The 226,577-nt window shown below is 64.8% G+C and carries 210 protein-coding genes, 4 tRNA genes and 11 pseudogenes (1 of these 225 cut by a window edge); 141 read left to right on the top strand and 84 right to left on the bottom strand.

Annotation, left to right across the window (positions count from 1 at the left end; translation table 11 throughout):
* Positions 1–201 precede the first annotated feature (201 nt).
* Positions 202–510, top strand: coding sequence for a hypothetical protein (locus RX327_RS22485; protein ID WP_157340985.1), 309 nt, complete (start codon positions 202–204; stop codon positions 508–510).
* A 209-nt stretch (positions 511–719) separates the two neighbouring features.
* Here the strand turns inward: RX327_RS22485 and RX327_RS22480 are convergent.
* Both RX327_RS22480 and RX327_RS22475 read right to left on the bottom strand, forming a co-directional pair.
* Positions 720–812, bottom strand: a tRNA-Ser gene (locus RX327_RS22480).
* A 239-nt stretch (positions 813–1,051) separates the two neighbouring features.
* Positions 1,052–3,600, bottom strand: a pseudogene (locus tag RX327_RS22475) (transglycosylase SLT domain-containing protein).
* A gap of 355 nt (positions 3,601–3,955) precedes the next feature.
* Here RX327_RS22475 and dapA point away from each other — a divergent pair.
* The 4 genes from dapA to RX327_RS22455 all read left to right on the top strand — a co-directional run bounded on the left by dapA (position 3,956) and on the right by RX327_RS22455 (position 6,455).
* Complete coding sequence (dapA, locus tag RX327_RS22470) at positions 3,956–4,846, top strand: 4-hydroxy-tetrahydrodipicolinate synthase (RefSeq protein WP_317247151.1); 891 nt, start codon at positions 3,956–3,958, stop codon at positions 4,844–4,846.
* Positions 4,847–4,905: 59 nt separating this feature from the next.
* Positions 4,906–5,322, top strand: a complete 417-nt coding sequence (mscL, locus tag RX327_RS22465; RefSeq protein ID WP_317251305.1) for a large conductance mechanosensitive channel protein MscL — start codon at positions 4,906–4,908, stop codon at positions 5,320–5,322.
* Position 5,323: 1 nt separating this feature from the next.
* Positions 5,324–5,797, top strand: coding sequence for an SsrA-binding protein SmpB (gene smpB / locus RX327_RS22460; RefSeq protein ID WP_024341117.1), 474 nt, complete (start codon positions 5,324–5,326; stop codon positions 5,795–5,797).
* Positions 5,798–5,873: 76 nt separating this feature from the next.
* On the top strand, positions 5,874–6,455 hold the full coding sequence (locus RX327_RS22455; RefSeq protein ID WP_317247150.1) for a peroxiredoxin: 582 nt from the start codon (positions 5,874–5,876) through the stop codon (positions 6,453–6,455).
* 215 nt (positions 6,456–6,670) lie between these two features.
* On the opposite strand, the gene RX327_RS22450 is transcribed toward RX327_RS22455, so the two are convergent.
* Positions 6,671–7,330, bottom strand: a complete 660-nt coding sequence (locus RX327_RS22450) for a uracil-DNA glycosylase (RefSeq protein ID WP_317247149.1) — start codon at positions 7,328–7,330, stop codon at positions 6,671–6,673.
* On the bottom strand, positions 7,311–7,943 hold the full coding sequence (locus RX327_RS22445) for an NYN domain-containing protein (protein ID WP_317247148.1): 633 nt from the start codon (positions 7,941–7,943) through the stop codon (positions 7,311–7,313). Before RX327_RS22445 ends, RX327_RS22450 begins: the two co-directional genes overlap by 20 nt.
* 361 nt (positions 7,944–8,304) lie before the next feature.
* Between RX327_RS22445 and rpoZ the strand changes: the two genes are divergently transcribed.
* The 12 genes and pseudogenes from rpoZ (at position 8,305) to RX327_RS22385 (ending at position 20,916) form a co-directional block, all read left to right on the top strand.
* Complete coding sequence (gene rpoZ, locus RX327_RS22440; protein WP_016844003.1) at positions 8,305–8,697, top strand: DNA-directed RNA polymerase subunit omega; 393 nt, start codon at positions 8,305–8,307, stop codon at positions 8,695–8,697.
* Positions 8,698–8,907: 210 nt separating this feature from the next.
* Entirely contained in the window at positions 8,908–11,199 is a 2,292-nt protein-coding gene (locus RX327_RS22435) for a bifunctional (p)ppGpp synthetase/guanosine-3',5'-bis(diphosphate) 3'-pyrophosphohydrolase (protein ID WP_317247147.1), read from the top strand.
* A 156-nt stretch (positions 11,200–11,355) separates the two neighbouring features.
* A pseudogene (locus tag RX327_RS22430) lies at positions 11,356–12,125 on the top strand (pyridoxine 5'-phosphate synthase).
* Positions 12,122–12,538 (top strand): holo-ACP synthase, encoded by a 417-nt coding sequence (gene acpS, locus RX327_RS22425; protein WP_317247146.1) that lies wholly within the window; start codon positions 12,122–12,124, stop codon positions 12,536–12,538. The pseudogene RX327_RS22430 and the gene acpS overlap by 4 nt, the downstream one beginning before the upstream one ends.
* Positions 12,539–12,821: 283 nt before the next feature.
* A complete protein-coding gene (gene lepB / locus RX327_RS22420) occupies positions 12,822–13,583 on the top strand; it encodes a signal peptidase I (protein WP_317247145.1) in 762 nt (253 codons plus the stop codon).
* The gene (rnc, locus tag RX327_RS22415) at positions 13,580–14,401 is read left to right on the top strand and encodes a ribonuclease III (protein ID WP_317247144.1); all 822 of its coding nucleotides are present in this window, start codon (positions 13,580–13,582) and stop codon (positions 14,399–14,401) included. Before lepB ends, rnc begins: the two co-directional genes overlap by 4 nt.
* Entirely contained in the window at positions 14,394–15,317 is a 924-nt protein-coding gene (gene era / locus RX327_RS22410) for a GTPase Era (protein WP_317247143.1), read from the top strand. Before rnc ends, era begins: the two co-directional genes overlap by 8 nt.
* A 14-nt stretch (positions 15,318–15,331) precedes the next feature.
* Entirely contained in the window at positions 15,332–15,712 is a 381-nt protein-coding gene (locus RX327_RS22405; RefSeq protein WP_317247142.1) for a hypothetical protein, read from the top strand.
* Positions 15,713–15,768: 56 nt separating this feature from the next.
* Positions 15,769–16,518, top strand: coding sequence for a DNA repair protein RecO (gene recO / locus RX327_RS22400; protein ID WP_317247141.1), 750 nt, complete (start codon positions 15,769–15,771; stop codon positions 16,516–16,518).
* 72 nt (positions 16,519–16,590) lie between these two features.
* A complete protein-coding gene (gene parC, locus RX327_RS22395) occupies positions 16,591–18,846 on the top strand; it encodes a DNA topoisomerase IV subunit A (RefSeq protein ID WP_317247140.1) in 2,256 nt (751 codons plus the stop codon).
* A 174-nt stretch (positions 18,847–19,020) separates the two neighbouring features.
* The gene (locus RX327_RS22390) at positions 19,021–19,965 is read left to right on the top strand and encodes a cation diffusion facilitator family transporter (RefSeq protein WP_050384944.1); all 945 of its coding nucleotides are present in this window, start codon (positions 19,021–19,023) and stop codon (positions 19,963–19,965) included.
* Between the two features lie 147 nt (positions 19,966–20,112).
* Positions 20,113–20,916, top strand: a complete 804-nt coding sequence (locus tag RX327_RS22385; RefSeq protein ID WP_050384963.1) for an N-acyl homoserine lactonase family protein — start codon at positions 20,113–20,115, stop codon at positions 20,914–20,916.
* Here RX327_RS22385 and RX327_RS22380 read toward each other — a convergent pair.
* Complete coding sequence (locus RX327_RS22380) at positions 20,907–21,725, bottom strand: helix-turn-helix domain-containing protein (RefSeq protein WP_050384943.1); 819 nt, start codon at positions 21,723–21,725, stop codon at positions 20,907–20,909. The two genes, RX327_RS22385 and RX327_RS22380, sit on opposite strands and share 10 nt — an antisense overlap.
* Positions 21,726–21,804: 79 nt before the next feature.
* Between RX327_RS22380 and RX327_RS22375 the strand changes: the two genes are divergently transcribed.
* Entirely contained in the window at positions 21,805–22,683 is an 879-nt protein-coding gene (locus RX327_RS22375) for a DMT family transporter (RefSeq protein WP_317247139.1), read from the top strand.
* On the opposite strand, the gene RX327_RS22370 is transcribed toward RX327_RS22375, so the two are convergent.
* Positions 22,684–22,875, bottom strand: coding sequence for a hypothetical protein (locus RX327_RS22370; protein ID WP_050384942.1), 192 nt, complete (start codon positions 22,873–22,875; stop codon positions 22,684–22,686). It abuts the gene before it with no gap.
* Positions 22,876–23,049: 174 nt separating this feature from the next.
* Here RX327_RS22370 and RX327_RS22365 point away from each other — a divergent pair, with 174 nt between their 5' ends.
* A complete protein-coding gene (locus tag RX327_RS22365; RefSeq protein ID WP_317247138.1) occupies positions 23,050–24,306 on the top strand; it encodes an adenylate/guanylate cyclase domain-containing protein in 1,257 nt (418 codons plus the stop codon).
* Here the strand turns inward: RX327_RS22365 and RX327_RS22360 are convergent, their stop codons facing one another.
* The 4 genes from RX327_RS22360 to RX327_RS22345 form a co-directional block, all read right to left on the bottom strand.
* Positions 24,307–25,548, bottom strand: a complete 1,242-nt coding sequence (locus RX327_RS22360; protein WP_317247137.1) for an MFS transporter — start codon at positions 25,546–25,548, stop codon at positions 24,307–24,309.
* Positions 25,549–25,743: 195 nt separating this feature from the next.
* The gene (locus tag RX327_RS22355) at positions 25,744–27,489 is read right to left on the bottom strand and encodes a flotillin family protein (RefSeq protein ID WP_050384939.1); all 1,746 of its coding nucleotides are present in this window, start codon (positions 27,487–27,489) and stop codon (positions 25,744–25,746) included.
* A 3-nt stretch (positions 27,490–27,492) separates the two neighbouring features.
* On the bottom strand, positions 27,493–28,155 hold the full coding sequence (locus RX327_RS22350) for an OB-fold-containig protein (RefSeq protein WP_050384938.1): 663 nt from the start codon (positions 28,153–28,155) through the stop codon (positions 27,493–27,495).
* The gene (locus tag RX327_RS22345) at positions 28,152–29,282 is read right to left on the bottom strand and encodes a PspA/IM30 family protein (protein ID WP_050384937.1); all 1,131 of its coding nucleotides are present in this window, start codon (positions 29,280–29,282) and stop codon (positions 28,152–28,154) included. The genes RX327_RS22350 and RX327_RS22345 overlap by 4 nt, the downstream gene beginning before the upstream one ends.
* A gap of 118 nt (positions 29,283–29,400) precedes the next feature.
* Between RX327_RS22345 and RX327_RS22340 the strand changes: the two genes are divergently transcribed.
* A complete protein-coding gene (locus RX327_RS22340) occupies positions 29,401–30,774 on the top strand; it encodes an Nramp family divalent metal transporter (RefSeq protein WP_317247136.1) in 1,374 nt (457 codons plus the stop codon).
* Between the two features lie 97 nt (positions 30,775–30,871).
* Here the strand turns inward: RX327_RS22340 and RX327_RS22335 are convergent, their stop codons facing one another.
* The 3 genes from RX327_RS22335 to hemB form a co-directional block, all read right to left on the bottom strand.
* Entirely contained in the window at positions 30,872–31,648 is a 777-nt protein-coding gene (locus tag RX327_RS22335) for an arginyltransferase (RefSeq protein WP_317247135.1), read from the bottom strand.
* 86 nt (positions 31,649–31,734) lie between these two features.
* The gene (locus RX327_RS22330; RefSeq protein ID WP_317247134.1) at positions 31,735–32,292 is read right to left on the bottom strand and encodes an RDD family protein; all 558 of its coding nucleotides are present in this window, start codon (positions 32,290–32,292) and stop codon (positions 31,735–31,737) included.
* Positions 32,293–32,466: 174 nt separating this feature from the next.
* Positions 32,467–33,531, bottom strand: a complete 1,065-nt coding sequence (gene hemB, locus RX327_RS22325; RefSeq protein ID WP_317247133.1) for a porphobilinogen synthase — start codon at positions 33,529–33,531, stop codon at positions 32,467–32,469.
* 197 nt (positions 33,532–33,728) lie between these two features.
* On the opposite strand from hemB, the gene RX327_RS22320 reads away from it, so the two are divergent.
* From RX327_RS22320 to RX327_RS22305, 4 genes are all read left to right on the top strand, one after another.
* Positions 33,729–34,190: a DUF6163 family protein gene (locus RX327_RS22320; protein WP_317247132.1), complete on the top strand. Its 462-nt coding sequence runs from the start codon at positions 33,729–33,731 to the stop codon at positions 34,188–34,190.
* 654 nt (positions 34,191–34,844) lie between these two features.
* Positions 34,845–35,363: a transcriptional regulator LdtR gene (gene ldtR, locus RX327_RS22315; protein ID WP_317247131.1), complete on the top strand. Its 519-nt coding sequence runs from the start codon at positions 34,845–34,847 to the stop codon at positions 35,361–35,363.
* Between the two features lie 299 nt (positions 35,364–35,662).
* Entirely contained in the window at positions 35,663–35,893 is a 231-nt protein-coding gene (locus RX327_RS22310; protein ID WP_028333858.1) for a hypothetical protein, read from the top strand.
* A 20-nt stretch (positions 35,894–35,913) separates the two neighbouring features.
* On the top strand, positions 35,914–36,135 hold the full coding sequence (locus tag RX327_RS22305) for a hypothetical protein (RefSeq protein ID WP_050384934.1): 222 nt from the start codon (positions 35,914–35,916) through the stop codon (positions 36,133–36,135).
* A 172-nt stretch (positions 36,136–36,307) separates the two neighbouring features.
* Here RX327_RS22305 and RX327_RS22300 read toward each other — a convergent pair whose 3' ends face one another.
* Positions 36,308–36,688: a hypothetical protein gene (locus tag RX327_RS22300; protein WP_050384933.1), complete on the bottom strand. Its 381-nt coding sequence runs from the start codon at positions 36,686–36,688 to the stop codon at positions 36,308–36,310.
* Positions 36,689–36,849: 161 nt separating this feature from the next.
* Here RX327_RS22300 and RX327_RS22295 point away from each other — a divergent pair, with 161 nt between their 5' ends.
* Positions 36,850–37,107, top strand: coding sequence for a DUF3551 domain-containing protein (locus tag RX327_RS22295; RefSeq protein ID WP_082190610.1), 258 nt, complete (start codon positions 36,850–36,852; stop codon positions 37,105–37,107).
* A 311-nt stretch (positions 37,108–37,418) separates the two neighbouring features.
* On the opposite strand, the gene RX327_RS22290 is transcribed toward RX327_RS22295, so the two are convergent.
* The 3 genes from RX327_RS22290 to RX327_RS22280 form a co-directional block, all read right to left on the bottom strand.
* Complete coding sequence (locus tag RX327_RS22290) at positions 37,419–37,598, bottom strand: hypothetical protein (RefSeq protein ID WP_016845008.1); 180 nt, start codon at positions 37,596–37,598, stop codon at positions 37,419–37,421.
* An 861-nt stretch (positions 37,599–38,459) separates the two neighbouring features.
* Positions 38,460–38,849, bottom strand: coding sequence for a PRC-barrel domain-containing protein (locus tag RX327_RS22285; RefSeq protein ID WP_028340955.1), 390 nt, complete (start codon positions 38,847–38,849; stop codon positions 38,460–38,462).
* A 109-nt stretch (positions 38,850–38,958) separates the two neighbouring features.
* Positions 38,959–39,192: a hypothetical protein gene (locus RX327_RS22280; protein WP_028333862.1), complete on the bottom strand. Its 234-nt coding sequence runs from the start codon at positions 39,190–39,192 to the stop codon at positions 38,959–38,961.
* 335 nt (positions 39,193–39,527) lie between these two features.
* Between RX327_RS22280 and RX327_RS22275 the strand changes: the two genes are divergently transcribed.
* The 3 genes from RX327_RS22275 to RX327_RS22265 are packed head-to-tail and all read left to right on the top strand — an operon-like array spanning position 39,528 to position 42,489.
* Positions 39,528–40,493: a Bug family tripartite tricarboxylate transporter substrate binding protein gene (locus tag RX327_RS22275; RefSeq protein ID WP_410712195.1), complete on the top strand. Its 966-nt coding sequence runs from the start codon at positions 39,528–39,530 to the stop codon at positions 40,491–40,493.
* Positions 40,490–40,990 (top strand): tripartite tricarboxylate transporter TctB family protein, encoded by a 501-nt coding sequence (locus tag RX327_RS22270; RefSeq protein WP_317247130.1) that lies wholly within the window; start codon positions 40,490–40,492, stop codon positions 40,988–40,990. The genes RX327_RS22275 and RX327_RS22270 overlap by 4 nt, the downstream gene beginning before the upstream one ends.
* The gene (locus tag RX327_RS22265) at positions 40,990–42,489 is read left to right on the top strand and encodes a tripartite tricarboxylate transporter permease (RefSeq protein ID WP_317247129.1); all 1,500 of its coding nucleotides are present in this window, start codon (positions 40,990–40,992) and stop codon (positions 42,487–42,489) included. The genes RX327_RS22270 and RX327_RS22265 overlap by 1 nt, the downstream gene beginning before the upstream one ends.
* 191 nt (positions 42,490–42,680) lie before the next feature.
* On the opposite strand, the gene RX327_RS22260 is transcribed toward RX327_RS22265, so the two are convergent.
* Complete coding sequence (locus RX327_RS22260) at positions 42,681–44,957, bottom strand: TonB-dependent siderophore receptor (RefSeq protein ID WP_317247128.1); 2,277 nt, start codon at positions 44,955–44,957, stop codon at positions 42,681–42,683.
* A 605-nt stretch (positions 44,958–45,562) separates the two neighbouring features.
* On the opposite strand from RX327_RS22260, the gene glyA (RX327_RS22255) reads away from it, so the two are divergent.
* From glyA (RX327_RS22255) to RX327_RS22215, 9 genes and pseudogenes are all read left to right on the top strand, one after another.
* Positions 45,563–46,864 (top strand): serine hydroxymethyltransferase, encoded by a 1,302-nt coding sequence (gene glyA, locus RX327_RS22255; RefSeq protein WP_317247127.1) that lies wholly within the window; start codon positions 45,563–45,565, stop codon positions 46,862–46,864.
* Between the two features lie 22 nt (positions 46,865–46,886).
* On the top strand, positions 46,887–47,369 hold the full coding sequence (gene nrdR, locus RX327_RS22250; protein ID WP_011087793.1) for a transcriptional regulator NrdR: 483 nt from the start codon (positions 46,887–46,889) through the stop codon (positions 47,367–47,369).
* On the top strand, positions 47,366–48,526 hold the full coding sequence (gene ribD / locus RX327_RS22245) for a bifunctional diaminohydroxyphosphoribosylaminopyrimidine deaminase/5-amino-6-(5-phosphoribosylamino)uracil reductase RibD (protein ID WP_317247126.1): 1,161 nt from the start codon (positions 47,366–47,368) through the stop codon (positions 48,524–48,526). The genes nrdR and ribD overlap by 4 nt, the downstream gene beginning before the upstream one ends.
* Complete coding sequence (locus RX327_RS22240; RefSeq protein WP_317247125.1) at positions 48,526–49,134, top strand: riboflavin synthase; 609 nt, start codon at positions 48,526–48,528, stop codon at positions 49,132–49,134. The genes ribD and RX327_RS22240 overlap by 1 nt, the downstream gene beginning before the upstream one ends.
* A 214-nt stretch (positions 49,135–49,348) precedes the next feature.
* Positions 49,349–49,840 carry a 6,7-dimethyl-8-ribityllumazine synthase gene (gene ribH / locus RX327_RS22235; protein ID WP_317247124.1) on the top strand — a complete coding sequence of 164 codons (492 nt, stop codon included), beginning with the start codon at positions 49,349–49,351 and terminating at the stop codon, positions 49,838–49,840.
* Positions 49,841–49,842: 2 nt separating this feature from the next.
* Positions 49,843–50,337 (top strand): transcription antitermination factor NusB, encoded by a 495-nt coding sequence (nusB, locus tag RX327_RS22230; RefSeq protein ID WP_317247123.1) that lies wholly within the window; start codon positions 49,843–49,845, stop codon positions 50,335–50,337.
* Positions 50,338–50,473: 136 nt separating this feature from the next.
* Positions 50,474–51,476 (top strand): annotated as a pseudogene (thiL, locus tag RX327_RS22225) (thiamine-phosphate kinase).
* 291 nt (positions 51,477–51,767) lie between these two features.
* The gene (locus RX327_RS22220; protein WP_317247122.1) at positions 51,768–53,888 is read left to right on the top strand and encodes a sodium-translocating pyrophosphatase; all 2,121 of its coding nucleotides are present in this window, start codon (positions 51,768–51,770) and stop codon (positions 53,886–53,888) included.
* Between the two features lie 88 nt (positions 53,889–53,976).
* Complete coding sequence (locus RX327_RS22215) at positions 53,977–54,132, top strand: hypothetical protein (RefSeq protein ID WP_167350400.1); 156 nt, start codon at positions 53,977–53,979, stop codon at positions 54,130–54,132.
* 155 nt (positions 54,133–54,287) lie between these two features.
* On the opposite strand, the gene RX327_RS22210 is transcribed toward RX327_RS22215, so the two are convergent.
* Together RX327_RS22210 and RX327_RS22205 are read right to left on the bottom strand one after the other, a co-directional pair.
* The gene (locus RX327_RS22210) at positions 54,288–55,295 is read right to left on the bottom strand and encodes a tripartite tricarboxylate transporter substrate binding protein (protein WP_317247121.1); all 1,008 of its coding nucleotides are present in this window, start codon (positions 55,293–55,295) and stop codon (positions 54,288–54,290) included.
* 156 nt (positions 55,296–55,451) lie between these two features.
* Positions 55,452–55,928: an outer membrane protein assembly factor BamE gene (locus RX327_RS22205; protein WP_317247120.1), complete on the bottom strand. Its 477-nt coding sequence runs from the start codon at positions 55,926–55,928 to the stop codon at positions 55,452–55,454.
* Positions 55,929–56,065: 137 nt separating this feature from the next.
* Here RX327_RS22205 and RX327_RS22200 point away from each other — a divergent pair, with 137 nt between their 5' ends.
* The 7 genes from RX327_RS22200 (at position 56,066) to RX327_RS22170 (ending at position 60,917) form a co-directional block, all read left to right on the top strand.
* A complete protein-coding gene (locus tag RX327_RS22200; protein WP_317251303.1) occupies positions 56,066–56,617 on the top strand; it encodes a ubiquinol-cytochrome C chaperone family protein in 552 nt (183 codons plus the stop codon).
* Entirely contained in the window at positions 56,614–57,207 is a 594-nt protein-coding gene (locus RX327_RS22195) for a YceD family protein (protein WP_038377420.1), read from the top strand. Before RX327_RS22200 ends, RX327_RS22195 begins: the two co-directional genes overlap by 4 nt.
* Positions 57,208–57,517: 310 nt before the next feature.
* On the top strand, positions 57,518–58,579 hold the full coding sequence (plsX, locus tag RX327_RS22190) for a phosphate acyltransferase PlsX (RefSeq protein WP_317247119.1): 1,062 nt from the start codon (positions 57,518–57,520) through the stop codon (positions 58,577–58,579).
* The gene (locus RX327_RS22185; protein WP_317247118.1) at positions 58,576–59,556 is read left to right on the top strand and encodes a beta-ketoacyl-ACP synthase III; all 981 of its coding nucleotides are present in this window, start codon (positions 58,576–58,578) and stop codon (positions 59,554–59,556) included. The genes plsX and RX327_RS22185 overlap by 4 nt, the downstream gene beginning before the upstream one ends.
* Positions 59,557–59,685: 129 nt before the next feature.
* Positions 59,686–60,021: an integration host factor subunit alpha gene (locus RX327_RS22180; RefSeq protein WP_317247117.1), complete on the top strand. Its 336-nt coding sequence runs from the start codon at positions 59,686–59,688 to the stop codon at positions 60,019–60,021.
* A 124-nt stretch (positions 60,022–60,145) separates the two neighbouring features.
* Positions 60,146–60,739 (top strand): MerR family transcriptional regulator, encoded by a 594-nt coding sequence (locus tag RX327_RS22175; protein ID WP_317247116.1) that lies wholly within the window; start codon positions 60,146–60,148, stop codon positions 60,737–60,739.
* 100 nt (positions 60,740–60,839) lie between these two features.
* A tRNA-Pro gene (locus tag RX327_RS22170) sits at positions 60,840–60,917 on the top strand.
* An 841-nt stretch (positions 60,918–61,758) separates the two neighbouring features.
* Here RX327_RS22170 and RX327_RS22165 read toward each other — a convergent pair.
* Positions 61,759–62,271: a MarR family winged helix-turn-helix transcriptional regulator gene (locus RX327_RS22165; protein WP_317247115.1), complete on the bottom strand. Its 513-nt coding sequence runs from the start codon at positions 62,269–62,271 to the stop codon at positions 61,759–61,761.
* A 454-nt stretch (positions 62,272–62,725) separates the two neighbouring features.
* Here RX327_RS22165 and RX327_RS22160 point away from each other — a divergent pair, with 454 nt between their 5' ends.
* The 4 genes from RX327_RS22160 to RX327_RS22145 all read left to right on the top strand — a co-directional run bounded on the left by RX327_RS22160 (position 62,726) and on the right by RX327_RS22145 (position 66,385).
* The gene (locus RX327_RS22160) at positions 62,726–64,258 is read left to right on the top strand and encodes a porin (protein ID WP_317247114.1); all 1,533 of its coding nucleotides are present in this window, start codon (positions 62,726–62,728) and stop codon (positions 64,256–64,258) included.
* Positions 64,259–64,697: 439 nt separating this feature from the next.
* Positions 64,698–64,877 carry a hypothetical protein gene (locus RX327_RS22155; RefSeq protein WP_050999539.1) on the top strand — a complete coding sequence of 60 codons (180 nt, stop codon included), beginning with the start codon at positions 64,698–64,700 and terminating at the stop codon, positions 64,875–64,877.
* A gap of 131 nt (positions 64,878–65,008) precedes the next feature.
* Positions 65,009–65,242 carry a hypothetical protein gene (locus RX327_RS22150; RefSeq protein ID WP_050384923.1) on the top strand — a complete coding sequence of 78 codons (234 nt, stop codon included), beginning with the start codon at positions 65,009–65,011 and terminating at the stop codon, positions 65,240–65,242.
* 180 nt (positions 65,243–65,422) lie between these two features.
* On the top strand, positions 65,423–66,385 hold the full coding sequence (locus RX327_RS22145) for an SDR family oxidoreductase (protein WP_317247113.1): 963 nt from the start codon (positions 65,423–65,425) through the stop codon (positions 66,383–66,385).
* 60 nt (positions 66,386–66,445) lie between these two features.
* On the opposite strand, the gene RX327_RS22140 is transcribed toward RX327_RS22145, so the two are convergent.
* The 4 genes from RX327_RS22140 to RX327_RS22125 form a co-directional block, all read right to left on the bottom strand.
* Positions 66,446–66,913, bottom strand: a complete 468-nt coding sequence (locus RX327_RS22140; RefSeq protein ID WP_317247112.1) for a GcrA family cell cycle regulator — start codon at positions 66,911–66,913, stop codon at positions 66,446–66,448.
* A gap of 143 nt (positions 66,914–67,056) precedes the next feature.
* Positions 67,057–67,257: a hypothetical protein gene (locus RX327_RS22135; RefSeq protein ID WP_317247111.1), complete on the bottom strand. Its 201-nt coding sequence runs from the start codon at positions 67,255–67,257 to the stop codon at positions 67,057–67,059.
* A gap of 172 nt (positions 67,258–67,429) precedes the next feature.
* On the bottom strand, positions 67,430–69,256 hold the full coding sequence (locus tag RX327_RS22130; protein WP_050384920.1) for an AMP-binding protein: 1,827 nt from the start codon (positions 69,254–69,256) through the stop codon (positions 67,430–67,432).
* 197 nt (positions 69,257–69,453) lie between these two features.
* Positions 69,454–70,395 (bottom strand): acetamidase/formamidase family protein, encoded by a 942-nt coding sequence (locus tag RX327_RS22125; RefSeq protein WP_317247110.1) that lies wholly within the window; start codon positions 70,393–70,395, stop codon positions 69,454–69,456.
* A 66-nt stretch (positions 70,396–70,461) separates the two neighbouring features.
* Between RX327_RS22125 and RX327_RS22120 the strand changes: the two genes are divergently transcribed.
* The 3 genes from RX327_RS22120 (at position 70,462) to RX327_RS22110 (ending at position 73,362) form a co-directional block, all read left to right on the top strand.
* Positions 70,462–71,256 (top strand): YdcF family protein, encoded by a 795-nt coding sequence (locus RX327_RS22120; protein ID WP_317247109.1) that lies wholly within the window; start codon positions 70,462–70,464, stop codon positions 71,254–71,256.
* Positions 71,257–71,337: 81 nt separating this feature from the next.
* Positions 71,338–72,120, top strand: coding sequence for a DUF169 domain-containing protein (locus RX327_RS22115; RefSeq protein ID WP_317247108.1), 783 nt, complete (start codon positions 71,338–71,340; stop codon positions 72,118–72,120).
* A gap of 66 nt (positions 72,121–72,186) precedes the next feature.
* Entirely contained in the window at positions 72,187–73,362 is a 1,176-nt protein-coding gene (locus tag RX327_RS22110) for a saccharopine dehydrogenase family protein (protein WP_317247107.1), read from the top strand.
* A gap of 220 nt (positions 73,363–73,582) precedes the next feature.
* Here RX327_RS22110 and RX327_RS22105 read toward each other — a convergent pair whose 3' ends face one another.
* Positions 73,583–74,782, bottom strand: a complete 1,200-nt coding sequence (locus RX327_RS22105) for an FAD-dependent oxidoreductase (RefSeq protein WP_050384960.1) — start codon at positions 74,780–74,782, stop codon at positions 73,583–73,585.
* A 123-nt stretch (positions 74,783–74,905) separates the two neighbouring features.
* Here RX327_RS22105 and RX327_RS22100 point away from each other — a divergent pair, with 123 nt between their 5' ends.
* The gene (locus RX327_RS22100; RefSeq protein ID WP_193395223.1) at positions 74,906–75,400 is read left to right on the top strand and encodes a MarR family transcriptional regulator; all 495 of its coding nucleotides are present in this window, start codon (positions 74,906–74,908) and stop codon (positions 75,398–75,400) included.
* Here RX327_RS22100 and RX327_RS22095 read toward each other — a convergent pair.
* From RX327_RS22095 to RX327_RS22080, 4 genes are all read right to left on the bottom strand, one after another.
* On the bottom strand, positions 75,372–76,640 hold the full coding sequence (locus RX327_RS22095; RefSeq protein ID WP_317247106.1) for an O-antigen ligase family protein: 1,269 nt from the start codon (positions 76,638–76,640) through the stop codon (positions 75,372–75,374). The genes RX327_RS22100 and RX327_RS22095 overlap by 29 nt on opposite strands.
* A 72-nt stretch (positions 76,641–76,712) precedes the next feature.
* Positions 76,713–78,257 carry an undecaprenyl-phosphate glucose phosphotransferase gene (locus tag RX327_RS22090; RefSeq protein WP_317247105.1) on the bottom strand — a complete coding sequence of 515 codons (1,545 nt, stop codon included), beginning with the start codon at positions 78,255–78,257 and terminating at the stop codon, positions 76,713–76,715.
* Between the two features lie 115 nt (positions 78,258–78,372).
* The gene (locus RX327_RS22085) at positions 78,373–79,512 is read right to left on the bottom strand and encodes a glycosyltransferase family 4 protein (RefSeq protein ID WP_317247104.1); all 1,140 of its coding nucleotides are present in this window, start codon (positions 79,510–79,512) and stop codon (positions 78,373–78,375) included.
* A gap of 3 nt (positions 79,513–79,515) precedes the next feature.
* Positions 79,516–80,127 carry a polysaccharide biosynthesis/export family protein gene (locus RX327_RS22080; RefSeq protein WP_410712071.1) on the bottom strand — a complete coding sequence of 204 codons (612 nt, stop codon included), beginning with the start codon at positions 80,125–80,127 and terminating at the stop codon, positions 79,516–79,518.
* Positions 80,128–80,302: 175 nt separating this feature from the next.
* Between RX327_RS22080 and RX327_RS22075 the strand changes: the two genes are divergently transcribed.
* The gene (locus RX327_RS22075) at positions 80,303–82,660 is read left to right on the top strand and encodes an exopolysaccharide transport family protein (RefSeq protein WP_317247103.1); all 2,358 of its coding nucleotides are present in this window, start codon (positions 80,303–80,305) and stop codon (positions 82,658–82,660) included.
* Positions 82,661–82,747: 87 nt separating this feature from the next.
* On the opposite strand, the pseudogene RX327_RS22070 reads toward RX327_RS22075, so the two are convergent.
* Positions 82,748–83,035: pseudogene (locus RX327_RS22070) on the bottom strand (tripartite tricarboxylate transporter substrate-binding protein); the annotation flags it as partial.
* Between the two features lie 65 nt (positions 83,036–83,100).
* Here RX327_RS22070 and RX327_RS22065 point away from each other — a divergent pair.
* Positions 83,101–83,343 carry a hypothetical protein gene (locus RX327_RS22065; protein WP_050384915.1) on the top strand — a complete coding sequence of 81 codons (243 nt, stop codon included), beginning with the start codon at positions 83,101–83,103 and terminating at the stop codon, positions 83,341–83,343.
* Between the two features lie 45 nt (positions 83,344–83,388).
* Here RX327_RS22065 and RX327_RS22060 read toward each other — a convergent pair whose 3' ends face one another.
* Positions 83,389–84,726 (bottom strand): MFS transporter, encoded by a 1,338-nt coding sequence (locus RX327_RS22060; protein WP_050384914.1) that lies wholly within the window; start codon positions 84,724–84,726, stop codon positions 83,389–83,391.
* A 316-nt stretch (positions 84,727–85,042) separates the two neighbouring features.
* On the opposite strand from RX327_RS22060, the gene RX327_RS22055 reads away from it, so the two are divergent.
* Positions 85,043–85,981, top strand: coding sequence for a LysR family transcriptional regulator (locus RX327_RS22055; RefSeq protein WP_050384913.1), 939 nt, complete (start codon positions 85,043–85,045; stop codon positions 85,979–85,981).
* Positions 85,982–85,985: 4 nt separating this feature from the next.
* Here RX327_RS22055 and RX327_RS22050 read toward each other — a convergent pair whose 3' ends face one another.
* Entirely contained in the window at positions 85,986–87,179 is a 1,194-nt protein-coding gene (locus tag RX327_RS22050; protein ID WP_317247102.1) for a GNAT family N-acetyltransferase, read from the bottom strand.
* A 167-nt stretch (positions 87,180–87,346) separates the two neighbouring features.
* On the opposite strand from RX327_RS22050, the gene RX327_RS22045 reads away from it, so the two are divergent.
* The gene (locus RX327_RS22045) at positions 87,347–88,375 is read left to right on the top strand and encodes a polysaccharide deacetylase family protein (protein WP_038377423.1); all 1,029 of its coding nucleotides are present in this window, start codon (positions 87,347–87,349) and stop codon (positions 88,373–88,375) included.
* Positions 88,376–88,472: 97 nt separating this feature from the next.
* Here RX327_RS22045 and RX327_RS22040 read toward each other — a convergent pair whose 3' ends face one another.
* On the bottom strand, positions 88,473–88,682 hold the full coding sequence (locus RX327_RS22040) for a DUF2842 domain-containing protein (RefSeq protein ID WP_016844954.1): 210 nt from the start codon (positions 88,680–88,682) through the stop codon (positions 88,473–88,475).
* Positions 88,683–88,872: 190 nt separating this feature from the next.
* Between RX327_RS22040 and RX327_RS22035 the strand changes: the two genes are divergently transcribed.
* A complete protein-coding gene (locus tag RX327_RS22035) occupies positions 88,873–89,958 on the top strand; it encodes a COX15/CtaA family protein (protein ID WP_317247101.1) in 1,086 nt (361 codons plus the stop codon).
* Between the two features lie 4 nt (positions 89,959–89,962).
* On the opposite strand, the gene nadC is transcribed toward RX327_RS22035, so the two are convergent.
* The 8 genes from nadC to RX327_RS21995 all read right to left on the bottom strand — a co-directional run bounded on the left by nadC (position 89,963) and on the right by RX327_RS21995 (position 97,879).
* A complete protein-coding gene (gene nadC, locus RX327_RS22030; RefSeq protein ID WP_317247100.1) occupies positions 89,963–90,814 on the bottom strand; it encodes a carboxylating nicotinate-nucleotide diphosphorylase in 852 nt (283 codons plus the stop codon).
* Positions 90,811–92,361 (bottom strand): L-aspartate oxidase, encoded by a 1,551-nt coding sequence (locus RX327_RS22025; RefSeq protein ID WP_028333922.1) that lies wholly within the window; start codon positions 92,359–92,361, stop codon positions 90,811–90,813. The genes nadC and RX327_RS22025 overlap by 4 nt, the downstream gene beginning before the upstream one ends.
* Complete coding sequence (gene nadA / locus RX327_RS22020) at positions 92,358–93,344, bottom strand: quinolinate synthase NadA (RefSeq protein WP_050384910.1); 987 nt, start codon at positions 93,342–93,344, stop codon at positions 92,358–92,360. The genes RX327_RS22025 and nadA overlap by 4 nt, the downstream gene beginning before the upstream one ends.
* A gap of 54 nt (positions 93,345–93,398) precedes the next feature.
* Complete coding sequence (locus tag RX327_RS22015) at positions 93,399–94,355, bottom strand: NrtR DNA-binding winged helix domain-containing protein (RefSeq protein ID WP_317247099.1); 957 nt, start codon at positions 94,353–94,355, stop codon at positions 93,399–93,401.
* 14 nt (positions 94,356–94,369) lie between these two features.
* Positions 94,370–94,774: a hypothetical protein gene (locus RX327_RS22010; RefSeq protein WP_050384909.1), complete on the bottom strand. Its 405-nt coding sequence runs from the start codon at positions 94,772–94,774 to the stop codon at positions 94,370–94,372.
* Between the two features lie 157 nt (positions 94,775–94,931).
* Positions 94,932–96,212, bottom strand: a complete 1,281-nt coding sequence (locus RX327_RS22005; RefSeq protein WP_317247098.1) for an O-acetylhomoserine aminocarboxypropyltransferase — start codon at positions 96,210–96,212, stop codon at positions 94,932–94,934.
* Positions 96,213–96,360: 148 nt separating this feature from the next.
* Positions 96,361–96,945 (bottom strand): CoA-binding protein, encoded by a 585-nt coding sequence (locus RX327_RS22000; protein ID WP_317251301.1) that lies wholly within the window; start codon positions 96,943–96,945, stop codon positions 96,361–96,363.
* A gap of 106 nt (positions 96,946–97,051) precedes the next feature.
* Positions 97,052–97,879 carry an enoyl-CoA hydratase gene (locus RX327_RS21995; RefSeq protein ID WP_317247097.1) on the bottom strand — a complete coding sequence of 276 codons (828 nt, stop codon included), beginning with the start codon at positions 97,877–97,879 and terminating at the stop codon, positions 97,052–97,054.
* 70 nt (positions 97,880–97,949) lie between these two features.
* On the opposite strand from RX327_RS21995, the gene RX327_RS21990 reads away from it, so the two are divergent.
* The 5 genes from RX327_RS21990 to RX327_RS21970 all read left to right on the top strand — a co-directional run bounded on the left by RX327_RS21990 (position 97,950) and on the right by RX327_RS21970 (position 101,225).
* Positions 97,950–98,378 (top strand): PaaI family thioesterase, encoded by a 429-nt coding sequence (locus RX327_RS21990; RefSeq protein WP_317247096.1) that lies wholly within the window; start codon positions 97,950–97,952, stop codon positions 98,376–98,378.
* A gap of 153 nt (positions 98,379–98,531) precedes the next feature.
* Complete coding sequence (rplM, locus tag RX327_RS21985; RefSeq protein WP_317247095.1) at positions 98,532–98,996, top strand: 50S ribosomal protein L13; 465 nt, start codon at positions 98,532–98,534, stop codon at positions 98,994–98,996.
* A gap of 1 nt (position 98,997) precedes the next feature.
* The gene (gene rpsI, locus RX327_RS21980) at positions 98,998–99,477 is read left to right on the top strand and encodes a 30S ribosomal protein S9 (protein WP_028178828.1); all 480 of its coding nucleotides are present in this window, start codon (positions 98,998–99,000) and stop codon (positions 99,475–99,477) included.
* A gap of 249 nt (positions 99,478–99,726) precedes the next feature.
* The gene (locus RX327_RS21975; protein ID WP_317247094.1) at positions 99,727–100,944 is read left to right on the top strand and encodes a GGDEF domain-containing protein; all 1,218 of its coding nucleotides are present in this window, start codon (positions 99,727–99,729) and stop codon (positions 100,942–100,944) included.
* 44 nt (positions 100,945–100,988) lie between these two features.
* The gene (locus RX327_RS21970; RefSeq protein WP_050384905.1) at positions 100,989–101,225 is read left to right on the top strand and encodes a hypothetical protein; all 237 of its coding nucleotides are present in this window, start codon (positions 100,989–100,991) and stop codon (positions 101,223–101,225) included.
* Positions 101,226–101,292: 67 nt separating this feature from the next.
* Here the strand turns inward: RX327_RS21970 and RX327_RS21965 are convergent, their stop codons facing one another.
* Complete coding sequence (locus RX327_RS21965) at positions 101,293–102,429, bottom strand: AI-2E family transporter (RefSeq protein ID WP_317247093.1); 1,137 nt, start codon at positions 102,427–102,429, stop codon at positions 101,293–101,295.
* Positions 102,430–102,708: 279 nt separating this feature from the next.
* Between RX327_RS21965 and RX327_RS21960 the strand changes: the two genes are divergently transcribed.
* Positions 102,709–103,479, top strand: coding sequence for a gamma-glutamyl-gamma-aminobutyrate hydrolase family protein (locus tag RX327_RS21960; protein WP_317247092.1), 771 nt, complete (start codon positions 102,709–102,711; stop codon positions 103,477–103,479).
* Between the two features lie 582 nt (positions 103,480–104,061).
* Here the strand turns inward: RX327_RS21960 and RX327_RS21955 are convergent.
* Positions 104,062–104,871: a hypothetical protein gene (locus RX327_RS21955; RefSeq protein WP_317247091.1), complete on the bottom strand. Its 810-nt coding sequence runs from the start codon at positions 104,869–104,871 to the stop codon at positions 104,062–104,064.
* 744 nt (positions 104,872–105,615) lie between these two features.
* Between RX327_RS21955 and RX327_RS21950 the strand changes: the two genes are divergently transcribed.
* A complete protein-coding gene (locus tag RX327_RS21950; RefSeq protein WP_050384903.1) occupies positions 105,616–107,919 on the top strand; it encodes a PAS domain S-box protein in 2,304 nt (767 codons plus the stop codon).
* A gap of 171 nt (positions 107,920–108,090) precedes the next feature.
* Positions 108,091–109,158 (top strand): ABC transporter substrate-binding protein, encoded by a 1,068-nt coding sequence (locus tag RX327_RS21945; protein WP_317247090.1) that lies wholly within the window; start codon positions 108,091–108,093, stop codon positions 109,156–109,158.
* Positions 109,159–109,349: 191 nt separating this feature from the next.
* Here the strand turns inward: RX327_RS21945 and RX327_RS21940 are convergent.
* A pseudogene (locus RX327_RS21940) lies at positions 109,350–110,579 on the bottom strand (ABC transporter substrate-binding protein).
* A gap of 184 nt (positions 110,580–110,763) precedes the next feature.
* On the bottom strand, positions 110,764–111,741 hold the full coding sequence (locus tag RX327_RS21935; RefSeq protein WP_050384902.1) for a GlxA family transcriptional regulator: 978 nt from the start codon (positions 111,739–111,741) through the stop codon (positions 110,764–110,766).
* Positions 111,742–111,893: 152 nt separating this feature from the next.
* On the opposite strand from RX327_RS21935, the gene RX327_RS21930 reads away from it, so the two are divergent.
* Positions 111,894–112,157, top strand: coding sequence for a tautomerase family protein (locus tag RX327_RS21930; RefSeq protein ID WP_028333939.1), 264 nt, complete (start codon positions 111,894–111,896; stop codon positions 112,155–112,157).
* Positions 112,158–112,324: 167 nt separating this feature from the next.
* On the opposite strand, the gene glnA is transcribed toward RX327_RS21930, so the two are convergent.
* Positions 112,325–113,734: a type I glutamate--ammonia ligase gene (glnA, locus tag RX327_RS21925; protein WP_317247089.1), complete on the bottom strand. Its 1,410-nt coding sequence runs from the start codon at positions 113,732–113,734 to the stop codon at positions 112,325–112,327.
* Positions 113,735–113,885: 151 nt separating this feature from the next.
* Complete coding sequence (locus RX327_RS21920; protein ID WP_007603495.1) at positions 113,886–114,224, bottom strand: P-II family nitrogen regulator; 339 nt, start codon at positions 114,222–114,224, stop codon at positions 113,886–113,888.
* Between the two features lie 354 nt (positions 114,225–114,578).
* Here RX327_RS21920 and RX327_RS21915 point away from each other — a divergent pair.
* Both RX327_RS21915 and RX327_RS21910 read left to right on the top strand, forming a co-directional pair.
* Positions 114,579–116,079: pseudogene (locus RX327_RS21915) on the top strand (NAD(P)H-hydrate dehydratase).
* A 203-nt stretch (positions 116,080–116,282) separates the two neighbouring features.
* Entirely contained in the window at positions 116,283–116,837 is a 555-nt protein-coding gene (locus RX327_RS21910; RefSeq protein ID WP_028333942.1) for a flavin reductase family protein, read from the top strand.
* On the opposite strand, the gene RX327_RS21905 is transcribed toward RX327_RS21910, so the two are convergent.
* On the bottom strand, positions 116,834–117,733 hold the full coding sequence (locus tag RX327_RS21905) for a LysR family transcriptional regulator (protein ID WP_038377426.1): 900 nt from the start codon (positions 117,731–117,733) through the stop codon (positions 116,834–116,836). The two genes, RX327_RS21910 and RX327_RS21905, sit on opposite strands and share 4 nt — an antisense overlap.
* Positions 117,734–117,876: 143 nt before the next feature.
* On the opposite strand from RX327_RS21905, the gene RX327_RS21900 reads away from it, so the two are divergent.
* The 4 genes from RX327_RS21900 (at position 117,877) to RX327_RS21885 (ending at position 122,957) form a co-directional block, all read left to right on the top strand.
* On the top strand, positions 117,877–118,878 hold the full coding sequence (locus tag RX327_RS21900; protein ID WP_028333943.1) for an HpcH/HpaI aldolase/citrate lyase family protein: 1,002 nt from the start codon (positions 117,877–117,879) through the stop codon (positions 118,876–118,878).
* On the top strand, positions 118,868–120,067 hold the full coding sequence (locus tag RX327_RS21895) for a CaiB/BaiF CoA transferase family protein (RefSeq protein WP_050384901.1): 1,200 nt from the start codon (positions 118,868–118,870) through the stop codon (positions 120,065–120,067). Before RX327_RS21900 ends, RX327_RS21895 begins: the two co-directional genes overlap by 11 nt.
* A gap of 39 nt (positions 120,068–120,106) precedes the next feature.
* Positions 120,107–121,477 carry an LLM class flavin-dependent oxidoreductase gene (locus RX327_RS21890; RefSeq protein ID WP_317247088.1) on the top strand — a complete coding sequence of 457 codons (1,371 nt, stop codon included), beginning with the start codon at positions 120,107–120,109 and terminating at the stop codon, positions 121,475–121,477.
* Between the two features lie 61 nt (positions 121,478–121,538).
* A complete protein-coding gene (locus RX327_RS21885) occupies positions 121,539–122,957 on the top strand; it encodes an MFS transporter (RefSeq protein WP_038377428.1) in 1,419 nt (472 codons plus the stop codon).
* Positions 122,958–123,047: 90 nt separating this feature from the next.
* Here RX327_RS21885 and RX327_RS21880 read toward each other — a convergent pair whose 3' ends face one another.
* Complete coding sequence (locus tag RX327_RS21880) at positions 123,048–123,389, bottom strand: hypothetical protein (protein ID WP_050384900.1); 342 nt, start codon at positions 123,387–123,389, stop codon at positions 123,048–123,050.
* Positions 123,390–123,678: 289 nt separating this feature from the next.
* On the opposite strand from RX327_RS21880, the gene RX327_RS21875 reads away from it, so the two are divergent.
* On the top strand, positions 123,679–124,455 hold the full coding sequence (locus RX327_RS21875; RefSeq protein WP_050384958.1) for a tetratricopeptide repeat protein: 777 nt from the start codon (positions 123,679–123,681) through the stop codon (positions 124,453–124,455).
* A gap of 33 nt (positions 124,456–124,488) precedes the next feature.
* Here RX327_RS21875 and RX327_RS21870 read toward each other — a convergent pair whose 3' ends face one another.
* The 3 genes from RX327_RS21870 to RX327_RS21860 all read right to left on the bottom strand — a co-directional run bounded on the left by RX327_RS21870 (position 124,489) and on the right by RX327_RS21860 (position 127,821).
* Positions 124,489–125,199 carry a hypothetical protein gene (locus RX327_RS21870; protein WP_050384899.1) on the bottom strand — a complete coding sequence of 237 codons (711 nt, stop codon included), beginning with the start codon at positions 125,197–125,199 and terminating at the stop codon, positions 124,489–124,491.
* Between the two features lie 165 nt (positions 125,200–125,364).
* The gene (locus RX327_RS21865; RefSeq protein WP_317247087.1) at positions 125,365–126,450 is read right to left on the bottom strand and encodes an enolase C-terminal domain-like protein; all 1,086 of its coding nucleotides are present in this window, start codon (positions 126,448–126,450) and stop codon (positions 125,365–125,367) included.
* An 18-nt stretch (positions 126,451–126,468) separates the two neighbouring features.
* Positions 126,469–127,821: a multicopper oxidase domain-containing protein gene (locus RX327_RS21860; RefSeq protein ID WP_317251300.1), complete on the bottom strand. Its 1,353-nt coding sequence runs from the start codon at positions 127,819–127,821 to the stop codon at positions 126,469–126,471.
* Between the two features lie 136 nt (positions 127,822–127,957).
* On the opposite strand from RX327_RS21860, the gene RX327_RS21855 reads away from it, so the two are divergent.
* The 5 genes from RX327_RS21855 (at position 127,958) to lon (ending at position 134,907) form a co-directional block, all read left to right on the top strand.
* A tRNA-Leu gene (locus RX327_RS21855) sits at positions 127,958–128,042 on the top strand.
* Positions 128,043–128,205: 163 nt separating this feature from the next.
* Positions 128,206–129,564, top strand: coding sequence for a trigger factor (gene tig / locus RX327_RS21850; protein ID WP_317247086.1), 1,359 nt, complete (start codon positions 128,206–128,208; stop codon positions 129,562–129,564).
* Between the two features lie 240 nt (positions 129,565–129,804).
* On the top strand, positions 129,805–130,440 hold the full coding sequence (locus RX327_RS21845) for an ATP-dependent Clp protease proteolytic subunit (RefSeq protein WP_317247085.1): 636 nt from the start codon (positions 129,805–129,807) through the stop codon (positions 130,438–130,440).
* Between the two features lie 439 nt (positions 130,441–130,879).
* Positions 130,880–132,154 (top strand): ATP-dependent Clp protease ATP-binding subunit ClpX, encoded by a 1,275-nt coding sequence (gene clpX / locus RX327_RS21840; RefSeq protein WP_317247084.1) that lies wholly within the window; start codon positions 130,880–130,882, stop codon positions 132,152–132,154.
* Positions 132,155–132,477: 323 nt separating this feature from the next.
* Entirely contained in the window at positions 132,478–134,907 is a 2,430-nt protein-coding gene (gene lon, locus RX327_RS21835) for an endopeptidase La (RefSeq protein ID WP_317247083.1), read from the top strand.
* A 66-nt stretch (positions 134,908–134,973) separates the two neighbouring features.
* Here the strand turns inward: lon and RX327_RS21830 are convergent, their stop codons facing one another.
* The 3 genes from RX327_RS21830 to RX327_RS21820 form a co-directional block, all read right to left on the bottom strand.
* Complete coding sequence (locus tag RX327_RS21830) at positions 134,974–135,633, bottom strand: glutathione S-transferase family protein (protein WP_317247082.1); 660 nt, start codon at positions 135,631–135,633, stop codon at positions 134,974–134,976.
* 131 nt (positions 135,634–135,764) lie between these two features.
* Positions 135,765–136,976, bottom strand: coding sequence for an MFS transporter (locus RX327_RS21825; protein WP_050384894.1), 1,212 nt, complete (start codon positions 136,974–136,976; stop codon positions 135,765–135,767).
* Position 136,977: 1 nt separating this feature from the next.
* The gene (locus tag RX327_RS21820) at positions 136,978–137,646 is read right to left on the bottom strand and encodes a GntR family transcriptional regulator (RefSeq protein ID WP_028333954.1); all 669 of its coding nucleotides are present in this window, start codon (positions 137,644–137,646) and stop codon (positions 136,978–136,980) included.
* A 199-nt stretch (positions 137,647–137,845) separates the two neighbouring features.
* Between RX327_RS21820 and RX327_RS21815 the strand changes: the two genes are divergently transcribed.
* On the top strand, positions 137,846–138,256 hold the full coding sequence (locus RX327_RS21815; protein WP_317247081.1) for a GFA family protein: 411 nt from the start codon (positions 137,846–137,848) through the stop codon (positions 138,254–138,256).
* A gap of 303 nt (positions 138,257–138,559) precedes the next feature.
* Here RX327_RS21815 and RX327_RS21810 read toward each other — a convergent pair whose 3' ends face one another.
* A complete protein-coding gene (locus tag RX327_RS21810; protein ID WP_016847733.1) occupies positions 138,560–138,769 on the bottom strand; it encodes a hypothetical protein in 210 nt (69 codons plus the stop codon).
* Between the two features lie 248 nt (positions 138,770–139,017).
* Between RX327_RS21810 and RX327_RS21805 the strand changes: the two genes are divergently transcribed.
* The 3 genes from RX327_RS21805 (at position 139,018) to RX327_RS21795 (ending at position 140,572) form a co-directional block, all read left to right on the top strand.
* A complete protein-coding gene (locus RX327_RS21805) occupies positions 139,018–139,299 on the top strand; it encodes a hypothetical protein (protein WP_038385060.1) in 282 nt (93 codons plus the stop codon).
* 23 nt (positions 139,300–139,322) lie between these two features.
* The gene (locus RX327_RS21800) at positions 139,323–139,628 is read left to right on the top strand and encodes a YciI family protein (RefSeq protein ID WP_050384892.1); all 306 of its coding nucleotides are present in this window, start codon (positions 139,323–139,325) and stop codon (positions 139,626–139,628) included.
* A gap of 92 nt (positions 139,629–139,720) precedes the next feature.
* Complete coding sequence (locus RX327_RS21795; protein ID WP_050384891.1) at positions 139,721–140,572, top strand: class I SAM-dependent methyltransferase; 852 nt, start codon at positions 139,721–139,723, stop codon at positions 140,570–140,572.
* Here RX327_RS21795 and pepT read toward each other — a convergent pair whose 3' ends face one another.
* Positions 140,573–141,829 carry a peptidase T gene (gene pepT, locus RX327_RS21790; RefSeq protein WP_317247080.1) on the bottom strand — a complete coding sequence of 419 codons (1,257 nt, stop codon included), beginning with the start codon at positions 141,827–141,829 and terminating at the stop codon, positions 140,573–140,575.
* Between the two features lie 172 nt (positions 141,830–142,001).
* The gene (locus RX327_RS21785; protein ID WP_317247079.1) at positions 142,002–142,301 is read right to left on the bottom strand and encodes an HU family DNA-binding protein; all 300 of its coding nucleotides are present in this window, start codon (positions 142,299–142,301) and stop codon (positions 142,002–142,004) included.
* A gap of 332 nt (positions 142,302–142,633) precedes the next feature.
* On the opposite strand from RX327_RS21785, the gene RX327_RS21780 reads away from it, so the two are divergent.
* Positions 142,634–142,710: transfer RNA gene (locus RX327_RS21780), tRNA-Asp, on the top strand.
* Between the two features lie 14 nt (positions 142,711–142,724).
* On the opposite strand, the gene RX327_RS21775 is transcribed toward RX327_RS21780, so the two are convergent.
* The 5 genes from RX327_RS21775 to RX327_RS21755 form a co-directional block, all read right to left on the bottom strand.
* Positions 142,725–144,113, bottom strand: a complete 1,389-nt coding sequence (locus RX327_RS21775; RefSeq protein WP_050384890.1) for a hypothetical protein — start codon at positions 144,111–144,113, stop codon at positions 142,725–142,727.
* 157 nt (positions 144,114–144,270) lie between these two features.
* Positions 144,271–144,462 carry a hypothetical protein gene (locus RX327_RS21770; RefSeq protein ID WP_050384889.1) on the bottom strand — a complete coding sequence of 64 codons (192 nt, stop codon included), beginning with the start codon at positions 144,460–144,462 and terminating at the stop codon, positions 144,271–144,273.
* Between the two features lie 14 nt (positions 144,463–144,476).
* A complete protein-coding gene (locus RX327_RS21765; RefSeq protein WP_050384888.1) occupies positions 144,477–144,677 on the bottom strand; it encodes a hypothetical protein in 201 nt (66 codons plus the stop codon).
* A 98-nt stretch (positions 144,678–144,775) separates the two neighbouring features.
* On the bottom strand, positions 144,776–145,420 hold the full coding sequence (locus tag RX327_RS21760; RefSeq protein ID WP_050384887.1) for a haloacid dehalogenase-like hydrolase: 645 nt from the start codon (positions 145,418–145,420) through the stop codon (positions 144,776–144,778).
* A 193-nt stretch (positions 145,421–145,613) separates the two neighbouring features.
* Positions 145,614–145,817 (bottom strand): hypothetical protein, encoded by a 204-nt coding sequence (locus RX327_RS21755; RefSeq protein ID WP_050384886.1) that lies wholly within the window; start codon positions 145,815–145,817, stop codon positions 145,614–145,616.
* A 256-nt stretch (positions 145,818–146,073) separates the two neighbouring features.
* Between RX327_RS21755 and RX327_RS21750 the strand changes: the two genes are divergently transcribed.
* A complete protein-coding gene (locus RX327_RS21750; protein ID WP_082190607.1) occupies positions 146,074–147,030 on the top strand; it encodes a TRAP transporter substrate-binding protein in 957 nt (318 codons plus the stop codon).
* Positions 147,031–147,150: 120 nt separating this feature from the next.
* Positions 147,151–147,969: an alpha/beta fold hydrolase gene (locus RX327_RS21745; protein ID WP_050384884.1), complete on the top strand. Its 819-nt coding sequence runs from the start codon at positions 147,151–147,153 to the stop codon at positions 147,967–147,969.
* On the opposite strand, the gene RX327_RS21740 is transcribed toward RX327_RS21745, so the two are convergent.
* On the bottom strand, positions 147,966–149,258 hold the full coding sequence (locus RX327_RS21740; protein ID WP_050384883.1) for a spinster family MFS transporter: 1,293 nt from the start codon (positions 149,256–149,258) through the stop codon (positions 147,966–147,968). The two genes, RX327_RS21745 and RX327_RS21740, sit on opposite strands and share 4 nt — an antisense overlap.
* 35 nt (positions 149,259–149,293) lie before the next feature.
* Complete coding sequence (locus tag RX327_RS21735) at positions 149,294–150,484, bottom strand: aromatic ring-hydroxylating dioxygenase subunit alpha (protein WP_050384957.1); 1,191 nt, start codon at positions 150,482–150,484, stop codon at positions 149,294–149,296.
* Positions 150,485–150,614: 130 nt separating this feature from the next.
* Between RX327_RS21735 and RX327_RS21730 the strand changes: the two genes are divergently transcribed.
* From RX327_RS21730 to mtnK, 22 genes and pseudogenes are all read left to right on the top strand, one after another.
* Positions 150,615–151,130: a MarR family winged helix-turn-helix transcriptional regulator gene (locus tag RX327_RS21730; RefSeq protein ID WP_050384956.1), complete on the top strand. Its 516-nt coding sequence runs from the start codon at positions 150,615–150,617 to the stop codon at positions 151,128–151,130.
* Positions 151,131–151,344: 214 nt separating this feature from the next.
* Positions 151,345–151,710, top strand: coding sequence for an NADH-quinone oxidoreductase subunit A (locus tag RX327_RS21725; protein WP_317247078.1), 366 nt, complete (start codon positions 151,345–151,347; stop codon positions 151,708–151,710).
* A gap of 50 nt (positions 151,711–151,760) precedes the next feature.
* Positions 151,761–152,306: an NADH-quinone oxidoreductase subunit B family protein gene (locus RX327_RS21720; RefSeq protein ID WP_317251299.1), complete on the top strand. Its 546-nt coding sequence runs from the start codon at positions 151,761–151,763 to the stop codon at positions 152,304–152,306.
* A gap of 11 nt (positions 152,307–152,317) precedes the next feature.
* Positions 152,318–152,935 (top strand): NADH-quinone oxidoreductase subunit C, encoded by a 618-nt coding sequence (locus tag RX327_RS21715; RefSeq protein WP_317247077.1) that lies wholly within the window; start codon positions 152,318–152,320, stop codon positions 152,933–152,935.
* Positions 152,932–154,128: an NADH-quinone oxidoreductase subunit D gene (locus tag RX327_RS21710; protein WP_317247076.1), complete on the top strand. Its 1,197-nt coding sequence runs from the start codon at positions 152,932–152,934 to the stop codon at positions 154,126–154,128. Before RX327_RS21715 ends, RX327_RS21710 begins: the two co-directional genes overlap by 4 nt.
* A 41-nt stretch (positions 154,129–154,169) precedes the next feature.
* Entirely contained in the window at positions 154,170–154,781 is a 612-nt protein-coding gene (gene nuoE, locus RX327_RS21705; RefSeq protein ID WP_317247075.1) for an NADH-quinone oxidoreductase subunit NuoE, read from the top strand.
* Positions 154,781–155,005, top strand: a complete 225-nt coding sequence (locus tag RX327_RS21700) for a hypothetical protein (protein ID WP_050384881.1) — start codon at positions 154,781–154,783, stop codon at positions 155,003–155,005. Before nuoE ends, RX327_RS21700 begins: the two co-directional genes overlap by 1 nt.
* Before the next feature lie 19 nt (positions 155,006–155,024).
* Complete coding sequence (nuoF, locus tag RX327_RS21695; RefSeq protein WP_131868153.1) at positions 155,025–156,350, top strand: NADH-quinone oxidoreductase subunit NuoF; 1,326 nt, start codon at positions 155,025–155,027, stop codon at positions 156,348–156,350.
* An 8-nt stretch (positions 156,351–156,358) separates the two neighbouring features.
* On the top strand, positions 156,359–156,847 hold the full coding sequence (locus RX327_RS21690; RefSeq protein WP_152977628.1) for a hypothetical protein: 489 nt from the start codon (positions 156,359–156,361) through the stop codon (positions 156,845–156,847).
* 7 nt (positions 156,848–156,854) lie between these two features.
* Positions 156,855–158,930, top strand: coding sequence for an NADH-quinone oxidoreductase subunit NuoG (gene nuoG / locus RX327_RS21685; RefSeq protein WP_317247074.1), 2,076 nt, complete (start codon positions 156,855–156,857; stop codon positions 158,928–158,930).
* A gap of 10 nt (positions 158,931–158,940) precedes the next feature.
* Complete coding sequence (nuoH, locus tag RX327_RS21680; RefSeq protein WP_131868155.1) at positions 158,941–160,008, top strand: NADH-quinone oxidoreductase subunit NuoH; 1,068 nt, start codon at positions 158,941–158,943, stop codon at positions 160,006–160,008.
* Positions 160,009–160,016: 8 nt separating this feature from the next.
* Positions 160,017–160,511 carry an NADH-quinone oxidoreductase subunit NuoI gene (nuoI, locus tag RX327_RS21675; RefSeq protein WP_191093171.1) on the top strand — a complete coding sequence of 165 codons (495 nt, stop codon included), beginning with the start codon at positions 160,017–160,019 and terminating at the stop codon, positions 160,509–160,511.
* 9 nt (positions 160,512–160,520) lie between these two features.
* Positions 160,521–161,159, top strand: a complete 639-nt coding sequence (locus RX327_RS21670) for an NADH-quinone oxidoreductase subunit J (protein WP_317247073.1) — start codon at positions 160,521–160,523, stop codon at positions 161,157–161,159.
* On the top strand, positions 161,156–161,464 hold the full coding sequence (gene nuoK / locus RX327_RS21665) for an NADH-quinone oxidoreductase subunit NuoK (protein WP_008547737.1): 309 nt from the start codon (positions 161,156–161,158) through the stop codon (positions 161,462–161,464). Before RX327_RS21670 ends, nuoK begins: the two co-directional genes overlap by 4 nt.
* Positions 161,465–161,472: 8 nt before the next feature.
* On the top strand, positions 161,473–163,542 hold the full coding sequence (gene nuoL, locus RX327_RS21660) for an NADH-quinone oxidoreductase subunit L (RefSeq protein WP_317247072.1): 2,070 nt from the start codon (positions 161,473–161,475) through the stop codon (positions 163,540–163,542).
* Positions 163,543–165,057 carry an NADH-quinone oxidoreductase subunit M gene (locus RX327_RS21655; RefSeq protein ID WP_317247071.1) on the top strand — a complete coding sequence of 505 codons (1,515 nt, stop codon included), beginning with the start codon at positions 163,543–163,545 and terminating at the stop codon, positions 165,055–165,057.
* Between the two features lie 10 nt (positions 165,058–165,067).
* Positions 165,068–166,504, top strand: coding sequence for an NADH-quinone oxidoreductase subunit NuoN (gene nuoN / locus RX327_RS21650; RefSeq protein WP_317247070.1), 1,437 nt, complete (start codon positions 165,068–165,070; stop codon positions 166,502–166,504).
* A 61-nt stretch (positions 166,505–166,565) separates the two neighbouring features.
* Positions 166,566–167,372 (top strand): biotin--[acetyl-CoA-carboxylase] ligase, encoded by an 807-nt coding sequence (locus RX327_RS21645; RefSeq protein WP_317247069.1) that lies wholly within the window; start codon positions 166,566–166,568, stop codon positions 167,370–167,372.
* Positions 167,372–169,042 (top strand): ribonuclease J, encoded by a 1,671-nt coding sequence (locus RX327_RS21640; protein ID WP_317247068.1) that lies wholly within the window; start codon positions 167,372–167,374, stop codon positions 169,040–169,042. The genes RX327_RS21645 and RX327_RS21640 overlap by 1 nt, the downstream gene beginning before the upstream one ends.
* 71 nt (positions 169,043–169,113) lie before the next feature.
* Positions 169,114–169,518, top strand: coding sequence for a methylmalonyl-CoA epimerase (gene mce / locus RX327_RS21635; protein WP_317247067.1), 405 nt, complete (start codon positions 169,114–169,116; stop codon positions 169,516–169,518).
* Between the two features lie 9 nt (positions 169,519–169,527).
* Positions 169,528–169,808: pseudogene (locus RX327_RS21630) on the top strand (DUF1467 family protein).
* 86 nt (positions 169,809–169,894) lie between these two features.
* Positions 169,895–171,199, top strand: coding sequence for an S-methyl-5-thioribose kinase (mtnK, locus tag RX327_RS21625; RefSeq protein ID WP_317247066.1), 1,305 nt, complete (start codon positions 169,895–169,897; stop codon positions 171,197–171,199).
* Positions 171,200–171,600: 401 nt separating this feature from the next.
* On the opposite strand, the gene RX327_RS21620 is transcribed toward mtnK, so the two are convergent.
* From RX327_RS21620 to RX327_RS21605, 4 genes are all read right to left on the bottom strand, one after another.
* Complete coding sequence (locus tag RX327_RS21620; protein WP_317247065.1) at positions 171,601–172,635, bottom strand: ABC transporter permease; 1,035 nt, start codon at positions 172,633–172,635, stop codon at positions 171,601–171,603.
* Positions 172,636–172,764: 129 nt separating this feature from the next.
* Positions 172,765–174,267, bottom strand: coding sequence for a sugar ABC transporter ATP-binding protein (locus RX327_RS21615; protein ID WP_317247064.1), 1,503 nt, complete (start codon positions 174,265–174,267; stop codon positions 172,765–172,767).
* 9 nt (positions 174,268–174,276) lie between these two features.
* Positions 174,277–175,314 (bottom strand): sugar ABC transporter substrate-binding protein, encoded by a 1,038-nt coding sequence (locus RX327_RS21610; RefSeq protein ID WP_317247063.1) that lies wholly within the window; start codon positions 175,312–175,314, stop codon positions 174,277–174,279.
* A gap of 88 nt (positions 175,315–175,402) precedes the next feature.
* Positions 175,403–175,828, bottom strand: a complete 426-nt coding sequence (locus RX327_RS21605; RefSeq protein WP_028333985.1) for a globin — start codon at positions 175,826–175,828, stop codon at positions 175,403–175,405.
* A gap of 457 nt (positions 175,829–176,285) precedes the next feature.
* Between RX327_RS21605 and RX327_RS21600 the strand changes: the two genes are divergently transcribed.
* The 10 genes and pseudogenes from RX327_RS21600 to RX327_RS21555 all read left to right on the top strand — a co-directional run bounded on the left by RX327_RS21600 (position 176,286) and on the right by RX327_RS21555 (position 187,088).
* Complete coding sequence (locus tag RX327_RS21600; protein ID WP_028333986.1) at positions 176,286–176,657, top strand: DUF2946 domain-containing protein; 372 nt, start codon at positions 176,286–176,288, stop codon at positions 176,655–176,657.
* Between the two features lie 82 nt (positions 176,658–176,739).
* Complete coding sequence (locus RX327_RS21595; protein ID WP_317247062.1) at positions 176,740–179,148, top strand: TonB-dependent receptor; 2,409 nt, start codon at positions 176,740–176,742, stop codon at positions 179,146–179,148.
* 11 nt (positions 179,149–179,159) lie between these two features.
* Positions 179,160–180,386 (top strand): sialidase family protein, encoded by a 1,227-nt coding sequence (locus RX327_RS21590; RefSeq protein WP_317247061.1) that lies wholly within the window; start codon positions 179,160–179,162, stop codon positions 180,384–180,386.
* On the top strand, positions 180,383–180,880 hold the full coding sequence (locus tag RX327_RS21585) for a TlpA family protein disulfide reductase (RefSeq protein ID WP_050384870.1): 498 nt from the start codon (positions 180,383–180,385) through the stop codon (positions 180,878–180,880). The genes RX327_RS21590 and RX327_RS21585 overlap by 4 nt, the downstream gene beginning before the upstream one ends.
* Before the next feature lie 35 nt (positions 180,881–180,915).
* Entirely contained in the window at positions 180,916–181,440 is a 525-nt protein-coding gene (locus RX327_RS21580) for a copper chaperone PCu(A)C (RefSeq protein ID WP_317247060.1), read from the top strand.
* Positions 181,441–181,447: 7 nt separating this feature from the next.
* Positions 181,448–181,975 carry a YcnI family protein gene (locus tag RX327_RS21575; RefSeq protein WP_050384868.1) on the top strand — a complete coding sequence of 176 codons (528 nt, stop codon included), beginning with the start codon at positions 181,448–181,450 and terminating at the stop codon, positions 181,973–181,975.
* 3 nt (positions 181,976–181,978) lie between these two features.
* On the top strand, positions 181,979–183,541 hold the full coding sequence (locus tag RX327_RS21570; RefSeq protein ID WP_317247059.1) for a copper resistance CopC/CopD family protein: 1,563 nt from the start codon (positions 181,979–181,981) through the stop codon (positions 183,539–183,541).
* 164 nt (positions 183,542–183,705) lie between these two features.
* Complete coding sequence (proS, locus tag RX327_RS21565; protein ID WP_317247058.1) at positions 183,706–185,025, top strand: proline--tRNA ligase; 1,320 nt, start codon at positions 183,706–183,708, stop codon at positions 185,023–185,025.
* A 72-nt stretch (positions 185,026–185,097) separates the two neighbouring features.
* Positions 185,098–186,380 (top strand): annotated as a pseudogene (locus RX327_RS21560) (lipoprotein-releasing ABC transporter permease subunit).
* A 9-nt stretch (positions 186,381–186,389) separates the two neighbouring features.
* On the top strand, positions 186,390–187,088 hold the full coding sequence (locus RX327_RS21555) for an ABC transporter ATP-binding protein (protein ID WP_317247057.1): 699 nt from the start codon (positions 186,390–186,392) through the stop codon (positions 187,086–187,088).
* Between the two features lie 111 nt (positions 187,089–187,199).
* Here the strand turns inward: RX327_RS21555 and RX327_RS21550 are convergent.
* From RX327_RS21550 to RX327_RS21540, 3 genes and pseudogenes are all read right to left on the bottom strand, one after another.
* Positions 187,200–187,334 (bottom strand): annotated as a pseudogene (locus tag RX327_RS21550) (DUF3551 domain-containing protein); the annotation flags it as partial.
* Between the two features lie 16 nt (positions 187,335–187,350).
* Complete coding sequence (locus tag RX327_RS21545) at positions 187,351–187,473, bottom strand: hypothetical protein (protein WP_317247056.1); 123 nt, start codon at positions 187,471–187,473, stop codon at positions 187,351–187,353.
* Between the two features lie 114 nt (positions 187,474–187,587).
* A complete protein-coding gene (locus RX327_RS21540; RefSeq protein ID WP_317247055.1) occupies positions 187,588–187,884 on the bottom strand; it encodes a DUF3551 domain-containing protein in 297 nt (98 codons plus the stop codon).
* A 294-nt stretch (positions 187,885–188,178) separates the two neighbouring features.
* On the opposite strand from RX327_RS21540, the gene RX327_RS21535 reads away from it, so the two are divergent.
* The 14 genes and pseudogenes from RX327_RS21535 to fabZ all read left to right on the top strand — a co-directional run bounded on the left by RX327_RS21535 (position 188,179) and on the right by fabZ (position 205,307).
* The gene (locus RX327_RS21535) at positions 188,179–188,913 is read left to right on the top strand and encodes an outer membrane protein (RefSeq protein ID WP_028333998.1); all 735 of its coding nucleotides are present in this window, start codon (positions 188,179–188,181) and stop codon (positions 188,911–188,913) included.
* Between the two features lie 184 nt (positions 188,914–189,097).
* Positions 189,098–189,310, top strand: a complete 213-nt coding sequence (locus RX327_RS21530) for a GDCCVxC domain-containing (seleno)protein (RefSeq protein ID WP_317247054.1) — start codon at positions 189,098–189,100, stop codon at positions 189,308–189,310.
* A gap of 474 nt (positions 189,311–189,784) precedes the next feature.
* Complete coding sequence (gene dnaE / locus RX327_RS21525) at positions 189,785–193,312, top strand: DNA polymerase III subunit alpha (protein WP_317247053.1); 3,528 nt, start codon at positions 189,785–189,787, stop codon at positions 193,310–193,312.
* Between the two features lie 220 nt (positions 193,313–193,532).
* Positions 193,533–194,528, top strand: a complete 996-nt coding sequence (locus RX327_RS21520; RefSeq protein ID WP_317247052.1) for a 30S ribosomal protein S2 — start codon at positions 193,533–193,535, stop codon at positions 194,526–194,528.
* 127 nt (positions 194,529–194,655) lie between these two features.
* A complete protein-coding gene (gene tsf, locus RX327_RS21515; RefSeq protein ID WP_317247051.1) occupies positions 194,656–195,579 on the top strand; it encodes a translation elongation factor Ts in 924 nt (307 codons plus the stop codon).
* A 71-nt stretch (positions 195,580–195,650) separates the two neighbouring features.
* Positions 195,651–196,367, top strand: coding sequence for a UMP kinase (gene pyrH / locus RX327_RS21510; protein ID WP_317247050.1), 717 nt, complete (start codon positions 195,651–195,653; stop codon positions 196,365–196,367).
* A 53-nt stretch (positions 196,368–196,420) separates the two neighbouring features.
* Positions 196,421–196,984: a ribosome recycling factor gene (gene frr / locus RX327_RS21505; RefSeq protein WP_317247049.1), complete on the top strand. Its 564-nt coding sequence runs from the start codon at positions 196,421–196,423 to the stop codon at positions 196,982–196,984.
* A gap of 21 nt (positions 196,985–197,005) precedes the next feature.
* Positions 197,006–197,764 (top strand): isoprenyl transferase, encoded by a 759-nt coding sequence (locus RX327_RS21500; protein WP_317247048.1) that lies wholly within the window; start codon positions 197,006–197,008, stop codon positions 197,762–197,764.
* A complete protein-coding gene (locus tag RX327_RS21495; protein ID WP_317247047.1) occupies positions 197,761–198,612 on the top strand; it encodes a phosphatidate cytidylyltransferase in 852 nt (283 codons plus the stop codon). The genes RX327_RS21500 and RX327_RS21495 overlap by 4 nt, the downstream gene beginning before the upstream one ends.
* 4 nt (positions 198,613–198,616) lie before the next feature.
* Entirely contained in the window at positions 198,617–199,843 is a 1,227-nt protein-coding gene (dxr, locus tag RX327_RS21490; RefSeq protein WP_317247046.1) for a 1-deoxy-D-xylulose-5-phosphate reductoisomerase, read from the top strand.
* Between the two features lie 43 nt (positions 199,844–199,886).
* Positions 199,887–201,038, top strand: a complete 1,152-nt coding sequence (rseP, locus tag RX327_RS21485) for an RIP metalloprotease RseP (protein ID WP_317247045.1) — start codon at positions 199,887–199,889, stop codon at positions 201,036–201,038.
* Positions 201,039–201,213: 175 nt separating this feature from the next.
* On the top strand, positions 201,214–203,754 hold the full coding sequence (gene bamA / locus RX327_RS21480; protein ID WP_317247044.1) for an outer membrane protein assembly factor BamA: 2,541 nt from the start codon (positions 201,214–201,216) through the stop codon (positions 203,752–203,754).
* A 32-nt stretch (positions 203,755–203,786) separates the two neighbouring features.
* Positions 203,787–204,849 (top strand): annotated as a pseudogene (gene lpxD, locus RX327_RS21475) (UDP-3-O-(3-hydroxymyristoyl)glucosamine N-acyltransferase).
* Positions 204,849–205,307, top strand: coding sequence for a 3-hydroxyacyl-ACP dehydratase FabZ (gene fabZ / locus RX327_RS21470; protein WP_317247043.1), 459 nt, complete (start codon positions 204,849–204,851; stop codon positions 205,305–205,307). The pseudogene lpxD and the gene fabZ overlap by 1 nt, the downstream one beginning before the upstream one ends.
* Positions 205,308–205,379: 72 nt before the next feature.
* Here fabZ and RX327_RS21465 read toward each other — a convergent pair whose 3' ends face one another.
* The gene (locus tag RX327_RS21465) at positions 205,380–205,703 is read right to left on the bottom strand and encodes a KTSC domain-containing protein (protein ID WP_050384864.1); all 324 of its coding nucleotides are present in this window, start codon (positions 205,701–205,703) and stop codon (positions 205,380–205,382) included.
* A 147-nt stretch (positions 205,704–205,850) separates the two neighbouring features.
* On the opposite strand from RX327_RS21465, the gene lpxA reads away from it, so the two are divergent.
* The 5 genes from lpxA (at position 205,851) to RX327_RS21440 (ending at position 209,817) form a co-directional block, all read left to right on the top strand.
* Positions 205,851–206,645: an acyl-ACP--UDP-N-acetylglucosamine O-acyltransferase gene (gene lpxA / locus RX327_RS21460; protein ID WP_317247042.1), complete on the top strand. Its 795-nt coding sequence runs from the start codon at positions 205,851–205,853 to the stop codon at positions 206,643–206,645.
* Positions 206,646–206,664: 19 nt separating this feature from the next.
* Entirely contained in the window at positions 206,665–207,522 is an 858-nt protein-coding gene (locus RX327_RS21455; protein ID WP_317247041.1) for an LpxI family protein, read from the top strand.
* Complete coding sequence (lpxB, locus tag RX327_RS21450) at positions 207,522–208,700, top strand: lipid-A-disaccharide synthase (protein WP_317247040.1); 1,179 nt, start codon at positions 207,522–207,524, stop codon at positions 208,698–208,700. The genes RX327_RS21455 and lpxB overlap by 1 nt, the downstream gene beginning before the upstream one ends.
* 115 nt (positions 208,701–208,815) lie before the next feature.
* Positions 208,816–209,475 (top strand): SRPBCC family protein, encoded by a 660-nt coding sequence (locus RX327_RS21445; RefSeq protein ID WP_050384861.1) that lies wholly within the window; start codon positions 208,816–208,818, stop codon positions 209,473–209,475.
* Between the two features lie 6 nt (positions 209,476–209,481).
* Entirely contained in the window at positions 209,482–209,817 is a 336-nt protein-coding gene (locus RX327_RS21440) for an ArsR/SmtB family transcription factor (protein WP_028334019.1), read from the top strand.
* Between the two features lie 34 nt (positions 209,818–209,851).
* Here RX327_RS21440 and gltA read toward each other — a convergent pair whose 3' ends face one another.
* Both gltA and gltX read right to left on the bottom strand, forming a co-directional pair.
* Positions 209,852–211,153, bottom strand: a complete 1,302-nt coding sequence (gltA, locus tag RX327_RS21435) for a citrate synthase (protein ID WP_317247039.1) — start codon at positions 211,151–211,153, stop codon at positions 209,852–209,854.
* Between the two features lie 160 nt (positions 211,154–211,313).
* Positions 211,314–212,735: a glutamate--tRNA ligase gene (gene gltX, locus RX327_RS21430; protein ID WP_317247038.1), complete on the bottom strand. Its 1,422-nt coding sequence runs from the start codon at positions 212,733–212,735 to the stop codon at positions 211,314–211,316.
* A gap of 177 nt (positions 212,736–212,912) precedes the next feature.
* On the opposite strand from gltX, the gene RX327_RS21425 reads away from it, so the two are divergent.
* The 3 genes from RX327_RS21425 to RX327_RS21415 all read left to right on the top strand — a co-directional run bounded on the left by RX327_RS21425 (position 212,913) and on the right by RX327_RS21415 (position 215,674).
* Positions 212,913–214,592, top strand: coding sequence for a glutamine--tRNA ligase/YqeY domain fusion protein (locus RX327_RS21425; RefSeq protein WP_317247037.1), 1,680 nt, complete (start codon positions 212,913–212,915; stop codon positions 214,590–214,592).
* A gap of 45 nt (positions 214,593–214,637) precedes the next feature.
* Complete coding sequence (locus RX327_RS21420; protein ID WP_050384859.1) at positions 214,638–215,024, top strand: YybH family protein; 387 nt, start codon at positions 214,638–214,640, stop codon at positions 215,022–215,024.
* Between the two features lie 287 nt (positions 215,025–215,311).
* On the top strand, positions 215,312–215,674 hold the full coding sequence (locus tag RX327_RS21415; RefSeq protein WP_050384858.1) for an SPW repeat protein: 363 nt from the start codon (positions 215,312–215,314) through the stop codon (positions 215,672–215,674).
* Between the two features lie 335 nt (positions 215,675–216,009).
* Here the strand turns inward: RX327_RS21415 and RX327_RS21410 are convergent, their stop codons facing one another.
* Positions 216,010–217,338, bottom strand: a complete 1,329-nt coding sequence (locus tag RX327_RS21410; RefSeq protein ID WP_028334025.1) for an MFS transporter — start codon at positions 217,336–217,338, stop codon at positions 216,010–216,012.
* Between the two features lie 433 nt (positions 217,339–217,771).
* Between RX327_RS21410 and RX327_RS21405 the strand changes: the two genes are divergently transcribed.
* Complete coding sequence (locus RX327_RS21405; protein ID WP_317247036.1) at positions 217,772–220,057, top strand: ComEC/Rec2 family competence protein; 2,286 nt, start codon at positions 217,772–217,774, stop codon at positions 220,055–220,057.
* Here the strand turns inward: RX327_RS21405 and RX327_RS21400 are convergent.
* The 5 genes from RX327_RS21400 to RX327_RS21380 form a co-directional block, all read right to left on the bottom strand.
* Positions 220,054–220,278 carry a hypothetical protein gene (locus RX327_RS21400; protein WP_050384856.1) on the bottom strand — a complete coding sequence of 75 codons (225 nt, stop codon included), beginning with the start codon at positions 220,276–220,278 and terminating at the stop codon, positions 220,054–220,056. The genes RX327_RS21405 and RX327_RS21400 overlap by 4 nt on opposite strands.
* A 145-nt stretch (positions 220,279–220,423) precedes the next feature.
* Positions 220,424–220,852 (bottom strand): hypothetical protein, encoded by a 429-nt coding sequence (locus RX327_RS21395; RefSeq protein ID WP_050384855.1) that lies wholly within the window; start codon positions 220,850–220,852, stop codon positions 220,424–220,426.
* A gap of 256 nt (positions 220,853–221,108) precedes the next feature.
* Positions 221,109–221,810 (bottom strand): transcriptional repressor LexA, encoded by a 702-nt coding sequence (lexA, locus tag RX327_RS21390; protein ID WP_317247035.1) that lies wholly within the window; start codon positions 221,808–221,810, stop codon positions 221,109–221,111.
* A gap of 242 nt (positions 221,811–222,052) precedes the next feature.
* Complete coding sequence (glp, locus tag RX327_RS21385; protein ID WP_317247034.1) at positions 222,053–223,264, bottom strand: gephyrin-like molybdotransferase Glp; 1,212 nt, start codon at positions 223,262–223,264, stop codon at positions 222,053–222,055.
* Between the two features lie 19 nt (positions 223,265–223,283).
* Entirely contained in the window at positions 223,284–223,916 is a 633-nt protein-coding gene (locus RX327_RS21380; RefSeq protein WP_050384853.1) for an HAD family hydrolase, read from the bottom strand.
* 320 nt (positions 223,917–224,236) lie between these two features.
* Between RX327_RS21380 and RX327_RS21375 the strand changes: the two are divergent.
* Positions 224,237–225,202: pseudogene (locus tag RX327_RS21375) on the top strand (IS481 family transposase).
* A 341-nt stretch (positions 225,203–225,543) separates the two neighbouring features.
* On the opposite strand, the gene RX327_RS21370 reads toward RX327_RS21375, so the two are convergent.
* Together RX327_RS21370 and glyA (RX327_RS21365) are read right to left on the bottom strand one after the other, a co-directional pair.
* Positions 225,544–225,699, bottom strand: a complete 156-nt coding sequence (locus RX327_RS21370; RefSeq protein ID WP_162832422.1) for a hypothetical protein — start codon at positions 225,697–225,699, stop codon at positions 225,544–225,546.
* A gap of 80 nt (positions 225,700–225,779) precedes the next feature.
* Positions 225,780–226,577: the 3' portion of a serine hydroxymethyltransferase gene (gene glyA / locus RX327_RS21365; RefSeq protein WP_050384513.1), read on the bottom strand. The gene runs 474 nt beyond the window's last position; 798 of the gene's 1,272 nt are visible here — the last part of the coding sequence; its start codon lies off the right edge, out of view; the stop codon is at positions 225,780–225,782.

The raw sequence follows: 226,577 nt of genomic DNA, 5'->3' as shown, positions 1-226,577 counted from the left end.
ACACGCCCGGCGGCGTTTCCTTCCTGAACTGGGACACTGAAATCCCCAGCACGGTCAAAGTGCAGACACTATGCCATCGCGGTCCCGGGCGGGCGGCTAAGTACCCATGTCGCGTCGCTGGATTGCTTGACCTAGATCAAGCCCAACTACCGAAAAACAGCCTCGCATGTGCTCCCCTGTAATTTCCAATTGGAGGGTAGCATGGCAGTAGTCGTGCAGTACGTGGTCAAGCCGAATCCAGGCGGTGACCTCGCAGGAATACTCGAATTGGCAAAGGAGAGTGCCGGGCTTTGGCGCAAGCATGGTGGCAAACCAAGGTTCTGGTCTGTCGCCGTCGGTGAAGCCGGCAATTTCGTTTTCTCAGTAAATTTCGAGACGTTTTCGGCTTATGGCGCGGCGGTTGATAAACTAAACGCCGATCCAGCTTTCCAGACCTGGCAAGCGAAGAGATTGAAAGCGGGTTTGACCACCCTTGTGCGCGCGAACATGGCGATCGAGATTGAACTTTGAGGGAGCGTTGCGCAGCACGCCAAAAGTACGCCGCCGGGCTCTAAATGGCATTGTCCCGGCGGCGCCTGTTTATCCAGCCTTGGTCATATTTGCAGTAACGGTCGAACTGATCGCCGTCTCAAGTTTCGGAAAATCGGCGCGATTCTGCAGGAAGACCGTGCTCTCGCACGAGGCTGTCACCCATGTCTCCGGGCTGGACATTAGCCGGGTGGCGGAGAGGGAGGGATTCGAACCCTCGATACAGCTTGAGACCGTATGACGCTTTAGCAAAGCGTTGCCTTCAGCCACTCGGCCACCTCTCCAATGGCGCCGATATGCCCGAGTGGGCGCTGAGCCGCAAGCGGCAGATTCAGATTGCGCCAAGGTGATTTGAGGGCAGCTCGGCCGCCGGCCGTCCCCAAGCCTTTATATACCGCGCCGATCGGCAAGTGCCGAAGCGCGCGGATACCTAAAATGCAAGATATAACAATAGATTAGCGTGATTTTTGGTCGGGGCTGGAAGCCGCGGTCGCCCAGCCTGTTGAAAACCGGCAGCGCCGGTTCATTCCACGCTGGCGCCGCGGCGTAAATCGGCTTCGATCTGCAAGCGCGTGCCGCCGCCGAAGCGGGCGCGGTAGACTTGGAGGTTCTCCATGATCCGCTGCACGTAGTTGCGCGTCTCGGAGAACGGAATCAGCTCGACCCAGTCGACCGCATCGACCTTCGGGTCGCGCGGATCGCCGTAGCGCTCGACCCACTTCTTCACGCTGCCGCGGCCGGCATTGTAGGCGGCGAAGGTCATGATGTAGGAGCCGCGATAATCCTCGAGCAATCCGCCGAGCTCGGCCGAGCCGAGCGCGGCGTTGTAGACCGAATCGTTCTTCAACCGCCCCAGGTCGTAGCGCCGTGGCGCTTGCAGACGTAGCGGGCGGCGTCCGGCGTCACCTGCATCAGTCCATAGGCCTGCGCCGGCGAAACCACTCGTGGATTGAACGCGCTCTCCTGTCGCGCGATCGCATAGATGACGCTCTGCTCGACCTCCGGTCCGACCTGGCGGAACGAGGGGATGCCGTTCACCGGGTAGGCGTAGTGGTCGAACGGCAGTCCGCGGTTGAGCGCGGCCTTGCCCATCAGCAGCATGCCGCGGGCATCGCCGTGGCGCGCGGTGAGCTCGCCGAGGCCGGCGAGGGCCTCCGGATCGCCATTGTCGCCCATGTCGCCGAAGATCGGGACCGCGAGCTCGCGCTCGTCGAGCTCGTAGAGCAGATGCGCAGCGCGCACGATCTCAAGCCGCTCGGCGCCGCGCCCGCGCGGCTGGCTGTTGAGCTCGATCTGCGGCAGGCCGAGTTTGGCCCGGGCGAGCTGGCCGTAATAGCTGGTCGACTGTTCGGCGGCGCGTCCGTAAGCGGCGCGCGCCTCCTGGCCGCGGCCGGCGGCCTCGGCCGCGCGGCCCTGCCAATAGCCGGCGCGCGCCAGCGCGGTCGGATTGACGCTGCCGACGCCGATGCGGGCAAAATGCTGGGTGGCGGTCGCGGGGTCGTTGAGGAATCGCAGCGCGATCCACCCGGCGGTGAACTCCTGCTCGGTCTTGTAGATGTCGCGCGAGGGCAGGGCGGCATCGCGCGCGATCAGATAGGCCGAGCGGAATTCCTCGGTGTCGATCATCTTGCGCGCCAGGAGGCGCCGCTCGATCCACCATTCGTCGAGATTGTGAAGGCGGGAGGCTTCCTTCGGTGCGCTCAGCATCAGCCGCGCGGCCTCGGCGAATTTCTCCTCGCGGCGGAGCAACTGAATCTTCGCGAACAAGTAGCCAGTGTCACCGGAGAGCTCGCTCGGCACGGCTTCCAGCAGCGCGCGCAGGTTCGAACCCTTGCGGGTGGCGGCGATGCGTGCCTTCGCGAGCGCCACGTAGCCGGAGCCAAGGCGCTTGGCTTCGCGCATGCCGGCGGCCTCGTTGTCCGTGCCGTACAGCATGGTGTCCATGCGTGCCTTGTGGTCGCCGGCAGTCAGGAAGGAGCCGAACAGCTCAAGCGCGGTGTTTTCGGTGTCCTCGCTCATCCCGTCGTTGCGCCAGGCCTCGCGGACCAGGCGCTCGGCATTGCCGCGGTCGCCGCGTCCGATCATGACCTTGGCGAGCGCGAGCCGGCCCTTGGCCGAGACCGGCGATTCATTCTGGAACCAGGCCCAGACCGCGGAATCGTCGCGCCTGTCGTCCCACATCGCGGCCTCGAGGCGCCGGCGCAGGAAGGTCTGCGATGGCCAGGTCGGATTGGCGGAGATGAAGGCGCGATAGCGTTCCACGGTCGCGCCGTTGTCCTCGCTGCGCAGGATGATCCATTCGGCGAGCTTTCGCGCGACCGGATCCGAGATGCCGGCGGCGGCATCGGTGGCGTCGCCGGCCTTGCGCTTGCGTACGAGCTCGATGACGCTTGCAAGTGCTTCCTTGTCCGAGTGCGACGTCGAGGATGTTGCGGCCACGGCCGCAGGCAGCACCGGCTTGCGCGCAATCGGTGCGGCATGCTGGCGCGTTGCCGGAGCCAGTGCGGGCGCGGGTACCGACCTGTTCGATACAGTTCCGGTTGCAACCGGAGCGGCGGGCTTTGACGCGGTGGTCTTGGCCGCGGTGGTCTTGGCCGCGGTGGTCTTGGACGTGGTGTCCTTGGATTCCGGGCTCTTCGGAGCCGTTGGCTTGTGAGCTTCGGTCTTGGCAGGAGCGGCCTTGGCCCCGTCCGTCTTGACCGCGCCGGGCTTGGGCGACGTTGTCTTGTGAGCCTCGGTTTTGTGAGTGTCAGTCTTTTCAGCGTTGGTCTTGGCAGCGCTGGTCTTGGCTCCGTCAGTCTTGGCAGCGTCAGTCTTGGCAGCGTCAGTCTTGGCAGCGTCAGTCTTGGCAGCGTCAGTCTTGGCGGCGCCGGGTTTGGTTGTCGCTGGCTTTGAAGCCGCAGCCTTCGGAGCCGTGGACTTCGCCGCGGTCTTGGGAGGAGCAGGTTTGGAAGCCGTGTCTTGGGCAGCCGGCTTTGCGGTTGGAGCATCCTCGGCGGCCCAGGCATCGGCCGTGATGGCGGCAAGGCCGACAACGAGCGCCAGGCTCGTCGCCAGCGCCGTCGACCGCAATGTGCCTGCACGAACGGAACGGATCACAGAAGTCCTCTGCGGCCCCGAATCATCTGGTCGTTTGGGCCATGGGTTCTTATTTGATTGAAAACGTACACAAAATACTAAGAAGCCTGCCGGTGCGGCTGTTTGCGCCAGCACAACGGCAAAATCGCGGCTGGAAACGATTTCGCGCGCCGCAGATTACCGTTGGGAATAGGTACGGTACGGCCCTTTCGCCTGTCGGCCAGACCCGATATGAATTGCCTTTCATGGCGTTTCGCAACAACCGGGTGCCGGTCGCACGGACGTGAAGCGCGCCAACAGCAAAGGTCCGTCGACCTAGCCTTTAGCCTGAAGCGTTTGGAGGAAGTCCATGGCAGCCAAGACGAAGTTCCGGGGGTCGTTCACCGCCTTGGTCACGCCGTTCAAGAACGGCTCGCTGGACGAAGCCGTCTTCCGCAGCCTCGTGAACTGGCAGATCGCCGAGGGGACGCATGGCCTGGTGCCAGTCGGCACCACAGGCGAGAGCCCGACGCTGAGCCACGACGAGCACAAGCGGGTCGTCGAATGGTGCATCGCTGAAGCCAAGGGCCGCGTGCCGGTCATCGCGGGCGCCGGCTCCAACTCGACCAAGGAAGCGATCGAGCTCTCCCAGCACGCCGAAAAGGCGGGGGCGGACGCCGTGTTGATCGTCACGCCCTACTACAACAAGCCGACCCAGGAGGGGATGTACCAGCACTTCAAGGCGATCAACGACGCGATCGGCATTCCGATCATCATCTACAACATCCCGCCGCGCTCGGTGATCGACATGTCGGTCGACACCATGAAGCGGCTGTGGGAGCTGAAGAACATCGCCGGCGTCAAGGACGCCACCGCCAGCATGGTTCGCGTGTCGCAGCAGCGCGCGGCGATGGGCGAGGATTTCAACCAGCTCTCGGGCGAGGACGCCACCATCATCGGCTACATGGCCCATGGCGGCCATGGCTGCATCTCGGTCACCTCCAACGTCGCGCCGCGCCTGTGCTCGGAGTTCCACGCCGCCTGGCAGAAGGGCGACACCAAGGCGGCGCTCGCGATCCACGACAAGCTGATGCCGCTGCACAACAACCTCTTCATCGAGAGCAATCCGGCGCCGATCAAGTACGCGATGTCGCTGCTGGGCAAGCTGGAGGAGACGCTGCGGCTGCCGATGGTGCCGGTCTCCGAAGCGACCCGCCAGGCGGTCCGCAGCGCCATGGTCCATGCCGGCCTGATCAACTGAGCCGGACCGCGACCGCCGTGAACGGTGCCGTGCGCAATGTCGAGCAGAAGGGGATGGGAATGCTGAAGGAGTTCCGCGAGTTTGCCATGAAGGGCAACGTCGTCGATCTCGCGGTCGGCGTCATCATCGGCGCGGCGTTCGGCGCCATCGTCAACTCGCTGGTCGGCGACGTGATCATGCCGATCATCGGCGCGGTTACCGGCGGGCTCGACTTCTCGAACTACTTCACCGGGCTTTCCAAGGCCGTCACCGCAACCAACCTCGCCGACGCCAAGAAGCAGGGCGCGGTGCTGGCCTGGGGAAACTTCCTGACGCTGACGCTCAACTTCCTGATCGTCGCCTTCGTGCTGTTCATCGTCATCCGCGCCATGAACCAGTTCAAGCGCAAGGAAGAGGTCAAGCCTGCCGAGCCGCCGAAGCCGTCCGCCGAGGTCGTGCTGCTGACGGAAATCCGCGACCTCCTCAAGAAGAGCTAAAGTGGCCGATAAGAACGAACGTCCGATCAAGGTCATGGCGGAAAATCGCAAGGCCCGCTTCAACTATGCGATCGAAGACACGATCGAGGCGGGGATTGCGCTGACGGGGACCGAGGTCAAGTCGATCCGCAACGGCAAGAGCACGATCGCGGAATCCTATGCCGATTCCAAGAACGGCGAGATCTGGCTGATCAACGCCACCATTCCCGAGTATCTCCAGGGCAACCGGTTCAATCACGAGCCCAAGCGGCCGCGCAAACTGCTTCTCCACCGCCGGCAGATCAACAAGCTGATGGGCGCGGTCGACCGCGAGGGCATGACGCTGATCCCGCTCAAGCTCTATTTCAACGAGCGTGGTCGCGCCAAATTGCAGTTGGCGGTTGCAAAGGGCAAGAAGCTGCACGACAAGCGCGAGTCCGAGAAGAAGCGCGACTGGAGCCGGGAGAAGGGCCGGCTGATGCGGGCGCGCGGGTAGGGCGGTTGATTTGTCGTCATTGCGAGCGAAGCGACGCAATCGCTCCTCGCGATGACGGTGGATGGAGATTTGGGCCATGAGCCAATCGAGCCTTACCGATGTCGACTGGAGCAAGATCCCGGCGCCCACGGATGACGGCGGCGCGGCGCATCTGACCGGCATGACGATCCCGCCGGTCAGGCTGCGCGCCACCGACGACACGTCGGTCGCGCTGTCGGCGCTACGCGGCCGCACCGTGGTGTTCGCCTATCCCCGCACCGGCGAGCCCGGCAAGATCGCGCTGGTCGACGATTGGGACATGATCCCGGGGGCGCGCGGCTGCACGCCTCAGACCTGCGCATTTCGCGATCTGTTCGCAGAGCTGAAAGCAGCGGGTGCCTCACACGTGTTCGGGCTCTCGACCCAGAGCAACGCGTACCAGACCGAGATGGCTTCGCGCCTGCATCTGCCGTTCCCGGTGCTCTCCGACGAAGCGCTGGAACTGACGCACACGCTGAAGTTGCCGACGATGTTGGTGGCGGGGCTGACCCTGATCAAGCGGCTCGCGCTGGTCATCGACGACGCGCGCATCAGCCACGTGTTCTATCCGGTGTTCCCGCCCGACCGGAACGCCGGAGACGTGCTGGAATGGCTGAAGGCCAATCCGTGGACGAACTAGAGCAATATGAAGTCGTGGGGCGGTCGCAGGTCACGCTGCCAGAATATTGAAAACAACCCCATGCAAAGTAGCCGGCAGCGGCCGGCGTTCGCCCAGGCAACTTGACACGTCGGGCAATTCAGGGATATTTTTCTATTATTCCGAAGCCGCGCGAGTGTCCTGTAGCATTTGCAGGCTTTGGATAGCGGTTCGCAAAGCGGATACCGGAAGGGGCGCTAGCCGAGCTCCTTGCGCACGGTCGCGAACACCTTGCGGAACATGTCCGGCGTCAGCACGCCGGTGTTCGTGTTGTAGCGCGAGCAATGATAGCTGTCGTAGAGCTTGAATTTGCCCGCACTATGCACGGCACCGTGCACAAAGGGCGCGGCCGCCAAGCGAACATCCAATGCCTTGAGAGTCGATTCGTGCGCGATTCGTCCGAGCAGCACGATCGCGCGCAGCTTCGGCATCGTCGCGATGGTGGCGCGGAGGAATTGGCGGCAGGTGTTGATCTCGACCGGCAGCGGCTTGTTCTGCGGCGGCACGCAATGCACGGCATTGGCGATCCGGCAGTCCACCAGTTTCAGGCCGTCGTCGGGGCGCGCCTGATAGGTCCCCCTGGCAAAGCCGTATTCGAGCAGCGTGCTGTAGAGCAGGTCGCCGGCATAATCGCCGGTGAAGGGCCGTCCCGTGCGGTTGGCGCCCTGCATTCCCGGCGCGAGGCCCACGATCAACAGCCGCGCATTCGGATCGCCGAACGATTCCACCGGTGAGTTGAACCAGCCCGGCTCGCGCGCGCGCGCCTGCGCGCGGAACTCGGCCAGCCGTGGACAGAGCGGACAGTTGCTGTCGGGGCGCGTGGCAGCGGTGACGAGATTACTCGTCGAAATCGTCATCGGCTCCCCGTGGGGCCATGGTGGTCGCGCGCTGCAGGAATTGCGGGGAGTGGTGGCGCGGTTCGCGCGGGGCCGGACGCTCGGACGGGTCGCGGCCGAGCTTGGATTGCAGCTCGACGAGGTCGGTGAAGACGTCAGCCTGGCGGCGCAGCTCGTCGGCGATCATCGGCGGCTGGCTGGCGATGGTGGAGATCACCGTGACCCGCACGCCGCGGCGCTGCACGGCCTCGACCAGGGAGCGAAAGTCGCCGTCACCCGAGAACAGCACCATCTGGTCGATGTGCTCGGCGAGCTCCATGGCGTCCACGGCAAGCTCGATGTCCATGTTGCCCTTGACCTTGCGGCGGCCGGAGGCATCGATGAATTCCTTGGTCGCCTTGGTGACGACGGTGTAGCCGTTGTAATCCAGCCAGTCGATCAACGGGCGGATCGAGGAGTATTCCTGGTCTTCGATGATGGCGGTGTAATAGAACGCCCGCAACAATGTCCCGCGGCCCTGAAACTCCTTCAGCAGACGCTTGTAATCGATGTCGAAGCCCAGAGTTTTCGCGGTCGCGTAGAGATTGGCCCCATCGATGAAGAGCGCGATCTTGTTGGTAACAGGTGACGACATCAAAGTGTTCTCGCGTGGTTGTTAGTGTTCTTAGCGCGGCGGTGATCAACCGCGCGCAATTTCCGGCGTTGCTGCCTAAAGTTCTGTGAATCTTTCCCCACGACAGTCACCACCGCAATTATGGTGAGGCGAGGGCAAAAAGCCTAGACCCTTGACATTGCAATGAAGAGATTTACTCGCCTGGGACAGCAACCTGGCCATGTCGTCAGACGCTCCGGCCCTTCTGGCCCCCGTCAGACCGGGTTATCAGAGCCTGTTCGGAAGGCAAATCACAAATTTTACCTTGCGAAACGGGGGCTAGCCCTATAACTAACCCTCATAACCTACATGTTCGGTCCCTTTTACCACGGAGCGCCTCGAGATGGCTCGCGTCACCGTCGAAGATTGCATTGACAAGGTCGACAATCGTTTCGACCTCGTCCTGTTGGCCGCGCATCGCGCCCGGATGATCTCGTCGGGATCGCAACTCACGGTTGATCGCGACAACGACAAGAATCCGGTCGTCTCGCTGCGCGAGATTGCCGATTCGACGATCTCGCCGGAAGACCTGAAAGAGGAGCTGGTGCACTCGCTCCAGAAGTTCGTCGAGGTGGACGAGCCCGAGCCGGATACGGTGCCGCTGATCGGTTCCGCAGGGGCGAGCGTCGATGCGGACGACACCGAAGTCGCCGTCGAGCGCATGACGGAAGAGGAGCTCCTGAAGGGTCTGGAAGGCCTCGCGCCTCCCGAGGAGCAGCCCGAGGAAGACGAGTAATCTCGCCGTCGTTTCGAACAGATTTGCCGAAGGCCCGGACATTGCTCCGGGCCTTTGCTTTTGTTGACAATTTTGCTGTTACGGTGCGTCCTATGCGGACGCGGGAAATTGAATGGTTCCAGGGCCCGCGCGGGGTGCTGCTTCATTGGAAAGCGCACTAGATTGAGGAAAGGTGGGACGTTCCGGTCCCGCGCGAGAGGCAGCGAGTTCATGGCGTATCGACGCCGCAGTTCCATCCAGATGCAGGCTGCAACCGAAACGGTCGCGGTGGCGCCGACGTCGTCCACGGCGGAGAGGCCGGCCAAGCCGCGGACGCGCATGATGCGTCAATATGACCTCGTCGAGCGCGTCAGATCCTACAATCCCAACACCAACGAAGACCTGCTGAACCGCGCCTATGTCTACGCCATGAAGGCGCATGGTTCGCAGACCCGCGCCTCGGGCGATCCGTATTTCTCGCACCCGCTCGAAGTGGCGGCCATTCTCACCGACCTGAAGCTCGACGACGCCACCATCGTGGCAGCACTGCTGCACGATACGATCGAGGACACCGAGGCGACGCGAGCCGAGATCGACCAGATCTTCGGGCCGGAGATCGGCGCGCTGGTCGATGGCCTGACCAAGCTGAAGCGGCTCGAACTGGTGTCACGCGAGGCCAAGCAGGCCGAGAACCTGCGCAAATTGTTGCTGGCCATTGCTGATGATGTCCGCGTGCTTCTGGTCAAGCTCGCCGACCGCCTGCACAACATGCGCACGCTGGAATTCGTGCCGACGGAATCGCGCCGGCGCATCGCCGAGGAGACGCTCGACATCTACGCGCCGCTGGCGGGGCGCATGGGCATGCAGGAAATGCGCGAGGAGCTGGAGGATCTGTCCTTCCGCACCCTCGATCCCGAAGCCTATTCGGTGGTGATGCAGCGGCTCGACGCGCTTGCCGAGCGCAATCGCAATTTGATCGGCGAGATCGAGGACCAGCTCTCCAACAATCTGCAGAAGAACGGCATCACCGCACGGGTGTTCGGCCGCCGCAAGAAGCCGTTCTCGATCTGGACCAAGATGGAGCGCAAGTCGGTCGGCTTCGAGCAATTGTCCGACATCTTCGGCTTCCGCCTCGTCGTCAACGACATCGAGGCCTGCTATCGCGCGCTCGGGATCGTCCACACCACCTGGCCGGTCGTGCCGGGGCGCTTCAAGGACTACATCTCGACGCCGAAGCAGAACGACTACCGCTCGATCCACACCACCGTGATCGGCCCCGGCAACCAGCGCGTCGAGCTCCAGATCCGCACCGAGGCGATGGACCAGATCGCCGAGCGCGGCATCGCCGCACATGTCTTCTACAAGGAAGGCGTGGGCTCGCCGACCGAATACCTCAAGCGCGAGTCCAACGCGTTCGCCTGGCTGCGCCACACCATCGGAATCCTCTCCGAGAGCGCCAATCCCGAGGAATTCCTCGAGCACACCAAGCTCGAGCTGTTCCACGACCAGGTGTTCTGCTTCACCCCGAAGGGCAAGCTGATCGCGCTGCCGCGCCACGCCAACGTGATCGACTTCGCCTATGCGGTGCACACCGACGTCGGCAACAGCGCGGTGGGCTGCAAGATCAACGGCAAGTTCGCGCCGTTGTCCTCGGAGCTCCAGAACGGCGACGAGGTCGAGGTGCTGACCTCGGAAGCGCAGTCCGCGCCGCCGTCGGCCTGGGAAACGCTCGCAGTCACCGGCAAGGCGCGTGCCGCGATCCGCCGCGCCACGCGCACCGCGGTGCGCGATCAATATGTCGGCCTCGGCCGGCGCATCGTCGAGCGCCTGTTCGAGCGCGCCAAGATCGAATACGCCGACGACAAGCTCAAGGGTGCGCTGCCGCGGCTCGCGCGGACTTCGATCGAGGACGTCATGGCGGCGGTGGGCCGCGGCGAGATCAAGGCATCGCACGTCGCGCGTGCGATGTACCCGGACTACAAGGAGGAGCGGCTGGTGCGCTACGGCGCCAAGAAGGGCCTCGCCGCCAAGCTGAAGACGCAGAACCCGCCGCATCCGGCGCGCGCCACCTCGGTGATCCCGGTGCGGGGCATCAATTCCGACCTTCCGGTGAAGTTCGCTCCGAACGGCGGCGCCGTGCCCGGGGATCGCATCGTCGGCATCGTCACGCCGGGCGAGGGCATCACGATCTATCCGATCCAGGCGCCGGCCCTGAAGGATTTCGAGGAGGAGCCGGAGCGCTGGCTCGACGTCCGCTGGGACATCGAGGACTCCGCGCCGCAGCGCTTCCCGGCCCGCATCAAGGTGGAGAACGTCAACGAGCCCGGCGCGCTGGCGCAGATCGCGACCGTGATCGCCGAGCACGACGGCAACATCGACAACATCCACATGTCGCGCCAATCGCCTGATTTCACGGAGTTGACCATCGACCTTGAGGTCTATGACCTCAAGCATCTCAGCGCTATCATCGCCCAGTTGCGCGCCAAGGCCGTCGTCGCTCGGGTCGAGCGCGTCAATGGTTAGGGTTCCGCCTGTCATCGGCCCTCATGGTGAGGAGGCGCGTCAGCGCCGTCTCGAACCATGCAGGCCCGAGACGGGGCCACATCCTTCGAGACGCGGCGCAGGCGCCGCTCCTCAGGATGAGGGGATGGTTCAACTGGTCTGTCAGAGAGTGATTTGATGTCGTCTCCGCCGCTGCGTCTCGGTATCAATGTTGATCACGTCGCCACTCTGCGCAATGCGCGGGCCGGAGCGCGGCCCGATCCGGTGCGGCTGGCGCTTGCCGCGATTGAGGCCGGCGCCGACGGCATCACCGCGCATCTGCGCGAGGATCGCCGGCACATCCGCGACGAGGACATGGCGCGGCTGAAGGCGGAGATCTCCAAGCCGCTCAATTTCGAGATGGCGGCGACCGATGACATGTTGCGCATCTCGCTCGCCACCAAGCCGCATGCGGTCTGCCTGGTTCCGGAGCGGCGCCATGAGGTGACGACCGAAGGCGGGCTGGATGTGGTCGGCCAGCACAACGCGCTCGCGCCCTATATCGCGCGGCTGAACGATGCCGGCATCCGGGTCTCGCTGTTCATCGCCGCCGACCCCGCCCAGATCGAAATGGCCGCACGGCTGCGCGCGCCCGTGATCGAGATCCACACCGGCGCATGGTGCGACGCCGTCGTCGACGGCCACGCCGACAAGGCCGAGGCCGAATGGCGGCGGATCGTGGCGGGGGCGAAGCTGGCCAGGCGGCGGGGCTCGAGGTCCATGCCGGGCACGGGCTCGACTATGCCACGGCGGAGACGATCTCCGCGCTGCCCGAAATCCGGGAGTTGAACATCGGCTATTTCATGATGGGCGAGGCGCTGTTCGTCGGCATCGCCGGGACGGTGCGTGAGATGCGTGCGGCGATGGACCGCGGCCGCGCCAGGGCGCAGGGTGCGGTCAGGGCATGATCATCGGCATCGGCTCCGACCTGATCGACATCACCCGCGTGGCCAAGGTGATCGAACGTCATGGCGAGCGCTTCCTCGACCGCATCTTCACCGCGGCCGAGCGGGCAAAGGCGGAGCGGCGCGCCAAGAACGAGAAGATGGTGGTGGCGACCTACGCCAAGCGCTTCGCCGCCAAGGAGGCCTGCTCCAAGGCGCTCGGCACCGGCATCAGGCGCGGCGTCTGGTGGCGCGACATGGGCGTGGTCAACCTGCCGGGGGGGCGGCCGACCATGCAGCTGACCGGCGGCGCGCTGGCCCGGCTTCAGGCCCTGACGCCGGAGGGCATGCAGGCGCAGATCGACCTTTCGATCACCGACGATTGGCCGTTGGCCCAGGCCTTCGTCATAATTTCGGCGGTTGCCACCGCCAGATGAGCCCGCGGTGCAGGATTCTGCCGGAAAACTTCAGCAAACTAAAAAATCATTGATATTTCAATGAATTGCGAAGTTTTGAGGCGGCGATTGATTGCGCCCCTGCGAACAACCGTCTAAAACGCCGCAGGGTTATATCGAGCGAGACGCTGATTCCGGGTTTAGGCCGGAATTTGCCCTCAAGATCAGAATCAAGGCCATTTTCCTCACGCGAAGGCCGAACGCTTCGCGCGAAGAGAACGTTCTGCCACCGCGTGGACATCAGTCCACGGGAATTGGGAAAGCAATGAGCGTGACCACCGGGACCAAATCTGAAAGCGGCTTGGGCGAGACCATCCGGGTCGTCATTCATGCTCTCCTGATCGCGCTGGTGATCCGCACCTTCCTGTTTCAGCCTTTCAACATCCCGTCAGGCTCGATGAAGGCGACGCTGCTGGTCGGCGACTATCTGTTCGTCTCGAAATATTCCTACGGCTACAGCCACTATTCGATTCCGTTCTCGCCGCCGCTGTTCTCGGGGCGAATTTGGGGCTCGGATCCGAACCGCGGCGACATCGTCGTGTTCCGCCTGCCGAAGGACGATTCCACGGACTACATCAAGCGCGTGATCGGCCTTCCCGGCGACCGCGTCCAGGTGAAGAGCGGGCTGCTCTACATCAACGATGAGCCGATCAAGCGGGAGCGGCTGAGCGATTTCGTCGGCGAGGATCCCTGCGGCTCGGCGGATGCGACCGCCCGCGTGAAGCGCTGGAAGGAGACGCTGCCGAACGGCGTGTCCTATGAGACGCTGGACTGCGCCGACAACGGCTACATGGACAACACCAACGTCTACATGGTGCCGCCCGGCCACTTCTTCATGATGGGGGACAATCGCGACAACTCCACCGACAGCCGCTTCCTCGGCCAGGTCGGCTACGTGCCGCAGGAAAATCTGATCGGCCGCGCCCAGATGATCTTCTTCTCCATCGCCGAAGGCGAGCATGCCTGGATGTTCTGGCGCTGGCCGCTTGCCGTGCGGTGGAATCGCCTATTCTCTATCGTGCGATGAACGACGATACCGCAGCCATCAACGATCCAGCGCCGACCGGCGAGCCGAGCCAGACGCCTGCCGCCGACAGCACAGCCGCGCCGAAGAAGCGGCGCAGCAAGGCGGCCAAGGCCGCTGAGGAGAAGGCTGCGATCGCGGGCACCGAGGCGCGGATCGGGTACACGTTCCAGGATCCCGCGCTGCTGACCACCGCCTTCACCCACGTCTCCGCGCTGAAGCCCGCCACCCGCAAGCGCGGCGACAGCTATCAGCGGCTGGAATTCCTGGGCGACCACGTGCTCGGGCTCGTCGTCTCCGACATGCTCTATCACGCCTTCCCGAACGCCGACGAAGGCGAGCTGTCCAAGCGTCTGGCCGAGCTCGTGCGCAAGGAAAGCTGCGCCGACGTCGCCAAGTCGCTCGGTCTGGTCGACGACATCAAGCTCGGCTTGGTGAAGGCGGTCGAGGGCGCCCGGCTGCGCAAGTCTGTGCTCGGCGATATCTGCGAAGCGGTGATCGGAGCGATCTTTCTCGACGGCGGCTACGAGGCCGCGCGCCAATTCGTCAAGCGCAACTGGACCGAGCGCATGCACAAGCCGCGCCGTCCCTTGCGCGACCCCAAGACCGTGCTGCAGGAATGGGCGCAAGGGAAGGGACTGCCGACGCCTGTTTACCGCGAGGTCGAGCGCACCGGCCCGCATCACGACCCGCAGTTCCGCGTGGCAGTCGATCTGCCGGGGCTGGCCTCCGCCGAGGGTCTCGGTGGCAACAAGCGCGCGGCCGAGAAGGCGGCAGCATCCGCGATGATCGCGCGTGAAGGCGTCGGCACCAATGACTGACGAGACCAAAGGGCAAGGGGACGCGACGCGCTGCGGCTTCGTTGCGCTGATCGGCGCGCCGAATGTCGGCAAGTCCACGCTGGTCAACGCGCTGGTCGGGGCCAAGGTCACGATCGTCTCGCGCAAGGTGCAGACCACGCGCGCGCTGATCCGCGGCATCGTCATCGAGAACAACGCGCAAGTGATCCTGGTCGACACGCCCGGCATCTTCTCGCCCAAGCGCCGGCTCGACCGCGCCATGGTCTCGACCGCCTGGAGCGGAGCGCATGACGCCGACCTCGTCTGCGTGCTGCTGGATGCCAAGACGGGCCTCGACGAAGAAGCCAACGCGATCCTGGCCAAGCTCGAAACCGTCGCGCATCCGAAGATCCTGGTGATCAACAAGGTCGATCTGGTCCAGCGCGAGAAGCTGCTGGCGCTGGCGCAAGCCGCCAACGAGCGCATGCGCTTCGAGCACACCTTCATGATTTCGGCGCTGTCCGGCGACGGCGTTGCCGATTTGCGCCAGACGCTGGCCAAGCTGGTGCCGCCGGGCCCGTTCCTCTATCCCGAGGACCAGATGTCGGACGCGCCGATGCGGCAACTCGCGGCCGAGATCACGCGCGAAAAGATCTATCAGAAGCTGCACCAGGAGTTGCCCTACCAGTCCACGGTCGAGACCGACAGCTGGACCGACCGCAAGGACAAGTCGATCCGGATCGAGCAGACGATCTTCGTCGAGCGCGAAAGCCAGCGCAAGATCGTGCTCGGCAAGGGCGGCGCAACCATCAAGTCGATCGGCGCGGATTCGCGGAAGGAACTGATGCAGATCCTCGACGTGCCGGTGCATCTGTTCCTGTTCGTCAAGGTACGCGAGAACTGGGGTGACGATCCCGATCGCTACAAGGAAATGGGATTGGAATTCCCCAAGGAATAAGAGTCGACGTTTGCATGAACGTGCCCAGAAATGTGCTGTGGTTTGAGGTTCTGCTCTATCTGTCGCTGACGCTGGATGCGCTGTCGGTGGCGTTCCAGGACCGCACGCCGACCGTCCTGAAGTCCGAGCAGGTCATCATGGGTGAGACCCTGACGGCCGGCGGCATGATCCTGCTGCTGGTCTATTTCGTCTGGCTGGCCGCGCATCGGCGCAAGAACTGGCCGCGCTGGGCGCTGCTCGCGGTGCTCGTCCTGTCGGTGATGTCCCTGGTGCAGGTCATCGGCGCAAGGGGCATGGAGATCGACAGCGCCATCGAGGTGGTGTCATGCATCCTGACCACGGCCGGGCTGTATTATTCCTTCACCGGCGACGCGCAGGGCTGGTTCAACGCCTAGCGAGTGACGCGCGAGGAAAGCTGCGTTCATCCGCGGAATCCTGCTAAACTCCGCACATGGAATGGACCGACGAGGGTATCGTGCTGGGGGTGCGGCGGCATGGCGAGAGCAGCGCCATCGTCGAGCTCTTGACGCGCGCCCATGGCCGGCATCTCGGCCTCGTCCGCGGCGGCGCCGGCTCGCGGATGCGGCCCCTCCTGCAGCCCGGCAACAGCGTCAGCGCAGTGTGGCGGGCGCGGCTCGACGAGCATCTCGGTATGTATGCGCTGGAGGGCACGCGGCTGCGGGCGGCGACGCTGCTCGGCTCGTCGCATGCGGTCTATGGCGTCACGCATCTGGCGGCGCTGGCCCGGCTGCTGCCGGAGCGCGATCCGCATGAGGACATCTACTGGATGCTGCAGGGGACGCTCGACGATTTCGAGGACGCCGGAGTTGCCGCCGTGCACCTGATCCATTTCGAGCTGGCGATGCTCGCGGAGCTGGGTTTCGGCCTGGCGCTGGACAATTGCGCGGTGACCGGCGAGACCACGGACCTGATCTACGTCTCGCCGAAATCCGGCGGTGCGGTGTCACGCGCCGCCGGCGAGCCGTGGCGCGACCGGCTGTTGCCGCTGCCGGCGTTCCTGCGTGAAGGCGAGGGCGGCGCCAACAGCTGGTCGGACCAGGACCTGCTCGACGGCTTCCGGCTCACCGGCCTGTTCCTGCTCCGTCACGTGCTGGAGCCGCGCGGGCAGGGCCATTCCGATGCCCGCGACGGATTTATCAATGCCGTGACGAGGCGGCGGGGCCGGAGCGCAGTTCCGTAAGGCCGATTCGGGCCTTAAATTCCCGCTGATTCGCGGCTTGCCCGATTCAGCGCCAAGGTTTAACGCCTCCCCATGGGAAAACGACAGATACCGCCGGAAGAACCGGCCGAAATCCACGAGGTGCCGCTGCGCGAGGCGCTGGAAGAGCGCTATCTCGCCTACGCGCTCTCCACCATCATGCACCGCGCGCTGCCGGATGCACGCGACGGCCTGAAGCCGGTGCACCGGCGCATCCTCTACGGCATGCGCCTGCTCCGTCTCGACCCCGGCACGGCCTTCAAGAAGTCGGCGAAAATCGTCGGCGACGTGATGGGCTCGTTCCATCCGCATGGCGACCAAGCGATCTACGACGCCATGGTGCGTCTCGCGCAGGATTTCTCCTCGCGCTATCCGCTGGTCGACGGCCAGGGCAATTTCGGCAATATCGACGGCGATAACCCCGCCGCCTACCGCTATACCGAAGCGCGCATGACCGACGTCGCGCGGCTTCTGCTCGATGGCATCGACGAGGACGGCGTCGAGTTCCGCGCCAATTACGACGGCCAGTCGAAAGAGCCCGTCGTGCTGCCCGGCGGCTTCCCGAACCTGCTCGCCAACGGCGCGCAGGGCATCGCGGTCGGCATGGCGACCTCGATCCCGCCGCACAACGCCGCCGAGCTTTGCGATGCCGCGCTGCATCTGATCGAGAAGCCCGACGCGAAATCCAAGGCGCTGCTGAAGTGGGTCAAGGGTCCGGATTTCCCGACCGGCGGCATCTGCGTCGATTCCAAGCAGGCCATCGCGGAGGCCTATGCAACGGGCCGCGGCTCGTTCCGCACCCGTTCGCGCTGGATCCAGGAAGAGGGCGCCCGCGGCAGCTGGGTCGTCGTCGTCACCGAGATTCCCTTCCTGGTGCAGAAGTCGCGCCTGATCGAGAAGGTCGCCGAGCTGCTCGACCAGAAGAAGCTGCCGCTGGTCGGCGACATCAGGGACGAGTCGGCCGAAGACGTCCGCATCGTGATCGAGCCAAAGTCCAAGAACGTCGATCCCGCGCTGATGATGGAATCGCTGTTCCGGCTGACCGAGCTCGAGAACAAGATTCCGCTGAACCTCAACGTGCTGATCAAGGGGCGCGTCCCCAAGGTGGTCGGCCTGGCCGAAGCCCTGCGCGAATGGCTCGACCATCTCCGCGACGTGCTCGTCCGGCGGACCAAATTCCGCAAGACCCAGATCGAGCACCGCCTGGAAGTGCTGGGCGGCCACCTCATCGCCTATCTCAACATCGACGAGGTGATCCGGATCATCCGCGCCGAGGACGAGCCGAAGCCGGCCTTGATCAAGGCGTTCAAGCTCACCGAGTTGCAGGCCGACTCCATCCTCAACATGCGGCTGCGCAATCTGCGCAAGCTCGAGGAGATGGAGATCCGCACCGAGGACAAGGATCTGCGGAAGGAGCTGAAGGGCATCGAGGCCCTGCTGACCTCCGAGCCTGAACAGTGGAAGAAGGTCAGCGAGCAGGTCGGCAAGGTCCGCGACATGTTCGGACCGAAGACGCCGCTCGGCAAGCGCCGCACCACCTTTGCCGACGCGCCCGAGCACGATCTCGCCGCGATCGAGGAGGCCTTCGTCGAGCGCGAGCCCTGCACCGTCGTGATATCGGAGAAGGGTTGGGTGCGGACCATGAAGGGCCATGTCGAGGATCTCTCGGGCCTGGCCTTCAAGCAGGACGACAAGCTCGGCTTCGCGTTCTTCGCGGAGACGACCTCGAAGCTGCTGCTGTTCGCGACCAACGGCAAGTTCTACTCGCTCGACGTCGCGAAGCTGCCGGGCGGCCGCGGTCATGGCGAGCCGATCCGCCTGTTCATCGACATGGAGCAGGAAGCCGCGCCCGTCGCGCTGTTCGTCCACAAGGGCGGACGCAAATTCCTGGTCGCGAGCCACGAGGGCCAGGGCTTCGTCGTCAAGGAAGAGGACTGCGTCGGCAACACCCGCAAGGGCAAGCAGGTGCTCAACGTCGAGATGCCGAACGAGGCCCGCGCGATCACCACTGTGAATGGCGACACCGTTGCGGTGATCGGCACCAACCACAAGATGGTGCTGTTCGGCCTCGACCAGGTGCCGGAGATGGCGCGCGGCCGCGGCGTGCGGTTGCAGAAATACACCAGCGCGTCGCTGTCTGACGTTGCCGTGTTCGACGCCAAGGCCGGCCTGACCTGGAAGGACTCCGCCGGTCGCGAGCACAGCATGACCATGAAGGAACTGGCCGACTGGCGCGGCAACCGCGCCGACGCCGGCCGGCTCGCCCACGGCCTGCCGAAGTCGAACAAGTTCAATCGCGGCGTGGAGTAGTCGTGCGGTAGCCCGGATGAAGCGAAGCGAAATCCGGGATTTCGCGCCGGATCACCAGTGATCCCGGATTGCGCTGCGCTCCATCCGGGCTACGGGGGGCTCAGTGCGCGGTGTGATAGTATCCACATTTCACCGCGCTATAACCGTCGCCGACGACATCGGGCGACGGTTGCCATGGCGCACAATCACGGCCACAGCGGTCATTCTCACGGACATGCCGGGCATTCCCATGCCGGGCACAGCCACGCGCCCGACAGTTTCGGCACGGCCTTTGCGGTCGGCGCGTCGCTGAACTCCGCTTTCGTCGTCGCGGAGCTGATCTTCGGCTATTCCGCCAACTCGCTGGCGCTGGTCTCCGACGCGGTTCACAATCTCTCCGACGTCATCGCGCTGCTGCTGGCCTGGGGCGGGGCATGGCTCGCCGGCAGGCGGCCGACCGATACCCACACCTATGGCTACCGTCGCGCCTCGATCCTGGCGGCGCTGTTCAATGCCGGGTTGCTCCTGATCGCGGTCGGCGGCATCGCGGTCGAGGCCATCAACCGTTTGCGCGAACCGGCGGAGGTCGCAAGCTGGACCGTGGTCTGGGTCGCGGCGCTCGGCATCCTGATCAATGGCGGCACCGCGCTGCTGTTCATGCGCGGCCGCGACAGCGACCTCAATGTCCGCGGCGCCTATCTGCACATGGCGGCGGATGCCGGCGTCTCGCTCGGCGTCGTGATCGCCGCACTGCTGATCATGGCGACTGGCTGGCAGTGGCTCGATCCGGCGATCAGCCTGGTCATCGCGGTGGTGGTGCTGCTGAGCGGCTGGGAGCTCGCCCGCGACAGCGTCAACCTCGCGCTCGACGCAGTGCCGAAGGGGATTGATCTCAAGCAGGTGAGGGACTATCTCGCCGCGCTCGAAGGCGTCACCGAGGTCCACGACCTGCACATCTGGGCGATGAGCACCAGCGAGACCGCGCTGACCGCGCATCTGGTGCGGCCCGGCGGACACGACGATGTCTTCCTGCATCACGTCTGCGCCGAGCTCTCGGAGCGGTTCAGCATCCACCACGCGACGCTGCAGGTCGAGATCAGCAGCGAGACCTGCAGGCTGGCGCCGGCGGAAATGGTCTAGCCGACGCAGCCGCCACGCACTCGCATTCAATTGATCGCTCGACCCATGTCCACGTCTTCCACGGGCGGCGACGACACGGCACATTGCGACCGCGAATGGCTGGCGTGATCAACGGAGGGCGACGTGAAGAAGGCAATCGGTCTTGCAATGTTGTTCTTCGCCGTAGGCGCGCTGCCGCATGCGGACGCCGAGCCGGCGAAATCAGGCGTCGAGAAGCTCTACATCCTCAACTGCGGTGAAGGCGTTGCAGGCGACATTTCACGCTGGTCGCCCGGCGTCAATGAAGGCAAGTCGATGGACTTCGTCGACAATTGCTACCTGATCAAGCATGCCCAGGGCTGGTTCCTGTGGGACACCGGGATTCCCGACGCGGTGGCGGCGATGCCGAACGGCCTTGCGCCGGCCGACCCCAAGGCGGTCACCTGGCGGCGGCCGAAGACGCTCGCCGCGCAGCTCGACCAGCTCGGCGTCAAGCCGACGGACATCAAGGCGATCGCCGTGTCGCACACCCATCCCGATCACATCGGCAATGTCGAGCTGTTCCCGGCCGCGATGCTGTATGTGCAGAAGGCGGAATATGAATGGCCGGGCGCCAACAACGCGCCGCGCTTCAAGCCCGAGCATCCCGTGACGAAGCTCGAAGGCGACCGCGACGTGTTCGGCGACGGCAGCGTCACCATCCTGTCGACGCCGGGCCACACGCCCGGCCACCAGTCGCTGCTGGTGAAACTGCCGAAGACCGGTGCGATCGTGCTGACCGGCGATGCCGTTCACTTCAGGGATAATTGGGACAATCGGCGCGCGCCGAGCATGAACGCCAGCAAGGAGCAGACCCTGGCCTCGATGCAGAAGATCGCCGATACGCTGACGAAAGAGAAGGCGCAGCTCTGGATCAACCACGACAAGGCGCAGCGCGACGGGCTGAAGCTGTCGCCGGACTTCTATGATTGAGCCGCCTTGGCGGCGTTCACTTTCGACCAGTTTCGAAAAATCTGCGCGGTCTCCTCGTCCATCGGAAAGAAGCTTTCGATGCGCAGCTCCTGCAGCGTGACGTCCTGGGGCGTCCCCAGCGTCGCGATGGTGGTGAACAATTGCAGGCTGAGGTCGCCCTTGCGAAACAGCATCGGCAGCACCGGCCCGGATGCGGGCCCTGCCGGTGCGGCCAACGCGGCCTCGACACCGTCATAGGCCAGCAGGCGCTTGAGCAAATCCGCCGTCGCGGTGGTGCCGTCGGCGGCCGCATCGGCCTCGACGCTGCGGACGAAGTAGCCGGCAACCTCGGTCCAGTTGGTGAGATAGGGGCGCAACACGCCGGGCGCGACCAGTGCGTCGGCGAGATTGACCGCCGTGCCTGATACCAGCGGCCCGACCAGGAATTCCACCAGCTGCCCCGCGCCCGAATTGGCGAGCAGCAGGTTCCAGTGCCGGTCGACCACGACCGCCGGGAAGGGCTCCTGCTGTGCCAATATGAAATCGAGCGCGTAGCGGATCTGGGCGAGCTCCGGCGCGGCGAGGTCGGTTTGCCGCCAGACCGGCGCGAAGCCGGCCGCGACCAAGAGCGCATTCTGCTGGCGCAACGGCACGTCGAGCGCCGCGGCAATCCGGATCACCATGTCGCGGCTCGGCGCGGCGCGGCCGAGCTCGAGAAAGCTGAGATGGCGCTGCGAGATATCCGCGCGCCCGGCGAGCTCGAGTTGCGAGTGCCCCTTACGCTGCCGCCACCAGCGCAGGCTGGCTGCAAAATCGCGCTGCTGCGACATGAGTACCTGTGAAGTAGTTGCCGGAATGATCTCGCCGGGCAAGATGCCACAAGCGAACCGAAAACGCATGGGGATCGGGATGGGCGAGTGGATCGGCGTTGCGATTGCACTGGTCTCGAGCTGCCTCGGCGGCACCGCCGCGGCGATCACCCGTTACCTGGCGGGCAATGCCGACCCGATCACACTGGCGATCCTGCGCTGGGCGATCGGCTTTCTCTGCGTGCTGCCCGCCGCGGTCCTGCTCGGGGCGAAATGGCCGCGGCGCGCGGATTTGCCGGCGGTCGCGGCGCTTGGCGTCGCCTTCTTCGGCGTGTTCTTCGTGCTCTATAATCTCGCGATGTCCTACACGACGGCGGCACGCGCCAGCCTGGCGCTCGCGACCTTGCCGCTCTCCACCATGGTGGTCGGCGCCATGCTCGGCATCGAGCCGCTGACGATGCGCAAATCGATCGGGGTCTCGATCGCGGTGCTCGGCGTGGCGGCGGCGCTGGCATCCGGGCTGGCGGCGGCGCCAGTGGGCGCCTGGCGCGGCGAGTTGATCATGACCGGCGCCGTGTTCTGCATGGCGTTCTACAACGTGTTGTCGCGTCCGCTGATGCAGCGCTCCAGCGCGCTCGGCTTTCTCACCGTCGGCATGGGCGCGGGCGCGGCGGCGCTGGTGGCGGTGGGATCGTTCACCGGCAGCCTGGCGACGCTGCGCGAGTTCGGCGCGTCGCAATGGATCGCGGGGGTCTATCTGGGCATTGGCGGCGGCGCGCTCGCCTTCATCCTCTGGGTCATGGCGCTGGCGCGGGCGACGCCGACCCGGGTCGCCAATACGATGACGGTCAATCCGATCGCCGCCGGGCTGCTTGCGAAGCAACTGGTCGGCGAGCCGATCACGACCAATCTGGTCGTCGGCCTGATCGCGGTCTTCGCAGGGATCTGGATCGCGACGTCGGAAACCAAATCGGTCTGATCAGCTGCGCGGGGCGGCCGGCGTGGTCGCCGATGGGGCAGGCGAGTGCGTCGGCTTCAGCGTGCCGGCGTAGAACGACAGGACGAACACCAGGATGAGGCCGGCAAGGTAGACCCCATAGGATTGCGGCGGGGTGATCGCCCATTGCATGAGGCGTCGGATCGGATTTGGCGGGCCAGCGTCGTTGTCCATGCGCTGTTGTGCGCGAAGGGGTGGACAAAAGGAAGTGGAATCGGCGCCATTCGGCGACCGTGTTCCGCGCGAAATGGTGAGGCGGGCGGCCTTGCAATGCCGCATTGGCATTCGCATCTGTCACGCGACGACCAGCCCTTCCTCCCGCACCAATTGCCCGGCATAATCCAGCTTATGGAACTGACGCCCCGTTTGCGCCTCATGAATTGGCTGGTCCGCCAGGGTCTGACGGGCCTGCCGGAAAACGACCTGCTGCGCGGTTTCTGCGAGCGCTGCCGAGCCGCGGGCATGCCGCTGTCGCGGGCGATCGTCTTCATCGATACGCTGCATCCGATCTTCGAGGGACGCGGTTTCCGCTGGAACGACGGCGAGAGCAACGAGGCCGACATCTTCGAGTACGGCTCGACCAGCACCGGGGAGGCCAGCCAGACCTGGCGGCGGTCGGCCTTCTATCACATGCTCGAAAACGGCCATGACGAGATAGTGATCGATCTCGCCGACACCTCGCACGATTTCTCGATGATCGGCGAGCTGGCCGAAAAGGGCCACAAGCATTTCGCCGCCTTCGTGCATCGCTTCGGCGAGGCCGGCACGATCGGCGAGATGGACTGCTTCTACTCCTACTACACCACCCGCCATTCGGACGGGTTCGACGAGAACCACATGGCGGCGCTGCGCGACCTGGTGCCGGTGCTAGGGCTCGCGATCAAGTCGGCCGCCCAGGTCGAGATCGCCCGCACGCTCGGACGGGTCTATCTCGGCCGCGACACCGCGGAGCAGGTGCTGCGCGGACGCATGCAGCGCGGCATCACCGAGAAGATCAACGCGGTGCTGTGGTATTCGGATTTGCGCGGCTCGACCGGGATCAGCGAGAGCATCGGCCCCGACGAGATCATTCCGTTCCTCAACGACTATGCGCAGACGGTGATCGACGCGATCCATCACGCCGGCGGCGACGTGCTGAAGCTGATCGGCGACGGCGTGCTTGCGATGTTCACCGGCGAGAACGTCGCAGGCGCGAAGCGGGCCGCGCTGCGGGCCGAGCACAGATTCCGACATAACATCCGCGTGCTGAACGATCGCCGCGAGAACGAGGGCCGTCCGACCACGTCGGCCTATGTCGGCCTGCATGTCGGCGAGGTCTTTTACGGCAATATCGGCAGCGAGGACCGGCTCGATTTCACCGTGGTCGGCCCGACCGTCAACGAGGTCAGCCGCATCGCCTCGATGAGCCGCTCGGTCGACCGCGAGCTGCTGACTTCGACGGACTTTCGCACCGGGCTCGACGCCGCCGGCCGCAACTATCTGGTCTCCACCGGTCGCTTCGTGCTGCGCGGCATCGGCCATGCGCAGGATCTCTACACGCTGGACCCGGCGATTGCCGCCGACGAGGTCGTCGGCGGCAAATACGAGCGGTACCTGGCGAGCTGATCAGCAGCGCGCGGGTTCGCCGACCATGTCGGGCTGCCGCGTCAACGACACTGCGGGCGACATCAGGATCACCAGCGCCTGGGCGGCGAAGATCGCGGCCGCGAGATAGAGGCAGGCTTCAGCGCCGTAGAGGCCGCCGACGATCGCGCCCAGCGCCGAGCCGAGCGGACGGGCGCCATAGCTCATGATGTTGATGGCGGAGACGCGTCCCAGGAGGCGCGGCGGCGTCACCGACTGGCGCAGCGTCGTGGTCGAGATCACCCACAGGATCGGACCGACGCCGAGCAGGAAGAAGCTGAGGCCGGCGAGCAGCGGCGTCGCAATCCAGGTCGTCAGCGCCATCACGGCTGCGGCGACGAAGCCGGTAACCGGGCCGAGCCCGATCACGGTGCCGAACGCCAGCCGCTTCATCACGCGGGTCGCGAACAGCGCACCGACCACCATGCCGACGCCGTACATCGCAAGCGTGGCGCCGACACCGGTCGCGCTGAGCCCGAGATGGCGCACGGCATAGGGCACGAACACGGCGATCTGCAGGAACCAGCCGGTGTTGAAGATGAACTGGGTGATGAATACCGGCCGCAGCAGCGGATGGTGGAACACGAAGGCCGCGCCTTCGCGGATCTCCTGGAGCGGATGGCGCCGCGGCGCCGGCCCGCGCGCGGGCTCGTAGATGCCGGAGAGCAGCACGACCGCGATCGCCGACAATGCCGCGGCGAAGCCGAATGCGGGCGCAGCCCCGACCCAGCCGACCAGCACGCCGCCGAGCGCGGGGCCGCTGGCGAACGCGACGGTACGCGCGAGCTCGATGCGGGCGTTCGCCGCCGGCAATTGCTGTGACGTCACCAGCGAGGGGACCAACGCCGGCGCAGCGACGCTATAGGCAACCGTGCCGCAGACCGCGATGAAGCCGAGCAAAGCGAGCAGCGGCAGCGTCATCAGGCTGAGCCACAGCAACAGCAGGATCGCGGCAAGCGCGGCCGCGCGCAGCGCTTCGGAGCCCGCCATCACCCAGCGCCGCGACACGCGGTCGGCCAAGAGGCCGGCGGGGATCGCAAACAGGATGAAGGGTAGCGTCAGCGCGGTCTGCAACAGGCCAGTCTGGCCTTCGCCGACGCCGAGCAGCAGCACGGCGACGATCGGCGCAGCCGCAAGCGCAATCTGTTCGGCCGATTGCGCGGCGAGATTGGACCAGGCCAGGCGATTGAAGGTGGCCGGCAGGCGAGGCGTATCGGCGGACATGGCAAAACCCTTGGGAGATTCGATCTGGCCATAGTGTGTGGTTGGCGGGCGTCCGATCCCACCCGTTTCCCGACAACGCCAAGCAAAAGGCCCGCCGGGGAGGGCGGGCCTTGCCGATGCGATGTTCACAACCTGACTATGCTATCGAGGATTGGGATCGCAAGCGAGTTGGCCCGTGATCGCGCCTGCGCTGTGCTACGACCTCGGGCCAAGCGTCGCGTGGCCGGATCCCGATATGGTGGTCGGCGGCGTTGCCGGACTGTCGACGGACGGGGCCGGCACTTCTGCTTGAGTGGCACGCAGCGCACTCAATAGGTTGGTCATGGCGTCGGGCCCTGCGGGGAAGCCCGCCTCCGAGAGGATCTTGTCGATCATCGGCTTGAACGCCGAGACCGACAGCAATTGCGCGGCGAGGCCGTCGCCGAGCCCGAGACCGCCATTGCCGTTGGCATGGCCGTTGGCGCCGCCGCGGCCGAGCATGCTGCCGGTGTCGAAGATCCGGATGTCGGAAATCTTCTCGATCGGCTTCACCGCCTCGGCGAGCGCGCTCGGGATCACGTTGATCCGCGCGAGGTTGAGATCGTAGGCGATCATGTCGGCGCTCAGCCTGTTGCGCGCCTCCGCCTTCATGGTCGCGACCTCGGCTTCGGCCTGGCCGAGCGCCTTGACGCCGGCAGCGCGGGTGGTGGCGGCGGCCGCATCGGCCTTGGCGAGCACGTTGGTGGCTTCCGCCTTGTTGGCGGCGGCCTGGCGTTCGGCCTCGGCCATGACAGTGATCGGCATCGCGTCGGTCTCGGCCGCCTTGCGCGCCGCGATCACGTTGATGATCTTGTCGCGCTCGGCGATCTCGGTGGCGCGGGCGGTGGTGACCTTTTCCTCGGCGGCGATCGCGACGGCGCGCGCGGTCTCGGCGATGGTCTGGGCCTCCGACTGCTCCTTGCTCTTGGCCGCGACCGCGATGGCGCTTTCCTGCGCCACGATCTGAAGGTCGCGCTCCATCTCGGTGTTGCGGCGCTTGACCGCGAGATCGGCCTCGATCTTGCGGGTGTCGCGGGCCTGGTTGGCCTCGGTCTGCTTGTTGGCGACCGCGAGCTCCTGCTGGATGCGGTATTCGGCCTCGTTTTGCAGCGCGGTCTGTTCGACCTGCGCCGTCTGCGCGCGCATCGCGGCGGTCTTGTTGGCGATGTCGCGCTGCTGGGCGAGCTCGGCCTCGCGCTTGGTGCTTTCGATCGTCAGCGTGGTCTGCCGCGCCACCAGGTCCTGCTGGGCGATGTTGACCTCGGTGGTACGGACGATCTGGTTGCGCTCCTGCTCACGCTCCTTGGTGATCTTGGTCAGCGTGGTCAGGCCGTGCGCATCGAAGAAATTGCTCGGGTTGAAGTGCTTGATGTCGCTCTGGTCGAGCTTTGTCAGCGACACTGATTCAAGCTCGAGACCGTTGTTCTGGATGTCGGCGCCGACGGCGTCCTGCACCGCCTTGACGAAGGTCGCGCGCTGCTCCTGCAATTCCTCGAGGTTCATGGTCGCGGCGACCGAGCGCAGGCCGTCGACGAACTTGGCCTCGACCAGTTCGCGCAGCTCGGCGGCGTCATTGGTGCGGTTGCCGAGCGTCTGCGCCGCGAGCGCGATCGACGACGAGTCGGGTTTGACGCGCAGATAGAACTCGGCGCCGATGTCGACGCGCATGCGGTCCTTGGTGATCAGCGAGTCCGGGCCGCCGCGCGCGACCTCGAGCCGCAGCGTTTTCAGGTTCACCGCCGCGGTGGAGTGGAAGATCGGCAGCACGAGCGAGCCGCCGTCGAGCACCACCTTCTGGCCGCCGAGGCCGGTGCGTACATAGGCCTCGTCGCGCGTCGAGCGCTTGTAGAGCTTTGCGAACAGGAGACCGATGACGAGGATGACGATGACGCCAATAACAACGGGTACAGCAAGTTCCCACATGTGTTATGCCCTGTTGGAAGATCGTTGTTGTTCGACGAGGTCGGCTGGAGCGGCAATCGCGATGAAGCCCTTGGCATCGCGATCGACCAGCAGCACGCTGGCGCCGATCGGCAATGCCTCGGACTCCGCGCTGGCGCGCGCCGACACGGTGTGCCAGTTGCCGAAGACATCCTTGAGACGGACCCGGCCGGGCAGGCCCTGATCGAGCGGGCCGACCGACACGGTTGCGACCTTGCCGACGAAGTCGCTGTCGTTGACCGCATAGCTCTCGTCGCGCGGAATGATGCGGGCGAGGCCGCGGCTGGTATTTCTGATCACTGGGATGCTGCCTGCGGCAGCAACCACCGCGGCAAGCGAGACCGGGATGGCGGTGCCTGCGGCATGCGCCAGTCCCTGAAGCAGGAAGCCTCCGATCGAGAAGATGCCGAGGATCAGGATGATCAGGATCAGGAGGGGAAGCCGTCCGGCGTTGATCCAGAGAAACAGGCCACCGAGAGCATTGTGGCTCTCGGCCTCGACCGCGAAATCCTTGCCGATCAATTCGCTGATCGAAAGTCCGACCATGGTGCTGAGCAGTTCGATACCGCCAAGTGCCACCATGATCGCAGCCGCGACCGCGAAGGGCCGCACGTCGGGGGCGAGCAGAATGTCGCCAACTGCACTCATTTTTCTGACTTGATCCTTTCAAGCCGCGCCGCGATTTCCTTTTCGCGATGCAGGCGATCGAGTTCGTCAAGCTGCTTGTCGCCGAGCACGCTTGCAGCGGGAACGCCGGTGACCCGGGCGATCGCCGCCATGGCACGCTCAGCACTCAATGTATTGGTCGCGGATGGGCCCCGGCCGGTTTCGTCCTGGGCCTCGCGGATCAGGCTTTGTTCGAGGTCGGCCAAGCGCGTCTCAGCCTCGCGGCGCGCGCCGAGCATGGCCTGCAGTGCCTTGGTCTGCTCGTCGATTTCGAGCTCGATGAAATCCATCGCGCGTTCCAGCGCGATCACCTGCGACTCCAGATCAATTTGCCGTGCAACGCCGGCGCGCGCGAGATCCTCGCGATTTTCCGCAAGTGCGAGACGAATCTTCTCGTTCAGATTGGTCGTTTCGGTATCCAGTTCTTCGCACCGCTTCTTCAGGCGGAATTCTTCGGCGCGCGACTTGCCGAGCGCGTAGCGCGCCTCGTCGGCGCCGGCGTCGATCTCGCGGATCGCCTGTTTGACCAGCGCGACCTTGTTGTTGTTCTCGACATTGTCGATGGTCTGGCTCGCGATGGCGGCAAGAAGCCGGCCCATGCGCGCAAGGATGCCTTCGTGAAGCATGGTCTTCTCCTCCGGTTGTGCTGATTTCGATTTGACGGCGATGTGGATTTCGTAGCCGCGTCCATCCGAGATCAAATGGGCCGGGAAGGGGCTTTCCCAGCCCGAGACATATCCCGGGACATCGAACGGCACCAAGACGCGTCCGCTGACAGTGCTAATGGTCAGTGAAGTTGGGCCCTTGATCGCAAACAACTTGTCGTCGAGCGGTATCCGGCGGACGGCGGCGCCTGCGATGTAATTGGCGCGGTCGCGCAGGCCGAGCGTCACCAGCCGTGCGGGCAGGCCGGTCTCCTTGCGGATCTTCTCGTAGGCCTGGGCGTGCAGCGAGACGAGGTTGGCACCGACAGGGGCGACCTCGGCGAGGATCGCCATCATCCGGTCGTAGGCCGCAAAGGTCGCCTCGATCGCCTCGATGCCTGAAGGGTCAGGGGCGAGGGCGTAGCGCAGCGTCGCGGTGGGCGTCTCGACGGGCAGCTTGATCATGCATCTAACGTAAAGCACTTCCTCAGTGCTTTACAAGGGCGCCTGATATCATTTTCGTGAGCCTAGATGCAGTTGCAAATGAGTTGCAATAACGGGAGAGATCGGCCATCCTTGGGGGATGGATGCTCGGACCCCTGAACTGTCTTCCGTTTCCGTTCCCAATGCCCTGCCAGGCGGCTGGCGGGGCGATGCCGGACATGTGCGCAGCCTGCCTGAGGTGAACGCGACCGTCGCGGTGCCGTCAGGCGGTCTTTGGTGGCGGCGGCTGCTCGCCTTTGTCGGTCCGGGCTATCTCGTCTCGGTCGGCTACATGGACCCCGGCAATTGGGCGACCGACCTCGCCGGCGGGTCGAAGTTCGGCTACACGCTGCTCTCCGTCATCCTGCTCTCGAACCTGATGGCGATCCTGCTCCAGTCGCTGGCCGCGCGGCTCGGCATCGTCACCGACCGCGACCTCGCGCAGGCCTGCCGCGGCACCTATTCACCGGCGGTGAACTTCCTGCTCTGGATCGCCTGCGAGGCGGCGATCATCGCCTGCGATCTCGCCGAGGTGATCGGCACCGCGATCGCGCTGAAACTGCTGTTCGGCATTCCCCTGATCGGCGGCGCATTGCTCGCCGCGCTCGACGCCTTCCTGCTGCTGCTCCTGATGAACCGCGGATTCCGTTTCCTGGAAGCCTTCGTCATCGCGCTGCTGGCGGTGATCGCGGTCTGCTTCGTGGTCCAGATCGCCGCCGCTGCGCCGCCGATTGCCGGTGTGATCGGCGGCTTCATGCCGTCGCGCGAGATCTTCACCAATTCCGACATGCTCTACATCGCGATCGGCATCATCGGCGCGACGGTGATGCCGCATAATCTCTACCTGCACTCCTCGATCGTGCAGACGCGTGCCTATGAGCGCAACGACACCGGCCGGCGCGAGGCGATCAAATGGGCGACGACGGACTCCACCATCGCCCTGATGCTGGCGCTGTTCATCAACGCCGCGATCCTCGTCGTGGCCGCTGCGACCTTCCACAAGAGCGGTCATTCGGATGTCGCCGAGATCGGCCAGGCCTTCGAACTCTTGTCGCCGCTGCTCGGCCTCGGCATCGCCTCGACGCTGTTCGCGGTGGCGCTGCTCGCCTCCGGCCTGAACTCGACGGTGACGGCGACGCTCGCCGGCCAGATCGTGATGGAAGGTTTCCTCGACCTGAAGCTGCCCGACTGGCTGCAGCGGGTCGTGACCCGCGGCATCGCGATCGTCCCTGTCATCGTGGTCGCCGCTCTCTATGGCGAGCGCGGCACGGCGGATCTGCTGGTGTTCAGCCAGGTCGTGCTGTCGATGCAGCTGCCTTTCGCCGTGATCCCTTTGGTGCGCTTCGTCTCCGACCGCCGCAAGATGGGCGCGTTCGCGATTTCGCGTCCCGTCGCGGTGGCGGCGTGGATCGTCGCCGGGCTGATCGTGGTCCTGAACGTGAAGCTGCTGATCGATACGTTCTTCGGCAGCTAAAGCGCGATGCGATCAGGATGAATCGTCATCTCGCTTCAGGTTGTTGTTTAAGCATGATCTTTTCGGAAAACCGCTGCGCACTTTTCCGGATCAAGCTTTAGTCCTGCGGCTCGGCGAGCACCTCGCCTGACGCGTCGATGCGCAGCCAGCCTGAGGGTGCAAGGCGCTGCTGCGGCAGGAAGCGGGCCTTGTAGTCCATCTTCTTGGAGCCTTCGATCCAGTAGCCGAGATAGACGTAAGGCAGGCCTTGGCGGCGGGCGCGCGCGATGTGGTCGAGGATCATGAAGGTGCCCATCGAGCGGCTGACCTGGTTCGGCTCGAAGAACGAATAGACCATCGACAGGCCGTCGCTGAGCACGTCGGTGAGGGCGACCGCGATCAGCTCCTCGCCGCGGCCGGTGAGGCCGCTGTCGGGGCCGCGCTTGCGGTACTCGATGATGCGGGTCTCGACGTGGCTGTCCTCGACCATCATGGCGTAGTCGAGCACGGTCATGTCGGCCATGCCGCCGTGGCGGTGGCGGGCGTCGAGATAGGCGCGGAACACCGAATATTGCTCGGAGGTGGGCACTGCGCTGCGCTGCTCGCCGATGATGTCGGCGTTGCGCGCCATCACTTTCCGGAAGCTGCGGGAGGGCCGGAACTCGTTGGCGATCACCCGGACCGAGACGCAGGCGCGGCACTGGTCGCAGGCCGGCCGGTAGGCGATCGACTGGCTGCGGCGGAAGCCGCCGTGGGTCAGGAGGTCGTTGAGGTCGCCGGCGCGGTCGCCGACGAGGTGCGTGAACACCTTGCGCTCATGCCGGCCGGGCAAATAGGGGCATGGCGAGGGCGCCGTGAAATAGAACTGGGGAGTATCACGCGAATGCTGGGTCACGTCAGATCGTCGGGCTCCATAAACAATACAGGCAGCCGAGTGAGCATCGCCCCCCTGAGGCTAACGGTCAATTGGTTTAGGCGGGCCTAATAGGAGGTCCGCGCGGCCGGGGCGACCGGGGTCCGAACCGAGCTGTTGATAATGACGGTTCCGAGGATGATGTCGTGCAGCAGGCGACGGCGGCCGTTGAACAGGCCGACCAGCACCACGAAGGGCGACAGGAACGAGACCGTGATCCAGAACAGCACGGCATGGGTGGCGCCGAGCACGAAGTAGCCGGGCGCGCCGTACCAGGTGCGCAATTCCAGGTCCATGACCCGCATGCCGATCGTCGCCGACGACGGACCGCCGATGCAGGCGCCGTAATAGACGATGGCCCAGATGACTGAGGCCGGCCAGGCGATCCAGAACAGCGCCCAGCCGAGACCGAGCGTGACGAGGCCGAACACCGCGATGAAAATCACCGCGAGGATCACCGGCACCGACAGCACGAACAGGTCGATCAGGAACGCAAACACGCGTCGCGTCAGCACGCCGCGGAACAGATCCGGCTGCATCGACGGATCGAACGCATGCGGAGGAACGCCGCCGTCGCTGCGCCAGGCTTCGTTGCGCCAAGTGCCGCCGTCATTGCCGTAGGACATGACCAACCTCCGATGAAAGTCCCGCGCAGGACATGGGAACAGGAGGCGCGTTCGCCAAGCCTGCGCGAACATTAACTAGCCGAAATATTCCGGCGATTCGGGGGCTGGATTGAGCGGTTCTACCTTCACGCCGTCATTGCGAGCGGAGCGAAGCGACCCACTTGTCGCAATACGTCAGCTCTCCGCCTTGATCTTTTCGGCGGCCTTTGGCGCGAAATAGGTGAGGATGCCATCCGCGCCGGCGCGCTTGAAGGCGAGCAGGCTCTCCATCATGGCACGTTCGCCGTCGAGCCAGCCGTTGTTCGCGGCGGCCGCGATCATCGCGTATTCACCGGAGACCTGATAGGCGAAGGTCGGCATCGCGAACGTATCCTTCACGCGGCGGATCACGTCGAGATAGGGCATGCCGGGCTTCACCATCACCATGTCGGCGCCCTCGGCGATATCGAGCTCGACCTCGCGCAGCGCCTCGTCGGTGTTGGCGCTGTCCATCTGATAGGTGCGCTTGTCGCCGGTCAGCGTCTTGGCCGAGCCGATGGCGTCGCGGAACGGGCCGTAGAAGGCGGAGGCATATTTGGCCGCATAGGCCATGATCTGCACGTCGCCGAAGCCGTTGTCGTCGAGCGCCTCGCGGATCGCACCGATCCGGCCGTCCATCATGTCGGAGGGCGCGATGATGTCGCAGCCGGCCTCGGCCTGCACCAGCGCCTGGCGCACCAGCACGGCCACCGTCTCGTCGTTGAGGATCTTGCCGTCGGAAATCAGGCCGTCATGGCCGTGGCTGGTGAAGGGATCGAGCGCGACGTCGCAGAGGATGCCGATCTCCGGAAACTCCTTCTTGATCGCACGTACCGCCTGGCAGACCAGGTTGTCGGGGTTGGTGGCTTCCGAGCCTTCCTCGTCGCGCAGGGACGGGTCGGTGTAGGGAAACAGCGCGATGCAGGGGATGGTCAGCTTCATCGCGCGCTCGGCCTCGCGGACGATCTGGTCGACGGTGAGCCGGTCGACGCCGGGCATCGAGGCCACCGACGTGCGGGTGTTGTGGCCATCGACCACGAACATCGGCCAGATCAGGTCGTTGGTGGTCAGCACGTTCTCGCGCACCAGGCGGCGGGCCCATTCCGACTTGCGATTGCGCCGCATCCGGATCGTGAGGTCGAGCGAGGGTGAGGCGAGGGCATCGCTCTGGCGCCGGGGCGCATCGCGCAGTTCGATCGGGCGCCCGAATTTGATCGCCATGTTGTCTTCTCCTCGACGGACGGCTGGTCTGGACCTGATATAAGTCCGGTTCTAGCACCTGTCAGGGCCGCCGTCATTGCGCCGCTATTGCATCCGTGGCGCCCTTGATTTGCCGCAACGGCAATTGATTTTGCGTCCCCGGCGGGCCAAGACTGCGCCCATGAACCCCATTTTGCAGCCGCTCTGCGGCGATTCGGATGTCTGACACCTCTGCACGCGATCAGGCGCGGGACAACGCCATCTCGGTGAGCGCGATCTCGTCCGACCGGATCGAGCCGGACGACAATGCGTGGACGCGGCGCCTCGTCATCTTCCTGCGCATCATGGCCGTCGTCTCGGTCGCCAAGGGTCTCTATCACTGGGCCCAGGTGACGGGGTTCGTCGGCGGCGAGGACGAGGCATTCGAGAACCAGTCGATGGCCTGGCAGGCCGCGACCGTCTACTTCGCCGTGATCGAGCTCGTGGCCGCGGTCGGCCTCTGGCTCGCCACGCCCTGGGGCGCGGTGGTGTGGCTCACGACCGTGGTGTCGATGGCCGTGATCGAGCTGATGTTCCCCGGAATCTACGGCGGCAGCCTCGTCGTGGTCGGCGTCGAGGTCTTCATGCTCGCCGCCTATCTCGCGCTCGCCTGGATGGCCGCGCGCGAACGGCCGCCATAGGCCGGCGTCAGTGATGGCCTGTTGCCCCGTGGCGACAGCGCGACGAATAGCTGACGGCGGCCGGCAATATTTGGCAGCCGTGCGCGCAACGAGAAGACAGCATCGCTGGTTCTGATAGGTGGGTGCCGACAGATCGCATCCGTTTGAGACAACCCCTTCCGGGACGTCTCTACGGGACCTGCCGTCGGGGCCCATTTCACCGGATCTCGGCGCGTGTGCCGGCCGGCTTTGCGCGGGCCGACGGCGGAACCGGTCTGGCCCCCCGCAACAGATCAGCATCGCTTGCGCGCATCGCGTGCACGTCCCGCCGATGCACTCCGATAAAATTTTCAAAGAATTTTCCGGTAACCGATCGGTCACCGTAAAGGGTTCCCTCATACCCGTTACGCCACCGTTTCGAATTCAGACGATGCTGTTTCCGAATGTGACAGGGCAGGCAGACGAAGCGTGAACAAGGGTCCGCCACCGTCAATGAAAAGTTGCGAAAAGCCTTTGATCCATGGGCTTAATCCGCAATTCACTGTCTTAAATTCATGATCTCTTTATTCTCTTATTTAAGCCGATCTTCAAACGAGCCCCTTAAGTTGCACCTATCAGGCGGGACACAAGTTTCGTCGAATAAGTGTCGATAAAAACGACAACAGGGGAAGTGTCATGATGAAAGCCGTCGCGACAACGGCGGCGGATGCCGCCGATCGCGCTACCGGTCAAGCTCCGGTGCAGTCGCTCTATCTGGAAGCTTTGACTCTGGTGGAGCGGCTGCATCGCCGGCTCCTCGACGTGATCAAGGATGAATTCGATCGCCGCGGCCGTGCGGACATCAACTCGGTCCAGGCGCTCTTGCTCTACAACATCGGCGACAAGGAGCTGACCGCGGGCGAGCTGCGCACGCGCGGTTACTATCTCGGCTCCAACGTCTCCTACAATCTGAAGAAGCTCGTCGAGCTCGGCTTTCTCGATCATCAGCGCTCGCGCGTTGACCGCCGCTCGGTGCGCATCCGCCTGACCCCGCAGGGCCAGGAAGTCCGCCGCATCGTCGACGCGCTCTACCAGAAGCACGTCAAGACGGTGGAGCAGGTCGGCGGCATCTCCGGCGACGAGTTTGCGACCCTCAACAAGTCGCTGCACCGCCTCGAGCGGTTCTGGACCGATCAGATCCTCTATCGCCTCTGAGCCTTCCTGTTTTCGCCTGATGGCCAAGCCGGCCGCGCGAGAAGACCGGCAGCCTTCCTCCAGTCAACGCATCGGTCATGCCCGGCCGATGCGTTTTTCATGCTGCACGTGTTTCATGCTGCACCTGCGAAAATAAATGGGTCCCAGCGAGGAACCAAGCCGTTGCCGGAGCTTTATCCTGTCTCGCGGCGTGAACGAAATCTAATCGGATCTCGTCACGCTCGGATTTTTTAGACGCGTTTTCTTCACGCGAACCGGTGTCCACTTCGCTTGAAAACGCTCTGATGGAGAAGCAGGACATGCTGGTCGAGCGCGGGATCGAGGTGCTGAATGTCGAGGTCGTCGGTGACGCCTACGCGATCGCCTCGAACTATCTGCGCAAATCCGGCGCCATTCCCGACAATTTCGCCACCAATGAGCGCTTGCTCGGCATCATCGTGAAGCTGTTCCAGCGCGGTGAGATGAATCGCCTCCGCCTCGCCAACAAGGCGATCGCGAAGTTCGAGGCCGAGACGCTGGTGGTCGCCTGAGCGTCAACCCGGAGACTTCAATGGAAGCCGCTATCGATCGGATCATGCAGACGTATGATCTGCTGCTCAACCGCACGCCAGCTGCGAGCGAGGAAGCGCGGGCGAAGGTGACAGAGTACGTGCAGACGCTGTTCGACGCCGGCGAGCGCGATCCGCATCGGTTGACAGTGTGCGGCCTGACCTATCTGCGCCAGCTCGACGGCAGTACCGACCATGTGAAGGCCGGCTATACCGGGCTGTAGCGGCGCGCCTGGTTTCGCACTCTGTCTCGGCGGATGATCCAGTATTCCAGACGGTGCTTGAGCCAAGAAGCCGCGGGCGTACAGGATCGCCAACCTGGCGATGACGGTGCGGGCTCCTCACACACGATCGTCGTCCTGGCTTTCGCCAGGACGACACTGAGTTTGTCGCACCTCAAAACTGAAATGGAGCAACCGAAACCGCCAACTTTCCGTCGCTCGATTTCTGCACGGTGAATTCGACTTCCTTGGAAGCCTTGATGTCGCCCACAGAGACCGAGATGCCGCCTCTGCATTGCAATGTTCGCTTGTCCTCACTGGCCGACGTCGTGACGATCTCTTCATCGAGGAGGTATTGTGGCTTTGAGTTTTCCGCAGTGGGCTTTGCCGTCGATTCCCTGGCGGCGAAATTGACAAGCGGATTGCGGTGATCGTTGGAGATGGTCTGGAGCACGGCCTTCCGGGTTTCGATTGAATCGCACTCGAGTTGATCGCCGCAACCACCCAGAACAACCAGAATCGGAAAACCCAGAAACCAAAGCAGTCGTGACGGCATGCCAAGTGACTTCTGTGGGATGGATGGTTTCCGACAACCGGCCCAACGGAGCATGGTTCCTGCGCTCGGCGCGGCCGCTCCGAGTTGTGGCCCGCCCGCGACCGACAGGAACGCTGATCTTGCCGCTCCGTTGGTCCTCGATTGGTTGTGAGGAGCCGATCATGCGCACAACTGTCCTGTTCGCTGTCTTGACGTTTCTCCTGGCGTTCGGCGCTGCAGGACTGGCAAATGTGAGCCCGGCCAGCGCCCGGGATTATCCCTGGTGCGTGCAGGGGCGCGGCGTCGGCTATCCCGGCGATTGCATGTACCAAACCCGCGCCCAGTGTCTCGCGTCAGCTTCTGGAAGGAACGTGACCTGCGGGATCAATCCTCGCGCCGCATATGGTCAGCAGCGGCGGGGATATCGCTACCGCTATTGATTGTCTCGCCGATGGCGCGCGCGAGGCGGATGGGGAAGGGCGCACCCGACGGGGGATGCGGTTAGCCGGGGCCGCTTTTTGAGCCTGCCTTTTTGAAACCTCTATTGCCCTATGGATAAGTGTGGCCTTTCTGAGGAACGCGCACAGCCAGTGGCGTGCGGGGAAGGTCTCCAAACTCGGACGAGTCGTAGTCTCGGCCTTCAGGTGTCACGATGTGGATGTCGTAACACTGCGACCGTGAGAGCTCCTTTGCCTTGCGCAGAGCTGCCTCGGCCGTGCCACGACGGTGCACGATCTCTCCAAACTTGCACCTAGCTTTTACGGTGAAGCTCATCTTTCTTCTTTTTCTTGTTTCGCTTGACGACCTCGGCCTGAGCCCGGAAGGCTTGGGCGAGGCTCTTCATTTGCTCGGCCGCGAATTCGTCAGCCGTCCGCACCGCCGCCTGCTCGGCGGTCTTGGCCTGCTTCTTCAGGTCCTTGGCTATGCCCATGCCCTGTAACTTCCACGCCGTTTCGCTAGTTCCTTCCGTCTGATCTCATTGACGCGAAGCTGGCGGGAACTTTTCACGCTCCCGGGCTTTTTGATTTTGCTTTTGGGGCAGCCAAACGTCAGCGTTGGAGAGAGGAGCCATGAAGCGACGACGCCGGGTTAGGCAGATATTCCCCCTTGAAAAACGCCTTGCCCAAGAAGCAAAACGGCTACGTCAACGGGCCAAGAACCTTCCTCCCTGTCGAGAGCGAGAGACCCTTTTGAGGCAGGCGCGGCATGACGAAACCACCGCCAATTTGACGGCGTGGCTACTGTCCCAAGGTCCGCGGACACCCATCTAGGAGGACGCTCAATGCATACAAACCACCACCATATCGACGGTGTGGAGATTGCCTTTGTCAGCGCTGCGACCGTGTCGCTTGTGGCGCTGATCGCCTCCATGGCCTGGCTTTTGTTAGGTTGAAACTTGCCAGGGTTCGACCAAGTGCTCCATCGAGAATCTTCGTTCGGTGGTCGTGGCGGCCTCACCTTGAGGTGCCGGCTTTGCGTTCTCTTCCGTCCGCCGATCGGCTGTTGCGCGCAAGACACTCGCTTTGGGATATCCCGGCGGCGATTTACATAAGCTAATGCTGGAACCGCGCGGTTCTTGATGGATGGGGGAGCCTGCCTCCAATAGCTCAGCCCCGGATCAGGCAAATGGCCCCAGCACCGGCCTCCAGGCCCCCAAAGGTGCTGGGGCCATTTCGTGGTTTGGCGCGTGACCTGATGCGTTTCGGGCGAGCTTCGACAGCGCCACCATCCAGTGAGTGATCTGCCGCAGCGTCCCGTCTGCCCTCGGTGAGCAGACGGGACGCCGTCGGTGTTACTTGTTCTCCGGCTTCCAGGTCGTGCTGGCGCGATCGTATTTGAAACCAGGTGCAGCCTTCAGGCTGTCCTTGGTCTCGTCGAGCGTAAGCCACCACTTGTCGTCCTTCTTTTGAGACTTGACGGCCGTGAACGGCACGATCACGTCCTTCTCGCCGGCGCCGAGGAAGCCGCCGACACCGACGACGAGACCGGTCACCTTGCCGGACTTGTCGACAAGCACGTCGTCGATCGTCCCGATCTTGGATTCCTTCGGGTCGTAGACATTCTGCTTGTAGTAATTGGTGATGGTCGAACTGTCCGCCGGAGCGGCGGGCATGGTGGTTGCCGCATGCGCGGCGGTGGCGAATGCCGCAGCCATGATGCAGCCGATAGCCAACTTCTTCATAAGAGGTCTCCTTGCCTTCAGTGCATATGGCCGATCAGGTAGATGCCGCCGCCGATCACGATGATCGCCGGCACGGCCCAGAGAATGATGACTGGCATGCGATCGCCTCCTAGTATGAGCTGCAGACCTTGACGCTCTTCATGCCGGTCTCGGCTTCGGTGCGCGTCTTGTAGACAGTGCCTGACGGACTGACGACGGTGGTGGTCGTGTCGACCGGCTTCTTGTCGACGATCGTGCACTTCTTCGTCTTCACGTCCTGCACGACGTAGAATTCATCCGCTGCAAATGCCGGCGAGACGAAAGCGGCAAGCAAAGATGCCGCGACAATGGTCTTAAACTTCATGTTCTCTCCTCCAATAGCCGTACCAATCGGCGGAGGTGGAACGAGAGAAAATGGCGAAGGTTCCTAGAACCGAACTTGCGTTGCCGGGCCGCGCCGAATCAAAGCAAGCGAAAAACGATCCGAGAGGGTGCGGCGATTTGCAGCACTCGCTAGCCGCGCCCTGCGGCTTGCCGAAGGCTGTGGCGAATGGTCGCTAGGGGACACGCAGACGCGAGATCGGCGAGCAATTCCTGATCCGAAGGGATCGCGCTGTCCGAGTGGCGATGCGATCACGTGACCGGATGCAGCCGGCGATCGGCAGGCTGCTTTCCGAAAATTCTGGAGGAAGCCCCATGATGCCGTCCCACATGCGCCTGTTCGGCGCGGTCGTCGCGCTGTTGCTTGGGACGAGCGGTCCGGCGCCCGCCCAGCAACTCGAGCTCAAGCTGATGGCACCGGCAGCTCCGGGCGGGGGCTGGGACCAGACCGCGCGCTCGATGCAGCAGGCCCTGGTGGCTTCAGGCGTCGCGCGCAGCGTGCAGGTCACCAACGTTCCCGGTGCCGGTGGCAGCGTCGGCATCGCGCAGTTCGTCAATGGCGCCAGGGGCGACGGCAACCAGCTGATGGTCAACGGCTTCGTCATGGTGGGCGCGCTCGCCATGAACAAGTCGCCGGTGACGCTGGAGCAGGTGACGCCGATTGCCCGCCTCACCGAGGAGATCCAGGTGATCGTGGTTCCCGCGAACTCGCCGATCAAAAATGCGCAGGATCTCGCCGCCGCGGTGAAGGCCGATATCGCCAGGGTCACCTTCGCCGGCGGCTCGGCCGGCGGTGTGGACCATGTGATGGCAGCGCTGTTCGCCGGCGCCGTCGGCGCAGATGCGAAGAAGATCAACTACATCCCGTTCTCCGGCGGCGGCGAATCGCTGGCGGCGATCCTCGGCGGCAAGGTCACCGCCGGCATTTCGGGCCTGAGCGAATATGAAGGGCAGATCAAGTCCGGCAAGCTGCGCGCGATCGGCGTGACCTCGGAGAAGCGCATTGCCGGCAGTGACATCCCGACCTTCAAGGAGCAGGGCATCGACCTCGTGATTGCCAACTGGCGCTCGGTGGTCGCGCCCCCCGGCATCACGCCGGAACAGCGCAAGACCTTGAGCGATGCGGTCGAGAAGATGGTGAAGTCCGACGCCTGGAAGGAGATCCTCAAGCAGAAAGGCTGGGAGGATGCGTATCTCGGCGGCGACGCTTTCGCCGACTTCCTGAAGAAGGAAATCGTTCGGGTCACTGACGTGCTCAAGTCCGTCGGCCTCGTGAAGTCATGACGCCGGACGCGGCGTCTGAAAATCTCCGGCCCGCGCCGGCGCGACGCGTCGATCGCGCCGGCGTTGTCATCGCGGCCGCGCTTGCCGGGCTTGCCGCGGTGCTGGTGTGGGACGCCAGCAAGCTGCCGTCCACCACGATGTATGGCATGGGGCCGGAGGCGATGCCGGTCGTCATCGCGATCGGCCTTGTCATTCTGGCGATCGGCAATCTGATCGACGCGCTGCGCGGCAACCTGCCGCCGCGCGAGAGCATGGATCCGAAACCGGTGGGGCTGATCATCGGCGGCCTGGCGCTCCTGATCGCCATCATCGGCTTTGGCGGCGGTTTCATCCTCGCCACCTCGGCGCTGTTCGTCACCACGTCGGCGGCGTTCGGCCGCCGCGCCGTGCTGGCCGACACCGCCATCGCGCTCGTGATCACGACGCTGATCTATCTCGCGTTCGACCGCCTGTTGACGCTGAGCCTTCCGGCCGGGCCCCTGGAGCGACTGCTGTGATGGACACTTTTGCCGCGCTGGCCCACGGCATGGCGGTCGCCGTCCAGCCGATGAACCTGCTTTATGCGCTGATCGGCGTGTTCCTCGGCACGGCCGTCGGCGTGCTGCCCGGCATCGGCCCGGCGCTGACGGTCGCGCTGCTGCTGCCGGTGACGTACAAGCTCGATCCCGGCGGCTCGCTGATCATGTTCGCCGGCATCTATTATGGCGGCATGTATGGCGGCTCGACCACCGCGATCCTGATCAACACGCCCGGTGAGAGCGCCTCGATGGCGACCGCGCTCGAGGGCAACAAGATGGCCAAGGCCGGCCGTGGCGGGCCGGCGCTTGCGACCTCCGCGATCGGCTCTTTCGTCGCCGGCACCATCGCCACCATCGGACTCGCCTTCCTTGCGCCGTGGCTGGTCGATGTCGCCGTGCGCTTTGGCCCAGAGGATTACTTCGCGCTGATGTGCGTCGCCTTCGTCACGGTGTCGGCGACCTTCGGAGATTCGCCGGTTCGTGGCCTGACCAGCCTGTTCATCGGCCTGACGCTGGGCCTCGTCGGCATCGACAAGCTGACCGGCCAGGCGCGGCTCGCGTTCGGCGTTCCCGAGCTGCTCGACGGCGTCGAGGTGACGACGCTCGCGGTCGGCCTGTTCGCGGTGGGCGAGGCGCTCTATGTCGCATCGCGCCGCCATCATACTGAGGAGAAGCTCGAGCCGGTGCGCGGCTCGCTGTGGATGACAAAGGAAGACTGGAAACGATCGTGGAAACCGTGGCTGCGCGGCACCATGTTCGGCTTTCCGATCGGCGCGCTGCCTGCGGGCGGCGCCGAGATCCCGACCTTCCTGTCCTATTCGACCGAGAAGCGCCTGACCAAACACCCCGAAGAATTCGGCAAGGGCGCGATCGAAGGTGTGGCGGGACCGGAAGCGGCCAACAACGCCTCCGCCGCGGGCACGCTGGTGCCGCTGCTCACGCTCGGGCTGCCGACCTCGGCGACCGCCGCGATGATGCTGGCGGGTTTCCAGCAATACGGCCTCAATCCGGGGCCGCTGCTGTTCGCCGAGCGGCCCGATCTGGTGTGGGGTCTGATCGCGAGCCTCTTCATCGCCAACTGCATGCTGCTGGTGCTCAACCTGCCGCTGGTCGGACTGTGGGTGCGCCTGCTCGCGATTCCGCAGCCCTGGCTCTATGCCGGCATCCTCGTCTTCGCGACCATGGGCACCATCGCCGCCAAGCCGTCGGTGGTGGAATTATCGATGCTGGCCGGCTTCGGCGTGCTCGGCTTCTTGATGCGCCGGTTCGATTTTCCGATCGCTCCCGTGGTCGTCGGCCTGATCCTCGGCCCGATCGCGGAAAGCCAGTTGCGTCGCGCACTCGCGATCAGCCTCGGCGATCCCATGACGCTGGTCCAAAGCCCGATCTCGGCGACGCTGCTGGCGGTGGCGTTGATCGCGCTGCTGGCGCCCTTCGTGATGAAGGGGCTCGGGCGATTCAAGGCGAACGAGGATTAGGGCGCGACCAGACCGTAAAAGGCCCGCTCCGGGGCTCGCATTTCGGAGCGGGCCAGTCTGGGCACGGCAAATATCGCCGCGACGCGAAAACTAGCGCGACAAGCTGACACCACCCTGACGACAGCGAAAAAAGAGAGGCGGCCGAATGCCGCCTCTCGGTCACATGATTTTCCGTGAACTGAAAGTTCAGCTCACCACTTGTAGGAGACGCTGGCGGTGACGCGCCGGCGATCGCCGTAGAAGCAGGACGTGGTCGACGCACAGCTCGCGACATAGATCTTGTCGGTCACGTTCACGACATTGAGCGCCGCGCGCCAGTTGTTGTCCCATTCGTAATGCAAGGCGAGGTCGCCGAGCACGACCCCCGGGACCCGTGCGGTGTTCGCGGTGTCGGCAAAGGACGAGCCGACATAGCGCACGCCGCCGCCGAAGCCGAAGCCCGTGAGCGGGCCGTCGCGGAAGGTGTAGTCGGTCCACACCGATGCGAGCTGCTGCGGCGCGTTGGTCGGCACGGTGCCGATCAGCGCGGGGTTGAGGTCCTTGCTGACGAACAGCTCGTAATTGGTGTAGCTCGCCACCAGCTTGAAATCGCGCGTGATGTTCGCGACCGCCTCGAGCTCGACGCCGCGCGAGGTGACTTCGCCGTTCTGGGTCTGGAACAGCGGGTTGTTCGGATCGGTTGTCAGCGCGTTCTTGCGCTTGAGGTCGAAATACGCGACGCCGAACCGTGCGTTGAGCCCGACCGGCTCGTACTTGACGCCGACCTCGGTCTGCTCGGAGGTTTCCGGCAGCAGCAATTGGCCGGACGCGGTGGTGCCGATGACCGGATTGTAGCCCGTCATGTAGGAAACGTAGGGCGCAACGCCGCTGTCGAAATTATAGATCGCGCCGACACGGCCGGAGAACTGGCTGTCGTCGCGGCCCTGGGACGCGCCGATCCGGTTGTTGTTGGTGAGATCGACCCAGTCCTGGCGTCCGGACAGCACGACCGTCAGGCGGTCGAGCTTGACCTGATCCTGCAGATAGAGACCGGCCATGCCCTGGGCGAGATAGGCGTTCTGATACAGCGGGCCGCTGTACGGCAGGTTGGTGCCGTAGACCGGATTGAGCACGTTGAGATTGGTGCCCATGCCAAAACCCTGGCGGTCGTCGATGCCGTAATATTTCAGGTCGACGCCGACCAGCGCGGTGTGCTGCAGCGCGCCGGTGGTGAAACGGTATTCGAGCTGATTGTCGAGGTTGAGCTGGGTGGCGATGCCGCGGGTGTAGAAATTGCCGCGGGCGATGTCGGCGGCGGCCGGCGTCGTCGCGTAGCCGAGCCCGTAGAGACCGGCATAATAGACGTCGACATGCGCCATGCGCGCATTCTGGCGGAAATCGACGCTGTCGGTCACGCTCTTCTGGAACTGGTAGCCGACCATCTGCTGGTCGCGGCGGAACTGGTCGGCGCTGGGATCGCCGACGAACAGGCTGGTCGGAATCCGGCCGAACGGCGCGTTGGTGACGGTGCCGACATAGGGCAGGAAGTTCAGCGCGCGCGTGTTGCTGTGCGAGGCCATGCCGAACACGGTGAGGCTGGTGTCGGCATCGGGCCGCCAAGTGACCGACGGGGCAAAGAAGAAGTTGTTGTCGTAGACATAGTCGGTCTGGGTGCCGCCGCCCTGGGCCTGGCCGACCAGGCGGTACTGCACCTGGCCGTTGCCGGGCTGCGCCGTCGCGCCGCCGATATCGAACTGGGTATAGGCGTTGCCGAAATTGTTGACGCCGGTCTCGATGTAACGGATCGGCTCGGCCGGCGGCATCTTGCTGACTGCGTTGACGAGGCCGCCCGGCGCCGAGCCGCCATACAGGATGCCAGACGGACCGCGCAGCACCTCGACGCGCTCCATGTTGGACGGCGGCAGCCGCCAGCTCGCATAGGACGTGTAGAACAGCTGCAGGCCGTCGAGGAACAGCGACTCGTTCTGCGCGGGGAAGCCGCGGATCATGAACCAGTCGTTGCGGAAATCGGCGCCATAGGTGCCGCCGATGACGCCCGGCGTGTAGCGCAGCACCTCGTCGAACTTGCTGACGATCTTCTGGTCGCGGATCTGCTCGGCGCTGATCACCGACACGGACTGCGGTGTTTCCATGATCGGCGTGTTGGTCTTGGTGCCGCTGGCGCTCAGCCGCGCCAGATAGCCGGTGACCGGGCCGTTGGCGCGTTCGTGCCCGCCGCCGGCGCCCGTGGGCTGCTGAGCGGTCTGAGGCTGCGCGCTCACCGGGGCGGCCGTCGTGCGGCGCGAGGCGCTGCGTGCGCGCGTGGTCCGTTGCGAGGACTGCTGCGATCGCGCCGCTTGCCGCTGCGGCGCTTCGACTGTCACGGACGGCAATTGCGTCTGGGCGAAGAGATCGTCCGCACCGACAACCGAAAACACAACAACAGCCGAAGCAGCAAACCGCTGCGGCCGAATCCACCTGCACGACATTTATTCCACGCTCCGTAAAAAATCTTGAGCGAGTCGTTATCACGGTGATTTTCGCGAGCAGCCTGCGTGCGGTTAGAAGCTGTCGAAGTTGCGCGCAAAGCTTGGCTGTGTGACCGGAAGACAACGGCGTATGACGCGCAACTGCACGCATCGCGTGAGAGCTTTGAATCGATCCAGTGTTGAACGATTCAAAAATCGAACGATTCAAAAATCGTCTCGCCGTCTCGTGAGTCGATGCATCGCGATCGCGCGCGACTTGATCAAGCGAGTCCGAAGTTGCGTGGTTGCGCGTGCAAGACGTTGAAACCTCGAGGCGATCGTTGTCTCGTCCGCGGCCCCGCGCGGTCGGGAAGGGGTGTCACGTTCCATTCGGCGGCTGCCACAGCCGTGCTGGCCGCGCGGCGGGAACCGGGCGGTGGGGGTGGCCGTCCGGCCGGCTGGCAATCCCCGCCATCCCCACCATATCTGGCATAATTGACCGGCAGGGACCGCAACCGCTTGGCCATTTTGGGGCGATGTGATAACGCTCTGAAACCAGCTTCGACCGCCACTTGTGACCGTCCGCATCCCGCCTAAAGGCTTGCGGCGGTGGAGATATTTCGCCGATGACCTCATCCAGCAAGACCGCTTCCGCGCCCGATTCCTTCTTCACCGCGACCCTCGCCGAGGCCGATCCCGAAATCGCTGCCGCGATCAAGGGCGAACTCGGCCGGCAGCGTCACGAGATCGAGCTGATCGCCTCGGAAAACATCGTCAGCCGGGCCGTGCTGGAAGCGCAGGGTTCGGTGATGACCAACAAGTACGCGGAAGGCTATCCGGGCGCGCGCTATTACGGCGGTTGTGAGTGGGTCGATGTCGCCGAGAACCTTGCGATCGATCGCGCCAAGAAGCTGTTCGGCGCCAATTTCGCCAATGTGCAGCCGAACTCCGGCAGCCAGATGAACCAGGCGGTGTTCCTGGCGCTGCTGCAGCCCGGCGACACCTTCATGGGGCTCGATCTCGCGGCCGGCGGTCATCTCACCCACGGCTCGCCCGTCAACATGAGCGGCAAGTGGTTCAAGGCCGCGCACTACACCGTGCGCCGCGAGGACCAGATCATCGACATGGACGCGGTGGCCAAGCAGGCCGAGCAGGTCAAGCCGAAGCTGATCATCGCCGGCGGCTCGGCCTATTCGCGCGCCTGGGACTTCAAGCGTTTCCGCGAGATTGCGGACAGCGTCGGGGCGTACCTCCTGGTCGACATGGCGCATTTCGCCGGGCTCGTCGCCGGCGGCGTGCATGCTTCGCCCGTGCCGTATGCGCACGTCACCACGACGACGACGCACAAGTCGCTGCGCGGTCCGCGCGGCGGCCTCATGCTGTGGAATGACGAGACGCTGACCAAGAAGCTCAATTCGGCGATCTTCCCGGGCCTGCAGGGCGGTCCCCTGATGCACGTGATCGCGGCCAAGGCGGTCGCCTTCGGCGAGGCGCTGCGTCCGGACTTCAAGGTCTACGCCAAGAACGTCGTCGAGAACGCCAAGGCCCTGGCAGAGACCTTGAAGGGCCATGGTCTCGATATCGTCTCCGGCGGCACCGACAATCATCTGATGCTGGTCGATCTGCGGCCGAAGGGCCTGAAGGGCAACGTCTCGGAGAAAGCGCTGGTCCGCGCGGCCATCACCTGCAACAAGAACGGCATTCCGTTCGACCCGGAATCGCCCTTCGTCACGTCAGGGATTCGGCTCGGCACGCCGGCGGCGACCAGCCGCGGGTTCGGCGTGGCCGAATTCCAGCAGGTCGGCGGCATGATCGCCGAGGTCCTCAATGCGGTCGCGCAGTCCTCCGACGGCAAGGCGCCGCTGGTGGAAGCTGCGATCAAGGAACGGGTCAAGGCGCTCACCGACCGGTTCCCGATCTACCAGTAAGGCTAGGCCAAGGTCCCGTCGGATGCGCTGCCCGAACTGCAACAGTCTCGATACGCAGGTAAAGGACTCGCGTCCGACCGAGGACTCGTCCGTGATCCGCAGGCGGCGCGTGTGCGTCGCCTGCAATTTCCGCTTCACCACCTTCGAGCGCGTGCAGCTGCGCGAGCTCACGGTGATCAAGCGCAACGGTCGCCGCGTGCCGTTCGATCGCGACAAGCTGATGCGCTCGGTGCAGATCTCCTTGCGCAAGCGGCAGGTCGAGCCGGAGCGGGTGGAGAAGATGGTCTCCACCATCGTGCGCGAGCTCGAGACGGGGGGCGAGGCCGAGATCTCGTCCGAGGTGATCGGCGAGACCGTGATGGAGCATCTGCGCACGCTCGACGACGTCGCCTATGTGCGCTTCGCCTCGGTCTACCGTAATTTCCGCGAGGCCAAGGATTTCGCCGACGTGCTCGGCGAGCTCTCCGGCGAGGAGGAAGCGCGGCTCGCCGCGATCCGCAAATGATCTTCCGCATCCTGGAGGATCAGTTCGCGCAGAAGGCCAAAGAGGCCAGGGAAGCGGCAAAGGCGGCCGATCTGCGATTCATGGAGCTGGCGCTCTCGCTGGGCAAGCGCGGGCAGGGGCGGACCTGGCCCAATCCGGCCGTGGGCGCCGTCATCGTCAAGGACGGCGTCATCGTCGGCCGCGGCTGGACGCAAGCAGGCGGCCGGCCGCACGCCGAGGTCGAGGCACTCAGGCGCGCCGGCGATGCCGCGCGCGGCGCCACGCTCTACGTGACGCTCGAACCCTGCTCGCATTTCGGCCGCTCGCCGCCTTGCGCCGACGCCGTTGTGGCGGCCGGGCTCGCCCGCGTCGTCTCGGCGATCGAGGATCCCAATCCGGAAGTCGCCGGGCAGGGGCACGCCAAGCTGCGTGCCGCCGGCATCGCGGTCGATGTCGGGCTGTGCGCGGAAGAGGCCGCGCGCGACCATGCCGGCCATTTCCGCCGCATCCGCGATCACCGCCCGCATGTGATCCTCAAGCTCGCGGTTTCCGCCGACGACAAGATCGCAGCTGATGGCCACAAGCCGGTTGCGATATCAGGCGAGGCCGCGCGGACCCGTGTGCATCTTCTCCGCGCGCGCAGCGATGCGATCCTGGTCGGCATCGGAACGGTGCTGGCGGACGATCCGCTCCTCACCTGCCGCCTGCCGGGCATGGCGGCGCGCTCGCCGGTGCGCGTGGTGCTGGACCGTGCGCTGCGCATTTCAGGCGACAGCCGCTTGGTGCATTCGGCGCGCGAGACGCCGCTCTGGGTGCTGACATCTGACATGGCGGAGGCGCCTGCCGCGGTGAAGCTCGGTGCCGCCGGCGCGCAGGTGATCCGCGTCGCCGCCAGCGCGCCCCAAGGGCTCGATCTGCCGTCCGTCCTGGATGCGCTGGCGGAGAAGGGGATCTCGCGGCTGCTGGTCGAGGGCGGATCGCGCGTGGCAAATTCTTTCGTGGCAGCCGGCCTTGTCGACGAGATCTGGCTGTTGCGCGGACCTGATGCGATCGGTGCCGGCGGCGTTCCCGCGCTGGACGCAATGCCGCTCGACGCAATCACGCAGTCGCCCGTCTTCCGGCTTCGTGCTAGCGAAACCCTCGGCAAAGACAGTCTCATGATCTACGAGCGCGCGTAATGTTCACCGGCATTGTCACCGATATCGGCGAGATCGTCAGCTTCACGCCCACGGCGCAGGGGCAGCTGCACCGCCTGCGCATCGCATGCCGCTACGATCAGAGCACGATTGCCGACGGCGCCTCGATCGCCTGCAACGGCGTCTGCCTGACGGTCGTCGCCTCCGGCACCGCCGATGGCAAGACCTGGTTCGATGTCGATGCGGCGGCCGAGACGCTCGGCATGACCACCGCCAAGCATTGGGGGCAGGGCGGCAGGCTCAATCTCGAGCGCGCGCTGAAGATCGGCGACGAGCTTGGCGGGCATATCGTCGCCGGCCATGCCGACGGCATCGCGACGCTTCGCAGCCGCGAGGACCTGCCCGACATGGCGCGGTTCGAGCTCTCCACCACGCGGGAGCTGGCGCGGTTCATCGCCACCAAGGGCTCGATCACGCTCGACGGCGTGTCGTTGACGGTCAATACGGTCAAGGACGTGAGCTTTTCGGTGCTGATCATCCCGCACACGCTGACGGTCACGACGATCGGCGACTGGAAGGCGGGGGACGAGGTCAACATCGAGGTCGACCTGATGGCCCGCTACGCGGCGCGGCTGACGGAAATGAAATAGCTTCGGCTCGGGCATTGCGGCCAAGACAGACGTCCCTATCTGCCTATTCGCCTCGGGCGATTTTCAGCCCGGGTGGCCTATGCATTGCAAGCGAACCCGGCCTGAAAAATCGGGCTGATCGCGGTGACATCCAGGCCAGTATTGCCCTTGGCTTTAGCCCCTGCTGCGCCTAAAACGCTGCACAACTCCTCCCCAAGTTCCGATTGGTATTGCGATGGCAGACGCGCGGCGCGCACCCCTGAAGGACCAGACCGACATTTCCGGCGCGCGCGCGCTGATTGTCGAGGCGCGGTTCTATGACGATCTCCAGGACGCGCTTCTGGATGGCGCGGTGGCCGAGATCAAGGCCGCGGGTGCGACGCATGACGTGATCACGGTTCCCGGTGCGCTGGAAATCCCGGCCGCGGTCGCCATCGCGGTCGATGCCGCGGCGGCGAACGGCAAGCCCTATGATGCGGTGATCGCGCTCGGCTGCGTGATCCGCGGCGACACCATTCATTTCGAGATCGTGTCGCAGGAATCCTCGCGCGCGCTGATGGACCTCGCAGTGGCGCGAAAGCTGCCGCTCGGCAACGGCATCCTCACCGTCAACACCGAGGCGCAGGCCTGGGCGCGGGCGCGCGCCAGCGAGCTCGACAAGGGCGGCGATGCCGCGCGCGCCGCGTTGGCGATGCTGCGCATCAAGCGCCGCCTGGCAAAGGCTTGACCATGGCTGACAACAAGAAGCCCGCGAAAGCCCCCGACAGAAAAGCGAACCGGCGCGGTGCGGCGCGGCTCGCAGCCGTACAGGCGCTGTATCAGATGGATATCGCCGGCGCCGGCATCAACGACATTTTCGCCGAGTTCGAGAGCCATTGGCTCGGCAACGAGGTCGAGGGCGACACTTACCTGCCGGCCGAAGCCGCCTTCTTCCGCGACGTGGTCTCGGGCGTCGTGCGCGACCAGAAGAAGCTCGATCCGCTGATCGACGAGGCGCTGTCGAAGGGCTGGCCCCTGAAGCGGATCGAAGCCATCCTGCGGGCGGTGCTGCGCGCCGGAGCCTATGAGCTCCAGCATCGCAAGGACGTGCCGGGCCGCGTTGTGGTCTCCGAATATGTCGACGTCGCCAATGCCTTCGTCGACCGCGAGGAAACCGGCATGGTGAACGCGGTGCTCGACCAGATCGGCCGCCAGTTTCGCGCCGACGAGTTCGTGCGGAGCTGAGTGGAGACATATGATCGCTTGACCGTCTCCCTGAGGAGGCCGCGCAGCGGCCGGCTCGAAGGGCGGCGGCCCGGCTGGGGCCGTGCATCCTTCGAGGCTCGCTCCGCTCGCACCTCAGGATGACGGGGCTGCTATCGTGACGCAGAGCGACAAACCGATATCCGGCGAAGACTCCCTGATCGCGCGCTATTTCAAGCCGCTCGCGACCGATCCGGGGGCGTTCGGGCTCGACGACGACGCCGCCGCGCTGAGGGCGGCCGGCGACGACATCGTCGTTACCACCGATGCCGTCGTCGAGGGCGTGCATTATCTTGCGGACGATCCGCCCGGGACCATCGCGCGCAAGGCGCTGCGGGTGAACCTGTCCGATCTCGCCGCCAAGGGCGCGCTGCCGGCCGGCTTCGTGCTGACGCTGGCGCTGCGCGGCGCCGAGGAGGCCTGGCTGAAGCCGTTTGCCCGGGCGCTCGGCGAGGACGCGGCGCATTTCGGCTGCCCGCTGCTCGGTGGCGACACGGTGTCGACGCCGGGCCCGCAGATGATCTCGATCACAGCCTTCGGCCGTGTGCCGCGAGGGCACGATGGTGCATCGCGCAGGGGCACAGGCGGGCGACCGTGTGTTCGTCACCGGCACGATCGGAGACGCCGCGCTCGGCCTCGATGTGCTCCGGGGTGGCCCGGTCGCCGCGGCTGTGGCGGACGATGTGGTCGGGCGGGATTATCTTGCCGCCCGTTACCGTGTTCCGCAGCCGCGCAACGCCTTGGCCAAGGCCGTTCGCACCCACGCCAGCGCCGCGATGGATGTGTCCGACGGTCTTGCCGGCGATCTGACCAAGCTTTGCGCAGCCAGTGGTGTGGCGGCCGTGATCAACGTGACGAGTATCCCGTTGTCGTCCGCGGCCGCAGCGCTGCTCGCACGCAAGGCGATCGATATCGAGACCTTGGTGGCCGGCGGTGATGATTACGAGCTCTTGTGCGCGGTCCCGAGCGATCATGTCGACGCGTTTCTGCGCGACGCACGGCAGGCCAAGGTCGCGGTGACCGCAATCGGCGGCTTGATCGCAGGCTTGTCGCCACCGAGCTTCCTTGACGGGCAGGGCCGGGAACTGAAGCTGAAGCGGCTGTCCTACAGCCATTTCTAGAGCGTTTTCGAGCGAAGCGGGCACCGGTTCGCATTAAGAAAACCCGTCGGAATGGAAGCCGCGCTCGACTTCCCGCGCCTGATAGCGCCGATTTTCCTTCTAAATAGCTGCCGATATCGGCGTTTTCGGCCACAGGTGGCGTTGCACAGCGGTAACGATTTTGGCAAGGTCGCGCCCGATTTGAGGCAATCCGTTTTTGGGGAGGATTGTCCTCGCAAAATAAGCGCCTGCCGCCCCCTAGCGGCACAAAAAGGCGCCGGGGATACATCAAGGATCTGAGGCAGAAATCAAATGACAGCATTATGGTTGATAGTGCTCTGCGGAGTGCTTTCCGTCGTCTACGCGATTTGGGCGACGTCTTCGGTGTTGAGCGCGGATGCGGGGTCGCCGCGCATGCAGGAGATCGCGGCCGCGGTGCGCGAGGGCGCACAGGCGTATCTGCGGCGCCAATACACCACGATCGGTCTCGTCGGCATCGTCATCTTCGTGCTGCTTGCCTATTTCCTCGGGCTGTATGTCGCGATCGGTTTTGCCATCGGCGCGATCCTGTCCGGCGCTGCCGGCTTCATCGGCATGAACGTCTCGGTCCGCGCCAATGTGCGCACGGCCCAGGCCGCAACGAAATCGCTTGCCGGCGGCCTCGAGCTCGCCTTCAAGGCCGGAGCGATCACCGGTATGCTGGTGGCCGGTCTCGCGCTGCTCGGTGTGACCCTCTACTTCATGGTGCTGGTCAAGTTCATGGGTCTGGAAGCGGGCAGCCGCGTCGTGGTCGATGCCCTGGTGGCGCTCGGCTTCGGCGCCTCGCTGATCTCGATCTTCGCCCGTCTCGGCGGCGGCATCTTCACCAAGGGTGCGGACGTCGGCGGCGACCTCGTCGGCAAGGTCGAGGCCGGCATTCCCGAGGACGATCCGCGCAACCCGGCGACCATCGCCGACAATGTCGGCGACAATGTCGGCGACTGCGCCGGCATGGCCGCCGACCTGTTCGAGACCTATGCGGTGACCGCGGTCGCCACCATGGTCCTGGCGGCGATCTTCTTCGCCAAGACGGCGATCCTCTCCAACATGATGACGCTGCCGCTCGCGATCGGCGGCATCTGCATCATCACCTCGATCATCGGCACCTTCTTCGTCAAGCTCGGGCCGAGCCAGTCGATCATGGGCGCGCTCTACAAGGGCCTGATCGCGACCGGCATCCTGTCCCTGATCGGCATCGCGCTGGTGATCTACTACCTGATCGGCTTCGGCAAGCTCGAGGGCGTCGATTACACCGGCATGGCGCTGTTCGAATGCGGCGTGGTCGGTCTCGTCGTCACCGCGCTGATCATCTGGATCACCGAATACTACACGGGCACCGACTACCGTCCGGTGAAGTCGATCGCCCAGGCCTCGGTGACCGGTCACGGCACCAACGTGATCCAGGGCCTTGCGATCTCGATGGAAGCGACCGCGCTGCCCGCGATCGTGATCATCGCCGGCATCCTGGTCACCCACAGCCTCGCCGGCCTGTTCGGCATCGCGATCGCGACCGCCACCATGCTGGCGCTGGCCGGCATGATCGTCGCGCTCGACGCCTTCGGCCCCGTCACCGACAACGCCGGCGGCATCGCCGAGATGGCGGGCCTGCCGAAGGAGGTGCGCAAGTCGACCGACGCGCTCGACGCGGTCGGCAACACCACCAAGGCGGTGACCAAGGGCTACGCGATCGGCTCGGCTGGTCTCGGCGCCCTGGTGCTGTTCGCGGCATACAATCAGGACCTCAAATTCTTCATCAGCGACGCCAATGCCCATGCCTACTTCAAGGGCGTCAAGCCGGACTTCTCGCTCAACAACCCCTATGTGGTGGTGGGCCTCTTGTTCGGCGGCCTGTTGCCGTATCTGTTCGGCGCGATGGGCATGACCGCCGTCGGCCGCGCCGCCAGCGCCATCGTCGAGGAGGTGCGGCGTCAGTTCCGCGAGAAGCCGGGCATCATGCAGGGCACCGACAAGCCTGACTACGGCAAGGCGGTCGACCTGCTGACCAAGGCGGCGATCAAGGAGATGATCATCCCCTCGCTGCTGCCCGTGCTGTCACCGATCTTCGTCTACTTCGTGATCTACGTGATCGCGGGCGGCGGCGCGGCCGGCAAGTCGGCGGCGTTCTCGGCCGTGGGCGCGATGCTGCTCGGCGTGATCGTGACGGGCCTGTTCGTCGCGATCTCGATGACCTCGGGCGGCGGCGCCTGGGACAACGCCAAGAAGTACATCGAGGACGGTCATTTCGGCGGCAAGGGTTCTGACGCCCACAAGTCGGCCGTCACCGGTGACACCGTTGGCGATCCCTACAAGGACACGGCGGGCCCCGCTGTGAATCCGATGATCAAGATCACCAACATCGTGGCCTTGCTGCTGCTGGCGATTTTGGCGCACTGAGCTGCGGACACGACTGAAACGAAGCCCCGCGGTGAAAGCCGCGGGGTTTTATTTTTGAACCAGACGCGAACAACACGGAGATCAATCGATGTCGCTCTCATCCGCACGGAACTACGCGCTCCGCGCCTCCAAATCGCAGGATCAGAAGGAGGCCATCGAGCTGCTCTCGAAGGCGATCATGGAACTGGCGATGTCGATTGAAGCGACCGACGCCAAGGTCAAGAAGATCAACAAGTCTTCGTAGCGTCAGAGCGTAGGGTGGATTAGCGAAGCGTAATCCACCGATAGGTCTAGCCGCATGTTTGCAGCGTCATTCCGGGGCGCCTCGAAGAGGCGAACCCGGAATCTCGAGATTCCGGGTTCGATGCTGCGCATCGTCCCGGAATGACGGCTACGCCGTCACTTGACCTCCATCTGCAGCCCTTCCTTCTGGATGATGCCGGCGAACTTCTTCGTCTCGGCCTCCACGAAGGCGGCAAATTGCTGCGGGGTGCCGTAGTCGGCGCGGGCGCCCATGGCGGCGATCTGCTTCTTGATGTCCTCGCGCTCCAGCATCGCCTTGATCTGGAGGTTCAACTCGTCGAGCACCGGGGCGGGTGCGGTCTTCGGCAGGAACACGCAGAACCAGGACGAGATGTCGAAACTCGCCAGCTCCGGCGCGCTCTCTCGCATCGTCGGCAGGTTCGGCGCGAGGTCGCTGCGCTCGGTCGTGGTGACGCAGAGACCGTTGAGCGTGCCGTTCTGCACCTGAGGCAGGCTCGGATAGAGATTGTCGAACAGGATCTGGATGTCGCCGGCGAGGGCCGCTTGCAGCGCGGGTCCGGCGCCGCGGAACGGGATGTGCGTCATCTTCAGGCCGGTGAGCTGGAGGAACCAGGCGCCGGTGAGGTGAGGGCTCTGGCCGACGCCCGAAGAGGCGTAGCTGAGCTTGTCCGGATTAGCCTTGAGATAGGCGATCAGCTCGGGGATCGACTTGATGCCGGTCTTCGGGTGCGCCGAGACGATGTTCGGGATCCGGATCATGTTCGAGACCGGCTGCAGCTGGTCGGGCTTGTAGGTGAGATTCTTGAAGATGCTGTAGGCGATCGCGTTCGGACCGGGATTGCCGACCAGGATGGTGTGGCCGTCGCCCTTGGCGCGCGTGACCTCGGATGTCCCGATGGTGCCGCCGCCGCCCGAGCGGTTTTCCACGACCGCCGACTGGCCCCAGGCGGTTTGCAGATGCGCGGCCAAGAGCCGGCCCATCACGTCGGTCGATCCGCCGGCCGCAGCCGGCACGATGATGCGGACGGTCTCGGTCGGCCGCCAGTCACCGGCGCCGAGGCTCGCGCGCGGCAGGATCGCCGCGGCCGTCAATGCGGCCGTACCCGATAATACCGTACGACGGGAAAATCTCTTGGCTCTCATGCGTTTACCCCCTGCTCAGGCTCTTTGTTTGCGAGCAAACTAGGGGACCGCTTGCCCCTCGGGCAAGCGACAACTTGGCGCAGCGGGTTATGCTTCAAACTCCGGTTTGACGCGCTTCCTTCACGCGAACCGGAGCCCACTTCGCTCGAAAACGCCCTAGTTGAAGCTGAGCAGCTTGAACAGCGGCGTGAGGTAGCTCATCTCCTGGCCCGACGTCGGCGTCGTACGGCTGATGAAGTCGAAGATCTTGCCGTCCTGCAGACCGTAATTCGCAAGCCGGCGCACGCGCCGGTTCTTGTCGAAATAGATCGCGATGACGCGCTGGTCGACCACCTTCTGGTTCATGAAGGCAACCGGGCGCTCCGAGCGTTGCGAGATGTAGTAAAACACCTCACCGTCGAGGGTTGCGACCGTGGAGGGGGTACCCATCACGATCAGCACCTGGTCCTGGCTTGCGCCGATCGGAATCTGCTCGAGCGCGCCCTCGGGAAGGATGTAGCCCTTCTGGAATTGTTCGCCGGCGCAGCCGCCGAGTGCGGCGCAGACGAGGCCAATCGCCGCGACGGCGCGGAGACGCGAAAAGAACCCGCGCGCGGAAGCGGCGCGAGACTGTCGTGAAAGCGTGTGGTTCATCGGCGGAACTGATCCGTCCCCTTGCATCGGCCGAGGCATTGACGTACCGGGCAGCTCAATGGATTGCAATCATGCCGAGCTCCAATGGGCGACCTCTCAACAGGCGACCCTTTGGGGACCGGCAGCCGGAACCCGTCATGCTTTGGCCGTTCAATCACTTCAGGAAACCCCGACTAACCCCGCCGGGCACCATTGAAGCCATCTATGGCATGATCGTGACGCAGGCGCGAGAACCCATATTTTACCGTGACTTGGGCGTGCCCGATACGGTTAACGGGCGTTTCGACCTGTTGCTGCTGCATCTCTGGCTGTTGCTGCGCCGCCTGAAATCCGTCGAGGGCGGCGTTGCGCTGTCCCAGGCCCTGTTTGATCATTTCTGCATCGATATGGACGACAATCTGCGGGAAATGGGCGTCGGCGACCTCACGGTGCCGAAGCGCATGCAGGCGTTCGGCGAAGCCTTCTACGGCCGCACCGCGGCCTATGATCTGGCGCTGACCGACAGCGAGGCGGCCTTGGCCGAGTCGTTCTGCAAGAACATCCTCAACGGTCAGAACATCGACAAGGCCCGCGAGCTCGCCGCCTACGCCAGGGAGGCGATCGAAGAGCTGGCGCGCACCGACCTCGCGGCGTTGGCCAAGGGCGCCTGGCGCTTTCCGGTACCACAGGCTGCGGGGACCGAGGCATGAGCGGCGGCAGCACAGGGCAATCAGATGCACGGCGCGACCGCGACCCCTGGCGGGTTCTCGTCAATGTCGCGCAGATCCCGGAGACGGGCCTGCATCGCGAGATCGCGGCCGACGAGGCAGCGCGCAAGGCGATGGCCGAAGTTGCCGAGTTGCGGGAGGTCGTCTCCGCGCGTGCAGAGTTCGACCTGCAGCCCAAGCGCGACGGTAGCTACCAGGTCACCGGCAGAGTCCAGGCCAGGGTCGGGCAGACCTGCGTGGTGACGCTCGATCCGATTGAGAACGAGATCGATGAGCCGATCGATGTGGTGTTCGCGCCGCCCGAGCAGATCCCGCAAATGGCCGACCTGGTCGACGACGCCGACGACAGCGATGAGGAAACGCCGGACCCGCCGGAGCCGATCGTCGGCGGCTTCATCGACATCGGCCGGCTTGCCACCGATGCGCTGTTTCTCGGCATAGACCCGTATCCGCGCAAGGTGGATGCGGTCTTTGAACAGAAGGCTGAAGCGCCTGACCTGGAAAATCATCCTTTCGCGGCGCTGAAGGCGCTGAAGAAAAAGCCGGACGGCAAGAAGCCCAAGGGAAGTTGAGGGCGCCCGGCGCCACATTTGCGGGGATGGCTTGCCTGCAAGCTTGCGCGAGCGCTGTTCCCAGTTACTTCAAATACGTGTCACAATACATTGAAATACAATGTATTTCTGGTATGTTCTAATGTGTTGCGTGATGGTTCGGCAGCTGCCTCATTTGCGGTCAAGAGGTTGTGTCGGATCGAGGACACGCTATTGTCGCGGCCCGGCCGGGACGCGAGTTGGTGTTTCGCCGCGCGCCGTTAACGGCGGTGACTTCAAGCTCGCGGTCCTCGTCTGAAGGGCTGCGGGAAAGCAGGCTTCCGGGACGTTCATGCCTCAAAAGGTTCGAATAGCGCTTGACGCCATGGGGGGCGATGTCGGCGCTTCCGTCGTCGTTCCCGGCGCCGCGATCTCGTTAAGCCGTCATCCCGACAGCGAGTTCCTGCTGGTCGGGGACCGGGCCCAGATCGAGCCGGAGCTCGCCAAGCATCCGGCGCTGAAGGCGGTATCGAAAGTGATCCATACCGACGTCGCCGTGAAGAACGATGACAAGCCGAGCCAGGCGCTGCGGCGCGGCCGCAAGACCTCCTCGATGTGGATGGCGATCGATGCCGTCAAGAAGGGCGAGGCGGATGTCGCGATCTCCGCCGGCAATACCGGCGCGCTGATGGCGATGGGCAGCCTCAATCTGCGGACGCTGCCGGGTGTCGACCGGCCGGCGCTTGCGGCGGTATGGCCGACCATGCGCGGCGAATCCGTCGTGCTCGACCTCGGCGCCACCCTCGGCGGCGATGCCCACCATCTGGTGTCGATGGCGGTCATGGGCGCAGCCAAGGCGAGCGTGCTGTTCAACCTCGAACGGCCGACCGTCGGCCTGCTCAATATCGGGTCCGAGGAGATGAAGGGGCACGGGGAAATCCGCGAGGCGGCGGAGATGCTGCGCGCGATGAACTCGACCCAGTTCGACTATATCGGCTTCGTCGAGGGCGACGGCATCGGCAAGGGTCTGGCCGACGTCATCGTGACCGAGGGCTTCAGCGGCAACATCGCGCTCAAGGCTGCCGAGGGAACCGCGCGCCAGATGTTCACGCTGCTGCGCGAGGCCATGTCATCGAGCTGGCTGGCGCGGATCGGCTATTTGCTGGCCCGCGGTGCGTTCCAGAAGCTGCGCGACAAGATGGACCCCAACAAGTCCAATGGCGGCGTGCTGCTGGGACTGAGGGGGGTGGTGGTCAAGAGCCATGGCGGAACCAACGCCGAAGGCTTTGCCTATGCGATCGATGTTGGCTATGAGATGGCTCACTACGATCTCCTGAACAAGATCAATCAGATGCTCAACCGCGAGGGCAGCGCCCTGGTGCAGGCGCAGACCGCGCAGGAGGCTGTCTCGTGACTGCTATACGTTCGGTAGTGCTCGGCTGCGGCTCATATTTGCCGGAGCGGGTTTTGACCAATGCCGAACTGGCCACCCGGATCGACACGTCGGATGACTGGATCGTGCAGCGCACCGGCATCAGCGAGCGCCACATCGCTGCCGACGATGAATTCACCTCGCACCTGGCGATCAAGGCCGCGCAGGCCGCGCTCAGCGATGCCGGCATGGACGCGCAGTCGATCGACCTCATCGTGCTGGCGACCTCGACCCCGGACAACACCTTCCCCGCGACGGCTGTCGCCGTGCAGCACGGGCTCGGCATCAATCATGGCGCGGCCTTCGACCTCCAGGCGGTGTGCTCGGGCTTCGTGTTCGCGCTTGCCACCGCCGACAATTTCCTGCGCACCGGCGCCTTCAAGCGCGCGCTGGTGATCGGCGCCGAGACCTTCTCGCGCATCCTCGACTGGAACGACCGCGGCACCTGCGTGCTGTTCGGCGACGGCGCCGGGGCGGTGGTGCTGGAGGCGCAGGAGCAGCCCGGCAATGCCGCGACCGATCGCGGCGTCGTGACCACGCATCTGCGCTCCGACGGCCGCCACAAGGCAAAGCTGTTCGTCGATGGCGGCCCGTCCTCGACCCAGACCGTCGGCCATCTGCGCATGGAAGGGCGCGAGGTCTTCAAGCATGCGGTCGGCATGATCACCGACGTCATCGTCGATGCCTTCAACGCCACCGGCTTTACCGCCGAGGACATCACCTGGTTCGTGCCGCACCAGGCCAACAAGCGAATCATCGACGCCTCCGCCCACAAGCTTCACATCGCGCCGGAAAAGGTGGTGCTGACGGTGGACCGTCACGGCAACACCTCCGCCGCATCGATCCCGCTGGCGCTGTCGGTCGCCGTGAAGGACGGGCGCGTCAAGAAGGGCGATCTGGTGCTGTTCGAGGCGATGGGCGGAGGCTTCACCTGGGGCTCGGCGCTCGTGCGCTGGTAGCGTATCGCCAAACAGTATCGACAGGTTGCCGGGATCTTTCTGCGCCTGGGCGCTGGTCACTGTTGACCATTGCGCGCTAAGCTTTTAATTTCAGTCAAGAAATTGTTCGCCGAGAGTGCGGGGCAGGCGATGACCACGGGAACCGGAAAAACAGTTACGCGCGTCGATTTGTGTGAGGCCGTCTACCAGAAGGTCGGGCTGTCGCGCACGGAATCGTCCGCTTTCGTGGAACTCGTGCTGAAGGAGATCACCGACTGCCTCGAAAAGGGCGAGACGGTGAAATTGTCCTCCTTCGGGTCCTTCATGGTGCGCAAGAAGGGGCAGCGCATCGGCCGTAATCCGAAGACCGGTACCGAGGTGCCGATCTCGCCGCGCCGCGTCATGGTGTTCAAGCCGTCGGCGATCCTGAAGCAGCGGATCAACGGCCAGGTCGTCACCAATGGCGACGGCAGCAAGGCCGACTAGAGCGTTTTCAAGCGAAGTGGATACCCGGTTCGCGTGAAGAAAACGCGGCAAAACTAGAATCCGGAGCCCCGTTCCGATTCAATCGGGACGGAAAAGGCTCCAGGCATTGAGAAGGAGCGGGCATTTGGACAAGGCGCCGGATGCGTTCCGAACCATCAGCGAAGTAGCGCAGGAACTCGACATTCCGCAGCACGTGCTGCGGTTCTGGGAGACCCGGTTCTCCCAGATCAAGCCGATGAAGCGCAGCGGCGGCCGCCGCTATTACCGCCCCGACGACGTCGACCTGCTCAAGGGCATCCGCCGGCTGCTCTACGGGGAGGGCTACACCATCCGCGGGGTGCAGCGGATCCTGAAGGAGCACGGCGTCAAATCGGTGCAGGGCCTCGCCGACCAGACCGCAGCGGTCTCGTTCGGCGCGGTCGAGGAAGCCGTCGGCAACAGCATGGCCGAGCCCGACGACCTCGAGAACAGCGACGGCCTCGATTTCGACGGCGAGGAGGGCGACGGCGACGAGAAGGGGATCGACTACCGATTCGTCGATCCCGACGAGGATCCGATCCTGTCGACCTACAAGGCGCATGCCCAGCCGGGTAAGGCGCCCGCCGCGCCGCCGGTTCGTCCCTCCGTTCCGTCAGTCGATCGGGAGCGGCTCGAACGCGTGCTGCAGGAGCTGGTCGCCTGCCGGCAGATGATCGACGCAGCGATGAAGGACGGCTGAGGCAAGGAAGCCCGCCAAGGGGAACCGGTGCCCGGATTGCAGTCTTCAGGAGCCTGCTTTGCCTTGCGCGAACGCAGGATCGCAGCTAATGGAACGGCATCGGAGCGTGGCGCAGCCCGGTTAGCGCACTAGTCTGGGAGACTAGGGGTCGGAGGTTCAAATCCTCTCGCTCCGACCAATTTCTCAAAATTCGTTCGGTGATGGTTTGAAGCGGACGCGCATCGCGCGCCGCCGGCTTGCGATTGGTTGCCGATGCTGTTCGCCGGTCGCGGAAAGCTGTGCGCGGAAGCCAACACGCTGCCGTCAATATCGAACAAGCGCTCGTTGAAGAGGCAGCACCAAGCCGATCGCATCTGCGGCTGTCGTGTCGATGAACAAGCGTTCATGGAACGTCACTGATTTCAGGCGGTTAGTTGCGGGGCGCATTTTGGAGGACAAAATGAAGCACGCAATCATCGTCCTTTCCGCGGCATGCCTGATGGCTTCCACACCGGTTGCTTTTGCACAGGGTGTTTCGAGCAAATCACCTGGACACGAGATGCAAAAGAAGGGCTCCAAGAAGGGCAGTCCCGGCGCGTCGGGCTATGCACCCGGGCACGAGATGCAGGCACGAGGATCGAAAGCCGGGGCCCCAGGGGCCTCTGGCTACGCCCCTGGCCAGACGACGGGCTCGGGCAGCGGGATGACCGGAGGCAGCTCGACCAGGTCCAGATAGTTACACTGCGAGGTTGGCTTTGCGGGGCCCCGGCCGTCAGCGCCGGGGCTCCTTTTTCATGGCCCGTTCACGGATCGACCGCGGCTTGGCCCGTTTCATGCTTTCCATTGAGGGGCAAATGGGGGGCCAACGTGATTGCTGAACACTTCCTGGTCTGGGCTGCTCTGCTGAGCGTTCTCGCCTTCCTGGCGTTCCAGTCGCCGGGGCGCGGACACCGATAAGTCTCTGCATCCTACGCTTCGCGAGGTGAGCGGCGCGGCCGTTCCGGTTGCCAGCCGTCCTGTCCGCTGCAGAGCCGGTCGCTTCAGGCCTCGGCTTCCATCGCAACAATCAGGCAGGCCTTTTCGAGGCGGTTGGTGAGCATCGAAAGCTTGGCCGTGAACTCGGCCAGCTCCGGCTCGCTGAACTCCTCGAAGACGGTTTTCTTGAACGCCTTGTGCTGTTCGGCGAGGCCCGCGAGGTGCTTTTTGGTCGTGTCGGTCAGCGACAGCCGGACCACGCGCGCATCGGCCGGGGAGGGCGCACGCCGCAGCAGCTCCTTCTGCTCGAGTAGCTTGGATTGCGTGGTCACGAACGACGGATCGACGTGCAGCAGCTTCGACACCACGTTGATCGGCACGCCGTCATCCTTGTCGAGATCCGAGATCGCGATGAGAATCATCCATTGCGGACCGCTGACGCCAAGCGACTTGCCCCAGAACTGACGGACGCGCTCCAGATGCGAGTTGATGGCCGAAATCTCGAGCGTGAATCGCTTGATGATGTCGAGATGTTCGATGGCGCGCTGGCGCGTCGAATCCTTCCTTGTCACTGACACAGCTTCCTCTTCCCTCGGGCGCCGACTCAGCTTTGTGCTGATTTATTTCTTGTTTTCCGCGCTGCAGTAGGTTTTTTCCCGCAAGCCGCCAACGAACGCAAGTGAACGTAAAGTAATTATGATGGTCGTGTGACGGTTGGACTATTTGGGGTGTGACAAGTTTTCTCAGGTAAGCAAAGGGCTTACAGGCAGCGTTGCCGGCGAGACACAGTGTGGCCGCATTCGCATTCCTGACTTTATAAACTATTTTGATTGGCGAACTGGCCAATGCATATTGAACCCGGCGGTAGGGGAATCTCGATCGTCCCGTTGCGGTGATCGTTCAAGTCCGTCGCACACCACAGATTGATCTGAGGGTGCGGGGTTTGGGGAAAACGGTCTTGGACAATGCGGGAGGATCACGGGGCGCTCGCGGCCTCGGACTCTCCGCATATGAGCAACTTGGAGGTTTAATATGAATTTGAAGAGCCTTATCCTGGGCTCGACGGCTGCGCTGGTCGCGGTCGGTGGAGCCCAGGCGGCCGATCTTCCGGTCAAGGCCAAGGCGGTCGAGTACGTGAAGATCTGTTCGCTGTACGGCGCGGGCTTCTACTACATCCCGGGCAGCGACACCTGCATCAAGCTGGGCGGCTACCTGCGTGCTGACGTCGTGGTGAACGGCAACAGCGTGTACGGCGCGAACTACAACGGCGCCAGCGGTGCCAACAATCGTTTCACGAACGGCTACACTTGGCGTTCGCGTGAAGACCTCAACATCGACACGCGCACCGCGACCGAATACGGCGTCGTCCGCACCTACTTCGACGCGGTCTTCACCTGGACCTCCGACACCTACGCCGGCCAGGGCAACGGCTCGACGGTGTACTCGGCGATCGGCTCGACGGCTGCGCCGAACAACGCTGGTTCGGGCAACGTGGCTGCCGGTTCGCTCGGCGTGTACTACGCCTTCATCCAGTTCGCCGGCTTCACGATGGGTAAGGCCGTGTCGCAGTTCGACGCCCCCTGGAACGGTTATCCGGGCAACAACTACGACGCGCTCGTCGGTGGCGTGAACACCACCAACGGCATCAACCAGTTCACCTACACCGCGCAGTTCGGCAACGGCGTGTCGCTCGCTCTGTCGGCGCAGGACCAGGTTGCCTACATGCAGGCTGGCGTGAACAACCTCGGCGTCGGTGGCGCTTACGGCTCCAGCGACTACGCCGGCACGATCGCTCCGGACTTCGTTGCTGCGCTCAAGGTCGATCAGGCTTGGGGTCTGTTCCAGGCGTCGGTTGCCGCGCATGACAACCACGTCGCCTATTACGGCGCGACCGAGACCACTGGCCACCCCGACGACAAGTGGGGTTGGGCGGTTCAGCTCGCTCTGTCGATCAAGAACATCCCGACCGGCGCGGGTGACACGATCAACATTCAGGGCGTCTACACCGACGGTGCGACCCGCTACAACTTCCAGAACCTGGCCAGCCAGGCCGGCGCGATCGCCATCTTCGGCGGTTCGAGCCTGCCGGGCGTCTATGGCAGCGTTGGCTTCGGTACGGCACCCGACACGCTGTTCGGCCCCGGTGGTCAGCAGCAGACCGTCAAGACCTGGGGCTTCCGTGGTGCTTACACCCACAACTGGGATCCCTACTGGAACACGAGCTTGTACGGTGCGTTCGCCGCTGTTTCGTACAACGACACGGCTAAGTCGCTCATCTGCGGCGTTGGTGGCGTCGGTGGTACGTTCCGTGCCGCATTCGCTGGCGGCGCTGGCGTGACCGCCTGCAACCCCGACTACAACATCGCGCAGATCGGCGTCATCACCCGCTGGACGCCGGTGAAGAACCTGACCTTCTCGGCCGACGTGACCTACTCGCACCTCGATCAGAAGTATGCCGGTATCATCACTACGTCGTCGACTGCTATCGGCAAGCCGACCGCGACCTACGAGCTGAAGGATCAGGACACTGTCCAGATGCTCTTCCGCGCTCAGCGCAACTGGTAATACCGGTTGATCTGATCACGATCCAACAGAACCCCGGCAGGCAACTGCCGGGGTTTTTCTTTGCGGAAGATTCCAAGGAGAGCTGAGCTGCGTCATTTCGGTCCACGCGAACGACGAAGACGAGCCATGCGATTCATTAGCCGCCGACTTATTTACTTACCTGATCTACTAAACTATATACGCCATGGCCAACACATTGAATGATGGCTCTTAGCTGGCTGCTAAGCCTCCCAAACCTCCGGCAATGCCCTGCCGGAGGTTTTTGATTCAAGGGCCCAGCCGGCGTCGACGATGGTGGCGCGCGCGGCCCGCGCAAGCTGCGGCCGGCGATCGGGTTGCCGTCGCCTTGCCGATTCGACGCCGTCAGGATTTGACGGAATCGATCCGCAGTGCATTCTCGCCATTCATGGGACGCTTCAAGAACAGCCGCCTGGCGCGCATGAGCAGCGGCCACTATTGCCTGATCCGGGATCTCGGGCTGGTGAAGGGCGGCAAGGGATTGCGGCACCATGAGGTGATCATCGATTTCTCGTGGCGCGGCCTGCTCAAGCTGGCCCTGAGCGCGGGTGCCGGCGTCCTGCGGCGGCGCGCATCCGTGCGCATCGAGACAGCCGAATAGCGCGGGGCCGCGTCATGACGCGGCTTGGTCTGCGGCCAGGATGCGCGCGACCATCGCGTGAGTCTCACGCGCTTCGCGAACAAGCATTCGAATTCGGGCGACGTGATCGCAGCATTGTCAGAGCTTCGCATATGACGATCGCGCGCTTTGCCACGCCGCGCGCTGCGCTTTGCACCGATTGCGATCAACGTGGTTCATCTGCGCAGGTGCCGTTGCGCTGCTTCGCTGGTGTTACCTCGGCGGCAGCGGCCGCGGTGGAAATTCCAGCCGCGATCGCCATCAGCGTTGTCGCGACCAATCTGTTCAGGATGTGCACGATCATCGTCTCCGATTGTCGATGTCGGATTGTTCGCAACGCGGAATGATTTCGTGGCCACCGTCTCAATCTGCTGCAAGCGGCTCACTTGCGCGTGAGAAGGCGCCGTTGCTGGGCGACAATTCGGTGAGTAAGGTGCCGCAGCCAAGCGGTTGGAGCTGCGATCCGCGCTCCGGCCGAAACAAAGAAGAACCAGGGCAACAAGAATAAGGGAAGGAACGGATCTCACATGAAGGATTTTGCTGGAAAGATCGCGGTCATCACTGGCGGCGGCACGGGAATGGGGCGCGAGCTCGCGCGGCAGCTCGTCGCCGAAGGCTGCAACGTCGCGATGTGCGACGTCTCGGAGGCCGCGATGGCCGAGACCAGGCGGCTCTGCGAGACCGAGAAACTGCCGCAGGGCCTGCGCGTCACAACGCATGTCGCCGACGTCGCGATCGAGGATCACTACAAGCGCTTCCGGGATGAGCTGATCGAGCAGCAGGCGACCGACAAGATCCACCTGCTGTTCAACAACGCCGGCATCGGTGGCGGCGGCAGCCTGTTCACCAACACGCGCGAGCAATGGGAGCGCACCTTCAACATCTGCTGGGGCGGGGTCTATCTCGGCGTGCGCACCTTCCTTCCGATGCTGGTCGCTGCGGACGAGGCCCACATCGTCAACACCGCGAGCGTCAACGGCTTCTGGGCCTCGATCGGCATGAACCAGGCGCACACCGCCTACAGCTCGGCCAAGTTCGCCGTGAAGGGATTTACCGAAGCGCTGATCAACGACCTCCGCCTGCACGCGCCGCACGTCAAATGCTCGGTGGTGATGCCCGGCCATATCGGCACCTCGATCGTGTCGAACTCCCGCAAGGTGCAGAACGGCTCCGACCAGCTCAATGCCGACGAGCTCAAGCAGGCCCGTCAGCGTCTGCAGGGGCAGGGGATCGACGTCGCCAGGATGTCGGACGCCGACATCCAGCAGCTCGCGCTCGATCGCGCCCGCATCTTCCATAACGAGGCACCGACCTCGGCCGCGGCCGCCGCCAAGATCATCCTCGACGGCGTGAAGGCCGAGCGCTGGCGCATCCTGGTCGGCGACGACGCGCATCTGCTCGACGAGCGCGTACGCAAGACGCCGGAACAGGCCTACACGCCGGAGTTCTATCAAGGCATCGTAGCGGCGACCGGCTGGAAGGTCGGCTGAACGGCCGTCCCGCATCGCGTGCGGGACGGCTTCACTCAAGCGCTCCCCGCGCATCAAGCGCTATCCGCGCATCGCGCGTTGGCGCGATCCCGCTTGATAGGCGAGGCGGTAATGCCCTGAGCAATAGGGCATGCCGCCGAGCGGTGTGTTGCCGCAAAAGCAGAAATCATCGGCGCCCGGGGTGCTGATCGGCCAGCGGCAGCGCTGCTCGCTCAGTTCGAACAGCGAGCAGCTGTTGGCGCTGACGATCGGCGCATCGACGGGCTCTTGCTCGTAGACCGCCTGGAGCAACCGGAGCTGCTGCTTGGCAGTCGCCCTCTGCGCGGCGTGGGCGGCCGATTTCTTGCGCCGCGCCCGGCGTTCGTCCGGCGTCGTACGCGTCAGATTCAGCCGGGACAGCTTGCCGATCACGGCATTGCGGCTGACGCCGATGTCGGCGGCGATCTCGCGGCAGGAGAGGCCGGCCTCAAAGTAGATTTTGAGTTGGTCGACGCGCTCCGGCGTCCAGGTCGGTTCGATGGCAATCATCTGACGGTTCCACGTTCTGTGTTGAACCGCCGCGCCGGCACACGCCTGAGCTCGCCACGCGATGACAAGCAATCGCGCCGTGATCTCATCCCCGTTTGAGCATGATCTCTTCGGAAAACCGGTCTCCACTTTTCCGGATCATGCTAGGGCGTGCGGCCGTTGTCGCGGATTGCAAGCAACCCGTCCTTGATGGCGAGACGGATGCCTTCCTCGATCAATGTCCGTGCGACGCCGGGAACGCTGGTGCCGTGGGTGCCCTGTCTCACCAGCTTCTCCAGATAGGCGATGGTCGAGAGCGCCAGCGTGACCGGGACGCGGTCGGTTTCGGCCTTTTCCGTAGCCATGGTGAAACGCTTAACCCCGAACGCCTGTACTGAAAAGTATCTATTTAGAGTCTATTTAGGAATAAGGCAGTTCGTCAAGCCGTGGGCGGCAAGAAGCAGCCGGCCGCGCGCTCGCGCTGGAAGCGAGTTCCAGCGCGAGGGCATCATCGAATTATTGAGATGGATGAAGGCGTTAGGGCCGTAACTCGACCTTGACCGGGAACTTCTTGAGAAGCCGCTCAGCCTTTTCGGCCTTGTCCGGAGGCGCGCTCACGCTCAGGTACAGCCCGCGGGACGGATCGGTGATCGCGTCGACACTGACCTCGCCGGACAATCCTTCCAGCGCCAGCAGCTCGCGCGCGGCCTCGCCGGCGGCGATCTCGCGCAGCTTCGGCTTGAAGATCTTGCCGACCGGAGTCACCGGCATCTCGGGAATCACCGACACCACGCGCGGGCGCGCCGGCGGCTCCAGGATGTTGTCCTGCACGAAGGCTGCGAGCGCGTTCGGATCGATATGGGCGCCCGGCTGCGCCGAGACGAACAGCATCGGCACTTCGCCGGCGTAGGTGTCGGGACGCCCGACGGCCGCGGCAAGCGCCACGCCCGGAAACGCCAGCGCGGCGTCCTCGATCGCGCGCGGATCGATGTTGTGGCCGCCGCGGATGATGACGTCCTTGGCGCGGCCCATGATGTAGACGAAGCCGTCGGCATCGATCCGGCAGATGTCGCCGGTGCGCAGCCAGCCGTCGCGGAACGCCTCCTCGGTCTGCTTCTTGTCGACATAGCCGGCGAATACCTGCGGGCCCCTGGTCAGCAGTTCGCCGACCGGTGAGGGCCACGGTCCGGTGTGGAGCTTGCCGCCGTCGAGGATCGCAAGCTCGACCAGCGGATTGCGGGTGCCGACGCTTTCGGCGCGCGGCCTCACGCCGTGCACATCGTGAGTGATGGCACCGGCGAGTTCGGTCATGCCGTAGAGCTGCTGGATGCAGGGGCCGCCCCAGGTCGCAAGATAACGCCGCTCGATCTCGGGCGGGCAGATCGAGGCGCCGGTGGCGGTGACGCGCAGGGTCGAGATGTCGCTGTCAGCGACCGGGATATCGGCGAGGGCGCCGAGTATCGTCGGCACGTTGCCGGCGATGTTGATTCGGTACTTCTCGATGATCTGCCAGAAGTGTCGGACCAGCGCCGGATCGCGCGCGCCGGCGGGGCCGGGGATGACCATCGTCGTGCCGGCCGCCAGGGAATTGGCCGTGGTGCAGAACAGGCCGCCGACATGGAACAGCGGCATCGTGATCATCGCGCGCTCGCCGCGATGGAAATCGAGCGCCATCCGCGAGGATACGGTGGAGGCGACCATGGCGCGATTGGTGAGCCGCGCCACCTTCGGATGGCCGGTGGTGCCGCCGGTCGGGAGCATCACGGCGACGCGGTCGGCCTCGCTCATGTCCTTGGACTTGCCGTAGTCGTCGCGCCAGGCGGGATCAGGCCGCAGCACCTCGCCGTCGAAGGCGATGCTGCCGTCGAGCGGCACGATCACGATGCGCTTGAGGGACGGCACCTCGCGCTGCAGGCCCTCGACCCTCTCATAGAGCCCGCCCGGCAGGCCCGGCGGCGGCGTCAGCAACAGCCTTGCGTTGATCGCGTTGAGCTGGGCGACGATCGCTTCGCGCGTGAACAGCAAATTGAGCGGCTCGGCGACGCCGCAGGCCGCTGCGCCGAAGATCGCGACGACGGTCGCGGGGCACGCCGGGAGCAGGACAGCCACCGCGTCGTCCTTGCCGATGCCGCGCTTACGGAAATAGGTTTCAGCGGCCTTGATGCAGCCCATCAAGTGATCGTTCGAGATCACGACCGGGTTGGGATCGAGCGGCGAGCGCAGATAGATCGCGGCTTCAGCGTCCGGCGCGCCCTGCGGACCGCGGGCAATGAGGTCGAGGATGCGCGGGCAGGCGGCGAGCGTCTCCTGCATCTCCCTGTCGCGCGCAGCCTCGTCGGCCGGCGAAAGCCTGTCCTTCAGCATATCCGTCCCCGTCCATTCTTGTTCGTTGGGACGGGGATTGTATCGAGCCGGGCTCGCGGAACACAAGTGCGGCTATTTATCCACTTGGTCATTCCAGGCGGCTCGCAGAGCCGATCCTCAGGTGCGCGAATTGCGCACCGGAGAATCTCGAGATTCCGGATTCGATGCTGCGCATCGTTCCGGAATGACGTGCGTGGTTACCCGTGGACCACCGATTTGGCGATCATGCAATGGATGCCCTTGGCGCCGTTGACGGTCTGGGTCACCCTGAGATCGGCGGCCAGGCTGCACAGCGTGTAGGCGTCCTCGCGCGACAGATTTCGCGTCTCGCCGAGCAGCGCGATCATGTCGCGCAGCGCGCGCACCACGCACTGGTCGAGGTCGGGGTCCATGGCCATGGTCATGTAGTGCGTCGCCGTCTCGGCGCGGGGGTAGTCGAGCTTGAGGTCCTTGCGCAGCGTCAGGCGGAAGCGGCCCTGGAGCGCGGTCTCGATCGCGGTGACGCAGACCTCGCCGTCGCCCTGCACGCCATGGCCGTCACCGCAGGAGAACATCGCGCCCGGAACGAACACCGGCAGATACAGCGTCGCGCCGGCGCCGAGCTCCTTGTTGTCGAGATTGCCGCCCATCGCGCGCGGGATCAGCGAGGAGATGCGGCCCCAGGCCGGCGGCGGCGAAACGCCCATCACGCCGAAGAACGGCTTGAGAGGCAGGTCAAGGCCCCACGGCAAGCGGCCGGTCATCCGCGAGCGGTCGAGCGGGATGTTCAGGATGCGCGTCTCGTGGAAATCGTCGGGCAGGGTCCCGGACAGCGGCTTGATCATGTTCCAGCCCCAATCCTGCCGAAGCTGAACGTCGAGGATCTCGACCGCGAGCACGTCGCCGGGCTCGGCCCCCTCGACCGCGATCGGACCGGTGAGGATGTGTCCAGGTACCATCCGCTCGCACTTCGCATGGATCTCGTCGAGCTCCGGCGGAACGAAGAATTTGCCGCGGTCGGGCACCACGTCCGGGCCGCCGCTGACGGTCTCGATCGTGATCTCGTCGCCACTCGCGACGGTCAGAACCGGTTTCAGCTTGGCTTCGAAGAAGCCCCAATGGCAGGTTTCGGGGCTGGAATGCAGGTGATGATGGGTCATTTGCCGGCTTTTGATTAGTTTCCCAGCAGCGTATGACGCTGTAGCAGAACTTCGCAGGGGCTTCTCTTGTTTTTTGTGCTCTCCAAGACGCTCGGCATCATGCTGCTGCCGATCAACTTCCTGATCGGTATCGGCGTGATCGGCACCATGCTGCTGTTGACGCGGTTTGCGCGCCTCGGCCGCAGGTTGATGGTGGCCGCGCTGCTGCTGCTCGCGATCTGCGGCTTCTCGCCGCTCGGCAATGTCCTGATCTCCACATTGGAGCAGCGCTTCCCGACATGGGACGCCTCGCGCGGCGCGCCGGACGGCATCATCGTGCTCGGCGGCTCCGTCGATGCCGATCTGTCGGTTGCGCATGGCACGCCGGTGGTGCGCAGCGCGGCCGATCGCGTCATCGCGGCGGCGGCGCTCGCGCGCAGATATCCGAATGCGCGCCTCGTGTTCACCGGCGGCAGCGCGAACCTCATCTCGAACGATGCGCGCGAAGCCGACTATGCCGCCGAGATGTTCGAGGGGCTCGGCATTGGCAGGTCGCGATTGATCATCGAACGCCGCTCGCGCAACACGGTGGAGAACGCCGAGTTCTCCAGGGCGCTGGTCGATCCCAGGCCGGGTGAGCGTTGGCTGCTCGTCACCTCGGCCTACCATATGCCGCGCTCGGTCGGGCTGTTCCGCAAGGCGGGATTCAATGTCGAGGCCTATCCGGTCGATTGGCGCGTCGGCGATGTCTTCAGCTTCGCGACGCTTGCGATCGACGGCCTGTCGCGCACCGATCTCGGCACGCGGGAGTGGGTCGGGCTTCTGGCCTATCACCTGGCCGGCAAAACCGACGATTTGTTGCCGGGACCGGCTGCACGTTGAGGCTTGTCGCCTTCACCGGCCAATCCGGCTAACATCAAATCAACAGGCGGCGCCAAGCCGCCGCCCACGGGAGTTTTCGCCATGCAGCAACAGACACCGCCGGAACAGTTCGACCTCGGCGCAATCGTCACCGATCTGAACAATCTGCTGCGGCTGAAGACCACGGTGATTGGCATCAAGATGTTCGCGCGCGTCGAGGAGATGGAGGCGATCCCGAAGGTCCGGCGTCCGAACGCAATTCACACCACCGATCAGATCGTCAGCATGGCCGCGCGCCTCGGATGGACCGTCGGCATCACCGCCGACGACCTCGTCGGCACGCAATGCCGCGCGGTGATCGGCCTTGCGCCGCAGGACGAGAAATGGCTCGCCGGCGAAAACTATGTCGGGGTCTGGCACGGTACCGCCGAAGACGCGCGCAAGCGTCAGGAGGCGCTCGACGTGGTGCCGTACGGCCAGTACCAGGCGATGGCGGTGAGCCCGCTGACCAGCGGCCGGCTCGATCCGCCCGACATCTGCCTCGTCTATGCGACGCCGGGGCAGATGATCATCCTGATCAACGGGCTGCAATATACCGGCTACCGGAAGTTCGAATGGGGCGTGGTCGGCGAGACCGCGTGTGCGGATTCCTGGGGGCGGGCGCTCAAGACCGGGGAGCCCAGCCTGTCCTTGCCATGCTATGCCGAACGGCGCTATGGCGGCGTGCCGGACGAGGAGATGCTGATGGCGCTGCCGCCGGCCTATCTGGTGAAGGCGATCGCCGGCATGAAGCAGCTTGCCAAGAACGGTTTGCGCTACCCGATCGCGCCCTACGGCATCCAGGCCGACGTGCGCGCCGGCATGGGCGTATCGTACAAGAAATAGCGCATTGCGTTGCCGCGCCCGCGATGACAAAAGGGCGCCCAATTCGCTGCGCAGGGAGCCTGAGCCATGTCCTCGTCGAAATTCGACATCGTCGTCTACGGCGCGACCGGCTTCACCGGCCAGCTCGTCGCCGAATATCTCGCGGCACATTATCGCAACAGTAGCCTGAAATGGGCGATGGCCGGGCGCAGCAAGGACAAGCTCGCCTCGGTGCGCGATGCGATCGGCGCGCCCGCCGACACGCCGCTGATCGTGGCCGATGCCGGCGATGCCGGCTCGCTGAAGGCGATGCTGGCGCAAACCAAGTCTGTCGTCTCGACGGTCGGACCGTATCAGCTCTATGGCAACGAGCTGATCGCGGCCTGTGTGGAAAGCGGCACCGATTATTTCGATCTCTGCGGCGAGCCGGTCTGGATGCGGCAGATGATCGACAAGTACGAGGCGGCGGCCAAGGCGAGCGGCGCGCGCATCGTGTTCTCCTGCGGTTACGATTCCGTGCCGTTCGAGCTCGGCACGTTCTTCGTGCAGGAAGAAGCCAGGCGCGTGTTCGGCGCGCCGACCGCGCGCGTGAAGGGCCGGGTGCGCGACATGCGCGGCACGCTGTCAGGCGGCACAGCGGCCAGTGCGAAGGCGACCTTCGATGCGGTCGCCAAGGACCTCAGCCTGGTTGCGATCCTCAACAATCCGTTCGCGCTGACGCCTGGCTTCGAGGGTCCGAAGCAGCCGCGCGGCAGCAAGCCGGCTTACGAGGAGGATCTGCAATCCTGGGCCGCGCCGTTCATGATGGCGCTGATCAACACCCGCAACGTCCATCGTTCCAACATGCTGATGGGCTTTCCCTACGGCAAGGACTTCGTCTACGACGAGATGGTCCTGACCGGTCCCGGAGAGAAGGGCGAAGCCAATGCAAAGCGCGTGATGGCGGCCAATGCCGAGAAGACCGGCCCGAACGCGCCGAAGCCGGGCGAAGGGCCGTCGAAGGAGGAGCGCGAGAACGGCTTGTTCGATCTGCTCTACGTCGCGATCGCACCGGACGGACGCCAGGTCCGCGCCGGCGTCACCGGCGACCGCGATCCCGGCTACGGCTCGACCTCCAAGATGATCTCCGAATGCGCGATCTGCCTGCTGCGTGATGCGACGGATGTTCCGGGCGGCTTCTGGACGCCGGGCGCAGCGATGCAGCACAAGCTGATCAAGCGGCTGGTGGATCACGCCGGGTTGACATTTGAGGTCGAGAAGTAGTGCTTCTTACCTCGCCCCGCTTGCGGGGAGAGGTCGGATCGCATCGTGAGATGCGATCCGGGTGAGGGGGAACAGGTCAGTCCAATCGCATTGTGCGTGGAGAGAGCCCCGCACCCTAACTCTCTAAGAGCGAGCTTCGCTCGTCTCGACCCCGCATCCGCCTTCGCCCGAAGGCGGGCTTCGGCGGACAAGAGAGCGGGGAGAGGGAGAAGATAGAGCGCTACGCCGCCGCGCGCGGATTATAAGCGTACATGAAGTCCATACCCTTGGATGACACCGGCAGCAGCAACTTCAGCATGTGATCGCGCAGCCAGGCGCCGGTCGGGCTGAACTCGCGCTTGCTGTTGCCGTTGCGGCGGGCGATCGCCACGATCTTCTCGGCGCGCGGGCGCCGCTCGTGCTCGAAAGCCTGGAACGTCATGCCGAGCTCCTGGCCCTCGCGCAGCAGGATGCCGAGCCGCAGCGCGTCCTCCAGCGCCAGCGATGCGCCCTGGCCGGCATGCGGGCTGGTGGCGTGCGCGGCGTCGCCGATCAACAGCGTGCGCTTGCGCGACCATGTCGGCAGCGTCGCGACGTCGAGTGTGTCGGTGACCACGATCTTCTCCGCAGCTTCGATGATCGCAGGGATCGGCGCGTGCCAGCCGGCGTGGAAATCGCGCAGATGCTGCCTGATCGCGTCCTGGCTCTGCAGCCGGTAGGCCGCCGCGGTCATGCCGTGCGACGGCTGCGTGCTCCACCACATCGCGCCCGTGTCCGGATCGGGGCTGCACATCCCATAGCCGAAGAAGCCGCTCTGCCCGAACGTGGTCGCCACCCGTTGGCCGATCGGCAGCTTCTCGATCACCGCGCGGGGCACGAATCCGCCGAAGCCGATCAGCCCGGTGTCGAACGGCGTCGGGCCGTCAGGGATCACGTGGCGCCGCACGGCAGAGTGCACGCCGTCGGCGCCGATCACGAAATCACCCTCGGCGGTGGTTCCGTCGTTGAAATAGGCGATCACGGGCTGGTCGCCGCGGTCTTCGATCTTCACCAGTTTCTTCTCGAAGAACACCGAGACGTTGGAGGCCCAGGCCTTGTCGATCAGCGTCTCGTTCAACGTGGCGCGGCACATGTTCACCGCGGGCTGGCCGAAGCGCTGCTGCATGTTCTGGTTGAGCGAGCCGAGCTTCTTGCCGCCCTGCGAATAGAAGTCGAAGGACTCCGCGATCGAGCCGTTGCGGATCAGTTCGTCGGCGAGGCCGAGCCCCGCCAGCACGTGCATGCCGTTCGGCGCGATCTGAAGCCCGCCGCCGATCCCGGAGGAGTAGGGCCAGGCTTCATAGAGCTCGGTCTCGATTCCGGCGCGGGTCAGGAACATCGCGGTGACAGGACCTGCGATGCCGGCGCCGATGATCAGAGCTTTACGGGGACGTGAGGTCATGCCTTGCTCCATGCATCCGTGTGGGATAGGAAAGGTCAGTTGCTAATTATCTTAGTACATAAGATATTAGGCGAATAAGAGATGGGAGCCGACTTGTCAAGCACGACCTCGCGCCAAGCGCTGATGCAGGAACTCGAGGAGGCGATGCGCCGGTCATCCGCGCAGGGCGTGATGTACGGCCAAGCCGTTGCGAACATGGCCGGAATTTCCAATTCCGACATGGAATGCATGGACATCCTGCACCTTGAGGGGCGGGTGACCGCGGGGCGCCTCGCCGAGGTCACCGGGCTGACCACCGGCGCGATCACCGGCGTGGTCGATCGTCTGGAGAAGGCGGGTTACGTGCGCCGCGAGCGGGACGAGAGCGACCGCCGCAAGGTCTTCATCTCGGTGGTGGAGGAAAAAGCGGCGGAGATCGGCAAGTTCTACGTGCCGATGCAGGAGGCGATGCTCAAGCTGTGGAGCAGCTACACCGACGACGAGCTGCACTTGCTGCTGCGCTTCGCCAATGACGGCTACAAGGGCGTGCTGGAAGCGACCGGAGCATTGAAGGCGGTGATCGACATGCCGCCGGAGCAGCGCGCCAGTCTCAGGATGCCGCCGAAGACTCGTCGATAATCCGTGCCGACGTCGCGCGGTAGCGCTCGGCTGCCGCATACATGCCCCACATCGCGCCCAGCATCATCCAGAAGTGCCGCCAGTGATCGGTGTCGATCACGAAGCTTTCGCCGACGGTGCCGAGGAAGGCGGAGAAGACCGCGAGATAGGCGCGCTGCCAGGGTACCCGCATGTAGATGTAGCGGAAGCCGATGACCGCGGTGACGAACACCAGCGCCGGATAGCAGATCCCCGCGAGCCAGCCGCCGGACATGAAGGCGTTCAGGTAGGAGTTGTGGGTGTCCTCGGGGAAGTAGCGGTGGAATTGCAGGGGGCCGATGCCGAACGGCAGGTCGAGCGCCATCTCCGCGCCGAGGATGTGCCGGCCGAACCGGCCGAAGCGGCCTTCGTCATAGCTCTGATCGAAGCTCGCGCGCTGCTTGAACATCTCGGCGACCGAGCCGATTGAGAGCAGCACCGCGATCAGCGCCACGGCCAGGATCGCGGCGATCAGGGCCATGACGATGATGCGCGAGCGCTGCGCATTGGTGCGGCTGGTCAGCACCATCAGCGCCAGCATGAAGGCGGAGGTCAGCACCAATCCGCCCCAGGCGGCGCGGGAGAAGGCGAGCAGGATCGCCAGCGACATGATGCCGAAGGCGATGACGTTGCGCAACGCCTTGGCCAGCCTGTCCGAGACCACGCTCTGAAGCGCGAACAGCGCCGGCAGGATCAGGAAGGCGCCGAGCACGTTGGGGTCCTTGAACGTGCCGCGCGCGCGTCCGTAGAGCGTCAGGAGGTCGTTGCCGCCGGGAACCAGGTGGAAGTAGCCGGCGATGCCCGCGAGCGAAGCGATCATCGCGCCGACGATCAGGCCGCGGCGCAGCATGTCGAGGCGGGCTTCGGTATCCTCCGACATCACCATCGCGAAGAAGATGACGGTGATGGCCATGTACCAGGAGGTCAGGATCCAGTTCACCACCTCCGGCTTGTCGAGGAATGGCACCGCGCCGATGCTGTAGCCGACATTGAGCACGATCAATGTGAACAGCAGCGGCATGAACACCAGCCGCATGCGCAGGCCCGTGGCGAAGAACAGCACGCAGGCGGTCAGCGTGACGATCTCGTACGGGCTCGGCTCGATGAAGACGATCGCTCCGGAGGCGCCGACCAGCCACACCAGCGCGCGCTGCAGCGCCAGCACGCCGGTTGGTGCTGATGTCAGCGAATGGGACGTCCCGGCTGTCGCCGCATAGGCCATCGGATACTCACGCAACGCAACAGATACATACGTTTGTCATTGCGCGCGCAACGACGGCAATCGGCTGAATTCTCAATACGCGTTCTCGTTCTTGGTCAGCAGCGAGATCGGCGTCTTCAGGAGGATGTAGAGGTCGAACAGCACCGACCAGTTCTCGATGTAATAGAGGTCGAACTCGACGCGCTTCTGGATCTTCTCTTCATTGTCGATCTCGCCGCGCCAGCCGTTGATCTGGGCCCAGCCGGTAATGCCCGGCTTGACGCGGTGGCGGGCGAAATAGCCGTCGACGGCTTCGTCGAACAGGCGGCTCTGGAGCTTGCCTTGCACCGCATGCGGCCGCGGGCCGACCAGCGAGAGGTTGCCGGCGAACACCACGTTGAAGAGCTGCGGCAGCTCGTCGAGGCTGGTCTTGCGGATGAAGCGGCCGACGCGAGTGACGCGCGGATCGTTCTTGGTCACGACCTTGGAGGCGGTGGGATCGGCCTGGTGATGGTACATCGAGCGGAACTTGTAGACGTCGATGCGCTCGTTGTTGAAGCCGAAGCGCTTCTGGCGGAACAACACGGGTCCCGGGCTGTCGAGCCTCACCGCGAGCGCGACGAGGCCCATCACCGGCAGGGCCGCGAGCAGCGCGAGGCTGCCGACCACGCGGTCGAACAGCCACTTCATCACCAGATCCCAGTCGGTGATCGGTGCCTCGAACACGTCCAGCGTCGGCACCTCGCCGAGATAGGAATAGGAGCGGGGACGGAAGCGCAGCTTGTTGGTGTGCGCGGACAGGCGAATGTCGACCGGCAGCACCCAGAGCTTCTTCAGCATCTCCAGGATGCGCGTTTCCGCCGAGATCGGCAGCGCGAACAGCACGAGGTCGACGCGGGTGCGGCGGGCGAACTCGACGATGTCGTCGACCTTGCCGAGCTTGCGCGCGCCGGCACAGGTTTCGAGCGCGCGGCTGTCGTTGCGGTCGTCGAACACGCCGAGCACGTGGATGTCGGAGTCTTCCTGCGCCTTCAACGCCTCGACCAGCTGCTCGCCGTTGCTGTCGGAGCCGACGATGATGGTCCGGCGGTCGAGCCGGCCGTCATGCGCCCAGGCGCGTACCATCGATCGCAGCAGCAGCCGTTCGGCGATCAGCACCGCAAGGCCGACGCAGAAGAACGACGACAGCCAGACCCGCGAGACCTCGCCGCCGAGCTTGACCAAGAAGGAGATGCCGATGAACAGCAGGAAGACGAAGGACCAGGACGAGATCATCCGGGTCATCTGCCGCAGCTGACCACGGAACAGCTGCACCTGGTAGATGTCGGCGGCCTGGAAGCAGACCACGGCGGCAGCCGACATGCCGAGGATCGATGCGATGTATCCCCAGTGAATGCCGCCGCCGGCGAGCGGCCTGACATAGGCGAGATAGAGCCCGACGCCGACCAGGCTGAGCAGCACGAAGTCGGCGAGGCGAACCACGCCGGCGATCACGACCGGCGAGTAGGCGCCGCGAACCTTCTGGTTGGTAACGGCGAGCGCGGCCGGCGAGAGGCGCCGGCGCCGTTCGATCTGCGGCTGAGCGGCCGTCGCAGGCGCAGCGGCATCCAGCATCGAGCGTGCGTTAAACGGTTCCACGAGTCCACGTCCATTCCTGCGCATGCAGATGGGCATCCGCGCGCAGCACGAAAATTCCCCCGGACGTGACTTAAAGGGACAAATCGGAAGAAACGGTTACGTGTGCAAGAAGTGGTTAACGTTTGGTAAATGCGTCGCGATAGCCGGCGAGCACGCCATCGACCATCGCGGCTTGCGAGAAATGTGCCGAGATCCGTTCGCGCAGTCGCTCGGCGCGCGCCGCGGTCGCGGCGGGATCGTCGAGCGCGGCCTTGATCGCGTCGGCCATCGCTCCGGCATTGCTCGGCGCGAACAGGGCGTCGGTGTGGGTATCGAAGATCTCGGGGATGCCGCCGACATCGGCCGCGATCATCGGAACGCCGGCCGCGCCCGCCTCGATCACCACATAGGGCATCGAATCGCCGCGCGAGGGCACCACGAGCAGGCTGCCCTTCGAAAAGCCAAAGCGCGCCTTGACGTGACCGATGAAACGGACGGCCTCACCGAGCGACAGCCGCTTCACCTGCTCCTTGAGGCGCTCGAATTCCTCGCCGTCGCCGCCGAGCGTCAACGTCACCGGCTTGCCCTCGGCGCGCAGCTTCGCCACCGCGTCGATCAGGAGATCGGCGCCCTTGATGCGCCGGAACTCGCCGACATAGGCCACATCGGCGGCATCGTCGGCGCGGGGGACCGGTTCGAATTCCTCCGCGGTGACGCCGTTGAACACGCAGCGCACGAGGCCTGCCGGCGTGCCGACGATGCGTTGATAGGTGTCGCGGGCAAATGCGCTCTCGAACAGGAACAGGTCGGTGCTGTTCATCAGGGTGCGCTCGAGCTGGCTGTAGAAGCGGCCCTTCCAGGTGTCGAGCGGGTAGTGCAGCGAGCCGCCGTGCGGCGTGTAGACCCGGATCACCTTGCTCGAGCGCCGCCGCAGCCGGACATAGGCGCCGGCCTTGGCGCCATGGCCGTGGACGACATCGGGTTTCAGCTTGCGGATCAGGCCGGCGATGTGGGTCCAGACCATGAAGTCGGCGAAGCGCGGCTCGCGGCGGATCGCGAGCCGGTGCACGCCGAGCTTCAGCCGAGGCGCGAGCTCGGCAAGCGCCTTGTCGGCGCGCTCCCCGCCGGTGAGGCTGTCGGCGAGAATGCCGACATGATGGCCGCGGTCGACCTGGCCGTTGGCGACGTCGAGGATGTGGCGGAAGATGCCCCCGACCGGAGCACGCACAGCGTGCAGGATGCGAAGTGGCCGTTGCTGGGTTTGATCCTGCGCCATCGATCAGAACCAGCGCTCGCCGACGAACACGGTGTCACCCGGGCCGATCGGCGTGCCCAGCGGAGCAACGAAGCGGCCTGCGCCGGATGCATCGGTGTGGGTGAGGGTGACCTCGTCGCGCCTGGCGCGCGGCGAGAAGCCGCCGGCGATCGCGACCGCGCTTTCGACCGTCATGTTGGGCACATAGGGATATTGGCCGGGGGCCTGGACTTCGCCGAGGATGAAGAACGGACGATAGGCCTCGATCTCGACCGCCACGGACGGCTCGCGGATGTAGCCGTTGCGCAGGCGCGCGGCGATCTCGCCGGCCAGACCTGCCGTGGTGCGGCCCCGCGCCGGCACGGCGCCGATCAGCGGCATGGTGATGGAGCCGCCGGCGTCGATCGCATAGCTGTTGGTGAGGCCTTCCTGGCCGTAGACCACGACGCGAAGCTTGTCGCCGGCGTCGAGATTATAGCCCTCGCGCGTCGGCGCGGGATCGGCATAGGCCGCGGGCGCAGCATACGCCATCGAATCGAGGCCGGGGTCGCTGGCGACCGGCGACGTTCGGCCCATGCAGCCCGACAGCGCGAGCGCAGTGACCAGGCAAATAAGGGGAGCGCGCAGATCGCGCATGTGAGGAATCCCGAGACAAGATCGGCCCCGATTAACGGCACTCATGGTTAACAAAGAATGACGGGGCGAGTGGTGGCGACCATGCCCGTCAACCCCACCGATTAACCCAGCGGCAACCTTAATGGAGTGTAATCGCCCCATTGAGATGGAGTCGCGGTGTCCGCGGGGGTTCGTTATGCGTTTTGCATTCTGGCGTAGAGGCAAGGATAAGGCCGTCGTGCAACGGGCGTTGCCGAAGTCTGCGCCCGTCGCCGACGAAGCTGTCGTGAAGCCGGCTGCGCCCAAGCCTGCTCCTGACAAGCCTGCTCCTGACAAGCCTGCTCCTGACAAGCCGGCCCGTCCGGCGGAGACGGCCGATCTCGACCTGCACGTGCTCGGCCGCGCGCTGGCGCGCAAGCGCGGCTGGATCATTGTGCCGACGGTGCTGGTGTTCGCGTTGTCGCTTGCCGCGGTCAACATCGTGACGCCGCGCTACAAGTCGGAAGCGCGAATCCTGATCGATAATCGCGAGAACGCCTTCCTGCGTCCGAACGGCGAGCGCGACCTGGAGCGCACCTCGCTCGACGCCGAGGCCGTCACCAGCCAGGTGCAGCTGGTGTTGTCGCGCGATCTCGCGCGGGAGATCATCAGGAAGAACAAGCTCGCCGAGCGTCCGGAGTTTGATCCGGTGCTGCGCGGCTTTTCGCCGCTGAAGTCGCTGCTGGCGCTGTTCGGCATCGGCCGTGATCCGTTCAGCCTGACGCCGGAAGAACGGGTGCTTGATTCATATTACGAGCGCTTCCAGGCTTTTGCGGTCGACAAGTCGCGGGTCATGGTGATCGAGTTCCAGTCGGAAGATCCCGAGCTTGCGGCGCGCGTCGCCAACTCGATTGCCGACGGTTATCTCGTGCTGCAGCAGGCCGCGCGACAGGACCAGGCCAAATCCGCCAGCACATGGCTGCTCGGCGAGATCGACAAGCTGCGCACCAAGGTCGCGGACGCGGATTCGCGCGTCGAGGACTTCCGTTCCAAGTCGAGCCTGTTCGTCGGGACCAACAACACCACGCTGTCGAACCAGCAGATGGGCGAGGTGAACACCCAGCTCAACAATGCGCGCTCGATGAAGGCGGATGCGGAATCCAAGGCCCGGCTGATCAAGGAGATGCTCCAGACCGGCAAGCCGATCGAGGCATCCGAGGTCCTCAATTCCGAGCTGATCCGCCGGCTGGCCGAACAGCGCGGCACGCTGCGCGCGCAGCTTGCCGAGCAGTCGTCGACGCTGCTCGACAACCATCCGCGCATCAAGGAATTGAAGGCGCAGATCGCCGATCTCGACCGGCAATTGCGCGAGGAAGCCGGCAAGGTTTCGCGCTCGCTGGACAATGACGCCCGCGTCGCCGATGGCCGTGTCATGGCGTTGCAGGCGAGCCTGGACCAGTCGAAGAGGCAGGCATCGTCTAGCAATAGCCAGGACGTGCAACTGCGCGGGCTGGAGCGCGAAGCCAAGGCGCAGCGCGACCTGCTCGAGACCTATCTGGCCAAGTACCGCGAAGCCAATACCCGCGAGACCATCGATACCGCGCCGACGGACGGCCGCATCATCTCGCGTGCCATCGTCTCGAACACGCCGGCCTATCCCAAGAAGCTGCCGATCGTGCTGATCGCGACCATCGCGACGCTGCTGCTTTCGTCCGGCATCATCATCACCGGCGAGCTGCTGCGCATCTCCGCGCCCGGTGCGGTTGGCCGCGCCTTCGCGCCGGCGGCCGCCGTGATCAGGCGCCGCGAGCCGGTCATGGATGCCGCAACCGTGGACCAGCCCGCGCCGGCGCTGCCGCCTGAACCCGCGCTCGCATCGCCGGTCGCGCCGAGGCCGGCGGTGGAGCCCGAACTGCCGCTGGAGCCTGCGGCTGCCTATGAACCTCCGGCGCCGCCTGAGTCAGCCCAGACCGCCGACGAGATCGATGAGCTCGCCGAGCGCCTCGTCGCCGCCGGTCCCGCCGCCCACAAGGTCACCGTGCTCGGCCCGGCTGCGGCTGATAGCGTTACGCTGACCGCCCTGACGCTGGCGCGTCTGATGGCGCGCCAGGTCAAGGTCGTCGTCGTCGATCTCGTCGCGTCCTCGCCGGTGTTGACGTCGGCGACCGTCGATCCCGGGGCGCCGGGCCTTGCCGAGCTGATGCAGGGCGAGGCGACCTTCGCGCAGATCATCACCAAGGATCGGCAGTCGCGTGTTCAGATTGTCAGCGCCGGGCGTCCGGGCTTCGATCGCTCGCATCTGCGATCGCCGCGGCTCGCCCTTGCGATCGATGCGCTGCTCAGGGTCTACGACCACGTGCTGCTCGACGCCGGTTCGGCCGTCGACCTGCCGGCCGAACTGCTGACCGCGAAGGCGCAGGCGGTCGTCGTGCCCGACGCCGCCATGGCGCAGGATGCCCGCCACTCGATGGTCGAGCAACTCAAGGCGGTCGGCTTCGCCGAAGTGACGATGCTGAGCAAGCCCTGCGCGGCGTCGGAAGCGGTCGCGAGGGGCCCGCGGGTGGTCGCCGCCTGAGCGCCACCGGCAGCCCGTCGGGGTAAATCCGGTCGCCCGCACGATCCCTTTCCAGCGATCGGATTCGGTGGCGAGCAGTTGCGCAAAGTCATTCATCGCGACCGCGTCGACGTCGACCGACAGTTTGGCCATGCCGGATTTGACCTCGTCGGTGCGCAATGACGCCTGGATCGCGCTGTTGAGTTGCGCGACGATTGCCGCGGGCGTCTTTGCCGGCAGGAAGATGCCGAACCAGGTCACGTCCTGAAGTGCGGGGTAACCGGCTTCCGCCACCGTCGGCACATCGGGGAGAGATTTGAGACGGCCGGGACCGGTCGTCGCCAGAGCGCGAAGCTGTCCGGATTGGACCTGGCCCAGCAGGCTGTCGATCGGCATCACCGCCGACGCGATCTCGCCCTTCAGGAGATCCTGCACCGCCCCTCTGCCCGCTGTCGCTTCATTTGTGCTGCCGGCTCGCCGCAACCGGCCGCTTCATCACCATGCTGCCGGGCTCGGTCGCGCAGTTTGCCGGCGGCGATCTCGGGCTGAAGGTGCTTCCGGTTCAGCTTCCGCGGGCGGCCGCCGTCTCGGCGGCGATCGTCACGCTGAAGGGCCGCACCCTGGGCCCGACCGCCGAGATATTCATCGCCTGCATCCGTGAGATCGCGAAGGCGGCCGCGAGCAAGGCGGCCGCCGGCAGGTGACGGGCATTACAGGCGCCGTTCCCTTCCGGTGCAGGCGCCCGATGCCTAGTGCGCCATCATCGGTTCGCGCGCGGTTCGCTCGAGCACCGGATCGATCCGCAGCCTGATCGTGACCAGCGCGCCGATCAGTCCCATCACGGCGAGCAGCAGCAGGCCCGCCGTGAAGCTGCCGGTCAGGTCCTTCAGATAGCCGACGGCGAACGGGCCGGCGAAGCCTGACAGGTTGCCGAGCGAGTTGATCGCGGCAATGCCTGCCGCCGCCGAGGCGCCGGTCAGGATGCCGGCCGGCATCGGCCAGAACATCGGCGGCACTGCCGACACGCCGATCTGCGCAAGGCAGAGCAGGGCGACGATCAGCACAGGATTCGATACCAGCCCGGCAAGGCCGATGCCGACGGCGGCGAGCGTCAGCGCGCCGGCGACATGGTATCGCCGTTCGCCGGTCTTGTCGGAATGGCGGCCGAGCAGCACCATGCCGACCGCGCCGAACACGAAGGGCAAGGCCGCGATCAAGCCGGTCTGGGTGTCCGTGACGCCGAACGCCTTGATGATGGTGGGCAGGAAGAATGCGACGCCGTAGCTTGCCGCGTTGAGGCAGAAATACACGAAGGCGCAGGCAAGGACCCGCGAGTCGGTGAGCGACCGCAGAACGGAAATATGCTCCACGGCCTCGGTTTGCTGCCGCTCGCGCTCAAGCGTGGTCTGGATCCACTTGACCTCGTCGGGCTGCAGCCAGCTTGCCTGGCGCGGAAAGTCCGGCAGGAAGGTCAGGACAGCGAAGCCGACCAGGACCGACGGCAATGCCTCGCAAACGAACAGCCACTGCCATCCGGTCAGGCCGGCGCCCGACAGGTTGAGCAGCAATCCCGAGATCGGCGCCCCGATAATGCTCGAGATCGGGATCGCCAGCATGAACAGGCTGATGACGCGCGCGCGGTACACCGACGGGAACCAGAGCGTCAGATAGAAGATGATGCCGGGGAAGAAGCCGGCTTCGCAGGCGCCGAGCAGGAGGCGCAGGAAGTAGAAGATCCATTCGCTCGACAGGCCGCTCGCCGCTGACATCTGCGGGATGAAGGCAAATGCGGCCGAGACGATGCCCCAGCTGATCATGATGCGGGCAATCCAGCGCCGTGCACCGAACCGCTCCAGCAGGATGTTGGAGGGCACCTCGAAGAAGAAGTAGCCGATGAAGAACAGACCGGCGCCGAGCCCGTAGGCGGCCTCGCTGAGGCCGAGCGCCGCGTTCATGTGCAGCTTGGCGAAGCCGACATTGACGCGATCGAGATAGGCCACGAAGTAACACAGGATGAGGAACGGAATCAGCCGCCGCATCATCTTTCCGATCGCGCGCTTCTCGACATCGTCGCTCATCGTTCCCATCCCTTCCTGTTTTTCGGATTCGGCAGACGATCACTGCGCTGTTCGGGGCGGCACCTGGCGCACCCGCAGCGGTTCGTTGCCCTTGCAAGTCCCGTTCATTGTTGTGTAATCGACGGCCGCGTGACTAATGGCATTTGGGAATGGAGCCACGGCGAAACTGTCATGATGCACCGCGGTATAAACGCGGGAACCTTGGAGCATTTCCAGCGAAGTGGCTGCCGGTTCGCGTCAAGAAAACGCGTCCAAGCAGTTCTGGAGCCCCGTTCCGGCTTAATCGGAACGAAAAACGCTCTTCCGGGCAGGATGGTGGCGGGCCGTGATCAATAATCTGAAACTGCGTCAGCTGCGCCTGCTGGTCGCTCTCGACAACGAGCGCAAGTTGCAGCTCGCCGCCGAGCGGTTGAACATCACCCAGTCGGCGGCATCGAAGATGCTCGCCGAAATCGAGGCGCTGGCGCGGGTTCCCTTGTTCGAGCGCACGGCGCGCGGCGTCGAACCGACGGACTATGGGTCGATCCTGATCCGTGGCGGCAAAAGCGTGCTGGCCGATCTCGACCAGGTCACCGACGAGTTCGCGGGCTACAAGTCCGGTGAACTCGGCACCGTCTCCGTTGGAACAGTCGCCAAGCCGAGCATCGATCTCGTCGTCGACGTGATCCAGTATCTTGGCGAGAAGCTGCATCGGGTGAACATCTCGCTCGATGTCAGCACCAGCCCGCCTTTGATCACGCGACTGCTGGCGCTCGAGTTCGATTTCGTCGTCGCCAGGATTCCCGCCGGCATCGACCCCCGGCAATTCGACTATTACGAGATCGGCGCGGAGGAGGCGGTGCTGCTCGTTCGTGCGGAGCATCCGTTGGCCGGCCGCGAGACGGTCGAGCTGGAGGACATGGCCGACCAGCAATGGATCTGCCAGCCGCGCGAATCCTTCATGCGCCAGGCGCTCGAGAGGCTGTTCATGAGCCGCGGCGTGACGCCGCCGCGCCGGGTCATCAACACCGAGTCGTTTTTCGCCTCGGTCGGAATTGCCGCAGGCATCGACGCGATCGTGCCGGTCCCCATGCTGGTGTTCGATCTGGTCGATCCGCAGCGGTTCAAGGTGCTGCGCCTGCGCGACAGGCTGTTGTTGGAGAATTACGGCCTGATCAAGTTGCGCAAGCGTGCGCTGTCACCCGCCGCGGCATTGTTGTTCGACGCGATGAAGCGGCTCGGCGTACCGAGTGGCGGCGCAGAGCAGGGCGACGCGGCGAGCTGAGTGCTCAGCGGAACATGCTGCGCAGGTTCTGGGCAATCTCTAACAGCGCCGGATTTTGCTTCACAGCGCGCTTGGCGCGATTGATGGCCGACAGCGCACTGGCCGCCGGCTTGCCGCGCAGGCTGAGCGGAATGAAGCTGTCGACGACGGCTTCGTCGTCCTTGCAGAACATTCGCTTGTAGTCGTCCGAGCCGATGCCGAGGTCGAGCGAGCGGTAGTTCAGGCCGGCATGGCGATCGATGATATCGCGCATCAGGATCAGGCCGGGGCTGAACTTGGAATTGGCCGACATCGTGTAGGTGTTGAACATCATCGAGAAGCGCTCGCCGTCGGCGACGCCGGCGAAGATCGCAATCACCTCCTCGTCGCATTCCAGCGCATGGATGTCGATCGCATAGCCGTTGCCGTCGGCGCGCGGAGCGAGGCAGGCGGCACGAATGAACGGTTCGACGCCGGGCTCGGCGAAGACGTTCGGGAGCTTCTGTTCCGCCATCCGCGCCGGCTTGACGCGGAAGAACCAGTCGAGCAGGCGGCAGACATCGGCGCTCTCGCTCGCGACGTAATAGCGGTAGCCGGGCAGCGCCTGCAGCTTGCGCTCCTTGCCCTTGAGGCGGCGGCGGAACGAGTTGCTGATCAGCGCCGCGGGGGCCGCGCCGGGCTCGATCGCCAGCACCGGGCAGTCGTTGACCGAAGGCTGGTGCGGCAGCATCGCCAGCGGATTCGGCAAGTCCTGCCAGCGCAGCGGCTGCTGGCAGAGCACGAGCGCGTCGGCGCGGGAGCGTTCGGTGATCGATCCGATCAGAGCCGCGATATCGGCTTCCGTCGCGTTAGCGGCGAAATCCCTCTCGCACAGCGCCATGTTGAAGGTTGCATGCTTGCCGCCCATGAAGCTCGCGCAGTTCGCGCCGAGGCGGGACTCGATTGCGAGCGGCAACAGCAGCAGCGGCCGGCGTTCGCCGTCATGGGCGACGACGATGAAGGGCCGCAGGCCCTCGCGCTCGCCGACCTGGCGCTGCCAACTGGCGAGGAAATCGAACCGCTGATAGGGCGTGTAGCTGTGCTGCGATGTCTCGAAGCTGCGCCAGGTGGCCTCGGCCGCGGTGAGATCATGAAAGATGTCGACGCCGGCAACGCGGATTGCGTCAGGCCACGCCCGCGTCTCAGCCGTCTGGCCTTCGATTGCCGCCGCCATGGTCATCTCGGAACCCAAATTTTTTTAGGTATTAATTTACAGTTCTCGGCTGGGCCGACCTTCGCAGGGAAATGTCAACAAAGAGTAATAACAATGCCGTGGCGGTGTGCGGGAACCGCCTGACAAGGACGGGGATCTTGGCGCCGGACAGCGGGATTTTACGACGGGCCCGAATGGAGCTCGCGTATTTCAGTGGCGTCTTCAAGCTGCGGGAACGCGAGAGCGGCGGCGCCGGGGTGATCCTGCGCTTCGCCCGCGTTCGTCCCGCGCGACGCGGCCGGTTTCAGCCGCTGAAGTCCCAGGAGATCACGCCGGCTTTCCTCGATCGCACGATCCGCGCGCTGAAACGCTGGCAGTATGACATCGTCGGAATCGACGAGGCTTGCCGCCGCGCGGTGACCTTGCCGGAGCGCCGGCGCTTTGCCTGCCTGACCTTTGACGGCGCCAGCAAGGACATCGTCACCCATGCCTGGCCGGTGCTCATGAGGCACCGCGTCCCCTTCACCCTGTATCTGCCGACGGCTTTCCCGGATGGTGTGGGCGCGGCGTGGTGGCTGGCGCTCGAGGACATCATCGCCCGCGAGAGCCGCATCGGCCTCATGGTCGACGGCAGGGAACGGCACTTCGCGGTCTCGACGCTGTCGGACAAATACGAGCTGTTCGATTTCCTGTCCGGCTGGCTGCGCAAGCTGCCGCCGTCGGACCTGTCGTACGCGCTGAACGATCTCGCCAGGCGCTATTCGGCCGACGCGGCCCAATTGTCACGCAATGCGTCACTCGACTGGCAGGATCTGGCGAAGCTTGCCGCCGATCCAAACGTGACGTTCGGCAGCGCCACCGTGAACTATCCGGCACTGTCAAGCCTCAGGGATGCCGACGCGCAGCGCGAGATGGCGATGGGCAACGCGGTGGCCGAGAGCGCGCTTGGGCGGCAGGTCAGGCATTTCGCATTCCCGTTCGGGGACCGCGATGCATTCGGCCGTCCGCATGTCGTGATGGCCGAGGAGGCCGGCTTTGCCAGCGCGGTGTCGACCATACCAGGGGTCGTCGAGGCGCAGCGGCGCACCAACCTCCACGCGCTGCCGCGCATCGCATGGGACGGCCGCGTGCGCTCATTGCGGATGATGCGGGTGTTGCTGTCGGGTGTGATGTTCGCGCCGGTACGGCCGACGCGCAGTGCGCGCGACCAGAACGCTACCTAAAGCGCGATGAGATTAGGTTGAATCGCCATCGCGCTTTAGGTCCTTGTTTAAGCATGACCTTTTCGGAAAACCGCTGCGCACTTTTCCGGATCATGCTTTAGGCGCGATCGGGCCGCGACATCCAGGCGACGATCGGCATCGCCGGCAGCACCCAGCCGAGGCCGGCGACGACGTAGAAGATCGCCTGCAGCAGCCCCGAATTGGCAAGCCACGGCGTCTGGGCGACCGTCATGCCCAGCAGCGACCACACCACCACCAGGATCAGCAGGAAGATGGTTCCGAGCAGTTTGCGGGTGCGTATGGCCATGGCGGATATTTGCAACTCGTGATCCAGGGCGTTTTCGCGCGAAGCGGGCACCGGCTGCGCAAAGAAAACGCGTCAAAACAACATTCTGGAGCTTCCTTCCGGCTTGATCGGAACGAGGCTCCGGGCGGCGCTTGCGCCGCGGGCGCGGCGGACTATAAGGGGCCCGAAAATCCAATCAAGTCAGGGCGAAATGGCCGGTATTTCCGCAAAGACATCGCAGCTCCGCGCCGTCAGGGTCTGGCTGGTCGCGGTGGCCGCCCTCATCGCCCTGATGGTCTTGGTCGGCGGCGCCACCCGGCTCACGGAGTCCGGCCTGTCGATTGTCGAATGGAAGCCGGTGACCGGCACGCTGCCGCCGCTGACCGAGGCGCAGTGGACCGAAGCATTCGAGGCCTACAAGAAGATCCCGCAATATCGCGAGCTCAACGCCGGCATGAGCCTGTCCGAGTTCAAGGAGATCTTCTGGTGGGAGTGGAGCCACCGGCTGCTTGGCCGCGTGATCGGCGCGGCCTATCTGCTGCCGTTCCTGTATTTCTTGTGGCGCGGCGCGGTGAGCGGCGAGCTCGGCAGGCGGCTGTGGGTAATTTTCGGCCTCGGCGCGCTGCAGGGCGGCGTCGGCTGGTGGATGGTCGCGTCCGGCCTCTCGGAACGCATCGAAGTATCGCAGTATCGGCTGGCGACGCATCTGGTGCTGGCGCTGCTGATCTTCGCGGCGATCGTCTGGACGCTGCGGCGCCTGACCGACCGTCCGGCCGTGATCGCGCCGCTCAGGCTGAAGCTCACGAGCGCGCTGCTTCTCGTCGTGACCTTCGTGCAGATCTATTTCGGCGCGCTGGTCGCGGGCCTGCGCGCCGGGCGCGTCTACAACACCTGGCCGCAGATCGACGGCGCGTTCATCCCGTCGGCGGAGCGGTTGTGGTTCGAGACGCCGTGGTGGCGCAACATGTTCGACAACGTGCTGACCGTGCAGTTCGAGCACCGCATGACCGCCTATCTGCTGGTCGCGCTGGCGATCGCACATGCGATCGATGCCATGCGCGCGCGCGCCGGCGGCGCTGTCATCGCGGGGGCCTGGTGGCTGGTGGCGGCGATCACGCTGCAGGCGACGCTCGGCATCCTCACGCTGCTCAATCAGGTGCCGATCGATCTCGCGCTCGCCCACCAGGCGGTCGCGATCGTGGTGTTGACGCTTGCGGTGATGCAGGCCGAGCGCTTCGCCGCGCGCCGGACCGAGCGGGACCAGCCGACCCTCGTTGCGGTCGGCCAGCCCGGTTGATCGATCAGGACAGATAGTCGAGCCCGATATCGAGCGCGGCCGAGCTGTGGGTCACCCAGCCGACCGAGATCAAATCGACGCCGGTGGCGGCAATCGCCGCGGCCGTCGCCGCCGTGATGCGGCCGGAGGCTTCGGTGATCGCTTTGCCGCGCGCCATGTCCACCGCCTGGCTGAGCTGCTCGGTCGTCATGTTGTCGAGCAGCACCGCGTCGACGCCGAGCGTCAGCGCCTCCTCGAGCTGCGCCAGCGTGTCGACCTCGATCTCGATCTTGACGAGATGGCCCGCGTGGGCACGGGCGCGCTCCAGCACCGGACGGATGCCGCCGGCGACCGCAATGTGGTTGTCCTTGATCAGGATGGCGTCGTCGAGCCCGAAGCGATGGTTGAAGCCGCCGCCACAGCGCACCGCGTATTTCTCCAGTGCGCGAAATCCAGGCGTGGTTTTTCGGGTGCAGACGATCTGCGCGCGGGTGCCCGCCACGGCCTTGACCAGCGTGGCGGTTGCAGTGGCGACACCGCTCAGATGGCAGAGGAAGTTGAGCGCGGTCCGCTCGGCGGTGAGCAGGCTGCGGGCCGGGCCGTCGATGATCGCGATGACCTGGTCGGGTTCGACCGCGCTGCCATCGGGCCGTTCGGCGCGCAGCGTGATGGCCGGCGATACCGTCTGGAAGGCTGACCGCGCGACGTCGAGCCCGGCGATCACGCCGGGCTGCCGCGCGCGCATCACCAGCCGCGCCTGCTGGCCGGCCGGCACGATCGCGTCCGCGGTGATATCGCCGGCGCGGCCGAGATCCTCGCGCAGCGCAGTCTGCACGATCGGCTCATAGATCAGCGGCAACAGGGGATTGAGGGTCATGACAGGGCACTCCTGGCAAATGGCGTGGATTCGACGATGTCGCGCGCGGCGGCGAGTGCATCGGCGCGGGTAAGGGACGACGGAACGGCCGACGCAGCAGTGTGCGGGAAATCGCTGCGGAAATGGCCGCCGCGGCTTTCCTCACGCCGGATGGCGGCAACCGCGACCATCAATCCGACCAATGCTGCATCGGACGCCGCACTGTGACCGCATGCGAGTGGATAGAGGCTGCGGATCGCGCGGGCGATCCCGTCGCGGTCGCGCAGCACACCGAGGCCTTGGGTGAGGATCGGTCGCACGGCAGAAGGATCGGAAGCCTGTGGCATCGCATCGTCGCGCAGCATGGCGCGCGGGCCCGCACTCACGCTTTCGATACTCTCGGCGACCCAGCGCGCGCAGACGATCGCTTCCATCAGCGAGTTGCTGGCGAGCCGGTTGGCGCCGTGCAACCCGGTGCGCGCGGCCTCGCCGCAGGCCCACAGGCCCTGCACCGTGCTGCGGCCAAAACCGTCAACCGTGATGCCGCCCATGTGGTAGTGAACCGCCGGCCGGATCGGGATCGGATCATGCGCGGGATCGATGCCGGCCATCTTGCAGAACGCGCTGATCACGGGATAGCGCTGGGTAAACTCCGCGCCCGGATGTTCGCGCGCGTCGAGGAAGGTGCGATGTCCCGCGGCGCGATGGCGCCACACGGCGCGCGCGACGATATCGCGTGGCGCAAGCTCGGCGCCGGGCTGATTGGCCATAAAACGCCGGCCGGTCTCGTCGATCAAGACCGCGCCATCGCCGCGGATCGCCTCGGTCAGCAGCGGCATCGGGCGCGACGGCCCGTCGAACGCAGTCGGATGAAACTGGACGAACTCGATGTCCGACAGTTTTGCGCCGGCATGTGCGGCAAGCGCGAGCCCCTGGCCGAAACATCCGCCGGGATTGGTGCTGTCGGCGAACAACCCGCCGATGCCGCCGGTTGCGATCACCACGCGGTTGGTTGCGATCGTCAGCGCGCCACGGTCGCTCGCTGCAAGCACACCCCTGACCGCATTGTCCTCGATGATCAGCCGGCGCGCCTCGACGCCTTCCAGCAGTGTGATCGACGGCGTCTGGCGGACCGCCGCGATCAGCGCGCGCATGATCTCCCGGCCGGTGCCGTCGCCAGTGGCGTGGACGATGCGGTTGCGGCGGTGTGCGGCCTCGAGCCCGAGGCGCCAGCTGCCGTCGGCGTGCCGGTCGAAGGCGACGCCGAGCCTCGCCAGCTGCTCGACGGCTGCGGGCGCGGCGTGGACGATCCGGCTCGCGGCGGCCGCGTCGCAAAGGCCGGCGCCGGCCGCGAGCGTATCGGCGAGATGCAGGGCAGGGCTGTCATCGGCGCCGACCGGTGCGGCAAGGCCGCCCTGAGCCCACATGCTGGAAGCTTCCGCGCCGAGCGGCGATTTCGACAGCAGCACGACCGGCTCGGGGGCTAGCTGAAGCGCGGTCATCAGCCCGGCGGCACCGCCGCCGATGATCACCGGGCGGCCGTTGAGATCGGAGATATCAATGCTCATATCGCCAGCATCCTTTCGACACTCTTGCGCGCGCGATCGGCGATCGCGGGGTCGATGGTGACCTCGTGCTGGTTGGTCTCCAGCGCGTGACGGATGTTCTTCAGCGTGATCCGCTTCATGTGCGGACAGAGATTGCAGGGGCGGACGAAGTCGACATCGGGATTTCTGGCCGCGATGTTGTCGCTCATCGAGCATTCCGTCAGCAGCACGACGCGCGGCGGACGCTTGGTCTCGACGAACGACTGCATCGCCGCCGTCGACCCCGCAAAGTCCGCCTCGGCGACCACCTCGGGCGGGCATTCCGGATGCGCCAGGACGGTGACATCGGGGTAATTCTCGCGCAGCTGCCGCACGTCATCGGCGGTGAACAGCTCGTGCACCTCGCAGTGGCCCTTCCAGGCGATGATCTTCTTGCTGGTTTGCCTGGCGATGTTCTGCGCCAGATATTCATCAGGGAGCATGATGACGCGCTCGGCGCCGAGCGATTCAACGACCCTTAGCGCATTGCCCGACGTGCAGCAGATGTCGGACTCCGCCTTCACCGCGGTCGAGGTGTTGACGTAGGCGACCACGGGCGCATCCGGATAGCGCGCGCGCATCAGCCGCACGTCCTGCGCCGTGATGGAATCCGCCAGCGAGCAGCCGGCTTTGAGGTCGGGGATCAGCACGGTCTTGGCCGGATTAAGCAGCTTTGCCGTTTCGGCCATGAAATGCACGCCGGCGAGCACGATGACATCGGCATCGACCTTGGTCGCCTCACGCGCGAGCAACAGGCTGTCGCCGACGATATCGGCGACGCCATGGAAGATCTCCGGCGTCTGATAGTTGTGCGCCAGCACCACCGCATTGCGGCGGCGTTTCAGCGCAAGGATCGCATCGACGTCCTCGGCGAAAGTCGCCCATTCGAACGGCGGGATGACGCGCTTGACGCGCTCATAGAGCGGCGCGGTGCGGGTGAGCAGATCGGTATCGAGTGCAACCATTTATACTCTCCGTGAGCATAAGATGGCTTATACTTATCCTGAGCATAAGGCGTGTCAAGTGCGCGAAAGCGGGAGCTTGGTGCCGGCGACAGCCCGCTCGGCCAGCACGGCATGGCGGAAGCGGAATAGCTTGGCCGGCCGGCCGACGGTATCGGCGGCCATTGCGCCAGTCTCTTCAACGAGTTCCTGCTGCTCGATCAGCCGGCGGAAGTTCTGTTTGTGGACCAGCCGGCCTGCGAGCGCCTCAACACTGCGTTGCAGTTGCAGCAGGGTGAACTCGGCCGGCATCAGCTCGAATACCACCGGACGGTATTTGATCTTGGCGCGCAGCCGCGCGATCCCGGTCGCGAGAATGCGGCGATGATCCGCCGTCATCGGCTTGCCCGGCACGACCGGCGCCTCGTGGCCATGCCCGCGTCCGGCTTCCGGGATCAGCGCGGCCTCGTAGAGCAGCTCATAGCGCTGCAGTACCAGCTCCTCGTTCCAGTCGCGATCGTCGAGGCCAAAGGTGATGGCGCAGCGCTGCCAGCGCTCGCGCTGCAGCGTCGGTGACGGCGCGGCCTTCGCCCAAGTTTTCAGCTTCGGCGCGATCGTCTTGGCCAGGAAGGCCGGCGCGCCGGCGCGATGATCCTCCCAAGGGAAGTAGTCGTACCAGCCGGACCAGTGCGCCTCAAAGCCTTCGCCGACACGATCCTCGCGGGTCAGGCCGAGATAGCTGATCGAGACGCTGTGCGGCCCCTTGGCATCACCGGAGCGGCCGCGATCGCCGAAGGTGTAGAGCTGCTCGACATAGCCGAGCCGGTGGCCGGTCTGCGCTTCGACCCAGGCCCGCAGCGCGGTCTGCAGCGAGCGATGGGTGAACTCGAACGGGCCGCTCGGCAGCGCGGAGCCGCCGGCGATGGTCATGATCTTCGGCGTGCCCTCGGTGACGGCGACCAGCACCGCGACGAGATCGGCGGTCACCGCGTTCCCCGAAGCCGGTGCGCTGGATTTCTGCGGCGATCTGGCCACGCGATCGTTCCGCGCTAGCAGTAGCCGTAGACGCCGCAGGCGTAGGGCAGGCGATCCCAATAGGTCACGTAGGCACCGCCGTAGTACGGGCCGAAATAGTTGTAGGAGTGCCAGTTGCCGTAATAGCCGGGCAGCGACGACGACCCCGGCAGCAGCGGTTCGCCGGGCACGAACGGGATATACGGCTCGGAATTGAGCGGGATCACCACGGGCTCGACGACCACGAGCTGGCGTCCGCGCCGCACATAGGTCGGCGATGTAATGGTGGTGCGGTAGGCGTAATGCCGGCGCGGCAGGCCCGCCGGCAGCTGGCGCGCGGCCTTGACGGTCGAGCTCTTGGCGACGGCCGGGCCGTCGGCGGCGTCAGCAGGCGGGATCGCAAACAACGCGATCGCGAGCGGCAATGTCCAGCGCAGCATCAATGGTCTCCCGAATCAACCGGAGCCTATCACTGACACTTTAAGCCGGATTGAACGTTAACGAGAGGCCCGTCGGTATTAAGCGTTAACGGGAGGTCCGTCGCTTTGGGCAAGCTTCCGGAGCGATGCGGCGCACCGCTCCGGAACAATTGCGGGATCAGGCGCGCAGGGCCTGGTCGAGGTCGGCGATCAGGTCTTCCTTGTCTTCGATGCCGACCGAGAGCCGCACCACGTCGGGGCCGGCGCCGGACTTGATCTTGGCGGCGTCGTCGAGCTGGCTGTGCGTGGTCGAGGCCGGATGGATCACGAGCGAGCGGGTGTCGCCGACATTGGCCAGGTGCGAGAACAGCTGCAGTTTCGACACCAGGCTGACACCGGCGTCATAGCCGCCCTTCAAGCTGAAGGTGAACACCGCGCCGGCGCCCTTCGGCGCATATTTGCGCTGCAAGGCGTTGTACCTGTCGCCGGGCAGGCCGGCATAGTTCACCGCCGACACGGCGGGGTGGGTGGCGAGGAATTCGGCAACCGCCTTGGCGTTGTCGCAGTGCTTCTGCATGCGCAGCGGCAGCGTCTCGATTCCCGTGAGGATCATGAAGGCATTGAAGGGCGACAGCGCCGGTCCGAGGTCGCGCAGGCCGAGCACGCGGCAGGCGATCGCGAAGGCGAAATTGCCAAAGGTCTCCTGGAGGCGGATGCCGTGATATTCCGGGCGCGGCTCCGAGAGCATGGGGTATTTGCCGCCCGCGGACCAGTCGAAGGTGCCGGCGTCGACGATGATGCCGCCGAGCGAGTTGCCGTGGCCGCCCAGGAATTTCGTCAGCGAGTGCACGACGATGTCGGCGCCGTGGTCGATCGGTCGGATCAAATAGGGCGAAGCCAGCGTGTTGTCGACGATCAGCGGCACACCCGCTTTGCGCGCGACCGTCGAGATCGCCTCGATGTCGGTGATGCTGCCGGCGGGGTTGGCGATGGACTCGATGAAGATGGCTTTCGTGCGCGGCGTCACCGCGCGCTCGAAGCTCGCGATGTCGTCGGGATCGGCCCATACCACATTCCAGCCGAAACTCTTGAAGGCGTGCGTGAACTGGTTGATCGAGCCGCCATAGAGCTTTCGCGCGGCGATGAACTCGTCGCCGGGCTGCATCAATTGCTGCAACACCACGACCTGCGCAGCGTGACCGGAAGCGACGGCGAGCGCCGCGGTGCCGCCTTCGAGGGCTGCGACACGTTCCTCGAGCACGGCATTGGTCGGGTTGCCGATGCGGGTATAGATGTTGCCGAACGCCTGCAGGCCGAACAGCGAGGCGGCATGGTCGGCGTCGTTGAAGACGAAGGACGTCGTCTGATAGATCGGCGTTGCGCGCGCACCGGTGGTGGGGTCGGGCTGTGCACCGGCATGCACGGCAAGAGTCGCAAATCCCGGAAGGCGATCGCTCATTCTTTAGTATCCTGTTGTGGCCTGGTCGAAACGCGCGGCATGCTGATGGCGGCGGCGCCCGCCGTCAAGCGAGTTGGGCACATCGCCAGTTTCTGGAGGGGCATCCCGCGCTATACCGGATGATCGCAGCGATTATTCCGCCGCGATGTCAGGTCGTCTCGGTTTTGTTCTTTGCCGCGCGGTCGGATGCCGCAGTCTGACCGCCGCCGACACTCATCCGATTGAGGGATAGCCGCATGCCCTGCGTCGGTGCCGGCGCCCGCTTCGAACTGAGCGTGCGCGAATTCACCCCCATCCAGGAGATTTCGGACGACAGCCGGCCATACTCGATCTTCGGGCAGCGGTTCATGACCACCTTGATGCCGACCGACTCCGCTTTTGCCGCCGCGGCATCGTCGCGTGCGCCGAGTTGCATCCAGATCACCTTCGGCAACGGATCGAGCGTGAGCGCCTCTTCGACGACGGGCATGATGTGGCTGGAATTGCGAAAGATGTCGATCATGTCGACGGGACGGCCGAGGTCGGAGAGCGAGGCGACGAAAGGCTTTCCGAGCAGCTCCTTGCCGACATGGCCGGGGTTGATCGGGATCATGTCGTAGCCGCGCTGCGCCAGATATTTGAACGCGAAATAGCTCGGCCGCACGTTGACCGGCGAGGCGCCGACCATCGCGATCGATTTCACGCTGTTGAGGATGCCGCGGATGTAATTGTCGGGATAGGCGTCGTGATTTATTTTTCTTCCGGGTTTGTCATTCCGGGGCTCGCGCAGCGAGAACCCGGAATCTCGAGATTCCGGGTCTGGTGCTAACGCACCATCCCGGAATGACGACCTCAGGTCGTCACTTGTCCTGCCAGTTCGGATCGCGCTTCTCGATGAAGGCGCCGATGCCTTCCTCGGCGTCGCGCGCCATCATGTTCTCGGTCATCACCTCTGCCGCATAGCGATAGGCGTCTGCAAGGCTCATCTCGGCCTGGCGGTAGAACGCCTCCTTGCCGAGCTTGATCGTGTAGGCCGATTTCAACGCGACCTTCTGCGCCAGCGCAATCGAGGCCTCGCGTTCGGTGCCCGCGGATACCACGCGGTTGACGAGGCCGATGCCCTGCGCCGTTGCCGCCGAGACCGGCTCGCCCGTCAGCAGCATCTCCATCGCCTGCTTGCGCGGCACGTTGCGCGACAGCGCCACCATCGGCGTCGAGCAGAACAGGCCGATGTCGACGCCGGGCGTCGCAAAGCTCGCCGCCTCGGAGGCGATCGCGAGATCGCAGCTCGCCACGAGCTGGCAGCCGGCCGCGGTCGCGATGCCCTGGACGGCGGCGACCACCGGCTTTGGCAGCTGCACGATCGCCTGCATCATCGCACTGCAGGCGTTCATCATTTGCGCGAAATAGGCGCGGCCGCGGTCGGCATCGCTACGGCGCCCGGTAAGCTCCTTGAGGTCGTGGCCGGCGCAGAACGCCGGGCCGTTAGCGGCGAGCACGACGGCACGGATGCGCTTGTCGTCACTGATCTCGTTCAGTGCGGCGTGCAGCTCGCCGATCAGGCCCTCGGAGAGGCTGTTGCGCGCTCCGGGCCGATTGAGCGTCAGTAGCGCGATACTGCCGATGGTCTCACGCAGCAGGATCGGCTGGTGTTGCGGCGCTTCGGCGCGGGCGGCTTGGGCGGACATGCTCAAATTCCACTTTGGTCTCTGTGACAACTTAATGTAACAGGCAGGCTGAAGCGAGGGCATGGACGGCATGGCGACTGCGAAAATGAGCGTGGCTGACGTGGAAGAGTTCCTGCGGAGGGAATTTCCGCAGGCGTTCGTCCACGACGATGTCCGGATCGAGAGCGCGGACGGCCAGACCTGCCTCCTGCGCCAGCGCTACAGCGAACGGATGCTGCGGCCGGGTGGAACCGTGTCGGGCCCGACGCTGATGGCGCTCGCCGATTTCGCGATGTACGTGGTGCTTTTGTCGGCGATCGGGCCGATCGGGCTCGCGGTCACCACCAACCTCAACATCAATTTCCTGCGCAAGGGCCAGCCCGGGCAGGACGTGCTGGCTGAGGCGCGGCTGCTCAAGCTCGGCAAGCGCCTCGCGGTCGGGGAAGTGAACCTGCTGTCCGGCTCGTCTCCCGATCCCATAGCTCATGTCACGGCGACCTATTCCATTCCAAATCAATAGGCTTTTCTACGGTATTATTGCACCATATTTGCAAGTTATTGTTTTCTCTGATGTAATCTGAGCGCGTGGGCGTTGACGCGCGATCGCGGCTTCTCTAGAAAGCTGCCCAGTTCGGCGCATACGGCGCCGATTTCTTTTTCACGGATTTCACACATGAGCACGTTTTCGGCAAAGCCGGCCGAGGTGACGAAGAAGTGGGTGCTGATCGACGCCAAGGGTCTGGTCGTCGGCCGTCTCGCCACCATTGTCGCCATGCGGCTCCGCGGCAAGCACCTCCCGACCTACACCCCGCATGTCGATTGCGGCGACAACGTCATCATCATCAACGCGCAGCATGCGGTCCTCACCGGTCGCAAGCGCGAGCAGAAGACCTACTACAAGCACACCGGCTATGTCGGCCACGTCAAGGAGCGCACCGCGCGCCAGATCCTTGAGGGCCGTCATCCCGAGCGCGTGCTCGAGAAGGCCGTCGAGCGCATGATCCCGCGTGGTCCGCTCGGCCGCGTGCAGATGGGCAACCTCCGCGTCTACGGCGGGGCCGATCATCCGCACGAGGCGCAGCAGCCCGAGAAGATCGATATCGCCAAGTTGAACCGCAAGAACACGAGGGCCGCATAACATGGCCGAATCCATCCAGTCGCTCGACCAGCTCTCGCAGCTCAAGACGGCGGCAGCGCCCGAGGCGCCCAAGCACGAGAAGAAGGTCGACAAGTTCAACCGCGCCTATGCCACCGGCAAGCGCAAGGACGCGGTCGCCCGCGTCTGGATCAAGCCGGGCGCCGGCAAGGTCACCGTCAACTCGCGCGAGGTCGAAGTCTATTTCGCCCGTCCCGTGCTGCGCATGATGATCGAGCAGCCGTTCTCGGTGGCGCAGCGTTCGGGCCAGTACGACGTGATCTGCACCGTCGCCGGCGGCGGCCTGTCCGGCCAGGCCGGCGCGGTCCGTCACGGCATCTCCAAGGCGCTCACCTATTTCGAGCCGGAGCTGCGCGGCGTGCTCAAGAAGGGCGGCTTCCTCACCCGCGACTCCCGCGTGGTCGAGCGCAAGAAGTACGGCAAGGCCAAGGCCCGCCGGTCCTTCCAGTTCTCGAAGCGTTAATTCGAGTTCTAAAATTCGCGGCAATTGCCGCGGGCATCGAGTTGCAGAGGGCGCCGCGAGGCGCCCTTTTTGCTGCGTCCGACCGGCCGTGCTTCGGCGCGAATTAGCGCAGTTTTTCATGAAAACTTGCGTGTGCGTGCAAACGAAATTGGAACTCGCACCTTCTAGCTTGCGGGCTCGCAGTGGCGCTGCATCACCGTATTTATTTGCGCCTGCGAACGTTGCATCACACCGGGCTGGGGTGAGTTCATGTCGTTCGATCCATCGACACTTTATTTGGTCGCCACCATGGTTGCCGCACTGCTCGGCGCCATGATGGTGTTTTTCGGCAAGCAGGAGAACAGCCCCGCGCTGAAATGGTGGGGCACCGCCTATCTGCTCGGTGCCGCCTCGGTCGCGCTGTGGACAGTCGGCAGTCCGACGCTTGATCCGATGGTTCTGCTGGGCCTCAATGCGATCGGCTTCGCCGCTTGCGGCCTGGTCTGGAATGCCGCGCGCATTTTCCACGGCCGTAAGGCCAACCTGCTGGGCCTCGTGCTCGGCCCAATCGCATGGATCGGGGCGGTGACGACGGTTGAGGATCCCGCGATGCGCCTGACGATCGGCGCCGGGATCGTCGCGATCTACGCAGCGCTGACCGCCTCCGAACTGTGGAGCGAGCGCCGCCGCGCGATGCAGCGGCGCTGGCTTGCGATCGTCATCCCGGTCGCGCACGGTTGTGTCCTGATGCTGCCGATCCTGGTCGGCGATCTGCTGCGATTGAATGGCCAGAATTTCGTCTCCAGCTTTTGGGTCACGCTGTTTTCGATCGAACTCGTGCTGTACGCGATCGGTACGGTGTTCGTGATCTTCATGATGGTGTCGGACCGCGCGGTCGCCGTGCACAAGACGGCTGCGTCGATCGACCCCCTGAGCGGCATGCTCAACCGCCGCGGCTTCTCGGAAGCCTGCGCACGCGTGATCGAGCGCGAGGCCAAGGCCGGGCGGCCCGTGACCGTGATGATCTTCGACATCGACCACTTCAAGTCGATCAACGACCGCTTCGGCCATCCCGCCGGCGACGAGATGCTGAAGCTGTTCTCCACCGTCGTCGTCAGCAATTTGCGCATCTCCGATCTCTCGGGCCGCATCGGCGGCGAGGAGTTCGCCGCGCTCCTGCCCTGTTCGCTGGAGGAGGGCGTGCTGGTCGCCGAGCGCGTGCGCGAAGCGTTCGAGAACAGCAACATCACCTGCGAGGAGGGCCCGGTCGACACCACCGTCAGCATTGGTGTCGCCGGCGGTCCGGCCGGCACCGAGCTCGAAGTGCTGCTGGCCTCGGCCGACACCGCGCTCTACCAGGCCAAGCGCGGCGGCCGTAACCGCGTCGAGGCGGCCGAGGAGCTGCCACTGTCGCTGGAGAACTGGCGCCGCAAGACCGCGGGCCTGCCGGCTTCGGCGCGGCAAAAGCCGGCGAGCGTCCGGGCATGAGTGCGGTAACGAGTGGTTAACCATTCGATCCCATGCTTTCGGGCATGGAGTCGATCCGCACCCGCAATCCGCAGTCAGCCCTGATGTCGCTCGAAGCCGACGCCGTTTCGGCGCGCAGCGGTTTCGCCTGCCTGTTCTCGGACTCCCACGAATACGAGACCGCGCTGATTGCCGAACGGCGCGCGCGGGGGCGATACCAGCCGCCGAAGAGTCGCTGGCCGATGGTGATGCTGGCCGGCGTGATGCTGATGGTCGCGGGAACGGTGCTGCTGCTCTCCTGACGTGCTTGATTTTTGTTTTGACGGGTCTTCTTCACGCGAACCGGTGCCCACTTCGCTTGAAAACGCTCTAAGCGGCCCGGGCCGGATCCTCCGTCTTGAAATGGTCGATCATGACCTTGGCGATGGCGACCAGCGGCAGCGCCAGCGCGAGGCCCCAGATGCCGAACACGACGCCGAGCAGGATCTGGAACGCGAACAGCGTGGCCGGCGGGATGTCGAGCGCTTGCCGCTGCAGGATCGGCGTCAGCACGTAGCTTTCCATGGCGTGCACGCCCATGAAGAGCAGAAAGGCCGATAGCGCCGCGATCCAGCCCGAAGCAAGGCTCGCCAGCACCACGATGACGCCGGCGATGATGGCGCCGACGGTCGGGATGAAGGCGAGCAGGCCCGCCTGGATTCCGAGAATGAAAGCGCCGGGGATGCCGATGATCGCAAGCCCGATCCAGGTCACGAGGAACACCGCCGTCATTGTGATGATCTGGGCGATCAGCCAGCGCTCCAGCGTCTCGCCGATGCGGTCGACGATGACGGTCGCCTGCGCGCGGTACTTCGCCGGCGCGATGAACAACAGCCCGGCGCGATAGATGCTGGGCTGGGCCGCGAAGGCGAGCCCGAGGAACAGCACGATGAAGAAGTTGCCGACGACGCTGACGGTGCCGAGCAGCACCTTCAGCGTCTGGCTGATGATGGCGCCGCCGCTTGAGGCCAGCGCACCGGCGCCGGGGATGCCATGGGACTGGGACGGCGCGGGTGTCGTCGTCGTTGTCGTCACGGCGGTGCCTTCGCCCTTCGCCTCGCCCGCGGCATTGGTGAAATCGAGATAGCTGGTATCGACCCCGTGCTGTTCGAGGAAGTCCTTGACGCTGCCGAGCTGCGATTTGATCGTGTTGCTCAGCACCGTGGCCTGCTGCGCGATCGTGGTGCCGCCGAGGAACACGATGCCGGACAGCAGCCCGGCCATCGCCAGGCAGACGATCGCAAGCCGCAACGCGTGGGGCAGCTTGGTCAGCCGGCCGAGCAGGGTGGTCATGGCATTGAGGGCGACCCCGAGCAGCATGCCTGCGAACAGCAGGAACAGGGTCGCGGCGAAATGCCAGGCGAAGGTCAGCAGGGCAGCGAACAGCACCACGCCGATGCCGCCGACGGCGATCGCCCATGCCAAGTCGTTACGGGCCTGCAGGCGATGGTCAGCCGAGTCTGTCACGGGTGATTCCCCCTTCGCGACGGTGTTTCGAGCAGTCTTTGGCGAAAACCCCGCCGGGATCAAGCTGGCGGGGGCCGTGCCGGTTTCCCGCTGACGCGCCGCGGCGCCCGGCGCGGTTGGTGGCCATCCGGCCGGCTTTGGGTCCCGAGGGGCGCGAATCTGTGCAGGACTGCAAGCCCCCCTGTGCAGATATAGACAGTTGATCCGGCGGGAACTCGAAGGCATGATCGTCTCCGCAACGTCGCAAACTTAGAAGAATCATTGCGCGAGACTTCAATAATGAGACGGCCCGTGGTCGGCGTGATCGGAAACGCCCATCGCATCGAAAATCGTTTCACAGTCCAGATGGTCGGGGAGCGCAACCTTCGCGCGGTTGCCGAGGTGTCGGGCGCGGTGCCGCTGATGTTCGCGGGCAGCCCCGAAATCACCGAGGTCGGCGCCCTGCTCGACGTGGTCGACGGCGTCGTGCTGACCGGAGCCCGCGCCAACGTTCATCCGACCCGCTTCAACACCGAACCGTGTGCCGCCCACGAGCCCTACGACATCCACCGCGACGAGGTGGCGCTGGCGCTCTCCGTTGCCTGCGTCTCCCGCGGCATCCCGCTGTTCGGTATCTGCCGCGGTCTCCAGGAGATGAACGTCGCCTTCGGCGGCTCGCTGCATCCCGAGATCCGCGAGATCCCGGGCCGTATGAACCATCGCATGCCCCGGCTCGAGAACGGCGAGATCCATCCCGATCCGACGGTGGTGTTCGCCGACCGCCATGACGTCGACCTGACGCCGGGCGGGGCGTTTGCGAAAATCCTCGGCTGCGAGAAGATCCGGGTGAATTCGCTGCACGGCCAGGGCATTCTCGAACCCGGCAAGCGCGTTCTGATCGAGGGCATCGCCGAGGATGGCACCATCGAGGCGATCCGCATCGCTGAAGCGCCGGCCTTTGCGCTCGGCGTGCAATGGCATGCGGAGTACGATCCGCAGCACAATCCGATCAACCGCGCCCTGTTCGAAGCCTTCGGCGACGCGCTGCGCGAACGGCGGCGGGCGGCGTAGGACGGTTTCACAGCCACCGTCCCTGCGCGTTAATCACGACGTCTCCGAAAAACGCGCTGTCGTCCCTGCGAAAGCAGGGACCCATGCTCTGCGGCAATTATTGTGGAGGGGACTCGTCGTTGCGGCACTGCTCAACAATGACCATCGGTGGTTATGGGTCCCTGCTTTCGTAGGGACGACACCGAATGTGTGGCGTCGTCTGTCCGTCGGGTCGGTTTGTCGCACCTCGGTTCGGGAAGCCATGAAGGACGCAGGGCTTCCTTTAGGCAATCCATGGGAGCCGAGCGGCAGGCGAGCAGATCGTCCACTCAGGCGTCACGAACGCAAAGTGTGTTGTCCCCGCAACGTCACAAGAGTTCCGTTGAGCATCGCACCTGTTGGGACTTCACTGTGTGGCGAATTCCCCGTTTAATAATGGCGGACCTGAGGCAAAGATTTTACCACCAAGACGTTCATTTGAGATCAGGTTCAAGAGGCCGCTGACCAGCGCCAGCGGCCTCTTCGTGTTGCTTCATTGATCGCTAAGTGCAGGCATCGGCCGTTGCTGCGTCGATGGCGCGCAGGAAGCAGCACGTCGCGGCATTAGCGCACTGACCATGGCCATGCCGGCGGTTGCGGTTTGCTGGTGGCGTGCGGCCGCGGCGGGGCTGGCGCCGGTTTGCGCGTCTGGGCAACATTGCCCGACGGCCGCGGGCGCGGCAGTGGTATTTCCGGGGTTACCGTTGGCTGTTCGGGGCTCACGTTTGGCTGTTCGGGGCTCACCTTTGGCTCTGCGGCGTTGGCGATGACACCGGCCAGCTGTTCCTGGCTTGCGTTGAGCCGTTCGGTGACCGTCTCGCTTTCGCGCGCGATCTGATTCTGGGTCGCCTTGATCTGGTCGATGATATCTCTGCTGCGTGCCATTTCTGCTTGGCTCGCTTCGAGTTGGCTTGCGACATTCTTTTGGTCGCGGACCAATTGTTCTTGCCTCGCCTCAAGCTGTTCGACCGCCTGCCTCAAGGCAGCGAGATCGCGCGCCATCGGTTGAAGCTGCTGCGCCAAGTCGGAAGAAAGTGCGGCGGCAGTCGGCGCAACGTCTTTCGGTGTGGCGTCTTTCGGCGGGGTTTGCGCAGGAGGTGAGGAGTGGCCAGAGGAGGCCACCATCGCCGTGTCGCTGGGTGACGACCACCACCAAGCAGCGCCACCAATGCATGCTGCCAGCACAGAACCGACAATGGCCAGGTGGCGCCAATCCGCCAATCGATGAACCGCTTCTAGCGGCGCGTGAAACGCTTTCTTGCTGGTCGGCGGGCCGGAAGGGCTGACTCCTGCTTCGCGCGCGAGGTTCGAAAGCTGCTCTTCCAAGCTCACGAGCCGCCCTTCCGCGACCCTGTCATTCAGCATGGAATCCATTTTGTGCTCCGTATCAAATGCAAGGTCACCCGCCTTGGGAGCAGATCCGCTCTTCGGCGCGCTAACATTCAACGGGACCCAGATGGGTATTTGCAGCTTAAGCTTACGAGGGATGAGGATGCGGCCTGCACGTCACATCGTCTCTCTTTTTGTAAGCTCATCCTTCCTGAACTGTCCCGACGATTTTGGCCGAGATATGGTTCGTCCGCAATCGGGAACACCGCTTGCCGTGGGGCGCTCGAGGTCGTGGATCGGGGTCCTGTTCGGCCGCCTCATGACAGCGAACGCGACCATCTGATGCATCTCGCAGCCGAGGCACGTTGCTTCGAGGTGCGTAGTCGGCGTTGGGAGCGTCGCTAAGCGCCGGCGAGGGCCTGGCTGGACCCTGAAACGCCGGATGCGGAGCGTTCCATGTTTGGCACGCGATCATGCCGGCATCCTGCTGGGGCGCCCGGCCGACAGTAGTGCCAAACATGTACCCCGGGCTCCTCCCGCAAATTCTAGCAGGTTGCGTTGCGCTGTTGGCGAGACCGCCCGTCGACAGGTCGCGGCTAGTCTTCCTCCGGTATCGAGCGCGCGCCAGAATTGGTTCTTCTCCGTACTAATACGGATACGAAAGTGGCGGATTGCTGCGCCGGACTCGGCTAAGCAACAGGGATATTTGCTCCGGCGCCGACGACCCTTTCCGAATACTGCTTTTCCTTTTCCATTTTCGGGCGCAGCCGACACGAGGGGTTGGTCGGGATGAATTTGTCGGGCCGTCTGGCGATGGGGATGATGTTTCCCGTCGCCGCGCTCCTGCTCGCGCTGGGCTTCATCCATGGCGTGACCTGGCCGGGCGTTCTGCTCGCCGGTGGCGCGGTTGCGGTGGTATTGATGACGGCTGAGATGATTGCGAGATCGCTGTCCAGGACGCCCGCCCAGCTGGTGCGGGCGGCGGAGGCGCTGTCGCGCGGCCAGCAGGTCGCGCTCGGCTCAGGCGATGACGGCGAGACCGCTCAGCTCGCGGTGACGCTTGCCGAATTGTCGGCGCAGCTGGGCAGCAGGCAGCACCTGCTGGAGAAGACCGTCGAGAGCATCCGCGATCCGGTCGTGGTCGCCGACGAGCACGGGATGATCGTGATCGTCAACGCCGCGGCGCGACGGCTGTACAGTGTCGAACCCGGTTTTGATACCCTGACCGGCGTTCGCACCTTCCAGAACTATTATTCCGACGGTACCACCGTGATGCCGATCCCGGACACGCCGATGGCGCGTGCGCTGCGCGGCAATGACGTCGACGATTTCGAGTTGATCGTCAAACCGCAACCGCCGCAACCGGCCGTCTTCCTTGTCGTCAACGCGCGGCCGCTGCGCGACGATACCGGCAATCTGCGGGGCGCGGTCGCCGTGCTGCACGACGTCACCGCGCAGCGGCGGGCACACCAGGCGCTGGTCGAGAGCGAGCAGATGGCGCAGGCCATCGTCAGGACCGCGCTCGACGCCTTCGTCCAGACCGACCAGGACGGCTTCATTCTCGACTGGAGCCCGCAGGCCGAGGCGCTGACCGGCTGGACGCGCTCCGAGGCGGTCGGTTATCGGGTGGTCGAACTGGTGTTTCCGGAGGAGCTGCGCGTTGCGCACCGGCAGCGGATCACCCGCTTCCTGCAGGAGACCGCGGCCGGCGGCATGGGCATGCGCTATGAAACGGCGTGCCTGCACCGCGACGGTCACCGGTTCTATGTCGAGGTGTCCCTCAACGCGCTGCGCCGCGGCGATGGCTGGATCATCAATTCCTTTGTCAGGGACGTCAGCCAGCGCCGGATCGCCGAGGAGCAGTTGATCCAGGCGCAGAAGTCGGAATCGCTGGGGCGGCTGACCGGCGGCATCGCGCACGACTTCAACAACATGCTGACCGTGATCACCGGCACGATCGAAATCCTCGCCGACGGCGTCAAGGACAATCCGCAACTTGCCGCGATCGCCAAGCTGATCAGCGATGCCGCCGATCGCGGCGCGCAACTCACCTCGAGCCTCCTGGCATTCGCGCGCAAGCAACCGCTGCAGCCCGGCGAGACCGACGTCAACGACCTGGTCGGCGAGGTGGTCCGGCTGCTGTCGCAGACGCTCGGCTCGCAGACCGAGATCAGGACGGAGCTCGGCCGCAATGCCTGGCTCGCCTTCGTCGACCGCAGCCAGCTTGGTGCCGCGCTGGTCAACCTCGCCATCAATGCGCGCGATGCCATGCCTGACGGCGGCACGCTGACCTTTGCGACCCGTAACGTCCAGCTCGGGATTCCCGACGCCGTGGCGTGCGGCGTCGAGCGCGCCGGCGATCATCTCGTGATCGAGGTGACCGATACCGGCACCGGTATTTCGCCGACGCATCTAGAGAAGATCTTCGATCCGTTCTTTTCCACCAAGGAGGTCGGACAGGGCGCCGGGCTCGGGCTCAGCATGGTGTTCGGCTTCGTCAAGCAAAGCGGCGGCGGGATCGAGGTCAAGAGCGAGCAGGGGCGCGGCACCATCTTCAGGATCTATCTGCCGAAGGCCGACGGCACCGCACAGCGCGCGGCGGAGGAGGACGATCTGCCCGTCAGGGGCGGCGACGAGACGATCCTGTGCGTGGAGGACGACCCTACGATCCGAGACTATGTCACGGGCCAGCTCGAAAGCCTCGGCTACAACGTGCTGGTCGCGGCGAACGCGGACGCCGCGCTCGAAATCGTCAAACGCGGCACCGCGTTCGACCTGCTGTTCACCGATATCGTGATGCCCGGCAGCATGAACGGCCGGCAATTGGCGGAGACACTGATGGCGGGGCGCCCGGCACTGCGGGTGCTGTTCACCTCGGGCTACAGCGATGGCGTGCTGCCTGCGCAGCAGGGGCGTGGCGGCCACGGCATTCCGCTGCTGACCAAGCCCTATCGGCGCGGCGAACTGGCGCGGATGCTGCGGCGCTGCCTTGATCTTCAGGTCGACTTTCAGGGCGATCCGGTTCCGCAGCCTTATTCCGTGCAGCCCGATCTCGAACGCTTCCTGCGCGAGAATCCGCCCGCGAAGACGTAGACCGCGGCGTGCCTGGATGCCAATGGGTCCGCAACGCGCGGCCCGATGATAAACTGCGCGAGACCCATCACCCGCTATTTGACGGGTTTCGCTTCGCTCTACCCATCCTACGCGCTAAGCTCCCGCGACAAAGGCGCGGCCGGTCAACGGCCCGATCTCAGGGAGTATGGAATGCAGGACCGCAAATGGTCGAGGCGCGACTGGCTCAAGGTGACGGCGGCCACCGCCGCCGGCATGGTATTCGCGGAGCCGCTGCGCGCGGCGGCGCCGCCGGCGGAAGCCGTGACGCCGGAGCTGATCGCAGCCGCCAAGAAGGAAGGCAAGATCTCGTTCTACAGCGCGCTGGAACTGAACACGGCCGAGCGTCTCGCGCGTGACTTCGAGCAGAAATATCCCGGGATCAGCGTCCGCGTCGAGCGCTCCGGCGCGGAACGCATTTTCCAGCGGATCGCCCAGGAGCAGGGCAGCGGCATCAACGCCGTCGACGTCGCCAATTCCACCGATCCGGCGCATTACCTCGACTGGAAGAAGAACGACTGGCTCGCGGCCTATGTGCCGGAGGACGTCGCCAGACATTTCCCGGCCGACCAGATCGATCCCGACGGCACCTCGGCGACGTCCTGCGCCTGGTTCGAGGTGATCGGCTACAACACCGAGCAGGTGAAGCGCGAGGAGGCGCCGAAGAGCTACGCCGACCTGCTCGATCCCAAGTGGCGCGGCAAGATCGTCAAGGGCCACCCGAGCTATTCCGGCGCGATCATGACCGCGACCTTCGTGCTGGCACGCGACCTCGGCTGGCCGTATCTGGAGAAGCTGTCGCAGCAGCGGGTGATGCAGGTGCAGTCGGCGGCCGATCCGCCGAAGAAGATCCTGCTCGGCGAGCGCGCCGTGATGGCCGACGGCAACGACTACAACCTCGTGCTGGCCAAGGATCAGGGCAAGCCGGTCGAGGTGGTCTATCCGGCCGAGGGCGCGCCGCTGATCATCGTCCCCAGCGGCATCTTCAAGAACGCGCCGAACCCGAATGCCGCGCGGCTGTTCCAGAGCTATTTCTTCAGCGCCGAGACCCAGCAGATGCTGGCCGACGAATTCGCGCACCGCTCCTTCCACGCCAAGGTGAAGGAGAAGGCCGGCCACGTGCCGCTCGACAAACTGAAGATGCTCAAGGCCGATCCGGCCCAGGTGCAGGTGCAGTCCGAGGAGATCAAGGCGAAGTACGCGAAGCTGTTCCGGGTGTAGTTCAAGCTCCGTAGGATGGGGGTAGGGCGCAGCGAAACCCATCGCCTGTGCGAGGGGCGAGAGGATGGGTTTCGCTGCGCTCTACCCATCCTGCAGATCTAATTGGCGTCATTGCTTCGTCGCTGCGCTCCCCGCAATGACGCGGATAGCGCTCGGACCGTCCGGGCGGGGCAATGAGGGGCCGCGGTCGGCTAACCTCCCACTTCCGCGCTGAGCATGGGCCCGAAGAGCTCCCATCGCTCGCCCTTGAGTCGTCTGAGCTGCATCTGCTTGATCGGCGCGAAATCGATCGGGCTGGTGTTCATCGTGATGCCGGGAAGCAGGTTGGTGGTCCGGAAGGCCTTCAGGTTCGCGGCCTGCTTCATGACGTTGTCGCGGGTGAGATCGTCGCCGCACTGCTTCAGCACCTGCACCAGCATCTGAGCGGCATTGTACCCTGTCACGATCAGGCTGTCGGCCCGATTGCCCTCGGGGAAATATTTGGAGAGATACTCATCGAACGCCTTCATGCCAGGGTCGTCCTTCCATTGCGGATCGAGCGGATCCATCAGGTAGGCCACCGAGATAATGCCTTGCGCGTTCTCGAAGCCGGCAGGCTGGATCACGGCACCGAGCGAGGAACCGACCGAGTTGAGGATGTGCAGCGGTTTCCAACCGATCTCGGCCGCCTTCTTGATGGCCTGCGCCGCGAATTTCGGTGTGGCGATGTCGACGAATACGTCGGCATTCATCGATTTCATCTTGACGATGTGCGTGTCGATGGTCGGCTCGGCCACCTCATAGGCATCCTCGATGACGATCATCGACGCCGCCTTGTCGCCGAGGCCGTCCTTCAGGCCCTTGAGATAGTCCTTTCCATAATCGTCGTTCTGGTAGAGGACCGCGATCCTGCCGCCCGGCTTTTCCTTCAGGATGTGCTTGGCGTAGATCCGTCCCTCGCTCTGATAACTGGGCTGCCAGCCGATGGTCCACGGGAAGTTCTGCGGATCGTTCCACTTGGTGGCACCGGTCTGAATGAACAGCTGCGGCACCTTTTTCACGTTCATGTATTTCTAAATCGCGCCGTTGGATGCCGTGCCGAGAGAGGCGAAGATCAGCAAGACCTCGTCGCCTTCGACCAGCTTGCGCGCCTGCTCGACCGTCTTCGGCGGACTGTAGGTGTCGTCATAGGTGACGAAATTGATCTTGCGGCCGTTGATGCCGCCTTCCGCATTGATCTTGCGGAAATAGGCCTCCTCGGTCTTGCCGATCACGCCGTAGGCGGAGGCGGGTCCGCTGTAGGGCATGATGTTGCCGATCTTGATTTCGGTGTCGGATGCGCCGGTGTCGTATTTCTTCTGGGCGAATGCGCTGCCAGCACAGACGGCGAGAATGGTGATGGCGGTCGAAAGCGCCGCCATTCGTCGAGCGACGAAAGACATCTCGTTTCTCCCCATGCAGAAAAATGAATGTGTGTTTTATCGGAAGCCGCTTTCGGGTCCTTGCCGGCAGTGAACACCCGGGCCCAGGCGTTGTCGATCCCGGAAACACAACCTTGTATGCTGTTCGCAGCACGTCATCAGGTTCGTCAGCGTTGCTGACCGTAGTCTTCCGGGCTTCCTGCGATCAGGCCGCGCGCATCGACCGCTGCGCGCGATAGGCCTGCGGCGATGTCAGCGTGAGCTTGCGGAAGGCTTTTCGAAAGCTGCTTTCGTCCACATAGCCGGTGGCGCGGGCGATCGCCTTGATCGGCTGCGCCGTGGTCTCCAGCAGCGTGCGGGCGTGCTCGACGCGGCGGCGCATGATGAAGGCCTGCGGCGGCTCATGGGTCAGTTCGCGGAAGCGGCGGTTCAGCGTGCGTTCGCTGAGGCCGAGCGCGTGTGCGAGGCCGCGCACCGTGATCGGGGTCTTGCCGGTGCGGCGCACCAGCATGTCCGCTTTCATCAGCAGCGGATCCTGGCCGAGCATGTAGCCGAGCGGCATGAAGATCGCCTGGGTGCGCTGTGCGGTGTCGATCACCGCATAGTCGGCGCAGACTTTTGCGACCTCCGCGCCTTCGACGAGCTCGATCAGCCGCAGCAACAGATCGACCCACGACATCGGGCCGGCGGCGCAGACCAGGCGATCGGACTGCGTGATCACGGCATCGCCGGCGAGATCGACCTTGGGATGGCGGCGCCGGAGCTCGCTCTGCAGCCACCAGGTGATGGTGGCGCGGCGGCCGTCGAGGAGGCCGGCATTGGCGAGCAGCAGCACGCCGCTGCAGAACGCGCCGATCAACCGGCCGCTGGCATGCTGCCGGCGCAGCCAGGCGCCGGCACGGTCATATTGCGGTTGCAGGCGCTCGGCGGTGAGATGATCGACCAGGCTGCCCGGTACGATGATCGCGTCGCACGCCGTCCGCCTGCCCACCGCGCCATCGACGGCGAGCAACTTGCCGCCGCCGGCGCGCACCGCCTTGCCGTCGAGCGAGAGCGTTTGCCAGCTGAAGCGCGCCTTGCCGCCGCGCAGCTGCATCACGTGGTTGGCGAGGGTGAGGATGTCGGCGATGCCGGCGACCGCCGATTGCATGCAGCCTTCCAGCGCGAGGATCGCAAGCTTCATGGGACCTCCGGATTTCGCCGTCATGCTAGCCGATCAGCGCGATCGGGCGGTGGCAGATATTGCCCGATCTCTGTCCGATCGGCCACTGCCTGATTGTGCCGCGCCGGTCCATCTTCGCTGCGTTGTCACACCCTCAGCAATGGAGAGAGACCATGCCTTACGTCACCATTTCCACCGTCCGCGGCATCTTCGATGTCGCGCAGAAGCAGGCGCTGCTGGAGCGCGTCACCGACCTCATGGTCGAGATCGAGGGGCAGGGTAACCCGGACTTCCGCCGCAACGTCTGGGTCAAGATCGAGGAGGGCGAGCCGGCGAGCTGGTCGCTCGGTGGCATGATCCCGACGCCCGACATGATCGCGGGCACCTTCGGCGCGCTCGACGCCGGCGGACGTCGGCTCGCCAAGGCGAAGGCGTAACCTTCCTTCGTAGGATGGGTAGAGCGAAGCGAAACCCGTCATCTCAAGGCTTGCACCGGTGCGATGGGTTTCGCTTCGCTCTACCCTTCCTACGCACCGTTCTCACCCAAAAACAAAAGGCGCTTCCAGTGGAAGCGCCTTTCGCATTTCGTAGGTAGCCGTAAAGCTTACAGCGAATAGTACATGTCGAACTCGATCGGGTGAGGCGTCATCTCGAAGCGCTCGACCTCGGTCATCTTCAGCTCGATATAGGCGTCGATGAAGTCGTCGTCGAACACGCCGCCGGCCTTGAGGAAGGCGCGGTCCTTGTCGAGGTTTTCGAGCGCCTCGCGCAAGCTGCCGCATACCGTCGGGATCTGCTTCAGCTCTTCCTTCGGTAGGTCGTAGAGGTCCTTGTCCATCGCCGGACCCGGGTCGACCTTGTTCTTGATGCCGTCGAGGCCGGCCATCAGCATCGCGGCGAAGCCGAGATAGGGATTGGCGAGCGGATCGGGGAAGCGCACCTCGACGCGCTTGGCCTTCGGCGAAGCGGTGTAGGGGATGCGGCAGGAGGCCGAGCGGTTGCGCGCGGAATAGGCGAGCAGCACGGGGGCCTCATAGCCCGGGACCAGACGCTTGTAGGAGTTGGTCGAGGGGTTGGTGAAGGCGTTGATCGCCTTGGCGTGCTTGATGATGCCGCCGATGTAGTGGAGGCAGGTCTCCGACAGGTCGGCATATTTGTTGCCGGCGAACACCGGCTTGCCGTCCTTCCAGATCGACTGGTGCACATGCATGCCCGAGCCGTTGTCGCCGTAGACCGGCTTCGGCATGAAGGTGGCGGTCTTGCCGTAGATGTGGGCGACCTGGTGGATGCAGTACTTGTAGATCTGGAGGTGGTCGGCCATCAGCGTCAGCGTGTCGAACTTCATGCCGAGCTCGTGCTGGGCGGAAGCGACCTCGTGGTGATGCTTCTCGACCTTGACGCCCATCTTGGCCATGGCTCCGAGCATCTCCGAGCGCATGTCCTGCACGGAATCCTGCGGCGGAACCGGGAAATAGCCGCCCTTGGTGCGGACGCGGTGGCCGAGATTGCCGCCTTCATATTCGGTGTCGGAGTTGGTCGGCAGCTCCGAGGAGTCGAGGCGGAAGCCGGTGTTGTAGGGGGTGGACGAGAAGCGCACGTCGTCGAACACGAAGAACTCGGCCTCGGGGCCGACGAACACGGTGTCGCCCACGCCCATCGACTTCACCATCGCCTCGGCCTTCTTGGCGATGCCGCGGGGGTCGCGGTTGTAGGGCTCGCCAGTGGTCGGCTCGAGCACGTCGCAGGTGATGACCATGGTGGTCTCGGCGAAGAACGGATCGATCGTCGCGGTCACCGGATCGGGCATCAGGCACATGTCGGACTCGTTGATCGCCTTCCAGCCGGCGATCGAGGACCCGTCGAACATCGTCCCTTCGGCGAAGATGTCTTCATCGATCATGCTGACGTCGAACGTGACGTGCTGCCACTTGCCGCGCGGATCGGTGAAGCGCAGGTCGACGTACTTGACGTCGTTGTCCTTGATCGATTTCAGGACGTCTTTGGCGGTCTTCATGCATACCCCTTTTGGCTCTGCGGATCGGTTTCCAGCGGAGAGCGACGTTATTCCCGCTTTTGGCGAGTTCGTGTGACTACACAAACGAAATCAGGCTGCCGAAGCAGCCTTTTTTCTCTTTTGCCGTCAGAAAATCCGGATAGCACCGCCCTTAGATAGCGTCCAGCCCGGATTCGCCGGTCCTGATGCGGATCGCCTCTTCGATGTTGGAGACGAAGATCTTGCCGTCTCCGATGCGGCCGGTCTGCGCGGCGCGGCGGATCGCGTCGATGGCGCGCTCGACCAGATCGTCGCCGATCACGATCTCGATTTTTACCTTCGGCAGGAAGTCGACGATGTATTCTGCGCCGCGGTAAAGTTCGGCGTGACCCTTCTGCCGGCCGAAGCCCTTGGCTTCGGTGACGGTGATGCCCTGAAGGCCGACTTCCTGAAGCGCTTCCTTCACCTCGTCGAGCTTGAATGGCTTGATGATGGCTTCGATTTTCTTCACTGCGCGACTCCCGGCCATTGCAGATTGCAGGGTCGAGTTCGATGCGCGTGGGGCGCAGTCTGGTTGGTCTTAAGCCTTCCGGCCGGTGGCCGGAAACACGCGCAATGGTCGCATGAAGCGGCCTCGCGCGCGGCTTCCTCGAAAGCAGGGTCTATGCCAAGTTGTTAAGGTCCCCGATTTCGGAATGTTATCAGCCTTTTAACAGGCAATCGGCTGATATCGAACCACATGGGCTATGATATCCAAGCCTAACAAATAGGCAAATAGATCAATCCGTATGCAGTCGGCCAGTAGAAACCCCGCGAACGTCACAGGAATTGCCTCTCGAAAAGGCGAAGCGATTGAGGATTCGGCATGGACGTTCTGACGACGACCGAGATGGAACGCGCCGACCGGCTGACCATCGCAGCCGGAACGCCGGGCTTCGCGCTGATGATGAGCGCCGGCCAGGCCGTCGCGGAAGCCGCGATGGACCTGGTGGAGGAGGGGCCGATCCTGATCGTGGCCGGCCCGGGCAACAATGGCGGCGACGGCTTTGTCGCAGCCGCCGAGCTCGCCGCGCAGGGGCGGGAGGTCTCGGTGATCCCGATGTGCGAGCGCGATCAGCCTGCAGGGCGACGCGGCGCTGGCGGCGAAGGGCTGGAAATATCCGGTGCTGCCGTTCAATCCGCAGGCGCTCGGCAAGCCGGCGCTGATCATCGACGCGCTGTTCGGCGCCGGCCTCAACCGGCCGGTGAAGGGCGATCCCCTGGAGATGATCGAGGCGATCAACGCCAACGGTGCCCCGGTGCTCGCGGTCGACCTGCCGAGCGGCATCAACGGCACCAGCGCGGCCGTCATGGGGGCGGCGGTGAACGCCACCGAGACCGTCACCTTCTTCCGTAAGAAGCCGGCGCATCTGCTTCTGCCCGGGCGGATGCATTGCGGCCGCGTGCGCGTCGCCGACATCGGCATCGATGCGCAGGTGCTGGACGAGATCAAGCCGCTGACCGCGGAGAATGCGCCCGAGGCCTGGCGCTGGTCGTTCCCGGTGCCGCGGATCGACGGCCACAAATACGCGCGGGGGCATGCCGTCGTGGTGTCGGGCGATCTCGCCTCGACCGGAGCGGCGCGGCTTGCCGCGCGCGCGGCACTGCGCGCCGGCGCCGGCCTCGTGACGCTGGCCTCGCCGCGTGATGCGCTTGCCGTCAATGCCGCGGCGCTGACCGCGGTGATGGTTCGCGCGGTCGACAACCCGATCCAGTTCGCCGAGCTGCTTGGCGACAAGCGCCTCAATGCCTGCGTGATCGGTCCGGGCGCCGGGGTCAGCGCGCGCACCCGCGACTTCGTCCACACCGCGCTGTCGGCGCAGCGGCATCTGGTGCTTGACGCCGACGCGCTGACCAGCTTTGCCGGCGCGCCGGACCGGCTGTTTGAGGCGATCAAGGCAAGCGACGGTCAGCAGGTGGTGCTGACCCCGCATGAGGGCGAGTTTCCGCGCCTGTTCTCCGATCTCAGCAACAAGCATCCCGGCCGCTCCAAGCTCGAGCGCGTCCGCGCTGCCGCCGAGCGCTCCGGCGCCGTCGTGCTCCTGAAAGGCCCGGACACCACCATCGCCGCCCCTGACGGCCGCGCCACCATCGCCGCCAACGCGCCGCCCTGGCTCGCCACGGCCGGTGCCGGTGACGTGCTCTCCGGCATCATCGCAGGGCTCCTGGCGCAAGGCGTGCCGGCTTTCGAGGCCGCCAGCATCGGCGTCTGGATGCACGGCGAGGCGGCAAGCGAGGCGGGGCCGGGCCTGATCGCCGAGGACCTCACCGAAGTGCTGCCCGCCGTGTTCCGCCGCCTCTATGACGAGTTCGGGATCGAGTATTAGGCGGTTCACACGCGCCGACATGGATGCGCCGCCCGCGTGCATCGCGCGGCATTCGATCTGGCGCTACCGTGACACGCGGGCCTGCACACGCCCGACGGCATTGATCGGATGATCTGAACAACTGGTTAGATATTTGCGTTTCTGCGATCGGTCGGGCTGGCCTATACGATTCAAAACCGTCGCCTCTCGCCCGGAACAGTCAGATGAACGCACCGACCAGCTTGCTTTCGACCGCCGCACGGACCGCCGCTCCGGCTCACGGGAGCGTCGACCCCGCGTCCTATCGCGCGGCGATGCGCCACCACGCCGGCGCGGTGACGATCCTGTCGGCGGGCGGGCCGGGCGACAGAACGGGGATGACGGCGACGTCGGTCTGTTCGCTGTCGGACACGCCGCCGCGGCTGATCGCCTGCGTCAACCGCTCGGCGAGCGCGCATGGCCTGATCCGGCGCACTGCAGCCTTTGGCGTCAACATGCTGCACGCCGACCAGGCGGAGCTGGCCAATGTGTTCGCCGGCCGCCGCGGCATCGAGCGGGACGATCGCTTTTCCGACGCCGACGGCTGGCTGTCGCTTGCCACCGGCGCGCCGATCCTGCGGGATGCGCTGATCGGCCTCGACTGCGAGCTGATCGACGAGCATGCGCACGACACGCATTCGATCTTCGTCGGCGCGGTCCGCGCGATGCATCTGCGTGAAGGGGAGACGCCGCTGATCTATTTTGGTGGCGCGTTCTGCGGATTGGCCCGGCGGACCTAAGGGCGCGGCTTGAGGAATTTGTGAATCACTGATGTCAGCGCGCCGGCGGCCGGCGAGAACGATTGTCCGCGCAGCGAGACGATGCAGACCGTGCGCTCCAGCGTCGGATTGACGATCGGCAGCGCCTGCATCGTCTTCTTGATCGGCCGCGGCAACGCGACCTTCGGCAGGATGCCGACGCCGAGGCCGGCGCCGGCCAGCGCGGCCAGCGTGTAGCTGTGCTCGACCTCGAACTTGATCTTCATCTGCAGATTGCGTGTGGCGAGCGCGCGCTCCAGCATCGAGCGCAGCGCCGCCGATTTTGAGTTGAGCAGGATCGGATAGGCGGACAGTTCGGTAAGGTCGACCGCGCTGCGCTTGCGGAACGGAAACGCTCTTGTAGCCAGCGCATAGATCGGGTCGTTGAACAGCGGCGCAAACTGAAACTCGGTCGAGCCGTCCATCTCCGGCCCGATGCCGAAATCCGCCTCGCGCCGGCGCAGGCAGTCCAGCATGTCCTCGGCGGCAAGCTCGCGCAGATTGATGTTGATGCCGGGATAGCTCGCCTGGAAGGCATGCAGCGCCTGCGGCAGGATGGTCGCGGCAATGGTCGGAACGCAGGCCAGCGACAGCGTGCCGCGCTGGATGTCGATGACCTCGCGGATCTCGCGCAGGCCGTTCTCCCATTCGCCGAGCGCGCGCCGCGCATGCGTCAGCAATTGCAGGCCCTCAGCGGTCAGCTCGACGCGCCGCGTGGTGCGATGAAACAGGGCGGCGCCGACCTGGTCCTCCAGCAGCTTGATCTGCATGCTGACCGCGGATTGCGAGCGGTTGAGCTGCTCGGAGGCCTGGCGAAAGCTCTTGTTCTCGGCGACCGCGATGAACATGTGCAGCAGCTTGAAATTGATCTGCGACATCGTTTTGCCCTGCAGGGGAATTGTCCCGAAAAACCGAACAGTTCTTAAGATAATCTCGTTAGAAAGATCAGTGTCGGACATCTAGCATGACTGTGTTGGCCGTGGGAGACGATCCTGCGGCGCGATGCAGAAAAGATGCTCCGATGTCCTTCACCGTCACCAAGCCGCGCACGCGCCGCGTCCAGCGTTCCGAACTCGCGGTTCCCGCGACCTCGACCCATTTCTTCGAACGCGCAGCAAGTAGCGCCGCCGATTTCATCTTCCTCGATCTGGAGGACGCGGTTGCGCCGCCGCGAAAACCCGAGGCGCGCGAGATCGCGATCGAGGCGTTGAACCGGATCGACTGGGGCAACAAGACGCTGGCGGTGCGGATCAACGGGCTCGACACCGAATGGGCGCATCGCGACATCATCGAGATCGTCAGCCGCGCGCCGCGCCTCGACCTCGTCATGGTCCCGAAGGTCGGCACCGCCTTCGACGTCCAGTTCGTCGATGCGCTGCTGACGGGGCTCGAGCGTGAGTTCCCGCGCACAAGGCCGCTGGGCATCGAGATCCTGATCGAGACCACGCTTGGGCTCGCCAATGTCGAGGACATCGTGCAGGCGTCGGAGCGACTGGAAGCGGTCATCTTCGGCATCGGCGATTACTCGATCGATCTGCGCACCTGCGGCGAGATCATCGGCGCCTCCGATCCGCGCTATGCCGTGCTCACCGATGCCGGCGAGGACGGCGCGCGCCGCATGCACTGGAACGACCAGTGGCACTTCGCTCTCGCCCGGATCGCCAATGCCTGCCGCGCCCGCGGCCTGCGTGCGATCGACGGCCCCTATGCCAATTTCGGCGATGCCGCAGGGTTTCGCGCCAGTGCGGCGCGGGCGGCCGCGCTCGGCTTCGAGGGCAAATGGGCGATCCATCCGTCGCAACTCGAGGCTGCCAACGAGGTGTTCTCGCCGACCGCACGCGAGATCGGGTGGGCGCGCGAGATCACGGCGAAAATTCAATCCGCCAGCGCTGGCGGCGACGGCGCCTTCGGACAGGACGGCGTGCTGATCGATCTTGCGGTGCTCAAGCGCGCGCAGGCGATCATCGACCGCCATGACGCAATTCTGTCGGCGGGCAGGGCAGGAGCGCGCGATGTCGCATGAGCCACCGCTGGCCGGAATTCGCGTGCTCGACATCGCGACCTTCGTGGCGGCGCCGTTCTGCGGCACGGTGCTGTCGGATTTCGGCGCCGAGGTGATCAAGATCGAGCAGCCGGGCACGGGCGATCCCTTGCGCCGGTTCGGCACCCCGAGCGACTGCGGCGACACCTATGTCTGGCTCAGCGAAGCCCGCAACAAGAAGTCGGTGACGCTCGATCTGCGCAGCGAGCGTGGCGCTGCGCTGTTTCGCGAGCTGGTCCGCCAATCCGACGTGGTGCTGGAGAACTTCCGGCCGGGCACTCTGGAGAAATGGGGCCTCGGCTTCGAGGCGCTGCGCGAAGTCAACCCAAAACTCGTGATGCTGCGCATCAGCGCCTATGGGCAGGACGGCCCGCTGCGCGACAAGCCGGGCTTTGCCCGGATCGCGCACGGCTTCAGCGGGCTCGCTTATCTTGCCGGCGAGGCGGGGCGGGCGCCGGTGATGCCGGGCTCGACCTCGCTCGCCGATTATATTTCCGGGCTGTGGGGCGCGCTCGGCGTGCTGCTGGCGCTACGCCATGCCGATGCCACCGGACACGGGCAGGTGGTTGACATCGGGCTATATGAATCGGTGTTCCGGCTGCTCGACGAGATGGCGACCGTGTTCGCCAAGACCGGCTTCGTCCGCGAACGCCTCGGCGCCGACACCGTCAATGTCGTGCCGCACAGCCATTACCAGACCGCCGACGGCAAATGGGTGGCGCTGGCCTGTTCTAGCGACAAGATGTTCGAGCGCTTGGCGCAGGCGATGCAGCGCCCTGAACTCGCGACCGACCCGCGCTATGCGGCCATGGCCGGCCGCCTGGCGCGGCGCAAGGAGGTCAACGGGATGGTCGCCGACTGGATCGGCTCCATGCCGCTGGAGACGGCGCTTGCCGAGTGCGAGCGCTACGACGTGCCCTGCGGGCCGATCTACAGCATCAGTGACATCTTCGCCGACCCGCAGTACCGCGCGCGCGGCAACATCGCCGAGGTGCCGTCGCGCGCCGGCCTGATCGCGGTGCCGAGTGCGATCCCAAAAATGTCGCGCACGCCGCCGCGGTTCAGGCATGCCGGCGTCGCGCTCGGCGCGCACACCGACGAAGTCCTGACCTCGCTTGCCGGCGCAACCGCGGCGGCGCTCGCCGCGCTGCGCAACGACGGGGTGATCTGACGTGAACCAATTCTCCGGCGGCCACGAAGGAACCACGCCATGACCAGGCAGATGAAATTGATCGGCTTCCTGCAGGCCCAGAATTGCTCGAACTATCCCGCCTCCTGGCGTCATCCGGACTCGAAGCCAAACTGGTTCTCGCGCGACTACTATCAGGAAATCGGGCGCACGCTGGAGCACGGCAAGTTCCATCTCGCCTTCTTCGACGACCGGCTCGCGATCCCCGATCGCTTCGGTGACGATTTTCGCGAGACCATCCGCCACGGCGTGCGCGCGGCGAAGCTCGATCCGGTCTCGGTCGCGCTCACGATGGGATTGGCGACCGAGCGGCTCGGCATCGGCGTGACCTATTCGACCACCTATTACGAGCCGTTCCACGTCGCGCGCGTGTTCGCGACGATGGATCTGCTGCTGAACGGCCGCGCCGCCTGGAACGTGGTGACCTCGCTGAACGACTCCGAGGCTGCGAATTTCGGTGCCTCGCAGCATCTCAGCCACGATCTGCGCTATGACCGCGCCGACGAGTTCATGGAGGTTGTGCTCGGCCACTGGAATAGCTGGGAGGACGGCGCGGTCAGCTTCGATCGCGAGAGCGGGCTGTTCGCCGATCCGGCCAAGGTGCACCGGCTCGACCATCACGGGCAGTTCTTCCGCTCGCGCGGGCCGTTCACGGTGCCGCGCTCGCCGCAGGGCCATCCGGTGATCATTCAGGCCGGCCAGAGCGGCCGCGGCAAGACCTTCGCGGCGCGCTGGGGCGAACTGATCTTCGTGATCTATCCCAATCTCGACATCGCGAAGAAGCAGTATGCCGACTTGAAGGGGACGCTCGCCAAGACGGGCAGGGACATCAGCATCGCGCCGGCGGTCTATCCGATCGTCGCCGAGACCCAGGCCGAGGCCGAGGACAAGTTCGCCGCGATCAACCGGCTCGCCAAGCCGATCGATGCGCTGACGCTGTTGTCGGAGGTGCTGAACTACGATTTCGCGGCCAAGCCGATGGACGAGCCGTTCACGTCGGACGAGCTGGCTTCGATCAGCGGATTGCAGGCGATCCGCGACCGCGTGATGAATCTCAGCGGCAAGCCCAATCCGACGCCGCGGGACTTCGTGCAGTTCAGCGGGCGCGGGACGCTCGCTGAACTACCAACCTTCGTCGGCTCGCCCAAGGCGGTCGCCGATCAGATGGAGCGCTGGTTCTGCGAAGGCGGCTGCGACGGCTTTGTCGTGGCGGCCACCCATGTGCCCGGCACCTACCAGGACTTCGTGCGCCTCGTGGTGCCCGAGCTGCAACGCCGCGGCCTGTTCCAGCGCGACTATCAGGGCGACACATTGCGCGAGAATCTCGGCCTGCCGCGGCCGCAAGCCGTGCATGCAAGCGCAGACGAGGAGGCGCGCGTCTCGACCGGATGACGCCGGACAGAACGCCGGCGCAGACAACGATCAAAACAAAATCAAAATCAGGGAGGCTGAAGTGACCAAGGGCGTTAACGCGGGGGGCCGGCTCGACAGATTGCCGATCGCCGGATTTCACTACCGGATATTCGCGCTGATCGGAGCCGGACTGTTCGTCGACGGCTTCGAGATCTTCCTCGCCGGCAGCATTCTCGGCGCGCTGGTTCAGTCCGGCTATTCGGACCTCGCCCAGAATGCACGCTTCATCTCGGCGACCTTTGTCGGGATGCTGATCGGTGCCTGGCTGGCGGGCATCGCCGGCGACCGCTTCGGCCGCAAGTTCGCCTACCAGGCCAACCTCCTGATCTTCGGCCTCAGCGCGCTGGCGGCAACGCTCGCGCCGTCGATGAACTGGCTGATCGGGGCCCGCTTCGTGATGGGCCTCGGGCTCGGCGCCGAGATCGTCGTCGGCTATGTCGTGCTCAGCGAATTCATCCCGCCGCAGCAGCGCGGCCGCTGGGGCGCGGCGCTCGCGACCTGCACCAATGGTGCGCTGTTCGTCGCGACGCTGGTCGGCTGGGTCGTCATTCCGCATCTCGGCTGGCGCTGGATGTTCGCGCTGTGCGGCATCGGCGCGATGATCGTCTGGTTCCTGCGGCGCTCGCTGCCGGAATCGCCACGCTGGCTCGAGACGCAGGGCAAGAGCGCCGAGGCGGAGGCGGTGCTGGCGGCGATCGAGCAGGAGGTCGGCAAGGGCAGGACCCTGCCGACCCCGGCCTATCAGCCGGCCCCGGTGCAGCCGGACGTTCGCTTCACGCGCCTGTTCTCGCGCGCGTTGATCGCGCGGACCATCGTCGGCTGCCTGATCCTGATCGGGCTCAACACCGCAGTCTACGGCTTCATCGCCTGGATCCCGACCTTCTTCGTCAAGCAGGGCATCAACCTGTCGTCATCGCTCGGCTACACCATGCTGATGACGCTCGGCAGCCCGCTCGGCACGCTGTCGGGCATGTGGATCGGTGAGAAGATCGACCGCAAGCCGTCGCTGATCGTGCTGTCGCTCGCCGCGGCCGGGCTCGGGCTGATCTATCCGATGTTCATCAACCCGGTCGCCTTCGTCCTGATCGGCTTCCTGCTCGTGTTCACGGTGGCGGTGATGCTGGCGCTGGCCTGGGGACTCTACATCCCCGAACTGTTCCCGACCGAGCTCAGGATGCGCGGATCCGGCATCTGCAACACGGCCGGTCGCCTGATGTCGATCGTGACGCCGTTCATCGTGGTCGAGCTGTTCACAAGGTTCGGCGTCACCGGCGTCGTCTCTGTGGTGGCCGGGCTCCTGGTGGTGCAGGCGATCGCGGTTGCGGTGCTCGGCATCGAGACCCGCAAGCGTCCGCTGGAGGCGTTGCGGCCGGAGGCGATGGACGGCGAAGCTTCGCCTGCGCAGGCGCACAGCACGCTGCAACCGAGCACTGGCAGGATCGCCGGCGGCGGGGATTAGGCGTCGGGCAGAGGCCCCGGTCGGAAAATAGCCGCGTTGACGCCCGCAGTGCACCCAGATGCGGGCGTTCAACAATCACTCAGGTCGATTTCATTCCGCGGCGGAAATCAGCGCGGTTTGATTCACTCGCGTCTCGCCCGTGAGATTGTCGACAGTGACATGCGTGTCGTACCAGGTCAGCCGCGGCCGGGCTCCGAACCGCTCAGTCAGCTCGGCGATCTTGGCCTCGGTAAACCATGCCTCGGCGGCTTCCCGGCTCTCCCACAGGTAAACGCCGCCCGCGCCGGCCTCGCCGTTGAGGTAGTCTTTACGGATCAGCCCCTTTGTTGCGAGCTTTCGATAGGTGGGGGCGCTGCCCATGCCACCCCTGATGGACTGTTCTTCGGTTCGCTTCGGAAGGTCGAATTGAACGATAACGATGCACTGTGCCATTCCGGTTCTCCGATCTGAGTCAGATGAGTCAGGTTCGTTCGGCGGCACGCCGATCATTGCAGCATACAAGGTCGGCATTACCCTTGTCCCGCCTAGATCCGATCCTTCCGCTGCCGGCGGAGCGGGCGGGACGGTTCGTCTGTGCTGAAGTTCCGCTTGCACGAGACTTTTGGTGGACGCGTGGAAGGAGGCGGGCTAAAGCCCCACGAGGTTCCCTTGCATCCCGTGAATCCCGCTCGTGAGTGCCACGCAGAACAATTTCCTCGCTCAGGCGCTGCAACAAGGCGCGATGGCGTTGCGGGCGCAGCAGTTTGCGCAGGCGGAGCAGATCGCCACCAACATCCTGAAATCGAACCGTACCGACAGGCATGCCGCGCTTCTGCTGGCGCATGCGCTGATGGGGCAGAAGCGGGGCGGCGAGGCGATCGCACCGCTGGAGCGGGTCGCGCGCCGCGGCGAGGATAGCGAGGTCGAGACCTTGCTTGGCGCGTTGCTGTGCGGTGCGGGGCGGGCCACGGACGGCATCGCGCAGCTTCGCCGCACGGCGGCACGCCGCCCGCCATACTTGCCTTCTTTCCAGGAACTCGCCGGGCAGCTTGCCAAGGCCGGTCAACACGACGAGGCGATCGGCATGATCGAGGCCGGTCTCGCGCTCGCCCCCGAGAGCGTCGACCTGAAGCTCGATCTCGGGCGCTTGTTGCAGGAGACCAATGACATCGCGCGGGCCGCAAGCGTCCTGACGGCGGCACGTGATGCCGCGCCGGGACGCCCCGACGTTCTCAACCAGCTCGGGCGGGTCCTGATCCTCGTTGGCGACTACGCCGCAGCCGCGGATGCGTTCCGCCGCGTGCTCGCGCAATACCCGGATGATCGCTCGACCCGCGCCCACCTCGCCACCTGCCTTTTCGAGCAGGGTGAGCGCGATGCTGCCGAGGCGGCGCTGCGCTCGGTGATGCGCGGTCAGCCGCAGCTGTTTGGACGCGCGGCATTCGTCATGGCCTCGGGATCTCATGGCCGCTTCTTCTTCTCCCAGAGCGCCGCTGCGAGGTTCCTCGGCGGGGAGTGACATTGAGCACGGCGGACGGCATTCCGCCTCGCCTTACGCCCTGAAGTTTCTCCGGTAGAGGTTCGGCTGCCGTCTGAGCTCGGTGCGGAGTTCGCCGACCCGCTTGGCGTCTTCGGCGGTAAACGGCGATGCCTGCGCGGTCCAGTCGTCTCGCTTGACGGGAATACATTGCGCGATCGGAGTCCCCTTGGGGAGCACGCCTCGGAAGTTCCTGTCGTGCCAGTACGCCGGAAAGTGCACCCAATTGTCGGCATAGAGGTCGGAATTGACCAGGCCGCTGAGTGTGGTGAATGGCAGGTCGAAGCGGTTGACGGGATGGGTGAAGTAGATCGCGTAGCCTTCCGGGGCTTCGACGGTCCACAAATTGTGGAATTTGAGAAAGAAGCGGCCCTCTTCAAACAGCGGAGTGCCGGTGACCTGACCCGGGTCGTGGAAGCCGATCGGTGAGCGTGGAAATTCCGGCGTGCCTCCCGGCGGCAGGTCCTGGTCCCAGGTGATTTCGCCGGCCTCGACCTTGAGATCGCAAACCAGCGGCAGCAAGAACCCGCAGGTCATCGCATCCACGAACGGCGGGCAGCGCTTGATGGTGTCCTCGTCGTGCAGGTTGATCGAAGAGAAGGCCGTCGCCGGCATGGACTTGAGCCAGTCGGGAACGCCCTGCGCCGCCGGTATGGGGGCCGGTATCAGTCCGTCAAGCTCCGTCGGACAACGGAATTTGAGCGTCAGCTTGTTGTTGGTCGACATTGGGCGCTCCGATATCCGGTTGACCTACATGAACGCACGGCAAAGGTGAAGCTGCGATCGATCGCAACAACGGCCATGTAGGATGGGTGGAGCGAAGCCCATCAATCATCTCCGCGCGGCCAGATGATGGGTATCGCTGCGCTCCACCCATCCTACTGTCCGCGGCTAGCTCATGAGATACTTCGCCACCGCCGGCTCGTTCCACTCGATGCCGAGCCCGGGACCCTTGGCGGTCACCACGCCGTCGACGATCTCGGCGGGCCTTGTGAGGATGGAGCCGGCGAAGTCGAGGAATTCGAGCCAGTGCGCGGTCGGCGTCACGCAGAGCAGATGCGCGCTCACCTCCGAGAACAAATGGCTCGACATCGGAATCGATGCGGCGTCGGCTTGTCCTGCGACCTGCATCCAGCCGGTGACGCCGCCGACCTTCATGACGTCGGGCATGATGAAGTCCGATGCGCCGGCCGCGATCGCTTCGGCGAAGCCGCGCGGAAACCACCAGTTCTCGCCGGCCTGGATCGGCGTCGGCGAGGTCTCGCGGACTTTGGCGTGGCCGGACAGGCTCTCCTGCGGCACCGGCTCCTCGATCCAGTGCAAATCGTAGGGTGCAAGCCGCGCGATCCGGCGGGTCGCCTCCGCTGGATCGAGCGACTGGTTGAAGTCGATCATCAACGCGATGTCGGGACCGAGCAGGGTGCGCACGCCCTTCACGACGCGCTCGTCATTGGCGGCATCTCCGTCGCCGCCCTTGATCTTGATGCCCTTGAAGCCCTGGTCGAGCGAGCGCCGCAGCGCGCGCTCGTCGGCGACGGGATCGACCACGCCATAGCTGTCATAGGCCTTGATCGGCTTCGCCGAGCCGCCGAGCAGTTCGACCAGCGGCCGGCCGGCGAGGTGGCCGACTACATCCCAATACGCCATGTCGAGACCGGATACCGCCATGCCGATCAGGCCCTGCCAGCCGAGCAGCCGAAACTTGGCGTCCATTGCCTTCATCAGGTCGAACGGCGCGACCGGCTTGCCGATGAGTTCGCGGCCGATCTCCTCGATCAGATAGGCAAGAGGTTTAAGCGTGAGCTTGCTGTAGGCGAAGATGTAGGTGCGGCCGGTAACGCCTTGGTCGGTCTCGACATCGATCAGAACCAGCGGGCCGGAATCGATCACGCCGAAGGCGTTCTTCACAGGGCGCTTGAGCGGCACCACGACGCTTCGCGCACGAACTCCGCGGATCGCTGCAACTGTCTGGCTCATGGACGTTTCCTCTTTTTGTTATTGGACACTGTACCATCGGACGAGCCGCGGCGCGGCCCAGTCGGTCGCGACCTGCTCGATCAGATAGCGGCCCGGATATTCGGCGAGGAATGCGATGCGCTGGGTCTGGCCGGGCTCGATCGCGAGCGTGTCGAGCCAATAGGGCTTCCAGCCGTCGTCGAGCGTGTCGAGCAGGCGGAAGGGGTGGCCGTGCAGATTGAAGATGGTGGCGATCGGACCGCGATTGGTCAGCGCCAGCACGGCCGGCCGGCCGGCTTTGGCCTGAAAGGCCGGCGCGGCCGATGGCTTGAAGTCCGCCGGGCGGAACCATTCGGTCGGCGTGCCGAGGGTTAGCTCGAACCTTGCGGCGCTCTTGAGATCGACCTGGGCTGGCATGTCGTTGCCGGGCAGCGGTGGAGCCGGCGGGAACGGCGCCGGGCGGACCGGCGGGTCGTTCGAGACGGCCAGCTTGCCGACCGGGCGGGCCAGCGTGCCGTCGTGCAGCAGGATCGCGAAGCTGGTTCCGGCCGGTCCGGCCGCGTCGACGAACACATCGGTGCGGCCGCCAGGAGCCAGTACCAGCGCACCGTTGCGGGCCGGAAATGGTTCGGCCGGCTGGCCGTCGATGGCCATCACCCGGACGTCGAGGTTCTCCAGCTTGACCGCCAGCACGCTGCGTTGGCTGCCGTTGATAAAGCGGAGTCTGAGGCGGGCATTGGCCGGTGCCGAGATATCGTATGAGGTTTTGCCGTTAATCGTATGAATTCGCGTCGAATCTTTTGGATCATTGCCGGCCGGGATTGCGCTTCCGTCCGGCCGCAGGCGCCACTCCTCGATCAGCAAGACCTCGTCGCGATCGACCGCGACCGGCGAGGTGCCGGTCACGATCAGCGGCAGCGGCCGCGCCGGTGCCGTGCCGCCATCGCCGATCAGCGGCTCGCAGAGGAAGGTGCCGGCATGCCGAAGCGGCAGCTGGAAGCTATCCTTTCCCCCGGCGGCAAGCAGCGCCCGGGAGGCCAGTGGCTCCGCCGCCGCGACGCCGTCGAGCCCGCGGCAATCCAGCGCGGCCGCGACCGGCAGGTCATTGCCAAAGGTGACGTCAAGGATCTCGCCGCGCTTGAAGCGGAGGTTGTTGCTGCCGAGTGACCAGACCGATGTCTCCGGTCCGCCAGGACCCGGTCCGTCGCCTGGACGAAGCGAGATGCGGTCGGGTTTGGCCTGGAGCGCGACCGCGGTCCGGCCCTGTGCCGCGCCGGTGGCGGGCAGAGCGGGGCAAAGCGCCGCGGCGCCAAGGGCGGCGATCAGGCTGCGCCGGGTGAGTGAAAATTCGGGACTTGCGGGAGGACTTGCCATCCGGCCGATGCGGACCATTTTCAAGTGTACCTGTCCAGTCGCGATCGGTCGCAGGGCGGGCTCAACAGCAGCCATTTTTTTGCTGCGAACAGTCAGGCACATGCTATAAGCCCGGCCGCCCGCGGCATCGCGGCCGGTCTTGATGCAAATTCACGCGGGCGTGGCGGAACTGGTAGACGCGCTGGATTTAGGTTCCAGTGACGAAAGTTGTGGGGGTTCGAGTCCCTCCGCCCGCACCAAGCGCTTATCGCGTTTGCATGACGAATTCTTGGAGAACCTTTGGCCCCGATGGGGTGCGGGTTCGCCGAACCCACAGACGTTAGGCCGCGAGGCCCGCCGTCGAACAGATTGAACACTGCCACGGCCGCTCGGGCCGGGCAAAAGCGGAAGAAGATTGATACCATGCAGGTCACCGAGACCCTCAACGAGGGTTTGAAGCACGAGTTCAAGATCAGCGTTCCCGCGTCTGATCTCGATGCCAAGGCCGGCGCCAAGCTCGTCGACCTCAAGGACAAGGTCCGCATCAATGGCTTCCGTCCGGGCAAGGTGCCGGTCGCGCACCTGAAGAAGGTCTATGGCCGCTCTGTGATGGCCGAGACCATCGACCAGACCATTCGCGACACCAACACGCAGCTGTTCTCCGAACGCGGCTTCCGCCTCGCGACCGAGCCGAAGATCACCATGCCGACGGAGCAGGACCAGGTCGAGGAATTGCTGTCGGGCAAGACCGACCTGACCTACACCGTCGCGATCGAAGTCGTGCCGCCGATCCAGCTCGCCGATTTCAAGTCGTTCTCGGTCGAGAAGCCGGTCGTCGAAGTCTCCGACGCCGATGTCGACGATGCCATCAAGCGGATCGCCGAGGGCAGCCGCCCGTACAATGCCAAGACCGAGGGCGCGGCGGAGAAGGGCGACCGCGTCACCATCAACTTCAAGGGCAGCATCAACGGCGAAGTCTTCGAGGGCGGCACCGGCGAAGGCATCCAGGTCGTGATCGGCTCCAACACCTTCATCCCGGGCTTCGAGGAGCAGCTGATCGGCATCGGCGCGAACGAGACCCGCACGCTGAAGGTGTCGTTCCCCAAGAACTACATGAACGACAAGCTCGCCGGTCAGCCGGCCGAGTTCGAGACCACTGCGACCCTGATCGAGGCGCCGCAGGACCTTGCGATCGACGACGCATTCGCCAAGTCGCTCGGCCTGGAATCGCTGGACAAGCTCAAGGAAGCCGCGCGCGAGCGCCTTTCTGCCGAGTTCGCCGGCGCCACCCGCCAGAAGGTCAAGCGCGCTCTGCTCGACCGGCTCGACGAGAGCCACAACTTCGAGGCGCCGCCCTCGCTGGTCGACGAGGAGTTCAATCTGATGTGGAACTCGGTCAAGGCCGAGATGGATTCCGCCGGCAAGACCTTCGCCGACGAGGACACCACGGAGGACGCCGCCAAGGAGGAGTACCGCAAGATCGCCGATCGCCGCGTGCGGCTTGGCCTCGTGCTCTCCGAGATCGGCGAGAAGAACAAGATCACCGTGACCGACGACGAGGTCGGCCGCGCCGTGATCGAGCGCGCGCGCTCGATGCCCGGCCGCGAGAAGGAGGTCTGGGACTATTACCGCAACAACGCCCAGGCGTTGGCCCAGCTTCGTGCACCGATCTACGAGGACAAGGTCGTCGACTTCATCCTCGAGCTCGCCAACGTGACCGAGAAGAAGGTCACCAAGGAGGAGCTGTTCAAGGATGAAGACGCCGAGAAAACTGCCGCTTAAATTCGGCACCTTGCGTTAATGATGAACCGCGAAAGCGCGCCTGGCGAAGGTCCCCGTCGCTAGGCGCGAAGACGCGAATCAGCTTGAACTTCTGCTACCTGCCCAGGTGGCTAGTGCGGCGAGTTGACGGCCTTGTCGGCCGGAAATTGGCCCATATCTGGGTTAAGCCTTGAGGCAGTAGTCTTGAGCCAAGTAGTCTTGAGCAAAGTTCTGCATCACCCCTAACCCTTGGGTTCTTTCATGCGCGATCCGGTTGAAACCTACATGAACCTCGTGCCCATGGTGGTCGAGCAGACCAACCGTGGCGAGCGCGCCTACGACATTTTCTCGCGCCTCCTGAAGGAGCGCATCATTTTCCTGACCGGGCCGGTCGAGGACGGCATGTCGACGCTGGTCGTCGCGCAGCTGTTGTTCCTCGAGGCGGAAAACCCGAAGAAGGAAATCTCGATGTACATCAATTCGCCGGGCGGCGTGGTGACGTCGGGCCTTGCGATCTACGACACCATGCAGTTCATTCGCCCGCCGGTCTCGACGCTGTGCACGGGCCAGGCGGCCTCGATGGGCTCGCTGCTGCTCGCCGCCGGCGAGAAGGACATGCGCTTCTCGCTGCCGAACGCGCGCATCATGGTGCACCAGCCCTCCGGCGGCTTCCAGGGCCAAGCCACCGACATCATGCTGCATGCCCAGGAAATCCTCAACCTGAAGAAGCGTCTCAACGAGATCTACGTCAAGCACACCGGCCAGACCTACAAGGCGATCGAGGATGCGCTGGAACGCGACAAGTTCCTGACTGCGAACGACGCCAAGGAGTTCGGCCTGGTCGACAAGGTCATCGACAGGCGTCCGGACGACCCGGCCGCCGCGAAGGCCGCCTGATCTGGGCAGGTATCTCGAGGCGTCGGTGTGATCTCCACATTGACGCCTCACATAACCGGCAAAAGCAGGGTGGTGACCGGCCCGCGGGTGCATGCGCGCGGGCGGAAAGTTCCGGTTTCGTGCTCATATACTGACGTGGTAATCCCGCAACGTTCCGTGGATTTCGACGCGTATTCCACGTGCGATCGTTGAAAATCACGGTATTGTCACGGGTAGCCGGCGGCGTCCGATTAGCGAATTCTTGATAGTCGGGTGACAGCATGGTTGGCTACGACTGATCGGCTATGATCGCGGGAGAATCGAGTGACCGTGATTCGCACGGGATGTAATGCGTAGGGTCTTTTTTGGTACGGAATTTGCTCTATCTACCCAACAGCCCGGTTGTGTGCCGGATTGGGTCGATCTGGCAAACGGGATCGAACCGCGGACGGAGACAGGAATGAGTAAGGTCGGCACGAGCGACTCCAAGAACACGCTATATTGCTCGTTCTGCGGCAAGAGCCAGCACGAAGTCCGCAAACTGATCGCGGGTCCCACGGTCTTCATCTGCGACGAGTGCGTCGAGCTCTGCATGGACATCATCCGCGAGGAGAACAAGTCCTCGCTGGTCAAGTCGCGCGACGGGATTCCGACGCCGAAGGAAATCTGCAAGGTGCTGGACGATTACGTGATCGGCCAGAGCCATGCGAAGAAGGTCCTGTCGGTCGCGGTGCACAACCACTACAAGCGCCTCAACCATCAGACCAAGCACAACGACGTCGAGCTCGCGAAGTCGAACATCCTGCTGATCGGTCCGACCGGTTCGGGCAAGACGCTGCTCGCGCAGACGCTCGCCCGTATCCTGGACGTGCCGTTCACGATGGCGGATGCGACGACATTGACCGAAGCCGGCTATGTCGGCGAGGACGTCGAGAATATCATCCTGAAGTTGCTCCAGGCCGCCGACTACAATGTCGAGCGCGCCCAGCGTGGCATCGTCTATATCGACGAAATCGACAAGATCAGCCGCAAGTCCGACAATCCTTCGATCACGCGCGACGTGTCGGGTGAGGGCGTGCAGCAGGCGCTGCTCAAGATCATGGAAGGCACGGTGGCTTCGGTCCCGCCGCAGGGCGGCCGCAAGCATCCGCAGCAGGAGTTCCTGCAAGTGGATACCACCAACATCCTCTTCATCTGCGGCGGCGCTTTCGCCGGCCTCGAGAAGATCATCTCGGCGCGCGGGCGGTCGACTTCGATCGGCTTCGGCGCCCAGGTGCTCGCCCCGGAGGACCGCCGTACCGGCGAGATCTTCCGTCACGTCGAGCCTGAGGACCTCCTGAAGTACGGCCTCATCCCCGAGTTCGTTGGCCGTCTGCCGGTCGTGGCGACGCTCGAGGACCTCGACGAGACCTCGCTGAAGAAGATCCTGACCGAGCCGAAGAACGCGCTGGTGAAACAATACCAGCGGCTCTTCGAGATGGAGAACATCGAGCTGACCTTCGCCGACGAGGCGCTTGGCGCGGTCGCCCGCAAGGCGATCGAGCGCAAGACCGGCGCGCGTGGGTTGCGCTCGATCCTCGAGGCGATCCTGCTCGAGACCATGTTCGACCTGCCGGGCCTGGAAGGTGTGGAAGAAGTCGTGATTTCCCGCGAAGTGGTGGAAGGAACGGCGCGCCCGCTCTACATCTATGCCGATCGATCCGATCGCGCCGTCGAGAGCAGCGCGAGCGCCTAAACGGCGCTCATCTCGACCCGTCAAAAATGCGCGGCTGCCGGACGCTCCGGCGGCCGCCATGGCGCAGCAGCGGCGCCCCTGCGGCGTAGCAGCAAATGCTTGTTTAGCCTATATTTCCCGACACTTCTGAGACTTGACACCCCCCCGCCTGATAGCCACCTAATGCTATCGGTGAGGGATCTCATCCGTTGAGATTCGTCGCTTCACGATGCGGAATAAGCGGCTGCCGACAGCATTCGCATTCCGCATCACCAAGGCACCTTGTGGCGGTTGCGCATCATCAGCGGGCTGCGTGCAAGGGGGCAAAGCAAAAGGAAAAGGCCATGACCAATCCCAAACCCCGGCCAACCATCGTCCATGGCGAAACGCACGCCTATCCCGTGCTGCCGCTGCGCGACATCGTCGTCTTCCCGCATATGATCGTGCCGCTCTTCGTCGGCCGCGAGAAGTCGATCCGCGCGCTCGAAGAGGTGATGAAGAACGATGCGCTGATCATGCTCGCGACGCAGAAGAACGCGTCCGACGATGATCCGGCGCCCGATGCCATCTACGAGACCGGGACGCTTGCCAGCGTGCTCCAGCTCTTGAAGCTTCCGGACGGCACCGTGAAGGTGCTGGTCGAAGGGCTCGAGCGTGCGCGCGTGGCGAAGTACACCGATCGCGCCGACTATTACGAGGCGACTGCCGTTGCGCTCGCCGACACCGACGCGAAGTCGGTCGAGGCGGAAGCGCTGGCGCGCTCGGTCGTGTCCGACTTCGAGAGCTATGTGAAGCTCAACAAGAAGATCTCGGCCGAGGTCGTCGGCGTCGTGCAGGCGATCACCGACTTCGCCAAGCTCGCCGACACCGTTGCCTCGCATCTCGCCGTCAAGATCGCCGACCGCCAGGGTATCCTGGAGACGCTGTCCGTCACCACGCGCCTGGAGAAGGTGCTGGGCCTGATGGAGAGCGAGATCTCGGTGCTGCAGGTCGAGAAGCGCATCCGCTCGCGCGTCAAGCGCCAGATGGAGAAGACCCAGCGCGAGTATTATCTCAACGAGCAGATGAAGGCGATCCAGAAGGAACTCGGCGACGACGATGGTCGCGACGAACTCGCCGATCTCGAAGAGAAGATCTCCAAGACCAAGCTCTCCAAGGAAGCGCGCGAGCGGGCGCAGCATGAATTGAAGAAGCTGCGCCAGATGTCGCCGATGTCCGCGGAAGCGACCGTCGTGCGCAACTATCTGGATTGGCTGCTGTCGATTCCGTGGAACAAGAAGTCCAAGGTGAAGAAGGATCTGGAGGCTGCGCAGGCCATCCTGGATTCGGATCACTATGGGCTCGAGAAGGTCAAGGAACGCATCGTCGAGTATCTCGCGGTGCAGTCGCGCGCCAACAAGCTGACGGGCCCGATCCTGTGCCTCGTCGGACCTCCCGGCGTCGGCAAGACCTCGCTCGGCAAGTCGATCGCGAAGGCGACCGGGCGCGAATTCGTGCGCGTCTCGCTCGGCGGCGTGCGCGACGAGGCCGAGATCCGCGGTCACCGCCGCACCTATATCGGCTCGATGCCCGGCAAGATCATCCAGTCGATGCGCAAGGCGAAGTCGTCCAATCCGCTGTTCCTGCTGGACGAGATCGACAAGATGGGCGCCGATTTCCGCGGCGATCCGTCCTCGGCGCTGCTCGAGGTCCTCGACCCCGAGCAGAACGCGACGTTCAACGACCACTATCTCGAGGTCGACTACGATCTGTCCAACGTGATGTTCATCACGACCGCGAATACGCTGAATATTCCCGGCCCGCTGATGGACCGCATGGAGATCATCCGGATCGCGGGCTACACCGAGAACGAGAAGGTCGAGATCGCGCGCAAGCACCTGATCCCGAACGCGGTGTCCAAGCACGGCCTGGACTCCAAGGAGTTCTCGATCGACGACGACGCGCTGCTGCTTCTGATCCGCCGCTACACCCGCGAAGCGGGCGTGCGTAATCTGGAGCGTGAGCTCTCCACACTCGCCCGCAAGGCGGTGAAGGAGCTGATGATCTCCAAGAAGAAGTCGGTCAAGGTCACCGAGAAGACTCTGGAAGAGTTCCTCGGCGTGCCGAAGTACCGCTTCGGTGAGATCGAGAGCGAGCCGCAGGTCGGCATCGTCACCGGCCTTGCCTGGACCGATGTCGGCGGCGAGCTGCTGACGATCGAAGGCGTCATGATGCCCGGCAAGGGCAAGATGACGGTCACCGGCAATCTGCGTGACGTGATGAAGGAGTCGATTTCGGCGGCGGCGTCCTACGTCCGCTCGCGCGCGATCAACTACGGCGTCGAGCCGCCGCTGTTCGACCGGCGCGACATCCACGTGCACGTGCCGGAGGGCGCGACGCCGAAGGACGGTCCGTCCGCAGGTGTCGCCATGGCCACCGCGATCATCTCGGTCATGACCGGCATCCCGGTCCGCCACGATGTCGCGATGACCGGCGAGATCACGCTGCGCGGTCGCGTGCTGCCGATCGGCGGCCTGAAGGAGAAGCTACTGGCGGCGGCCCGCGGCGGCATCAAGACGGTGCTGATCCCCGAGGACAACGCCAAGGATCTCACGGAGATTTCCGATGCGATCAAGGGCGGCATGGAGATCATCCCGGTCTCGCGTCTGGATGAGGTTGTCGCTAAGGCGCTGGTCCGCGTGCCCGCACCGATCGTCTGGGAAGAGGAGACCAGCAAGGTCGACGTCAAGCCCGATGCTTCGGATGAGGCGTCCGGTGGCCTGACGGCGCACTGAAGCAAGCTCCGATCGACATAAGAAAACGGCGCCTTCGGGCGCCGTTTTTGTTTTCGCTGTTCGCGATCAGGTCGGTAGGGCTGCGGCTCTGTCCGCGGCGGCAAAGTGCGCCATCTGATCGGCATGCGCCTTTGCGAAAGCCGGCCGCGCCGTGGCACGCGCGACGTAGTCGCGACACGCGGGATATTCCGCCAGTCCGTCGAAGCGGTCGACCAGGCGCAGCACATCCGCCATGAGAATGTCGGCGACGGAGAACGGCCCGGCCAGCCATTTGCGACCCGTCAGCACCGGCTCTATGTGCCTAAGCCGGGATTGCAGGAAGCCGTCGAAGCGTGTCCATGCCGACGTGCCGCCGCTCTCGCCCGAGAACACCAGGAGCGACCAGGGCAGGCTCGCCATCTCGACCGAGTTGAGCGCTGCGAACAGCCATTTCAAAGCCTCGCTGCGCTGGCGCGGATCGGTCGGCAGCAGCGCGTCGCTGCGCTCACCGAGATGCAGCAGGATCGCGCCGGTCTCGAAGATCGAGATGTCGCCGTCGGTCAGCCACGGCACCTGGCCGAACGGCTGGTGCGCGAAATGCTCGGGGCCCCGATCGCGAAACGGCACGCTTGCAACGCGATACGGCAAGCGCGCCTCTTCCAATGCCCAGCGCACGCGGAGGTCGCGCACAAATCCCCGCGGCATCTCCGGAACCCAATCGAAGGTGGTAAGCGTCAGGTCGGCCATTGGGTATCTCCATTTGCTGGCTTCACAGCAAAGAACGAACCAATGGCGCGTGTTCCGACACCCCGACTGGCTTTTTCGTCGTTGCGGTACGGAATGATCGAGCTGCCGACGTGGGTACGCCGGCGCCGGAACTACTCTTTCCTTTCGACGACGAAATTGCCGATCGCGCCGAGTGCCATCAGCACGCTGGTGCCGAGGAACACCGCGGGCATGCCGATATGGCCGCCGATGAAGCCGCCGGCGAGCGGGCCGATCACCTGGCCGGCATATTGCGCCGAGATCGAGTAGCCGAGCATGCTGCCGGTGACCGCATCAGGCACGTTGTGCCGGATCACGCTCGCGATGCAGGGCAGGAGGCCGCCGAGCGCGAGCCCCATCAGGAAGCGCAGCAGGATCAACTGCCAGCCGCTGACCACGAAGGCCTGCGGGATCAACAGCAGCGCCGACACCGCCAAGCAGATGGTGATGATCCGCCAGTGGCCGACCCGATCGGCCAGCTTGCCGAGATGCGAGGACGACAGCAGGCTGCCGAAGGCCGCCGCCGACATCACGAGGCCGGCGACGAATGTCACCTGCGGCGCCTCGACCAGTTGCGCGACATAGACCGTGATGATCGGCTCGATCGACATGTTGGCGACCATCAGCAGCAGGCCGGTTCCCCACATCGCGACGACAGGGCGCTTGTCCGGGACCAGCGACCAGCCGCCACGCGCCTTGCCGCCTTTCGCGGTCTTCGGGCGCGCGTCCTCGCGGATCAGGAACGTCGTGCCGAGGAAGGTGAAGAAGATGACGCCGCCGATCAGGAAGAAGGTCGCACGGATGCCGATCAGCCCCGGCAGCACGCCGCCGATCAACGGACCGACGAGGCTTCCGGCCATGATGCCGGCCGACAGCACGCCGATCGCCCAGCCGGAGCGCGCCTTGGGCGTCTGCGCCGCGACCAGCACGGTCGAGCCCGAGGCGTAGCCGCCGAGCAGGCCGGTCAGCAGCCGCAAGCCAACCAGCTCATAGACATTGTGCGCCATGCCGATCAGGGACATCGCGACGGCCATGCCGAGGCTGGCGCGGATCAGCATCAGCTTGCGGCCGTAGCGATCGGCGAGCCGTCCCCACAGCGGCGCCGTCAGCGCCGCGCTGAAGAAGGCTGCGCCATAGGCGACGCCCGACCATTGCACGATCGCGGCATGATCGGTCACGCCGAGCTGCTCGACATAGAGCGGCAGGAACGGCAGCAGCAGCGTCATCCCCACGATTGTCGTGAAGGAGCCGAACACGCAGACGATCAAATTGCGTTTCCAGGGGCCCGCGTCGAGCAGGGCTTCGCGATCGACTTCGATGTTCATGTCAGCGCAGCCCGATCACGGCGAAGCCGCGCGCCCGCAGGCCGCGGCGATCCTCGTTCAGCGAACGCAGCAGGCGATCGCGGGTATCGGTGATGTGGTCGGCGGCCTCGCGCGCGGCGGCCTCCGGATCGTCGGCCTTGATGAAGCCGAGGATGCGCCGGTGCTCGCGCCAGGCCTGCTCGCGCGACGGCTCGGTCCACACTTCCAGCCAGCGCGCCCGCGACAGCCTCGTCATGGCGCCGGCGATCGCCTTGACGATGAAGGGATTGCCGGAGAGCCGCGCGATCTCGACATGGAAATCGGTGCCGACCCGATGCCATTCCTCGCGCGGCGCGCCGGACTGGCAGGCATCCAGCATCTCCTCGACGCCGGCGATATCGGCTGCGCTCGCCCGCGCGCAGGCGAGGCGCACCGCCGTCGTCTCCAGCGGAATCCGGAACTCGGCAAGCGCCTCCAGCTCACCGAGGTCGATCGGTGCGACGATCCAGTTGCGGCCGTCGCGGCGCACCAGCTCTTCGCCTTCGAGCCGGACCAGCGCGGCACGGATCGGCGTGCGCGATCCCTCGAACCGGCTCTCCAGCCAGCGCTCGGTCAGCCGCTCGCCGGGGCCCAGGTCGAGCGACAGGATCATCTCCCGGAGCTGGTCATGGATCTGAAGCATCTGCGACATGGCGCCGTCCTTGGCCGCTCCTTGGCGGGCGTGGAATCTCGATCAGACGGCTTTCGTATCCCGATTTGGTATCCCAAACAATGCGGGTACGGGATACCGGCGTTGCTCCGTTAAAGGAGGTGGGCCGAGAGCCAGGGCCCTGGACAATGGAACCGCGCTCACGGCGGCTGCTTTGTTTGACGGAATTGGAGAGCGCCAGATGCACATCGACGGGCAATGCCATTGCGGGGCTATCACTTATCAGGCCGAGATCGATCCCGAACGGGTGTCGATCTGCCATTGCACGGACTGTCAGGCGCTGACCGGCTCGCCCTACCGCGTCACGGTGATCTGCGACGCCGAACAGGTGCGGCTGACCGGAGGTGCGCCGAAGGTCTACGGCAAGCGCGGCGATAACGGCCGGATGCGCTTCCAGCACTTCTGCGCCGAATGCGGTTCCCCGCTGTTCACGAGCGGCGAGGGCGACCAGGCCGACGATTGGGGCATCCGCTGGGGCGCGATCCGCCAGCGCGACCAATTGACCCCGCGACGCCAGGTCTGGTGCCGCTCCGCCGCGCCATGGATCAATGATCTCAAGGAATTGCCAGCGCGCCCGACGGACTGGTGCTGACGGATTGAGGCGTTGCGGCCTTGCGCCTCGGGGGCAGGCGAGGCTAAAGAGGCGCGCAGGTAAGGGCGGTTAGCTCAGCTGGTTAGAGCATCTCGTTTACACCGAGAGGGTCCGCGGTTCGAATCTCTCGCCGCCTACCAGCCCTTCACCCTGCGGGCTACGGCTGGGCAAGCCAGCCTTTGAGCACTAATTCATCCGCTTGTTCGGTTCGCAGGGCGAAGGCTGTCACGCCAAGGCTCGAAATGCGCAGGCGGACTGGCTGCCTAAACGCGTGCGGACGTGCTTCCCCCTTCGGATCCAGTCCTACGGTTGCAGCATCCTGATGGTCGCGATCGGCCACTTCCCGATGTGGCCCTTGATCGAGATGCGCAACCCGTGAGATTCGTCCAGAAACACGCCCTCGACGGTCCCTGCGGTTCCATCGGTGAGAACCGCGGCTCGTCCGACCAGCTCGGCCTCCGCTTGCACATGCTCGCGCAGGATGACGGTGGCGCGGTGTTTCACGAGCTGCAAAGCCGCCTCTGGTTGATGAGCCCTACGGAGTAAGGCCATTGCATGGCTCTCGGTGAACGCGCGGAGAGGGCGCGATCCCGGCCGTGGGGTAGTCTCATGGGGATGGCCGGGACCGCGCTTGCTCCGCGCTGGCGTGCCGAATGTCATTCGATACCCGATGGTGCGAAAGGTGCCGAAAGTCACGCGCCCAGATTTGATGCCGACGCTGCAGCGATGCTATTCTGTCCGCCTAACCGGGAACTTGATGCATGCGCAAACTCGCCGCGATTTTTCTTCTCACCATGATTGCCGGACCCGCATTCGCACAGTCGGATCACGTTCAGCGCTATCGCGAAGAGGTCGAGAAGTCGCCGGCCGATGCGGCCAACGAGGCGCGGCAACAGCGCGCCTATCAGCGTGCGCTCAGCGGTGTGCCGGATCAGAAACCGACCGATCCCTGGGGCATCGCGCGCAGCGACGGGCAGGGCGCGCCCAAGGCGAATGCCGCGAAGCCGAAACCGGCCAAGCCCACGAGCGCAGCCGCCAAATAAAGCTCCGAGCGCGGATCAGGTCGATGAAATACTACGTCTGCAAATTGACCGGACCGCGCCCGACCTTTCCTCAGGATATGACGCCGCAGGAAGCCGCCATCATGCAGGCGCACGTCGCCTATTGCGGCGAACTGCTGCAGGCCGGCAAGGCGCTGGTGTTCGGACCGGTCGCCGATCCCTCCGGCGTCTGGGGCCTCGGCGTGCTGCAACTGCCTGACGATGCCGATCCGCAGGAGATCGTCGCCAACGATCCCGTCACCAAGGCGGATGCCGGATTCACCTATCAGCTGATGCCGATGCTGCGCGCCGCGACGCGTGAGAGCTGCTAGGGCATGATCCGGAAAAAGTGCGAAGCTGTTTTCCGAAAGAGATCATGCCCAAACATGAGACAACAGAAGCTTCCTCACAAGGTTTCGATCGCATGAACGCTGGCCATCCGCAGAACGCCGACCAGATTGCTTATTGGAACGGGCCGGGCGGTCAGCGCTGGGCCACACGGCAGGCCGCGCAGGATATCGTGCTGCAGCCGGTGCTCGACCTCCTGATCGATCGCGCCGCGCCGAAAGCCGGCCAACGCGTCGTCGATGTCGGCTGTGGCAGCGGCGCCTCGAGCTTCGCGCTGGCGGCCAAGGTCGCGCCCGCTGGCCACGTGCTCGGCGTCGATGTCTCGGAGCCGATGCTGACGCGGGCGCGGCAGAGCGCGCCGCAGGGTTTGCCGGTCGAGTTCGCGCTGGCCGACGCCACCATCTATCCGTTTGTCAGCGAGAGCTTCGATCTGTTGGCCTCGCGCTTTGGCGTGATGTTCTTTGCCGATCCCGTGACGTCGTTCGCCAATCTGCGCAAGGCGATGAAGCCGACCGGCCGTCTCGCCTTCGCCTGCTGGCAGGAGCCGCGCGAAAATCCGTTCTTCATGACGCCGCTTGCTGCCGTCTACAAGCACGTGCCGAAACTGCCGCCGCTAGGGCCCGAGGATCCCGGCCCGTTCGCGTTCGCCTCCGAGGCCCGCGTGAAGCGGATCCTGGGCGAAGCCGGCTTCTCCGGCATTGCCATGGAGCCGTGCCGGGTTGAGCTCGATGTCGCGACCGGGCGCGGCATCGATGCCGCGATCCAGGGCGCGCTCGAGATCGGGCCGGCCAGCCGCGCGCTGGAAGGGCACCCGGATGAGGTGCGCGATGCCGCGATCGCCTCGATGCGCGAGGCGCTGGCGCCTTTTGTGAAGGGCGATGCCGTGCTGCTGCCCGGCGCGATCTGGATCGTGACCGCGCGGGCCTGATCAGGTCTTCTCCTCCCAGATCATCGCGAGATGGACGATGGTCTGCACCGCCTTTTCCATGTCCTGCCGGCTGACCCATTCGAGGCGCGAATGAAACGCGTGCTCGCCGGCGAAGATGTTGGGGCAGGGCAGGCCCATGAAGGACAGGCGGGAGCCGTCGGTGCCGCCGCGGATCGCGGTCTTCACCGGCGTGAGGCCGGCGCGCTCGATCGCCTCGATCGCATAGGCCACGATCTGCGGGTGGCGATCGATCACATCCTTCATGTTACGGTACTGCTGCTTGACCTCCATGCGGTAGGTCGAGCGCGGATAGCCCTTCATGACATCGTTCACGATGTCTTCCAGCAGCGCTTCCTTCTGCTTCAGGCCGGCCTCGGTGAAATCGCGCACGATGAAGTCGATCCGCGCGTTCTCCAGCGCGCCCGAGATCGCGACCGGATGCAGGAAGCCCTGCTTGCCCGAGGTCGTCTCCGGCGAGCAGCCTTCTTTCGGCAGCCGCTCGACAATGGCGGCGGCGATCTTGATCGCGTGCTCCATCTTGCCCTTGGCGTAGCCGGGATGGGCACTGACGCCGTGGATGGTGATGGTGGCTCCGTCGGCCGAGAAGGTCTCGTCCTCGACGCAGCCGGCGCTCTCGCCGTCCATGGTGTAAGCGAAATCGGCGCCCAGCTTCTTCAGGTCGACATTGTCGACGCCGCGGCCGATCTCTTCGTCCGGCGTGAACAGGATCTTGATGGTGCCGTGCTTCACATCGGGGTTGTTGAGGAAGAAATGCGCGGCATCCATGATCTCGGCGACACCGGCCTTGTTGTCGGCCCCCAGCAGCGTGGTGCCGTCGGTGATGATGATGTCGTTGCCGATCTGGTCGGCCAGTGCTTCGTGCTCGGCGGCGCGGATCACCTGCGAGGCATCGCCGGCCAGCACGATGTCGCCGCCGCGATAGTTCTTCACCATTTGCGGCTTGACGTCCTTGCCGGTGACGTCGGGCGAGGTGTCCATGTGCGAGCAGAAGCAGATCACCGGCACCTTCTTGTCGGTGTTGGCCGGGATGGTCGCGTAGACGTATCCGTGCGGATCAAGATGCGCGTCGGATATCCCCATGGCCTTCAGCTCCGCGGCGAGCACGCGGCCGAGATCCTTCTGCTTCTCGGTCGAGGGGGAGCTGGGGGATTCCGGATCGGACTGGGTGTCGATGGTGACATAGCGCAGGAAGCGCTCGGTCACGGTGTGCGTGAAGTCGAGAGCCGGTGCCAGCATGAAAACCGCGCAAAAAACAGGAGATAGGAACAATGCGCTTTGGCGAAGTTGGTTCGCGCGAGCAAACCGCGTCAAGGCGAGCTTCGTAGGACAATCCTATCACAGAAAAGCGCCACTCCGGGGCCGCGTCACGAGCCGGAATGGCGCTTTGCCTTAACGGAGAGAGTAGGCGCTAGACGGCTTCTTTCAGCTCCTTGGCGGCGCGGAACGCGACCTTCCGGCTGGCCTTGATGTGGATCGCTTCGCCGGTGGCGGGATTGCGGCCGGTGCGGGCGGCGCGCTTGCGGACCTGGAGGATGCCAAGGCCCACGATACGGACACGGTCGCCCTTCTTGAGGTGCCTGGTGATCCTTGTGACCATGTCGGTCAGGATCGCCTCGGCCTGCTTCTTCGACAGCTCCTGCTCCTCGGCGATGGCCGCCGCCAAATGCTTCAGCGTGATCGTCGCCGGTGTCGCTGCTTTCTTCGCCATGTCTGGCCCTCCTCGTTGCTGAATGGCTGGATTGCTGCTTTTCACGCGAATGGCGCGCCGTTCGCGTCGGGAAAATGCGTCCGGACAAGTCCTGAAAACCGCCGGTTCCAGGAACGGGCAGCGCCGGGCTGGCCACAGGAAACCCAGACGTATCAGGCCTTATTTGATTCGGGGCTTCGCTGACTACGCCGTTTCCCCTGAAAACAGGCGACAACCCGCGTACGTGCCGCGAAAATGCCGACGCTGTGCAGGGATCCGCAACGTCCTTGACTAACCGGATGCGGGCCTTTATGCCCTCGGTCCTGCGCGGATCAATCCGATGATCGGCATCCGCGGGAGTAGCTCAGTTGGTTAGAGCGCCGGCCTGTCACGCCGGAGGTCGCGGGTTCGAGCCCCGTCTCTCGCGCCATTCATTTCAATGACTTAGCAGCGTGTTTGGCCCGAAACCATTGGTCCCTCTGGACCGGTGCCGTAACGAGTTGCCTTCCTCAGACTGCCGCGACAGATCAGGACGCCGCGAGGCCGGCAACGCTGACGGGTTGAGCGGCCTGCTCGGGCCTGACCGATAAATGCCACGCGCTGTTCGGGCGTCAGCCACCACAGCAGGAACAGCAGCGCTATCCCGTTCGACAGCAGGCCTGTCGTGAGCGGCACATTCATGATCGCCTGAACTGCGATGCCCGACGAAACCGCGATGAAGCGCGGCGACAGGTGCTTTGAGACCATCGATCCCACTGACAGGATCAGGCCGCAGACGAAAGCCGACACCGGGGCGAGCGCAAGACCGACCGACGCGATGCCCTCGGTGGCGAGGAAGGACGCGTTGAAATTGCCGTCCTGATAAATCGCTCCAAGGGTCGGGCCGAGCTCGCCGTACGGGCAGGCGGCCATGTATCGCAGGACGGTGATCTGGCAGAACCGGGTGAGTTCGCGGTGCGCAAAGAAGTCGGCGTATTGATCGAGCGCGAGCGACGGGATCGCGACGAAGCGCAGATTGATGGTGCTGAACACGATGTAGGTCTTGTCGGCGGCGAGAATGGCGAAAGCCAAAAGGCCGACGATCATCGGGATCAGAAATGCGAGCACCGTGGCCAGCCGCGGGTCGAACCGGCCGTACAGCCAGAACAGAAACGGCAGCCAGATCGGCAGCAGCAGGACGGTCTTGTTGTTGACGACGGGATAGAAGCAAAGCGCAAGCAGCAGCACCCCGGCCGCCGGCATCCATCGGCTGCGCGATGCGAAATGCGCGAACAGGTAGGGCAGGACCGCGCCGATCATGACCCCGGTGAGATAGTTCATTAGCGCCGGCCGCACGACGGCGGTGCGGGCTGCGCCATAGGGATTGCCAAGATTGGCCCCGTAGGAGACATCGGCCACCAGCACGGCGAGGCACGACACCAGCAGCAGAACCGCGATGCGCTTGACGGCCGCTTCGGACAAATCGGGCCGCCAAACCGGGATGTTCCGCAACATCAGAGGGATCATCGCGGCGGCCAGCGCGGCGATCATGGCCCAGCGGGCGATGGCGTGCGGATAGTCGAACGCGCTGAAGAAACTGAGCCAGACGAAGCCGAACACGGCTGACAGCAGCGAGAAGCCGACCAGATAACCGAAGCTGAATCGTGCCGCGACGAACGCCGGGACGAATGCGACCATGATGGCGGTGCCGAGGACGGCTTGCGCGGTGATGCCGGATCGCCAGACATGCATCGCCGGGAATGCGTGCCCACAGGCGATCATCGAGGCGACGCTGAGGACGAAGAACCCGGGGATCGTGACCCCGACAACCAGGTCACCGCGCGTCAATGTCATCGGTCCGTCCGAATCCGAAAGCTGCCAGGCAGCTAGCCGGTCGGCCCTGGACGACGCAAGTTAAGCAATATCTCGGTCTGTGTTGTTATGTTTCTGCCGGGCCATTCGTCACCGCGATGCCCTATTGAATTCACAGAACGGCAACACCTTGCCTTGATCAGGCAAAGAATGCGGCGACCGCGTTGAGGTCGGATTCTCCCGGCGCCTCGCCGCGCAAATTGGCGTCGATGATGCGGCGGCAGGCGTCAACCGTGTGGGTGTCGCCCAATTCGTTGGCGGCCTCGAGGATCGACCAGACCGTGTCCAAGGGAACGTCGCTCTGCGTGGTCGCCTTCGGGTCTGACAGCATTGGCGGGGCCGCGGTTAGAATTCGAACAGGTCGCGGCCGCGCCGCGCCAAATTGTGCAGGTCCGCCACAGTGCCGCGCACCGCGTTGCAGCGGTGGCATTCGATGATGGTGTCGCCGGATGCATGCGCCGGATCGGCGACCTTGATCGCCAGGCTACCGCAATCCGTGCAGATGATCTTGAAGCCGGTTGAAATTACTTGCTGCTGCAAATTCATTGTGGCCTGCGCCTTTGTTGACGCCGACCTTAGCCGGGCAACTTTTAAGACTGGGGTCGCGCAGCGGATTGAAATCGAACGACCGCGTTAGGACGCGGTTAAGATTTCGCTGCGGCCGAGCGGCCCTGCAGATGCAACGTCGGCCTGCCGAGCCCGGCCGCGGCGGCGCGCACGGCATTGCGGGCATTAACGGTGATGATGCCGGCGGCGTGGGCCCAGACCGCGAGGTCGGAAGCGCTGTCGCCGGCGTAGATGAAGCCCCCGGGAAATGTCCTTTGCAACAGGTCGGCCTTGTTGGCGCCCTTGAGATTATGTTCGCCGTCGGAGGCAAGCACCTGGTCGATCCAAGGCAGACGCGACGCCAGCATCTGTGCGAGCAGCGCGTCGGCCGCGGTTGCCAGCACGATGCGGCGGCCGGCCGCGTTCTCGCGCTCGGCCAATGCGACGACGTCCTGGTGCAGTTCGATCCGGCTCCAGTCGATGTGCTGGCGTTGTGCGAGCCGGCGCTTCAGCGCCGCGCGGCCGCGCGTCATCCAGGCGGCGCATGACACGACGATCAGCGGATTGCGGCGCAGGATCGAGAAGAAGCTGAGATGGAGCAGGTCGCCCGTGATCAGCGTGCCGTCGAGGTCGAGCACCAGCGGCAGCGATGCCGGCAGGCCCAGCAAAGGGGGCGCCCCGTCGGTGCGGGAAGCATCCTGCGGCTTAGCAATGTTGTCGCCGGCGAGGCGAGGCTCAGTCATTCGCGGCGCTCAGCCGGGTTGCGACCTTGCACACGTCGATCGCGCGCACTCCGGTCTCCGTGGTTCGGCAATCGCCGTAGCCGAACTCGCTCGCAAAGGCCACACCATGCTCGTCCGAGCTCAAGACGATCAGGACCAACAAAAAAGGCCGCCCGAGGGCGGCCGTCTTGCCTGCGGAAGCCTGCAGAAATCTTCAGCGGACCGTGGAGGTGCCTGACGAGGTGATCGCCACCGGTTTGCCGGCCTTGATGACCTGGTTGGTCTGAGCAGTCTGGGTGAAATCCGCGTTGTTTCGGGCCGAAATGCCGAGCGCCGCGATCCCGATCCCCGCAACAAGGGCAACCACCACAATCTTGAGATGGGTCGCGCGGTCAGCTGAATGGATCGAGTGGTTCATGGTCGCCTCCGGGCGTCTGTGCGCCGTCTATGGCAGGTACTGGTAAGCCCCATCTGTTTCCGGATCGTTTCGTGAGTTCCGGGAAATGGTTTCGTGCCACGGGCGGATTGGTTTCACCGTGCCTTGCGTCACACTGGCGGCCGGCTAAAACTGCCCCAGGCGCGGAAACGCCCTTGGGAGAAAAACAATAATGAAAACAATGAGACTAACCCGACGCCGGGTGCTTGGAACCGGCTCCGCGGCACTCGCCGCTACGATGTTTGGTAAGCGCGCCGTTGCGGCGGCCGAGTTCGACTTCAAGCTCGGCGTCAACACTCCGGAAACCCATCCGCTAACAATCCGCCTGACTGAGGCCGCCAAGGCGGTCGGCGCCCAGTCGTCCGGCCGGGTCAACATCACGGTGTTCGCCAACAGCCAGCTCGGCGGCGATCCGGAGATGCTGTCGCAGGTCCGGGCCGGCGGGATCGAGCTGCTGGCGGCGCCCAGCATGACACTGTCGACGCTGGTGCCGCTGTCGGGGCTACCCAGCATCGGCTTTGCCTTCCAGTCCTACGACCAGGTCTGGGCGGCGATGGACGGCGGCGTCGGCGACCTCGTGCGCGAGGCGATCACGAAGACCGGCGTCGTGCCGCTGAAGAAGGTCTGGGACAACGGCTTTCGTCAGATCACCTCGTCGTCGAGCCGGCAGCTCAACAGCGTCGACGATCTCAAGGGCTTTAAAATTCGCGTGCCGGTGACGGCATTGCTGACGTCGCTGTTCTCAGGGCTCGGCGCGCTGCCGTCGAGCATCTCCTACAGCGAGCTCTATTCGGCGCTGCAGACCCACATCGTCGAAGGGCAGGAGAACCCGCTGGCGCAGGCTTCGACCGGCAAGCTCTACGAGGTGCAGAAATTTTGCGCGCTCTCGAACCATTGCTGGAGCGGTTACTGGATCCTCGGCAACCGCCGCGCGATGACCGGCCTGCCGCCAGATCTGCTCGAGCTCATCAATGCCGCGTTCGACGCCGCGGCGGTGAAGGAGCGCACCGATCTGGTCGAGATGGATCGCTCGCTGCAGGCCGAGCTGACCGAGAAGGGCATGACCTTCAACAAGCCCGATCCCGTGCAGTTCAGGGCCGCGTTGGTGAAGGCCGGTTTCTACACGCAGTGGCAGAAGACCTATGGCGCGGACGCCTGGGCAGCGCTGGAGAAATACACCGGCAAGCTGACGTGAGCGCCGCCTGACATCACGCGCGCGATTACCTGACGCGTAATCGCGCGTGCGATCTCCCTTTGCGATGGTCGGTGCATCGGCGGCGATGGGTGCCGATCGATCCGCAAACGGAGATACACGATGGCCAGCCAACCGCTTTATGCAACCGCCAGGGACGGCACAAAGCTGTTCGTGCAGGATTGGGGCTCGGGCCGGCCGGTGCTGCTGCTCGCTGCCTGGACGTTCAATTCCAGCATCTGGGGCAGCCAGATCGTGGCGCTGAACGCCAAGGGCTATCGCTGCGTCGCACCTGACCGGCGTGGACATGGCCGCTCCGACATGCCGATGGCGGGATACGATCTCGACACGCTGACCGATGACGTCGCCGCCGTGATCGAGCAGCATGATCTCCACGACGTCACGATCGTCGCGCATTCGATGGGATCGATCGAGGCAGTGAACTATCTGGCGTGTCACGGCGCAAAGCGCATCGCGCGGCTGGTGCTGGTGGCGCCGACCACGCCGTTCATCGTGCAGACCGAGGACAATCCGGACGCCGTGCCGAGAGCGATGGTCGACGCGCAAAATGCGGCGATCGCGCAGGACTTTTCGAAATGGATGGGCGAGAACGAGGCGCCGTTCTTCATGCCCGACACGCCCGAGGTGACGCGGGCCTGGATCAGGGAGATGATGCTGAGCGTGCCGCTGCCGGTGGCGCTGGCTTGCCGCAGGACCATTTCCTTTGCCGACCTGCGCGCCGCCGCGAGCGCAATCGATCGCCCGACGCTGATCGTGCATGGCGACAAGGATGCCAGCGCGCCCCTCGAGCTGACCGGCGCGAAGACGGCAAAACTGATCAGAGGAAGCAGGCTCGCCGTCTATGAAGGCGCCCCGCACGCGTTGCCGCTGACGCACAGCGCGCGCTTGATGGCTGACCTGCTGGCCTTCATCGACAGCTAATTGGCGCGCGCGATGTCGGCGCGGATCGCGCGTGCCGCCCAGACGAACAGCAGGGCACCGAGCGTCGTCATGAGCGCGGCCGACAACAGCGAGTAGCGAACCGCATCGACGCCGTAGGTGCCCTTCAGTGCGTCGTTGATCATGCCGACGGCGAGGGGGCCGACGCCCTGGCCGAAGCAGGTCGCGGTCAGCAGCACGATCGCCGAGGCCAGCGCGCGCATGCTGGGCTTTGCCACCGTCTGCGCGATCGCGAAGATCGGGCCGAGATGGAAGCCGACCATGAACGAGGTCAGCGCCAGCGTAGCGACCATCAGCGTGAAGCTTTGCGTCAGCATGCACAGCGCGAACACCGGGCCGGCGATGCCAGACATGATCGCGGGCGCCCACAGCTTCCAGCGGTCGTCGCGGCGGCCGATCTGCGCCACCACGAGGCCGCCGATCAACGTGCCCGCCATGCCGGCGAGACCCTTGAAGGTGCCGGCATATGTGCCGATCTCGGCGCTGGTGAGGTGATGGATGCGCGCCAGGAACGGCGGGATCAACACCGCGGTAGCGTAGTTGGTGTAGGTCGTCAGACAAAAGCCGATCAGCACTATGATGAAGCTCGGCTGCGATACCAGGAAACGCAGCGTCGGCCCGATCGGCTCGGCCTTGAAGGTCTCGGCCATCGCGCCGCGCTTCGGCTCGGCGATCGTCAGCCACAAGACGGCGGCGAGCGCGACGCCGGGCAGGCCGGCGGTGAAGAACGCCATCCGCCAGCCGTAGTGCTGGTTGACATAGCCGCCGATGAAATAGCCGAGGAAGACGCCGAGATAGGTGCCGATCGCGTAGATGCCGAGCGCGCGCGGTCGTTCGTTCTTGTCGAAGAGATCGGCGATCATCGATTGCGAGGCCGGCGTTCCCGCTGACTCCCCGATGCCGACGCCGACCCGGGCCAATGCCAGCGTCGTGACGCTGGAGGCGAGGCCGCAGAGATAGGTCATCGCGCTCCAGAACGCGAAGGCGACCGTGACGATGTTGCGGCGGTTGAGGCGATCGGCCATCCGTGCGATGGGAATGCCGAGCAGCGAATAGAACAGCACGAAGCCGAACCCGGCGAGCAGGCCCATCGTCGTGTCGCTGAGCGTGAACTCCTTCTTGATCGGTTCGATCAGCACGTTGAAGATGGTGCGGTCGAGGAAGTTGAGGGCGTAGATGATCGTGAGCAAGGCGAGGACGTAGTAGCGGCGCGCCGAGGGGGCGGCCGCAGCCTGAGTTGGCGCGGTCGCCTGCGGTGCGACATCGACCATGACTTTCCTCCCCCGATCTTCTTTTTGCGCGGGCCTTACGCCTCGCGGATGTAATTCCCTGCCTCGAATTCGACCGGCCTCGTGTCGGCGTCGAACGACACCCCGATCGGGTCGCGGCCGGTGGCCATGGCCTCGAGCTGGTCAGCGAGCATCCGGCGGATCATCAGGATGCCGCGGTCGCTCTGGCCAAAATGCTCTTCGGAATGGATCGTCACCGCGCCCTGGCCGACCTGGGCCTCGTAGTCGCCGGGGAATTGCTGGTGCTCGGCCTCGGTCATGTCCCACCAGAACTTGCCGTTGAACTTCGAGCGCATCCGCCCGATATCGCCCGCGTTCTTGACCCGGCCGGCGACGTAGATGCGAAACGAGGTGTCGTCGATCGGCAAGGTCCAGCCGATCGATTCGACGCGCGCGAACTGCGCGACGCGCGGATTGGGCACGACGCGGAGTGTGGGGAGGGCGGCCTCGGTGACGCGATAGAACACCTTGCCGTCGTCCTGCCTGCGGATCGAACGCACCGCGACGCCGCGCGGCGACATCTCGAACTTCACTTCGGGCATCGAGGCCATCATGTTGGTGAACTGCGGGCCTGAGAACGAGCCGTGCAGCACCGGCACATGGTAGGGGTCGGCAACGTTCTCGAAATGCTGCAGCCAGTTGCAAGGGATCACGGCAGGGCCGCCGCCGCCGATCGAGGAATCGTCGGCCTCGACGAACTCGCCGTCGTCCATGTTCTCCAGGCACTCGTAGCGCGGCAGCACCGGCCTTTTCTCGGCCGGCCCCATATAGGCGAAGATCAGGCCGTAGCGTTCCTGCACTGGATACCAGGGCTGGCGCACCTTGTCCTTGAACAGGCCGCCGTCGGGCTCGCAGGGTTGTTCGAGGCAGCGGCCCTCGGTGTCGAACTTCCAGCCGTGATAGCAGCAGCGGATGCCGTCTTCCTCGACCTTGCCGTAATAGAGCGTGGTGCCGCGGTGACAGCAGCGCGCATGCAGCAGGCCGGCCCGGCCATGCCGGTCGCGGAACAGGATCAGGTCTTCGCCAAGTGCGCGGACTTTTCTGGGGATATCGGTTGCGTCACCGGCGAGGCCGACCGGGTGCCAATACCGGCGCAGCAGCTCGCCCATCGGCGTGCCGCGGCCGACCGAGGTGAGCTCGGTCCGGGTGCTGGACGGCTTCATCGCATAGGCCGTGCCGAGATCGCGGTCCCGCTGGGTGATCGTCATGTTGTCCTCCCCGCCGCTGGTCGGGCGCCGGCGGCCCATCTATCGTTGACCAAGTCAACGATAGATGGATGACAATGTCAACGATATCGTTGAGCTTGGCAGCGCGCGGCTTTGTTGGCAGAGGTTGGTGATGACCGAGAAGCTCAGGACTGAGAGGGCCTTGCCGCCGGAGGCCGTTGTCGATTCCGAACTAGCACCGATCACCGCGATGATGTCGTCGCGGCTGATGGTGCTGGCGAACCTGCTCAGGCGCGGCGCGATGCTGCGCTACAAGCGCCTGACCGGCCTGTCCTCGGTCGAGTTCGGTCTGGTCGCCTCGCTCGGCCGGCGGCCGCCGATGAGCGTGGTGCGGCTCGCCGAGGCCGTCGGCATGGACAAGGGGCAGATCAGCCGGGCGCTCGCCGAGCTCGTGGCGCGCAAGCTGGTGGCGAAGGCGGCCAATCCGCGCGACAACCGGGAGACCTTGGTCTCTCTCACCAAGGCCGGCCTGGCTGCCCATGACGCCATCGTGGCCGGCGCCCAGGAGCGAAACCGGCGCCTGCTGGAACAGCTTGCGCCAGGGGATCTCGAGCTGCTGCTCGGACACATCGATCGGCTCACCCTGACGGCCGCCGAGATGCTCGCTGCCGAACGGGGGCTGGGCTGATATGGGGAGAGCGCAGGGCACAGGATGGCCGCCGCGGCGCTATCAATGGAGGCAAGCGCATCCGCCTGATGAGGCCAAGAGCCCACGGGAAGGACGGTAAAAGCGTCAAAATAGCTTGTCTTGCGCCCTCTGTTGCGCTGCGCTAAAGCCTCAAGAACAATTCCAATCAACGAATCTGCGGCACGTCCGAAACCGCAGCAAGAAGGCCTCGCCGATGACCGGCATCCTGCAGAATTATCTCCCACTTGTGGTCTTTATCGGAGTTGCGAGCCTGATCGGTCTGGCGCTCCTGATCGCGCCGTTCCTGGTCGCGTTCCAATCGCCGGACCCGGAAAAGCTGTCGGCGTATGAGTGCGGTTTCAACGCCTTCGACGACGCCCGCATGAAGTTCGACGTCCGCTTCTATCTGGTCGCCATCCTCTTCATCATCTTCGACCTCGAGGTGGCGTTCCTGTTTCCCTGGGCGGTGGCGTTCGGCAAGCTTGGCGCGACCGGCTTCTGGTCCATGGTGGTGTTCCTCGCCGTGCTGACGGTCGGGTTCGCCTATGAGTGGAAGAAGGGAGCGCTCGAATGGGATTGAGCCCCACCGCCGCAACCTCGCAGCCGGCGATCGCCAAATCTGAGATCGCTATGGCTCCGAAGGGTATTCTTGATCCGTCGACCGGCAAGCCGGTCGGGGCCCGTGATCCGTTCTTCCTCGAGGTCAATTCCGAGCTGTCCGACAAGGGCTTCTTCGTGGCCGCGACCGACGACCTCATCACCTGGGCGCGCACCGGCTCCCTGATGTGGATGACCTTCGGCCTTGCCTGCTGTGCGGTCGAGATGATGCAGGTGTCGATGCCGCGCTACGACGTCGAGCGCTTCGGCTTCGCGCCGCGCGCCTCGCCGCGCCAGTCCGACGTGATGATCGTCGCGGGAACTCTGACGAACAAGATGGCGCCGGCGCTGCGCAAGGTCTACGACCAGATGCCTGAGCCGCGCTACGTCATCTCGATGGGCTCCTGCGCCAATGGCGGCGGCTACTATCACTATTCCTACTCGGTCGTGCGCGGCTGCGACCGCATCGTGCCGATCGACATCTACGTGCCGGGCTGCCCGCCCACGGCGGAAGCGCTGCTCTACGGCGTGCTGCTGCTGCAGAAGAAGATCCGGCGCACCGGCACCATCGAACGCTAAGGTTTTACGTCATGGACGACGCCAAGCTCGACGCCCTGGGGCAGACGATCGTTAGCGCGCTTCCGGGCGTCGCCACGGCGCACTCGGTCGCGTTCAATCAGCTCACTATCGACGTCGAGATTGGCAAAATCGTGGAGGTCGCCCGTTTTCTGCGTGACGATCCCGGCTGCCGCTTCGTCAACGTCACCGACGTGACCGCGGTCGACTATCCGAGCCGCGAGAAGCGTTTCGACGTGATCTATCACTTCCTGTCGCCGACGCTGAACACGCGGATCCGGCTCCGGGCCCAGGCGGACGAGACCACGCAGGTGCCATCGCTGATCGACGTATTCCCGGGTGCGGACTGGTTCGAACGCGAGGCCTACGACCTCTATGGCGTGTTCTTCGTCGGTCATCCCGACATGCGCCGCCTCCTTACCGACTACGGCTTCGAGGGGCATCCGCTGCGCAAGGACTTCCCGCTCACCGGTTTCGTCGAGGTCCGCTACGACGACCAGGAGAAGCGCGTGGTGTACGAGCCTGTGCGGCTCAACCAGGAATTCCGCAAGTTCGATTTCTTGTCTCCGTGGGAGGGGGCGGACTATCCGTTGCCGGGGGATGAAAAGGCCAAGGCGGAGCCGAAGCCATGAATGAACAGCCGCAAAGCCTCCGTAACTTCACCATCAATTTCGGACCGCAGCATCCGGCGGCGCACGGCGTGCTGCGTCTTGTGCTGGAACTCGACGGTGAGATCGTCGAGCGCGTCGATCCGCATATCGGGCTGCTTCACCGCGGCACCGAAAAGCTGATCGAGCAGAAGACCTATCTCCAGGCGATCCCGTATTTCGACCGGCTCGACTACGTCGCGCCGATGAACCAGGAGCACGCCTTCTGCCTCGCGGCCGAAAAGCTGCTCGGCATCGAGGTGCCGCGCCGCGGCCAGCTGATCCGCGTGCTCTATTGCGAGATCGGCCGCATCCTGTCGCATCTGCTCAACGTCACCACGCAGGCGATGGACGTCGGCGCGCTGACCCCGCCGCTGTGGGGCTTCGAAGAGCGCGAGAAGCTGATGGTGTTCTACGAGCGTGCCTCGGGCAGCCGCATGCACGCAGCCTTCTTCCGCGTCGGCGGTGTGCACCAGGACCTGCCGCAGAAGCTGGTCGACGACATCGAGGCCTGGTGCGATCCGTTCCTGAAGGTCGTGGATGACCTCGACCGGCTGCTCACCGCCAACCGCATCTTCAAGCAGCGCAACGTCGACATCGGCGTGGTGCCGCTCAAGGAGGCCTGGGAGTGGGGCTTCTCCGGCGTGATGGTCCGCGGCTCCGGCGCGGCCTGGGACCTGCGCAAGTCGCAGCCCTACGAGTGTTACGCCGAGATGGATTTCGACATTCCGATCGGCAAGAACGGCGACTGCTACGACCGCTATCTGATCCGCATGGAAGAGATGCGCCAGTCCGTGCGCATCATGAAACAGTGCATCCAGAAGCTGAACGCGCCTGAGGGCAAGGGCCCCGTCGTCGTCGAGGACAACAAGGTCGCGCCGCCGCGCCGTGGCGAGATGAAGCGCTCGATGGAAGCGCTGATCCACCACTTCAAGCTCTACACCGAGGGCGTCCACGTGCCGGCCGGCGAAGTCTACGCCGCGGTCGAAGCGCCGAAGGGCGAGTTCGGCGTCTATCTCGTCGCCGACGGCACCAACAAGCCCTACAAGTGCAAGATCCGCGCGCCGGGCTTTGCGCATCTCCAGGCCATGCATCACATCTGCCGCGGCCATCTGCTCGCCGACGTCTCGGCGATCCTCGGCTCGCTCGACATCGTGTTCGGAGAGGTCGATCGGTGACGATGTCCGCATCCGAACCGCGCGCAATGAGAGTTTGATCGATGTCCGTCCGCCGCCTTGCCCCGAAGGAATTGCAGCCCGCGAGCTTCACGTTCACGGACGAGAATCTCGCCTGGGCCAAGAAGCAGATCGAGAAGTATCCGCCGGGACGGCAGGCCTCGGCCGCGATCGCGATCCTGTGGCGGGCGCAGGAGCAGAACGACGGCTGGGTGTCGGAAGCCGCGATCCGCGTCATCGCCGACATGCTCGACATGCCCTATATCCGCGTGCTGGAGGTCGCGACCTTCTACACGATGTTCCAGCTCGCCCCGGTCGGCAAGAAGGCCCATGTCCAGGTCTGCGGCACCACGCCGTGCCGCCTGCGCGGCGCCGAGGATCTGATCCACGTCTGCGAGCACCGCATCCATCACGAGCCCTTCCATCTCTCCAAGGACGGCAATTTCAGCTGGGAAGAGGTGGAGTGCCTGGGCGCCTGCGTGAATGCGCCGATGGTGCTGATCGGCAAGGATACTTACGAGGACCTGACCAAGGAAAGCTTCGGCAAGGTGCTCGACGGTTTTGCTTCGGGCAACCCGCCCAAGCCGGGTCCGCAGAACGGCCGCCAGTACTCGGCGCCCGCGGGCGGGCCGACGACGCTGAAGGAAACCACCTGATGCGAAGCTTTCAGGTGCTGGCAAACGGGCAGGAAAACAAGGCAGGAAGGGGCGCTGCGATGAAGGCCTGGCGCACGATCGCGCTGCACACCGCTGTCGCGGCCGGCTTCATGTTCCTGCTGCAGCGCTACGGCCTGAGCGCCACGCTGGAATCCAGCCTGTTGTGGGCCATCGTGTTCGGCGGCTGCGCTGCCGGGCTCGCTTATTCGCAAGCCAATCGGTGATGTTCGGAAAGTTTTGAGCATGCTCGAGGACAAGGACCGCATCTTCAAGAACCTCTACGGCCTCCACGATTGGGGGCTCGAGGGCGCGCGGCGCCGCGGCGCCTGGGACGGCACGAAGAACATCATCGACAAGGGCCGCGACTGGATCATCAACGAGATGAAGGCCTCGGGGCTCCGCGGCCGCGGCGGCGCCGGCTTCCCGACCGGTCTGAAATGGTCCTTCATGCCGAAGGAATCGACCGACGGCCGGCCGAGTTATCTCGTCGTCAATGCCGACGAGTCCGAGCCCGGCACCTGCAAGGATCGCGAGATCATGCGGCACGATCCGCATCTCTTGATCGAGGGCTGCCTGATCGCGAGCTGCGCGATGAACGCGCATACGTGCTACATTTATGTCCGCGGCGAGTTCATCCGCGAGCGCGAGCATCTGCAGGCTGCGATCGACCAGGCGTACGACGCCAAGTTGGTCGGCAAGGACAACGTCAACGGCTGGCCGTTCGACATCTACGTCGCCCACGGCGCCGGCGCCTATATCTGCGGCGAGGAGACCGCGCTGCTCGAAAGCCTCGAAGGCAAGAAGGGCCAGCCGCGCCTGAAGCCGCCGTTTCCGGCGAACGTCGGTCTGTTCGGCTGCCCGACCACCGTCAACAACGTCGAGTCCATCGCCGTTGCGCCGGATATCCTGCGCCGCGGCGCGGCGTGGTTCGCCGGCATCGGCCGCCCGAACAACGTCGGCACCAAGCTCTTCTGCATCTCCGGCCATGTCGAGCGGCCCTGCAACGTCGAAGAAGCCATGGGCATTCCGTTCCGCGAGCTGATCGAGAAGCATTGCGGCGGCATTCGCGGCGGCTGGGACAATCTCAAGGCCGTGATCCCCGGCGGCTCGTCGGTGCGCATGGTGCCGGCCGAGCAGATCATCGACACGCCGATGGATTTCGATTCCTTGAGCAAGCTGCGCTCGGGCCTCGGCACCGCGGCCGTGATCGTGATGGACAAGTCCACCGATCTGATCCGTGCCATCGCCCGCATCTCCTATTTCTACAAGCACGAGAGCTGCGGCCAGTGCACGCCGTGCCGCGAGGGCACGGGGTGGATGTGGCGCGTGCTCACCCGCATGGCGGAGGGCCGCGCCCACAAGCGCGAGATCGACATGCTGCTTGAAGTGACCAAGCAGGTCGAAGGCCACACCATCTGTGCGCTCGGCGACGCGGCGGCATGGCCGATCCAGGGCCTGATCACGCATTTCCGTCACGAGATCGAAGCGCGCATCGACCAGTATTCGCACAAGGCCGACATCGACGATATCGGCGTGCGCGATCCCGTGAACATGGTCGCGGCGGAGTAATGTTGGCGATGACGCAACAGGCCGCATGGTGGCAGAAGTACGGGACGCTTGCGCAGATGGCGCAGGCGACCGTGGCGCTGCTCGGCTTTGTTGCAATCCTGCTGCAGATCAACGAAATCCGCACCTCGAACCGCGCCTCCAGCGCGCGTTCGGCGTTTCTCGGCTACACCGATCTCGCATTCCAGAATCCGAAATTCGCTCAGCCCGATTACGACGCCATCAAGGCCGCCGGCCGCGAAGAGCGGTCCCAATATGAGAGTTTTGTCTCGTACTTCCTCTATGCCTGCGAGGAGACCTTTGCCGCATTCGCGGACAAGCGCGAATGGCAGGCATCGTGTGACTACGACCTGAAACCGCATCTGCCGTTCCTCTGCGAGAAGAACCAGGCGCAGCCTGCCTATCTCGCGACCTACGGCGCCGACACCCAGCAATGGGTGAAGACTTCGTTGAAAACCGCGAGCGTCGCACCGCCCGACTGCAAGCTCGGAAAGACTTGAGACAGACATGACCAAGCTCATCATCGACGGCAAGGAGATCGATGTCCCCGCCGAATACACGCTGCTCCAGGCGTGCGAGGCGGCCGGTGCCGAGATTCCGCGCTTCTGCTATCACGAGCGGCTGTCGATCGCCGGCAATTGCCGGATGTGCCTCGTCGAGGTGAAGGGCGGCCCGAAGCCGGTCGCCAGCTGCGCCTGGGGCGTGCGCGACTGCCGTCCGGGCCCCAAGGGCGAGCCGCCGGAGATCTCGACGCGTTCGCCGATGGTGAAGAAGGCGCGCGAAGGCGTGATGGAGTTCCTTCTCATCAACCATCCGCTGGACTGCCCGATCTGCGACCAGGGCGGTGAGTGCGACCTCCAGGACCAGGCGATGGGCTATGGTGTCGACACCAGCCGCTTCGCCGAGAACAAGCGTGCGGTCGAGGACAAATATCTCGGCGCGCTGGTCAAGACCTCGATGAACCGCTGCATCCAGTGCACGCGCTGCGTCCGCTTCTCGGCGGAAGTCGCCGGCGCCCCCGAGATGGGCGCGACCGGCCGCGGCGAGGACATGGAGATCACGACCTATCTCGAGCACGCGCTGACGTCGGAACTGCAGGGCAACCTCGTCGACATCTGCCCGGTTGGTGCGCTGACCTCGAAGCCCTATGCGTTCGCGGCGCGTCCGTGGGAGCTCGGCAAGACCCAGTCGATCGACGTCATGGACGGCCTGGGATCGGCGATCCGCGTCGACACCCGCGGCCGTGAGGTGATGCGTATTCTGCCGCGCATCAACGAGGCCGTGAACGAGGAGTGGATCTCCGACAAGACCCGCCACGTGGTCGACGGCCTGCGCACCCAGCGCCTTGACCGTCCCTATATGCGCGAGAACGGCCAGCTCCGGCCGGCGACCTGGCAGGAAGCCTTCGCCGCCATTGCCGCCAAGGCCGGCCGTAGCGACGGCAAGCGGATCGGCGCGATCGTCGGCGATCTCGCCGCGGTCGACGAAATGTATGCGCTGAAGGAGCTGCTCGCGAAGTTCGGCTCGGTCAATCTCGCCGTGCAGGGCGGCGATGCGTTCGACGCCAAGGCCGGCCGCGGTTCCTACATCTTCAATCCGACCATCGCCGGTATCGACCAGGCCGACGCGATCCTGATCATCGGCGCCAATCCGCGGAAGGAGGCGGCCGTGTTCAACGCCCGCATCCGCAAGCGCTGGCGCGCCGGCGGCTTCAAGGTCGGCGTGATCGGCGCCAAGGCCGACCTCACCTACGACTATGACCATCTCGGCGCGGGCACCGAGACGCTCGGCGAGCTCGCGGCCGGCAAGCACTCCTTTGCCGACGTCTTGAAGAAGGCGCAGCACCCGATCATCCTGGTCGGCGCCGGCGCCTACACCAGGCATGACGGGGCGGCCGTGCTGGCGCAGGCCGCCAAGCTCGCGCTCAATGTCGGCGCGTTGAAGGACGGCTGGAACGGTTTTGGCGTGCTGCACGAGACCGCCTCGCGCGTCGGTGCGCTCGATATCGGTTTCTCAGCAGCCGCGGGTGGGCTGAACGCCGCGCAGATGACGACGTTCGGCACGCTCGACTTGCTGTTCCTGCTAGGGGCCGACGAGATCAAGGCGCCGGACGGCACCTTCGTCGTCTATATCGGTACCCATGGCGACCGCGGCGCGCATCGCGCCGACGTCATTCTGCCGGCCGCGGCCTACACCGAGAAGTCCGCGATCTACGTCAACACCGAGGGCCGCGTGCAGATGACCGGCCGCGCCGCGTTCCCGCCGGGCGAAGCCCGCGAGGACTGGGCGATCATCCGTGCGTTGTCGGAAGCGCTGGGCAAGAAGCTCGGCTACGACTCGCTCGCAGCGCTGCGCCAGGCGATCTTCAAGGCCGTGCCGCATCTGATGCGTCTCGACCAGATCGAGGCCGGCAAGCCTGACGACGTCAAGGCGCTGGCAGGCAAGGGCGGCAGCGTCGACAAGGCGGCATTCAAGCCGACCATCGAGGACTTCTACCTGACCAATCCAATCGCGCGTGCATCCGCCGTGATGGCGGAATGCTCGCGCCTCGCCTCCGGGCATATGCTGACCGCAGCGGAGTGAGCGTGATCTGATGGAATTCTTCGAAAGCGCATTCTGGACCGGGTTCCTCTGGCCGCTGATCATCATGGTCGCGCAGAGCGTCCTGGTGCTTGTCGTCCTCCTGGTCGCGATCGCCTACATCCTGCTCGCCGACCGCAAGATCTGGGCGGCGGTTCAGATCCGCCGCGGCCCGAACGTGGTCGGCCCGTGGGGCCTGCTGCAGTCCTTTGCCGACCTTTTGAAGTTCGTGCTGAAGGAGCCGATCATTCCGGCCGGCGCCAACAAGGGCGTGTTCCTGCTGGCGCCGCTGGTGTCCTGCGTGCTCGCGCTCGCCGCCTGGGCGGTGATCCCGACCAATCTCGGCTGGGTGATCGCCGACATCAATGTCGGCGTCCTCTTCATCTTCGCGATCTCGTCGCTGTCGATCTACGGCATCATCATGGCCGGCTGGTCGTCGAACTCGAAGTATCCGTTCTTGGCCGCGCTGCGCTCGGCGGCGCAGATGGTGTCGTACGAAGTCTCGATCGGCTTCGTCATCATCACGGTGCTGCTCTGCGCCGGCACGCTGAACCTGTCGGCCGTGGTCGAGGCCCAGCACGCGCGCGGCCTCGCCAGCCTGATCGGGCTGCCGCAGCTCACCATCCTGAACTGGTACGTCTGGCCGCTGTTCCCGATGTTCGTGGTATTCTACGTCTCGGCGCTGGCGGAAACCAACCGTCCGCCCTTCGACCTCGTCGAAGCCGAATCCGAGCTCGTCGCCGGCTTCATGGTCGAATACGGCTCGACTCCGTACCTGCTGTTCATGCTCGGCGAGTATGTCGCGATCGTCACGATGTGCGCGCTGGCGACGATCCTGTTCCTCGGAGGCTGGCTGCCGCCGGTGGACCTGCCGCCCTTCAACTGGGTGCCGGGGATCATCTGGTTCTCGCTGAAACTGTTCTTCATGTTCTTCCTGTTCGCGATGGCGAAGGCGATCGTGCCCCGCTACCGCTACGATCAACTGATGCGCCTCGGCTGGAAGGTGTTCCTGCCGCTGTCGCTGGTGATGGTGATCGTGGTGGCCGGCGTGCTGCATTTCGCCGGCATCGCGCCGAAGTGAGGGCCGTCATGGGTATCAACGTCAACGCCACTGCACGCTCGCTTCTGCTGTCGGAGTTCGTCTCGGCGTTCTTCCTCGCCATGCGCTATTTCTTCCAGCCGAAGCCGACGCTGAACTATCCGTTCGAGAAGGGCCCGATCTCGCCGCGCTTCCGCGGCGAGCACGCGCTGCGCCGCTATCCGAACGGCGAGGAGCGCTGCATCGCCTGCAAGCTGTGCGAAGCGGTCTGCCCGGCGCAGGCCATCACCATCGAGGCCGGGCCGCGCCGCAACGACGGCACCCGCCGCACCGTGCGCTACGACATCGACATGGTGAAGTGCATCTATTGCGGCCTCTGCCAGGAGGCCTGTCCTGTGGACGCCATTGTCGAAGGCCCGAACTTCGAGTTCGCGACCGAGACCCGCGAGGAATTGTTCTATGACAAGGCCAAGCTGCTCGCCAACGGCGACCGCTGGGAACGCGAGATCGCGAAAGCGATCGAGCTCGACGCGCCGTACCGGTGAGGTGAGGGCATGATCCTTCCCGCGCTGTTCTTCTATCTGTTCGCCGGCGTCTGCGTCGCCTCGGCCGTGATGGTGATTGTCTCGCGCAATCCCGTGCACTCCGTGCTGTACCTGATCCTGGCCTTCGTCAACGCCTCCGGCCTGTTCGTGCTGATGGGCGCCGAGTTTCTCGGCATGATGCTGATCGTCGTCTATGTCGGCGCGGTCGCGGTGCTGTTCCTGTTCGTGATCATGATGCTCGACGTCGACTTCCTCGAGCTGCGCGAGGGCTTCATCGAGTACCTGCCGGTCGGCCTCGTGATCGGCGGCATCTTCCTGTTCGAGCTGCTGCTCACCGTCGGCTTCTGGGTCATCAATCCCGGCGTCTCCAAGACGATCACGGCGGCGATCCCGGCCAATGTCAGCAACACCGAGGCGCTCGGCCTCGTGCTCTATACGAAGTACATCCACTACTTCCAGCTCTCGGGCATGGTGCTGCTGGTCGCCATGATCGGCGCCATCGTGCTGACGCTCCGGCACAAGGTGAGCGTGAAGCGGCAGGACATCAACGTTCAGAACGCACGCACGCCCGAGATGGCGATGGCGATGCGCAAGGTGGCGCCGGGGCAGGGGCTCTCGGACGCCGATGCGGCGGAGTGGGTGAAATGACGATCGGGCTCGGACATTATCTGGCGGTCGGCGCGATCCTGTTCACGCTCGGCATCCTCGGCATCTTCCTGAACCGCAAGAACATCATCGTCATCCTGATGTCGATCGAGCTGATCCTGCTCTCGGTCAACATCAACCTCGTGGCGTTCTCGACCTTCCTCGGCGACATCGTCGGCCAGGTCTTCGCGTTGCTGGTGCTGACCGTTGCGGCCGCTGAAGCTGCGATCGGTCTCGCCATCCTGGTGGTCTATTTCCGCAACCGCGGCTCGATCGCGGTTGAGGACGTCAATCTGATGAAGGGCTGAGCTCTCAAATGGTTCAGGCAATCGTTTTCCTGCCTCTGCTGGGCGCCATCCTCGCAGGCATTATCTCGCTGGTCGGTGCCCATGCGCGCTGCCCGAGCGGCGATACCGTCGGCCATCACGACGATGCGCATGGGGATGCCCATGCCTCCGCGGCCCATGACGATCACGGCCATGATGACCATGGCCATGACGACCACCACGTCTCCGAGCCGCCGGCGGCGGGCTCGCGCCCCGCCGAGCTGATCACCACGGCGCTGCTGTTCGTCTCGGCGGCGTTGTCCTGGATGACGCTGGTCGATGTCGGCTTCATGCATCACGACGCGCGCGTCGTGCTGCTGCCCTGGATCTTCTCCGGCGACCTCCAGGTCTGGTGGACGCTGCGCGTCGACACGCTCACCGCCGTGATGCTGGTGGTGGTGACCACCGTGTCCTCGCTCGTGCACCTCTATTCCATCGGCTACATGGACGAGGACCCGAACCGGCCGCGTTTCTTCGGTTATCTCAGCCTGTTCACCTTCGCCATGCTGATGCTGGTGACGGCGGACAACCTCGTGCAGCTGTTCTTCGGCTGGGAGGGCGTGGGTCTGGCCAGCTACCTGCTGATCGGATTCTGGTACCAGAAGCCGTCGGCGAACGCGGCCGCGATCAAGGCCTTCGTGGTCAACCGCGTCGGCGATTTCGGTTTCGCGCTCGGCATCTTCGCGATCTTCATGCTGGTCGGCTCGACCGATTTCGAGACCATCTTCCACGCTGCTCCCGGACTCACCGGCAAGACCGTCAACTTCCTCGGCTGGCACGCCGACGCGCTGACCCTGACCTGTCTCCTCCTGTTCATGGGCGCGATGGGCAAGTCGGCGCAGTTCCTGCTGCACACCTGGTTGCCGGACGCGATGGAAGGCCCGACCCCGGTGTCGGCGCTGATCCACGCCGCGACCATGGTCACCGCCGGCGTCTTTATGGTGGCGCGCCTGTCGCCGCTGTTCGAGCTCGCCCCGAACGCGCAGGCCGTCGTGATGTTCTTCGGCGCGACCACCGCGTTCTTCGCCGCGACCATCGGCCTCGTCCAGAACGACATCAAGCGCATCGTCGCCTATTCGACCTGTTCGCAGCTCGGCTACATGTTCGTGGCGATGGGAGCGGGGGCCTACTCGGTCGGCATGTTCCACCTGTTCACGCACGCCTTCTTCAAGGCGCTCCTGTTCCTAGGCTCCGGCTCGGTGATCTACGCGATGCACCACGAGCAGGACATCCGCAACATGGGCGGCCTCTGGAAGAAGATCCCCTACACCTATGCGGTGATGGTGGTCGGCACCCTGGCGCTCACCGGCTTTCCGCTCACCGCCGGCTACTTCTCCAAGGACGCGATCATCGAGTCCGCCTACGCGGCGCATAATCCGTTCGCGACCTACGCCTATCTCTTGACCATCGCGGCCGCCGGCCTGACCTCGTTCTACTCCTGGCGCCTGATCTTCAAGACCTTCCACGGCGAGCCGCATGATGAGCACCACTACGAGGCAGCGCACGAGGCTCCGATCTGGATGCTGATCCCGATCGGCGTGCTCGCGGTCGGCTCGTTCGTCGCGGGGCTGCCGTTCAAGGAGCTGTTCGCCGGTCACGGCATCGAGGAGTTCTTCCGCGAATCCGTGAAGATGAACCCGCACATCATCGAGGAGATGCACCACATGCCGGGCTGGCTTGCGCCGCTGCCCACCGTGATGATGGCGCTCGGCCTGTTCATCTCGTACCTGTTCTACATCCGCCGGCCTTATCTGCCGGTCGAGCTCGCGAAGACGCAGCCGATGCTGTACCAGTTCCTGCTCAACAAATGGTACTTCGACGAGCTCTACGACGTCATCTTCGTCCGTCCGGCGAAGTGGATCGGTTATCAGCTCTGGAAGAAGGGCGACGGGCTCATCATCGACGGCTTCGGTCCCGACGGCGTCTCGGCCCGCGTGCTGGACGTCACCCGCAACGTCGTGAAGATCCAGACCGGCTACCTCTACCACTACGCATTCGCCATGCTGATTGGCGCCGCCGGCCTGATCACCTGGTTCATGTTCGGCTTTGGAGGCCAGTAAATGACAACCTGGCCCATTCTTTCGGTCACGACGTTCCTGCCGTTGGTCGGCGCGCTCCTGGTCTATCTGCTGGCGCGGGGCGGTGACGAGACCGCGAGCCGCAACTCGCGCTGGATCGCGCTGTGGACCACGCTGATCACCTTCGCGGTGTCGGTGATCCTGGTCATGCGCTTCGACCCCGCCAACCCCGACTTCCAGTTCGTCGAGAAGGCGAACTGGCTCGCCACCGGCATCACCTACCACATGGGCGTCGACGGCATCTCGCTGCCGCTGGTGATCCTCACCACCGCCGTGATGCCGTTCTGCATCATCGCGAGCTGGAAGGCGATCACGAGCCGCGTCCGCGAATACATGATGGCGTTCCTGATCCTGGAAACGCTGATGATTGGCACCTTCTCGGCGCTCGATCTCGTGCTGTTCTACCTGTTCTTCGAGGGCGGCCTGATCCCGATGTTCCTGATCATCGGCGTCTGGGGCGGCCCCCGCCGGGTCTACGCGTCGTTCAAGTTCTTCCTCTACACGCTGCTCGGCTCGGTCCTGATGCTGCTCGCCATCATGGCGCTGTACTGGAACGGCGGCACCACCGACATCCCGACCCTGATGCACACCGCCGTGCCGCGCTCGTTGCAGACCTGGGCCTGGCTCGCCTTCTTCGCCTCCTTCGCGGTGAAGATGCCGATGTGGCCGGTCCACACCTGGCTGCCCGATGCGCATGTCGAGGCGCCGACGGCGGGCTCGGTGGTCCTCGCCGCGATCCTGCTGAAGATGGGCGGCTACGGCTTCCTGCGCTTCTCGCTGCCGATGTTCCCGCTGGCCTCGCACGACTTCGCGCCGCTGGTGTTCACGCTCTCGGCCATCGCGATCATCTACACCTCGCTGGTGGCCCTGATGCAGGAGGACATGAAGAAGCTGATCGCGTACTCGTCGGTGGCGCATATGGGCTTCGTCACCATGGGGATCTTCGCCGGCACCATGCAGGGTGTCGCCGGCGGCGTGTTCCAGATGATCTCGCACGGCATCGTCTCCGGCGCGCTGTTCCTCTGCGTCGGCGTCGTCTACGACCGTCTGCACACCCGCGAGATCGCGGCCTATGGCGGCCTCGTCAACCGGATGCCGCTCTACGCGATGACGTTCATGGTCTTCACCATGGCCAATGTCGGTCTGCCCGGCACGAGCGGCTTCGTCGGCGAGTTCATGACGCTGCTCGGCACCTTCAAGGTCTCGATCCCGACGGCGTTCTTCGCCAGCTTCGGCGTGATCCTGTCGGCGGCCTATGCGCTGTGGCTCTACCGCAAGGTCGTGTTCGGGGCGCTGGCCAAGCCGTCGCTGGCGAGCATGAAGGATCTCACCTTGCGCGAGTGCGTGATCCTGTTCCCGATGATTGCGCTGACGATCCTGTTCGGCGTCTATCCGAAGCCGGTGCTCGACATGTCGGCCGCCTCGGTCCAGCAACTCGTCAACAACTACAACACCGCTGTGACGGCCATGAAGGCCGCCGCGCTGACCGTCCAGTAAGGCCCTCGTCATGAGCTTTTCCAGTGCAGGTTATCAGTTGCAGCCGGTGCTGCCCGAGCTCGTGCTCGCGGTCGGCGCGATGGCGCTTCTGATGCTCGGAGCCTATCGCGGGCAGGAGACGACGCGGCTCGTCACGGCGCTCGCGATCTGTCTCCTGGTGCTGACCGGCGTGCTGGAGCTCTGGCTGCCGGCCGGCAAGCTGGTGACCTTCGGCGGCAGCTTCATCGTCGATGACTTCGCCCGCTTCATGAAGATCCTGGCCCTGATCGGCTCGGCGGTGACCCTGGTCCTGTCGACCGAGTTCCTGTCCGATCCGTCGCGCCGCATCTTCGAATATTCGATCCTGGTGCTGCTTTCGACGCTCGGCATGATGGTGCTGATCTCGGCCGGCGACCTGATTTCGCTCTATCTCGGCCTCGAGCTGATGTCGCTGGCGCTCTACGTCGTGGCGGCCTCGAACCGCGACAACGCCAAGTCGACCGAAGCCGGCCTGAAGTATTTCGTGCTCGGCGCGCTGTCCTCGGGCATGCTGCTCTACGGCGCCTCGCTGATCTACGGCTTCACCGGCACGGTGAGCTTCACCGGCATCGCCGCCGCCGCCACGACCGGCAGCATCGGTATCGTGTTCGGCCTGGTTTTCCTGCTCGTCGGCCTCTGCTTCAAGGTCTCGGCGGTGCCGTTCCACATGTGGACGCCCGACGTCTACGAGGGCGCGCCGACCCCGGTCACCGCCTTCTTCGCCTCGGCGCCGAAGGTGGCCGCGCTCGCCGTCTTCACCCGCGTCACGCTGACCGCATTCCCCGGTATCGTCTCGCAGTGGCAGCAGATCCTGGTGTTCGTGTCGATCGCCTCGATGGCGCTCGGCTCCTTCGCCGCGATCGGCCAGAGCAACGTCAAGCGCCTGATGGCCTATTCGTCGATCGGCCACATGGGCTTCGCGCTGGTCGGCCTTGCCTCCGGCACGGTCGAGGGCGCGCAGGGCGTCCTGATGTACATCGTGATCTATGTCGCGATGACGCTCGGCTCGTTCGCGATCATCCTCGCCATGAAGCGCAACGGCCAGGCGGTGGAGCAGATCAGCGATTTCGCAGGCCTCTCGCGGACCAATCCGCTCCTCGCCTTCATGTTCGCGATGCTGCTGTTCTCGCTCGCCGGCATCCCGCCGCTCGCCGGCTTCTTCGCCAAATGGTACGTCTTCGTCGCCGCCATCAAGGCGAACCTGTTCACGCTCGCCGTCATCGGCGTGCTGACCAGCGTGGTGGGCGCGTTCTATTATCTGTCGATCGTCAAGGTGATGTATTTCGACCAGCCGCTCGGCAAGCTCGACCCGGTCCGCGTCGAGCTGCGCACTGTGCTGGCGGTCGCCGGCATCTTCAACATCTTCTACTTCGCCTATCCGGGCCCGCTGGTGAGCGTGGCCACGGCGGCGGCCAAATCACTATTTTGACGCGTGCGGCTCCGAAATCGGGATGCTGGCTTTCGGAACCAATCATGCGCATAACTCTGACATGACCTTCACGCTCGGGCCCCGGGCCATAGCGGCGGGCTACCGGCTCGCCGCCTTCGATCAGATCGGCTCGACCAATGCCGAGGCGATGCTGCGCGCCCGCGACGGCGAGCAGGGGCCGATGTGGTTCGTGACATCGGAACAGACCGCCGGCCGCGGCCGCCGCCAGCGCGCCTGGGTCGCGCCCAGGGGCAATCTCGCGGCCAGCATCCTCGAAGTCATGGACGTCGCTCCGGCAGTCGCCGCCACGCTGGGCTTTGCCGCCGGGCTGTCGCTCGAAGCCGCGCTGCGGAAGGTCAGCATCGAGGCGGCGCTGCGGCTCGGACCGGACAGCCCGAAGTTCACCCTGAAATGGCCGAACGACGTGCTGGCCAACGGCAGGAAGCTCTCGGGCATCCTGCTGGAGGCCGAGGCCATCGGGAGCCGGCTGGCGGTCGTCGTCGGCATTGGCACCAATGTCGTCGCAGCACCCGAGGGGACGCCGACGCCGGCCGTATCGCTCGCGGCGCTCGGCATCCAGATCGGGGCGGAGGAGCTGTTTGCCGCGCTGTCGGACGCCTGGGTCGAGTTTCGCGGCATCTGGGACGACGGCCGCGGCTTCCCCGAGATCCGCCGGCTGTGGCTGGAGCGCGCGGCCGGGCTCGGCGAGAAGGTCGCGGTCCAGACCGGCTCGGCGACCCTTGAGGGCACGTTCGACACCATCGACGACACCGGCTGCCTGATCGTCCGCACCGCTGATGGCGAGCGCCTGCCCGTGACGGCGGGCGAGGTCTATTTCGGCACCGCAGCCTCGGTGAGGTCGAACTGATGGCGCGTCCGGACGAGCTCACGTTTGCGCCCCTCGGCGGCGTCGGCGAGATCGGCATGAACCTGTCGATCTACGGCCTCGGCAACCGCCACCAGCGCGCCTGGCTGGCGGTCGATCTCGGCGTGTCCTTCGGCGACGAGGAGCATCTGCCGGGCATCGACCTGATCATGCCCGACATCTCCTTCCTGGAGAAGGAGCGCAAGAACCTGATGGGCCTCGTGCTGACCCACGCCCATGAGGACCATTTCGGCGCCATCATCGATCTCTGGCCGAAACTGAAATGCCCGATCTACGCCACCAAGTTCAGCGCGGCGCTGTTCGAGGCCAAATGCGCTGCCGAGCGCAATGCGCCCGAGATCCCTGTCACCGTGGTCCCGTCCGGGGGCCGCATCGATGTCGGCCCGTTCAACGTCGAGTTCATCCCCGTCGCGCATTCGATTCCGGAAGCGCATGCACTGGCGATCCACACCGAAGCCGGCACGGTGCTGCATACGGGCGACTGGAAGATCGACCCGACTCCGATCATCGGCCAGCCGACCGACGAGCGGCGGCTGCGCGAGCTCGGCGACGAAGGCGTGCTGGCGCTGGTCGGTGATTCCACCAACGCGGTGCGCGACGGCCGTTCGCCCTCGGAGACCGAGGTCGCCGCCACCATCAAGAAACTGGTCAAGGCGGCCAAGGGCCGGGTCGCGGTCACGACGTTCGCCTCCAATGTCGCCCGCGTGCGGGCGGTGGCGGATGCCGCCAAGGCCGCCGACCGCGAGGTCGTCGTGGTCGGCCGCGCCATGGAGCGCGTGGTGCAGGTGGCGCGCGAGACCGGCTATCTCGACGGCGTGCAGAATTTCCGCTCGCCCGACATCTACGGCCATCTGCCGCAGGACAAGGTGCTGGCGCTGTGCACCGGCAGCCAGGGCGAGCCGCGCGCCGCGCTGGCGCGCATCGCCAACGACGACCATCCCGAGATCACGCTCAACCGCGGCGACAGCGTCATCTTCTCCTCGCGCACCATTCCCGGCAACGAGAAGGCCGTCGGCTCGATCATCAACAATCTGGTGCTGCAGGGCGTCGAGATCATCACCGACCGCGACGCCCTGGTTCACGTCTCCGGGCATCCCCGCCGCGACGAGCTGCGCGACCTGATCTCCTGGGTGAAGCCGCAACTCCTGATCCCGGTCCATGGCGAGGCCCTGCATCTGCACGAGCACGCCAAGCTCGCGCGCGCCGCCGGCGTGCCGCGCGTGCTGGTCTGCCGCAATGGCGACCTCGTCAAGCTCGGTCCAGGAGATCCCGGCATTATCGGCGAGGTGCCGTCCGGGCGTCTCTACAAGGACGGCACGATCCTGGAGGATTCCAAGTCGCGCGCCGTGGTCGAGCGGCGTCGCATGGCGTTCTCCGGCTGCGCCTTCGTCGCCATCGCCATGACCGGGCAGGGCGAGCTCGCCGACGATCCCGAGGTCGATCTCGTCGGCATCCCAGAGAACAATGCGGCGGGCGAACTGCTCGACGACATCGTGTTCGATGTGGTGGTATCGACGATCGAGGGCCTGCCGAAGCCGCGGCGGCGCGATCCGGACGCGCTGGGGGAATCGGTGCGCCGCGCGGTGCGGGCCGCGCTGAACGAGCAATGGGGCAAGAAGCCGATCTGCGTCGTGCACGTTCTGACGGTTTGAGCCTAAGCATGATCCGGAAAAGTACGAAGCGGTTTTCCGAAGAGATCATGCTCAACTAAAGGGAGAGAGAGATGCTGGGCCGGCTCAATCACGTCGCGATCGCGGTCAAGGACGCCAAGCAGGCCGCGAAGATCTACGGCACTGCCTTCAATGCCGAGATTTCCGATGCGGTTCCGCTGCCCGAGCACGGCGTCACCACCGTGTTTGCGACCTTGCCCAACACCAAGATCGAATTCATCGAGCCGCTTGGCGAGGCCTCGCCGATCGCGAAGTTTCTCGAACGCAATGCCGATGGCGGTATCCACCATGTCTGCTACGAGGTCGTCGACATCATCGCGGCCCGTGACCGCATGATCGCCGAGGGCGCGCGGGTGCTGGGCGACGGCGTGCCGAAGATCGGCGCCCACGGCAAGCCGGTGCTGTTCCTGCACCCGAAGGACTTTTCCGGCGCGCTGGTCGAGATCGAGCAGGCGTAAGGCCGTCCCATGGCCATCCAGATATCGACCGCACTTGCGATCTACTTCGTCATCTGGTGGGTCGCGCTGTTCCTGACGCTGCCATTCGGCGTGCGCAGCCAGCACGAGGATGGCGTCGGCGCACCCGGCACCGACCCCGGCGCGCCGATCCTGACGCGGATGGGGCGCAAGCTGATCTGGACCACGATCATCTCGGCGGTGATCTACGGCATCGGCGGGCCTATCATGCCGGCTATCTCTCGATCGAGCGTCTGTCGAAATTGATGGGAATGCCGGAGTTTCACAACTGACCTACAAGAGGCCGGGAACGGCCCGCATGTCGTGAGATGGGAGTGAGGATCAACCTCACCCTGGAAACGTGGAGGAGGCGACCACGATGGACCTGCGGACCCAACCGGGCTCCGGGCAGAGCGCGTATCGAATCCTGCGAGAGGCCGATCTGCGGGACTATCTCGCGGGGCTTCCGGCCATCGTCACGCAGCTCGGCGGCCGGTCTGCCGACTGGTCCATCACTGAGGTCGGCGACGGCAATCTCAACCTCGTCTTCATCGTCAAGGGCGCCAGCGGCGGCGTCGCGGTGAAGCAGGCGCTGCCCTATGTCCGTCTCGTCGGGGAAAGCTGGCCGCTGCCGCTGTCCCGCGCGCACTATGAGCATCTCGCGCTGGTGCATCAGGCGCGGCTGGCGCCGATGCTCGTGCCGGCGGTGCGGCATCATGATGCGCCGCTCGCGCTCACCGCGATGGAGCTGCTCGAGCCGCACATCATCATGCGCAAGGGCCTGATCGAGGCCACGCGGTACCCGCGCTTTGTCGAGGATATCTCGACCTTCCTGGCGCAAACGCTGTTCTTCACCTCCGACCTCGCGCTCTCCGCCGCCGAGAAGAAGGAGGGCATCGCGGCCTTTGCCGGCAACCACGCCCTGTGCAAGATCACGGAGGATCTGATCTTCACCGATCCATACCGCATCGCCGAGCAGAACCGCTGGACCGCGCCTTATCTCGACGGCGTGGCGGCAGCCTTGCGCGAGGACCAGGAGCTGCATGTCGCGATCTCCCGCCTGAAGCTGAAATTCATGGCGGGCCCCGAGGCGCTGATCCACGGCGACCTCCACACCGGCTCGATCATGGTGACGGAGAGCCAGACGCGGGTGATCGACCCGGAATTTGCTTTCTACGGCCCGATGGGTTTTGATATCGGCGCCGTCATCGGCAATCTGCTGATGGCCTATCTGGCTTCCGCCGGCCACGAGCGCACGGAAGGCGAGCGCGCGTCATTCGAGGTGTGGCTGCTGGAAACCATCGAGGGTGTCTGGGGCGAGTTTGCCCGAAAGTTCCTCGCGCTGTGGCGCAGCGAGGCGAACGGCGACGGTTATCCGCCGTCGCTGTTCACGGGCGAAGCGGGCGCCGCGCGGCTGGAGGCGGAACGGCAGGCCTATATGGCGCGGCTGTTCCAGGACACGGTCGGCTTCGCCGCGGCCAAGACCATCCGGCGCATCCTCGGCCTCGCGCACAACATCGACTTCGAGTGGATCGCCGACGAGAAGCAGCGTGCGATCTGCGAGGCGCGGGCCCTCAAGCTCGCGCGCAACATGATGCTGGAGGCCCCGTCCTACACGACGATCGGCGCGGTCACCTACGCCGCCCGCGAACTGCGCCACTGGCAGCCGGATTTTGCGAGGTAGCCGGGAATGTAGGATGGGTGGAGCGGAGCGGTACCCATCATTCTGACCGCGCGACAAGGGTTGATGGGTTTCACTTCGCTCTACCCATCCTACGCAGCTCGGCTTTCCCTGTGCCCTCTTGAGCGCGAGGGCGGAACGAACAGCAAAGCTCGGACAAATCATGTCGCGAGAATGCGGATGTTTGACTCACAAGCGATACACACTCGGCGTCGTCCCGGCGAAGGCCGGGACCCATAACCACCAATGATCATTGTTGAGCGATGCTGGAATGACGAGCCCCTTCAATAATACCCGCCGCGGCGTATGGGTCCCGGCCTTCGCCGGGACGACGCGTGGAGAGAGGCGCGTGTGCAACCTTGTCCAGCTCATACTGGCGAGGCATTTAGATCGACCCAGCCCACTCAATCCGCCGCTTGCTCCCGCAGCCGCTGCGCGTAGACGTTGATGACCAGCGCCGCCAGGAGGATCAGGCCGCGGATCAGGATCTTCAGGAAGCTGTCGATGTTGACGTGGTCGAGGCCGTTGTTGAGCACGCCGAGCACGAACAGGCCGACGATGGTGTTGCCGATGCCGCCGCGGCCGCCGAACAGGCTGGTGCCGCCGACGACGACGGCGGCGATGGAGTCGAGCAGGTAGGTGTCGAACTCGTTCTGCTGCGCGCTGCCGAAATGGGCGACGCCGAGCATGCCGCCGATGCCGGAGCAGACCGCGGAGATCACCATCACGCTGCCTAAGATGAGCTTGACGTTGAGACCGGAATATTCCGCCGCCTCGCGATTGCCCCCGACCATGTAGACGTAGCGGCCGAAGCGCGTGTAGGTCAGCACCAGATGCCCACCGAGCAGCATGATGGCGGCGACGATGACGATCCAGGGGATGCCCCCGATCGAGCCGGAGCCGAGGGTCGTGATCAGGCTCGGCACCTTGTAGGCGATCTGGCCGCGCACCAGCAGCGCGGAGATGCCGGCGGCGATCTGCATCATCGCCAGGGTCATGATGAAGGAGGGGATGCCGATCACGGTCAGGCCAAGTGCATTGACGAGGCCGAGCAGGGCGCAAAGCGCCAGCGCCAGCAGGATCGCGACGATACCCGGCAGGGGGACGTTGGCGATGTTGACGTAGGATTCCTGCAGCGTGAAATAGGCGACCGCAATGCCCGTGACGTTGGCGATGCTGGCGATGGAGAGGTCGATCTCGGCGCACAGGATCACGAAGGTGAGGCCGACGGCGATGATCCCCGTGACCGACACCTGGGTCAGGATGTTGCCGAGATTGTCGAGCGTCGCGAAGGAGGGGCTGGCGAAGGCGAAGAAGGCGGTCAGGAAGATCAGCGTCAGGAAGGGGGCGATGTTGCGCATCTGCGAGCGCAGGAAGGGTGCCAGCCCGCGCGACCGCTGGTGATCCGCTCGCGCCGTCGCGCCGTCACTGCTTGCCATCGTGTCTCTCCATCAAGCGCGATGAGGTCGTCATCGCGCTTTCTCTGTTCGTTTGAGCATGATCTCCCGCGCAAACGCCTTTGCGTTTGTCGCGGGGGAAAACCACTTCGCCCTTTTCCGGATCATGCTCTAGGCCGCTTCCAGCAGGCGGTCCTTGCTGACCGGCTCGTTCGTGAATTCCCGCACCACTGTGCCGCGCTTGAGCACGAGGATGCGGTCGGCCAGCGACAGCACCGTTTCCGGCTCGGTCGACAGCACGATGATGGCGAGCCCCCTGGCGCGGAGGTCGCGGACGATATTGATGACGTCGTTCTTGGCGCCGACATCCATGCCGCGGGTCGGCTCGCACAGCACCAGCAGCTTGGGTGGGTAGGTGAGCCATTTCGCCAGCGCGACCTTCTGCTGGTTGCCGCCCGAGAGCATGCCGAGATCGAGGCCGACCACCGGCGGCCGGATCTGCAATTGCTCGACCTGGCGCTTGGCGATGTCGCGCTCCCGCGCCGGCTTGAGCAGCAGGGCCGCGATGCGACCGAGAATGCTGATCGAGATGTTCTTGTAGACCGGCTCCTGGTGAAACAGCATGTCGCGCCGGCTCTCCGGCACCAGCGCCACGCCGGCCCGCCGCGCCGCCGCCGTGCTGGCGAATTTTCTTTGCGTGCCCTCGACCGCCAGCGTGCCGCCGTCCGGTTTCAGCTTCCCGAACAGGATGCGCGACAGCTCCTGCTGACCGCAACCCATGAAGCCGTAGATGCCGAGCACCTCGCCGGCGCGGGCCTCGAACGAGACGTCCTGAAGGCTGCGGGACAGCGACAGCTGATCGACCTTGAGAACGACCTTGCTGTCGCTCGGCTGCGGCAGCATCAGATCGTCGGTGTAGCTATGCTCGAGCGCCTCGCCGCCGCGGCCGATCATGGCCTCGATCAGCGCGCCCTTGCTGGTCGCGGCGCTTGCCGTCTCTGCGACCTTGCGCCCGTTGCGGAACACGGTCACCGTGTCCGACACGCGCAAGATATCCTCGATGAAATGCGAGATGAAGACGATCCTGGTGCCTTCGTCGCGCAGCTTGTGCAGCGTCGCAAAGAGGCGTTCGACTTCGGGCGGGGAGAGGGCTGAGGTCGGCTCGTCCAGGATGACGATGCGCGCGCCGGAGAACAGCACGCGCGCGATCTCGATCAGCTGCTGCAGCCCGATCGGGAGACCGCCGAGCCGGCTCATCGGATCGACGTCGATGCCGAAGCGGGCGAGCTGCTCGCCCGCCTCGCGCGCCATCCGCCGCCATTGCACGAGGCCCAGCCGGTTGATCGGCTGGTTGCCAAGGAAGACGTTCTCCGCGACCGTCAGGTCGGGCGCAACACTGAGCTCCTGATGCACCATGGCGATGCCGGCGGCGTGCGCATCGCGGGCCGAGCGGAAATGCATCTCCTTCCCGTCGACCAGGAAGCGGCCGGAGAATTCGGTGTGCACGCCGGCGATGATCTTCATCAGCGTGCTTTTCCCGGCGCCGTTCTCGCCGACGAGACCATGGATCTCGCCGGGATAAAGCGCGAAGTCGACACCGCGAAGCGCTTCGACCCCGCCGAAGCTCTTCGTGATCTGGTGCAACTCGAGGATCGCCGAGCGTCCCTGGGTCATGAGGCCCGCTCAGATCAGGAAGTGATCCTGCATCCACTGCATGCCGGCGGCGTTGGCCTTGGTCACGACCGGGCCGTCGGTGACGACGTTCTTCGGGATTCCCTGTCCGCTCTTCTCGCCGCCGACCACGGCCGAGACGCCTGCAATGATGGCGCCGCCATGGATGCGGCAGGAGGGATTGCGCACCGTGGCGAACATGCGGCCTTCGCTGACGGCCTGGATCGCGGGTGGCATGGCATCGACGCCGCCGATCAGGATGTTGGTGCGGCCCCGCGCCTTCATGATGTTGGCGGCTGCGAGCGCCATGTCGTCATTGTGGAAGAACGCCGCGTCGATCTGCGGGTATTTCGTCAGGTACGTTTCCCAGAGGCGGGCGGTCTTGGAGACGTCCCAGTCGGCCGGCTGGGTGTCGAGCACCTCGATGCCGGGGAATTGCTTGACCACCGAGTTGAAGCCCTTGGCCCGTCCTTGCGCGCCGGTATGCCCGAGCGCGCCCTGCGTCATGATGATCTTGCCCTTGCCGCCCATGGCGTTGCACAGCGCCTGCGTCACCGAGGCGCCCATGAACTCGTTGTCGGGTGCGAGGAAGGAGTGGACGTTGATCTGATCGAGCGGCGCGATCAGCGTGTCCATGTCGATCACGGGCGTGCCGGCGTCGATCATCTTCTGCACCGGCTGGGTGAGGGTGCCGATGCCGAAGGCCTGGATCGCGACGAAATCCCATTTCTGCGAGGCCATGTTGTCGATCGCCGCGCGCTGCTTCACCGCGTCGAGCTGGCCGTCGAACCAGGTGACTTCGACGTTGAACAGCTTGCCCCAGAATTCCGCGGCCTGCTTGCCTTGCGCGCACCACGTCGCCTGCAGGCCCGCATTGGAGAAGGCCGCCTTCAGCGGTTTTTCCGAGCGTCCCGTTTCAGCGGCGAGCGCCGACGTCGTCATGCCCACTCCGCCGAACAGGCCGGCCGCAGCTCCACCCGCCGCCGCCATTTGCAGAAGGTCGCGCCGCGTCGTCGACGCCTTGTCCATCCCCTTGTCGGTCCCTCGCATTGCTTGCTCCCTCTTTGTTTTTCTGACCGTCGGCGTCAATTGCACGCGCCGCGGATAAAGCGAGTGTGTCACAATCGGAACGGTGACGCTACGGCCTCTCGTCCACGAGATGTTTCTGCTGCAGCACGATGGCTTCGATGTCGCCGAGCAGCTTGTGCCACGCAGCATCGATCTCCGCAGTCCACTGCTCGCCGAGAATTTCGCGCAAGCTGTCGGCGATCACGGCGAAGAACGCGACGAACAGTTCGCGCGGCGTTCCGTAGGCGTCGTGCGAGAACACTTCCGATTCGATCAGGCGAAAATGTCCGCGGCGTTCGCCGGCGAAATCGAGGATGGCTTCGATCGTCAGCTGCAGCATCGAGCCTTTCACCGGCTCGCTGCCTTCGGTGCGAAACATCGCCTGCGCTTCGGGATGATCGCGAAACAGGCGGCGATAGACTGACGGTGTCAGATCATCGCAAGCCGCGGCTGCGAGTTCAAAGCTGCGTTCGATCGGATTCGATGATGGAGTCATAGCGGATTGCGATCATCACATAAAAAAAGAGCAGGGCTCAAAGCCCTGCTCCAAAAATTGTGTCGACCCTATTATCCCCGATTCGATTTGCTCTTGATTGACGGGGCGACGCTGCGTTTTGCGCGCCAGGGGCTCCTCCCGAGACTTGGACCACCAGGACACACCTCGCGGCTGGCCTGAGCCCGAATTGGTAGACTATCTTTCCAGGCTTGTCATCATTTTCGGCAACGATTGTTCAATTTTCGAGCAATTTGCGAAATGATTGGGATGGCGCCACTGGCGGTTGTGACGGGAGATGCAAAACACGTGGCAGGGTAAGGGGATACGACTGATTTCGGAGCCGCCGTGACGCAAGTGCCACGCTCGGCTATTTCCGTCGGCTGGAAGAAACGGGACGCGTCGGCGATCTCGACTTCCGGCGTCCATGGTGGTTAGTTCCGTCCCGGATGGTTTTGCGATGCGCCGGCGGCTGAAGAATTTTCTGCCCATCGTCCTGGTTGCCCTGCTGGTGCAGATTCTTGCACCGATCGGGGCCTGCTGGGCGGCGAGCCTTGCCGCGTCCGATCCGCTCTCGGCCGCCACCATCTGCCACGGCGATGCCGGCTCCGGAGCCGGGCAGGGAGACCAGACCGGTCACGACGCCCATGATGGCTGCTGCTCGGCGTGCAGCATGCTGCAGACCGGTGCGCCCGTTGACAGCCCGCAAGTTACTGCCCAGGCCGTCGAACGCCTGCCGAGCCGGATCGCCTGGCTTGATTTCGCCTCTGAGCTCGATCGTTCGCGCGCTGGCCTCTCGGCGCAAGCCCGCGCGCCGCCGCTGTTTTCCTGACGACCTTGTCGCTGCCGGTGCGTCCCGCGCCGGCAAGTGCCCGTGAGCAAGCCGGCCGGAGCGCCGGTGTCAGGATTCATCCATGTTTCGCTATCACCCGCTGGAGGCGGCAAGCCTGCTCACGCTGGGCGCGACGCTTTGCGCATTGCCGTCCGCTGCCGAAGCCCAGGCGCCCAGCACAGAGCTACCCTCCGTCACCGTCGAGGCGCCCCGGACGGCGGTGCGCGCCAAGCCGGCGGCGCCAAAGCCGCGGCCTCGTGCGGCGTCCGTGCGGCGGCCACCGAAGCCGGCGACAGCGCCGGCCGTGACGGCTGCCCCCGCGGGCGGCGCGAGGCCGGGGGAGACGCTTGCCGCGACCCGCGACGGTTTGAACCGGGCGCCCACAGGCCAGACGCAGACGACCATCGATCGCAGCCAGTTCGACAATCGCCCGGCGTTTTCGGTCAGCGACGTCTTGCGCGACAGCCCGGGCATTTCGATCAAGCAGGGCAACGGTCCCCGTGATTTCGGAATCTCGATTCGCGGATCCAACGCCCGCAACGGTTTCGCCATCCGCAATCTCGTGATCTTCGACGACGGCTTCCCGGTGACGCAGCCGGACGGCCTGTCGCGGAGCGACCTGATCGATCCGCACGCCTATGGCGCGATCGACGTGATCCGCGGCCCGTCGTCGGCGCTTTACGGCAACTACGCGACCGGCGGCGCGCTCAATTTTCGGACACGGCCCGGCGGCACGATCGACGGCGTCGAATATGGCGTGGACGGCGGCAGCTACGGCTATCTCAACAACTATATGGCGGCCGGCAAGAAAGTCGGGAATTTCGAGGGCTCGCTGTTCGCAAGCGACGTGCGGGGCGATGGCTATATCTGCAACAGCTGGTTCAATACGCAGACCGTCAACTTCCTCGGCACGCTGAAGGCGACGCCGGACGATCGTTTCACGGTCAAGATCATCAACAATGACCTGACGACGCGCCTGCCGATCCGCTCCTCGCTGAACCAGTTCTACCAGAACCCGTTCCAGCAGGGTTGCACGACCGGCGCAACGGCGGCGCCGGGATGCGCCACCGTGACGTTGTTCAACAACGGGTTCAACGCGGCGGCCGGGACCGACAAGGAGACCGCGGTTCAGGCCGGCCTCGGCCGCAACGACCGGCGGACCATCGTCGGCGGCCGCTGGGAGCACGATTTCGACAACACGATGACGTGGCGCAACCAGTTCGTGTTCGACGACAGGAACATCAGCCAGCCGACCGGCGCGACGAGTTCGATCGGAGATTTTCCGTCCTACAACTACATGAGCGACGTCGTCAGACGCGGCGATGTGTTCGGACTGGATTCGACCACCTATTTCGGCGGCTTCTACAATACGCTCACCGCCTCGAGCGATACGCGCAATGTGATGCCGGGCGGAAATGCGACGCTCGGAAGCCTGTCGAGCAATTTGTTCAGCACGACGACAAATTACGGTGTTCGGGCACGCGAGGAATTGAAGCTCACGTCTGCGCTGACGGCCGTTGCTGGCATTGGCTGGGAGACCACCAACCTCACCGGGCGGAACACCGCCTATAGCTACGTCGGCGCGGCCGGAGCCACGACCACGGCGATCACGACGGCGGACCGGCAATTCCAGAATACCGCGCCCGAGCTCGCATTGCTGTACCGGCTGAGCAGCGAGTGGCAAGTCCGTGGGCGGGTGGCAACCGGATACGGCACGCCGCAGGTCGGCAATTTGTTCGTCCTGCCGAGTGGCGCCTCGGGCAACAACACCCAGCTGCGGACGCAAAAGAATCTCGGTTACGATGTCGGTGCCGACTGGACACCGAACAACGCGCTCAAGGTCAGCGTCACCGGCTTCTACGAGTTTTTCAAGGACGAGCTCGTTTCCCAGGCCACGCCGCTTGCGGGCATCTCCTACACGTTCAACGCGCCGCGATCGGAGCATCGCGGCGTCGAGCTGGCTGCCGACTGGAAATTCCTGCCGGGCTGGCGGTTCTCGGCGGCCTACACCTATCTCGATGAGGTCTACACGGAATACGTCGAGAACATCACGAACGGCGCGGTGTTCAGCTTCAATCGCGCCGGTAACAAGATCCCCGGCATTTCTCCGAACGAGCTCACGGCGCGATTGGGCTACGACCAGTTGTCGGGTCCGTTCCAGGGACTTGGCGGGTTCGTCGAAGTGCAGTGGAAGGACGGCTTCTACATGGACAACGCCAACCTCTTGAAGGCGCCGGGCTACGAGCTGGTCAACCTCAACCTGCACTACAAGACCGATCTCGTCTCCGATTATTTCAAGGCGCTGAACCTCTACATCGAGGTGAGGAACGTCTTCGACCGGACCTACGTGGCGTCGGCGAACAATATCTCAAATTCGGTGACCTCGGCGGGCATTCAAAATCCCGCGAGCGTACTGGCAAACACGACCAACTCGATCTATGCCGGATCGCCGCGCGCCTTCGTGGCGGGCATGAAGATTGCGTTCAAATGAGGAGCGCATCGATGACCTATCGCAAACCGGTCGCCCTGACGCTGCTTGCAACGCTCATGCTCGCGGCGTTGCCGAACCTTGCCGTCGCACAGATGAGCCATCAGCACGCCTCCGAAGCGGCTTGCGAAGAGACGGACCTGCGCTGCGCGACCAAGGTCACGCCCGCCTTTGGGCGGGATGGGACATTGTGGCTGGCGTGGATGGCCGGAGGTCGGATCTCCGTCGCGAGCTCAAAAGACCAGGGCAAGAGCTTTTCCACGCCGGTGCAGGTCACCCGGGAGCGGCTGAACCTCGATTGGGGACCGGATGCGCGGCCGAAGATCGTGATCGATGCCAAGGGCAACATCGCTGTGGCCTTCTCGATCTTCCGCGATCAGAATTTCAACGGTCAGGTGCTGACCACGCGATCGACCGATGGCGGGCGCAGCTTCGATGCGCCGAAGCCGATCACCACAAGCAATGAGAGCCAACGGTTCGAGGCGATCGGTTTCGATCCTACGGGGGCGGTGTTTGCCGCGTGGCTCGACAAGCGCAACCGCGTGCCGGCGCAGCAGCGCGGCCAGAAATATAACGGTGCCGGATTGTTTTTCGCGTCATCCGGAGATGGCGGAGCAACCTATTCCGACGCGCGGCTCGTCGCCGACAACACCTGCGAGTGCTGCCGCCTCGCGCTGGCGTTCGATGGCGCGGGCCATCCGGTGGTCGTGTTCCGGAACATCTTTGAGGGCGGCGTGCGCGACCATGCGATCGTGACGTTCTCCGACCTGGCTACGCCCGGCGAGATACGTCGGGTGAGCCGCGACGACTGGCAGATCGCGGCCTGTCCGCATCACGGTCCGAGCCTGACCATATCGCCCGAAGGAACCTACCATGTGACGTGGTACACCAACGGCAAGGCGCGCAAGGGATTGTTCTATGCGCGCTCGCGCGACGGCGGCAAAACCTTCTCCGATCCGCTTCCGGTCGGTCAGCCGAACCGCAGCCCTTCACGGCCGCACATCGTCGCGGGGCCGCACGGGCTCGTGATGGCCTGGAAGGAATTCGACGGGCAGAAGACGACAATCGACCTCATGACGTCGCACGACGATGGCGCGACATGGTCGAAGCCGACGGTGATCGCGGATACCGCCGACAGTTCCGACCATCCGCTGCTCGTCTCGGACAGCCGGCAGACCTATCTGTCGTGGATGACGAAGGCCGACGGCTACCATTTTCAAGCGATCGAGGGCGAACCATGAAGCGTCATCTGCTGGCTGCGCTGATCCTACTCGCAACGCTGCCGACCGCACTGGCGGCGGGAGAGGGCGCGCCAAAACCATTCGAACGGGGCAGCTGGCAAAAGCTGCTGCATGCGCATGCCGGTCATCCGACCCTGGTGCACTTCTGGGGAGTGACCTGCGGACCATGCAAGGTCGAGCTGCCGGAGCTTGGCCAGTTCATGAAGGATCATCCCGGAATCGATGTCGTCACGATCAGCGCGGATCTGGTTCCCAACCTTCCGGAGGCGACGCGATCGATGCTGGATCGCGCCGGTCTCGGCGCGGCCGAAAACTGGATCTTCGACGACGGCTTTGCCGAGCGGTTAAGATTTGAGATCGATCCGGCCTGGCAAGGCGATATCCCGCGAACCTTGCTGATTGCCCGTGACGGAACGATCACGACGATCGAAGGCTCGGCCGAGATTGCCGATCTGGACAAATGGTCCAGCGCCCAGGCGGCTGCAACCCGATAACACCTCAGTTTCAACTTGAAAGGAACTCCGTCGCCATGAAGACGCTCTCCCGCATCCTTGCCCTCGCAGCGCTGACCGCTGCACTCGTCTCGACGTCCGCGCGCGCCGAGGACGTCAAGGCCGGCGACCTCGTGATCACGCAGGCCTGGACGCGCGCAACGCCGAACGGCGCCAAGATCGGCGGCGGCTACCTGACGATCGAGAACAAGGGGACGACGCCCGACCGGCTGGTGTCGGGCTCCGGCGATGTTGCCGGCAAGATCGAAGTCCACGAGATGGCCATGGACAACGGCGTGATGAAGATGCGCCCGCTTGACAAGGGGCTCGCGATCGATCCCGGCAAGACGGTGAAGCTCGCGCCGGGCGGCTATCACCTGATGCTCCAGGAGCTGAAGGGCCCGTTCAAGCAGGGCGACAAGGTGCCCGTGACGCTGCAATTCGAGAAGGCGGGCAAGGTCGCCGTCTCTCTCGACGTCCAGGGCGTCGGCGCGCAGGCGCCGGGCGGCGGTCATTCCGGCCATGGCGACCATTCCGGTCACATGGACATGAAGAAGATGTGAGCGAGCCATGCGATCACAGACGCTCCTCGTTGCCATGGTGGCGCTGCTCGCAGCGCAGCCGGCGATCGCGCATATCACGCTCGAAGGAAAGCAGGCCGCGGTCGGATCGTATTACAAGGCGGTGTTCGCCGTGCCGCATGGCTGCGCGGGCTCGGCGACGATCAAGATCCGGGTGCAGATTCCGGAGGGCGTGATCGGAGTGAAGCCGATGCCGAAGGCGGGGTGGACTCTCGATACGGTCACCGGCAAATACGCCGCGCAATACGATTATCACGGCGCCAAGCTTTCCGAGGGCGTCAAGGAAGTCGCCTGGAGCGGTGGCAAGCTCACGGACCAGAACTACGACGAGTTCGTGATGCAGACGTTTCTCACCGATACCTTGAAGCCCAACACCACGTTGTACTTTCCGGTCGTGCAGGAGTGCGAGCAGGGCGTCAGCCGCTGGATCGATATCCCGGCCGACGGGCAGGGCGGCGGGCACGACCATGGCAGCAAGACACCGGCGCCCGGCGTCAAGCTGCTGCCGAAGTCGTAACCGATGCGGCTGGTCGCAAACCTCGCAGCGCTGCTCGTGGTGCTGTGTCTTGCGACCTCGGCCCATGCGCATGCCGTCCTGATCGGGGCCGAGCCGGCCGACGGCAGTGTGGTGGCTGAAGCACCCAGGACGGTGGTGCTCCGCTTCAACGAAGCGGTGGCGCCGACGGCGGTCAGCCTGCTCGACGCTGCGGGCAAGCCGCGCGACGTCGCGATCCGCGCCGTCGACCAGTCGGTGGTGGTGACGCTGCCGGCGGGCCTGCCACAGGGCACGCAGGTGGTCAGCTATCGCGTGGTGTCGCAGGACGGCCATCCGGTCGCCGGCTCGCTGCTGTTTTCGATCGGCGTCGTCACCGGCTCGGCGGCGCCATCGGCCGACGGCGTGCTCCATACACTGATCTGGCTGGCGCGGCTCGGGCTCTATCTGGGCTTGTTTGTCGGCGTCGGCGGCGTGTTCTTTGCCGCCTGGATCGGGCAGGGCCCGGCCGGCGAACGGCTGATCATGTGGTCGCTGAAGATCGGCCTTGTCGGCGCGATCGCGTCGCTTGGATTGCAGGGCGTCGACCTCTTGAACCTGCCGCTCTCGGGCATCGTGACGTGGGCGGCGTGGGCCAGCGCCACCGGCACCAGCCTGTTCGCCACGCTGCTGCTCGCGATTGCCGCGATGCTGATCGCGGCGATCGCCTGGCGCAGCCCGTCGTTCGGTGCAGCCCTTACCCGCACCGCGATCGCAATGATCTGCGTCGGGCTGTCATTCGCGGTCAGCGGCCATGCTGCCACGGCCTCGCCGCAATGGCTGACGCGGACCGCGCTGTTCATCCACGGCATTGGCGTGGCGTTCTGGATGGGCGCGCTGGCGCCGCTGGCGGTGCTTGCCTGGCAGCGCAAGGAGTCGCTGCTGCGGGTGCTGCGGCATTCTTCGACGCTCGCGGTGCCGGTCGTCGCCTTGATCGCCTTGTCGGGCTTGGCGCTCGCCGTCGTCCAGCTCGAAAGCTTTCACGCGCTGATCGACACCGGGTACGGCAACATCCTCGTTGCGAAACTGGTGCTGGTGGTGCTGCTGCTCGGGCTCGCTGCGCTGAACCGGTTGGTGTTCACGCCGGCCATCGCGCGCGAGTTTCATCGGACACGGCCGCTGCAGCGCTCGATCGCGCTCGAATTCGTGCTGATGATCGCCATTCTCGGCCTCGTCGCATTGTGGCGTTTCACGCCGCCGCCGCGCGTGCTGGCGATGTCGGCCGATGTTCCGCTCGCGGTCCATATCCACACCGATGCCGCGATGTTCCAGGTGCTGATCGCGCCGGGCAAGGTCGGGCCGAATGACTTCGTGCTGCAGCTGATGAACGGCGATGCCAGCCCGTTCGCGGCCAAGGAGGCGACGCTGACGCTGAGCCTGCCCGAGCGCGGCATCGAACCGATGGAACGCGCCGCCGCGCGCGGTGCCGATGGCTACTGGCACGTGCGCAAGGTGCCGCTGCCGGTCCCGGGCCGCTGGCACATGCAGATCGACGCCCTGGTGACCGATTTCAAGAAAGTGACGCTGGAAGACGATTTCGAGGTCAGGTAAAGCCGCGGTCGGCGCGCTCGGCACTTCGACGGCGCGCAATTCGTTCAAATGGCCGAAAATCGCCTGATTTGAAGGGTTTTTCTTATTTGGCGGCCTTGTGTTTTCACAGCCGATCCGGTTTCACTGCAGCTCTTCCCACGCTTTCCTGATTCCCGAGTAACGCCATGCGGTTGTCGCGGTTCTTTCTGCCCATCCTGAAGGAAAATCCGAAAGAGGCGGAGATCGTCTCGCATCGGCTGATGCTGCGCGCGGGCATGATCCGGCAGGAGGCGGCCGGCATCTATGCCTGGCTGCCGCTCGGCTTCCGTGTGCTGAAGAAGATCGAACAGATCGTGCGTGAGGAGCAGGACCGCTCCGGCGCGATCGAGGTCTTGATGCCGACCTTGCAACTCGCCGATCTCTGGCGCGAGAGCGGCCGCTACGATGCCTATGGCCCGGAGATGCTGCGCATCGCCGACCGCCACAAGCGCGAGCTGTTGTACGGGCCGACCAACGAGGAAATGATCACCGAGATCTTCCGCGCCTACGTCAAGTCCTACAAGAACCTGCCGCTCAATCTCTATCACATCCAATGGAAATTCCGCGACGAGCAGCGTCCGCGCTTCGGCGTGATGCGCGGCCGCGAGTTCCTGATGAAGGATGCCTATTCGTTCGACCTCAACGAGGCCGCGGCGCGCGTCGCCTACAACAAGATGTTCGTGGCCTATTTGCGCACCTTCGCGCGGATGGGGCTGAAGGCGATCCCGATGCGCGCCGAGACCGGCCCGATCGGCGGCGACCTCAGCCACGAGTTCATCGTGCTCGCCGAAACCGGCGAATCCGGCGTCTTCATCAATCGCGACGTGCTGGACCTGCCGGTGCCGGGCGAGGATGTCGATTATGACGGCGACTTGACGCCGATCATCAAGCAATGGACCTCGGTCTATGCGGCGACGGAGGACGTTCACGACGCTGCGCGCTTCGAACGGGAAGTGCCCGCGGACAAGCGGGTCAACACCCGTGGCATCGAGGTCGGGCAGATCTTCTATTTCGGCACCAAATATTCCGAGCCGATGAAGGCGCTGGTGGCGGGCCCCGACGGCGTCGACGTGCCGATCCATGGCGGTTCCTACGGCGTCGGCGTCTCGCGCCTGCTAGGTGCCATCATCGAGGCCTGCCATGACGATGCCGGGATCAAATGGCCGGAGGCCGTCGCGCCGTTCCGCGTGTCGATTCTCAACCTCAAGCAGGGCGATGCGGCCGTCGATGCGGCCTGCGAGAAGCTCTATGCGGAGCTCACGGCCAAGGGCGTCGACGTGCTCTACGACGACACCGATCAGCGCGCCGGCGCCAAGTTCGCCGCCGCCGACCTGATCGGCATTCCCTGGCAGATCATGATCGGGCCGAAGGGGCTCGCCGACGGCAAGGTCGAGATCAAACGACGCAGCGACGGCTCACGCGACAACATGAGCCCCGCCGACGTGGTCGCGAAGCTCGCGGGTTAAAGTTTATTCACGCCGCGCTGATCGACGGGGTAATCCGGCCACATTTGGCCCGAATCATGGGATTATCGACAAATGGATGAGACCATGAACGAGCCAGTCCGTACCGCGCCTTTTGCGCCATTCGAGTGGATGCTGTCGGCGCGCTATCTGCGTGCGAGGCGGAAGGAGGGATTTATCTCGGTCATCGCCGGGTTCTCCTTTCTCGGCATCATGCTGGGCGTCGCGACGCTGATCATCGTGATGGCCGTGATGAACGGCTTCCGCAAAGAGCTGCTCGACAAGATCCTCGGCCTCAACGGCCATATCCTGGTCCAACCGCTGGAATCGCCGCTGACCGACTGGAAGGACGTCGCCGAGCGCATCAGCCAGGTGCAGGGCATCCGTCTCGCCGCGCCGGTGGTCGACGGGCAGGGGCTCGGTTCATCGCCGTTCAACGCCGCCGGCGTTTTCATCCGCGGCATCCGCTCCGACGATCTCAACAACCTCACCTCGATCGCCAAGAACATCAAGCAGGGCTCGCTCGAAGGCTTCGACGACGGGCAGGGCGTCGCGATCGGCCGGCGCCTGGCCGACCAGCTGTCGCTACATGCCGGCGACAGCGTGACGCTGGTGGCGCCGAAGGGCGCGGTGACGCCGATGGGCACGACGCCGCGGATCAAGCCATACAAGATCGTTGCGGTGTTCGAGATCGGCATGTCCGAATACGATCTCGGCTTCGTGTTCATGCCGCTGGCCGAGGCGCAGGCCTATTTCAACCGCAGCAACGACGTGACCTCGATCGAGGTGTTCACCACCAACCCCGACAGGATCGACGCCTTTCGCAAGGCGGTGACGGAGGCGGCGGGTCGGCCGGTGTTCCTGGTCGACTGGCGGCAGCGCAACTCGACCTTCTTCAATGCGCTCCAGGTCGAGCGCAATGTGATGTTCCTGATCCTGACGATGATCGTGCTTGTCGCCGCGCTCAACATCGTCTCCGGCCTGATCATGCTGGTGAAGGACAAGGGCAGCGACATCGCGATCCTGCGCACGATGGGCGCCTCGCAGGGCTCGATCATGCGCATCTTCCTGATCACGGGCGCCTCGATCGGCGTGGTCGGCACGCTGGTCGGCTTCTGCTGGTCGGCTTGCTGATCTGCTTCAACATCGAAACCATCAGGCAATTCCTGTCGTGGCTGACCAACACGGAATTGTTCGATCCCACGCTATATTTCCTGTCGAAGCTGCCTGCTGAAATCGATTTTGGCGAGACGCTCGCCGTCGTGATCATGGCGCTGACGCTGTCGTTCCTGGCGACGCTCTATCCGTCGTGGCGCGCCGCGCGCCTCGATCCCGTCGAAGCGCTGCGGTACGAGTAAGGAGCGCACATGGCGGAGGGGGCGGAAGACACACCGGTCGTCTATCTTCATGACATCAAGCGGGAATACCGGCAGGGCGAAGCGACGCTGACGGTCCTGAACGGCGCCAAGCTCGCGCTATGGCCCGGTCAATCGGTGGCGCTGGTGGCGCCGTCGGGGTCCGGCAAGTCGACATTGCTGCACATCGCGGGCCTGCTGGAGACCCCTGATGACGGCGAGGTCTATGTCTCGGGCGCGCCGACCTCGCAGCTGCCCGACATCGAGCGCACGCAGCTTCGCCGCACCGACATCGGCTTCGTCTACCAGTCGCACCGGTTGCTGCCGGAGTTCTCGGCGCTCGAGAACGTCATGCTGCCGCAGATGATCCGCGGCCTCAAACGCTCCGAAACCGTGAAACGGTCGACCGAGATTCTCTCCTATCTCGGGCTCGGCGATCGCATCACCCATCGTCCGGCCGAGCTCTCGGGTGGCGAGCAGCAGCGTGTCGCGATCGCGCGCGCGGTTGCCAACGCGCCCCGGGTGCTGTTCGCGGACGAGCCGACTGGCAATCTCGATCCCGGCACGGCCGATCACGTCTTCAACGCGCTGATGCAACTCGTGAAGGCGACCCGGGTCGCGATGCTGATCGCGACTCACAATCTCGATCTTGCCGCGCGAATGGATCGCCGGGTGTCGCTGTCGAACGGACAGGTTGTCGAGCTGGAATAGTGCGCCGTCGCGCGAACTGGCTAGCGGTGCGCGTGAAGAAGTCGCCCTAAGGTAAGAGAATCCAGAGCCTTTTTCCGTGTCGCTTCGATCGGAACGAAATGCTTCTGGCTTTCAATAAGCGGGGCGAGGCCGTCTGCCGGATGCTCTCGGCCGACCGTCGATCGGCGGCCCGGCATAATAGGGGTTGTTGATGCAGATCGCCGCGAGGCCGGACGCCGAGGCCTGGCACTGCGCGATCGACGTGTAGCCGCAGTCGGTATCCTCACCGCCCCATCGGTAGTTGGTTTTGCAGACCGGCGAGGTCGAATTCGTATTTCTGGGCGCTGGCCGGCGCGGCTGCCAAGGCCAGGAGTGTCGGCAAGAGTGCCAGAATCAGACTGCGCATCAGAAATCTCCTCGTCGGCGCCGGCAATGCTGATGCCGAGCGCACGCGAATAGGCACCTGCGCGCAGCGCCGGATCAATTCACATTCCCGCGCCGGTGTTTGCTGGATCGGGCGTCAGTGGATGAACAGGTCGAAGAAATTGCCCTCACGGCGGTTTCGCGGGGGGACGTTAAGATACGAGCGCGAGTCGTTGTCGCCGGCATAATAGGGGTTGGCGATGCAGTTCTGCCCGATGCCCGAAGCGGTGGCCAGGCACGCCTCATACGATGGATAGGAGCAGTTGCTCAGGCCGGGATAGCGGTCGCCCTGAATGCAGAACGGGTAACGCACGCCGACGGCATGTGCGGGCGCAGTCCCCAGCGCTGCGAATGCAACCACAGACGCCGCAGCAGCAAGAATCATCGTCCGCATGTGCATTCCTTTTGCTGCGAAGATTTCGACCTTGGCGACGATCCAGATCGGACAAGCCGGTTCCGGTCAACACGATCTTGCGCGCAGCTGCGCATGCAGATCCGAATTGTGAAGATTGTGCGGCAACTATGTGGCAAAAACTCCGGGAAGTGCCCGTAATACAGTATTAACTTCAAATTTGAGCGAAGTCGTTTGGCCCTGCCTGTTGCCGCGAAGTTACAGCAATTCCGCCGGGGGCTGCTATGACGGTGTCTCGCGGCCTTGGGGGCCTGTAGAAAAAGTTGGAACGGGAAAATGAAAAAGATTTTGCTTGTCACCGCCAGCATGCTCGCGCTCAGCGCGACTGCTGCCTCCGCGGCTGACCTCGCGGCTCGCCCTTACACCAAGGCTCCGCCGCCCATGGTTGCCGCAGTTTATGATTGGACTGGCTTCTACATTGGTATCAACGGTGGTTGGGGCCAGAGCCACGACAACCGTTCGGTCGACGGCTTCGGTGGCGTCGGAAGCTTCGACGCCAACGGCGGCACGGTCGGTGGCCAGATCGGCTACCGCTGGCAGGCCGGCGGCTGGGTGTTCGGTCTGGAAGCTCAGGGCAACTGGGCTGACTTCTCCGGCAGCACCGGCAACCTGGTCGTCCCGGGCGGCATCGTTCGCTCGAAGACCGATGCGTTCGGCCTGTTCACCGGTCAGATCGGCTACGCCTGGAACAACGTCCTGCTGTACGCCAAGGGCGGTGCTGCGGTCACCGATCGCAACTTCCAGTTCCTCAACGCGGCCGGCAATCTGGCGTCCGAGACCGGCTTCGACACCCGTTGGAGCCCGACGGTGGGCGTTGGCCTCGAGTTCGCCTTCTCGCAGGGCTGGTCGCTCGGCGTCGAGTACAACCACATCTTCGAAGACACCCATGGCGCGACCTTCGTGACCCCGGCGGGTGTTGCCGTGACCGGCTTCCACACCGGTGGCGACACCGACATGGTCCTCGGCCGTCTGAACTACAAGTTCGGTGGCCCGGTCATCGCGAAGTACTGATCGCTCGCTTGATCCAAGCGGCATCGAAAACCCCGGGCTTCGGCCCGGGGTTTTTTGTTGACCTGGGGCCGCCGCCCGTTGGCCAGGAGCAGGGGACCGGCTTTGCCCGTCCGCTCCGGGCTTCGGGTCGGATTTGATTGGGCGGGGCTTTCCAACCGATCGGTCAACGCCGCATAATCGCGGCATGACGGACCTGCAGCTGATCTCCCAACTGACGTGCCCATCCTGCGGCCATGTCTCCGTCGAGACGATGCCGACCGACGCCTGCCAGTTCTTCTATGATTGCAAGGGCTGCGGCACTCGCCTGAAACCGAAAGCAGGAGATTGCTGCGTGTTTTGCTCATACGGAACGGTCCCGTGCCCGCCAAGGCAGGCGGGGAATTGCTGCGGTAACTAGCTTCCCGGAGCCTCAAGACACGCTCGCCATCGGATCATTGATGGCGCCGAGACGTCGGCCGGCCGGGAATTAACCACAGGGTCACTTCTCGAACGGGGTTGCTGGCGTTGCTTGACTCCTAGAACAAAAAAGGAACAATGTTCTGCATACGTTCCGGTTCAGGGAGAGCGGCCATGTTGAAGATTTTCGTGCAAGAAGCTGCAGCGCTGGCATCGATCACGCTGTTCGTCGGGATGATCGCGGTGTGGGCCCAGCTGATCACCCAATTCTGAAAATTCGCCCGCGGGACAGGGGCATCACCAGCGGCGTGGTTTGCCCTTGGGGAAAAGCAGGAGGACTTGCCGCCACGCCGCGTTCGGCGTGGACTTGGCAGGGTTCAGGCCCCACCATGGGATTGCGAGTTGGGTCTGACGCTTTCGAGTTCCGGCCCTGGCGCTCGCTCCATCCCTGACTCAAGAGATTCCCTAAGCAGCCATGCCGAGCGCCGGATTCGTTCACCTTCACGTTCACTCGGCCTATTCGCTGCTCAAGGGCTCGATCAAGATCGCCAAGCTCGCCGAGCTTGCGAAGAAGGACCACCAGCCCGCGTTGGCGCTGACCGACACCGACAATCTGTTCGGTGCGCTGGAGTTCTCCGACAAGATGGCGAGTTCCGGCATCCAGCCGATCGTCGGCTGCGAGCTGGCCATCGATTTCGGCGACCAGGATCCGAATGCGCGCAGCATCCTTGCGACGACGGGCCCGGCGCGAATCGTGCTGCTGGGAGCGCAGGAGCGCGGCTATCGCAGCCTGATGCGGCTGAACTCGCGCGCGTTCCTGGAGACGCCGGTCAACCAGACCCCGCACATCAAGTTCGATTGGCTCACCGACGACGCCGAGGACCTGATCGCGCTGACCGGCGGCCCCGACGGGCCGATCGCGCTGGCGCTGCGGGCCGAGCAGGCGGCGCTCGCGACCACCCGCTGCGAGCGTCTGGCCGGCCTCTTCGGCGACCGCCTCTACGTCGAATTGCAGCGCCACAACACCGAGAAGGAGCGGCGCGTCGAAAGCGGCTTGATCGACATTGCCTACGCCAAGGGACTGCCGCTGGTTGCGACCAACGAGCCGTATTTCGCCGCGACCGACGATTACGAGGCGCATGACGCGCTCCTCTGCATCGCGGGCGGGCGGCTGATCGCCGAGACCGAGCGCGAGCAGCTCACGCCGGATCATCGCTTCAAGACGCGCGCCGAGATGGCGGTGCTGTTCGCCGACATCCCGGAGGCGCTGGCCTCGACGGTGGAGATCGCCGAGCGCTGCTCGTTCCGGCCGATGACGCGCAAGCCGATCCTGCCGTTCTTCACCGTCGGCGCCGCGTCGAGCTCGGATGCGGCTGCGGTGGAGGCCGCCGAGTTGAAGCGCCAGGCGGAGGAGGGGCTCGCCAACCGCCTGCGCGTGCACGGCCTGTCGCAGGGCACGACGGAGGAGACCTACGCCAAGCGGCTCGCCTTCGAGCTCGACGTCATCATGCGCATGAAATATGCGGGCTACTTCCTGATCGTCTCCGACTTCATCAAATGGGCGAAGTCGCAAGGGATTCCGGTCGGGCCGGGCCGCGGCTCCGGCGCCGGCTCGCTGGTCGCGTGGGCACTGACCATCACCGACCTCGATCCGATCAAGTTCGGCCTGCTGTTCGAGCGCTTCCTCAATCCCGAACGCGTCTCGATGCCGGACTTCGACATCGACTTCTGCCAGGACCGCCGTGGCGAGGTGATTCAGTACGTGCAGCAGCGCTACGGCCGCGACCAGGTCGCGCAGATCATCACCTTCGGTACGCTGCAGGCGCGCGGCGTGCTGCGCGACGTCGGCCGCGTCCTGCAGATGCCCTATGGCCAGGTCGACAAGCTCACGAAACTGGTGCCGCAGAATCCCGCTGCCCCGGTGACGCTGGCCGCCGCGATCGAGAGCGAGCCGAAGCTCCAGGCGTTTCGCGACGAAGACCCGGTGGTGGCGCGCGCCTTCGACATCGCGCAGCGCCTCGAAGGCCTGACGCGCCACGCCTCGACCCATGCGGCCGGCATCGTGATCGGCGATCGCCCGTTGAGCGAGCTCGTGCCGCTCTACCGCGATCCCAAATCCGACATGCCGGTGACCCAGTTCAACATGAAATGGGTCGAGCCCGCGGGGCTCGTGAAGTTCGACTTCCTCGGCTTGAAAACGCTCACGGTCCTCGACGTCGCGGTAAAGCTGCTCAAGCCGCGCGGCATCGATGTCGATCTCGCCACGCTGCCGATCGACGATGCCGAGAGCTACCAGATGCTGGCCCGTGGCGACGTCGTCGGCGTGTTCCAGGTTGAAAGCCAGGGCATGCGGCGGGCGCTGATCGACATGCGGCCGGACCGTTTCGAGGACATCATCGCGCTGGTCGCGCTCTATCGACCGGGCCCGATGGCGAACATCCCGACCTACTGCGCGCGCAAGCATGGCGACGAGGAGCCGGAATATCTGCATCCCGTGCTGGAGCCGATCCTCAAGGAGACCTTCGGCGTCATCATCTACCAGGAACAGGTGATGCAGATCGCGCAGGTGATGTCCGGCTATTCGCTCGGCGACGCCGACCTCCTGCGCCGCGCCATGGGCAAGAAGATCCGCGCCGAGATGGACAAGCAGCGCGACATCTTCGTCGCGGGCGCGGTGAAGAACGGCGTGCCGAAGGGGCAGGCCGAGACCATCTTCGAACTCCTGGCAAAGTTTGCCGACTACGGCTTCAACAAGAGCCACGCGGCGGCTTACGCGCTGGTGTCCTACCACACCGCCTACATGAAGGCGCATTATCCGGTGGAGTTCATCGCCGCGTCGATGACGCTCGATCTCAACAACACCGACAAGCTTTCCGAATTCCGCTCCGAAGCGCAGCGTCTCGGCATCAAGGTCGAGCCGCCCAACATCAACCGGTCAGGCGCGACCTTCGAGGTCGGCGAGAAGACCATCTACTATGCGCTCGCCGCGCTCAAGGGCGTCGGCATCCAGGCGATCGAGCAGATCATCGCGGAGCGGACCAGAGGCGGCCTGTTCACCTCGCTCGCCGATTTCGCTGCCCGGGTCTCGCCGCGCGCGATCAACAAGCGCATCATCGAAAGCCTTGCGGCGGCGGGCGCGTTTGATACGCTGGAGCCGAACCGGGCGCGCGTCTTTGCCGGTGCCGACTCGATCCTCGCCGCCTGCCAGCGCGCGCACGAGGCCGCGACCATCGGCCAGAACGACATGTTCGGCAGCGCGGCCGATGCGCCGACCATCATGCTGCCGCAGGTCGAGCCGTGGCTGCCGGCCGAACGGCTGCGCCGCGAATACGACGCGATCGGCTTCTTCCTGTCGGGACATCCGCTCGACGACTACGCCACCGTGCTGAAGCGGCTGCGGGTGCAGAGCTGGGCCGAATTCTCGCGCGCGGTGAAGACCGGCGCCACCGCCGGCAAGGTCGCCGCGACCGTGGTCTCGCGCATGGAGCGGCGCACCAAGACCGGCAACAAGATGGGCATCATGGGCCTGTCCGATCCGACCGGCCATTTCGAGGCGGTGCTGTTCTCCGAAGGCCTCGCGCAATATCGCGACGTGCTGGAGCCGGGCGCGGCCGTGCTGCTGCAGCTGGGCGCCGAGCTTCAGGGCGAGGACGTGCGCGCCCGCGTGCTGCATGCCGAGCCGCTCGATGACGCCGCGGCCAAGACGCAGAAGGGCCTGCGCATCTTCCTGCGCGACACCAAGCCGCTGGATTCGATCGCCCGCCGCCTCAACATGCCGGACGCCGCGCCCGCGCCGGGGGGCGCTGCAAAGCCGCCGGCGGCCAAGCCCGCGCCGGCAGCCGCGCCGCCGGCAGGTGCATCCGACGGCGAGGTCTCGCTGGTGATGATGCTCGACCTCGAGACCGAGGTCGAGATGAAGCTGCCCGGCCGCTTCAAAGTCTCGCCGCAGATCGCCGGCGCGATCAAGGCGGTCGCGGGCGTGGTGGACGTCCAGACCCTGTAAACTGGGGACTCCGGGCGCCAAACAGGGCCGTTTCGGCACGATTTGGGCCCGGCCGGCCGGTGTAACCGGCCTTATTTCCTTGCTTCTGGCCGAAATGGCGCTATATAGCGCGCCATCTCACACGGAAACATGGCTCACAAGGCCGTCCGGTGGCAGCCGGGGCGAGAACGCTCCGTTTTGCTCACACGTTTCCGGAGGAACCAACCGGAGAATTAGAACGATGGCGCTACCCGATTTCACCATGCGTCAGCTGCTCGAAGCTGGCGTGCACTTTGGTCACCAGTCTCACCGCTGGAATCCGAAAATGGCTCCGTTCATTTTCGGCACCCGCAACAACATCCACATCGTCGATCTCGCGCAGACCGTGCCGATGCTGCACCAGGCCCTTCAGGCCGTCAGCGACACGGTGGCCAAGGGCGGCCGCATCCTGTTCGTCGGCACCAAGCGCCAGGCGCAGGACGGCGTCGCGGACGCGGCCAAGCGCTGCGCGCAGTATTTCGTCAATTCGCGCTGGCTCGGCGGCACGCTGACCAACTGGAAGACGATCTCGGCCTCGATCAAGCGCCTGCGTCACCTCGATGACGTGCTCTCGGGCGGCGAAGCCAATTCCTACACGAAGAAGGAGCGCCTGACGCTGCAGCGCGAGCGCGACAAGCTCGACCGCTCGCTCGGCGGCATCAAGGACATGGGCGGTCTGCCCGACCTGATCTTCGTGATCGACACCAACAAGGAAGACATCGCGATCCAGGAAGCCCAGCGGCTCAACATCCCGGTCGCCGCAATCGTCGACACCAATTCGGACCCCAAGGGCATCACCTATGTGGTGCCGGGCAATGACGACGCCGGCCGCGCCATTTCCCTGTACTGCGATCTCATCGCGCGTGCGGCGATCGACGGCATCTCGCGCGCCCAGGGCGATTCGGGTATCGACATCGGTGCGTCGGCGACGCCCGTGCAGGAAGACCTTCCGGCGGCTGCGCCGTCCGGTTTCCAGGGCCTTGCGGGTCCCCGCGGCACCGCCGACGACCTCAAGAAGCTCCCGGGCGTGTCGGGCGCGATCGAGAAGAAGTTCAACGACCTCGGCATCTTCCACTATTGGCAGCTCGCCGAGCTCGACCACGACACCGCGCACACGATCGGCGAAGAGGTCGGTCTGCCGAGCCGCGCGGACGCCTGGGTGGCCAAGGCCAAGGCGCTGACCGCAGAAGCGGAATAAAAGTTACGCGGCGTGGCCGGGTCTCGCCCGGCCGCCGCTTCTATTCCACGAACAACGATTTCCCTGTCGCAGACGGCGGCGCCATCGGGCGCCGCGGTTTCTGTACAGGCAAGAAGGGCATTGAACGATGGCAACGATCACAGCAGCGATGGTCAAGGAGCTCCGCGAGTTGACTGGCGCAGGCATGATGGACTGCAAGGCCGCGCTGACCGAGAACGACGGCAACATGGAAGCGGCGCAGGACTGGCTTCGCAAGAAGGGTCTGTCCAAGGCTGCCAAGAAGTCGGGCCGGGTCGCGGCCGAGGGCCTGATCGGCGCGCTCACCAAGGGCACCAAGGGCGTCGTGGTCGAGGTGAATTCCGAGACCGACTTCGTCGCGCGCAACGGCCAGTTCCAGGGCCTCGTCAAGATGATCGCCCAGGTTGCGTTCGATGCTGGCGCCGACGTCGAGAAGATCAAGGCCGCCAAGGTCGGCGACGTCACGATCGAAACCGCCATCAATGACGCAATCGCCACCATCGGCGAGAACATGACGCTGCGCCGCGCCGCCCAGCTCGAAGTGAGCCAGGGTGTGGTGTCGCACTATGTCCACGGGGCCGTCATCGACGGCGCCGGCAAGATGGGCGTGATCGTGGCGCTGGAATCGCCGGGCAAGGCCGACGAGCTTGCGGCGCTCGGCCGCCAGATCGCGATGCATGTCGCCGCCGCCAACCCGCTGGCGCTCGATCCTTCCGGCCTCGATCCGGCGGTGGTCAAGCGCGAGAAGGACGTGCTCGCCGACAAATATCGCCAGCAGGGCAAGCCCGAGAACGTGATCGAGAAGATCGTCGAGTCCGGCCTCAAGACCTACTACAAGGAAGTCTGCCTGCTCGAGCAGGCCTTCATCCACGACACCGGCAAGTCGGTGGCGCAGGCGGTGAAGGAGGCCGAGGGCAAGGTCGGCGGCGCTGTGAAGATCGCGGGCTTTGTGCGCTATGCTCTCGGCGAGGGAATCGAGAAGCAGGAAAGCGACTTCGCGGCCGAGGTCGCCGCGGCCAGCGGCAAGAAGTAACCGCTGACACCAAGGCGTCCGGCGCTCTGCGCCGGGAGCCTGCCTGCGCGGAATAAGAAAGCGATCGCCTCATGACTGATCCGGTCTACCGTCGCGTCGTGATCAAGCTGTCCGGCGAATATCTCGCGGGCTCCCACGGGTTCGGTATCGATCAACCGACGGTCGATCGCATCGCCGACGATCTGATCGCGGCCCGCCATCTCGGCACCGAGGTCGCGGTCGTGATCGGCGGCGGCAACATGGTCCGCGGCGTGGAGGTCTCCTCCCGCGGGGTGTCGCGCACAACCGGCGACACCATGGGCATGCTTGCCACCATGATGAATTGCCTCGCGCTGGAAGCGGCGATCGAGCGCAAGGGCACGCCGGCGCGGACGCTGTCGGCCTTCGTCATGCCAGAGATTTCCGAGCTGTTTACCCGTAGTGCAACGCACAAATATCTCGCCGAGGGACGCATCGTCCTGCTCGGCGGTGGAACCGGCAACCCGTTCTTCACGACCGACACCACCGCCGTGCTGCGTGCCGCCGAGATCGGGGCGCAGGCGGTCCTGAAGGCGACCAATGTCGACGGCGTCTACTCGGCCGACCCGAAGACGGATCCGACCGCCACGCGGTTCGACCGTCTGACGCACTCACAGGCGATCGAGGGCGGCTACAAGGTGATGGATGCGACCGCCTTCGCGCTTGCCCGCGAGACATCGCTGCCTATCATCGTATTCTCGATCGCGGAGCCGGGGTCGATCGGCGCGATTCTGCGTGGCGTCGGCCACGGAACCATCGTCGCCGGCTGATTGCCGCGCCTCCGGGCGTCGACAGCCGGTTTCTAGTGAAAGGGAGAAACGTCATGGCCGCAGCTGGTTTCGACCTCAACGAAGTGAAGCGCCGCATGCAGGGCGCCGTCCAGTCCCTCAAGCACGAACTCGGCGGCCTTCGCACCGGCCGCGCCTCCGCCTCGATGCTCGATCCGGTTCAGGTCGAGGCCTATGGCAGTCACATGCCGCTGAACCAGCTTGCCACCGTCAGCGTGCCGGAGCCGCGGCTGATCTCGGTGCAGGTCTGGGACAAGTCGATGGTCAAGGCGGTGGAGAAGGCGATCGTTGATTCCAATCTCGGCCTGTCGCCCGCGACCGAGGGCCAGGTGCTGCGCCTGCGCATCCCCGAGCTCAACGAGGAGCGGCGCAAGGAGCTGGTGAAGGTCGCGCACAAATACGCCGAAGCCGCCAAGGTCGCCGCGCGCCATGTCCGCCGCGACGGTCTCGACGTGCTCAAGAAGCTCGAGAAGAATCACGAGATGTCGGAGGACGACCAGAAGCGTCACGCCGACGAGGTGCAGAAGGCGACCGACGGTACCATCGCCGAGATCGACCAGTTGCTGGCCGCCAAGGAAAAAGAAATCCTGACGGTCTGAAGGCGCTACGGGAACGAGCCGATGTCGAACGCCGCCGCCCCAGCAACTGACGGACCGGATCGCTCCGGCAATCCGTTGCATGTGGCCATCATCATGGACGGCAACGGGCGCTGGGCAGCTTCGCGCGGCCTGCCGCGCGTCGAGGGCCATCGCCGCGGCGTCGAAGCGCTGCGCCGCGTGGTGCGTGCGGCCCATGAACTCGGCATCGTCTATCTCACCATTTTTTCTTTCAGTTCGGAGAACTGGTCTCGCCCGGCGAGCGAGATCGGCGACCTGTTCGGCCTGCTGCGGCGCTTCATCCGCAACGATCTGGCGAGCCTGCATCGCGACGGCGTCAAGGTTCGCATCATCGGCGAGCGCGAGGGGCTCGATAGCGACATCTGCGGGCTCCTCAACGAGGCCGAGGAGCTGACGAAGAACAACGTCAAGCTCAGCCTTGTGGTCGCCTTCAACTATGGCTCGCGGGCGGAGATCGCCGCCGCGGCGCGGCGCCTTGCGCGCGAGGTCGCCGAAGGCAAGCGCGACGCCAACTCCATCGATGCCGACACGATCGGGCAATATCTCGACGCGCCCGACATTCCCGATCCCGATCTCATCATCCGCACCAGCGGGGAGCAGCGCCTGTCCAACTTCCTGATGTGGCAGGCCGCCTATAGCGAGCTCGTGTTCGTTCCGATCCACTGGCCCGACTTCGACAAGGCGGCGCTGGAAAGCGCGATTGCCGAATACGGCAAGCGCGAGCGCCGGTTCGGCGGGCTCGCTGCGAAAACCGGATCGTGACCGACGACGAAGCCGCGCCGGCGGCCGCAAGCGAGCAGGGTTCGCGCAATCTCGTGATGCGCGTGGCGGCTGCGCTGGTGCTGGCGCCGGTTGCGATCGCGCTGGCCTATATGGGCGGCGTCGCCTGGTCGCTTCTCGTGACATTGGCGGCGGCCGGATTGTTCGCGGAATGGCTTGTTGTCACCGGACTCGGACGCGAGCTCCGTATCGTGGTGCCCGGCGTGGTCGCGTTGCTGCTCGCCGGATTGTGCCTGATGGCCGGCCGTATCGATGCGGCCCTGATCGTGCTCGCCGTCGGTGCGGTTGTTGTGGCACTGACGTCCGGCGCGCGGCGCAACTGGGCCATTGCGGGATTGCTCTATGCGGCAGCGGCCGAGATCGCATCGGTCCTGCTGCGCCTCGACACGGCGAAGGGTTTTGCCGCGCTGATGTTCGTGTTGCTGATCGTGTGGGTCACCGATATCGGCGGCTACTTCGCGGGCCGCAGCATCGGGGGGCCGAAGCTCTGGATGCGGGTCAGCCCGAAGAAGACGTGGGCGGGTGCGGTTGGCGGCTTCGTGGCGAGTTTGCTGGTCGCTGCCGGCTTTGCCGCCTCTGAGATCGGCTCGACCGGTCCGCTCTTGATGCTCGTCAGCGCCGTCCTGTCGGTGGTATCGCAACTCGGCGATCTCTTCGAATCCGCAGTGAAACGGCGCTTCGGAGTCAAGGATTCCAGTCACTTAATTCCCGGCCATGGCGGGCTTATGGACCGCCTGGACGGTTTCGTCGCCGCCGTCATTGTGGCGGCGATTTTCGGCTTTCTCCGTGGTGGCGCCGATGGCGTCGGGCGCGGTCTTATGGTTTGGTGATGAGATGAGCGCAGTTCCGTTGCGTAACAACAAGGCCGCGGCGGCATCCGCCGCGCGGACCGTAACCGTCCTCGGCGCCACCGGCTCGATCGGCGACAGCACGATGGACCTGCTGCGCGCCTCGCCCGAGCGCTATCGTGTCGAGGCGTTGACGGCGAACGGCAATGTCGCGGGCCTCGCCAAGCTGGCGAAGGAATTCAGCGCGCGGTTCGCCGCAATTGCCGATCCGGCGAAGCTTTCGGAGTTGAAGGACGCGCTGACCGGAACCCGGATCGAATGCGGGGCCGGGGAGAGCGCGATCATCGAGGCGGCCGCGCGGCCTGCCGATTGGGTGATGGCTGCGGTCAGCGGGGCGGCCGGGCTGAAGCCCGCGCTTGCCGCGGTCGATCGCGGTGCCCATGTCGCGCTCGCCAACAAGGAATGTCTGGTCTGCGCCGGCGATTTCTTCATGCAGCGCGCGGCAAAGGCGGGCGCCTGCATCCTGCCGGCCGATTCCGAGCACAATGCGCTGTTCCAGGCGCTGAGCTCAGGCAATCGCGACGAGCTGGTCCGCGTCATCATCACGGCCTCAGGAGGTCCGTTCCGGACCTGGAAGCCCGTCGACATCGAGCAGGCCACGCTCGAGCAGGCGCTGAAGCATCCGAACTGGAGCATGGGCCAGAAGATCACGATCGATTCCGCCTCGATGATGAACAAGGGGCTCGAAGTGATCGAGGCATCCTATCTGTTCGCGCTCGCGCCCGACGAGATCGACGTCCTCGTTCATCCGCAGTCGATCATTCACGGCATGGTCGAGTTCTCCGACTGCTCCGTCGTGGCCCAGCTCGGCGCGCCCGACATGCGGACGCCGATCGCGCATTGCCTCGGCTGGCCCGATCGCATCAAGGGGCCGGCGGCCAAGCTGGACCTCGCCAAGATCGGCCAGCTGACCTTCGAAGCGCCGGACTTCGAGCGCTTCCCCGGGCTGCGGCTGGCCTACGATTCGCTCCGGACCGGGAAGGGGGCGACGACCGTCTACAACGCCGCCAACGAGGTCGCGGTCGCCGCCTTCATCGCCGGCAAGATCCGGTTCGGCGCGATTGCCCGGCTGGTCGAGGCGACCCTTGACGATTGGATCAAGGGTGGGAACCAGGCACCCCTGACGTCCGCCGACGATGCAATTTCCGTTGACCATGTTGCGCGAAATAGGGCTGCCGCCCTATTGCCTCAAATTGCCTTAAAGGCATCCTAGAGGGTTGGGGGCGGAGCCTTTGGCTCTTGTCGAGGGAAATCGAATGCCCGAGTATTTCATTCATAGTATCAATGCGTTGAGTCATGGGCTTCTCGGTACCATCATTCCCTTCCTGTTCGTCCTGACCATCGTCGTGTTCTTCCACGAGCTTGGCCATTTCCTGGTCGCGCGCTGGGCGGGTGTTCGCGTGCTGACCTTCTCGCTTGGTTTCGGACCTGAGCTGGTCGGTTTCAACGACCGCCATGGCACCCGCTGGAAGATCTCGGCAATCCCGCTCGGGGGCTACGTCAAGTTCTTCGGCGACGAGAGCGAGGCCTCGACACCCTCGTCACAGACGCTCGCGGCGATGACGGCCGAGGAGCGCGCCGGCAGCTTCCATCACAAATCGGTCGGAAAGCGCACGGCCATCGTCGCGGCCGGACCGATCGCGAATTTCATCCTGGGCGCGCTGATCTTCGCCGGCATGGCCCTCTATTACGGCAAGCCGAGCACGATCGCGCGCGTCGACGGCCTAGTGGCCGAAAGCGTCGCCGCGAACGCCGGCTTCAAGGTCGGCGATGTCGTCGTGGATATCGACGGCAGCGCGATCCAGAGCTTCGCCGACATGCAGCGGATTGTAGCTTCGAATGCTGGTTCAGAGCTTGGGTTCAAGGTGAAGCGCGATGGCGCGATCGTCGCGCTCAAGGCGACGCCGGCGCTCAGGGAGGTCAAGGACCCCTTCGGCAATGCCCACCGAATCGGCGTGCTCGGAATCGAGCACAAGGCTCAGGTCGGCGAAGCGACCAGCGCCTCGGTCGGCGTGCTGGAGGCCCTGAAGATCGGGGTCGAGCAGGTCTGGTTCATCATCACCAGCACCTTCAAGTTCCTGGGCTCGCTGTTCGTCGGACAGGGCAATCCGAACGAGGTCAGCGGCGTGCTGGGAATCGCGAAGATGTCGGGGCAGGCGGCCAGCGCCGGGTTCCAGTTCGTCATCAATCTCTGCGCGGTGCTGTCGGTCTCGATCGGCCTGCTGAACCTGTTCCCGATCCCGCTTTTGGATGGCGGACACCTGCTTTTCTACAGCGCGGAGGCACTGCGGGGACGCCCGCTGTCCGAGCGAACCCAGGAGATGGGGTTCCGAATCGGACTCGGCTTGGTCCTGATGTTGATGGTGTTTGCGACCTACAACGACATCCTGCGGATGGCCGCTTCCTGATAGAGGCTTTTTTGTGGCGTTGCCAATGGGCAACGTCTTGGAACGAAAATGGAAATGTTCAGCTCTAGTAAGTTTGCCCCCTTGGCAAATTTGGTTACAAGCTGAGCGGCAGGTTGGGAATCTGTCGGGTCGTTGGGGAACGATCTGGCATCGTTAAGATAAGGGCGCGTTGCGCATGATGTTTGGAATGCGAGTGAGGGGGGGGCTGTTCGCCGCCTTGGTCATGTTCGCCGCGCCGGTGGTTGCCACCTTGGCGACCGTAGCTGTGTCTGTGCCCGCGTCGGCGCAGACCGTGGATTCGATCACGGTGGAGGGGAACCGCCGTGTCGAGCTTGAAACCATCCGCTCCTACTTCCATCCTGGACCGGGCGGTCGGCTGGGCCAGGCCCAGATCGACGACGGCCTCAAGGCGCTGATCGAGACCGGCCTGTTCCAGGACGTCCATATCGATCAGCGGGGCGGGCGCCTCGTCGTAGTCGTGGTGGAAAATCCGGTGATCGGCCGCGTTGCCTTCGAGGGCAACAAGAAGATCAAGGACGAGCAGCTCTCCGCTGAAGTCCAGTCCAAGGCGCGCGGCACCTTCTCCCGCGCCATGGTGCAGTCCGACACGCTGCGAATCGCCGAAATCTATCGCCGCTCCGGCCGCTACGACGTGCGCGTCACGCCCGAGGTCATCGAGCAGCCGAACAACCGCGTCGACCTGATCTTCACGATCGAGGAGGGCGCCAAGACCGGCGTCAAGTCGATCGAGTTCGTCGGCAACAACGCCTATTCGGCGTCCCGTCTGCGGGACGTCATCAAGACGCGCGAATCGAACCTGCTGAGCTTTCTCGGCAGCAACGACATCTATGATCCCGACCGCGTCGAGGCCGACCGCGACCTGATCCGCCGCTTCTACCTCAAGAACGGCTTCGCCGACGTCCAGGTCGTGGCCGCGCTCACCGAATACGATCCCGAGAAGAAGGGCTTCAACGTCACCTTCAAGATCGAGGAAGGCGCGCAGTACCGCGTCGCGTCCGTCAACTATACGTCGTCGATCGCAACGCTCGACCCGAACGCGATGCGCGCCTATTCGCGCGTCAATGTCGGCTCGCTCTACAACGTCGAATCGGTCGAGAAGTCGGTCGAGGAGATGCAGATCGAGGCCTCGCGCCGCGGCTATGCCTTCGCCGTGGTCCGGCCCGGCGGCGACCGCAACTTCGAGGCGCACACGGTGTCCGTCGTCTTCAACATCGACGAGGGCCCGCGCACCTATATCGAGCGCATCAACCTGCGCGGCAACACCCGCACGCGCGACTACGTGATCCGCCGCGAGTTCGATATCTCGGAAGGCGACGCCTACAACCGCGCGCTGGTCGACCGTGCCGAGCGGCGGCTGAAGAACCTCGACTACTTCAAGAGCGTGAAGATCACGACCGAGCCGGGCTCGTCGAGCGACCGCGTCATCCTGATCGTCGACATGGAAGAGAAATCGACCGGCGACTTCTCGATCTCGGGCGGCTACTCGACCACCGACGGCGCGCTGGCCGAAGTGTCGGTCTCCGAGCGCAATCTGCTCGGCCGCGGCCTGTTCGCCAAGGCGTCGGTGACCTACGGCCAGTACGCCCGCGGCTACTCGCTGTCGTTCGTCGAGCCGTATCTGCTCGACTACCGCGTCGCGCTCGGCCTCGACCTCTATCAGCGCCAGCAGCTGGCCAACAGCTACATCTCTTACGGCACCAAGACGCTCGGCTTCTCGCCGCGCCTCGGCTTCTCCCTGCGTGAAGATCTGGCGCTCCAGCTGCGCTATTCGATCTACCAGCAGGAAATCACGCTGCCGTCGACGCTGAACAACTGTAACAACGTGCCGTTCCTGCCGGATGGAACGCCCAATCCCGCGTTCAATCCGAGCCCGGCCTATGCGAACCTGAACGGGATCAGCCTGGTGTCGACCAATGGTCTCGGCTGCTTCTTTGACGGTGAAGCCTCGCTGCCGGTCCGCAAGGAGCTGGCGGGCGGCAAGACCCTCACGTCGGCGCTCGGCTACACGCTGAACTACAACACGCTCGACAACACGAAGAATCCCACGGACGGGTTGCTGGTCGACTTCAAGCAGGATTTCGCGGGTGTCGGCGGTGACGTCACCTACATCAAGACCGCGATCGACGCGAAGTACTACACCCCGCTGGTCTCCGACATCGTCAGCGTGATCCATCTCCAGGGCGGTCTCCTCAGCAAGCTCGGCAACCAGGACCTGCGCATGCTCGATCACTTCCAGATGGGCCCGAACCTCGTCCGCGGCTTCGCGCCGAACGGTATCGGTCCGCGCGACATCAATCCCTTCGGTACCCAGGACGCGCTCGGCGGCACCAAGTACTGGGGCGCTTCGTTCGAACTGCAGATGCCGTTCTGGTTCCTGCCCAAGGAAGTCGGTCTGAAGGGCGCGGTCTATGCCGATGCCGGCGGCCTCTACGACTACCAGGGCCCGACCTCGTGGGCGGCGACCGGCGAAGTCAACGTGCCTGGCTGTGTCAGGCCGACGAACAATCCGCCGTCTCCGGGTACGTGCCTTGGCCTGAGCTACGACGACAGCAAGGTGGTCCGCACGTCGGTCGGTGTCGGCCTGATCTGGCAGTCGCCATTCGGCCCGCTGCGCTTCGACTACGCCGTGCCGCTCACCAAGGGCAAGTACGACCGCACGCAGGAGTTCCGGTTCGGCGGCGGCACCACGTTCTAGGACCGATTGCCGACCGGACTGCGACGGATGGAATGGCGCAGCCGATCTTCTTCAAGAAGTCCTCCTTCGTCATCGCTGGCTGAAATAGCCGCGCTGACGAAGGCGCAACTGGTCGACCCCGAAAGGGGTGCGCTTCAGATCAGGGGGCTGGCCTCGCTCGACGAGGCCGGTCCGATGCATCTCGCCTTTTTCGACAATCTGAAATACGCCGACCAGCTTGCCGCGACCAAGGCCGGGGCGTGTCTGGTCAGCCCGCGCTTCGAGGCACAAGTGCCGAAGGGCACCGCCGTGCTGCGGGCGGCGAAGCCGTTCCAGGTGTTCGTCGAGCTCGCCCGTGAATGGCACGCCGATGCCCTGCGGCCGCAATCCTGGTTCGACACCGAGGGCATCGCGCCGTCGGCGATCATCGATCCCACCGCGCGCCTGGAGGACGGCGTCATCGTCGATCCGCTGGTCGTGATCGGTCCGCGGGTCGAGATCGGCTCTGGCACCATCATCGGAGTCGGAGCGGTGATCGGTCCCGGCGTCAAGATCGGCCGGGACTGCAACGTCGGCGCCCGCACGGCGATCCAGTGCGCCCTGATCGGCAACAACGTGCTGATCCACCCCGGCTGCTCGATTGGCCAGGACGGCTACGGCTTCATCTTCTTCGGCCCCGAGGGCCATCTGAAGGTGCCGCAGACTGGACGCGTGCTGATCCAGAACGACGTCGAGGTCGGCGCCAACACCACGATCGACCGCGGATCCTTGCGGGATACCGTGATCGGCGAGGGGACCAAAATCGACAACCAGGTCCAGATCGGCCACAATGTGACGATCGGCCGGCACTGCCTGCTGGCGGCACAGATCGGCCTCGCCGGCAGCCTGACCATCGGCGACAACGTGGCGCTCGGAGCGAAGGTTGGCATCAACAATCACCTCAAGATCGGCGACGGGGCTCAGGTCACCGCCATGAGCGCGGTCAAGGACGACATTCCGCCGGGCGGCCGCTGGGGCGGGCATTTCGCCAAGCCGACCAAGCAGTGGTTCAAGGAGATCATCGCGGTGGAGCGCCTGGTACGCGACAACGAAGCCAAAGGCAAGGAACAGGAGTGATGGAGGAGGCACCGGTCAAATTCGAGCTGGTGGATATCAACGCGATCCTCCAGACCCTGCCGCACCGTTTTCCGATGCTGCTCATCGACCGCGTGATCAACATCCGCGCCGATTACAGCGGCATCGGCATCAAGAACGTCACCTTCAACGAGCCGGCGTTCCAGGGGCATTTCCCCGAGCGCCCGGTCTATCCCGGCGTCATGATGATCGAGGCGATGGCGCAAACCGCGGGTGTGATCGGCATCAAGTCGGTCGAAGGCACCGAGAAGCCGCGGGCGGTGTATTTCCTCACCATCGACAAGTGCAAGTTCCGCAAGCCGGTGCTGCCCGGCGACACCATCGAATATCACATGCGCTCGCTCGGGCGCCGCAAGGCCATGTGGTGGTTTCACGGCGACGCCAAGGTCAACGGTCAGGTGGTTGCGGAAGCCGATGTCGGCGCCATGCTGACGGATTAGAGCGTTTTCGAGCGAAGTGGATTCCGGTTCGCGTGAAGAAAACGCGTCAAGAAAACCCTGGCCGCGCCGAGCTCATGACGTTGTGCAGGTGTAGCGGCCGTCCGCGCCCGCGATCCGCAGGACGCGATTGAGGAACACGCCCATCGACGGCGCGTTCATCAGCGCATCGTAGGTTTCGGCAGGGACGCCGCAATAGTGCTGGTAGCTGCCTCTGACCGCGACCAGCAGCGTGCGCTGATTCGTGCTGTAGCAGACCCGCTGGACGATCGTGCTGCGGTTGATATCGCGGCATTCGAAGCTCGAGAGATCGACCGCCGTGCTGTGGCCGAGATCGACCGTCTCCGGGCCGATTGGCGCAGAGAGCAGGCTGAGGATCAGCGCGGCGGCCCGGACCATGGATCGGTTGCGACCTTCTCTTGCAACAGGCCGTCATCATACGTCACTGGACAGGGCGGGCAAAGTCGCGCTAACGACCGCCCCAATCGACAGCCTGGCGCCTCGATAGCACCTTGGCGCCATTAACGAATTCCGGACCGAAACTTCATGAGCATGATCGACCCGACTGCGCGGATTGCCGATGGCGCTGTGATCGGGGCCGGCACCGAGATCGGTCCGTACTGCATCGTCGGCCCCAATGTCGTGCTCGGTGAGAACTGCAAGCTGATCGCGCATGTCACGATCAGCGGGCATACCAGGATCGGCGCCGGCTGTATCATCTCGTCGTTCGCGGCGCTCGGCGGGCCGCCGCAGGATCTCAGCTATCGCGGCGAGCCGACCCGCCTCGAAGTCGGCGAAGCCTGCACCATCCGGGAAGGTGCGACTATGAATGTCGGCACCATCAAGGGCGGCGGACTGACGCGCGTCGGCAGCGGCGGCTACTTCATGAACAACAGCCATGTCGGGCATGACTGCATGGTCGGCGACAATGTGATCTTCGCGACGTCGGCAACACTCGGCGGGCATTGTGAGATCGGCGATGCCGTTTACATCGGCGGCCTGTCTGCGGTGCACCAGTTCACCCGCATCGGCTCGCAGGTGATGATCGGCGGCGTTTGCGGCGTACGCGGCGACATCATCCCCTTCGGCCTCGCCAACGGTCAGTACGCGGTTCTCGAAGGACTCAACATCATCGGCATGCGGCGCCGCCAGTTCACCAAGGCGCGGCTGGCGACGGTGCGCGCGTTCTATCAAAAGCTGTTCCACGGTCCCGGCATCTTCGCCGAACGGCTGGCTTCGGTGCAGCCGCTGGCGGGCGAGGATCCCGCGATTGCGGAAATCCTGGCCTTCATCGAGGGCGGCAAGCTGCGCCCGCTCTGCCTTCCCGCCGATACCAATTGAGCAGGGGATGGCCGCCAGCATGACGTCAGCGGCTCCCTCGCTTTCGTCACCGGTCGGCATCGTCGCCGGTGGCGGCGCCATGCCGTTCGCGGTCGCCGAGTCGCTCGCCGCGCACGGCTTCACGCCGGTGCTGTTTCCGCTGCGCGGGGCCTGCGATCCCGTGCGGGTGGAGAAATTCCGCCATCGCTGGATCTCGGTCGGCCAGCTCGGCCGCGCGATGCGGCTGTTTCGCGAGGAAGGCTGCCGCGACTTGATCTTCATCGGCACGCTGGTGCGGCCCTCGCTGTCGGAGATCCGGCTCGACTGGGGCACGCTGCGCCTGCTCGGCCACGTCGTGCGCGCATTTCGCGGCGGCGACGATCATTTGCTGTCGAGCGTCGGCCGCATCCTCGAGCAGCAGGGCTTCCGCATGGTCGGGATCAAGGATGTCGCGCCCGATCTCTTGATGCCGGAGGGCGCCGTGACGCGCGCGGCGCCCGACAGCACGACGCTCGCCGATATCGCGCGCGGACGCGGCGTGCTCGACGCGCTCGGTCCGTTCGACATCGGCCAGGCCGCGGTGGTGATCGACGGCCATGTCGTGGCGGTCGAGGACATCGAGGGAACCGACGCGCTGCTCGCCCGCGTCGCGCGGCTGCGTGAGGAGGGCCGCATCCGTGCCGCCACGGGCCGCGGCGTGCTGGTGAAGGCGCCGAAGAGCGGCCAGGATCTGCGCTTCGACCTGCCGACGATCGGCCCGCGCACGATCGAGGGCGTCGCGGCCGCCGGCCTTGCGGGCATCGCCGTCATCGCCGGCAACACGCTGGCCGCCGAGCCGCAGGCCCTGGTCGAGGCCGCCGACGCCAGGGGGCTGTTTGTCATCGGGCTGGCGGGCTGATGCAGGTGCGCAGCCCCAGCACCGCTCGCAAGATCTTCCTCATCGCGACCGAGGAATCCGGCGACCGCCTCGGCGCGGCGTTGATGCAGGTGCTGCGCCAACGGCTCGGCGATGCCGTGCAGTTTTCCGGCGTCGGCGGCCGGGCGATGACTGCTCAGGGAATCGCCCCGCTGTTTCCGATCGAAGAGCTCTCGATCATGGGCTTTGCCGCCGTCGTGAAGCAGTTGCCGAAAATCCTGCGATTGATCCGGCGCACGGCCGATGCCGTGCTCGCCGACGCGCCTGACATGCTCGTCATTATCGACAGCCCCGATTTCACCCACCGCGTCGCCCGTCGCGTCCGCGCCCGCAACCCGAACATTCCGATCGTCGATTACGTCTCGCCGCAGCTTTGGGCGTGGCGGCCGGGCCGCGCACGGACCATGCTCGGCTATGTCGACCATGTGCTCGGCCTGCTGCCGTTCGAGCCGGAGGAATACCGCAAGCTCGGCGGGCCGCCCTGCAGCTATGTCGGCCATCCCCTGATCGAGCAGCTCGCCACGCTGCGGCCGAACGACGACGAGCAGAAGCGGCGCGATGCGCAGCCTCCGGTGCTGCTGGTGTTGCCCGGAAGCCGGCGTAGCGAGATCAGGCATCATCTCGCACTGTTCGGCACGGCGCTCGGCCAGCTCAGCAAACAAACGCCGTTCGAGCTCGTGCTCCCCACCATGCCGCATCTCGAGGCGATGGTGCGCGAGGGTGTCGCGTCGTGGCCCGTCGCGCCGCGGCTCGCGATCGGCGAGACCGAGAAGCGCGCCGCGTTCCGCATCGCCCGCGCTGCGCTCGCGAAGTCGGGGACGGTGACGCTCGAGCTCGCGCTCTCGGGCATTCCGATGGTGACGGCGTATCGCGTCGGCGCGATCGAGGCCTTCATTCTGCGCCGCGCGATCCGCGTCTCCTCGGTGATCCTTGCCAATCTCGTGATCGGCAGGGATGTCATTCCCGAGTATTTGCAGGAGGACTGCACGCCGGAGAAGCTCGCGGCGGCGCTGGGCGACGTGCTTGCGGATTCGCCCGATCGTCTGCGGCAGCTCGTGGGGTTCGCGACGATGGACGGGAAGATGTCGACCGGCGACCAGCCGCCGAGCGTCCGCGCCGCCGACATCGTGTTGGCGGAGATGGGACGCCGTTCGACCTAGCCAATCGATGGTGTTCCTCGTTCAGTGGCAACATTCCGCCGCAACGATCCCGCTTGCGCCGGATATTTAGACCGTACTAATATTAGCGATATCTAATATAGATACGGAGCCTGCCATGAAGATCGACCCGGCCGCCTATGTCGGAGCCGTCATTCGCGAAGTCGCGTTCCGGGAACGCGACGGCAAGCCGGCGCGGGCGGTGATCGCGACCCGCAGCTACGACACCGACACCGCCGATCTCTGGGATGTGCTGACCAACCCCGAACGCATTCCGCGCTGGTTCCTGCCGATCTCGGGCGACCTGAAGCTTGGCGGCCGCTATCAGTTCCATGGCCATGCGGGCGGCGAGATCACGACGTGTGAGCCGCCGCGCCGGCTTGCCGTCACCTGGGAGTCCATGGGCACGGTCAGCTGGGTTACCGTGACGCTGGCCGAGAATGGCCCGGACGCCACGCGCCTGGAATTGGAACACCTCTCGGTGATCGAGGGCGACTTCTGGGATCGCTACGGGGCCGGTGCGGTCGGCGTCGGCTGGGATCTCGCGCTGCTCGGGCTCGCGCTCTATCTGGCCATGCCGCCCGGCGAGGAATTCGACCGCGCCGCCGCGTCGGCGTGGCCAGCCACCGACGACGGCAAGGAATTCATCCGCCGCGCCAGCGAGGACTGGTGCAGCGCCTCGATCGCGGCGGGCACCGAGGAGACTGCGGCGCGCAGATCGGCCGCAAACACCACGGCGGCCTATTGCGGCGAGCCGGAGCCGGGGAGCGGAGGCTAGCGAAAGGTGCACGCCTTCGACATCCTCGGCGATCCCGTCCGCCGCCGCATCCTGGAACTGCTTGCGACCGGCGAGCACAGTTCGGGTGATGTCGTCGCCGTCGTGCAGCGCGAATTCGGCATCACCCAGTCGGCGGTCTCGCAGCAGCTGCGGATCTTGCGGGACGCCGGTTTCGCGTCGGTGCGCGCCGAGGGCACGCGCCGCATCTATGCCGTGGAGCCGGCGCGGCTGCGCGAGGTCGACGACTGGCTCGACCGGTTCAGGGCGTTCTGGCTGCCGCGCCTTGACGCGATCGCGACCGAAGTTGCGCGGGGCAAACGAAAACGGCGCCAACAGGAATGATGGCGCCGTCCCGGATTCTCTTCAGCGATGCAGCTTACTTGCGCTTGTCGATCTGCACATAGTCGCGGCGTGCGACGCCGGTGTAGAGCTGGCGCGGACGGCCGATCTTCTGCTGCGGATCCTCGATCATCTCGCTCCACTGGCTGATCCAGCCGACGGTGCGGGCGACCGCGAACAGCACGGTGAACATCGAGACCGGGAAGCCCATCGCCTTCAGCGTGATGCCCGAATAGAAGTCGACGTTCGGGTAGAGCTTGCGATCGATGAAGTACTGGTCGCTGAGCGCGATCTTCTCGAGCTCCATCGCCACCTTCAGCATCGGATCGTCGCCATGGCCGGTCTCCTTGAGCACGGCGTGACACATCTTCTGCATGATCTTGGCGCGCGGATCGTAGTTCTTGTAGACGCGGTGACCGAAGCCCATCAGGCGGACTTCGGAGTTCTTGTCCTTCACCTTGGCGATGAACTCGGGGATCTTGTCGACCGTGCCGATGTCGTAGAGCATGTTGAGCGCGGCCTCGTTGGCGCCGCCGTGCGCCGGGCCCCAGAGGCAGGCGATGCCCGCCGCGATGCAGGCGAACGGGTTGGCGCCGGAGGAGCCGGCGATGCGCACGGTCGAGGTCGAGGCATTCTGCTCGTGGTCGGCGTGCAGGATGAAGATCTTCTCGAGCGCGTCGGCGAGCACGGGGCTCACCTTGTAGTCCTCGCAAGGCACCGCGAAGCACATGTTCAGGAAGTTCTCGGCAAAGCCCAGCGAGTTCTTCGGATAGATGAAGGGCTGGCCGACGGTGTACTTGTAGGCCATCGCCGCCAGCGTCGGGATCTTGGCGATCATGCGCATGGAGGCGATCATGCGCTGCTTCGGATCGTTGATGTCAGTGCTGTCGTGATAGAACGCGGCGAGCGCGCCGACGGCCGCAACCATGATCGCCATCGGATGGGCATCGCGGCGGAAGCCCTGGAAGAAGCGGGCCATCTGCTCGTGCACCATCGTGTGATGGGTGACGCGGTGGTCGAAATCCTTCTTCTGCGCAGGGGTCGGCAGCTCCCCGTAGAGCAGGAGATAGCAGGTCTCCAGGAAGTCGCCGTGCTCGGCGAGCTGCTCGATCGGGTAGCCGCGGTATTCCAGCACGCCCGCGTCGCCGTCGATATAGGTGATCTTGGACTGGCAGCTCGCGGTCGAAGTGAAGCCCGGATCGTAGGTGAACAGGCCGGACTGGCCGTACAGCTTGCCGATATCGATGACATCAGGCCCAACCGTGCCGCTCAGGATCGGGAAATCGTAGTTCTTGTTGCCGATGGTGAGTGTGGCTGTCTTGCTGGATTTTGCGTCCATCGTGATATCCCCGATGAATTCGTTGCGAAAACCGACCTTGCCCAGTCGCTAAATTGCGGCCCATGGCGGGGCGGAACGGCTTGTGGAGAAAGCGTCCGGGATTGGGTAGCTCATTGCCATGTGCGCTGCAAGATGGACCCTGGAGGGGGTCCATGCAGGATCACGCCGCCTGATCGGCGAGGCGGGCAAGGCACTCCTGGCGTCCCAGCACGGCCAGCACGTCGAATATGCCCGGCGACGTCGTACGTCCGGTCAGCGCCACCCGCAGCGGCTGGGCGACGGCGCCGAGTTTCAGGTTGTTCTGCTCGGCGAAATTCCGCATCGCGGTCTCGGTGGTTTCCGCCGTCCAGTCGTCAACGGCTTCCAGCGCGGTGCGCAGGCGGCCGATCAACGCGCGCGTTTCCGGCGTCAGCAGCGCCACAGCTTTCGGATCGAGCGCGAGCGGACGATCGGCGAAGATGAAATGGGCGGCGTCGATCAGCTCGATCAGCGTCTTGGCGCGCTCCTTCAGGGCCGGCATGGCGCGCAGCAATTGTGCACGGGTGGTGTCGTTGAGCTTGGCCTTCAGCGCGACGCCCTCGGGAACATAATCCAGCACGCTCTCGAACTGGGTCACGAGCGATTGATCGTCGGCGTGGCGGATGTAGTGACCGTTGAGGTTTTCCAGCTTGGCGAAATCGAAGCGGGCGGCGGCGCGGCCGACGCTGGCGAGGTCGAACGCCGCGATCATCTCCTCGGTCGAGAAAATCTCCTGGTCGCCATGGCTCCAGCCGAGCCGGACGAGGTAATTGCGCAGCGCAGCCGGCAGGTATCCCATGGCGCGGTAGGCATCGACGCCCAGCGCGCCGTGGCGCTTGGACAGTTTCGAGCCGTCCGGGCCATGGATCAGCGGGATGTGGGACATGCTGGGCAGCGCCCAGCCCATCGCATCGTAGATCTGCTTCTGCCGCGCGGCGTTGATCAGGTGGTCGTCGCCGCGGATCACATGGGTGACGCCCATGTCGTGGTCGTCGACCACCACGGCGAGCATGTAGGTCGGGTTGCCATCGCCGCGCAGCAGGACGAGATCGTCGAGGTTCTCGTTCTGCCAGACCACGCGTCCCTGGACCTGGTCCTCGATCACGGTTTCGCCGGTCTGCGGCGCACGCAGGCGGATGGTGGGCTTCACGTCTGTGGGGGCCATCGCGGGATCGCGGTCGCGCCACATGCCGTCATAGAGGCGGGTGCGCCCCTCGGCGCGCGCTTTCTCGCGCATGGCGGCGAGCTCTCCCGGCGAGGCATAGCAGTAATAGGCGCGCCCGGCGGCGAGCAGGCTCTCGGCGACCTCGCGGTGGCGGGCGGCGCGGGCGAACTGGTAGATGACCTCGCCGTCCCAGCCGAGCTCCAGCCATTTCAGGCCGTCGAGGATGGCGGCGATGGCGGCCTCGGTGGAGCGCTCGCGGTCGGTGTCCTCGATCCGAAGCAGCATCTTGCCGCCGTGCTTCTTCGCATAGAGCCAGTTGAACAGCGCCGTGCGGGCCCCCCCGATATGGAGGAAGCCGGTCGGCGAGGGAGCGAAGCGGGTGACGACGGGTTTGGTCATGATCGAGCGAGACGTATGCTGAGACGGCGGTGGTGTATATCAGGAACCGAACATAACTAAACCCCCGGCTGACCTTTTGCCCACCAAACTAGGCCTCAAACCAGACTTGAAACCAGGCTTGGCCGGACGGCACGAATTTGGCAGAAGGTTGAGCTGACTCCTCCAGGGAACCCTTTGATGACGACTGACACGACGGCAGAGGCAGGGCGCGACTTCATCCGCGACATCGTCCAGGCCGATCTCTCCTCCCACAAGCACAACCGGATCGTGACCCGGTTCCCGCCGGAGCCGAACGGCTATTTGCATATCGGCCACGCCAAGTCGATCGCACTCAACTTCGGCATCGCCCAGGAGTTTCCGGGCCGCTGCCATCTGCGCTTCGACGACACCAACCCGGTCAAGGAAGAGCAGGAATACATCGATTCCATCCAGGCCGACGTGCGCTGGCTCGGCTTCGACTGGGGAGCCAACTTGTTCTATGCGTCGGACTATTTCGAGCGCCTGTATGATTGGGCCGAGGGCCTGATCAAGGCCGGCTATGCCTATGTCGACGATCAGTCGCAGGAGGAGATCCGCACTTCGCGCGGCACGCTGACCGAGCCCGGCAAGAACTCGCCGTTCCGCGACCGCAGCGTGGAGGAGAACCTCGACCTGTTCCGCCGCATGAAGGCCGGCGAATTCCCGAACGGCGCGCGCGTGCTGCGGGCCAAGATCGACATGGCCGCGGGCAACATCAACCTGCGCGACCCCGTGCTGTACCGCATCCTGCATGCGCATCATCCGCGCACCGGCACGAAGTGGAGCATCTATCCGAGCTACGACTACGCGCATGGCCAGTCGGACGCGATCGAAGGCATCACGCATTCGATCTGCACGCTGGAGTTCGAGGACCACCGGCCGCTGTATGACTGGTTCATCGAGAAGCTGCCGGTGCCGTCCAAGCCGCACCAGTACGAGTTCGCGCGGCTGAACCTGACCTACACGCTGTTGTCCAAGCGCGTGCTGACCCAGCTCGTCCGTGACGGTCATGTCGCGGGCTGGGACGATCCGCGCATGCCGACCATGGCGGGCATGCGCCGCCGCGGCGTGCCGCCGGCCGCCCTTCGCGAGTTCGTCAAGCGCATCGGCGTTGCCAAGGCCAACAGCGTGGTCGACGTCGGCATGCTGGAGTTCTGCATTCGCGAGGTGCTGAACCGCACGGCGCTGCGCCGGATGGCGGTGCTGAAGCCGCTGAAGGTCGTGATCGAGAACTATCCGGAAGGGCAGACCGAGGAGCTCGAGGCGATCAATCACCCGGATGATCCATCGGCCGGCACGCGCAAGATCACGTTCGGCCGCGAGCTCTACATCGAGCAGGACGACTTCATGGAGAACCCGCCGAAGAAGTTCTTCCGCCTGTCGCCGGGAACCGAGGTGCGGCTGCGCTATGCCTATTTCGTCAAGTGCACCGGCGTGATCAAGAACGACGCGGGCGAGGTGGTGGAGCTGCGCTGCACCTACGATCCCGCAACCAAGGGCGGTAACGCGCCCGACGGCCGCAAGGTCAAGGCGACCATGCACTGGCTGGCGGCGGCGACCTCGAAGCCGGCGGAGATCCGCATCTACAACCAGCTGTTCTCCAATCCGAGCCCGGACGCTTCGAACTTCGCGGCCGACCTCAATCCGCAGTCGCTCGAAGTGCTGAAGGATGCGCGCGTCGAGCCGGCGATCGCGGAGAGCAATTCGACCGCGCCGATGCAGTTCGAGCGCCAGGGCTACTTCGTGCGCGACAAGGACTCGACCCCCGGCAAGCCGGTGTTCTCGCGCACCATTGGCCTGCGCGACACGTTCGCGAAGGAAGTCGGCGGCAAGGGCTAGCCGAGAGGAAGCGCGTCCCGCGCGGACAAGCGGACGGGGGGATCGATGCCTGAGGAATCCGACGAGATCGTCTCCGCCATCGTCGCCAGATGGTCGGCGGGTTTCAGCAGGCTCGATGCGAATGCGTTAAGCGCGCTCTATTCGAAGAGCGCGTTCTTCTTCGGCTCGAACCCGACGCTGTATCGCGGCCGCGACGGCGTCAAAGCCTACTTTGACGGTCTGCCGCGCTGGGTCGCGCCGCGCGTTCAGTTCAGCGATGTCAGCGCAGAACGGGTCAATGCCGATCTCGTCAACATGGCGGGCATCGCGTCATTCTTCCTCGACGGCGATGCGCCCTCGCTCGCCGTCAAGATCACCTGGGTGATCGCGCGCGAGGACGGCGACTGGAAGATCGTCTGCCACCACGTCTCGTCGCAGACACCGCTGATCTAGGCTCAGCGCTGGAGCTGACACAAAAAGTCGAGGGCCGGCGGGCCCTCGTAGTCAGGGAGGGTGCGCGGGGCCGGGCGCCTCGCGGCTGCACCCAACTCGCAGGCTATCCGGATCGCGCTGCATTGCGACGAGGGACCAAGGTCGTAGGCTGCGGAGCGCGGCTTCCGGCCGCCCGGACGGCAGCATGGTCGTCGGCCCGCGGATCAGCAGCGGCAACACATCGCAGGTCGGACAGATGCTTTTTTGTCCGCGCCGCACCATGTCTTCGGAAGAAGGAGGTGAGGATCATGCGCATTCAACACTGGCAGGATGCTGCCAGCCTGTTAGTAGGCGCCTGGCTGGTCGCATCGCCGTTTGCACTGGGCTTCTCCGGGGCAGCTCTCTGGATCTCCATCGCGCTCGGATTGGGCGTCGTGCTGTTCGCCCTGGAGGCATTCATCATTCCGTCCTATCTGGAGGAATGGGGCGAGATGCTGATGGGGTTGGCTCTGGTGGTCGCACCCTGGACGTTCAACTACCAGCAGGGATCGGTCACGACGAGCAGCGTGCTCGCCGGCGTCGTGGTGATCGTGCTCGCTTGCTGGGAGCTGGCGATCGATCGTGATTTCGCCACCTGGTGGCACGATCGCTGGCATCACCGAGCTGGCTGAGAGGAAGCTGACTGAGACGTTGGCCTGACCGCCAACCAAGGGCGGCCGGAGAGGTTGGAACTGCGTAGTGCGGAATCCCCTCCATGCCGCTCCGACGTAACGCGGATGCAGGTTCTACAGAGACATCACGCCAGAGACGGCGGGTACGGGACGATTCAGAAGCGTCGTCCCGCACTCGCTGGACGGCGGCCATGGCGCCCGCTGCAGGGTGAGAGCGTTTTCGAGCGACGTGGATACCGGTTCGCGTAAGGAAAACGCGTCAAAACAAGATCCTAGGACCCCGTTCCGATCCCATCGGAACGAGGCTCTAGTCGCCCGTCAGCAAGGTGACTCCGTCACGATGCGGCTTTCGCCTCGATCTGCTCCCAAATTCTGGTCTTGCGCGTCTCGGGCATGATGAAAACGGCGATCACGAAGCACACCGCGGGAACGACAATCGGGTAGATCAGCGCGTAGCCGATGCTGCCGGTCGCCGCGAAGGCGGCTGATGTGATGAACGGCACCAATCCGCCGCCCCAACCATTGCCGATATGATACGGCACCGAGACCGAGGTGTACCTGATCCTGGCCGGGAAAAACTCCGCCAGGAACGCGCCGACCGGCCCGTACACCATCCCGACGTAGCAGACGAGGATGAAGATGATGAAGACGGCCACCGGATAGTTGATGTGACCCGGCTGCGTGACCATGCCGAGCCACAGATACAGCGGATAGTAGGTGATCGCGGCAAGCAGCATTCCTCCGAGGATCACGGACTTGCGGCCGATCTGATCCGACAGCCAACCAAAGAAGATCAGGCTCGGCGTTGCGATCAACAATGCCGCTCCCACGATGTAGGCCGAGGTAACCGCATCGACCTTGGAGACCTGCTGCAGGAAATACAGTGCCCAGAATTGACCACTGTACCAGACCACGCCCTGTCCAATCAGGACGACGATAGCGATCAGGATGTACTTGATGTTGGCGCTGAGGAAAGCTTCCCGCCAGGGATTCCTGGTCATCTGTCCCTGTGCCTTGATCTCCTGGAAGATCGGCGTCTCCTGGAGCTGCAGGCGGATGTAGATGGCGATCGCCACCAGCAGGAACGAGAGCAGGAATGGTACGCGCCAGGCCCATTCGTCAAAGGCCTGATTGCCGGCCCAGGTTCGGGTCAGAACGATCACCGCAAGCGACACCACGATCCCCAGCGTCGGCGAGGTTTGTAGCCAGCCCGTGTAGTAGCCGCGCCTGTCGTCCGGAACATGTTCGGCGACGTAGGTGATGGCGCCGCCATATTCGCCGCCCAGGCACAGACCCTGGATCATCCGCAAGCCGAACAGAATGAATGCGGCCGTCAGGCCGATCGACTGATACGTTGGGATCAGTCCGATCGCTCCCGTTCCCAGGCCCATTCCGCTCAGCGTAATGAGGAATGTATATTTGCGGCCGACCCGATCGCCCATCCATCCGAACAGGAAGGCCCCCAGCGGGCGGATCAGGAATCCCGCAGTGAACAGCGCGATCGTGCTCAGCAGGGCTGCGACGGGGTGGGATTGCTCAAAGAACTTGACCGACAGAACCGCGGCCAGGCTGCCAAAAATATAAAAGTCGTACCATTCAATGATGTTTCCCACTGACGCAGCGACAATCACGCGGCGAAAATCGCTTGGTACTTGAATTGCCATGTGCTGCTCCTCTCAAATGCAAACGCTACTCCTCGCGTTTTTCAGCGATCTATCCGCTCGCGGAGTGCGCGTGGTGCACGGCGTTACAGGCGAGATTTTGTGCGTTCGTCCGCAACGCCTGATCTCAGGGGAGTTGTGGCCACCTGAGAGGAGCTCCAGCGGCCTTCAAGTGCCGCGAGCCGTCACTGCCTCATCCCGGTCTCTTTGGGAGCGGAGGCATCGGGACAGTCTATTCCTAATGTGATCTGTATCTTAGTGAGACTTTCGGCTCGATCGATTTGACGCAGGCGGCAGCTGCGGCCCGGCGCGAGCTAGGCAAGGTGCAGGACGATCCAGATACCCGGGCGTCGCCGGCCCGTATTCTGCATCCGTTCCGCTAGTCGGGTGACGGGGCCATCCGCTAGCCTGCCGCCCGGCAGGGATCGCAAGCGGAATGGCGGAGCAGGGCACGACGCCGGGCGGCAAACGCGGCTACGCGGGGACGTGGCCGCCGCGCGCGGCCGCGCCGGCCGGCGGCTTTCTTCCGGCGCGCGTCGGCACCTGGAAGCCTCTCGTCGAGACATTGCGGCAGTGGGCCCGCGCCGAGGCGGGCGCGGGCCGCCTGTTGCCCTGGGTGCCGGTGGCGTTCGGCTCCGGCATCGCGTTCTATTTCGCGGCCGAGCACGAGCCGGTGCTGTCGGTCGCGGCCACCGTCGCAATCCTGCTCTGCCTGCTGGCGCTGCTGCTGCGGCGGCGCAGCGTGTTTCCCGTCATCGCGCTGCTTGCCGCGGTGGCCGCGGGTTTTGCGACGGCGACCTGGAAGACGGCGCGCGTGGCTCACACGGTACTGGCGCGGCCGATGTTCTCGGTGGCGCTGACCGGCTTCGTCGAGACGCGCGACATCCGCGAGAAGACCGATCGTTTCGTGCTGCGCGTGGTTTCGATGGAGAGCCCGCGCGACATGACGAAGCTGGATCGGGTCCGGCTCTCGGTGAGGAAGGGCACCGCGCCCGATGTCGGCAGCTTCGTTGAGTTGAAGGCGCGGCTGTTGCCGCCGCTCGGGCCGCAGCGCCCGGGCTCCTATGATTTCGGCCGTGACCTCTATTTCCAGGGCATCGGCGCCTCCGGCTTCGTGATGGGCGCGATCAAGACCAGGGAGCCGCCGGCGGCCGGCGGCTTTGCGCTGCGCTACGCCGCCTTCATGCAGGGCCTGCGCGACGCCATCGACGCGCGGATTCGCACGACGCTCGAAGGCGACAATCGCGCGATTGCGACCGCGCTGCTCACAGGGCGGCGCGACGCGATCACCGCGCCCGTCAATGACGCGATGTTCGTCTCGGGGCTCGGCCATGTGCTGTCGATCTCCGGCTATCACATGGCGGTCGTCGCCGGCGTCGTGTTCTTCGCGGTGCGCGCGCTGCTGGCGCTGATTCCGGGGCTGGCGGCGGCGCATCCGATCAAGAAATGGGCCGCGGCGGCCGCGCTGGTCGCCGCGGCGTTCTATCTGTTGCTGTCGGGCGCGGAGGTCGCGACGCAACGGTCGTTCTTCATGACCGCCGTGGTGCTGCTCGCCGTGATGGTCGATCGCCGCGCCATCACGTTCCGGACGCTGGCGGTGGCCGCGCTGATCGTGCTCGCCGTCGCGCCCGAGGCGCTGGTTCATCCGAGTTTTCAAATGTCGTTTGCGGCAACGCTCGGGCTGGTGGCGCTGGTGCAGATCGGCATGCCGAACCTGCTAGCATCGCCCGATCATTCCGCAACGGCGCGGATCGCGCTATGGGGCGGTCGCGAGATCGCGATGCTGTTCCTGGCCTCGTTGATCGCGGGGCTTGCGACCACGCCCTATGCCGCGTTCCATTTCCATCGCGTGACGCCCTACGGGCTGCTCGCCAACCTCGCGGCGATGCCTGTCGTCTCGGCGGTCGTGATGCCGGCCGGCCTGCTCGGGCTCGTCGCCATGCCGTTCGGCTTCGACGGACTGTTCTGGGCGATCATGGGTCTTGGCATCGACTGGATGATCCTGGTGACGCAATGGGTCGCCGCACTTCCGGGCGCGGTCGGCCGCATGGCGGCGTTCGGCATCGGGCCGCTGATCGCGGCGAGTGCCGGCATCATCCTGCTCGGGCTGCTGCGCACGCCGCTGCGCTGGTCAGGCGCGGTGCTGCTGCTGGTGGCCTCGGTCTGGGCGCTCAGGGTGCCGCAGCCGGACGTGCTGGTGTCGGGCGACGGCCGCAACGTCGCGGTGCGCGGCGGTGACGGACGGCTACATCTGATACACAGCGCCAAGGATGCGTTCCTGGTCAGGGAGTGGCTGGCGGCGGACGCCGACGCGCGCACCGCCACCGATGCGTCGCTCGGCGAGGGCGTCTCCTGCGATGCCGGCGGCTGCGTGACCCAGGGACCCGGCGGCGCCTTCGTCGCGCTGGCGACCCGGCCGGAGGCGCTGGCGGACGACTGCGAGCGCGCAGCCCTGATCGTGACGGCGCGGCCGGCGCCGCAGGGCTGCGCGGCATCGGTGATCGATGCCGAGCGGCTGCGCCGCCACGGCGCGCTGGTGCTGCGACGGATCAGGGACGGCTACGCCGTCGATGCAGTCAAGCCCGGCGGGATCGACCGGCCGTGGTCGCCAGCGGTTCCCGGCGACGGCGAGAGCGAGACGACGCTGCGCGCGCCCGCCGCCGCGCCGCGGCCTGCGGTGGATGCGACGCCGGCCGAGACCGATCTGCAGGGCGATGATTAGCTGTGGTCTGGCGAGGGGGCGCTCGGCAGCTCGAACAGGCCGAGATGATATTCGTCGGAGTCGGGGGCGTCAGGCTTCTTGACGAGAGTAAAGGAAGCCTCGGGAAATTGCTCCCAGACTTTCAGGTCGTCGGCCGTTACCGTCAGCCAACCGAACCGGAACAGGTAGCGGCCCGGTTGCGTGACGCGTCCAGCCTTTTGCCATGTGACCTTATCGACCACCGCGCACGTCCTCCGTGCCCGATGATGCGCCAAGGCGCCGGCCGACGCAAATCTCCTTCTGCGCCCCGGAAGCGGGAGTCCGGGGTCGCCCGAAATTGCTTAGGTCATCCGCCGCCGAACAGCTCATTCCGCGGCGAAGATGCGCTCAACCCAAAAACAGCGTTGCGAATGCGGAGGGCCGCCGCTCCGCAACCTTCGGCTTCTGCTCGACCGGCGGATGCAGTGCCGGCAATTGCAGCACGCTGACGCGCTGTCCCTCGACCAGCTGGGTCACCAGCACATGGCTGCCGTCGGGGAATTCGACCGCGTCATGATGCCGATCGGGCACGTCGGGCTCGACTTCGTTGAACACGCCGACGCGATAGTTCAGCGTCTTGGTCCAGATCCAGCGGCTGTCGTAGCGAACGTTCTCGGCGAAAGCGAGCTCGGTGCCCGGCAGCATGCAGACCGCGACAGTGGGATCGTTCTCCGAAGCAAAGCCGCGGGTCGACGTGCCGCGGAACGTCGTCGTGATCAGCGTCTCTCCGACAATGGCGGGGCGCGATGCCACGGCGTGCAGACTATAGTCACACATCGGATGGCTCCTCATTTCGAGGTAGCGACCCGTGCCTCTCCTTGAGGCATTAGGGCCTCTACCAGAGTGGACGATAGCGAACGAGCGTCTGCTCGTTTCTGGGCGATTGTACGACTGGTCCGAGATCGCTCCGATCACAAACACGCGACGCTGCGCGAGAGGTATCGGAGCGCATCGGGCAGGCCGTACGCTACACTATCATGCAAGGAACGATCCGACGTGTTGCTCGTTCCCGGCCGCCGCAAGTATTTGCAATTCAGTACTTGCGGTAAAGCCCGATCAGCTTGCCCTGAATCTTCACGCGGTTCGGCGGAAGAATGCGAACCTCATAGGCGGCATTGGCGGGCTCGAGCGCGATAGAGGCCCCGCGGCGGCGGAAGCGCTTGAGCGTGGCTTCCTCGTCGTCGATCAGCGCCACCACGATGTCGCCGGTGTCGGCGCTCTCGTTGCGCTGGATCAGCGCCATGTCGCCGTCGAGGATGCCGGCCTCGACCATCGAATCGCCGCGCACTTCGAGCGCGTAGTGCTCGCCCGAGCCGAGCATGTCGGGCGGCACGCTGATGGTGTGGCTGCGGGTCTGCAGCGCCTCGATCGGCGTGCCGGCCGCGATGCGGCCCATCACGGGCACCGCGACGGGACGCTTGCCGTCGTCCTCGGCAATCGGCGGCGTGCTGGCGCGCCGGCCGAGAGTGCCCTCGATGACGCTCGGCGTGAAGCCGCGGCGACTGCCGGCGGCGGCCTGCAGCTCGGGCAGCTTGATCACCTCGATGGCGCGGGCGCGGTTGGGCAGGCGGCGGATGAAGCCGCGCTCCTCGAGCGCAGTGATCAGGCGGTGGATGCCTGACTTCGAGCGCAGGTCGAGCGCATCCTTCATCTCGTCGAAGGACGGCGGCACGCCGCTTTCCTTCAGACGTTCGCTGATGAATCGCAGAAGCTCGTATTGTTTGCGCGTCAACATCTCGACCAAAATCCCCCGGTTGATGTCGTTCAATTCCGAGACTCTTCTGGTGGGGCCTGCAGGCCGGGCCTGACCTCAGGAGCGTGTGCTCAATGCACCTGCTTCCACGCGGCTTCCCGATTGTAGACACCAGTACTCGAAACAAATCATGAACGGACACTATATGTTCGATATGTGTTCCGCAACTGCTTAATTTACGGTGAACGTGTCGGGCAACGCACAATCGGCGGGGCTCGAAAACCCTATTCGGGCAGTGTCAGGATCTCGCATTCGCTGCCTTTGACGGCAGCCGCCGCAAACGGCGGACGCACGAGAAGTGCCCGTGCCGCAGCGAGATTCCCGAGCAGCGACGAGTCCTGCTGCGTCACCGGGGTTGCGATCAGCGTGCCGTCCTCGCGCGCTTCGAGGCGCGCACGCAGATAGTCCTCGCGCTGGTCGTTGGCACCGAGATCGCGGCCCAGCACGGCGCGCTCGCGGCGATGATGAATCACTGAACGGCCCGACAGGGCGCGAATCAAAGGCACCATGAACAGGAAGGCGCACACGTAGGACGACACGGGATTGCCGGGCAGGCCGATCACGCGCATTGCGCCGAGCCGTCCGTGCATCATCGGCTTGCCGGGCCGAATCGCGATCTTCCAGAACGCCATCGAGATGCCTTCGTCCTTGAGCGCCTGCTGGACCAGATCGTGGTCGCCGACCGAGGCACCACCCGTCGTGATCAGGATGTCGGCGCCGGCCTCGCGTGCCCGGCGGATGCCGGCCGTGGTCGCCTCCACCGTGTCGGCGGCAACGCCGAGGTCGACGGTCTCGGCGCCTTCGGCGCGCGCCAGCGCCCGCAGCGCGTAGCCGTTGGAATAGACGATCTGGCCGGGACCGGGCAGCGAGCCCGGCATCACCAGCTCGTCGCCGGTCGCCAGCACCGCGACCTTCGGGCGGCGGCGCACCGCCAGTTCCGGATAGTTCATGGCGGCCGCCAGCGACAGCGCGCGGTCGGACAAGCGGCTGCCGCCGGCGAGCAGCACCTCGCCCTCACGGAAGTCGACCCCGGCCGGGCGGATGTGCCGCCCGACGCTGGCGGCCTCCGAGATCGTGATGTGGTCGCCGTCGACGGCGGTGTCTTCCTGGATGATCACGGCGTCGGCACCGCTCGGGATCACGCCACCGGTGAAGATCCGCACCGCCTCGCCGGCGCCGACCGTCCGCTCGAACGGCCGGCCGGCGGCGACTTCGCCGATCACCTTGAGCCGGGCCTTTAGATCGGCCGCATCGGCGGCGCGCACGGCATAGCCGTCCATCGCCGACATGGCCTGCGGTGGCTGCGTGCGCCGCGCCGCGACGTCGCGCGCAAGCACGCGATGGTAGGCCTCATCGAGCGCGACCATCTCCTCCGGCAGCGGTTCGGCGCCGGCGAGGACGGCGGACAGGGCATCGGCAACCGGCATCAGGGCCACGCTCAGAGCTCCTCAATTCCTAATGTTCAATACCAAGTGCGGTCAAAGCCCTCGCCACGTCATCCGTCGATGTCACGTGGATAGCATGAAGGCCACGCGCCCGTGCACCTTCGATATTGGCGGCCAGGTCGTCGAAAAACAGGATCCGCGACGCCGGCACGCCGATGGCTTTTACCACATGATCATAGGCCTCGGCGTCGGGTTTACGAAAGCCGATGCTCGACGACAGGAAGACGTTGCGGAAATGGCTGAGCAGCTCGGCATGGGTGACCGAGAAATGCGCGACATGGGCCGGATTGGTGTTGGAGAAGGCGTAAAGCGGCATCCGTTTGGCGGCCGCCGCGAGCAGCGGGGCGATGCCCCGCATCTCGCCGGTGAAGATCGCATTCCAGCCTTCGAGGAACTGGGCGTCCGTGATGTTGATGCCGAGCGTCAGGCGCAGATTCTCGAAGAATGCCGCGTCGTCGATCCGGCCGATCTCGTGATGCTTGAAGCTGTCGTCGACGACAAAGCGCGTAGCGAGCTCGGCGGGCGCGCAGCCGGCATGCTGCGCCCAGCGCGCCATCACCTTTTCAAAGTTGATGTCGAGCACGACGCGGCCGATATCGAACAGCAGCACGTCGACGGAGTTGGGAGTGAATTGCGCGGTCATTGCGTGAAACCGTGTACGAGAATTGCGGGCGGGCGGCAATCTCCTCGATTTGTGCGGCAGGTGTGCGACGGGCGTTAAGCGCGCCGTCGTCCCTGCACGCGCGGGTGTCATCACCCGCACGCAAGCGGGCGATCCAGTATTCCAGTGACGGTTGTGATTGAGCCGAGAGGCCGCGGCGAAGTGGAAGGCGTGATTTGCTACCCTTCCAAAAGGAAGAAAGAACTCCAGCTCGCGCCATATCCACCGCCGTCGTCCCGGCCTAGGTGTTTTGTCCCAGGCTTTGATGGTGCATTCTTATCGCACGATTCGAAGGATGCGCTATGGGACAAGTTTTACACGGCTGCGCCACCACGACGGAGGCGGTCCGTCGAGCAATACAAAATAGTCAAGAGAGCCTGAGAGCGCTCGCCAAGCGCTACGGGATCAACCAGAAGACTGTCGCGAAGTGGAAGCAGCGCGACACCGTCGCTGATCTTCCGACTGGCCCAAAGGAAGCCAAGTCGACTACCCTTTCCATCGAGGAGGAGGCAGTCATCGTCGCTTTCCGACGGCATACGCTACTGCCGCTTGACGATTGCCTCTATGCGCTCCAGCCGACCATCCCGCATCTGACGCGATCATCTCTGCATCGCTGCCTCCAGCGCCACGGCATCAGCCGATTGCCGGAGGTCGAAGGCAGCAAGCCTTCGAAGAAAAAGTTCAAGGCTTATCCGATCGGCTATTTCCACATCGACATCGCTGAGCTCCAGACCGCTGAAGGCAAGCTCTACCTCTACGTCGCGATCGATCGCACCAGTAAATTCGCCTTCGTGCAATTGGTCAGCAAGACGGGAAGGACCTCCGCCGCGGCCTTCCTCAAAGCTCTAATCGCGGCTGTCCCCTACAAGATCCACACGGTTCTCACCGACAATGGGATCCAGTTCACCTTCCCGCCGCGCTACGCAGACGGCCCGACGGCAAGATACGTGACGCATATGTTTGATATGCGCTGCCAAGAGAATGGCATCGAGCATCGGCTGACTAAGATCAAGCATCCCTGAACCAATGGCCAGGTCGAGCGCATGAACCGCACGATCAAGGAAGCGACCGTCCAACGCTGCCATTACGATCGACACGATCAGCTCGAAGCTCACCTTGCCGACTTCATCAACGCCTACAACTACGCTCGGCGGTTGAAGACCCTGAAGGGCCTCACACCTTACGAATACATCTGCAAATGCTGGACTTCCCAGCCAGAGCGATTCAAACTCAACCCGCTCCAGAAAATGCCGGGACTAAACACCTAGTGCGCAATTGCGCACGGGGGCCGGGACCAATAACCACCGCATTGGATCAGGAACAGGATCGTGGCCCCAGCGTCGCGCAACAATTGAGATTTGGGGTAATGGGTCCCGGCCTTCGCCGGGACGACGGCGAGTGTGTTGTCGCTTGTGCGTCAAACATCCGCATTCTCGCGACATGATTTGTCCGAGCTTTGCTCTTCGTTGCATCCTCTATTTTTGCTGTGGAGGCTTGCCACGTCGGGGCACGCGCGCAAGTTTTCAAGCCACCAAGCGACTTGATGCCTGGATGCCCGCCGGCGGCTTGATGCCTGCCGGCGGCTTGGTGCCTGCCGGGGGCGTAGCTCTCACATCCTGGACAGCGCCAGGCCGAGGTAACCGATCAGCGCACCGGTGCTGAGAATGATGACGACGAGCGCCTGTTCCGAGCGTGCTTGCAAGGTTTTCCGGGTCACGGCGTTGGACGCTCCGTCTTCGAGATCATGCGGTCCAACGAACAGCATCGATTTCCGTTCCGGTCCTTCCCCCGGGGAACCTTCACGACCTGCCGAGTGACGCGACGAACGGAACGCGGGTCGGCCGCCTATGAGGGCGGCGCGATCCCCGGAACGGGGAAAGCGCGGCACATCTCGACGCTGTTCGACCTCAATCGCTTGACGACCGATGCATCTCCCTTCGACCGGAGGGACTCCGCAATGAGTTCGGCGATCAGGCGCATTTCGGGCTCGCCCATGCCGCGCGTGGTCGCCGCCGGCGTTCCGAGGCGAACGCCGCTCGGCTTGAGCGGCGGACGCGGATCGTCGGGAATGATCTGCTTGTTTGCGGTGATCCCGACGGCGTCGAGGATGTTCTCGGCCGCGCTGCCGTCCACGCCGACGCTGGCCACGGTATCCACGACCATCATGTGATTGTCGGTTCCGCCGGTGATCAACGTCATGCCGCGTTCCATCAACGCTTCGGCCAGGACCTTCGCGTTGCGCATGACCAGCCTTGCATAGGCGTGAAAATCGGACGTCGAAGCCTTCTTCAGCGTGACCGCGGTTCCGGCCACAACGTTCATGTGCGGACCTCCCTGCAATCCCGGGAATACCGACGCGTCGATCTTGCCGGCGAACTCCCGGCGACAAAGAACGATGCCGCCACGCGGCCCGCGAAGCGTCTTGTGCGATGTCGTCGTCATCACGTCGAAACCCGCATCGAGCGGATTACGCAAGGCGTTGCCGGCGATCAGGCCGCCGTAATGGCTGACGTCGGCCATGGTCAGTGCACCCACCTCATCGGCGATGCTCTTGAAGGACGCATAATCCAGATCGCGCGGATAAGAGCTGTAGCCGCACAGCACCAGCTTCGGGCGGACGTTCCGGGCCATGGCGCGGAGCTC

Origin of the sequence: Bradyrhizobium sp. BEA-2-5, assembly GCF_032918025.1 — a bacterium.
Classification (GTDB): domain Bacteria; phylum Pseudomonadota; class Alphaproteobacteria; order Rhizobiales; family Xanthobacteraceae; genus Bradyrhizobium; species Bradyrhizobium pachyrhizi.
Note: the sequence above shows the minus strand (reverse complement) of the source record. Positions and strands in the feature narration are given on the sequence as shown.

Bases quoted from the DNA above. Each gene is read 5' to 3' on its own strand.
- RX327_RS22485 (WP_157340985.1), top strand. From the start codon at position 202: ATGGCAGTAGTCGTGCAGTACGTGGTCAAGCCGAATCCAGGCGGTGAC.
- dapA (WP_317247151.1), top strand. From the start codon at position 3,956: ATGGCAGCCAAGACGAAGTTCCGGGGGTCGTTCACCGCCTTGGTCACG.
- mscL (WP_317251305.1), top strand. From the start codon at position 4,906: ATGCTGAAGGAGTTCCGCGAGTTTGCCATGAAGGGCAACGTCGTCGAT.
- RX327_RS22455 (WP_317247150.1), top strand. From the start codon at position 5,874: ATGAGCCAATCGAGCCTTACCGATGTCGACTGGAGCAAGATCCCGGCG.
- RX327_RS22450 (WP_317247149.1), bottom strand. From the start codon at position 7,330: ATGACGATTTCGACGAGTAATCTCGTCACCGCTGCCACGCGCCCCGAC.
- RX327_RS22445 (WP_317247148.1), bottom strand. From the start codon at position 7,943: ATGTCGTCACCTGTTACCAACAAGATCGCGCTCTTCATCGATGGGGCC.
- rpoZ (WP_016844003.1), top strand. From the start codon at position 8,305: ATGGCTCGCGTCACCGTCGAAGATTGCATTGACAAGGTCGACAATCGT.
- RX327_RS22435 (WP_317247147.1), top strand. From the start codon at position 8,908: ATGGCGTATCGACGCCGCAGTTCCATCCAGATGCAGGCTGCAACCGAA.
- acpS (WP_317247146.1), top strand. From the start codon at position 12,122: ATGATCATCGGCATCGGCTCCGACCTGATCGACATCACCCGCGTGGCC.
- lepB (WP_317247145.1), top strand. From the start codon at position 12,822: ATGAGCGTGACCACCGGGACCAAATCTGAAAGCGGCTTGGGCGAGACC.
- rnc (WP_317247144.1), top strand. From the start codon at position 13,580: ATGAACGACGATACCGCAGCCATCAACGATCCAGCGCCGACCGGCGAG.
- era (WP_317247143.1), top strand. From the start codon at position 14,394: ATGACTGACGAGACCAAAGGGCAAGGGGACGCGACGCGCTGCGGCTTC.
- RX327_RS22405 (WP_317247142.1), top strand. From the start codon at position 15,332: ATGAACGTGCCCAGAAATGTGCTGTGGTTTGAGGTTCTGCTCTATCTG.
- recO (WP_317247141.1), top strand. From the start codon at position 15,769: ATGGAATGGACCGACGAGGGTATCGTGCTGGGGGTGCGGCGGCATGGC.
- parC (WP_317247140.1), top strand. From the start codon at position 16,591: ATGGGAAAACGACAGATACCGCCGGAAGAACCGGCCGAAATCCACGAG.
- RX327_RS22390 (WP_050384944.1), top strand. From the start codon at position 19,021: ATGGCGCACAATCACGGCCACAGCGGTCATTCTCACGGACATGCCGGG.
- RX327_RS22385 (WP_050384963.1), top strand. From the start codon at position 20,113: ATGTTGTTCTTCGCCGTAGGCGCGCTGCCGCATGCGGACGCCGAGCCG.
- RX327_RS22380 (WP_050384943.1), bottom strand. From the start codon at position 21,725: ATGTCGCAGCAGCGCGATTTTGCAGCCAGCCTGCGCTGGTGGCGGCAG.
- RX327_RS22375 (WP_317247139.1), top strand. From the start codon at position 21,805: ATGGGCGAGTGGATCGGCGTTGCGATTGCACTGGTCTCGAGCTGCCTC.
- RX327_RS22370 (WP_050384942.1), bottom strand. From the start codon at position 22,875: ATGGACAACGACGCTGGCCCGCCAAATCCGATCCGACGCCTCATGCAA.
- RX327_RS22365 (WP_317247138.1), top strand. From the start codon at position 23,050: ATGGAACTGACGCCCCGTTTGCGCCTCATGAATTGGCTGGTCCGCCAG.
- RX327_RS22360 (WP_317247137.1), bottom strand. From the start codon at position 25,548: ATGTCCGCCGATACGCCTCGCCTGCCGGCCACCTTCAATCGCCTGGCC.
- RX327_RS22355 (WP_050384939.1), bottom strand. From the start codon at position 27,489: ATGTGGGAACTTGCTGTACCCGTTGTTATTGGCGTCATCGTCATCCTC.
- RX327_RS22350 (WP_050384938.1), bottom strand. From the start codon at position 28,155: ATGAGTGCAGTTGGCGACATTCTGCTCGCCCCCGACGTGCGGCCCTTC.
- RX327_RS22345 (WP_050384937.1), bottom strand. From the start codon at position 29,282: ATGATCAAGCTGCCCGTCGAGACGCCCACCGCGACGCTGCGCTACGCC.
- RX327_RS22340 (WP_317247136.1), top strand. From the start codon at position 29,401: ATGGATGCTCGGACCCCTGAACTGTCTTCCGTTTCCGTTCCCAATGCC.
- RX327_RS22330 (WP_317247134.1), bottom strand. From the start codon at position 32,292: ATGTCCTACGGCAATGACGGCGGCACTTGGCGCAACGAAGCCTGGCGC.
- hemB (WP_317247133.1), bottom strand. From the start codon at position 33,531: ATGGCGATCAAATTCGGGCGCCCGATCGAACTGCGCGATGCGCCCCGG.
- RX327_RS22320 (WP_317247132.1), top strand. From the start codon at position 33,729: ATGTCTGACACCTCTGCACGCGATCAGGCGCGGGACAACGCCATCTCG.
- ldtR (WP_317247131.1), top strand. From the start codon at position 34,845: ATGATGAAAGCCGTCGCGACAACGGCGGCGGATGCCGCCGATCGCGCT.
- RX327_RS22310 (WP_028333858.1), top strand. From the start codon at position 35,663: ATGCTGGTCGAGCGCGGGATCGAGGTGCTGAATGTCGAGGTCGTCGGT.
- RX327_RS22305 (WP_050384934.1), top strand. From the start codon at position 35,914: ATGGAAGCCGCTATCGATCGGATCATGCAGACGTATGATCTGCTGCTC.
- RX327_RS22300 (WP_050384933.1), bottom strand. From the start codon at position 36,688: ATGCCGTCACGACTGCTTTGGTTTCTGGGTTTTCCGATTCTGGTTGTT.
- RX327_RS22295 (WP_082190610.1), top strand. From the start codon at position 36,850: ATGCGCACAACTGTCCTGTTCGCTGTCTTGACGTTTCTCCTGGCGTTC.
- RX327_RS22290 (WP_016845008.1), bottom strand. From the start codon at position 37,598: ATGGGCATAGCCAAGGACCTGAAGAAGCAGGCCAAGACCGCCGAGCAG.
- RX327_RS22285 (WP_028340955.1), bottom strand. From the start codon at position 38,849: ATGAAGAAGTTGGCTATCGGCTGCATCATGGCTGCGGCATTCGCCACC.
- RX327_RS22280 (WP_028333862.1), bottom strand. From the start codon at position 39,192: ATGAAGTTTAAGACCATTGTCGCGGCATCTTTGCTTGCCGCTTTCGTC.
- RX327_RS22275 (WP_410712195.1), top strand. From the start codon at position 39,528: ATGCCGTCCCACATGCGCCTGTTCGGCGCGGTCGTCGCGCTGTTGCTT.
- RX327_RS22270 (WP_317247130.1), top strand. From the start codon at position 40,490: ATGACGCCGGACGCGGCGTCTGAAAATCTCCGGCCCGCGCCGGCGCGA.
- RX327_RS22265 (WP_317247129.1), top strand. From the start codon at position 40,990: ATGGACACTTTTGCCGCGCTGGCCCACGGCATGGCGGTCGCCGTCCAG.
- RX327_RS22260 (WP_317247128.1), bottom strand. From the start codon at position 44,957: ATGTCGTGCAGGTGGATTCGGCCGCAGCGGTTTGCTGCTTCGGCTGTT.
- glyA (WP_317247127.1), top strand. From the start codon at position 45,563: ATGACCTCATCCAGCAAGACCGCTTCCGCGCCCGATTCCTTCTTCACC.
- nrdR (WP_011087793.1), top strand. From the start codon at position 46,887: ATGCGCTGCCCGAACTGCAACAGTCTCGATACGCAGGTAAAGGACTCG.
- ribD (WP_317247126.1), top strand. From the start codon at position 47,366: ATGATCTTCCGCATCCTGGAGGATCAGTTCGCGCAGAAGGCCAAAGAG.
- RX327_RS22240 (WP_317247125.1), top strand. From the start codon at position 48,526: ATGTTCACCGGCATTGTCACCGATATCGGCGAGATCGTCAGCTTCACG.
- ribH (WP_317247124.1), top strand. From the start codon at position 49,349: ATGGCAGACGCGCGGCGCGCACCCCTGAAGGACCAGACCGACATTTCC.
- nusB (WP_317247123.1), top strand. From the start codon at position 49,843: ATGGCTGACAACAAGAAGCCCGCGAAAGCCCCCGACAGAAAAGCGAAC.
- RX327_RS22220 (WP_317247122.1), top strand. From the start codon at position 51,768: ATGACAGCATTATGGTTGATAGTGCTCTGCGGAGTGCTTTCCGTCGTC.
- RX327_RS22215 (WP_167350400.1), top strand. From the start codon at position 53,977: ATGTCGCTCTCATCCGCACGGAACTACGCGCTCCGCGCCTCCAAATCG.
- RX327_RS22210 (WP_317247121.1), bottom strand. From the start codon at position 55,295: ATGAGAGCCAAGAGATTTTCCCGTCGTACGGTATTATCGGGTACGGCC.
- RX327_RS22205 (WP_317247120.1), bottom strand. From the start codon at position 55,928: ATGAACCACACGCTTTCACGACAGTCTCGCGCCGCTTCCGCGCGCGGG.
- RX327_RS22200 (WP_317251303.1), top strand. From the start codon at position 56,066: ATGCTTTGGCCGTTCAATCACTTCAGGAAACCCCGACTAACCCCGCCG.
- RX327_RS22195 (WP_038377420.1), top strand. From the start codon at position 56,614: ATGAGCGGCGGCAGCACAGGGCAATCAGATGCACGGCGCGACCGCGAC.
- plsX (WP_317247119.1), top strand. From the start codon at position 57,518: ATGCCTCAAAAGGTTCGAATAGCGCTTGACGCCATGGGGGGCGATGTC.
- RX327_RS22180 (WP_317247117.1), top strand. From the start codon at position 59,686: ATGACCACGGGAACCGGAAAAACAGTTACGCGCGTCGATTTGTGTGAG.
- RX327_RS22160 (WP_317247114.1), top strand. From the start codon at position 62,726: ATGAATTTGAAGAGCCTTATCCTGGGCTCGACGGCTGCGCTGGTCGCG.
- RX327_RS22155 (WP_050999539.1), top strand. From the start codon at position 64,698: ATGAGCAGCGGCCACTATTGCCTGATCCGGGATCTCGGGCTGGTGAAG.
- RX327_RS22150 (WP_050384923.1), top strand. From the start codon at position 65,009: ATGACGATCGCGCGCTTTGCCACGCCGCGCGCTGCGCTTTGCACCGAT.
- RX327_RS22145 (WP_317247113.1), top strand. From the start codon at position 65,423: ATGAAGGATTTTGCTGGAAAGATCGCGGTCATCACTGGCGGCGGCACG.
- RX327_RS22140 (WP_317247112.1), bottom strand. From the start codon at position 66,913: ATGATTGCCATCGAACCGACCTGGACGCCGGAGCGCGTCGACCAACTC.
- RX327_RS22135 (WP_317247111.1), bottom strand. From the start codon at position 67,257: ATGGCTACGGAAAAGGCCGAAACCGACCGCGTCCCGGTCACGCTGGCG.
- RX327_RS22130 (WP_050384920.1), bottom strand. From the start codon at position 69,256: ATGCTGAAGGACAGGCTTTCGCCGGCCGACGAGGCTGCGCGCGACAGG.
- RX327_RS22125 (WP_317247110.1), bottom strand. From the start codon at position 70,395: ATGACCCATCATCACCTGCATTCCAGCCCCGAAACCTGCCATTGGGGC.
- RX327_RS22115 (WP_317247108.1), top strand. From the start codon at position 71,338: ATGCAGCAACAGACACCGCCGGAACAGTTCGACCTCGGCGCAATCGTC.
- RX327_RS22110 (WP_317247107.1), top strand. From the start codon at position 72,187: ATGTCCTCGTCGAAATTCGACATCGTCGTCTACGGCGCGACCGGCTTC.
- RX327_RS22105 (WP_050384960.1), bottom strand. From the start codon at position 74,782: ATGACCTCACGTCCCCGTAAAGCTCTGATCATCGGCGCCGGCATCGCA.
- RX327_RS22100 (WP_193395223.1), top strand. From the start codon at position 74,906: ATGCAGGAACTCGAGGAGGCGATGCGCCGGTCATCCGCGCAGGGCGTG.
- RX327_RS22095 (WP_317247106.1), bottom strand. From the start codon at position 76,640: ATGGCCTATGCGGCGACAGCCGGGACGTCCCATTCGCTGACATCAGCA.
- RX327_RS22085 (WP_317247104.1), bottom strand. From the start codon at position 79,512: ATGGCGCAGGATCAAACCCAGCAACGGCCACTTCGCATCCTGCACGCT.
- RX327_RS22080 (WP_410712071.1), bottom strand. From the start codon at position 80,127: ATGCGCGATCTGCGCGCTCCCCTTATTTGCCTGGTCACTGCGCTCGCG.
- RX327_RS22075 (WP_317247103.1), top strand. From the start codon at position 80,303: ATGCGTTTTGCATTCTGGCGTAGAGGCAAGGATAAGGCCGTCGTGCAA.
- RX327_RS22060 (WP_050384914.1), bottom strand. From the start codon at position 84,726: ATGGGAACGATGAGCGACGATGTCGAGAAGCGCGCGATCGGAAAGATG.
- RX327_RS22050 (WP_317247102.1), bottom strand. From the start codon at position 87,179: ATGACCATGGCGGCGGCAATCGAAGGCCAGACGGCTGAGACGCGGGCG.
- RX327_RS22045 (WP_038377423.1), top strand. From the start codon at position 87,347: ATGGAGCTCGCGTATTTCAGTGGCGTCTTCAAGCTGCGGGAACGCGAG.
- RX327_RS22040 (WP_016844954.1), bottom strand. From the start codon at position 88,682: ATGGCCATACGCACCCGCAAACTGCTCGGAACCATCTTCCTGCTGATC.
- RX327_RS22035 (WP_317247101.1), top strand. From the start codon at position 88,873: ATGGCCGGTATTTCCGCAAAGACATCGCAGCTCCGCGCCGTCAGGGTC.
- nadC (WP_317247100.1), bottom strand. From the start codon at position 90,814: ATGACCCTCAATCCCCTGTTGCCGCTGATCTATGAGCCGATCGTGCAG.
- RX327_RS22025 (WP_028333922.1), bottom strand. From the start codon at position 92,361: ATGAGCATTGATATCTCCGATCTCAACGGCCGCCCGGTGATCATCGGC.
- nadA (WP_050384910.1), bottom strand. From the start codon at position 93,344: ATGGTTGCACTCGATACCGATCTGCTCACCCGCACCGCGCCGCTCTAT.
- RX327_RS22010 (WP_050384909.1), bottom strand. From the start codon at position 94,774: ATGCTGCGCTGGACATTGCCGCTCGCGATCGCGTTGTTTGCGATCCCG.
- RX327_RS22005 (WP_317247098.1), bottom strand. From the start codon at position 96,212: ATGAGCGATCGCCTTCCGGGATTTGCGACTCTTGCCGTGCATGCCGGT.
- RX327_RS21995 (WP_317247097.1), bottom strand. From the start codon at position 97,879: ATGTCCGCCCAAGCCGCCCGCGCCGAAGCGCCGCAACACCAGCCGATC.
- RX327_RS21990 (WP_317247096.1), top strand. From the start codon at position 97,950: ATGGCGACTGCGAAAATGAGCGTGGCTGACGTGGAAGAGTTCCTGCGG.
- rplM (WP_317247095.1), top strand. From the start codon at position 98,532: ATGAGCACGTTTTCGGCAAAGCCGGCCGAGGTGACGAAGAAGTGGGTG.
- rpsI (WP_028178828.1), top strand. From the start codon at position 98,998: ATGGCCGAATCCATCCAGTCGCTCGACCAGCTCTCGCAGCTCAAGACG.
- RX327_RS21975 (WP_317247094.1), top strand. From the start codon at position 99,727: ATGTCGTTCGATCCATCGACACTTTATTTGGTCGCCACCATGGTTGCC.
- RX327_RS21970 (WP_050384905.1), top strand. From the start codon at position 100,989: ATGGAGTCGATCCGCACCCGCAATCCGCAGTCAGCCCTGATGTCGCTC.
- RX327_RS21960 (WP_317247092.1), top strand. From the start codon at position 102,709: ATGAGACGGCCCGTGGTCGGCGTGATCGGAAACGCCCATCGCATCGAA.
- RX327_RS21955 (WP_317247091.1), bottom strand. From the start codon at position 104,871: ATGGATTCCATGCTGAATGACAGGGTCGCGGAAGGGCGGCTCGTGAGC.
- RX327_RS21950 (WP_050384903.1), top strand. From the start codon at position 105,616: ATGAATTTGTCGGGCCGTCTGGCGATGGGGATGATGTTTCCCGTCGCC.
- RX327_RS21945 (WP_317247090.1), top strand. From the start codon at position 108,091: ATGCAGGACCGCAAATGGTCGAGGCGCGACTGGCTCAAGGTGACGGCG.
- RX327_RS21935 (WP_050384902.1), bottom strand. From the start codon at position 111,741: ATGAAGCTTGCGATCCTCGCGCTGGAAGGCTGCATGCAATCGGCGGTC.
- RX327_RS21930 (WP_028333939.1), top strand. From the start codon at position 111,894: ATGCCTTACGTCACCATTTCCACCGTCCGCGGCATCTTCGATGTCGCG.
- glnA (WP_317247089.1), bottom strand. From the start codon at position 113,734: ATGAAGACCGCCAAAGACGTCCTGAAATCGATCAAGGACAACGACGTC.
- RX327_RS21910 (WP_028333942.1), top strand. From the start codon at position 116,283: ATGAACGCACCGACCAGCTTGCTTTCGACCGCCGCACGGACCGCCGCT.
- RX327_RS21905 (WP_038377426.1), bottom strand. From the start codon at position 117,733: ATGTCGCAGATCAATTTCAAGCTGCTGCACATGTTCATCGCGGTCGCC.
- RX327_RS21900 (WP_028333943.1), top strand. From the start codon at position 117,877: ATGTCCTTCACCGTCACCAAGCCGCGCACGCGCCGCGTCCAGCGTTCC.
- RX327_RS21895 (WP_050384901.1), top strand. From the start codon at position 118,868: ATGTCGCATGAGCCACCGCTGGCCGGAATTCGCGTGCTCGACATCGCG.
- RX327_RS21890 (WP_317247088.1), top strand. From the start codon at position 120,107: ATGACCAGGCAGATGAAATTGATCGGCTTCCTGCAGGCCCAGAATTGC.
- RX327_RS21880 (WP_050384900.1), bottom strand. From the start codon at position 123,389: ATGGCACAGTGCATCGTTATCGTTCAATTCGACCTTCCGAAGCGAACC.
- RX327_RS21875 (WP_050384958.1), top strand. From the start codon at position 123,679: ATGGCGTTGCGGGCGCAGCAGTTTGCGCAGGCGGAGCAGATCGCCACC.
- RX327_RS21870 (WP_050384899.1), bottom strand. From the start codon at position 125,199: ATGTCGACCAACAACAAGCTGACGCTCAAATTCCGTTGTCCGACGGAG.
- RX327_RS21865 (WP_317247087.1), bottom strand. From the start codon at position 126,450: ATGAGCCAGACAGTTGCAGCGATCCGCGGAGTTCGTGCGCGAAGCGTC.
- RX327_RS21860 (WP_317251300.1), bottom strand. From the start codon at position 127,821: ATGGTCCGCATCGGCCGGATGGCAAGTCCTCCCGCAAGTCCCGAATTT.
- tig (WP_317247086.1), top strand. From the start codon at position 128,206: ATGCAGGTCACCGAGACCCTCAACGAGGGTTTGAAGCACGAGTTCAAG.
- RX327_RS21845 (WP_317247085.1), top strand. From the start codon at position 129,805: ATGCGCGATCCGGTTGAAACCTACATGAACCTCGTGCCCATGGTGGTC.
- clpX (WP_317247084.1), top strand. From the start codon at position 130,880: ATGAGTAAGGTCGGCACGAGCGACTCCAAGAACACGCTATATTGCTCG.
- lon (WP_317247083.1), top strand. From the start codon at position 132,478: ATGACCAATCCCAAACCCCGGCCAACCATCGTCCATGGCGAAACGCAC.
- RX327_RS21830 (WP_317247082.1), bottom strand. From the start codon at position 135,633: ATGGCCGACCTGACGCTTACCACCTTCGATTGGGTTCCGGAGATGCCG.
- RX327_RS21825 (WP_050384894.1), bottom strand. From the start codon at position 136,976: ATGAACATCGAAGTCGATCGCGAAGCCCTGCTCGACGCGGGCCCCTGG.
- RX327_RS21820 (WP_028333954.1), bottom strand. From the start codon at position 137,646: ATGTCGCAGATGCTTCAGATCCATGACCAGCTCCGGGAGATGATCCTG.
- RX327_RS21815 (WP_317247081.1), top strand. From the start codon at position 137,846: ATGCACATCGACGGGCAATGCCATTGCGGGGCTATCACTTATCAGGCC.
- RX327_RS21805 (WP_038385060.1), top strand. From the start codon at position 139,018: ATGCGCAAACTCGCCGCGATTTTTCTTCTCACCATGATTGCCGGACCC.
- RX327_RS21800 (WP_050384892.1), top strand. From the start codon at position 139,323: ATGAAATACTACGTCTGCAAATTGACCGGACCGCGCCCGACCTTTCCT.
- RX327_RS21795 (WP_050384891.1), top strand. From the start codon at position 139,721: ATGAACGCTGGCCATCCGCAGAACGCCGACCAGATTGCTTATTGGAAC.
- pepT (WP_317247080.1), bottom strand. From the start codon at position 141,829: ATGCTGGCACCGGCTCTCGACTTCACGCACACCGTGACCGAGCGCTTC.
- RX327_RS21785 (WP_317247079.1), bottom strand. From the start codon at position 142,301: ATGGCGAAGAAAGCAGCGACACCGGCGACGATCACGCTGAAGCATTTG.
- RX327_RS21775 (WP_050384890.1), bottom strand. From the start codon at position 144,113: ATGACATTGACGCGCGGTGACCTGGTTGTCGGGGTCACGATCCCCGGG.
- RX327_RS21770 (WP_050384889.1), bottom strand. From the start codon at position 144,462: ATGCTGTCAGACCCGAAGGCGACCACGCAGAGCGACGTTCCCTTGGAC.
- RX327_RS21765 (WP_050384888.1), bottom strand. From the start codon at position 144,677: ATGAATTTGCAGCAGCAAGTAATTTCAACCGGCTTCAAGATCATCTGC.
- RX327_RS21760 (WP_050384887.1), bottom strand. From the start codon at position 145,420: ATGACTGAGCCTCGCCTCGCCGGCGACAACATTGCTAAGCCGCAGGAT.
- RX327_RS21755 (WP_050384886.1), bottom strand. From the start codon at position 145,817: ATGAACCACTCGATCCATTCAGCTGACCGCGCGACCCATCTCAAGATT.
- RX327_RS21750 (WP_082190607.1), top strand. From the start codon at position 146,074: ATGTTTGGTAAGCGCGCCGTTGCGGCGGCCGAGTTCGACTTCAAGCTC.
- RX327_RS21745 (WP_050384884.1), top strand. From the start codon at position 147,151: ATGGCCAGCCAACCGCTTTATGCAACCGCCAGGGACGGCACAAAGCTG.
- RX327_RS21740 (WP_050384883.1), bottom strand. From the start codon at position 149,258: ATGGTCGATGTCGCACCGCAGGCGACCGCGCCAACTCAGGCTGCGGCC.
- RX327_RS21735 (WP_050384957.1), bottom strand. From the start codon at position 150,484: ATGACGATCACCCAGCGGGACCGCGATCTCGGCACGGCCTATGCGATG.
- RX327_RS21730 (WP_050384956.1), top strand. From the start codon at position 150,615: ATGACCGAGAAGCTCAGGACTGAGAGGGCCTTGCCGCCGGAGGCCGTT.
- RX327_RS21725 (WP_317247078.1), top strand. From the start codon at position 151,345: ATGACCGGCATCCTGCAGAATTATCTCCCACTTGTGGTCTTTATCGGA.
- RX327_RS21720 (WP_317251299.1), top strand. From the start codon at position 151,761: ATGGCTCCGAAGGGTATTCTTGATCCGTCGACCGGCAAGCCGGTCGGG.
- RX327_RS21715 (WP_317247077.1), top strand. From the start codon at position 152,318: ATGGACGACGCCAAGCTCGACGCCCTGGGGCAGACGATCGTTAGCGCG.
- RX327_RS21710 (WP_317247076.1), top strand. From the start codon at position 152,932: ATGAATGAACAGCCGCAAAGCCTCCGTAACTTCACCATCAATTTCGGA.
- nuoE (WP_317247075.1), top strand. From the start codon at position 154,170: ATGTCCGTCCGCCGCCTTGCCCCGAAGGAATTGCAGCCCGCGAGCTTC.
- RX327_RS21700 (WP_050384881.1), top strand. From the start codon at position 154,781: ATGCGAAGCTTTCAGGTGCTGGCAAACGGGCAGGAAAACAAGGCAGGA.
- nuoF (WP_131868153.1), top strand. From the start codon at position 155,025: ATGCTCGAGGACAAGGACCGCATCTTCAAGAACCTCTACGGCCTCCAC.
- RX327_RS21690 (WP_152977628.1), top strand. From the start codon at position 156,359: ATGACGCAACAGGCCGCATGGTGGCAGAAGTACGGGACGCTTGCGCAG.
- nuoG (WP_317247074.1), top strand. From the start codon at position 156,855: ATGACCAAGCTCATCATCGACGGCAAGGAGATCGATGTCCCCGCCGAA.
- nuoH (WP_131868155.1), top strand. From the start codon at position 158,941: ATGGAATTCTTCGAAAGCGCATTCTGGACCGGGTTCCTCTGGCCGCTG.
- nuoI (WP_191093171.1), top strand. From the start codon at position 160,017: ATGGGTATCAACGTCAACGCCACTGCACGCTCGCTTCTGCTGTCGGAG.
- RX327_RS21670 (WP_317247073.1), top strand. From the start codon at position 160,521: ATGATCCTTCCCGCGCTGTTCTTCTATCTGTTCGCCGGCGTCTGCGTC.
- nuoK (WP_008547737.1), top strand. From the start codon at position 161,156: ATGACGATCGGGCTCGGACATTATCTGGCGGTCGGCGCGATCCTGTTC.
- nuoL (WP_317247072.1), top strand. From the start codon at position 161,473: ATGGTTCAGGCAATCGTTTTCCTGCCTCTGCTGGGCGCCATCCTCGCA.
- RX327_RS21655 (WP_317247071.1), top strand. From the start codon at position 163,543: ATGACAACCTGGCCCATTCTTTCGGTCACGACGTTCCTGCCGTTGGTC.
- nuoN (WP_317247070.1), top strand. From the start codon at position 165,068: ATGAGCTTTTCCAGTGCAGGTTATCAGTTGCAGCCGGTGCTGCCCGAG.
- RX327_RS21645 (WP_317247069.1), top strand. From the start codon at position 166,566: ATGACCTTCACGCTCGGGCCCCGGGCCATAGCGGCGGGCTACCGGCTC.
- RX327_RS21640 (WP_317247068.1), top strand. From the start codon at position 167,372: ATGGCGCGTCCGGACGAGCTCACGTTTGCGCCCCTCGGCGGCGTCGGC.
- mce (WP_317247067.1), top strand. From the start codon at position 169,114: ATGCTGGGCCGGCTCAATCACGTCGCGATCGCGGTCAAGGACGCCAAG.
- mtnK (WP_317247066.1), top strand. From the start codon at position 169,895: ATGGACCTGCGGACCCAACCGGGCTCCGGGCAGAGCGCGTATCGAATC.
- RX327_RS21620 (WP_317247065.1), bottom strand. From the start codon at position 172,635: ATGGCAAGCAGTGACGGCGCGACGGCGCGAGCGGATCACCAGCGGTCG.
- RX327_RS21615 (WP_317247064.1), bottom strand. From the start codon at position 174,267: ATGACCCAGGGACGCTCGGCGATCCTCGAGTTGCACCAGATCACGAAG.
- RX327_RS21610 (WP_317247063.1), bottom strand. From the start codon at position 175,314: ATGCGAGGGACCGACAAGGGGATGGACAAGGCGTCGACGACGCGGCGC.
- RX327_RS21605 (WP_028333985.1), bottom strand. From the start codon at position 175,828: ATGACTCCATCATCGAATCCGATCGAACGCAGCTTTGAACTCGCAGCC.
- RX327_RS21600 (WP_028333986.1), top strand. From the start codon at position 176,286: ATGCGCCGGCGGCTGAAGAATTTTCTGCCCATCGTCCTGGTTGCCCTG.
- RX327_RS21595 (WP_317247062.1), top strand. From the start codon at position 176,740: ATGTTTCGCTATCACCCGCTGGAGGCGGCAAGCCTGCTCACGCTGGGC.
- RX327_RS21590 (WP_317247061.1), top strand. From the start codon at position 179,160: ATGACCTATCGCAAACCGGTCGCCCTGACGCTGCTTGCAACGCTCATG.
- RX327_RS21585 (WP_050384870.1), top strand. From the start codon at position 180,383: ATGAAGCGTCATCTGCTGGCTGCGCTGATCCTACTCGCAACGCTGCCG.
- RX327_RS21580 (WP_317247060.1), top strand. From the start codon at position 180,916: ATGAAGACGCTCTCCCGCATCCTTGCCCTCGCAGCGCTGACCGCTGCA.
- RX327_RS21575 (WP_050384868.1), top strand. From the start codon at position 181,448: ATGCGATCACAGACGCTCCTCGTTGCCATGGTGGCGCTGCTCGCAGCG.
- RX327_RS21570 (WP_317247059.1), top strand. From the start codon at position 181,979: ATGCGGCTGGTCGCAAACCTCGCAGCGCTGCTCGTGGTGCTGTGTCTT.
- proS (WP_317247058.1), top strand. From the start codon at position 183,706: ATGCGGTTGTCGCGGTTCTTTCTGCCCATCCTGAAGGAAAATCCGAAA.
- RX327_RS21555 (WP_317247057.1), top strand. From the start codon at position 186,390: ATGGCGGAGGGGGCGGAAGACACACCGGTCGTCTATCTTCATGACATC.
- RX327_RS21545 (WP_317247056.1), bottom strand. From the start codon at position 187,473: ATGCGCAGTCTGATTCTGGCACTCTTGCCGACACTCCTGGCCTTGGCA.
- RX327_RS21540 (WP_317247055.1), bottom strand. From the start codon at position 187,884: ATGCGGACGATGATTCTTGCTGCTGCGGCGTCTGTGGTTGCATTCGCA.
- RX327_RS21535 (WP_028333998.1), top strand. From the start codon at position 188,179: ATGAAAAAGATTTTGCTTGTCACCGCCAGCATGCTCGCGCTCAGCGCG.
- RX327_RS21530 (WP_317247054.1), top strand. From the start codon at position 189,098: ATGACGGACCTGCAGCTGATCTCCCAACTGACGTGCCCATCCTGCGGC.
- dnaE (WP_317247053.1), top strand. From the start codon at position 189,785: ATGCCGAGCGCCGGATTCGTTCACCTTCACGTTCACTCGGCCTATTCG.
- RX327_RS21520 (WP_317247052.1), top strand. From the start codon at position 193,533: ATGGCGCTACCCGATTTCACCATGCGTCAGCTGCTCGAAGCTGGCGTG.
- tsf (WP_317247051.1), top strand. From the start codon at position 194,656: ATGGCAACGATCACAGCAGCGATGGTCAAGGAGCTCCGCGAGTTGACT.
- pyrH (WP_317247050.1), top strand. From the start codon at position 195,651: ATGACTGATCCGGTCTACCGTCGCGTCGTGATCAAGCTGTCCGGCGAA.
- frr (WP_317247049.1), top strand. From the start codon at position 196,421: ATGGCCGCAGCTGGTTTCGACCTCAACGAAGTGAAGCGCCGCATGCAG.
- RX327_RS21500 (WP_317247048.1), top strand. From the start codon at position 197,006: ATGTCGAACGCCGCCGCCCCAGCAACTGACGGACCGGATCGCTCCGGC.
- dxr (WP_317247046.1), top strand. From the start codon at position 198,617: ATGAGCGCAGTTCCGTTGCGTAACAACAAGGCCGCGGCGGCATCCGCC.
- rseP (WP_317247045.1), top strand. From the start codon at position 199,887: ATGCCCGAGTATTTCATTCATAGTATCAATGCGTTGAGTCATGGGCTT.
- bamA (WP_317247044.1), top strand. From the start codon at position 201,214: ATGATGTTTGGAATGCGAGTGAGGGGGGGGCTGTTCGCCGCCTTGGTC.
- fabZ (WP_317247043.1), top strand. From the start codon at position 204,849: ATGGAGGAGGCACCGGTCAAATTCGAGCTGGTGGATATCAACGCGATC.
- RX327_RS21465 (WP_050384864.1), bottom strand. From the start codon at position 205,703: ATGGTCCGGGCCGCCGCGCTGATCCTCAGCCTGCTCTCTGCGCCAATC.
- lpxA (WP_317247042.1), top strand. From the start codon at position 205,851: ATGAGCATGATCGACCCGACTGCGCGGATTGCCGATGGCGCTGTGATC.
- RX327_RS21455 (WP_317247041.1), top strand. From the start codon at position 206,665: ATGACGTCAGCGGCTCCCTCGCTTTCGTCACCGGTCGGCATCGTCGCC.
- lpxB (WP_317247040.1), top strand. From the start codon at position 207,522: ATGCAGGTGCGCAGCCCCAGCACCGCTCGCAAGATCTTCCTCATCGCG.
- RX327_RS21445 (WP_050384861.1), top strand. From the start codon at position 208,816: ATGAAGATCGACCCGGCCGCCTATGTCGGAGCCGTCATTCGCGAAGTC.
- gltA (WP_317247039.1), bottom strand. From the start codon at position 211,153: ATGGACGCAAAATCCAGCAAGACAGCCACACTCACCATCGGCAACAAG.
- gltX (WP_317247038.1), bottom strand. From the start codon at position 212,735: ATGACCAAACCCGTCGTCACCCGCTTCGCTCCCTCGCCGACCGGCTTC.
- RX327_RS21425 (WP_317247037.1), top strand. From the start codon at position 212,913: ATGACGACTGACACGACGGCAGAGGCAGGGCGCGACTTCATCCGCGAC.
- RX327_RS21420 (WP_050384859.1), top strand. From the start codon at position 214,638: ATGCCTGAGGAATCCGACGAGATCGTCTCCGCCATCGTCGCCAGATGG.
- RX327_RS21415 (WP_050384858.1), top strand. From the start codon at position 215,312: ATGCGCATTCAACACTGGCAGGATGCTGCCAGCCTGTTAGTAGGCGCC.
- RX327_RS21410 (WP_028334025.1), bottom strand. From the start codon at position 217,338: ATGGCAATTCAAGTACCAAGCGATTTTCGCCGCGTGATTGTCGCTGCG.
- RX327_RS21405 (WP_317247036.1), top strand. From the start codon at position 217,772: ATGGCGGAGCAGGGCACGACGCCGGGCGGCAAACGCGGCTACGCGGGG.
- RX327_RS21395 (WP_050384855.1), bottom strand. From the start codon at position 220,852: ATGTGTGACTATAGTCTGCACGCCGTGGCATCGCGCCCCGCCATTGTC.
- lexA (WP_317247035.1), bottom strand. From the start codon at position 221,810: ATGTTGACGCGCAAACAATACGAGCTTCTGCGATTCATCAGCGAACGT.
- RX327_RS21380 (WP_050384853.1), bottom strand. From the start codon at position 223,916: ATGACCGCGCAATTCACTCCCAACTCCGTCGACGTGCTGCTGTTCGAT.
- RX327_RS21370 (WP_162832422.1), bottom strand. From the start codon at position 225,699: ATGCTGTTCGTTGGACCGCATGATCTCGAAGACGGAGCGTCCAACGCC.